Annotated in this window: 223 protein-coding genes, 3 tRNA genes, 1 other RNA gene, 1 pseudogene and 1 riboswitch (2 of these 229 running past the window's edge); of the genes and pseudogenes, 122 read left to right on the forward strand and 106 right to left on the reverse strand. The window is 57.9% G+C overall.

Annotated elements, in window-relative coordinates:
* From AABB31_RS04365 to AABB31_RS04420, 12 genes are all read right to left on the reverse strand, one after another.
* Positions 1–427, reverse strand: the 5' end (the start) of a protein-coding gene (locus AABB31_RS04365) for a cysteine synthase A (protein WP_342075668.1). It extends 605 nt beyond the left edge of the window; the window shows 427 of its 1,032 coding nt (coding positions 1–427); its start codon is at positions 425–427; its stop codon lies beyond the left edge, outside the window.
* A gap of 52 nt (positions 428–479) precedes the next feature.
* Positions 480–1,595, reverse strand: coding sequence for an NUDIX domain-containing protein (locus tag AABB31_RS04370; protein WP_342075667.1), 1,116 nt, complete (start codon positions 1,593–1,595; stop codon positions 480–482).
* Positions 1,596–1,598: 3 nt separating this feature from the next.
* Positions 1,599–2,039: a TrgA family protein gene (locus AABB31_RS04375; RefSeq protein WP_342075666.1), complete on the reverse strand. Its 441-nt coding sequence runs from the start codon at positions 2,037–2,039 to the stop codon at positions 1,599–1,601.
* Positions 2,040–2,072: 33 nt separating this feature from the next.
* Entirely contained in the window at positions 2,073–3,281 is a 1,209-nt protein-coding gene (locus tag AABB31_RS04380) for a cyclopropane-fatty-acyl-phospholipid synthase family protein (RefSeq protein ID WP_342075665.1), read from the reverse strand.
* Between the two features lie 124 nt (positions 3,282–3,405).
* Positions 3,406–4,824, reverse strand: a complete 1,419-nt coding sequence (locus AABB31_RS04385) for a deoxyribodipyrimidine photo-lyase (protein ID WP_342075664.1) — start codon at positions 4,822–4,824, stop codon at positions 3,406–3,408.
* Positions 4,825–4,858: 34 nt separating this feature from the next.
* A complete protein-coding gene (locus AABB31_RS04390; protein ID WP_342075663.1) occupies positions 4,859–6,076 on the reverse strand; it encodes an aminotransferase class V-fold PLP-dependent enzyme in 1,218 nt (405 codons plus the stop codon).
* A 70-nt stretch (positions 6,077–6,146) separates the two neighbouring features.
* On the reverse strand, positions 6,147–8,024 hold the full coding sequence (locus AABB31_RS04395; protein WP_342075662.1) for a BCCT family transporter: 1,878 nt from the start codon (positions 8,022–8,024) through the stop codon (positions 6,147–6,149).
* A 210-nt stretch (positions 8,025–8,234) separates the two neighbouring features.
* Positions 8,235–9,218 carry an acryloyl-CoA reductase gene (acuI, locus tag AABB31_RS04400; RefSeq protein ID WP_342075661.1) on the reverse strand — a complete coding sequence of 328 codons (984 nt, stop codon included), beginning with the start codon at positions 9,216–9,218 and terminating at the stop codon, positions 8,235–8,237.
* A gap of 11 nt (positions 9,219–9,229) precedes the next feature.
* On the reverse strand, positions 9,230–10,330 hold the full coding sequence (locus AABB31_RS04405) for a dimethylsulfoniopropionate demethylase (protein ID WP_342075660.1): 1,101 nt from the start codon (positions 10,328–10,330) through the stop codon (positions 9,230–9,232).
* Positions 10,330–10,842, reverse strand: a complete 513-nt coding sequence (locus tag AABB31_RS04410; protein ID WP_373635464.1) for a DinB family protein — start codon at positions 10,840–10,842, stop codon at positions 10,330–10,332. Before AABB31_RS04410 ends, AABB31_RS04405 begins: the two co-directional genes overlap by 1 nt.
* Positions 10,839–11,552 (reverse strand): DUF1326 domain-containing protein, encoded by a 714-nt coding sequence (locus AABB31_RS04415; protein ID WP_342075659.1) that lies wholly within the window; start codon positions 11,550–11,552, stop codon positions 10,839–10,841. Before AABB31_RS04415 ends, AABB31_RS04410 begins: the two co-directional genes overlap by 4 nt.
* 15 nt (positions 11,553–11,567) lie before the next feature.
* Positions 11,568–12,335, reverse strand: coding sequence for a DUF2182 domain-containing protein (locus AABB31_RS04420; protein WP_342075658.1), 768 nt, complete (start codon positions 12,333–12,335; stop codon positions 11,568–11,570).
* A 67-nt stretch (positions 12,336–12,402) separates the two neighbouring features.
* Here AABB31_RS04420 and AABB31_RS04425 point away from each other — a divergent pair, with 67 nt between their 5' ends.
* From AABB31_RS04425 to AABB31_RS04435, 3 genes are all read left to right on the forward strand, one after another.
* Positions 12,403–13,143: a GntR family transcriptional regulator gene (locus tag AABB31_RS04425; RefSeq protein ID WP_342075657.1), complete on the forward strand. Its 741-nt coding sequence runs from the start codon at positions 12,403–12,405 to the stop codon at positions 13,141–13,143.
* A 60-nt stretch (positions 13,144–13,203) separates the two neighbouring features.
* Positions 13,204–14,247, forward strand: coding sequence for an ABC transporter substrate-binding protein (locus AABB31_RS04430; RefSeq protein ID WP_342075656.1), 1,044 nt, complete (start codon positions 13,204–13,206; stop codon positions 14,245–14,247).
* 127 nt (positions 14,248–14,374) lie between these two features.
* The gene (locus AABB31_RS04435) at positions 14,375–14,665 is read left to right on the forward strand and encodes a hypothetical protein (RefSeq protein ID WP_342075655.1); all 291 of its coding nucleotides are present in this window, start codon (positions 14,375–14,377) and stop codon (positions 14,663–14,665) included.
* Between the two features lie 183 nt (positions 14,666–14,848).
* Here the strand turns inward: AABB31_RS04435 and AABB31_RS04440 are convergent, their stop codons facing one another.
* From AABB31_RS04440 to AABB31_RS04455, 4 genes are all read right to left on the reverse strand, one after another.
* Positions 14,849–15,355, reverse strand: coding sequence for a DUF3592 domain-containing protein (locus AABB31_RS04440; protein ID WP_342075654.1), 507 nt, complete (start codon positions 15,353–15,355; stop codon positions 14,849–14,851).
* A gap of 507 nt (positions 15,356–15,862) precedes the next feature.
* Entirely contained in the window at positions 15,863–16,906 is a 1,044-nt protein-coding gene (locus tag AABB31_RS04445) for a substrate-binding domain-containing protein (RefSeq protein ID WP_342075653.1), read from the reverse strand.
* Positions 16,907–16,927: 21 nt separating this feature from the next.
* On the reverse strand, positions 16,928–17,944 hold the full coding sequence (locus AABB31_RS04450; RefSeq protein ID WP_342075652.1) for an ABC transporter permease: 1,017 nt from the start codon (positions 17,942–17,944) through the stop codon (positions 16,928–16,930).
* Positions 17,941–19,431 carry a sugar ABC transporter ATP-binding protein gene (locus AABB31_RS04455; protein ID WP_342075651.1) on the reverse strand — a complete coding sequence of 497 codons (1,491 nt, stop codon included), beginning with the start codon at positions 19,429–19,431 and terminating at the stop codon, positions 17,941–17,943. Before AABB31_RS04455 ends, AABB31_RS04450 begins: the two co-directional genes overlap by 4 nt.
* Positions 19,432–19,605: 174 nt before the next feature.
* On the opposite strand from AABB31_RS04455, the gene mtnK reads away from it, so the two are divergent.
* The 11 genes from mtnK (at position 19,606) to ssrA (ending at position 29,980) form a co-directional block, all read left to right on the forward strand.
* Positions 19,606–20,859 carry an S-methyl-5-thioribose kinase gene (mtnK, locus tag AABB31_RS04460; protein WP_342075650.1) on the forward strand — a complete coding sequence of 418 codons (1,254 nt, stop codon included), beginning with the start codon at positions 19,606–19,608 and terminating at the stop codon, positions 20,857–20,859.
* The gene (gene mtnA, locus AABB31_RS04465; protein ID WP_342075649.1) at positions 20,856–21,959 is read left to right on the forward strand and encodes an S-methyl-5-thioribose-1-phosphate isomerase; all 1,104 of its coding nucleotides are present in this window, start codon (positions 20,856–20,858) and stop codon (positions 21,957–21,959) included. The genes mtnK and mtnA overlap by 4 nt, the downstream gene beginning before the upstream one ends.
* Positions 21,960–22,955, forward strand: coding sequence for a sugar-binding transcriptional regulator (locus tag AABB31_RS04470; protein WP_342075648.1), 996 nt, complete (start codon positions 21,960–21,962; stop codon positions 22,953–22,955).
* Between the two features lie 226 nt (positions 22,956–23,181).
* Positions 23,182–24,792: a glutamate synthase-related protein gene (locus tag AABB31_RS04475; protein ID WP_342075647.1), complete on the forward strand. Its 1,611-nt coding sequence runs from the start codon at positions 23,182–23,184 to the stop codon at positions 24,790–24,792.
* The gene (locus AABB31_RS04480) at positions 24,789–25,157 is read left to right on the forward strand and encodes a hypothetical protein (RefSeq protein WP_342075646.1); all 369 of its coding nucleotides are present in this window, start codon (positions 24,789–24,791) and stop codon (positions 25,155–25,157) included. The genes AABB31_RS04475 and AABB31_RS04480 overlap by 4 nt, the downstream gene beginning before the upstream one ends.
* Positions 25,154–26,209: a Rieske 2Fe-2S domain-containing protein gene (locus AABB31_RS04485; protein ID WP_342075645.1), complete on the forward strand. Its 1,056-nt coding sequence runs from the start codon at positions 25,154–25,156 to the stop codon at positions 26,207–26,209. The genes AABB31_RS04480 and AABB31_RS04485 overlap by 4 nt, the downstream gene beginning before the upstream one ends.
* A complete protein-coding gene (locus AABB31_RS04490) occupies positions 26,206–26,970 on the forward strand; it encodes a hypothetical protein (protein WP_342075644.1) in 765 nt (254 codons plus the stop codon). Before AABB31_RS04485 ends, AABB31_RS04490 begins: the two co-directional genes overlap by 4 nt.
* Entirely contained in the window at positions 26,967–27,245 is a 279-nt protein-coding gene (locus AABB31_RS04495; protein WP_342075643.1) for a hypothetical protein, read from the forward strand. Before AABB31_RS04490 ends, AABB31_RS04495 begins: the two co-directional genes overlap by 4 nt.
* A complete protein-coding gene (locus AABB31_RS04500; protein ID WP_373635465.1) occupies positions 27,235–29,214 on the forward strand; it encodes a thiamine pyrophosphate-binding protein in 1,980 nt (659 codons plus the stop codon). The genes AABB31_RS04495 and AABB31_RS04500 overlap by 11 nt, the downstream gene beginning before the upstream one ends.
* 74 nt (positions 29,215–29,288) lie before the next feature.
* On the forward strand, positions 29,289–29,633 hold the full coding sequence (locus AABB31_RS04505) for a DUF4345 family protein (RefSeq protein WP_342075640.1): 345 nt from the start codon (positions 29,289–29,291) through the stop codon (positions 29,631–29,633).
* Positions 29,633–29,980: a transfer-messenger RNA gene (gene ssrA, locus AABB31_RS04510) on the forward strand. The genes AABB31_RS04505 and ssrA overlap by 1 nt, the downstream gene beginning before the upstream one ends.
* Before the next feature lie 170 nt (positions 29,981–30,150).
* On the opposite strand, the gene AABB31_RS04515 is transcribed toward ssrA, so the two are convergent.
* Both AABB31_RS04515 and AABB31_RS04520 read right to left on the reverse strand, forming a co-directional pair.
* On the reverse strand, positions 30,151–31,008 hold the full coding sequence (locus AABB31_RS04515; RefSeq protein WP_342075639.1) for a DMT family transporter: 858 nt from the start codon (positions 31,006–31,008) through the stop codon (positions 30,151–30,153).
* 78 nt (positions 31,009–31,086) lie between these two features.
* A riboswitch (FMN riboswitch) is annotated at positions 31,087–31,234 on the reverse strand.
* 95 nt (positions 31,235–31,329) lie between these two features.
* A complete protein-coding gene (locus tag AABB31_RS04520; protein WP_342075638.1) occupies positions 31,330–31,812 on the reverse strand; it encodes an outer membrane protein assembly factor BamE in 483 nt (160 codons plus the stop codon).
* Between the two features lie 81 nt (positions 31,813–31,893).
* Between AABB31_RS04520 and AABB31_RS04525 the strand changes: the two genes are divergently transcribed.
* From AABB31_RS04525 to AABB31_RS04560, 8 genes are all read left to right on the forward strand, one after another.
* Entirely contained in the window at positions 31,894–32,439 is a 546-nt protein-coding gene (locus AABB31_RS04525) for a DUF177 domain-containing protein (protein ID WP_373635466.1), read from the forward strand.
* A gap of 163 nt (positions 32,440–32,602) precedes the next feature.
* Positions 32,603–32,809 (forward strand): 50S ribosomal protein L32, encoded by a 207-nt coding sequence (gene rpmF / locus AABB31_RS04530; protein WP_008236104.1) that lies wholly within the window; start codon positions 32,603–32,605, stop codon positions 32,807–32,809.
* 22 nt (positions 32,810–32,831) lie between these two features.
* Positions 32,832–33,956, forward strand: coding sequence for a phosphate acyltransferase PlsX (gene plsX, locus AABB31_RS04535; RefSeq protein WP_373635467.1), 1,125 nt, complete (start codon positions 32,832–32,834; stop codon positions 33,954–33,956).
* Between the two features lies 1 nt (position 33,957).
* Entirely contained in the window at positions 33,958–34,929 is a 972-nt protein-coding gene (locus AABB31_RS04540; protein WP_342075636.1) for a beta-ketoacyl-ACP synthase III, read from the forward strand.
* Between the two features lie 95 nt (positions 34,930–35,024).
* The gene (ihfA, locus tag AABB31_RS04545; protein ID WP_342075635.1) at positions 35,025–35,327 is read left to right on the forward strand and encodes an integration host factor subunit alpha; all 303 of its coding nucleotides are present in this window, start codon (positions 35,025–35,027) and stop codon (positions 35,325–35,327) included.
* Positions 35,328–35,330: 3 nt separating this feature from the next.
* Positions 35,331–35,963: a MerR family transcriptional regulator gene (locus tag AABB31_RS04550; RefSeq protein ID WP_342075634.1), complete on the forward strand. Its 633-nt coding sequence runs from the start codon at positions 35,331–35,333 to the stop codon at positions 35,961–35,963.
* A 51-nt stretch (positions 35,964–36,014) separates the two neighbouring features.
* Positions 36,015–36,091, forward strand: a tRNA-Pro gene (locus AABB31_RS04555).
* Positions 36,092–36,153: 62 nt separating this feature from the next.
* Positions 36,154–37,239 carry a 2'-deoxycytidine 5'-triphosphate deaminase gene (locus AABB31_RS04560; protein WP_342075633.1) on the forward strand — a complete coding sequence of 362 codons (1,086 nt, stop codon included), beginning with the start codon at positions 36,154–36,156 and terminating at the stop codon, positions 37,237–37,239.
* Here AABB31_RS04560 and AABB31_RS04565 read toward each other — a convergent pair.
* From AABB31_RS04565 to AABB31_RS04600, 8 genes are all read right to left on the reverse strand, one after another.
* Positions 37,229–37,429: a hypothetical protein gene (locus AABB31_RS04565; RefSeq protein ID WP_342075632.1), complete on the reverse strand. Its 201-nt coding sequence runs from the start codon at positions 37,427–37,429 to the stop codon at positions 37,229–37,231. The two genes, AABB31_RS04560 and AABB31_RS04565, sit on opposite strands and share 11 nt — an antisense overlap.
* A gap of 565 nt (positions 37,430–37,994) precedes the next feature.
* Positions 37,995–38,393: a DUF4150 domain-containing protein gene (locus tag AABB31_RS04570; RefSeq protein WP_373635468.1), complete on the reverse strand. Its 399-nt coding sequence runs from the start codon at positions 38,391–38,393 to the stop codon at positions 37,995–37,997.
* Positions 38,394–38,397: 4 nt separating this feature from the next.
* Positions 38,398–39,411, reverse strand: a complete 1,014-nt coding sequence (locus AABB31_RS04575) for a DUF2169 domain-containing protein (protein WP_342075630.1) — start codon at positions 39,409–39,411, stop codon at positions 38,398–38,400.
* A gap of 27 nt (positions 39,412–39,438) precedes the next feature.
* Positions 39,439–40,278, reverse strand: coding sequence for a hypothetical protein (locus AABB31_RS04580; RefSeq protein WP_342075629.1), 840 nt, complete (start codon positions 40,276–40,278; stop codon positions 39,439–39,441).
* A gap of 50 nt (positions 40,279–40,328) precedes the next feature.
* Positions 40,329–41,147, reverse strand: a complete 819-nt coding sequence (locus AABB31_RS04585; protein ID WP_342075628.1) for a hypothetical protein — start codon at positions 41,145–41,147, stop codon at positions 40,329–40,331.
* 94 nt (positions 41,148–41,241) lie between these two features.
* Positions 41,242–42,129 (reverse strand): hypothetical protein, encoded by an 888-nt coding sequence (locus AABB31_RS04590; RefSeq protein WP_342075627.1) that lies wholly within the window; start codon positions 42,127–42,129, stop codon positions 41,242–41,244.
* Positions 42,130–43,400: 1,271 nt separating this feature from the next.
* A complete protein-coding gene (locus AABB31_RS04595; protein ID WP_342075625.1) occupies positions 43,401–44,558 on the reverse strand; it encodes a hypothetical protein in 1,158 nt (385 codons plus the stop codon).
* Between the two features lie 2 nt (positions 44,559–44,560).
* Positions 44,561–46,600 (reverse strand): type VI secretion system tip protein TssI/VgrG, encoded by a 2,040-nt coding sequence (locus AABB31_RS04600; RefSeq protein WP_342075624.1) that lies wholly within the window; start codon positions 46,598–46,600, stop codon positions 44,561–44,563.
* Between the two features lie 534 nt (positions 46,601–47,134).
* Here AABB31_RS04600 and AABB31_RS04605 point away from each other — a divergent pair.
* The 5 genes from AABB31_RS04605 to AABB31_RS04625 all read left to right on the forward strand — a co-directional run bounded on the left by AABB31_RS04605 (position 47,135) and on the right by AABB31_RS04625 (position 51,577).
* A complete protein-coding gene (locus AABB31_RS04605; protein ID WP_342075623.1) occupies positions 47,135–47,860 on the forward strand; it encodes a zinc ribbon domain-containing protein in 726 nt (241 codons plus the stop codon).
* Positions 47,861–48,110: 250 nt separating this feature from the next.
* Positions 48,111–48,515, forward strand: coding sequence for a hypothetical protein (locus AABB31_RS04610; protein WP_342075622.1), 405 nt, complete (start codon positions 48,111–48,113; stop codon positions 48,513–48,515).
* Positions 48,512–49,870: a relaxase/mobilization nuclease domain-containing protein gene (locus AABB31_RS04615; protein ID WP_373635469.1), complete on the forward strand. Its 1,359-nt coding sequence runs from the start codon at positions 48,512–48,514 to the stop codon at positions 49,868–49,870. The genes AABB31_RS04610 and AABB31_RS04615 overlap by 4 nt, the downstream gene beginning before the upstream one ends.
* Before the next feature lie 20 nt (positions 49,871–49,890).
* On the forward strand, positions 49,891–50,103 hold the full coding sequence (locus AABB31_RS04620; RefSeq protein WP_342075619.1) for a hypothetical protein: 213 nt from the start codon (positions 49,891–49,893) through the stop codon (positions 50,101–50,103).
* 391 nt (positions 50,104–50,494) lie between these two features.
* Positions 50,495–51,577: an IS481 family transposase gene (locus tag AABB31_RS04625; RefSeq protein WP_342074941.1), complete on the forward strand. Its 1,083-nt coding sequence runs from the start codon at positions 50,495–50,497 to the stop codon at positions 51,575–51,577.
* 75 nt (positions 51,578–51,652) lie between these two features.
* On the opposite strand, the gene AABB31_RS04630 is transcribed toward AABB31_RS04625, so the two are convergent.
* Entirely contained in the window at positions 51,653–52,159 is a 507-nt protein-coding gene (locus AABB31_RS04630; protein ID WP_342075618.1) for an antirestriction protein ArdA, read from the reverse strand.
* A gap of 381 nt (positions 52,160–52,540) precedes the next feature.
* On the opposite strand from AABB31_RS04630, the gene AABB31_RS04635 reads away from it, so the two are divergent.
* Both AABB31_RS04635 and AABB31_RS04640 read left to right on the forward strand, forming a co-directional pair.
* The gene (locus AABB31_RS04635; RefSeq protein WP_342075617.1) at positions 52,541–52,720 is read left to right on the forward strand and encodes a hypothetical protein; all 180 of its coding nucleotides are present in this window, start codon (positions 52,541–52,543) and stop codon (positions 52,718–52,720) included.
* Positions 52,721–52,904: 184 nt separating this feature from the next.
* Positions 52,905–54,140, forward strand: coding sequence for a DNA methyltransferase (locus tag AABB31_RS04640; RefSeq protein ID WP_373635470.1), 1,236 nt, complete (start codon positions 52,905–52,907; stop codon positions 54,138–54,140).
* On the opposite strand, the gene AABB31_RS04645 is transcribed toward AABB31_RS04640, so the two are convergent.
* Positions 54,137–56,683 carry a hypothetical protein gene (locus AABB31_RS04645; RefSeq protein WP_373635471.1) on the reverse strand — a complete coding sequence of 849 codons (2,547 nt, stop codon included), beginning with the start codon at positions 56,681–56,683 and terminating at the stop codon, positions 54,137–54,139. The genes AABB31_RS04640 and AABB31_RS04645 overlap by 4 nt on opposite strands.
* A 25-nt stretch (positions 56,684–56,708) precedes the next feature.
* Positions 56,709–56,966 carry a hypothetical protein gene (locus AABB31_RS04650; protein ID WP_342075612.1) on the reverse strand — a complete coding sequence of 86 codons (258 nt, stop codon included), beginning with the start codon at positions 56,964–56,966 and terminating at the stop codon, positions 56,709–56,711.
* A gap of 915 nt (positions 56,967–57,881) precedes the next feature.
* Here AABB31_RS04650 and AABB31_RS04655 point away from each other — a divergent pair.
* The 3 genes from AABB31_RS04655 to AABB31_RS04665 all read left to right on the forward strand — a co-directional run bounded on the left by AABB31_RS04655 (position 57,882) and on the right by AABB31_RS04665 (position 60,548).
* The gene (locus AABB31_RS04655) at positions 57,882–58,853 is read left to right on the forward strand and encodes an IS110 family transposase (protein WP_342075611.1); all 972 of its coding nucleotides are present in this window, start codon (positions 57,882–57,884) and stop codon (positions 58,851–58,853) included.
* A 386-nt stretch (positions 58,854–59,239) separates the two neighbouring features.
* Positions 59,240–60,088 (forward strand): hypothetical protein, encoded by an 849-nt coding sequence (locus tag AABB31_RS04660; RefSeq protein ID WP_342075610.1) that lies wholly within the window; start codon positions 59,240–59,242, stop codon positions 60,086–60,088.
* Positions 60,089–60,101: 13 nt separating this feature from the next.
* Positions 60,102–60,548, forward strand: a complete 447-nt coding sequence (locus tag AABB31_RS04665) for a hypothetical protein (protein ID WP_342075609.1) — start codon at positions 60,102–60,104, stop codon at positions 60,546–60,548.
* A 716-nt stretch (positions 60,549–61,264) separates the two neighbouring features.
* On the opposite strand, the gene AABB31_RS04670 is transcribed toward AABB31_RS04665, so the two are convergent.
* From AABB31_RS04670 to AABB31_RS04680, 3 genes are all read right to left on the reverse strand, one after another.
* Complete coding sequence (locus AABB31_RS04670; RefSeq protein WP_342075608.1) at positions 61,265–62,227, reverse strand: hypothetical protein; 963 nt, start codon at positions 62,225–62,227, stop codon at positions 61,265–61,267.
* 43 nt (positions 62,228–62,270) lie between these two features.
* The gene (locus AABB31_RS04675) at positions 62,271–62,849 is read right to left on the reverse strand and encodes a hypothetical protein (protein WP_342075607.1); all 579 of its coding nucleotides are present in this window, start codon (positions 62,847–62,849) and stop codon (positions 62,271–62,273) included.
* A 726-nt stretch (positions 62,850–63,575) separates the two neighbouring features.
* Complete coding sequence (locus tag AABB31_RS04680) at positions 63,576–64,091, reverse strand: recombinase family protein (RefSeq protein ID WP_373635472.1); 516 nt, start codon at positions 64,089–64,091, stop codon at positions 63,576–63,578.
* A gap of 239 nt (positions 64,092–64,330) precedes the next feature.
* On the opposite strand from AABB31_RS04680, the gene AABB31_RS04685 reads away from it, so the two are divergent.
* Positions 64,331–64,684, forward strand: coding sequence for a hypothetical protein (locus AABB31_RS04685; protein ID WP_342075605.1), 354 nt, complete (start codon positions 64,331–64,333; stop codon positions 64,682–64,684).
* On the opposite strand, the gene AABB31_RS04690 is transcribed toward AABB31_RS04685, so the two are convergent.
* The 4 genes from AABB31_RS04690 to AABB31_RS04705 all read right to left on the reverse strand — a co-directional run bounded on the left by AABB31_RS04690 (position 64,679) and on the right by AABB31_RS04705 (position 66,846).
* Complete coding sequence (locus AABB31_RS04690) at positions 64,679–65,458, reverse strand: hypothetical protein (RefSeq protein WP_342075604.1); 780 nt, start codon at positions 65,456–65,458, stop codon at positions 64,679–64,681. The genes AABB31_RS04685 and AABB31_RS04690 overlap by 6 nt on opposite strands.
* 42 nt (positions 65,459–65,500) lie before the next feature.
* Positions 65,501–65,809 (reverse strand): type II toxin-antitoxin system RelE/ParE family toxin, encoded by a 309-nt coding sequence (locus tag AABB31_RS04695; protein WP_342075603.1) that lies wholly within the window; start codon positions 65,807–65,809, stop codon positions 65,501–65,503.
* Positions 65,799–66,062 carry a type II toxin-antitoxin system ParD family antitoxin gene (locus AABB31_RS04700; protein ID WP_342075602.1) on the reverse strand — a complete coding sequence of 88 codons (264 nt, stop codon included), beginning with the start codon at positions 66,060–66,062 and terminating at the stop codon, positions 65,799–65,801. The genes AABB31_RS04695 and AABB31_RS04700 overlap by 11 nt, the downstream gene beginning before the upstream one ends.
* Positions 66,063–66,129: 67 nt before the next feature.
* Entirely contained in the window at positions 66,130–66,846 is a 717-nt protein-coding gene (locus tag AABB31_RS04705) for a hypothetical protein (protein WP_342075601.1), read from the reverse strand.
* A 259-nt stretch (positions 66,847–67,105) separates the two neighbouring features.
* On the opposite strand from AABB31_RS04705, the gene AABB31_RS04710 reads away from it, so the two are divergent.
* The 5 genes and pseudogenes from AABB31_RS04710 to AABB31_RS04730 form a co-directional block, all read left to right on the forward strand.
* On the forward strand, positions 67,106–67,405 hold the full coding sequence (locus tag AABB31_RS04710) for a hypothetical protein (protein ID WP_342075600.1): 300 nt from the start codon (positions 67,106–67,108) through the stop codon (positions 67,403–67,405).
* A 65-nt stretch (positions 67,406–67,470) separates the two neighbouring features.
* Positions 67,471–67,620, forward strand: a complete 150-nt coding sequence (locus AABB31_RS04715; RefSeq protein ID WP_342075599.1) for a hypothetical protein — start codon at positions 67,471–67,473, stop codon at positions 67,618–67,620.
* Between the two features lie 65 nt (positions 67,621–67,685).
* Positions 67,686–69,332, forward strand: coding sequence for a type IV secretory system conjugative DNA transfer family protein (locus AABB31_RS04720; protein WP_342075598.1), 1,647 nt, complete (start codon positions 67,686–67,688; stop codon positions 69,330–69,332).
* Between the two features lie 36 nt (positions 69,333–69,368).
* On the forward strand, positions 69,369–69,923 hold the full coding sequence (locus tag AABB31_RS04725; RefSeq protein WP_342075597.1) for a hypothetical protein: 555 nt from the start codon (positions 69,369–69,371) through the stop codon (positions 69,921–69,923).
* 30 nt (positions 69,924–69,953) lie between these two features.
* Positions 69,954–70,991, forward strand: a pseudogene (locus AABB31_RS04730) (recombinase family protein); the annotation flags it as partial.
* A gap of 502 nt (positions 70,992–71,493) precedes the next feature.
* Here AABB31_RS04730 and AABB31_RS04735 read toward each other — a convergent pair.
* From AABB31_RS04735 to AABB31_RS04785, 11 genes are all read right to left on the reverse strand, one after another.
* Positions 71,494–71,570: transfer RNA gene (locus tag AABB31_RS04735), tRNA-Arg, on the reverse strand.
* A gap of 90 nt (positions 71,571–71,660) precedes the next feature.
* On the reverse strand, positions 71,661–72,884 hold the full coding sequence (locus tag AABB31_RS04740; protein WP_342075596.1) for a cysteine desulfurase: 1,224 nt from the start codon (positions 72,882–72,884) through the stop codon (positions 71,661–71,663).
* Positions 72,881–73,480 (reverse strand): Yip1 family protein, encoded by a 600-nt coding sequence (locus AABB31_RS04745; protein WP_373635473.1) that lies wholly within the window; start codon positions 73,478–73,480, stop codon positions 72,881–72,883. Before AABB31_RS04745 ends, AABB31_RS04740 begins: the two co-directional genes overlap by 4 nt.
* On the reverse strand, positions 73,477–73,980 hold the full coding sequence (locus AABB31_RS04750) for a YIP1 family protein (protein ID WP_342075594.1): 504 nt from the start codon (positions 73,978–73,980) through the stop codon (positions 73,477–73,479). The genes AABB31_RS04745 and AABB31_RS04750 overlap by 4 nt, the downstream gene beginning before the upstream one ends.
* Positions 73,980–75,266: a SufD family Fe-S cluster assembly protein gene (locus AABB31_RS04755; protein ID WP_342075593.1), complete on the reverse strand. Its 1,287-nt coding sequence runs from the start codon at positions 75,264–75,266 to the stop codon at positions 73,980–73,982. The genes AABB31_RS04750 and AABB31_RS04755 overlap by 1 nt, the downstream gene beginning before the upstream one ends.
* Position 75,267: 1 nt before the next feature.
* Positions 75,268–76,023 carry a Fe-S cluster assembly ATPase SufC gene (sufC, locus tag AABB31_RS04760; protein ID WP_342075592.1) on the reverse strand — a complete coding sequence of 252 codons (756 nt, stop codon included), beginning with the start codon at positions 76,021–76,023 and terminating at the stop codon, positions 75,268–75,270.
* 146 nt (positions 76,024–76,169) lie between these two features.
* Entirely contained in the window at positions 76,170–76,700 is a 531-nt protein-coding gene (locus tag AABB31_RS04765) for a hypothetical protein (protein WP_342075591.1), read from the reverse strand.
* A gap of 111 nt (positions 76,701–76,811) precedes the next feature.
* Positions 76,812–77,015: a hypothetical protein gene (locus AABB31_RS04770; RefSeq protein WP_342075590.1), complete on the reverse strand. Its 204-nt coding sequence runs from the start codon at positions 77,013–77,015 to the stop codon at positions 76,812–76,814.
* Positions 77,012–78,535 (reverse strand): Fe-S cluster assembly protein SufB, encoded by a 1,524-nt coding sequence (gene sufB, locus AABB31_RS04775; protein ID WP_342075589.1) that lies wholly within the window; start codon positions 78,533–78,535, stop codon positions 77,012–77,014. Before sufB ends, AABB31_RS04770 begins: the two co-directional genes overlap by 4 nt.
* An 11-nt stretch (positions 78,536–78,546) precedes the next feature.
* Entirely contained in the window at positions 78,547–79,578 is a 1,032-nt protein-coding gene (locus AABB31_RS04780) for an aminotransferase class V-fold PLP-dependent enzyme (RefSeq protein WP_342075588.1), read from the reverse strand.
* A 65-nt stretch (positions 79,579–79,643) separates the two neighbouring features.
* Positions 79,644–80,105 carry an Rrf2 family transcriptional regulator gene (locus AABB31_RS04785; RefSeq protein WP_342075587.1) on the reverse strand — a complete coding sequence of 154 codons (462 nt, stop codon included), beginning with the start codon at positions 80,103–80,105 and terminating at the stop codon, positions 79,644–79,646.
* Between the two features lie 168 nt (positions 80,106–80,273).
* Here AABB31_RS04785 and AABB31_RS04790 point away from each other — a divergent pair, with 168 nt between their 5' ends.
* The 3 genes from AABB31_RS04790 to AABB31_RS04800 are packed head-to-tail and all read left to right on the forward strand — an operon-like array spanning position 80,274 to position 81,876.
* Entirely contained in the window at positions 80,274–80,927 is a 654-nt protein-coding gene (locus AABB31_RS04790; RefSeq protein WP_342075586.1) for an alpha/beta hydrolase, read from the forward strand.
* Positions 80,928–80,931: 4 nt separating this feature from the next.
* Complete coding sequence (locus AABB31_RS04795) at positions 80,932–81,297, forward strand: hypothetical protein (protein WP_373635474.1); 366 nt, start codon at positions 80,932–80,934, stop codon at positions 81,295–81,297.
* Positions 81,298–81,876 (forward strand): HD domain-containing protein, encoded by a 579-nt coding sequence (locus AABB31_RS04800; protein ID WP_342075584.1) that lies wholly within the window; start codon positions 81,298–81,300, stop codon positions 81,874–81,876.
* 72 nt (positions 81,877–81,948) lie between these two features.
* On the opposite strand, the gene AABB31_RS04805 is transcribed toward AABB31_RS04800, so the two are convergent.
* Together AABB31_RS04805 and AABB31_RS04810 are read right to left on the reverse strand one after the other, a co-directional pair.
* Positions 81,949–82,410, reverse strand: coding sequence for an isoprenylcysteine carboxylmethyltransferase family protein (locus AABB31_RS04805; protein WP_342075583.1), 462 nt, complete (start codon positions 82,408–82,410; stop codon positions 81,949–81,951).
* A 255-nt stretch (positions 82,411–82,665) separates the two neighbouring features.
* Positions 82,666–83,670: a formylglycine-generating enzyme family protein gene (locus tag AABB31_RS04810; RefSeq protein WP_373635475.1), complete on the reverse strand. Its 1,005-nt coding sequence runs from the start codon at positions 83,668–83,670 to the stop codon at positions 82,666–82,668.
* 278 nt (positions 83,671–83,948) lie between these two features.
* Between AABB31_RS04810 and AABB31_RS04815 the strand changes: the two genes are divergently transcribed.
* The 3 genes from AABB31_RS04815 (at position 83,949) to AABB31_RS04825 (ending at position 87,206) form a co-directional block, all read left to right on the forward strand.
* Positions 83,949–85,997 carry a DEAD/DEAH box helicase gene (locus AABB31_RS04815; RefSeq protein WP_373635476.1) on the forward strand — a complete coding sequence of 683 codons (2,049 nt, stop codon included), beginning with the start codon at positions 83,949–83,951 and terminating at the stop codon, positions 85,995–85,997.
* Between the two features lie 415 nt (positions 85,998–86,412).
* The gene (locus AABB31_RS04820) at positions 86,413–86,745 is read left to right on the forward strand and encodes a TfoX/Sxy family protein (RefSeq protein WP_373635477.1); all 333 of its coding nucleotides are present in this window, start codon (positions 86,413–86,415) and stop codon (positions 86,743–86,745) included.
* Positions 86,746–86,786: 41 nt separating this feature from the next.
* Positions 86,787–87,206 carry a DUF4112 domain-containing protein gene (locus AABB31_RS04825; protein WP_342075581.1) on the forward strand — a complete coding sequence of 140 codons (420 nt, stop codon included), beginning with the start codon at positions 86,787–86,789 and terminating at the stop codon, positions 87,204–87,206.
* On the opposite strand, the gene ndk is transcribed toward AABB31_RS04825, so the two are convergent.
* The gene (gene ndk / locus AABB31_RS04830) at positions 87,203–87,625 is read right to left on the reverse strand and encodes a nucleoside-diphosphate kinase (protein ID WP_342075580.1); all 423 of its coding nucleotides are present in this window, start codon (positions 87,623–87,625) and stop codon (positions 87,203–87,205) included. The genes AABB31_RS04825 and ndk overlap by 4 nt on opposite strands.
* Positions 87,626–87,798: 173 nt before the next feature.
* Here ndk and AABB31_RS04835 point away from each other — a divergent pair, with 173 nt between their 5' ends.
* The 4 genes from AABB31_RS04835 to AABB31_RS04850 all read left to right on the forward strand — a co-directional run bounded on the left by AABB31_RS04835 (position 87,799) and on the right by AABB31_RS04850 (position 91,495).
* Positions 87,799–89,652 carry an ABC-F family ATP-binding cassette domain-containing protein gene (locus tag AABB31_RS04835; RefSeq protein ID WP_373635478.1) on the forward strand — a complete coding sequence of 618 codons (1,854 nt, stop codon included), beginning with the start codon at positions 87,799–87,801 and terminating at the stop codon, positions 89,650–89,652.
* A gap of 33 nt (positions 89,653–89,685) precedes the next feature.
* Positions 89,686–90,180 (forward strand): ATP-binding protein, encoded by a 495-nt coding sequence (locus tag AABB31_RS04840; RefSeq protein ID WP_342075578.1) that lies wholly within the window; start codon positions 89,686–89,688, stop codon positions 90,178–90,180.
* 90 nt (positions 90,181–90,270) lie between these two features.
* Positions 90,271–90,900 (forward strand): MarC family protein, encoded by a 630-nt coding sequence (locus AABB31_RS04845; RefSeq protein ID WP_342075577.1) that lies wholly within the window; start codon positions 90,271–90,273, stop codon positions 90,898–90,900.
* Between the two features lie 16 nt (positions 90,901–90,916).
* Positions 90,917–91,495 carry a TIGR02281 family clan AA aspartic protease gene (locus AABB31_RS04850; RefSeq protein WP_373635479.1) on the forward strand — a complete coding sequence of 193 codons (579 nt, stop codon included), beginning with the start codon at positions 90,917–90,919 and terminating at the stop codon, positions 91,493–91,495.
* A 210-nt stretch (positions 91,496–91,705) separates the two neighbouring features.
* Here the strand turns inward: AABB31_RS04850 and AABB31_RS04855 are convergent, their stop codons facing one another.
* Entirely contained in the window at positions 91,706–92,161 is a 456-nt protein-coding gene (locus AABB31_RS04855) for a DNA polymerase III subunit chi (protein ID WP_342075575.1), read from the reverse strand.
* Complete coding sequence (locus tag AABB31_RS04860) at positions 92,162–93,628, reverse strand: leucyl aminopeptidase (RefSeq protein WP_373635480.1); 1,467 nt, start codon at positions 93,626–93,628, stop codon at positions 92,162–92,164. It abuts the gene before it with no gap.
* 151 nt (positions 93,629–93,779) lie between these two features.
* Here AABB31_RS04860 and lptF point away from each other — a divergent pair, with 151 nt between their 5' ends.
* From lptF to rsmA, 6 genes are read left to right on the forward strand one after another with little or no spacing between them, the layout of a single operon-like run.
* Positions 93,780–94,889, forward strand: coding sequence for an LPS export ABC transporter permease LptF (gene lptF / locus AABB31_RS04865; protein WP_342075574.1), 1,110 nt, complete (start codon positions 93,780–93,782; stop codon positions 94,887–94,889).
* Entirely contained in the window at positions 94,886–95,980 is a 1,095-nt protein-coding gene (lptG, locus tag AABB31_RS04870) for an LPS export ABC transporter permease LptG (RefSeq protein ID WP_373635481.1), read from the forward strand. The genes lptF and lptG overlap by 4 nt, the downstream gene beginning before the upstream one ends.
* Positions 95,980–98,079: an LPS-assembly protein LptD gene (locus AABB31_RS04875; RefSeq protein WP_373635482.1), complete on the forward strand. Its 2,100-nt coding sequence runs from the start codon at positions 95,980–95,982 to the stop codon at positions 98,077–98,079. Before lptG ends, AABB31_RS04875 begins: the two co-directional genes overlap by 1 nt.
* A 15-nt stretch (positions 98,080–98,094) precedes the next feature.
* The gene (locus AABB31_RS04880; RefSeq protein ID WP_342075570.1) at positions 98,095–99,321 is read left to right on the forward strand and encodes a peptidylprolyl isomerase; all 1,227 of its coding nucleotides are present in this window, start codon (positions 98,095–98,097) and stop codon (positions 99,319–99,321) included.
* On the forward strand, positions 99,318–100,274 hold the full coding sequence (gene pdxA / locus AABB31_RS04885) for a 4-hydroxythreonine-4-phosphate dehydrogenase PdxA (RefSeq protein WP_373635483.1): 957 nt from the start codon (positions 99,318–99,320) through the stop codon (positions 100,272–100,274). Before AABB31_RS04880 ends, pdxA begins: the two co-directional genes overlap by 4 nt.
* Positions 100,271–101,113, forward strand: coding sequence for a 16S rRNA (adenine(1518)-N(6)/adenine(1519)-N(6))-dimethyltransferase RsmA (rsmA, locus tag AABB31_RS04890; RefSeq protein WP_342075569.1), 843 nt, complete (start codon positions 100,271–100,273; stop codon positions 101,111–101,113). Before pdxA ends, rsmA begins: the two co-directional genes overlap by 4 nt.
* A gap of 32 nt (positions 101,114–101,145) precedes the next feature.
* On the opposite strand, the gene AABB31_RS04895 is transcribed toward rsmA, so the two are convergent.
* The 7 genes from AABB31_RS04895 to AABB31_RS04925 all read right to left on the reverse strand — a co-directional run bounded on the left by AABB31_RS04895 (position 101,146) and on the right by AABB31_RS04925 (position 107,442).
* Entirely contained in the window at positions 101,146–101,718 is a 573-nt protein-coding gene (locus AABB31_RS04895) for a DUF4167 domain-containing protein (RefSeq protein WP_342075568.1), read from the reverse strand.
* A 202-nt stretch (positions 101,719–101,920) separates the two neighbouring features.
* Positions 101,921–102,778 (reverse strand): peptide chain release factor N(5)-glutamine methyltransferase, encoded by an 858-nt coding sequence (gene prmC, locus AABB31_RS04900; RefSeq protein ID WP_373635484.1) that lies wholly within the window; start codon positions 102,776–102,778, stop codon positions 101,921–101,923.
* Complete coding sequence (gene prfA, locus AABB31_RS04905) at positions 102,775–103,830, reverse strand: peptide chain release factor 1 (RefSeq protein ID WP_342075565.1); 1,056 nt, start codon at positions 103,828–103,830, stop codon at positions 102,775–102,777. The genes prmC and prfA overlap by 4 nt, the downstream gene beginning before the upstream one ends.
* Positions 103,831–103,847: 17 nt before the next feature.
* The gene (locus tag AABB31_RS04910; RefSeq protein WP_342075564.1) at positions 103,848–104,279 is read right to left on the reverse strand and encodes a DUF1499 domain-containing protein; all 432 of its coding nucleotides are present in this window, start codon (positions 104,277–104,279) and stop codon (positions 103,848–103,850) included.
* A 58-nt stretch (positions 104,280–104,337) separates the two neighbouring features.
* Complete coding sequence (gene speB / locus AABB31_RS04915) at positions 104,338–105,279, reverse strand: agmatinase (RefSeq protein WP_373635485.1); 942 nt, start codon at positions 105,277–105,279, stop codon at positions 104,338–104,340.
* Positions 105,279–106,247, reverse strand: a complete 969-nt coding sequence (speB, locus tag AABB31_RS04920; protein WP_342075563.1) for an agmatinase — start codon at positions 106,245–106,247, stop codon at positions 105,279–105,281. The genes speB (AABB31_RS04915) and speB (AABB31_RS04920) overlap by 1 nt, the downstream gene beginning before the upstream one ends.
* Positions 106,248–106,284: 37 nt before the next feature.
* A complete protein-coding gene (locus AABB31_RS04925; protein ID WP_373635486.1) occupies positions 106,285–107,442 on the reverse strand; it encodes a M20 aminoacylase family protein in 1,158 nt (385 codons plus the stop codon).
* A 298-nt stretch (positions 107,443–107,740) separates the two neighbouring features.
* Between AABB31_RS04925 and AABB31_RS04930 the strand changes: the two genes are divergently transcribed.
* The 4 genes from AABB31_RS04930 (at position 107,741) to AABB31_RS04945 (ending at position 111,181) form a co-directional block, all read left to right on the forward strand.
* On the forward strand, positions 107,741–108,340 hold the full coding sequence (locus AABB31_RS04930) for an outer membrane beta-barrel protein (RefSeq protein WP_342075562.1): 600 nt from the start codon (positions 107,741–107,743) through the stop codon (positions 108,338–108,340).
* 88 nt (positions 108,341–108,428) lie between these two features.
* Positions 108,429–109,250, forward strand: a complete 822-nt coding sequence (mazG, locus tag AABB31_RS04935) for a nucleoside triphosphate pyrophosphohydrolase (RefSeq protein WP_342075561.1) — start codon at positions 108,429–108,431, stop codon at positions 109,248–109,250.
* An 87-nt stretch (positions 109,251–109,337) separates the two neighbouring features.
* Positions 109,338–110,390 carry an autotransporter outer membrane beta-barrel domain-containing protein gene (locus AABB31_RS04940; protein ID WP_373635487.1) on the forward strand — a complete coding sequence of 351 codons (1,053 nt, stop codon included), beginning with the start codon at positions 109,338–109,340 and terminating at the stop codon, positions 110,388–110,390.
* Positions 110,391–110,452: 62 nt separating this feature from the next.
* Complete coding sequence (locus AABB31_RS04945; protein WP_342075559.1) at positions 110,453–111,181, forward strand: SDR family NAD(P)-dependent oxidoreductase; 729 nt, start codon at positions 110,453–110,455, stop codon at positions 111,179–111,181.
* Between the two features lie 105 nt (positions 111,182–111,286).
* Here the strand turns inward: AABB31_RS04945 and AABB31_RS04950 are convergent, their stop codons facing one another.
* The 4 genes from AABB31_RS04950 to AABB31_RS04965 form a co-directional block, all read right to left on the reverse strand.
* Positions 111,287–111,874, reverse strand: a complete 588-nt coding sequence (locus tag AABB31_RS04950) for a cbb3-type cytochrome c oxidase subunit I (RefSeq protein ID WP_342075558.1) — start codon at positions 111,872–111,874, stop codon at positions 111,287–111,289.
* Positions 111,875–112,082: 208 nt separating this feature from the next.
* Positions 112,083–112,547: a GNAT family N-acetyltransferase gene (locus AABB31_RS04955; RefSeq protein WP_342075557.1), complete on the reverse strand. Its 465-nt coding sequence runs from the start codon at positions 112,545–112,547 to the stop codon at positions 112,083–112,085.
* A gap of 260 nt (positions 112,548–112,807) precedes the next feature.
* Entirely contained in the window at positions 112,808–114,619 is a 1,812-nt protein-coding gene (locus tag AABB31_RS04960; protein ID WP_373635488.1) for an ABC-F family ATP-binding cassette domain-containing protein, read from the reverse strand.
* 9 nt (positions 114,620–114,628) lie between these two features.
* Positions 114,629–115,357 (reverse strand): GNAT family N-acetyltransferase, encoded by a 729-nt coding sequence (locus AABB31_RS04965; protein ID WP_373635489.1) that lies wholly within the window; start codon positions 115,355–115,357, stop codon positions 114,629–114,631.
* 69 nt (positions 115,358–115,426) lie between these two features.
* Between AABB31_RS04965 and msrB the strand changes: the two genes are divergently transcribed.
* The 4 genes from msrB to AABB31_RS04985 all read left to right on the forward strand — a co-directional run bounded on the left by msrB (position 115,427) and on the right by AABB31_RS04985 (position 118,410).
* A complete protein-coding gene (msrB, locus tag AABB31_RS04970) occupies positions 115,427–115,819 on the forward strand; it encodes a peptide-methionine (R)-S-oxide reductase MsrB (RefSeq protein ID WP_342075555.1) in 393 nt (130 codons plus the stop codon).
* A 206-nt stretch (positions 115,820–116,025) separates the two neighbouring features.
* The gene (locus AABB31_RS04975; RefSeq protein WP_342075554.1) at positions 116,026–116,694 is read left to right on the forward strand and encodes a cupin domain-containing protein; all 669 of its coding nucleotides are present in this window, start codon (positions 116,026–116,028) and stop codon (positions 116,692–116,694) included.
* 75 nt (positions 116,695–116,769) lie between these two features.
* A complete protein-coding gene (locus tag AABB31_RS04980) occupies positions 116,770–117,831 on the forward strand; it encodes an NAD(P)/FAD-dependent oxidoreductase (RefSeq protein ID WP_342075553.1) in 1,062 nt (353 codons plus the stop codon).
* A gap of 6 nt (positions 117,832–117,837) precedes the next feature.
* Positions 117,838–118,410: a TetR/AcrR family transcriptional regulator gene (locus tag AABB31_RS04985; RefSeq protein WP_373635490.1), complete on the forward strand. Its 573-nt coding sequence runs from the start codon at positions 117,838–117,840 to the stop codon at positions 118,408–118,410.
* A gap of 77 nt (positions 118,411–118,487) precedes the next feature.
* Here the strand turns inward: AABB31_RS04985 and tsf are convergent, their stop codons facing one another.
* From tsf to AABB31_RS05000, 3 genes are all read right to left on the reverse strand, one after another.
* Complete coding sequence (gene tsf, locus AABB31_RS04990; RefSeq protein WP_342075551.1) at positions 118,488–119,360, reverse strand: translation elongation factor Ts; 873 nt, start codon at positions 119,358–119,360, stop codon at positions 118,488–118,490.
* 72 nt (positions 119,361–119,432) lie between these two features.
* On the reverse strand, positions 119,433–120,224 hold the full coding sequence (gene rpsB, locus AABB31_RS04995) for a 30S ribosomal protein S2 (RefSeq protein WP_342075550.1): 792 nt from the start codon (positions 120,222–120,224) through the stop codon (positions 119,433–119,435).
* Between the two features lie 167 nt (positions 120,225–120,391).
* A complete protein-coding gene (locus tag AABB31_RS05000; RefSeq protein WP_373635491.1) occupies positions 120,392–121,732 on the reverse strand; it encodes a HupE/UreJ family protein in 1,341 nt (446 codons plus the stop codon).
* Positions 121,733–121,777: 45 nt separating this feature from the next.
* Between AABB31_RS05000 and AABB31_RS05005 the strand changes: the two genes are divergently transcribed.
* The 5 genes from AABB31_RS05005 to AABB31_RS05025 all read left to right on the forward strand — a co-directional run bounded on the left by AABB31_RS05005 (position 121,778) and on the right by AABB31_RS05025 (position 125,847).
* Positions 121,778–122,578 carry a DUF4198 domain-containing protein gene (locus tag AABB31_RS05005; protein WP_342075548.1) on the forward strand — a complete coding sequence of 267 codons (801 nt, stop codon included), beginning with the start codon at positions 121,778–121,780 and terminating at the stop codon, positions 122,576–122,578.
* A 47-nt stretch (positions 122,579–122,625) separates the two neighbouring features.
* Entirely contained in the window at positions 122,626–123,519 is an 894-nt protein-coding gene (locus AABB31_RS05010) for a PfkB family carbohydrate kinase (protein ID WP_342075547.1), read from the forward strand.
* Positions 123,516–124,430, forward strand: coding sequence for a pseudouridine-5'-phosphate glycosidase (locus AABB31_RS05015; protein ID WP_342075546.1), 915 nt, complete (start codon positions 123,516–123,518; stop codon positions 124,428–124,430). The genes AABB31_RS05010 and AABB31_RS05015 overlap by 4 nt, the downstream gene beginning before the upstream one ends.
* A 79-nt stretch (positions 124,431–124,509) precedes the next feature.
* Entirely contained in the window at positions 124,510–125,238 is a 729-nt protein-coding gene (locus tag AABB31_RS05020) for a DUF502 domain-containing protein (protein ID WP_342078890.1), read from the forward strand.
* Positions 125,239–125,241: 3 nt separating this feature from the next.
* A complete protein-coding gene (locus AABB31_RS05025; RefSeq protein WP_373635784.1) occupies positions 125,242–125,847 on the forward strand; it encodes a LysE/ArgO family amino acid transporter in 606 nt (201 codons plus the stop codon).
* A 110-nt stretch (positions 125,848–125,957) separates the two neighbouring features.
* On the opposite strand, the gene AABB31_RS05030 is transcribed toward AABB31_RS05025, so the two are convergent.
* From AABB31_RS05030 to AABB31_RS05040, 3 genes are read right to left on the reverse strand one after another with little or no spacing between them, the layout of a single operon-like run.
* Entirely contained in the window at positions 125,958–127,004 is a 1,047-nt protein-coding gene (locus AABB31_RS05030; RefSeq protein WP_342075545.1) for a patatin-like phospholipase family protein, read from the reverse strand.
* On the reverse strand, positions 126,989–127,237 hold the full coding sequence (locus AABB31_RS05035; RefSeq protein ID WP_373635492.1) for a pentapeptide repeat-containing protein: 249 nt from the start codon (positions 127,235–127,237) through the stop codon (positions 126,989–126,991). Before AABB31_RS05035 ends, AABB31_RS05030 begins: the two co-directional genes overlap by 16 nt.
* Positions 127,234–128,007, reverse strand: coding sequence for a 3-hydroxybutyrate dehydrogenase (locus AABB31_RS05040; protein WP_342075543.1), 774 nt, complete (start codon positions 128,005–128,007; stop codon positions 127,234–127,236). The genes AABB31_RS05035 and AABB31_RS05040 overlap by 4 nt, the downstream gene beginning before the upstream one ends.
* Positions 128,008–128,276: 269 nt before the next feature.
* Between AABB31_RS05040 and AABB31_RS05045 the strand changes: the two genes are divergently transcribed.
* The 3 genes from AABB31_RS05045 to AABB31_RS05055 all read left to right on the forward strand — a co-directional run bounded on the left by AABB31_RS05045 (position 128,277) and on the right by AABB31_RS05055 (position 131,009).
* Entirely contained in the window at positions 128,277–130,079 is a 1,803-nt protein-coding gene (locus AABB31_RS05045; RefSeq protein ID WP_342075542.1) for an extracellular solute-binding protein, read from the forward strand.
* 56 nt (positions 130,080–130,135) lie between these two features.
* Positions 130,136–130,264, forward strand: a complete 129-nt coding sequence (locus AABB31_RS05050) for a hypothetical protein (RefSeq protein ID WP_342075541.1) — start codon at positions 130,136–130,138, stop codon at positions 130,262–130,264.
* A gap of 100 nt (positions 130,265–130,364) precedes the next feature.
* Positions 130,365–131,009: an MIP/aquaporin family protein gene (locus AABB31_RS05055; protein ID WP_342078889.1), complete on the forward strand. Its 645-nt coding sequence runs from the start codon at positions 130,365–130,367 to the stop codon at positions 131,007–131,009.
* Between the two features lie 6 nt (positions 131,010–131,015).
* Here the strand turns inward: AABB31_RS05055 and AABB31_RS05060 are convergent, their stop codons facing one another.
* Positions 131,016–131,639, reverse strand: a complete 624-nt coding sequence (locus AABB31_RS05060; RefSeq protein WP_342075540.1) for an XRE family transcriptional regulator — start codon at positions 131,637–131,639, stop codon at positions 131,016–131,018.
* A 65-nt stretch (positions 131,640–131,704) separates the two neighbouring features.
* Here AABB31_RS05060 and AABB31_RS05065 point away from each other — a divergent pair, with 65 nt between their 5' ends.
* The 3 genes from AABB31_RS05065 (at position 131,705) to AABB31_RS05075 (ending at position 135,213) form a co-directional block, all read left to right on the forward strand.
* A complete protein-coding gene (locus AABB31_RS05065) occupies positions 131,705–133,195 on the forward strand; it encodes a class I adenylate-forming enzyme family protein (RefSeq protein ID WP_342075539.1) in 1,491 nt (496 codons plus the stop codon).
* Positions 133,182–133,826: a DsbA family oxidoreductase gene (locus AABB31_RS05070; protein WP_342075538.1), complete on the forward strand. Its 645-nt coding sequence runs from the start codon at positions 133,182–133,184 to the stop codon at positions 133,824–133,826. The genes AABB31_RS05065 and AABB31_RS05070 overlap by 14 nt, the downstream gene beginning before the upstream one ends.
* Positions 133,827–134,016: 190 nt before the next feature.
* Positions 134,017–135,213, forward strand: a complete 1,197-nt coding sequence (locus AABB31_RS05075) for a multidrug effflux MFS transporter (RefSeq protein WP_342075537.1) — start codon at positions 134,017–134,019, stop codon at positions 135,211–135,213.
* Positions 135,214–135,222: 9 nt separating this feature from the next.
* Here AABB31_RS05075 and mfd read toward each other — a convergent pair whose 3' ends face one another.
* On the reverse strand, positions 135,223–138,672 hold the full coding sequence (gene mfd, locus AABB31_RS05080) for a transcription-repair coupling factor (protein WP_342075536.1): 3,450 nt from the start codon (positions 138,670–138,672) through the stop codon (positions 135,223–135,225).
* A 62-nt stretch (positions 138,673–138,734) separates the two neighbouring features.
* Complete coding sequence (locus tag AABB31_RS05085) at positions 138,735–139,259, reverse strand: hypothetical protein (protein WP_342075535.1); 525 nt, start codon at positions 139,257–139,259, stop codon at positions 138,735–138,737.
* A 122-nt stretch (positions 139,260–139,381) separates the two neighbouring features.
* Here AABB31_RS05085 and hemB point away from each other — a divergent pair, with 122 nt between their 5' ends.
* The 4 genes from hemB to AABB31_RS05105 all read left to right on the forward strand — a co-directional run bounded on the left by hemB (position 139,382) and on the right by AABB31_RS05105 (position 144,168).
* Positions 139,382–140,380 carry a porphobilinogen synthase gene (gene hemB, locus AABB31_RS05090; protein WP_373635493.1) on the forward strand — a complete coding sequence of 333 codons (999 nt, stop codon included), beginning with the start codon at positions 139,382–139,384 and terminating at the stop codon, positions 140,378–140,380.
* A gap of 126 nt (positions 140,381–140,506) precedes the next feature.
* Positions 140,507–141,064: a YSC84-related protein gene (locus AABB31_RS05095; RefSeq protein WP_342075534.1), complete on the forward strand. Its 558-nt coding sequence runs from the start codon at positions 140,507–140,509 to the stop codon at positions 141,062–141,064.
* Positions 141,065–141,169: 105 nt separating this feature from the next.
* Positions 141,170–143,575, forward strand: coding sequence for an FAD-dependent oxidoreductase (locus tag AABB31_RS05100; RefSeq protein WP_342075533.1), 2,406 nt, complete (start codon positions 141,170–141,172; stop codon positions 143,573–143,575).
* A complete protein-coding gene (locus AABB31_RS05105) occupies positions 143,575–144,168 on the forward strand; it encodes a nucleotidyltransferase family protein (RefSeq protein WP_342075532.1) in 594 nt (197 codons plus the stop codon). Before AABB31_RS05100 ends, AABB31_RS05105 begins: the two co-directional genes overlap by 1 nt.
* On the opposite strand, the gene AABB31_RS05110 is transcribed toward AABB31_RS05105, so the two are convergent.
* The 3 genes from AABB31_RS05110 to AABB31_RS05120 all read right to left on the reverse strand — a co-directional run bounded on the left by AABB31_RS05110 (position 144,161) and on the right by AABB31_RS05120 (position 146,069).
* Entirely contained in the window at positions 144,161–144,808 is a 648-nt protein-coding gene (locus AABB31_RS05110; RefSeq protein WP_342075531.1) for a Hint domain-containing protein, read from the reverse strand. The two genes, AABB31_RS05105 and AABB31_RS05110, sit on opposite strands and share 8 nt — an antisense overlap.
* Positions 144,809–145,060: 252 nt before the next feature.
* Positions 145,061–145,146 (reverse strand) — tRNA-Leu (locus tag AABB31_RS05115).
* Positions 145,147–145,208: 62 nt separating this feature from the next.
* Positions 145,209–146,069 (reverse strand): neutral zinc metallopeptidase, encoded by an 861-nt coding sequence (locus AABB31_RS05120; RefSeq protein WP_342075530.1) that lies wholly within the window; start codon positions 146,067–146,069, stop codon positions 145,209–145,211.
* A 109-nt stretch (positions 146,070–146,178) separates the two neighbouring features.
* Here AABB31_RS05120 and AABB31_RS05125 point away from each other — a divergent pair, with 109 nt between their 5' ends.
* Positions 146,179–146,757 carry a YqaA family protein gene (locus tag AABB31_RS05125; RefSeq protein ID WP_342075529.1) on the forward strand — a complete coding sequence of 193 codons (579 nt, stop codon included), beginning with the start codon at positions 146,179–146,181 and terminating at the stop codon, positions 146,755–146,757.
* Positions 146,754–147,245, forward strand: coding sequence for a disulfide bond formation protein B (locus AABB31_RS05130; protein ID WP_342075528.1), 492 nt, complete (start codon positions 146,754–146,756; stop codon positions 147,243–147,245). Before AABB31_RS05125 ends, AABB31_RS05130 begins: the two co-directional genes overlap by 4 nt.
* Here AABB31_RS05130 and AABB31_RS05135 read toward each other — a convergent pair.
* Positions 147,202–147,621: an Lrp/AsnC family transcriptional regulator gene (locus AABB31_RS05135; RefSeq protein ID WP_342075527.1), complete on the reverse strand. Its 420-nt coding sequence runs from the start codon at positions 147,619–147,621 to the stop codon at positions 147,202–147,204. The genes AABB31_RS05130 and AABB31_RS05135 overlap by 44 nt on opposite strands.
* A gap of 86 nt (positions 147,622–147,707) precedes the next feature.
* Here AABB31_RS05135 and rocF point away from each other — a divergent pair, with 86 nt between their 5' ends.
* Both rocF and AABB31_RS05145 read left to right on the forward strand, forming a co-directional pair.
* A complete protein-coding gene (gene rocF / locus AABB31_RS05140; protein WP_342075526.1) occupies positions 147,708–148,637 on the forward strand; it encodes an arginase in 930 nt (309 codons plus the stop codon).
* 11 nt (positions 148,638–148,648) lie between these two features.
* Entirely contained in the window at positions 148,649–149,695 is a 1,047-nt protein-coding gene (locus AABB31_RS05145; protein WP_342075525.1) for an ornithine cyclodeaminase, read from the forward strand.
* Between the two features lie 48 nt (positions 149,696–149,743).
* Here AABB31_RS05145 and AABB31_RS05150 read toward each other — a convergent pair whose 3' ends face one another.
* Complete coding sequence (locus AABB31_RS05150) at positions 149,744–150,010, reverse strand: usg protein (protein ID WP_342075524.1); 267 nt, start codon at positions 150,008–150,010, stop codon at positions 149,744–149,746.
* 195 nt (positions 150,011–150,205) lie between these two features.
* Here AABB31_RS05150 and gyrA point away from each other — a divergent pair, with 195 nt between their 5' ends.
* The 5 genes from gyrA (at position 150,206) to gluQRS (ending at position 156,844) form a co-directional block, all read left to right on the forward strand.
* On the forward strand, positions 150,206–152,950 hold the full coding sequence (gyrA, locus tag AABB31_RS05155; protein WP_373635494.1) for a DNA gyrase subunit A: 2,745 nt from the start codon (positions 150,206–150,208) through the stop codon (positions 152,948–152,950).
* Between the two features lie 159 nt (positions 152,951–153,109).
* Positions 153,110–153,910: an outer membrane beta-barrel protein gene (locus AABB31_RS05160; protein WP_342075523.1), complete on the forward strand. Its 801-nt coding sequence runs from the start codon at positions 153,110–153,112 to the stop codon at positions 153,908–153,910.
* A gap of 90 nt (positions 153,911–154,000) precedes the next feature.
* Entirely contained in the window at positions 154,001–155,356 is a 1,356-nt protein-coding gene (gene trmFO / locus AABB31_RS05165; protein ID WP_342075522.1) for a methylenetetrahydrofolate--tRNA-(uracil(54)-C(5))-methyltransferase (FADH(2)-oxidizing) TrmFO, read from the forward strand.
* A gap of 22 nt (positions 155,357–155,378) precedes the next feature.
* A complete protein-coding gene (locus tag AABB31_RS05170; RefSeq protein WP_373635495.1) occupies positions 155,379–155,996 on the forward strand; it encodes a class I SAM-dependent methyltransferase in 618 nt (205 codons plus the stop codon).
* Positions 155,993–156,844, forward strand: coding sequence for a tRNA glutamyl-Q(34) synthetase GluQRS (gluQRS, locus tag AABB31_RS05175; RefSeq protein WP_342075521.1), 852 nt, complete (start codon positions 155,993–155,995; stop codon positions 156,842–156,844). Before AABB31_RS05170 ends, gluQRS begins: the two co-directional genes overlap by 4 nt.
* On the opposite strand, the gene hisI is transcribed toward gluQRS, so the two are convergent.
* The gene (hisI, locus tag AABB31_RS05180; protein WP_342075520.1) at positions 156,813–157,187 is read right to left on the reverse strand and encodes a phosphoribosyl-AMP cyclohydrolase; all 375 of its coding nucleotides are present in this window, start codon (positions 157,185–157,187) and stop codon (positions 156,813–156,815) included. The genes gluQRS and hisI overlap by 32 nt on opposite strands.
* A 66-nt stretch (positions 157,188–157,253) precedes the next feature.
* Here hisI and AABB31_RS05185 point away from each other — a divergent pair, with 66 nt between their 5' ends.
* Positions 157,254–157,700, forward strand: coding sequence for an iron-sulfur cluster assembly scaffold protein (locus tag AABB31_RS05185; RefSeq protein ID WP_373635496.1), 447 nt, complete (start codon positions 157,254–157,256; stop codon positions 157,698–157,700).
* 207 nt (positions 157,701–157,907) lie between these two features.
* Here AABB31_RS05185 and AABB31_RS05190 read toward each other — a convergent pair whose 3' ends face one another.
* From AABB31_RS05190 to AABB31_RS05210, 5 genes are all read right to left on the reverse strand, one after another.
* Positions 157,908–158,030: a hypothetical protein gene (locus AABB31_RS05190; protein ID WP_342075519.1), complete on the reverse strand. Its 123-nt coding sequence runs from the start codon at positions 158,028–158,030 to the stop codon at positions 157,908–157,910.
* 102 nt (positions 158,031–158,132) lie between these two features.
* Positions 158,133–160,223: an ATP-dependent DNA helicase RecG gene (gene recG / locus AABB31_RS05195; protein WP_373635497.1), complete on the reverse strand. Its 2,091-nt coding sequence runs from the start codon at positions 160,221–160,223 to the stop codon at positions 158,133–158,135.
* Complete coding sequence (gene ligA / locus AABB31_RS05200) at positions 160,220–162,325, reverse strand: NAD-dependent DNA ligase LigA (protein ID WP_373635785.1); 2,106 nt, start codon at positions 162,323–162,325, stop codon at positions 160,220–160,222. The genes recG and ligA overlap by 4 nt, the downstream gene beginning before the upstream one ends.
* Positions 162,326–162,485: 160 nt before the next feature.
* Positions 162,486–163,199, reverse strand: a complete 714-nt coding sequence (gene ctrA / locus AABB31_RS05205; protein ID WP_342075518.1) for a response regulator transcription factor CtrA — start codon at positions 163,197–163,199, stop codon at positions 162,486–162,488.
* A 90-nt stretch (positions 163,200–163,289) separates the two neighbouring features.
* A complete protein-coding gene (locus tag AABB31_RS05210) occupies positions 163,290–163,568 on the reverse strand; it encodes a DUF1153 domain-containing protein (RefSeq protein WP_342075517.1) in 279 nt (92 codons plus the stop codon).
* A gap of 131 nt (positions 163,569–163,699) precedes the next feature.
* On the opposite strand from AABB31_RS05210, the gene mnmA reads away from it, so the two are divergent.
* The 3 genes from mnmA to AABB31_RS05225 all read left to right on the forward strand — a co-directional run bounded on the left by mnmA (position 163,700) and on the right by AABB31_RS05225 (position 167,385).
* Complete coding sequence (gene mnmA, locus AABB31_RS05215) at positions 163,700–164,839, forward strand: tRNA 2-thiouridine(34) synthase MnmA (RefSeq protein ID WP_342075516.1); 1,140 nt, start codon at positions 163,700–163,702, stop codon at positions 164,837–164,839.
* Positions 164,840–165,148: 309 nt separating this feature from the next.
* Positions 165,149–166,090: a hypothetical protein gene (locus AABB31_RS05220; protein ID WP_342075515.1), complete on the forward strand. Its 942-nt coding sequence runs from the start codon at positions 165,149–165,151 to the stop codon at positions 166,088–166,090.
* Positions 166,091–166,236: 146 nt separating this feature from the next.
* A complete protein-coding gene (locus AABB31_RS05225) occupies positions 166,237–167,385 on the forward strand; it encodes a hypothetical protein (RefSeq protein WP_342075514.1) in 1,149 nt (382 codons plus the stop codon).
* A gap of 76 nt (positions 167,386–167,461) precedes the next feature.
* Here AABB31_RS05225 and scpB read toward each other — a convergent pair whose 3' ends face one another.
* The 7 genes from scpB to AABB31_RS05260 all read right to left on the reverse strand — a co-directional run bounded on the left by scpB (position 167,462) and on the right by AABB31_RS05260 (position 175,728).
* The gene (gene scpB, locus AABB31_RS05230; RefSeq protein ID WP_342075513.1) at positions 167,462–168,118 is read right to left on the reverse strand and encodes an SMC-Scp complex subunit ScpB; all 657 of its coding nucleotides are present in this window, start codon (positions 168,116–168,118) and stop codon (positions 167,462–167,464) included.
* The gene (locus AABB31_RS05235) at positions 168,108–168,905 is read right to left on the reverse strand and encodes a ScpA family protein (RefSeq protein ID WP_342075512.1); all 798 of its coding nucleotides are present in this window, start codon (positions 168,903–168,905) and stop codon (positions 168,108–168,110) included. Before AABB31_RS05235 ends, scpB begins: the two co-directional genes overlap by 11 nt.
* 6 nt (positions 168,906–168,911) lie before the next feature.
* A complete protein-coding gene (locus AABB31_RS05240; RefSeq protein ID WP_373635498.1) occupies positions 168,912–169,901 on the reverse strand; it encodes a glycoside hydrolase family 3 N-terminal domain-containing protein in 990 nt (329 codons plus the stop codon).
* Positions 169,902–170,834 (reverse strand): SPOR domain-containing protein, encoded by a 933-nt coding sequence (locus AABB31_RS05245; RefSeq protein WP_342075510.1) that lies wholly within the window; start codon positions 170,832–170,834, stop codon positions 169,902–169,904.
* Between the two features lie 73 nt (positions 170,835–170,907).
* On the reverse strand, positions 170,908–172,647 hold the full coding sequence (gene argS / locus AABB31_RS05250; RefSeq protein ID WP_342075509.1) for an arginine--tRNA ligase: 1,740 nt from the start codon (positions 172,645–172,647) through the stop codon (positions 170,908–170,910).
* Positions 172,648–172,730: 83 nt separating this feature from the next.
* Positions 172,731–174,566 carry a cation:proton antiporter gene (locus tag AABB31_RS05255; protein WP_373635499.1) on the reverse strand — a complete coding sequence of 612 codons (1,836 nt, stop codon included), beginning with the start codon at positions 174,564–174,566 and terminating at the stop codon, positions 172,731–172,733.
* Positions 174,556–175,728, reverse strand: coding sequence for a deoxyguanosinetriphosphate triphosphohydrolase (locus tag AABB31_RS05260; RefSeq protein ID WP_342075508.1), 1,173 nt, complete (start codon positions 175,726–175,728; stop codon positions 174,556–174,558). The genes AABB31_RS05255 and AABB31_RS05260 overlap by 11 nt, the downstream gene beginning before the upstream one ends.
* A 74-nt stretch (positions 175,729–175,802) precedes the next feature.
* Between AABB31_RS05260 and AABB31_RS05265 the strand changes: the two genes are divergently transcribed.
* The 5 genes from AABB31_RS05265 (at position 175,803) to AABB31_RS05285 (ending at position 178,122) form a co-directional block, all read left to right on the forward strand.
* The gene (locus AABB31_RS05265) at positions 175,803–176,129 is read left to right on the forward strand and encodes a HesB/IscA family protein (RefSeq protein ID WP_373635500.1); all 327 of its coding nucleotides are present in this window, start codon (positions 175,803–175,805) and stop codon (positions 176,127–176,129) included.
* Entirely contained in the window at positions 176,129–176,626 is a 498-nt protein-coding gene (locus tag AABB31_RS05270) for a hypothetical protein (RefSeq protein ID WP_373635501.1), read from the forward strand. The genes AABB31_RS05265 and AABB31_RS05270 overlap by 1 nt, the downstream gene beginning before the upstream one ends.
* 37 nt (positions 176,627–176,663) lie before the next feature.
* A complete protein-coding gene (locus AABB31_RS05275; protein WP_342075506.1) occupies positions 176,664–176,879 on the forward strand; it encodes a hypothetical protein in 216 nt (71 codons plus the stop codon).
* A 57-nt stretch (positions 176,880–176,936) separates the two neighbouring features.
* On the forward strand, positions 176,937–177,737 hold the full coding sequence (gene xth, locus AABB31_RS05280; RefSeq protein WP_342075505.1) for an exodeoxyribonuclease III: 801 nt from the start codon (positions 176,937–176,939) through the stop codon (positions 177,735–177,737).
* A gap of 67 nt (positions 177,738–177,804) precedes the next feature.
* Positions 177,805–178,122 carry a hypothetical protein gene (locus tag AABB31_RS05285; RefSeq protein WP_342075504.1) on the forward strand — a complete coding sequence of 106 codons (318 nt, stop codon included), beginning with the start codon at positions 177,805–177,807 and terminating at the stop codon, positions 178,120–178,122.
* Positions 178,123–178,129: 7 nt separating this feature from the next.
* On the opposite strand, the gene AABB31_RS05290 is transcribed toward AABB31_RS05285, so the two are convergent.
* Together AABB31_RS05290 and dksA are read right to left on the reverse strand one after the other, a co-directional pair.
* Entirely contained in the window at positions 178,130–179,314 is a 1,185-nt protein-coding gene (locus AABB31_RS05290; protein WP_373635502.1) for an FAD-dependent monooxygenase, read from the reverse strand.
* The gene (gene dksA / locus AABB31_RS05295; protein ID WP_342075501.1) at positions 179,280–179,702 is read right to left on the reverse strand and encodes an RNA polymerase-binding protein DksA; all 423 of its coding nucleotides are present in this window, start codon (positions 179,700–179,702) and stop codon (positions 179,280–179,282) included. Before dksA ends, AABB31_RS05290 begins: the two co-directional genes overlap by 35 nt.
* Before the next feature lie 182 nt (positions 179,703–179,884).
* Between dksA and AABB31_RS05300 the strand changes: the two genes are divergently transcribed.
* The 6 genes from AABB31_RS05300 to AABB31_RS05325 all read left to right on the forward strand — a co-directional run bounded on the left by AABB31_RS05300 (position 179,885) and on the right by AABB31_RS05325 (position 184,819).
* Positions 179,885–180,724 (forward strand): MoxR family ATPase, encoded by an 840-nt coding sequence (locus AABB31_RS05300; RefSeq protein WP_342075500.1) that lies wholly within the window; start codon positions 179,885–179,887, stop codon positions 180,722–180,724.
* A 191-nt stretch (positions 180,725–180,915) separates the two neighbouring features.
* Positions 180,916–181,374: a GNAT family N-acetyltransferase gene (locus AABB31_RS05305; RefSeq protein ID WP_342075499.1), complete on the forward strand. Its 459-nt coding sequence runs from the start codon at positions 180,916–180,918 to the stop codon at positions 181,372–181,374.
* Complete coding sequence (locus AABB31_RS05310; protein ID WP_342075498.1) at positions 181,371–182,717, forward strand: DUF2927 domain-containing protein; 1,347 nt, start codon at positions 181,371–181,373, stop codon at positions 182,715–182,717. Before AABB31_RS05305 ends, AABB31_RS05310 begins: the two co-directional genes overlap by 4 nt.
* Positions 182,718–182,729: 12 nt before the next feature.
* Positions 182,730–182,900: a hypothetical protein gene (locus AABB31_RS05315; RefSeq protein WP_342075497.1), complete on the forward strand. Its 171-nt coding sequence runs from the start codon at positions 182,730–182,732 to the stop codon at positions 182,898–182,900.
* Positions 182,901–182,906: 6 nt separating this feature from the next.
* Positions 182,907–184,094 carry a VWA domain-containing protein gene (locus AABB31_RS05320; protein WP_342075496.1) on the forward strand — a complete coding sequence of 396 codons (1,188 nt, stop codon included), beginning with the start codon at positions 182,907–182,909 and terminating at the stop codon, positions 184,092–184,094.
* 38 nt (positions 184,095–184,132) lie between these two features.
* Positions 184,133–184,819, forward strand: a complete 687-nt coding sequence (locus AABB31_RS05325; RefSeq protein ID WP_373635503.1) for a M48 family metallopeptidase — start codon at positions 184,133–184,135, stop codon at positions 184,817–184,819.
* A gap of 29 nt (positions 184,820–184,848) precedes the next feature.
* Here AABB31_RS05325 and AABB31_RS05330 read toward each other — a convergent pair whose 3' ends face one another.
* The 3 genes from AABB31_RS05330 to AABB31_RS05340 are packed head-to-tail and all read right to left on the reverse strand — an operon-like array spanning position 184,849 to position 187,202.
* Positions 184,849–185,397: an RSP_2648 family PIN domain-containing protein gene (locus AABB31_RS05330; protein WP_342075495.1), complete on the reverse strand. Its 549-nt coding sequence runs from the start codon at positions 185,395–185,397 to the stop codon at positions 184,849–184,851.
* Positions 185,394–186,602: an RSP_2647 family RNA methyltransferase gene (locus AABB31_RS05335; protein ID WP_342075494.1), complete on the reverse strand. Its 1,209-nt coding sequence runs from the start codon at positions 186,600–186,602 to the stop codon at positions 185,394–185,396. The genes AABB31_RS05330 and AABB31_RS05335 overlap by 4 nt, the downstream gene beginning before the upstream one ends.
* A gap of 42 nt (positions 186,603–186,644) precedes the next feature.
* A complete protein-coding gene (locus tag AABB31_RS05340; RefSeq protein WP_342075493.1) occupies positions 186,645–187,202 on the reverse strand; it encodes a DUF6778 family protein in 558 nt (185 codons plus the stop codon).
* Positions 187,203–187,371: 169 nt separating this feature from the next.
* On the opposite strand from AABB31_RS05340, the gene edd reads away from it, so the two are divergent.
* Together edd and eda are read left to right on the forward strand one after the other, a co-directional pair.
* Positions 187,372–189,177: a phosphogluconate dehydratase gene (gene edd, locus AABB31_RS05345; protein WP_342075492.1), complete on the forward strand. Its 1,806-nt coding sequence runs from the start codon at positions 187,372–187,374 to the stop codon at positions 189,175–189,177.
* Between the two features lie 47 nt (positions 189,178–189,224).
* The gene (eda, locus tag AABB31_RS05350) at positions 189,225–189,866 is read left to right on the forward strand and encodes a bifunctional 4-hydroxy-2-oxoglutarate aldolase/2-dehydro-3-deoxy-phosphogluconate aldolase (protein WP_342075491.1); all 642 of its coding nucleotides are present in this window, start codon (positions 189,225–189,227) and stop codon (positions 189,864–189,866) included.
* Positions 189,867–189,886: 20 nt separating this feature from the next.
* Here eda and AABB31_RS05355 read toward each other — a convergent pair whose 3' ends face one another.
* Positions 189,887–190,171, reverse strand: coding sequence for a hypothetical protein (locus tag AABB31_RS05355; protein ID WP_342075490.1), 285 nt, complete (start codon positions 190,169–190,171; stop codon positions 189,887–189,889).
* Positions 190,171–192,912 (reverse strand): glutamine-synthetase adenylyltransferase, encoded by a 2,742-nt coding sequence (locus AABB31_RS05360; RefSeq protein WP_373635504.1) that lies wholly within the window; start codon positions 192,910–192,912, stop codon positions 190,171–190,173. Before AABB31_RS05360 ends, AABB31_RS05355 begins: the two co-directional genes overlap by 1 nt.
* Before the next feature lie 78 nt (positions 192,913–192,990).
* Here AABB31_RS05360 and AABB31_RS05365 point away from each other — a divergent pair, with 78 nt between their 5' ends.
* The 5 genes from AABB31_RS05365 to AABB31_RS05385 all read left to right on the forward strand — a co-directional run bounded on the left by AABB31_RS05365 (position 192,991) and on the right by AABB31_RS05385 (position 196,093).
* On the forward strand, positions 192,991–193,470 hold the full coding sequence (locus tag AABB31_RS05365; protein ID WP_342075489.1) for a YbaK/EbsC family protein: 480 nt from the start codon (positions 192,991–192,993) through the stop codon (positions 193,468–193,470).
* Positions 193,471–193,582: 112 nt separating this feature from the next.
* On the forward strand, positions 193,583–194,014 hold the full coding sequence (locus AABB31_RS05370; RefSeq protein WP_342075488.1) for a DUF2852 domain-containing protein: 432 nt from the start codon (positions 193,583–193,585) through the stop codon (positions 194,012–194,014).
* Between the two features lie 72 nt (positions 194,015–194,086).
* Positions 194,087–194,545 (forward strand): RDD family protein, encoded by a 459-nt coding sequence (locus AABB31_RS05375; protein WP_342075487.1) that lies wholly within the window; start codon positions 194,087–194,089, stop codon positions 194,543–194,545.
* 92 nt (positions 194,546–194,637) lie between these two features.
* Positions 194,638–195,444: an arginyltransferase gene (locus AABB31_RS05380; protein ID WP_342075486.1), complete on the forward strand. Its 807-nt coding sequence runs from the start codon at positions 194,638–194,640 to the stop codon at positions 195,442–195,444.
* A gap of 55 nt (positions 195,445–195,499) precedes the next feature.
* Positions 195,500–196,093 carry a hypothetical protein gene (locus tag AABB31_RS05385; RefSeq protein ID WP_342075485.1) on the forward strand — a complete coding sequence of 198 codons (594 nt, stop codon included), beginning with the start codon at positions 195,500–195,502 and terminating at the stop codon, positions 196,091–196,093.
* Between the two features lie 34 nt (positions 196,094–196,127).
* Here AABB31_RS05385 and AABB31_RS05390 read toward each other — a convergent pair whose 3' ends face one another.
* The 3 genes from AABB31_RS05390 to AABB31_RS05400 all read right to left on the reverse strand — a co-directional run bounded on the left by AABB31_RS05390 (position 196,128) and on the right by AABB31_RS05400 (position 200,671).
* Complete coding sequence (locus AABB31_RS05390; RefSeq protein ID WP_342075484.1) at positions 196,128–198,482, reverse strand: TRAP transporter large permease subunit; 2,355 nt, start codon at positions 198,480–198,482, stop codon at positions 196,128–196,130.
* A gap of 18 nt (positions 198,483–198,500) precedes the next feature.
* Positions 198,501–199,448: a TRAP transporter small permease subunit gene (locus tag AABB31_RS05395; protein ID WP_342075483.1), complete on the reverse strand. Its 948-nt coding sequence runs from the start codon at positions 199,446–199,448 to the stop codon at positions 198,501–198,503.
* Between the two features lie 140 nt (positions 199,449–199,588).
* A complete protein-coding gene (locus tag AABB31_RS05400) occupies positions 199,589–200,671 on the reverse strand; it encodes a TRAP transporter substrate-binding protein (RefSeq protein WP_342075482.1) in 1,083 nt (360 codons plus the stop codon).
* Between the two features lie 247 nt (positions 200,672–200,918).
* Here AABB31_RS05400 and AABB31_RS05405 point away from each other — a divergent pair, with 247 nt between their 5' ends.
* From AABB31_RS05405 to AABB31_RS05415, 3 genes are all read left to right on the forward strand, one after another.
* The gene (locus AABB31_RS05405; protein WP_342075481.1) at positions 200,919–202,328 is read left to right on the forward strand and encodes a cache domain-containing protein; all 1,410 of its coding nucleotides are present in this window, start codon (positions 200,919–200,921) and stop codon (positions 202,326–202,328) included.
* The gene (locus AABB31_RS05410; RefSeq protein ID WP_342075480.1) at positions 202,325–202,957 is read left to right on the forward strand and encodes a response regulator transcription factor; all 633 of its coding nucleotides are present in this window, start codon (positions 202,325–202,327) and stop codon (positions 202,955–202,957) included. Before AABB31_RS05405 ends, AABB31_RS05410 begins: the two co-directional genes overlap by 4 nt.
* A 175-nt stretch (positions 202,958–203,132) precedes the next feature.
* Entirely contained in the window at positions 203,133–204,029 is an 897-nt protein-coding gene (locus AABB31_RS05415; RefSeq protein WP_342075479.1) for a hypothetical protein, read from the forward strand.
* Between the two features lie 277 nt (positions 204,030–204,306).
* Here the strand turns inward: AABB31_RS05415 and AABB31_RS05420 are convergent, their stop codons facing one another.
* The 3 genes from AABB31_RS05420 to AABB31_RS05430 are packed head-to-tail and all read right to left on the reverse strand — an operon-like array spanning position 204,307 to position 206,432.
* Positions 204,307–204,963 carry an amino acid ABC transporter permease gene (locus AABB31_RS05420; protein ID WP_342075478.1) on the reverse strand — a complete coding sequence of 219 codons (657 nt, stop codon included), beginning with the start codon at positions 204,961–204,963 and terminating at the stop codon, positions 204,307–204,309.
* Entirely contained in the window at positions 204,960–205,616 is a 657-nt protein-coding gene (locus AABB31_RS05425) for an amino acid ABC transporter permease (RefSeq protein ID WP_342075477.1), read from the reverse strand. Before AABB31_RS05425 ends, AABB31_RS05420 begins: the two co-directional genes overlap by 4 nt.
* Positions 205,617–205,634: 18 nt before the next feature.
* A complete protein-coding gene (locus tag AABB31_RS05430; RefSeq protein ID WP_342075476.1) occupies positions 205,635–206,432 on the reverse strand; it encodes a transporter substrate-binding domain-containing protein in 798 nt (265 codons plus the stop codon).
* 366 nt (positions 206,433–206,798) lie between these two features.
* On the opposite strand from AABB31_RS05430, the gene AABB31_RS05435 reads away from it, so the two are divergent.
* The 8 genes from AABB31_RS05435 (at position 206,799) to ilvN (ending at position 218,613) form a co-directional block, all read left to right on the forward strand.
* Entirely contained in the window at positions 206,799–207,614 is an 816-nt protein-coding gene (locus AABB31_RS05435) for a transferrin-binding protein-like solute binding protein (protein ID WP_342075475.1), read from the forward strand.
* Positions 207,615–207,653: 39 nt separating this feature from the next.
* Positions 207,654–211,802, forward strand: coding sequence for a tandem-95 repeat protein (locus AABB31_RS05440; RefSeq protein WP_373635505.1), 4,149 nt, complete (start codon positions 207,654–207,656; stop codon positions 211,800–211,802).
* 420 nt (positions 211,803–212,222) lie between these two features.
* The gene (gene yghU, locus AABB31_RS05445; protein WP_373635506.1) at positions 212,223–213,113 is read left to right on the forward strand and encodes a glutathione-dependent disulfide-bond oxidoreductase; all 891 of its coding nucleotides are present in this window, start codon (positions 212,223–212,225) and stop codon (positions 213,111–213,113) included.
* A 157-nt stretch (positions 213,114–213,270) separates the two neighbouring features.
* Positions 213,271–213,918: a hypothetical protein gene (locus tag AABB31_RS05450; protein ID WP_373635507.1), complete on the forward strand. Its 648-nt coding sequence runs from the start codon at positions 213,271–213,273 to the stop codon at positions 213,916–213,918.
* A gap of 99 nt (positions 213,919–214,017) precedes the next feature.
* On the forward strand, positions 214,018–214,959 hold the full coding sequence (locus AABB31_RS05455) for a fatty acid desaturase (protein ID WP_342075469.1): 942 nt from the start codon (positions 214,018–214,020) through the stop codon (positions 214,957–214,959).
* Positions 214,960–215,058: 99 nt separating this feature from the next.
* Complete coding sequence (locus tag AABB31_RS05460; protein WP_342075468.1) at positions 215,059–215,811, forward strand: methyl-accepting chemotaxis protein; 753 nt, start codon at positions 215,059–215,061, stop codon at positions 215,809–215,811.
* 397 nt (positions 215,812–216,208) lie between these two features.
* Complete coding sequence (locus AABB31_RS05465; RefSeq protein WP_342075467.1) at positions 216,209–217,963, forward strand: acetolactate synthase 3 large subunit; 1,755 nt, start codon at positions 216,209–216,211, stop codon at positions 217,961–217,963.
* A gap of 77 nt (positions 217,964–218,040) precedes the next feature.
* Positions 218,041–218,613 carry an acetolactate synthase small subunit gene (gene ilvN / locus AABB31_RS05470; RefSeq protein ID WP_342075466.1) on the forward strand — a complete coding sequence of 191 codons (573 nt, stop codon included), beginning with the start codon at positions 218,041–218,043 and terminating at the stop codon, positions 218,611–218,613.
* A gap of 12 nt (positions 218,614–218,625) precedes the next feature.
* On the opposite strand, the gene AABB31_RS05475 is transcribed toward ilvN, so the two are convergent.
* Positions 218,626–221,931: a chemotaxis protein CheB gene (locus AABB31_RS05475; RefSeq protein WP_342075465.1), complete on the reverse strand. Its 3,306-nt coding sequence runs from the start codon at positions 221,929–221,931 to the stop codon at positions 218,626–218,628.
* 202 nt (positions 221,932–222,133) lie between these two features.
* Here AABB31_RS05475 and AABB31_RS05480 point away from each other — a divergent pair, with 202 nt between their 5' ends.
* Positions 222,134–222,832 (forward strand): hypothetical protein, encoded by a 699-nt coding sequence (locus tag AABB31_RS05480; RefSeq protein WP_342075464.1) that lies wholly within the window; start codon positions 222,134–222,136, stop codon positions 222,830–222,832.
* 197 nt (positions 222,833–223,029) lie between these two features.
* Here the strand turns inward: AABB31_RS05480 and lon are convergent, their stop codons facing one another.
* Positions 223,030–225,438 carry an endopeptidase La gene (lon, locus tag AABB31_RS05485; RefSeq protein WP_342075463.1) on the reverse strand — a complete coding sequence of 803 codons (2,409 nt, stop codon included), beginning with the start codon at positions 225,436–225,438 and terminating at the stop codon, positions 223,030–223,032.
* Between the two features lie 517 nt (positions 225,439–225,955).
* Entirely contained in the window at positions 225,956–227,080 is a 1,125-nt protein-coding gene (gene tgt / locus AABB31_RS05490; protein WP_342075462.1) for a tRNA guanosine(34) transglycosylase Tgt, read from the reverse strand.
* A gap of 65 nt (positions 227,081–227,145) precedes the next feature.
* Here tgt and AABB31_RS05495 point away from each other — a divergent pair, with 65 nt between their 5' ends.
* Both AABB31_RS05495 and AABB31_RS05500 read left to right on the forward strand, forming a co-directional pair.
* A complete protein-coding gene (locus tag AABB31_RS05495; RefSeq protein ID WP_373635508.1) occupies positions 227,146–229,392 on the forward strand; it encodes a pentapeptide repeat-containing protein in 2,247 nt (748 codons plus the stop codon).
* A gap of 82 nt (positions 229,393–229,474) precedes the next feature.
* Positions 229,475–230,189 carry the start of a pentapeptide repeat-containing protein gene (locus tag AABB31_RS05500; RefSeq protein ID WP_342075460.1) on the forward strand. 1,472 nt of this gene lie beyond the right edge of the window, so the window shows 715 of its 2,187 coding nt (coding positions 1–715); it begins with the start codon at positions 229,475–229,477; the stop codon falls past the right edge of the window.

The raw sequence follows: 230,189 nt of genomic DNA on the forward strand, positions 1-230,189 counted from the left end.
GAAGGGTCTCGTTCAACTTGATTGCAAGCCGCTCGGAATAGCGGACGAAATTGTTCGGGTTGCGATACGGGGCGGCGGGCACTTCGACCAGCTCTGCACCGGCAAGGCGCAACATATCCTTTTTCTCCTGGCTTTGCGTCTCGGGGATGACGATGACCGTCTTGAACCCCATTGAAGCGCCAACAAGGGCCAGGCCGATCCCGGTATTGCCGGCGGTGCCTTCAACGATGGTCCCGCCCGGTTTCAGTTCACCCCGCGCAACGGCATCGCGAATGATATACAGCGCAGCGCGGTCCTTGACGGACTGGCCGGGGTTCATGAATTCGGCCTTGCCGAGGATGGTGCATCCGGTTGCTGCCGATGCTGCGCGCAGTTTGATCAGGGGGGTATTGCCTACCGCGTCTGCAAGGTCGGAACGGATGGTCATTTGGCGGGCCTTTCTTTGCGTCCCACATGTGTAGGACCGCGCCCCGCGGACATCAAGAGAGCGCGCGCAACCGATCCCGATGATAGGCCAGCCAATAGAGCAGCATCTGTAGCGGGCCGGTCGCTACTTCCCCCGATGCCGCAAGCCCCATGGCATCCGCAAAGTCCAGCGGATGCAGGCGCAAATCCTCATGCTCGTCCGCCAGACCACCATGATAGCGTTTGTCATCCGGCAAATCACACAGGCCCACAAAGCAATAGAAATAGCTGCTGGACTCACCGGGCGAGGCATAAAAGTCAGCCGCCGGTTCCAGCCTGCGGATATCCAGATTTGCCTCTTCCTTTGCCTCGCGCAAGGCCGCGTCCTGTGGTGTTTCCCGGGCGTCGATCATGCCGGCAACCGGTTCCAGCATCCAGGGGTTGGGATCATGGCGGGCCAGTGGCCCCATGCGGACCTGTTCGACCAGCAAAACACGGTCGCGCGCCGGATCATAAGGCAGCACAAGCGCGGCATCACAGCCCAGGAACGTCTCGCGCACCATGACATGCGACCGGGTGCCGTCAAACCGGCGATGGGTGACATCAACGCCCTGAAACCGAAAGAACGACCCTTGCGGCGGATGGGCCGCAACGATGCGCGCATCGCCCGGCTTGGGGTCGTGCCGGATCGTTGCGGGGGCAGCAACGGCGCGATGCTTGGACCAGGCGCGGGCTTCCATCATTGGCCACATGCGCCGTAGCGCGCCGGTTTCCGGCAAGGGCCTGTGCGAAAACAGCTCTGTCGCGGCCAACAGACCGGGTGACAGATGCGTGGCCTCCCAGGCATCAAGCGACCATTCACCCTGCCCTTCTTCGATCCCGTCGGGCGGCATGTAGCAACTGGCCTTGCGCGAGGCGCCATCGACAACAACGCTGACCTCTTCCAACCTATAGCCAAACTCGCCCTCGTAGAGGTCAAGACGCGCGATTTGTGCCGGGCTCAGATCGCACCAAACGATCCCGTCTGCGGCCTGACCGGGTGCGGGGGCAATACAGGGAAAAACCTCGCCTGCGATCGGACGCACACGATAATCGGGCAAGCTGGCGCGCAGCGGTGCGAACGCGCCCGGGCCCGCAACAGTCGCCATCAGGTCGTGCGACAACAACGTGCCGTAAACAAACAGGTCCATGATTTATGGATACCGACGCGCGAAATACTCGCCGATACAGGCACATAACATCCCACCCAGGGTCACCGTCAGGATCAGGTTGATGTCAAAGAAATCACGCGCCGCCCGCATCATCAAATCAAACACATCCACAACCGCATCCATGGGGCCGTCATAGAGACGGCGCAGAGATTTTCGGATCATGTTGATGAACGAAATGATGAATATGGTCCAGAAACCATAGGCAAACGCGCCCGTCAGCCCATGCCCCAACGCGCCGAAATAACCATTGCCCAGCCGTCCGCCGACAACCGTCCAGCCAACAAGGATGGCCAGACCAATCGACAACGGGATGACATAGTTTGGTGGATTGCCTTCAGGGAAGAACGGTCCGGCAATGATGCCGACATACCAGCCATAGATGAAAAAGGTAAGAGCGGCGGCAAGGCGTCCGGCGGTAGGCATCAACTGCATCCTCTTTTCCGCGCGCGCCCTTCTTTATGTGGTGCGGGTCACGGTAATCTGCGTTACGTCGCAGTTTCCGCTATGGAAAGTTCCCGCGCAAGAGGTCAGATATAAGTTCCACATCCGCTTGAAACGTTCGTCAAAGCCCAGGGCGGCAACACTGTCCCATTTCGCGTTGAACGTCTCGTGCCAACGCCGCAATGTCTGGCTGTAACTTTCGCCGAACTCAATTGATCTGGCGACTTTTAATCCAGCCTTTTCAATCTCTTGGCGTAAAATCACCGGGCTGGGCAGCATGCCACCAGGAAAGATGTATTTCTGGATAAAGTCGACGCCGCGCTTGTAGACATCCCAGCGCCGATGCTCGACGGTGATGATTTGAAGTGTTGCGTGTTTGCCCGGTTTCAGCCGCTCGCGCACGGTTTCGAAATAGGTCGGCCAGTATTTTTCGCCAACCGCCTCGAACATTTCGATGCTTGCGATACCGTCATATGTGCCGCTTTCGTCCCGGTAATCCTGCATCTTGATTGTCACCATGTCGGACACGCCCGCCTTGGCCATGCGTTCGACCGCATAGTCATGCTGTTCCTGGCTGATCGTCAGGCCCGTGACCTTCAGGCCCCGTTCTTTTGCGGCATATTCTGCAAAACCACCCCAGCCGCACCCGATCTCAAGCACGTGGTCGCCGGCCTGAACACCCATCTGATCGACCATGCTTTTGTATTTTTCGATTTGGGCGGCTTCCATGCTTTCTTGTCCGGTTTCGAACTTAGCCGACGAATAGGTCATCGTGTCGTCAAGCCAAAGCGCATAAAAGTCGTTGCCCAAGTCATAGTGATAGCTGATATTTTTCTTGGCTTGCCGTTTCGAGTTGCTTTGCATCCAAAACCGCATCTGCTCGTAAAAGCGGACAAGAAACTGGCCGGGAAACCCGTCATACATGTCTTCGGCATCGTCATGTACCAGATCCATGAACGCCATCAGATCAGGTGTCGACCACCAGCCATCCATGTACGCTTCACAAAAGCCAAGGTCGCCCTCGCGGATGGTGCGCGCAAAAAGATCGGCATTATGCACCTCGATCTCAGCAACAAAGCCCGGGTCCGGCCCTTCGGCGCGAAAGTGGCGCCCGTCAGGCAGAACGATATCAATCCGGCCGCGTTTCATGTTGCCAATCTTGTCGAAAACGGCGGCAAAATACCGTGGCAAATTCGATTGCCCCTGTGTGGTCGTAAGGATCATTGTCTTTCCCGTTTCTTTTTGTTGGCACCACATGTGCGCGCACCTGTAACAATGCACAAATTAACCTTTGCGACCCGGAAGTCACCGAAAACGATGCGAAAACTGCCAAGCTCGCACAAAATTGTTAAAATCCGCGCGCGGCGTAAGCGTCCAGCGCGCGTTTGCGCCCTTCATCGGCTGCCACCACAGGCGCGGGGTAATCCTGATCCGGTCTCATCTGCCAGCTTGCGGGGATCATATCAAAATAGGACGATGCGGTGTCAGATGGCTTTTTGTAAGGTTCCGCCAGCCATTTACGCGCATAGGCCCGGTCCTTGTCGAACTTGTCGAGTTGGGTCACAGGGTTGAACACCCGGAAATACGGTGTCGCATCAGGCCCGCTTCCCGCCGACCATTGCCAGCCCATGGCGTTGCTGCACGGGTCCCAGTCGATCAGACAGTCGGCAAACCAGTCGAGGCCGATTTTCCAATGACATAACAGGTGTTTGGTCAGATAGGATGCCACGATCATCCGGCCTCGGTTATGCATCACCCCGGTGACATACATCTCGCGCATGGCCGCATCGACAAACTGGATGCCGGTGCGCCCCTGTTTCCAGGCCTTGACCTCGGCCAGTCGTTCATCCGTGTTCCACGGGAAGGCGTCCCAGTCTTCCTTCCAGTTATCGCTGACGATGCGCGGGGTGTGATGCGCCAGATGATAGGCAAACTCGCGCCAGACCAGTTCCTTGAGGAAAACCTCTGCATCCGCCGCGCCCTCATGCAGCGCAGCCCAACCCGCCTGCCAACACTGACGGGGGCTGACCTCGCCATAGGTGAGGTTCTCGGACAGGCCAGATGTTCCTTTGACCGCCGGGATGTCCCGGTTTTTTTGATAGTTCTGAACCCTGTCGGCAATGAAGCTGTTCAGACGATCCATCGCAGCCCCCTCGCCCACGGTGCAATAGCTGGCAAGCGTGGCACGCCCGCGCTGCATGGCGGCACCCATCTGCCAATCGTCAATATCGTCAGATGATGGCCATTCCGACGGGGTTGGTATCGTTTTGGGCGTGGGCAGCGGGTTGGCCACATCGGTATTCCGGACGGATTTCCACATCGGCGTGAACACCTTGTAAAAGCCGCCTGTTTTGGTCGCGACGGTCCATGGCTCGAACAGGACATGTCCGGCAAAGCTTTGGGCGTCGATACCATCGGCCTTCAGCGCCGATTTTATGTCGGTGTCCCGGGCCTTGCTGGCTGGGTCGTAAAGGCGCGACCAATAGACAGATGTCGCCCCGGTGTCAGCTATCAGTTTCCTGAGCACCTTCAGCGCGCTCCCGCGCCGCAGGATCAGCCTGCTGTCTTTCGCCTTCAAAGCCTTGGACAGATCGGCGACGGACAAACCAAGCCGGAATTTTGCCGCCGCCCCCAGCGTTTCTGTCACCTCATCAAGGATAAAGACCGGAATGACGGGGCGTCCGCTGTCGCATGCGGCCGCGAGTGCTGCGTGATCTGCCAGCCGCAAATCGCGGCGGAACCACATCAGGATTGGGGGATTTTGCATGGCGCCTCCGCACAGGCGCATTGCACGGCCTGTTTCACATGACCTGATCTAGCGCGGTGATCAGCGCGTCAACCTCCGCCCCGGTTGTGTAATGCACAAAGCTGACCCGCAGAACCCCTTTCGCCAGATCGACGCCGCAGGCCTGCAAGGGGCGGCCTGCGTAAAAATCGCCACCTCCGGCCATGATCCCCAGCGGTGCCAGGGCGGCGGCGGCCTCTTCTGCGTTGCTTTCAAGCGCAAGTGCGACCGTGGGTGCGCGCTCCATGGCATCAGCCGGGCCAATCAGACGCACCGCGTTTTTGCCGCTGACATAGTCCAGCAATGGTTGCAGCAACGTGACCTCATGCGCCCGCATCAAATCATGCGCCAGACGCGCGCCCTGCGCACCCGCGCTGCCGCCATGGTGCGCGGCCAACGCGTCAAAATAATCGGCCATCCCCGCACTGGCAGCCACCTGGGCATGGTCCGGCCCTGCGGGTGTGAACCGTTTATACAAGGCATCAGCGTTGAAATGATGCCCCTGATTGGGCAGTTCCATCCCCCAATCCGCGCGGATCACCATGATGCCCTGATGCGGGCCGTAGGTCTTGTAGGCGCTGAAAAGATAAACATCGCACCCCAGCACGCCCACATCCGGCAACCCATGGGGCGCATAGCTGACCCCGTCCACGCAAACCCGGGCGCCTGCATCATGGGCCAGCCGGGTAATCGCGGCCACGTCATTGATCGCCCCCACCACATTCGAACAATGCGGAAAGACAACCAGTGCAGTATCGGCATCCAGCATCTGGGCCAGCACAGCCGGATCAAGCGCGCCCGTCGCCGGGTCGATCTGCCACTCGCGGATCGCGATGCCATCTTCGGCCAGTCGCCGCCACGGGCCTGAATTGGCCTCGTGATCCTGATTGGTCACGATGATATGCTGATCGGGCTTGATCCAGCGGCGGACGGCTTGCGCAAGAACATAGGTGTTCTGGGTCGTCGATGGGCCAAATGACAGCTCTGCGGTTTTGACGCCCAGCATGGCCGCCAGACGTGTCCGGGCCTCGTCCATCTCGGCCCCGGCAAGCTGTGCGGCACCATAAGGGGCATAGGGCTGCACCTTGCGTTCAAGATAATACCGATGCAGCCGGTCAATGACCTGCCGGCAGGTATAGGACCCGCCAGCATTCTCGAAAAAGGCCTGACCCTGAAGGGTGGGTTGTTCAAACGCGGGAAACTGGGCGCGCACCCATGCAATATCCAAATCCATGCTGGCAATGGATACGAAAAAAGCCCCGATGCGCAAGCATCGGGGCTTTCGTTTTTTGTTGATCGCCGGGTTATTCCGCTGGCGTCGCCATCGGATCAACTGTGACAGCCGTCACACCTGCAGCTGCGCGCCGGCCATCATTCCAGATCGCCTTGATCAGCGCGATACACATCAGCGCCATCACGATCGAGAATGGCAGCGCACCGATCACCATCGCAGTCTGGATCGCACCCGTCCCGCCGGACAGAAGCAGGCCACCAACCACAAGCGCCAGCGCACCGCCCCAGAAGACGATATGCGGACGTGCCTTTGGGCCCTCATCACCCGCGGCGTTGATCGTGTTCACAATCAGCACGGCAGAGTCAGCGGATGTCACAAGGAAGGTCATCAGCAAGACCACGATCATCACGGCCATGCCCCATGACAGCCACGCGCTGATCGGTTCCAGCATGAACTGGGTCATGGCAAAGATCTTGTCGCCATTGCCAGCCCCCAGAATAACGCCATCAGCCCCACCATTAAGTTCCAGATCAATCGCAGTACCACCGGCCCATGCGAACCAGACAAAGCACATCAGCGACGGAACGATCATCGCACCCAGCACAAATTCGCGGATGCTGCGCCCGCGCGAGATACGCGCAAGGAACAGGCCCACAAATGGTGCGAAAGCGATCCACCAAGCCCAGTAGAAGACGGGCCACCAGCCTTGCCATGTGGTCAGTCGGTTCTCAAGCGTGGCGTTAAACGCCACTGTCAGATCCGCAGCTGGCACAGCGATTGACTGTTCAGCCAAGGATGCTGCCACACCGTCAACAGTTGCACCCGGGCTGGACAATGCGCCCAGCAATGCATCTGCCTGATCCGTTGTCAGCGCCTGAATGGATGCAGGCGCGCTGGCCAGAAATGCCTCGAGCGTTGATCCTGCATAGACCTGTACAGACAGACCCGGCAGCGCAAGCAGATAGTCCCAGATCCCGACAAAGAACGCCGATGCCCCAAACCAAGTTGCCCCGAAGATGATGAAAAAGCCCAGCAGGACAATCGACAGCACCATATTGATGTTGGACAGCCATTTGATGCCCTTGCCAACACCCGACAGCGCCGACAATGTCGATGCCCCCATGATGAACAGCAAGGCAACCACAATGCCCATTGTGTTCACGGTGCCAGCAATGCTGTCACCAGCTGCGTTAACCGCCCCCTCTGCATGGACCAGACCGCCAATGCCGATCCGGGTCAGCCCGGCCACAAACTGGTCGACCCCAAAGCCAAGCGTCTGCGCCACACCAAGGATGGTTGCCACAACCGCCACAATGTCGATCAGATGCCCCAACGGGCCAGACAGCGCCTTGCCGAATAGCGGCGTCAGTGACGACCGGATCGTCAGTGGCAGGCCACGACGATAGCTGAAGAATGCCAGTGACAGACCCGCAATCGCATAGCAGGCCCAGGCTCCCAGCCCCCAATGCAGGTAGGACCAGATATAGGCTGTGCGCACGTTATCGACCCCCAGCGAGGTCGTCTCGCCTGCAATCACCGACGGGTTGCTGCCGAAATGCGCAACCGGTTCTGCCACTGCCCAGGTCAACATGCCAACGCCGATCCCGGCCCCGAACATCATGGAAAACCACGAGAAATTCGAAAACTCCGGCGTTTCGCCATCGGCCCCCAAATTCAGTTTGCCGCCCGCTGGCCACAGCGCCAGCCCAAGGCAGACAATCACAAATGCGGCCACAACCCAGATATACCAGGCCGCAAATTGCGCCAGAATTGCCGAGTTCCAACTGCCCAGCACTTGTCCGGCCTGAAGCGGCCAGAAGATACACCAGACCACAAGCATACTGATGATGATCTTGCTGATCACCGTGACGTTCACGCTGAACCCGCGATAAAAACCGCTGTCAGCGGTCTTAATCGGAAGTTCCGATAGAGGTGGTTCAAGAGCCATGATTGTTTCCCTGTTCGTTGTTATTGTTCAGGTACTATAGACAGAAAGCCCGGGAAAATAACCCGCTTTTGCGCCAGCCCGCCCAACGCATGCGACGCTGCATGCGCAGCATTTATTGGTGTTTGAACAGGCCGAAGGGCGCGCCGCCCGGTGGCGGAAACGCCTGGGATGCCGGGGCGCCGACATCCGCCTTGTCTTCCCGCGCCGGCGTCAGGCGTTCACGTCAACCACGACACGGCCTTTGACCTGCCCCTTGAGGATATCGCGCCCCAGGCCGGGCAAATCGGACAATGTTGCCGGTTGGATCATGGCCTCAAGCTTTTTCATCGGCAGATCGGTGGCCACCCTTTGCCAGGCGACAAGCCGGTTTTCGTAGGGCTGCATGACGCTATCAATTCCCAGAATATTCACCCCACGCAGCAGGAACGGAATGACAGTCGCAGGCAGGTTCGCCCCGCCCGCAAGGCCGACGGCAGCAACCGACGCGCCATATTGCATCTGCCCCAGCACGCGGGCCAGCATCGCGCCGCCGACAGCGTCCACGCATCCACCCCAGGTTTCGGCCTCCAGCGGGCGTTTGACGGTTTCATTCAGATCGGCGCGCGGAACAATCTGCGTGGCACCAAGATCGGTCAGGTAGTCCGCTGTTTCCGGCCGCCCGGTCACGGCTGCGACCTCATGGCCCAGATGCCCGAGGATCGCAGTGGCAACTGATCCGACGCCGCCCGCAGCCCCAGTCACCAGAACCGGGCCGTCCTTGAGGCCTGCATTCTGCAACGCCATGACAGCCAGCATTGCGGTCAAACCGGCTGTTCCCACAGCCATGGCCTGCCGTGTTGTCAGCCCATCAGGCAGCGGCACCAGCCAATCTGCCTTGACCCGCGCCTTTTGGGCGTAACCGCCCCAATGCGCCTCGCCCACACGCCAACCGGTCAGCACAACCTTGTCGCCGGGTTTGTAGCGATCATCATCGGACGCCTCGACCGTCCCGGCAAAGTCGATGCCCGGTACATGGGGATAGTTCCGCACCAACCCGCCGCCCGGCCCGACGCATAGCCCATCCTTGTAATTGACCGTCGAATATTCGACTGCCACCGTCACGTCACCATCCGGCAACGCGTCAAGCTCCAGTTCCTGTACGGCGGCACTTGTCTTGCCTTCTTCGTTCTTCTCGACGACCAATGCGTGAAACATCTTACGCTCCTTTAGATCCAGAATTCTTCGTGTACCGTCACCGGTCTTGTGCCGGCGGGTGTTGTCACCGCCAGCGTGGTGCCTGCATCCCAATGGGTCATGCGCACCATACCCATCGCAACATTTACTTTAAAATCAGGGGAATAGGCGGCAGACGTCACCTGCCCCACCCGTTTTTTCCCAGCCATCAGCGGCCAGGCCATATCGCAAGGCGGAATATCACCGCCAATCGAGAGCGGCCTGATCTGCTGTGTCGGCCCTTCCTTGGCCACGCGCAGCAGCGCATCGCGCCCCACGCACCCAATCGCGGTCTGGGTCGAGCAAAAGCGCCCCAGCCCACATTCATGCGGCGTGTTTTCCCGTGTCATGTCATTGCCGTAGGACAAGAGCCCACCCTCGATCCGTTCGATCAGGTTGGGACACCCGGCGCGCACATCCAGGTCGCGCCCCGCCTCCATCAACGCATTCCAGACAGGCATGCCGTTGGCGGTGCCGTCCACGTAAATTTCGAAACCTCCCTGTTTGGAATATCCGGACCGGGCGACCGCCATGCTGACACCCTGAAAATCGAACCAGCCGAAACGAAAGAACTTGATGGCGCGGGTTGCCTCGCCAAAGACACGGGTGACCAGTTCCTCGGCCTTGGGCCCCTGCACGGCAAGGGGCGAGATATCGGGTTCATCCACCAGCACATCGAGACGATATCCATAGGCCAAGCCCTTGACCCAGAACAACAAATCACTATCGGCAATCGAAATCCACCACCGGTCCTCGGCCAGCTTCAACGCGACAGGATCATTCAGCATCCCGCCGGTTTCATCGACAATCGGCACGTAATAGCACTGCCCGGGCAGCATGCCGCGCAGATCGCGCGGGGTCAGCATCTGCATCAGGCGGGCCGCGTCGGGGCCGCGTAATTCGATCTGCCGCTCGACAGCCACATCCCAGATCTGCACGGCAGATTTCAGATGGTGGTAATCGGCCTCGATGCTTTCAAAGACCGTTGGCAACAGCATGTGGTTATAGACCGTATATCCTTTGACACCGGCCGCCTGGACCCCGGGGGTAAAAGGCGTGCGGCGGATCCGGCGGGAGGGGGCGATTGTCGCCATCAGGCATCCTCCGGCATGAAGGGGATATCGGTATCGTCGGGCTTTTGCCCGGCGGCTGTCAGCATCGCATGCACCTGCCCGCGATGATGGGTCTGATGGTTGAACAATTGCATCACGCAAATCGCCATCGGCTTTGACATCTGCCTTTTCATCGCGCCGGAATACCATTCCAGATCGCCCACCAGATCAACCGCATGCACGCTATTGGCCCACAGCGTGATGCGCGCATCCATGCGAAACCGATCCGCCGCCCAGACAGCGGGCGTGGGCGCCATATCAAAACTGTCCTCGATGCCCATGTCAGGATCAGGTGCTTCGCCACCGTCAAAGCGGCTCATCCATAGCATGTCACCCCATAGAAGATGGTTCAGCGTCCGCATGATCGACCCGAAAAACGCGCCCCGGTCCTTGTAAAGATCGTCGCGGTCCATCGCAGGGATCATTTTCCGCAGCCCGGTATTTTGCCAGGCATTATACCGCGCCATGGTTTGACAATATTCCGGCGTGATCACGGCTTGGGTCCTTTCCAGTCTATCGGGCAAATCTCGGCCGATTTACCGCCAAAGTCCCAGACCCGCCCGTAGTCGCGGACCTTCGATTTCGTTCCGGTCGCTGCGATGATATCCGGCCCCATCCAGTATTTTGAGTTCGAGATCATCACCGGATGATCGGGCGATTTGCCCTTCATCATCTCAATCTCGCCCTGGATTTTGCGGCCGATATAGATGCCCCGTTTTGTTCCCTCGCGGACGATCTCGACCTTTTCACGCTCTGCCCCGATGATCTCGGAGACCAGCATGGTGAACAGACCCGTCGTGCCGCCAGCCGCCCCGCTGAATATTTTCAAAATCCCGTTATAGGCCTTTTGCGTGCTGCGTTCGTCCACATAGGCGGCCACGCGCCAATTACCCTCGGCCATCCGGCCGGGAATATCGACCAGCAGGCCCACATTCAGCCCTGCAAGGCTTTCGCCCTCGAAATGCCCCTCATCAATGGCAATGGCCATCCATGCGTGGCAATGCCCTTCTGTGGGCGGGTGCGCGCCAAGGCTGACAACACAAGGGCAGAACACCGTGCAAGAGCAGTTCAAAAACAACTCACCCTTGATGGCCCAGGTGGTCGGTTTCATCTTGCGGCGAAGCGGGTTGCTTTCCATCCGCTGATCAATCCGTTGCGAGACCGGCAACTTATCCGCGGGCGGTCGTTCTTTCTTTTCAGCCATATCGCGTCCCTTTCTCTAGTAGATTGCCAAGGCCACACCGGCGGCAATCAGTGCAACGCCGGTGGGCTTGATCACCCGATGCCCGATATCGGGCAGTTTCTCGAAAATCATCAAAAGCGTGGCTAGACCCATCCAAAGCAGGCTCATCACCCCGCCGACAAATCCCAGCGCCATGAAACCCCAACAGCACAAAACGCAAAACGCACCCAGCCCCAACCCCATGCGCAATCCGCCCGGGAAACCGGTTTTCCAATGGCCCAGGAAATAGGTCATCGGCGCGTGGCAGACCCCATGGCAGACCTCTTTGATACGGGTGAACTGAAAGGCCCCCACCGCCACCAGCAGAAGGGCGGATAGCCAGACCGGCGCGACCCCCAGCATGTTGATCACCCCGCCATATAGCAAGGCCAGTTGCACGGCCGCTATTGCGGCCGCAAACGCCACCCAAACGATAAAGTAGCCCAGCAAGACACCCAGCCAGCCGGACCGCGTGCCATCGGCGCTGATCATCAACCGCTCATATGTTGTCAATGTGGGGACAAGTGTCGGCAGCATCATGGCCGCCATCATGATCGCCCACATCGCAAACAGCGGGCCGAACCGGGCCATCGGCATATCCATGGGCATGCGCGGGTTCATATCGGCCATTGCCTGGCCCATTGGCCCCGGACGCCCGATCCAGTCCAGGTCCATATCCATGGCCATGACAAACATCATCCACCACGCAGCAATGATCGCCCCGAAAAAGGCCAACCACAGTGATGAGCGGATCAAATACGGCACTGGCGTCCTCCCAAAACGCGACTCAGGGCTTGCGGAAAGATATGTCAGACGTTTAATTGTCTGACAAATGAAAATTGATCCTGCCAGCCCCGCCGACCTGTCGCAGCAGATTGCAAAAGCGATCCGCGATGCGATCATATCCGGCGCACTGCCCGTTGATGAGCGGCTGCCGTCCGAATCCGAACTGGCCGAGCAATTCAACGTCTCGCGGCCCACTGTGCGTGAAGCGCTCAAGCGGCTGGCCGCGCAATCGCTGATCCGCACGCAACGGGGCGCGACCGGGGGGGCCTTTGTCAATCGGCTGAAATTTGAAGATGCCTATGGGCAGCAGATAACAACCTCTACCCTGCTTTTGTCGATGAATGATGTCAGTTTCGGAACAGCCTGCGAGGCGCGCTATGCGCTGGAACGGGCCTGCGCGCCCTTGTCTGCGGCCCGGCGCACCCCTGACCATCTGGCGACGATGCGCGCCGAGATCCATCGCCAACAACAGCCTGGGCTGACGGATGAGGCATTCTGCGCCTCTGACGTGGCCTTTCACCGGGCCTTGGTGGATGCCGCGCATAATCCGGTTCTGTCATATCAACTGGCCGGCGCGGTCGAGGCGATGCAACCGCTGATGAACATGATCACATTCGGCGCCCGCTCGCGCGAGCGGATCGTGACCCTGCACGCGCATATCGCCGATGCTATCGCGGATGCCGACGCAACTGCGGCAGATCAGCATCTGGCGGAACTGGCCGCCTATACGCAACAGCTTGCCCACGATGTCATTGCGGAACGAAACGCCGCCCGGTCCCGTAAATGACCCTTGCCCGCATCGGCATGGCACCCTAATTTCGCCGCAAGAGAAACAGGGAGTTCGCCGATGAAAACTAAACTGATCTGCGGGGCGGTTTCATTGACCGCCATCGCCACCAGCCTTGCCGCACAAGATGCAGACTTGCTGGTTTTTGATTATCCGGGCTTTGAAGACCCCGCCTTTCACGCGGATTACGTCGCCACCCACGGCGATAGTCCCACATTTGCGTTCTTCGGTGACGAGGATGAAGCATTCCAGAAAATCCGCGCAGGATTTGACGCGGACGTATCGCATATCTGTGCCGGATCGGTCAGCAAATGGACCGAAAGCGGGATTATCGAACCCTGGGATATCAGCAAGATACCCGCCTATGCGGATCTTGATAGCAACCTGACCGGCACAGATGTTGCCGCAGGTGACGACGTCTTCTTTATCCCGACGGATTTTGGCTCAACCGCAATTGCCTATAACCCTGACGAGGTTTCGGGCGATGATGTGGCCAGTCTGGACGTCTTCAAGAACCCGCAATTCGCAGGCCGCGTCACATTGCCCGACAATGTGGATGACGCCTATGCGCTGGCCTATCTGGCGACCGGCGTGGATAATTGGCAGAACGCCACAGACGCGCAATTCGAGGCCGCCTCGAACTGGCTCCGCGAGGTGCATCCGAACCTGCGCACCTATTGGACCGACCCCGCCGAACTTGCACAGCTTTTGTCATCCGGCGAAGTGCTGATCAGCTGGGCATGGAACGAAACCTATCCCACAATGGTCGAGGAAGGCCGCCCGATCGGTTTTCAGCGCGAGGCGGCAGAGGGTTCGTCCTTGTGGCTGTGCGGCTACGTGAACCTGGTTGACGGGCAAGGCAGCGAAGACAAGGCCTATGATTATATTAACGCAATGCTGGCCGAGTCGTCGGTCGTCCCGTTGCTTGACGCGGGCTATGGGTCATCCAACAAGGTGGCGCTGACCTCGCAAGTCACCGAAGAGGACCTCGAAGCGTCTGGTCTTGGGGTCATTGATGTCCCGGTCCTCGCGCAATTGCCGATGAGCAACGAGATGCGCGAACGTCAGGCTGAAACCTTCGAGCTGATCAAGGCCGGTTTCTAACGGCGATCTGACGCCGCCATAACGGCCCGCTTGGCTGATTTTGTCACGTCGCCCCTAATCGGGGCGGCGTCCACGGGCAAAACCTACTGCTTGGCACGACCCCAAAAAAATCACACCTTTGCGCAATATGAAGCATCCAAAGGCCCGCATCTCGCCGCGTCGCAGGACGGCTGTGAAAGAAATCCAATTGCATCTGGTCGTGATCAAATCAGCCATCGTGGGCGCGTTATGCCCAAGGGTATTCCATCACGTCCTTGATAATGCAGCTTTGCGCCGTAGCGGTGCTTGGGAGCTGGGTATCCACCAGCACAATGTCGCTCCGATGACCTATCCGCACAAGGCAGGACAACAGATCGGGCGTGATCCGCGGATCAACCTTATGCAGCAAAGTCTGCTGTGGAACGCCACGCATCATTGACGCGAACCAGAGGTTTTTCTGAGTACTATCAGCAGGTCCGGTGGGGCACTGTTGGACCAAACGTCGAGCATCACCGACCCAGACCGGACCTCTACGAAGACCCGCACTAACGGCGGCACTGCGGACGGAGCTGACGTTGACTTCGCATCTGCGAAGGTCTGCATCCGCAGAAAACACCGGTAGTTAAGCCTCGGGATTACCCCTTAACAATCGTCCCATTACAAAACTGATCAAGCTTCCTATCAAGATCAGGCGAGGTAAAAACCAAGGACCCTCCTGAGTTTCAACACGAACGTCCCTTGGATTATCGGGATCGTACTTAATATCCAGCTCGGTTCCGACCGGCAAATTGTAAGAGATCGCCTTGACGCGAGGGCTCGTAACGTGGACAGTCCCATCTTCGTGTGTCCATCTAAGCGTCAGTTGATAAACCGCATCACCGTCTGACGTTTCGCCCTCCTGCACCTCCAAAACTTCGGAAGTCGCAGTGAGTGCGTCTAACTCGAAATGTGCTCTTTGAGCGATCCAAGCCAACCCAATCACGCAACCGGTTATTCCCGCAAACATCAGGTTGGCACCCCAGCCTCTTCTCGAAGAGAAGCCCAACCTTTGACCATCTTCAGTCCGATGCAACATGCCTTCCAAGAACGTGACACGTACCAAATTCCAAAACCTAGCCAAGATACTCATGGTGTCTCCAATTCCCGAGACCTGACATTAGCTGCGCTGCCGAATTTTGGAAAGTCGGGCTCGTTTCAGACCTTCGCTGCGTTGGCCACAAAGGGCCGCCTATATTTTACTCGCAAAGATCGGGGAATTGTTGTTCCGGTGTTGTTTGCAAAGCACCTACCAGCGTCTTTTCGATCTTTGTAGGTCAATAAACTGGCTTTCCGACTTGGGTAGCGGCGCCATCGGTCACGCTCGACTTTTGTGCTATCTTGGCAAGAGACGTCCTGTGCACACGAAGATCAGCCGCGAGGGGTTCAAGACGATCTCATCGATGTTCGGTGGGTGGCTGCATTTTTTCAGAATTTGGGAATGCTGGCATTGTGACAATGCAGATCATCGACATCCGATTTGAGGTGTTGGGTCAATGCCGTGACGGCAAAGTCAAAGTCATCAGACATTCCACATCTGTCCCCTTTGGTATGCATGCCCGGCGGGCTTGACGCGCCGGGCATCTGATCAAACCGGCAATCAACGCGCGGGCAACGCGATCCAGTCGGCCATCGCCACATCCGCATGCTGAAACTGCGGCATTTTCTGACCCAGATCATCCATGTTCCTGATGTCCTGTTCGTTCAGGAAATCCTGCGTGATCAGCGTTGGTGGGACGATCACGCTGGCACCGGGGTTATCGCCCGCCAGCAGGATCGCCAATGCCCGTACGGACACCTCGCCCACAACGCTTGGGTTGGTGGCGACCGTCGCCACCCAGGCAGAGCCGGGTTCGCGCATCGCCGCAATATCAGCGGTTGAGACATCGGCCGAATAGATATCCACGTCATCGGTCATGCCCGCTTCGTCCACCGCAATTTTGACGCCCTTGGCGAATTCATCATAGGGCGCGAAGACCACATTGATGTTGGGATTGGCCTGCAGAACCGATCTGGCCTGATTGGCGACAGAATTGGCAATCGGGTTATCAAGTGTGCCGAACATGGCGGCCTCGACAATGTCGGGGTTGGCTGCTTTCACCTCTTCCCAGGCGACATGGCGCCGGTCCAGCGGGGCAATGCCGGGGACATAGACGTAACCGGCGGTAAACGCTGTCCCGTTGTCGGCCACGGCCTGATCAAGTGCGAGCTTGCCCAACAAATAGTCGGATTGTTCGATCTGCGGGATCGCATCATTTTCGACATTCACATCAAAGGCCACAACCTTGATGCCCGCATCAACAGCCCGTTGTGCGGCGTCTTTCATCGATTCCGTCAGCCCGTGCTGGATGATGATCCCATCCACCCCGAGTGCGATGGCCTGATCGACCATATCCGCCTGCAGGGCCGCATCCTGCCGGCTGTCAAACACCCGCAGATCAACGCCCAGGGCCGCGGCCTGATTTTCAACGCCTGCCAGATAGGATTGAAAGAAATCACCGGTCGCCAGATACCGTACCAGCGCGATCTTGACCTCACCGGGATTATCAAACGGTGCCGGGGCTTGCGCAAATGCCGGGCTTGCGACGCTCGCTGTCATTGCCGCGATACCGGCCAGTTTCAGGAATATACGTCTCAGCATCATGTTTCCTCCCAATTGCTGAACTCACGATGTTCGACCCGCACCCCGTTTGGCGCTGAGGTAGAACGTAAAGACAAGGGCAACGACCAGAACGGCCCCCTTGACGAAATCTTGTGTGTAATAGGGTGCATTCATCATGGTCATGCCCTGCAGCAGAATACCGACGAAAAGCGCACCAATGGCGGTGCCAAATGCGTTCGGGCGCGCCGCCCCAAGGACGGCAAAGCCGATCAATGCTGCGGCAACACTGTCCAGCAACAGGTTGTTTCCACTCGCAATATCCCCACGCCCAAGGCGCGCCGCCAGCAGGATACCACCAATAGAGGCCGTCACCCCCGAGATCATGTAGGCCGCGACCTTGTAGCGGTTCACATGGGTCCCCACGAGCGCTGCGGCACGCGCATTTGATCCGATGGCATACATCAACCGCCCGTGCCGCGTCAGTTCGAGGAAAGCCCAGATCAGCACCGCGATGATCACAAATAGCACAACCGGCACCGGGACGAGGTTTTCCAGAAACAGATCAAAGCGGTTGCGCCCGATCCACAGGAATGCAGCAGAAAACGCCCCCTCGGCGACGGTCCCGTCAGATAGCTGCATGCCGGTCGCAATTGAATTGCCCTGTGTCGGGATCCGCTGCAACCCGATCAGCAGAAACATCATACCCAATGTGGCCAGTAGATCAGGCACCCGGAACTTGACGATCAACAGCCCGTTCACCAGCCCGACAAAGGCCCCCATCAACAAACACAGGATCACCGCAACGCCTGCCGAATGTTCAAGGATCACCATCGAATAGGCCGACAACATCAACGCCGAGGTCGCCACCGCACCGATCGACAGATCAAACCCGTCCACCACCAATGTGCATGTGACCCCCAGGGCAAGAATGCCCGTGATCGCAACGGATTGCAGGATAAAGACCGCAGACCGGGGCGATGCAAATCCGCTGGCGAAGCTACTGAAGAAAATGACAAGACCACCAAGCAGGATCAGAAACCCAAACCGGATGGCAAAGTTCAGAACCGCATCAGTGCTCATACCAGCCCGACCTTATGATCCAGCCCATTTGCACCCGAAACCTGCGCGATCAGCGCATTCAGGTCGATATCGGCGTTGCGATGGATGCCCGCAATCCGCCCCTCGCTCAGCACGATAATCCGGTCGGCGATTTCAAGCGCCTCGTCGATTTCAGCCACAAAAACCAGTGTTGCCCGGCCCGCCGCGGTTGCGCGAATATGCTGCCCGATATCATGCCGGGCCCCGATATCGACCCCTTGAAAGGGCTCGTCCAGCAAAAGCACCCGGCAGGGTTCCAGCAACCATCGCCCGATCATCACCTTTTGCTGGTTGCCCCCGGACAGGGTGCCAATCGCATCCCGACCCGACTGGCAGACAATGCCGACCTGCATGATGATTTCGGCCACGTCATGGGCCTGTCTCCGGCCATTGAGAAAGCCCATCCGGCTAAAGCTTTGCAGGAATGGCAGGGTCATGTTGTTGTTGATGTCAAAGGCCGGGATCACGGCATTGGCACTGCGGTCCTTTGACGACATATGGACACCCGCTGCGACGGCCTGAGCGGCAGAACGTGGGGCGTAGCCCTGCCCGTCAATGCGCATCGTGCCGGATTTTGGCGCTGCGAGGCCAAAGATGATGTCCGCCAAGGCGCTTTTGCCGCTGCCCAGCAAGCCGGTTACGGCAACAACCTCGCCATCATTGATGGTCAGATCAATCGGGTCATCCGCGCCGGGCAGGATGACCCCCGCCAGATCAAGGATCGGCGTTGTGACGGCGACAGGATCGATATCAACATCCGTCATCCTGTGCCCCAGCATCGCAGCCACTGCGGCGTCATAATCCAGCGGTGCCTGATCGAAGACGCCCGAAACCGCGCCGTCACGCATGCATACGATGCGGTCCGCCAACCTGCGGATGTCCGACATCCGGTGCGAGATATAGAGGATTGCAACACCTTGCGCCCTAAGCCCTTCGAGCAGCGCAAACAGCCGCTCTGCCTCGGCCGCAGATAATGACGATGTCGGTTCATCCAGGATCAGGATTTTGGGCGCGCGTGCCATCGCACGGGCAATGCCGATCATCTGCCGTTCGGCAACGGGCAGATCACCCACACGCGCCCGCACATCCACGGTCAATCCGATCCCGGCCGCAATCTTGCGGGCCTGCTGACGCAAATGCCGGTCACGGACAAACAGCTTGGCGCCGGGCGCGGTCAGCCGGTCCAGCATCAGGTTCGTGGCCACATCAAGGTCGGGGATCACGCCATCATCAATGGATTGATGCACCGTCACCACGCCCTGGGCGATTGCATCGGCCGCGTCGACAGGTTGAAAGGGCTGGCCGCCGATCAACACCTGCCCGTGATCTGCGGGATGCACACCGCACAGGACCTTGACCAGCGTGGATTTGCCCGCCCCGTTGGCGCCCATCAACACGACGATCTCGCCATCATGCAGGTCAAGGTCTATGCCGCGCAGAACATGATTCTGCCCAAAGGACTTTTGCAAGCCTTTGATCTCACAGACTTTCAGCAAACCCCCTCTACATGGATTTTTCACCACGCCCCCCCAAACTGATTTTCAGGATTACGCCTGATTACGCATTTGTCAATTTATGTGTCTATTGACTAGTATTTGCGGGTCCTGTTTAGTCAGGCCGCGCAAAATCGGGGGGTAAGGGCGGTGTCCGACAGGGAATATCAGGCGCTGACCGTTGAGACGTTAAGCGGCAGAGTGGGTCAGATTGATGCGGTCGCAAAGCGGTTGGGCGGCCCGCCTGACACCTGGCAGGTGCGCGAAGTGGGTGACGGCAATCTGAACCTTGTCTTCATTGTCGAAGGCGCGCAGGACAGCGTTATCGTCAAGCAGGCCCTGCCCTATGTACGCCTGGTTGGCGATAGCTGGCCCCTGCCCCTTTATCGCGCATTCTACGAGCATCACGCGCTGACCCGGCAAGCGGCGCGCGCGCCCGGCACTGTGCCTGCGGTGATTTTCTTTGACGAAACGCAGGCGATGATCGTCATGGAATATTTGCGCCCGCATGTCATCCTGCGCCGCAAGCTAATCGCGGGCGAAAAGGTTGCAGGCTTGGGTCAGTTCTGCGGCCAGTTCTGCGCACGCACGGCCTTTCGCGGGTCCGAACTTTCCATGTCCAGCCCGGACAAGAAAGCCGATGTGGCGCTGTTTGCCGGCAATGTGGAAATCCCCGCCATCACCGAAGCGCTGGTTTTTACCGATCCTTACTTTGCCGCCGAGATGAACAATCACACGCCCGGGCTTGACCCGGTTGTTGCGGCGCTGCGTGCCGATGTCACGCTTAAGACCCGCGTGCAGGCCATGCTGATGAAGTTTGCCGCCAACACCGAGACGATGCTGCATGGTGATCTGCATTCCGGCTCGATCATGGCGACAGAGGACGAGATCCGCGTCATTGATCCCGAATTTGTGCAATATGGGCCGATGGGATTTGATATCGGGATGCTGATGGCCAACTACCTGATGGCCTATTTCAGCCAGCCTGCCCATCGCGGCGACCCCGGCCCCTATCAGCGCTGGATATTGGACGTGATCACCGAAACCTGCGCGGCTTTCACGGCTGAGTTCCGGCACCTCTGGGCGACAGAGCGGACCGGCATGCTCTACCCCCGCAGCCTGTTCGAGGATCAGGGTCACAGCGCCGATCCGGCCTGTTCGGCCATGCTGGATACGATCTGGCAGGACGCACTGCAATTTTGCGGGATCGAAATGCACCGCCGCTGCCTGTCACTTGCCCATAACGCAGATTTCGAAGAGATCGCCGATGTTGCCTTGCGCGCCCGGCTTGAAGCCCGCAATCTGAAGATGGGTGCGCATCTGATCGTGGCGACAGCGACCATCGCCAGCCCACAGGCCCTTACCGATATGGCCGAAAAATTCAACGCAGAGGAGTTCCTATGAAGGTCAACGGCACACATTACCGGTCGCTTTGGTGGAATGCCGACGATGCGGTTCTTGAAATCATCGACCAACGGTCACTGCCTTATGCGTTTATCACCCAACCGGTGCGCACGATGCAGGATTTCGCGGATGCCATCGTCGAAATGCGGGTCCGCGGGGCGCCGTTGATCGGTGCGACGGCCGCTTATGGCATGGCCCTTGCGATGGCGCAGGACCCGAGCGACGCCAATATGGATCGGGCCTGGGACGATCTGAATGCAACCCGCCCCACGGCAATCAACCTGCGCTGGGCGTTGAACCGGTGCCGGGCTGCGTTGCAACCACTGCCAATCGCACAGCGGGCCGATGCAGCGCTTGCATTGGCCCATGCCATTGCCGATGAGGATGTCGAAATCAACCGCCAGATCGGTGAACACGGGCTGCAACTGATCAGGGACATTGCAGCACATAAACCACCCGGCGAGCCGGTCCGCCTGTTGACCCATTGCAATGCAGGCTGGATCGCAACCGTGGATTGGGGGACCGCCACCAGCCCGATGTATCACGCCCATGATGCAGGTATTCCACTGCATATCTGGGTTGATGAGACGCGACCGCGCAATCAGGGCGCGCTGACCGCATGGGAATTGGGCAGTCATGGTGTGCCGCATACCTATGTCACCGATAATGCGGGCGGGCATCTGATGCAGCATGGGCTGGTCGATATGGTGATCACCGGCACCGACCGCACCACCCGCAGCGGTGATGTGTGCAACAAGATCGGCACCTACCTCAAGGCACTGGCGGCAAAGGATAATGGTGTGCCGTTTTATGTGGCCCTCCCCTCGCCCACTATTGACTGGACGGTCAGCGACGGGGTCGCCGAAATCCCGATCGAGGAACGCGACGCCCGCGAAACGACCCATATTCAAGGGACCCGCGACGATGGCAGCCTTGGCGTCGTGCAAGTGACACCCGCCGGGACGCCCGGCGGCAATCCGGCATTTGACGTCACCCCCAGCCGATTGGTCACGGGCCTGATCACAGAGCGCGGGATTTGCGAGGCAAGCGCCGAAGGTCTTGCGGGGCTGTTCCCCGATATGGCCGTCGCCGCGCAATAGATGCCCCGCCCGACGGACTCGCATGCCCGTCCGGGCAATGATCGCGCCGGGCGCCGGTCACGGCATGATGACGTCATCGTCGAAGCCGCCTGGTGCTATTATCACGACGGGCTGAACCAAAACGACATTGCCAAGCGGCTTGGCGTCAGCCGCGCGTCTGTCGTGAACTATCTGGCCGAGGTCCGGCAGCGCGACTATGTCCGGATCACCCTGGACACTGATATCTTTCACAATCATCACCTTGTTCATGACCTCACAGCCCGGTTCGGCTTGCAAGAGGCCCTGATTGTTCCCGCCGACATGATGGAAGAACACCGCACCGTGGAACGGGTTATTCGTGTAGCCTCTGACTGGCTGCCGCAATTGCTGGAACCGGGTGATCACCTGGGGGTGGCATGGGGCGAGACGATTTACCGGCTGTCCGAGATAGCCCCGCGCCTTGCGATGCCGGACCTGACGATTGTGCAATTGCTTGGCTCAAAACCTGCCGAGATCGGGTTTGCCTCGGAAAATTGTGCGGCTGCGCTGGCGAACCGGTTTCGCGCCCAATGCGTGAACATGCATGTGCCCCTGCTGCTTTCCAGCCCGACGCTGGCCGAACAGCTAAAGGCCGAACCGATGATCGCGGCACAGCTTGATATGGTTGCCGCTTGCCGAAAGGTCATTTTTGCCTGTGGAACGATCAGCGCGGGCAGTCATCTTGAAAGGACCGGCCTGCTGACCAAGGAACAACTGGCCCAGATGCAGCGCAAAGGGGCGGCCGGCGTGATCTGCGGCCGGATCATCGACAAGGATGGCGCGCCGCTTTGCGCACCAAACGAAGATCAGATGATCGGGGTCACCCTGGCGCAGATGCGCGACAAGGACATGCGGATACTGGTCGCCGCTGGCAGCGATAGGCTGGGGTCCACCCTGGCCGCCCTGCGTGGCGGATATGCGACACATCTGGTGACCAGCGCCGACATGGCTGCGCAGCTTTTGGAATCTGCCCCATGATTTACGGCCATTCCTAGCAACAAAAACGCGCATCCACCCACATTGTTGCGCGATGCCGCAAAGCGGCTATCCTGCCCGCTATCATGTGCCGAACGAACCGCCGATGGGTCAGTTGGTGCTCACCGCTGCTCATATCCTTGTGAAGGACGCGAATAGCGGGGTTTTCGGCCATGGTAATATCGCGACCTTTGTCGCAAGTTGTCGGAAAGAACCAAAGGTAGGCCCCATGGACAAGACTGCAATTTTCAAACTCAGCGCCCTTGCAGATCGCAAGCCCGAATATGCGATTGTCGGCGAGGTTGACCTTGTCGTGGTGCGTTTTGATGATGAAATATCAGTCTTTTACGGCCGTTGCCTGCACCGGGGGGCGCTGATGTCGGATGGGCATGTGCGCGGCAATGATCTGATTTGCGGTGTGCATAACTGGGACTACCGGCTGGACAGCGGTGTGTCCGCCTATGCCAATGATGAAAAGCTGCCGAAGTTCAAATCCTGGATTGATGGCGATGACATCTGTGTCGACGCGGATGAGATCAACGCATGGGGTCACGCCAACCCGCAGCCCTATAACCGCGACGCCTACCTTGGCCTTTATGCCGACCCAAGCCACGGCACAGCCGAAGAACCCTATAACGGGATGATCCAGAACTATGCCAAGAACGGCCTGACCAAGACCGGACATCATGGCATTGTGGATTCGATGGGTGTCCCGCGCACCGAACTCCCCGACTGGGATGACATCCAGCTTTTGACGGCGCAACTGGCCAAGCCACCACTGTTGGACGATGACGCCGTGGGCACAGAGGTGGTGATCGGACCAAACGCACAAAAGCCCTTGAAACTGGAGATACCGCTTTTTGTCTCTGACATGAGTTTTGGGGCGCTGTCTGAATCCGCCAAGGTCGCTCTGGCCCGTGGCGCGGAGCTTGCCGGAACCGGGATATGCTCTGGCGAGGGCGGCATGTTGCCTGAGGAGCAGGTCGAGAATTCCCGCTATTTCTATGAACTCGCCTCGGGTCGGTTCGGGTTCAGTTGGGACAAGCTGGAAAAAGTACAGGCCTTCCACTTCAAAGGCGGTCAGGGCGCCAAGACCGGCACCGGCGGGCATTTGCCGGGCAACAAGGTCAAAGGCAAAATTGCCGAGGTCCGGGGCCTTGAAGAGGGCACATCGGCGATCTCCCCGCCGCGGTTCCCTGAGTGGACGGAAGTCAGCCAGATCAAGGATTTCGCAGACGAAGTGCGTGACAAGACCGGCGGTATTCCGATTGGCTATAAACTGTCCGCGCAGCATATTGAAAAGGATATCGACGCGGCACTCGCAGTGGGTGTCGACTACATCATCCTTGATGGTCGCGGCGGCGGCACCGGGGCCGCACCGATCATTTTCCGCGATAACATATCGGTCCCGACGATCCCGGCATTGGCACGCGCGCGCCGTCATCTGGACAAGCTGGGGCGTGGTGACATCTCGCTTGTTATCACCGGAGGTTTGCGCAAACCGGCCGATTTCATCAAGGCGATGGCGCTAGGCGCGGATGCGATCGCGGTGTCCAACTCTGCCATGCAGGCTATCGGCTGCCTCGCGATGCGCGCTTGCCATACAAATAACTGCCCTGTGGGGATCGCGACGCAAAAACCGCATCTGGTGAACCGGTTGATCGCCGAAAAATCCGCACAGCAACTGGCGAATTTCTTTAGTGCATCGGTCGAGCTGATGCAGGTGATGGCCCGCGCCTGTGGCCATGATCATCTATCAAAATTCAATCATGACGATCTGACCACATGGAAGAAAGACATGGCCGAGATTTCGGGTGTCAGCTTCGGGGGCGTCGCATGAACCAGGCAGAGCTTATTCTGCTGATCGTCAAGATATGGGGCGGGATCGGCGCGCTTGTCGCTGTCGCGTTTCTGACCTTCGGTATGGACCGGCTGGATGAGGACGCCCGGGGCGCCTATGTGTTCCGTCCGTTGCTGGTGCCCGGCATTCTGCTGATCTGGCCGCTTGTATTGTGGCGCTGGTACATCCTGGCCGATGGCAAGGATGAATGGTCAGACAGGTATCGACCACGCAGGACCTCACATCAATGGTTTGCCCTGATCATGCCCATCGCGATTGTGGTCATCATCGTGGCCGGTCTGTCGGTGCGCCAAACATGGCCCGCGGATATCGCCCCGGTGCAACTGAGCGAGGCCCCGGAATGAGCGTCAAATACATTCCGGTCGAGTGGAACCGTAACAAATGGCTTTACGATGGGGTGATGCTGGCGGGGGTCGTCCTGTTCTTGTGGCTGTTCCTGCATGTCAGCCCCGAACTGCTGAGCCATGAATTCCCGATCAATCCGCAGGTGCATAACGCCCGGGCCTTCGGGGCCTGTGCCTTTGTGATGCTGACAGTGATCTTGTGCATCGGGCCGTTGGCGCGGATCGACCGCCGGTTCCTGCCGCTGCTTTACAACCGTCGCCACTTTGGGGTGATGACGACTTTCGTGGCGATCACCCACGCCAGCTACATCCTGAACTGGTATTTCGCCTTTTCCAGCTCCGACAAATACGAAGCCCTCTTATTCGCCAACACCAGCTATGGCCAGTTGGCAGGCTTTCCTTTTGAAATCTTTGGCATCTTCGCCTTGATCTGCCTGCTGATCCTGTCAGCGACCAGCCATGATTTCTGGATGAAATTCCTGACCCCGCCGGTCTGGAAACGGCTGCATACACTGATTTACCTGGCCTATGTGGCTGTCGTTGCCCATGTCAGCCTTGGCATCTTGCAAGACCAGCAAAACCACACCTTTACGGTGATTTTTATCGGCGGCGCGCTATCTGTCGCGGGACTTCACGCCTACGCCGCCTTGCTGGATTGGCGCGGCGGGGATGAATTGGGCGAGGATGTGGACGGTTGGATCGACGTCTGCGATGCGGGCGATATCCGCGACGGCTTTGCCAAGATCAAGATCCTACCCGGCGGTGACCGGGTGGCCGTGTTCAACCAAGACGGCAAGCTCAGCGCAATTTCCAACGCCTGCGCCCACCAGAACGGGCCATTGGGCGAAGGTCGCGTGATTGACTGCCTTGTGACCTGCCCCTGGCACGGGTTCCAGTATGACGTGACGAACGGGCGGTCGCCGGCCCCCTTCACCGAAATGGTCCCGACCTACAACATCCGGTTAAGCGGACCGACCGTGCAGGTCCACCGCGACGCCAACCCACCGGGGACTTACGTCGAGCCTGTCCCCCTTCAGGAGGCCCCAGCATGAGCGACCATGACAAGCCGTTTTTCGTGGGCTACCTGCCGATTCCGGCAACACTGCGAAAGTTTCTGTTTCTCGCCGCCGCACTTGTCGTCGCGATATTCCTGTTCACCGGCCTGCTGATCGGCAGCACGCAGGATGAACCGGCCGCATCAGGTTTTCGCTTTGACTATGGCAGGCAGACGGTGACGGGTGTCGTGGAACTGACGCCCTATCCCTTGCTGCGTGTTACTGAAGGCAATGATCTGATCAAGCCGGGTAAGACACTGATGTTGACGGCTGGAGGTAAGTCCGGGGTCGATATGCGCGCCATGGGGCTAGAGGGCCAACTGGCAACGGTTTCCGGGATCATCCTGCAACGCGGCACCATCGACATGATGCAGTTGCGCGGTGGGCGGCAAGGGATCAGTGCGGCTGAAGGCGATGCACCAGTGATGGAAACCGAACCGCTGGGGCGCTGGAAGGTCGCAGGCGAGAATTGCGACGGGAAATGCCTGAACGGGGCGATGCGACCGGGGCGTGGCCTCGCCCACAAGGCCTGCGCGAACCTGTGCTTGCTGGGCGATGTGCCGCCGGTCTTTGTGTCGACCCAGCCGATTGAAGGGTCCGATTTCATGCTGATCACTGGGCCGGATGGCACCCGACTTCCACAAGCGGCCTACGACTATATCGGGCAGTTCATCACCGTAGAGGGCGATCTTGAACGCCGCGGTGACATGCTTATCCTGCGGATGGATGATACAACGATGGAGCTTGTTGACGAATGAAACGGGTTATCCTGCTCCTGCTGATGTTTCTAGTTGGGCTTGTCATGCTCTATCTGTCCCGGTTCTGGTTTCTGGACCTTTGGCCGCGTTCGGGCCTGTTCGGATGGGCCGAACTGCGCCCCGGCGGCGGTCTGCTGGGCCGTTGGCTGCGCGGCACCCCGTTTGCCCCGTTCGAATTGCTGATCTGGGCTACTGGCGTGTTCCTGATCCTGACTTACCTGCAAAAATTCATAGATTTCGTCGCACCGCAAAAGGATGACACGCATGACCACTGATGCCTTGGATTGGATTTCCGTCGGACGGATCGAGGACCTGCCCGAGGGTCGGGTCAAGACCGTCACCGCGCGCACGACCTCGATTTGTCTGGTGCATTTTGACGGACAATGGGCCGCGATGAACAATCACTGTCCCCACCAGAAAGGGCCGTTGGGTGAAGGGTCAATCGAGAAAGGCGTGGATGACAAATGCTGGATCCGCTGCCCTTGGCATGGTTGGGATTTTGATCCGCTGACCGGCAAGCCCCCCGGCGGGCATGAAGACACGGGCCAGGAAATGTACCCGCTCGACATTCGGGATGGCGAGATCTTCGTGGGGCTGGAGGCTGAGCCGCCCCACACGCGGACCGTCACGGATGTGATGGTCGAGACGATGACAAATTGGGGCGTCCAGACGGTCTTTGGCATGGTCGGGCATTCGAACCTCGGGCTAGCAGATGCGATCCGGCGCGGCGTGATCGACAAGAAGTTGAAATACTACGGCATCCGGCATGAAGGGGTCGCGGCCTTCGCGGCCTCGGCCTATGGCAAGCTGACCGGGCAGCCCGCCGCCTGTCTGACCATTGCAGGACCGGGTGCGACCAATCTGCTGACCGGCATGTGGGATGCCAAAGTTGACCGGGCGCCGGTACTGGCCCTGACAGGCCAGGTACAGACGCAGGTCTTTGGCCCCGGGGCGTTTCAGGATATCGACCTGCAATCGGCGTTTCAGGCTGTTTCGAAATTCTCGCAGCCTGTGCTGAATAGTTCCAACCATGCCGAACTGATGTCGCTTGCCTGCAAGAATGCCATTGTCGAACAGAATGTCGCGCATCTGATTTTCCCAGACGACGTGCAGACCATTCCGTCGGAAAAACCAGCAGGCGCCCCTGACGGGCGAATGGCGGGCACCCGCGTCACGCCTGCGCAGGGTGATATCGACGCAGCTGTTGATCTGTTGAACAGTGCCAAGCGACCCATGATTGTCGTAGGCCACGGTGCTTACGGCGCGCGTGACCAGATCATTGCGCTGGCCGAGAAAATCGGTGCGCCTGTTGTCACGACCTTCAAGGCCAAGGGGCTGGTGCCGGACAGCCATCCGCTGGGTGGCGGTGTTCTGGGCCGATCCGGCACGCCTATTGCCAGCTGGTTCATGAATGAGGCGGATGTGCTTGTGGCCTTTGGGGCCAGTTTCTCCAACCACACGGGCATCGCGCTGAAGGAAAATATCATTCAGGTCGATTATGACCGGATGCAGTTGGGCAAATTCCATCCCGTGAAGGTACCGGTTTGGGGCGAGATTGGTGCATTTTGTGATGCAGCCGCGGGCCGCATCAATCCGAACCCCGACGCTGTTGATCAGAAACCGGAACTGGCCGAACGCTGGGCCATCTGGCGCGATGAAAAGCAGCGCAGGCTCGCCGAAGAACATAGCGGCGGCATTCATTCCTTTGCCATCTTTGATGCGCTGGGCAAGCTTGTCCCCGATGACGCCATCTTTGCCGTTGATGTGGGCAACAACACCTATTCCTTTGGCCGTTATCTTGAAACGAAGGGCAGCCAGCGGGTGCTGATGTCGGGCTATCTGGGGTCGATTGGCTATGGGTTCCCCGCTGGCATCGGGGCCTGGGCCGCGACGCAGGATGTGGCCGCGCTGAAGGGGCGCAAGGTGATATCCATCTCGGGTGATGGCGGCTTTGGGCAATATCCGATGGACCTGACCACAGCCGTCAAATACGGCATGGATATTACCCATATCCTTTTGCACAACGGCGAGCTTGGGAAGATTTCCAAGGAACAGCGATCCGGCGAGTGGCCGGTCTGGGAAACGGATTTGCACAACCCGTCATTTGCAGCCTTCGCCAAGCTTTGCGGGGCGCATGGGCAAAAGGTCACCAAGACCGAGGATATCACCGATGCCATTCAAAAGGCGCTTGCGGTAGACGGCCCCGCACTTGTGGAAATCATGACAGACGCTGAACTGGTTTGATGCTTTCTGGTGCCGGGGTCTGCGCCCCTGCCCGGCAACATTGACTTTCCGTCAGCGGCATTCATGTAAGCAGCATGGATATCCTCAATATCATCTTCGCCCTGACCAGCATCGCGCTGGGGTGTTTCGGGTGGCTTGCGCCAAAATACACGATGTCGGCACTCGATCTTGATCCGGGCAGGTCACATATGGGGCCATCTGAAATCCGGGCATCGGTTGGGTGCCTGTTTGTCGGCATGGGGATCGGCGCGCTGATCCTTGGTGGCCCCACGGCCTATGCGATGCTGGGGTTTTGCTGGTGCGGGGCCGCACTGGGCCGTCTGACATCTCTGCTACTCGACGGACGCTCGCGCAAGAAGTGGGTTTATTTCTGGGTCGAGGCGGGCGTTGGGGTCCCGGCCATCGTTTTGAACCTCTGAGGCTTGTGCGACGCGCTGTCAGCTCTTATATCTTTGGTGTCCTTCGGGACTATGGACATAAACGCGCTCGTAATAAGCGGATCGGACCCGGGGGCGGTACCCGGCGTCTCCACCATCACGGCTCATTTGGCCAGCGAGGGGACGAAATAGGATCGACGAACGTCTAAAGGGGTTTGCTTTGTCTCGGTGAGTTACCACCGTTATCGGTACAACAAAGCTAGTTGCAAATGACAACAAAGCACCGATGGCACTCGCAGCGTAAGCTGTGCGTAAAATCGAAAATTAACTCCTAAGGTTTTGCGACCTTGGGCGGGGTTCGCAGGTACCTGGCAACAGAAACCTGCATTTTCATACAAAATGAAACACACGCTGATGCCGTCAACCCGTCAACGCCAGCCGCATGTTATGTCGCCCCCATCGACGTAGGGGACGCGGCCTTTTCCCTTGCGCATAACAGGCGCGCCGCAGGCCAAAAGCTGCAAACCGCGCAGCTGTGTTTTTGACCGACGCCCGGTCGTTACGCCTCTTGCCGCAGCAACCACGCGCTTGATCCGATAATGATTGCCGCCCCCAACCACATCAACCCCGGCGGCGCAAAGCCGAAGAAAAGCAGGCCCAACCCCACATTCAGTGGCAATTTCAGATGGTCAAAGGGCTGCAGATAGGCCGCGTCGGCCACAACATAGGCCCGCACCAGAAGATATTGCGCCCCGGCCACCAAAAGCCCCGCAAGTGCCACAAGCCAGATCGCGGGCGGGCTGACTGCCGCCCCCGCGCCGACCAGTCCAAGCGCGTTGATCGGCACGAGCAGAACCAGCAGATACAGCGTCAGCGTTTCCGCTGTTTCCGTTTGCGTCAGCCGTTTGGCCACCAGCGACGAGGCCCCCCAGAATAACGCTGCCCCCACCGGCAGAATGGCCGCCCATGTAAAATCATCCTGCCACGGCGCAAGGATCAGAACACCGCCAAACGCCCCCAGAAGAACCGCAAGCACCCGGCTGCGGGTCAGCGCCTCGCCCAGAAAAAGACCCGCACCGGTCGTCACAAACAGGGGCGATGTCAGGATCAGCGCAATGGCCTGCCAAATCGGAACATAGGCCAGCCCCGCGATCCAAAGCTGCACGCCGATTGCCGCAAGACCAACCCGGATCAGATGCAGAACCGGGCGTGTTGTCCGCCATTGGCTGCGCCATACCAGGGGCAGAACCGCGATCAAGGCTATAGTATATTGCCAGAAAGCGATGGTGGGGGATGGCACGCCATGGATCATCCCGGCCCCTTGCACAGCCGTATTGGCCCCAGCAAACAGCGCACCTGCGGCCACCAGATAGCCCGCACCCCAGATCGCGCTGGATTTTGTGGAAATATGGATCATTGCGTCTGCCCTTTCGTTTTCCGCACATGATCGCAGAGGCAAAACAGGACAGCGCGCAGGCAGACGCCTACGCCACATACCCGCTCTCTTTCATCCGGACTATGACCGTCGGCTCAGGCATCGCACCTGATCTGCTGACCCTTTGAACAAGCCAAAGGCGCTCGCGGGCTCGGGCCACATGGCCCATACCGCCGGTGGGGAATTTCACCCCGCCCTGAGAACAAGCGATAGATTATGGCAGGTTCTGATATAGATCAATAGTGCATCAATTCGCCATGCCGGCGCTGATGCATCAGGCTGGCGCAGTGCCGCTGGACAGAATCAGCTATCCGGTTCGTCGCCCAGAAGCGCACCCGCGTCGATCCGCCCGAAGCTGCCAAGCAGCTGCCCGATAAAGGTCACATCATTGATCCCATCATCGGTGACCCGCCGGTCAAGCGTGACCACATTGCCATCTTCCAGCCCGTAGCGTGCAATGTTGCTGACCACGCCCTGAGGGGTAAAGGAAATCGCCAGAACTTCGCGTTTGACCTCTTGCGGGGCAAAGGCACCGACATAACGAAACTGGCTGGAGACGTAGTAAAACTTGTCATTCTGCAACGCGCCTTGCGATGTGGGCGGGCCAAATGCCTCGACCACGGCCCCGCGTGTTGTCTGGCCAACCTGGACCTCGGACAGCTCGGCCTCGCTTGGGGTGAACCCGTGAAACCGATTGATCGGCGTGCATCCGACGGCCGCAATGCAGGCAAGCCCCAGCATGGTGCTGCGCAGCTGTCTGCATGTTCTGTCAGTGCTGATGCCCATCCCGGCCCTCTTGCTTTGGCGTCGCTTGCCTTTTATCCCACTACAGTAGAACCCACCCCCTGTTCAAGAATGGATGCGCCCGTGGCTGCCCTGCCCCAATCACACCTGCGTTTGTCAGATTTGACCACCCGGCGCGCGACCGATTTCGCGCTGATCCCCACCGCGGAAGAACGGCGCGCCGTGGCAGATACACTTGGGATCGTCGGGGTCCGCAAATTGCGGCTATCGGGAAAAATCGAACCGCTGGGATCGCGGGACTGGACCCTAACAGCCATGCTGGGGGCCACAGTCGTGCAGGATTGCGTGGTCACGCTGGAACCGGTGACAACCAGACTGGATGAACCGGTTCACCGCAGCTATCTGGCCGAACTTCCCGACATCGACGCCGCGGAAGTTGAAATGCCCGAAGACGACACTGCCGAAGCCCTGCCCGAAACCCTTGATCTGGGCCAGGTGATGATCGAGGCATTGTCGCTCGCGCTGCCGCTTTATCCGCGCAAGGATGGTGCTGATCTGGGCGAGGCCGTGTTTACCGCCCCCGGAAGCACCCCTATGACGGACGAGGATGCCAAGCCCTTTGCGGGGCTGGAAGCGTTGCGCGATCAGCTGCAAAAGAAGGGGGATTAGGCGCGGTTTTCCGGCGCCGGAAAAGGGCTTGCACAAATGCGGAATCGCAGTATGTTCGCGACCTCTTTGACATCGCACTCGACAGGGCTGCCGCAATGGCGTAGGACCCGGTTCGACGCAAGACACATCAGGGCCAGCGGCCCATAAATCATAGGGTTGAGACATGGCTGTCCAGCAGAACAAAGTATCCAAATCCCGCCGCAACAACCGGCGTGCGCACGACTCACTCGTCGCTGCAAATCCAAACGAATGCGACAATTGCGGTGAGCTGAAGCGCCCGCATCACGTCTGCCCGTCCTGCGGCCACTACGCCACACGTGAAGTGATTGCAGACACGACTGAAATCGACCTCGACGACGACGCAGCTTAAGCTGCGGCACAGGCAGATACACATGACACAGGGCCAGTCAGACACTGATCAGCCCCTCGTTGATGCGGTATCGGATGTCTTATCCGTCGATGCGATGGGCGGCGATCAGGGGCCTGCAACAGTTGTTGCGGGCCTTTCGAAGTTTCTGGGCAAGGCACCCTCTGCCCGCGCCATCCTGCATGGGCCAGAGGCCGAGCTGAAAATGCTGTTGGCAAAACACAATCTGGCAGATCGCGTGACAATCCGCGATGCGGCAGATGTTGTGAAGATGACCGACAAACCCAGCCATGTTCTGCGCCATGGCAAGAAAACCTCTATGTGGTCTGCGATTGAAGCCGTCCGCGAAGGCAGCGCCGCTGTCTGCATCAGCTGCGGCAATACTGGCGGGCTGATGGCCATGTCGATGCTGCGCCTGCGCAAGGCCGAGGGCGTCAATCGCCCCGCGATTGCCTGCCTGTGGCCGTCCCGCAACCCATCGGGCTTCAACGTCATGCTTGACGCGGGTGCCGATATTCGGGCCGATCAGGATGACTTGCTGACTTATGCGCTGATGGGCGCCTCATATGCCCGCAATGGTCTGGATATCACGCGCCCGCGCGTGGGTCTTTTGAACGTCGGCACAGAGGAGCACAAAGGCCGGGCCGAGTTAAAGGTCGCCCATGAACTTATTGGAAAAGCTGCAGAAAAAGGTGAATTCACCTATGTCGGCTTTATCGAGGGTGGCGATCTGCCGTCGGACAAGATTGATGTCATTGTCACAGATGGGTTCACGGGCAATGTGGCGCTGAAAACAGGTGAAGGCACGGCCAGCCTGATTTCCGAGCTTCTGCGCGCCGCCTTGATGAAGACCCCTCTTTCGATGTTTGCTGCACTGTTGGCCCGCGGCTCGCTCAACCGGCTGCGCAAACGGATTGATCCGCGCCGGGTCAATGGCGGGGTGTTTCTGGGCCTGAACCAGACCGTGATCAAAAGCCATGGATCGGCTGATGCAACCGGCGTGGCGGCTGCCTTGCACCTTGCCCATCGCCTGGCGCAGAGCGGTTTTTCGGATAAACTGGCGGCACGGGTTGCATCTGCAGCATCACTTGCCCAAGATGCCGGGCAAGAAAACGAGACCAACGGTCTCAATACCAATACGGGCGAGTAAAATGGTGCGTCGCGCAGTCGTGAAAGGTGTCGGACATTATCTGCCCGACCGGGTTGTGCCCAACGCAGAGTTTGAAAAGACGCTCGACACAACAGATGAATGGATCAAGGCCCGCTCTGGCATTGAAAGCCGGCATTTTGCGGCCCCCGATCAGACGACGTCTGATCTGGCCACACAGGCAGCCAAGGCCGCGCTGGATATGGCGGGCATGGATGGCAACGATATTGATGCCATTGTGCTGGCCACCTCAACGGCTGACCTGACGTTCCCTTCAGCGGCAACAATGGTGCAGCATGCGATCGGGAACACCAAGGGCTATGCCTTTGATGTACAAGCAGTTTGTGCCGGCTTCGTCTATGCGCTGTCAAATGCCAACGCGCTGATCCTGTCCGGTCAGGCTGATCGCGTGCTGGTGATCGGGGCCGAGACATTCAGCCGGATCATGGATTGGACCGACCGCAGCACTTGTGTGCTCTTCGGCGACGGCGCGGGCGCCATCATCCTCGAAGCACAAGAGGGCGACGGCACATCGGCTGACCGGGGCATCCTGTCCACGGATCTGAATTCTGACGGGCGTTACAAGGATCTGCTATATGTGGATGGCGGTGTTTCGACACAGAATACCGGCATGCTGCGGATGGTGGGCAAGGAAGTTTTTCGGCACGCGGTCGAAAAGCTGGCGCAGACAGCGCATACCGCGCTGGACAAGGTCGGGCTTGGGCCTGACGACGTGTCATGGGTTGTTCCACATCAGGCCAATATCCGGATTATCCAATCAACCGCCAAAAAGCTGGGGGTTGAAATGGACCGGGTGGTGGTGACGGTGCAAAATCATGGCAATACGTCGGCGGCCTCTATTCCGCTGGCGCTTTCTGTTGGCGTTGCGCGCGGTCAGATCAAGACAGGCGACCTGATCGTCACCGAGGCAATCGGTGGCGGTCTGGCCTGGGGCGCGGTGGTTGTTCGCTGGTAGGCAGAAACGCTCTGTTAACCATGTTTGCCAAGCCCTTGTTATTGACTCTGAAAATGCCCCGCGCTTATGGTCGCTAGAGTATTGAAGGGGGTATTATGACCGACAAAACATTAACTCGAGTGGATTTGGCAGACGCGGTCCATAATGAGGTCGGCCTCTCGCGTAACGATAGTGCCGATTTGGTCGAAAGCGTTTTATCCCATGTGTCAGACGCATTGGTCCGTGGCGAGACGGTCAAAATTTCCTCTTTCGGAACATTCTCGGTCCGGGAAAAAGCCGCCCGTGTCGGGCGAAACCCCAAGACCGGCGAGGAAGTGCCAATTCATCCCCGCCGCGTTCTGACCTTTCGCCCATCCCACCTGATGAAGGACCGGGTTGCAGCAGGGAACAAATCCTAGATCATGGCTAAAGCCAAAGACGCCTTTCGCACCATCAGTGAAGTCGCTGAATGGCTCGACACGCCCACCCATGTTCTGCGCTTTTGGGAAAGCAAGTTCAGTCAGATAAAACCTGTCAAAGGGGCCGGTGGCAGACGCTATTACCGCCCGGCCGATATGGATCTTCTCGGCGGTATCAAGCAACTGCTGCATGAAGAAGGGATGACGATCAAAGGCACGCAAAAGCTGTTGCGCGAAAAGGGCGTCAAGCATGTGGCCGGTCTTGGCCTCTCCATGACAGCCCCCGCCGCGCCGGTTGCGGTTGCCGAAGAAGCGCCCGAGCAAGCACCGGCACCTGAGCCGACCCCGGTAGAGGAGGCGCCCGCACCAGCCCCCGAAGCGGACGACCCTGTGCAGAACGCGTTCATGTTCGAACACAAGGCACCTGCCGAAAGCACCCCAGCCGAAGAACCCGCGCAGGCCGCGCCGGAGGTGGCACTTGATCTGCCCGCCCTGCCCGACGGCTTGCCGGACCTGTCCGCACGCAGTTTCGGCCTGATCGCCGCCCGTCGCGACGGGTTGAAAACCAAGGCCGCCGAAATTGCACCAATCGTCAAGGAGCTGCAGGCCTTGCGTGATAAACTGCAGCAACGATAAGGCGCTTTCTGACTTGCCCCTCCGGACAATTGCGTTATGAACGCCCGCAGTCGGGCTATGGCGCAGCCTGGTAGCGCGTCCGTCTGGGGGACGGAAGGTCGCAGGTTCGAGTCCTGCTAGCCCGACCAATCATAATCGCCCGCTTGCGTTTGCCCGCAGCGGGCGTTTTGCTATGTGGATGGGGAACAGCATGACAACATCCGGGGTATTGGCGGACCACCAGATCAGGGCAATGATCGCGGCGGGCAATATTGCGGCGACTGCAGATATTGCACCGGGCCAGATTCAGCCCGCATCGCTTGACCTGCGCCTTGGCGCGACAGCCTACCGCGTGCGTGCATCATTTCTGGCAGGCAAGCAGCGCACAGTCGCCGAACGCCTGCAGGACTTTCAGATGCATGCGGTCGACCTGACCGGCGGCGCGGTTCTTGAAAAGGGCTGTGTCTATGTTGTTCCGCTGATGGAAAGCCTGTCGCTTCCCAAAGGAATGACCGCTGCCGCCAGTGCAAAGTCGTCCATCGGGCGGCTTGATCTGCTGACCCGGATCATCACCGATCACGGGGTCGAATTCGACAGGGTCCCGGAAGGCTATGCAGGCCCGCTTTATGTCGAAATCTGTCCCCGGTCCTTTTCGGTTGTGGCGCAACCGGGCCAGATGCTGAACCAGATCATCTTTCGCAAAGGCAAAACGCTGATGTCGGATGATGCGCTGCGCGCGCTGCACGCCCAAAGCCCGATTGTGTCGGGTGATCCCGTGATTTCCGACGGGCTGGGGTTTTCGGTTGATCTGCGACCAGCAGAGGGCAATCTGGTCGGCTACCGCGCCAAACCCCATACCGGTGTCATTGATCTGGCCAAACTGAACCACTACGACCCGGCGGCCTTCTGGGAGCCCGTCCATACAGATGACGGCTGGATCATTCTGGATCCGGGTGCCTTCTACATCCTTGTCAGCCGCGAGGCGATTGTCATCCCCCCGATGCAGGCCGCCGAGATGGCCCCCTATCTGGCCATGGTCGGAGAATTCCGGGTGCACTACGCGGGCTTTTTTGATCCAGGCTTTGGCTATGCCGAGGCTGGCGGTTCAGGATCGCGCGGCGTGCTGGAGGTGCGCTGCCACGAAGCACCCTTTGTGCTGGAGCATGGGCAGGTTGTGGGCCGGCTGGTCTATGAGAACATGGCAGCCCTGCCCGACGCGCTTTATGGTCGCGAGATCAAATCAAACTATCAGGGCCAGGGTTTGAAACTGTCCAAGCATTTCAAATCTATCGCATAAAGCGGCGCAGCATATTCAGGCCGCGCCGTGCCTGTTGGGTATTTTTGCGCGTGTTCTGCGCGGTCTCACGCGCTTGCGGGGTCATGTCGTCCGCATGCTTGCCGCGCCGGCTTGCAAGGTCAATCCCCTTGTTCACACCGCGCCGCATCAGCATGCGGATCGCCATCTTGATCAGTCTGTTGGTATTCACTGGATGCACCTCCGGCGGCTGTGGTTTTGGAATCGACGCAATATATCCGATGATCAGATTAAATGTCTGTATCCAATGATTTGGAAATAGGGCTACCGATCGTCTTTTTTTCTGGTTTCACACAACGACACGCGAACAGACGGCGTGGGCAAATGCATTGGCGCGCTCTTTAGGAGAAACTTGAAACCTTTTGTTCCAAGTTCTTGAAGAGCGGGAACGCCCTCGCCGTGCGATTGAAAACTCCAACACTGCAGGCACGCGCCAATGAACGGGGGATGGCCGTCCAGATCGAACGTCATGAAATTGGTGCGGGCGCAGGCACAGCCGAGCCGCGGTCAAGACGTCCGCCCGATAGGGCTTGATCTTGATGGAGGACGGGCCGCAAGGCCCTAACAAACAGACAAAAAGGGATCAGCCGTTCACGGCTGGCCATAGATGCGTAAGGGATGGATGCCGACTTGCGGAGACAGCGTTAGGCGGCTCCGTTCCCGACAGCCCGGCCCTTCAGGATGCGCCTCAAATCCATAAGCCTCTGGATAAGTTGTTTGACGCGAAATCGCCACAACTACTCAAAATACATCAACCGTCCGATTGTGTTGCCTGGCCCATTGGGCCCGGAACAGTTCATTTCATACAAATTATTGTTCTGGAGCAGTTCCGCGCCGTCAACGAAGACACTCGTCTTGTTCGATTGCGGGCGGCACCACCCCTGATTGACACCGGATTTGACGCCTCCCAACTTTCCCGGTTCATCACCCGTCACCTTGTTGGTCCGCGCATCCATGTTAAAGGCTTCCAGCCCGGTCAGCTTTGTGCTGCTAACGGTCTTATCAGACCAATCCAGCTTGGAAATGATCATATAGGGGATCGGTACAACGGCGCTGCCTACCTGCGTCTTGCAAACGTCCGGGGCCAGACACGTGATCGTGGCACCTTTGCCGGAATGGCGGGCCGCAGATTGCATGATGTTATCCTCTGATAATTTCAGCGTTGGTATAGAGACTACGATCCCGCACAATGGTTCGCCACAGCAAAACAATGTCTATTTGGCCATCGTCAATCCGGTCTACATTGATGTCCACGGTGTCCAAAGCCATCGCAATCGCAGGCTCGGACGGGTTTGATAGAGATTTCAGGGCCAGTTTTGCGCCCGGCAGACCCAAGCTGACGGTTTCACGCCGATGCGACAGGCCCGAAATTTCGATCGTCTCATTGCCCACCATGTGAGGTGCGATCTGCAAACGGAGTGGCGCAGCATTCCAAAAGGCCAGATCATAATCCAACGGCATGCGCGGATGACGGTCACGCTCCCACTCCTTATCAAACGTTCCGGCATTTGCGCGGCGTGGCAACCACGCCTTTGCCAGTGGCATGGTTCCATGAACGGCCATCGGCTCAAAAGGTCGCGCATCCAGGAATTCCGCCAATAGGCCAATCTGCGGTGCGGGCCAGCCATCAACCTCTTCTGCCGCCGTTTCCGTCATAAATCCCAGCCCCGCAGGATTCTGCTCGAAATACTTTGTTGTTTCACCCTCCTGACAGTGACCGCCATAAGCGAGCGCATAGGTCAGCGGGACCTCGGTCACTTCATCGGCTTGGGACAATTGCCATCCTTGTCGCATCTTGATCCAACGGGACGGTCCCCTGACCTGAAATCCATAGTATAACTGATCTGGAATAGCGACAGTGACCGCCCAATCGCGGCGCGGCTTTGCCTCGAAGCTGCGAGCTGTTCCGCGAATGATCAGATCGGTCTTTGGCTTGAACGGCGCGATATCCTGCTCGTGCAGCAGTGGTGAGTACTCGGGCGCCTCGGTAAATTCATCGGCCAAAACGAATTCCGGCGGCGGCGTGACAGGCGAGGTGCCGTCTTTGGTCAAGGAAAACGCCGCTTTGGCGATAACAACACCGACTTCGGTGTCGTCCGTATGCCAGTGTGCAAAGGCCGTATGTGAAAGCGGGAGTTCGGATGAAAGTTTCATGTAATTGCGGTGACCGCGTGGCCTTGCTCAAAGTGCGTAAGTAATTGAAATTGCAGGGCCTAATGCGCCCCCCTCCAATACAGGTCGAACCTGAAAGGTGAAAGTCTCCCAGTCTTCGTCGACAATGAAATGGGCCGTCTCCGGTCGATCCGCCAATCGAGCAGCAAGCAACGCAGGCAGCTTCTCTGCATCAGCCAATGACAAAGTGAATCGCATTTCGATAACCCGGCCCCGATCAGAGTCAAAATCCAAAGCCTCAGCGCTCAAACCAGTATCTGGATCTGAAAAATTGTAGTGATCTTCGTCGTATTCTTCTACCTGTTCGACGCAGGCAATGTCTTGCAGCAACTCAGCAGCACCCCCCGAAGTATTTGTAAAAATATACATGGCCTGGGTTTCATTATCCGGGGTAACCGTTGCAAACCCCGCTAAAATGAATCCCGCGACCGGCTGAAGCGCAACAACCGGATAGTCCCCGTCAGGCTCCGATCCGTCGTCGATATCCTTGAATAGCGCAGGGAAAGTGACCTGAAATACATCGAAAGAGATAAGGATGTCTGTCGTCTCGGCAAAGCGCATATTGGCCATTTCGACATTTTGTCCACCGACAGAAGGATCATTGTGTAGTACGACAACGGTCTCACTGATATCCGGTTGTACGAAAGTGACAGCAGTCTTCCTACCTGCCGCAGCGCCAAAAATAGACGAAAGAAAATTAAATAGATCGTCATTTTCCGCCGAAAGATCAAAGCTGTCCATCGTCGCGCTCTTAAAACGAAGCTGCGCTCCGAATTCCCAAGTGGTTCCGACCTTGCTGAGCCCCGCCAATTGCGATGCGATAAGATGATCAAAGTTGTCTTTGGTCACGTTTGTGTCATCTTGGGTTATGGTGACAATGTACGAATTCATTGGCTGCCCTATACTATCCAGTTTTGATTAGATGTCGTACCCCGGCTTTTCCGAGAAACGACGACACCAGCGAAGGCCCGGCTGCCAGGACGGCGGCCAACGACTTCCCGAGAGAAGTAGCTGGCCGTTCTCGGTGTGTTGCAGATATAAAGAATGCGCCAATAGGGAATTTCTCGCAGCACACATGCGCCGATATATGCGCCCAATTGCACACCTTCACCTGTTCTCACTGTATCGTAGCCAGCAATGGCTCCACGCGCGCCGCTCTTTCGGAGCCATGGCGGCACGAACCGCGATGATCGAGAGGCTGCATTGACTTTCCGTACGTAGTCCCGACGCCTCTGATACAATCCGAAAGTCCCCGTAGAGTGCTTTGCGTCAAGAATACAACACGGATACACATGTGGCGCGCGCCCACGCAATGGCACGCCGGGTGCAAGACCGTCAGCGAGTGGTGCATGTAACTGAGCATTTGCCCCCGGTAGCACAGAATACTCACGATCACCACATTTCTGTACTTGATATTCCGCAGCAGCTTTCTTTTTCCGGCTTAAAAAGCGGGACGGGTTTGGCGCGCGTTTGCTGTAATGACCAGAAACCTTCGCGCGCGCTCTATTTCGAAATGCGGATGCCTCTGCGGGGTCACAGGACCAACTCGCCTCTTCTTGCCCAAGAATGACGACGCCGCCCGTTTCAGACAACTGAAGATCAATTTCATTGATAGTGGGGCGGGAATAAATGCCTGTCAAACGTCGAATCTCGTTGACAATCGCATGCCAGTGTGCAGCGGCCGTATGTGAAAGTGGGAGTTCAGCTGAAAGTTTCATGTTGGTCCGGCAATGATTTGTTTGGCACATGACATTGACTGAGATTTAGACCACCAAAAGGATTGGAAATGTCCTATAGAAACTTTCAAAAGGCCTACTCTGTGGTATCCAGCTTGAATTGCCGGAGCGGCCCTCGCTTCAATTCCGAACCGACAATCGCAACAGGCCAGACCGGAACAACATCACTTTCACCATCATTGTCCATCTCGAGAAAGACCTCTTTAACACCTGCCAGATTCAGAGCTTCAACCACCTTTGATTTTACATCATCTAAAACGTCATCCTCTGATGGCACGGAAATAAGAATATCATGATACCAGCCCTCTTCGAAAAGCACGCCTTCCACCGTTATGCCAACATCGTTCGGAAGATGCCTGTAGGTCGCATATCCTGTGATCGAATCCAGCTTTGTGAAGTATGGAGCGAAGAAGACCCTTTCATATAGCGACTCAACACGTAAATGCTCTTGCGGCACATAAAACCGGATATCTATGGGACGTTCCGCCGGAGCATTTATCTCCAATGACAAAAGAAATTCTCTCATTGGATTCAAATCAACGTCTTCGCGCCCTTGAACCTTCTCATGCTGAAATATCGTATCAAATCTTGCATTTTCTGTCGCGAGGAGTGCCGAAAGAGGAATGCCGTTTTCCAATGCACTCGGCGGAATATCTGGATCGGTCGAGACGATCACTATTTCACCATCGTCATTCTCAATTTGTATGACGCTTGGCCCTGCCTGAAAAATCAGTGATGTAAGGGCTTTGATCTGAACGGGGGTAGCATCAAAAATATCGAGGATGACCTCACCATCCTCTCGAGAGACAAGTTCGATCTCGACGGTTTCGGAGAACTGCCACTGGCCTGGGCCACGCTTTTCAACTCGCGTCTCACGCAGAGCATCTACTTTCGCAGCTTGGTCCAACACTTCGGTTGGATCAGGATGATCTTCCACATCAACAAGCAGGTTATAGTACGCCATTATCTAGCCCTTTCATTGAGCATAACATTTAATGGGCTGTGATCGCATCTTCGGGCAATCGCCGGTGCTCAGAGTTGCGATGCGAATGACACGCTGCTCCAACAACATTGCGGCCCATCAAGCGATGAAAAAATTCGCGTGCGACATCTTCCGAGCAAATCATAAGAAATTTTGTGTACGGTATCTCTCTGCTCGCACAAGCACCGAGATATGCGCCAAGCTGTGCCGTTTCTTGACCTCTGACAAGATGATAGCGGGCCATCGCGGCACGCCTCGCCCATCTTCTTGCTTTTGGATATACAATTACTCGGGTGCGCTGTCGCATCTTTTGTCCATATCGACCGCCGCGTTGATACATAATTAGTTCAAGTTAAAGGTGATCCGTTCAGCCGGACCTAAAGTGCCATCAAGCCGCACGGGCCGAACATCGAACGTGAAGGTTTCGAAATCTTCTTCAACCACAATGAAAGCAGCGGCGCGGGTAACAGTCGCTGTACGCTCGGCCAACAGGCTCAGAACCTCGGTGTTCGACGGGTCAGGGACATGGATGCGGAGCTCGATCACCGGGCCACGGTCTGAATTAAAGGTCAGAGCCTCGGCTTTGGTCTCCCCCTCAGGATCGACAAGCATGAAGTGCCCATCATCAATCTGTTCGGCCACATCCGTGCCAACGATCCCGCCCATGACGGCTTCGATAGACAATTCGGCATCGGGCAGAATCACTATCAGCTCTTCCTGATCTGCCGCGCCCGTGAATGGCGGCAATGTAAATAGTAGCGGGGCGACCGCTGTAACTGGCACGACGTCGTAAGTGACTTCCCCATCAGCGCCGACTGGTTCTTCCTCAGACCGAACAAATAGCCGGGGCCATGTCACCACGAAGACATCGGTCGAGATAAGCACTTCATCTGCCGCAATATACTTGGTTTGTCCCGCCAGGATGCCATCGCCTTCAATCGAAAGCCCACCAAAGAGCGTCACCTCGGGCAAACCATCGCCCTCTGCTAGTGCAAATGACATACCCCATTCCTGTGGATGCAGGGCTGCATAGACATCAGACAGAAACGCAAAAAGCGCTTGATCCTCTGCTGATAGCGCAAAAGAGACGCTATCAGCTTTGGGCGTAAGAAAAGCACCATCGCGATGTCGATATCCGCCGCCCTCCCTGCGCACGGTCTCTAAACGGCCCAGGATCTCCTTTAATGCATCTTGTGAGACATCGCTGTCTTGGCTCTGGGAAAAGGTGATTATGTAGTTGGTCATAGTGATGTTCAACTTATCCAGTTTTGACGAGGAGCATTCTTGCGGGATACCACCACGCCAGCAAAAGCCTGATATCCCGGGATAAACTTCAATACTTCCTTGAGAAAGTAAGACGCTGTGCGGGTTGTATTGCAAATATACATGAGCCGCCAATAAGGAATTTCCCGGTCAGCTATCGCACCTAAGTAATTGTCAACTTGCCCAAGCTCCTGCCGCCGCACATCTTGATACCGCGCTTTTGCAGCGGCTGCAGTGACGTTTCGTAGAAAGGGCGGCACAAAACGCCCGGCGCGTTTGGCGGCATCAACACGTCGATAATAGTCTCGACGACGCTGGTAAAATCCAAATGGACCGGTCGAATACTTTGCATCGACGATAAGACAGGGATACGCAAAACGACCATTCTTGCCCGGAGGACTTGTCGGGCAAAGCCCGTCCGCCAAAGGCGCATAGCTTGACCGCGTTGCATCCGTACGCAACGAATATTCCAAGTTACCGCACTTTTCGACCTGATAGGCCATCGCATTGTGCCTATTTCGGCTTGCGGTGGGTCCAGCGGTAGCGGCGCGCACCGACCAATGGCCGTTACGCTTGGCACCTGCCAAGTTCTTGAATGTTTGTGCATCGCCGGGCACACAAAGTGGCGCGCCCTCAACTCGTCCCAGAATTACCGTGCCGCCCTCCGCTGCAAGCTCGGCTTCGATTTCATCAATCGTCGGAATCGAGTATATTGCAGTCAGCCGTCTAATTTCGGCGACAACCTCGTCTTTCTCAACCCGCAGCCAGACAACACCGTAAGGCATCTCTTGGACATCAAGCGAGGTAGTCAGGGACGGATCAATGAGAAAACGATACTTTTCATCAATGTCGCCGACGGGAATGTTATTGACCTGCTGATAGAGCCGCAGGAAAGAGACATGTTCATCCACGTCGAGACCCGATGCGGACCAATCCATCGAAATCCGCGGCTGAATCGTGAGCCAATTGGCGAACCAGCCAACAATACCTGCATCCAACTCGTCACATAGCGTGATGTTGTAATACGTTGCGACGTCGCGCGCCCACCGCAGATACATGGCGCTGCGATCGGTAATCCCGGTAACGTCGATCCACGAAATTAAATCTTCATGACCGGAGTAAACCGGAAGATTGTCCTCACAGTCCATGGCTAGTTGATGTCGATCTTATCTGCAGACAACTTAATCAGTTTGTCGGCCTTCTCATTGATTTCAACGCCGTTGATCGCGATGGTGCCGTTTTTCTTCATCTCGATCACGCTTTTGCCGCAACTCAGGACAATCCTGTTACCGGCACTGATCTGAACTTCCGTGCCAGCCGCCAGTTTGTACTTTGAGCCAATAAAATTGGTGTCAGTAAGACCCACAGTGCGTACGGATGTCAGTCCGACGGCCTCCATCTTGTTTTTCTCAACCGTTAGCGCGTAATTTCCTGCGCCGGGATCTAGCGCAGGTGGAAGCCCAATGGCCTTTGCTACATCCCCCAACTTGTTGCCCACCTTTACGGCCATCCTGTTGATCAGATTGCCGATAGCTGTCGGGCCAACATGAATGGTCATGTTGCCACCGACCACTTCATTGTGGTTCCGCGTCACCTCAGATTCCTTGTTATGCTCAACGAGGCTGACATGGTTATTTTCTATGCGCTCTGTCTTGTTGTGCAAGACGACTGTATTCATATCCCTTTGCGCATGGATGTAGATCTCTTCTTCATCCCGTTCATCCTCAAACCTGAGTTCATTAAATCCGCTGCCACTATGCGTATCGGTCTTGAAGGTACTGCGCGTCTTATGTTTCGGCAGTTCGTAAGGCGGCGTATTCTTCCCATTATACACACACCCCGTGACCAGCGGCTTGTCGGGGTCACCCTCCAAAAACTCCACCACTACTTCCATCCCGATGCGCGGAATGACCATCCCGCCCCACCCTTGAGATGCCCAGTTCTGGCTCACCCGGCAGCGCATGGAGTAAGACTTGTCTAGGTCCCAGTGGAAATGCACGAGGATGCGACCGTATTCATCGCAGTCAATCTCGCCTTCGCCGACAACCACGCCCGTTTGTGGGCCTTGCACGACAGGCATGCGGGTTTTGCGCTCGGGCGCAAGTGGTGCGTCCTTGGGCATCAGTACGTATTCGCCCGAATAGGCATACCCGTCGCTCTCGGAGCCCCCGGAACCGTAAGAGTCCGAGACATAGGAATGCCGCGCGACAAGGCACAGATAGTCCGCGCCCTTAACGCCGTTCACCTGATCGCCGGTCAGCGTCAGCAGCATCCCCGCACCCAGCGACGTACAATCGCCCACCGCCCGATGCCGCGCATCCTGACCACGCTCCTGCAAAGTGCGCAGGCCGACCACATCCTTGCCCTGACCCTGCGCGAGGTAGTCGCCCGGGTAGTCGTAGCTTTCGATCTGCCCTTCCGCGTAGGTGGCGTCGCCGACCCGGTCAACCTCCATCGCCGCGCCGGGCTTTTTGAAATTGTAATCCGTCAGCCGCACCGCACCCGTGGTTAACCGCCGTTCCGGGTGCCATTCCCAGAAATGCTCTGCCCCCGACTGGCGCGCGCCGTCAACAGGTTTGTAGTCCCGTTTCCCGCCCGGTAGGGGATCATGCTGGTCAATGGCATCGGTCAGCACCAGAGTATGGTTCCCGGCGCTATGGACAAAGTGATAAGAAATCCCAAACCGCTCCATCAAACGGGTTGCAAAATCCAGATCGCTTTCACGGTATTGAACAGTGTATTCCAATTCCGGATAGTTGCCCGTCAGTTTCACCTGCAGCGCTGGATCGCCCAGACCCGCATAAGGTGAGAGCAGTTCCTCAATGATCTGGATGACGGTTTTATTATGGAAAATCCGCTGGTTGCGCCGCCGCCCTGCTAGCCAGAACCACGGCCGCAGGGTCAGCGCATATTTGTTGCCATTCTCGCCGGCGCCAGCCCATTTAGCTTCAGTGACGATCCCATCGTAAGCGCGAGCACCGTCATTCTGGCTTTCGATCTCGATACTGGCGTGGGTGCCAAGCAGGCCATCAAAATCCAGGTTTGGCGACGTCGATAGCGCCTCAACCCGGTATTCAAACAAGCCGTTCACGTAGTCTGCGCCGTCAAAGCGCAGCAGAACCAGAACATCGTTACCCAAAGCGGTGGTCAATCGACCCAAACGGGCATCCTGCTTGAACGGGGCGTTCATGACAAAATCCTCGCGAAAAAGAACCGACTTTCGGATGGGCAAACCATAGACGATTGTTAGGCAGCATCAATCACTGGTTGAAGTTGACCTGGCTAAAGTATTACCGACAGGGCCACGCATGAATTTAGCGAGTACGATGAAGTCAAACACGCCAGATGGACCCTCACACCTTGGAGTCACGCGGTTTCCAACACGCATTCACTTCGCCTCCGATGTAAAAGCACTGATGAATGCGTTAGCTCCGAATTCGAACTGTGTCAGTCGTTAGGCTATCGGAACGCCCGGCCTGCCGCACGCTCGGTCAGTACCGATCCACGGGTGTCCCAGGGCCGGGTCGATGAACAGCGTCTGACCGACGACATCATCAAGTTGGCCGATCAATACGGCCCATCCGCACCCGAAAACATCGTTCCAATCGACCACAGGCCCACGATGCACTAACATTCAAACCGGACCACCCCATGACGGCACGCCAAGGTCAAACGCTTCTTGGAAAGCCCGCCCGCTTTCCCGAAAGACCTAAACGGCCGCTAGGTGCGTAACCAGCGTGTCTATGAGATTCTGACCCGCTGCCTGTATTCAGGCTGCATTGAACATATCGATTGGGGCGTCTTGATGCGCAACGGACATCATGAGGGTCTGACCGATTTCAGAAGGTACCAAAAGATTCAGGATCGCCTGGTATCAACCGCCAAAGCTCTGGCAAGCGAAGACATCAGTTCCGACTTCCCGCTGCGCGGTTTCGTCCAGTGCGATGATTGCGGCGAAGCGTTGACGGCTTGCTGGTCTACCAGCAAGCCAGGCAAGAAACATCCCTATTGTCTTTGCAAGACCGAGGGCTGTGACAGCTATTGCAAATCAATCAGGCGTGATCAGCTCGAAGGAGACTTCGCAGGCCTCATGCAAGCGCCGGAGCTCTCCAGGGGCCTGTTTCAGCTCGCAAAGGCCATGTTCCGCGACATCTGGAACGCCCGTCTCGCACAAGCAGCGGATACCTCTAAAGGGCTCAAGAAAGATATCCACAAGATTGAAAAGCAGATCGAAGCCCGTCTCGACCGAATTGTCGAACATGGCTCAAGCATCGTTATTGCCGCTATTGAGAAGCGTATTCCCAAGCTGGAAGCCGATAAGATTTTTCTGGAAGAACGCATCGTCAAAGGCGGCAAGCCGCTCGGTACTCTGGAGGAGTCGTTCGAACTCGCCCTACGATTCCTGTCAAACCCTTGGAATATGTGGAAAAACGGCTCTTTCGCATGGTAGAAAGCAGTGCTGCGACCGGCCTTTGCGGAGCCCATCCGCTACAGCCAAAATCAGGGTGATCGAACCCCAAATATCTCTTTACCCTTCAAGGCGTTAGGGGAAATTTCAACTGCCAAATTCGAAATGGCGCGCTTCGCCGGAGAAAGTTCGAACTCTTTGTTCGACGCTCTGGACGAATGGGAGCGCCATCTTCGTGCAATTGAGACTTCCGCCAACACCGTAACTCAGGACAATGATCCGAGGTGTGGCGATGAGCATTTCGGAACGTAATTTCAATGCGGTAGCAGCCGCCCAACCCCCAAGAAAGCGTGAAGCGCCGTTTTCTCTGCGCTTGAGCTTCGATGAGAAAGCCGCATTGCGTGATCTGGCCGGGGATATGCCTCTTGGCGGGTATATTAAGGCTGTCCTCAAAGAAGCCGTTGATCAGGGCAAAATGGTCTCTCTGAAGCCGGATTCACAAGCTGTGGGCCGTGCGCTTGGCCAGCTTGGCAAGAGCCGTCTGTCGCAGAACCTTAATCAGCTCGCTAAATCCGTCAATATGGGCGCGCTTCCTGTCACTCCAGAGACGGAAAGCGAGATCAAAGATGCCTGCCGCGCTGTGCAGGACATGCGCGATGCGTTGATGGCTGCCCTTAGTGATGGGGGCAGCCGATGATCTTGAAAGCCAAAGAACGCGGCAATGCCCCGCAACTTGCGCAATATCTCATGTCGATGCGCGACAATGAGCATGTTGAGCTGCATGAGCTGCGCGGCTTTGTCAGTGATGATTTGGATGCGGCCTTCAAAGAAGCCGAAGCCATCGCCTCACAAACCAAGTGCAAAAACCATCTGTTCTCCATGAGCCTGAACCCGCCCGAGGGCGCGCATGTCAGTCGCGAGGATTTTGAGCGCGCCGTTGATCAGATCGAAGGCAAGCTCGGTCTGGATGATCACGCCCGTGCTCTGGTGTTCCATGAAAAAGAGGGCCGCAGGCATGCCCATGCCGTTTGGAGCCGCATTGATAGTGATGAAATGCGCGCCAAGAATATGAGTTTTTACAAGCAAAAGCTGATGGATGTGTCCCGTGATCTATATCTGGAGCATGGCTGGGACATGCCAAAAGGCATGATTGATCGTTCCATGCGCAATCCGCTCAACTTCTCTCGCGCTGAATGGCAACAAGCAAATCGATCCAAACAAGACCCCAAGATGATCAAGGCGGCATTTCAGGAATGCTGGAAGAACTCTGATGGCACCGATGCGCTCAAGGCATCCCTAGAAGAAAAAGGCTTCTTCCTTGCCAAAGGTGATCGTCGCGACGTTGTTGCTGTTGATGTACGCGGCGAAACGTATTCTCTTTCACGTTGGGCTGGCGTGAAGGCAAAAGACGTGCGCGAGCGCATCCCTGATGCTGAATTCCTATCCTCTGTTCAAGACACCAAAGCGCATATCGCCTCACGCATGACAGATCAGCTCAAGAGTTATCTGAAAGAGGTCGATGCAGGATATCGCCGCGCATCGCCTGCGCTGGAGATGAAACGCCAGCAATTGCAAGCCCGCCATGGCGAAGAGCGCAAGGCTGAAACCCAGCGTATCGCGCAGCGCGAACAACGTGAGATGCAGAACCGCGCCAGCCGATTGCCCAAGGGCTTTAGCGGTATCTGGAGCCGCATCACGGGCAAGCTGTCTAAGATCAAATCACAAAACGAGATGGAGGCGCTGCAATCCTGGCAGCGTGATCGCGCTGAAAAAGATCGCCTCATCCAACGCCAGCTTGATGAGCGCCAGCGTCTTCAACAGCAAATCAAGAAGATGCGCGAAACCCGCGCCCAGGAAGTCGCGCAAATCAGATCAGAGATTGCGGCCTATATTGCCATGAAGCGCGGTGATGTGCCGAGCCTGAACAAACGCGCCCAATCCAATGAACAAGCCAAGAGCAATATGCGCAGGCGTGAGCGCCAAAGCGCAGATCGCCAAAGAAAGCGCGAGCGCACCCGTTCTCGCGGCGATGATCTTGGCCGTGAACGTTAACCTAAAGAAAGGAGGTCGCTATGCGACACACCACACGAAAAACATTTATGCTGAATCTTGATGAGGCGCATGCCTCTAAGCTGGATGATCTGAGGCAGCATTTTCATTTGGCCGCCGATGACACCATTCGGCTTGCCATCCGTCTCACCCATGCAAGGATGAGCAAGCCCGATGTGCTGGTGCCGGAGTTCAAGCCCCATGGAAGATGGGACTATGACTTCGATAGTGAATAAAAAAGGCCGCCCAGTTGGCGGCCCTTTTCATTAGAGATTTTGAGCGCTTAGCCTGACAGAGCTGCTCCAGCCCACATGCCTGCCGCGATGGTCGTAGTTGTTGAGCATAGTGCTCGTATTGCAGTTTTCGTCCATTCGTTAGTCTTTGGCATATCTGTTTCCATGTGTGCCTCCTTTTCCTTAGCGGTGAATAGTCGTTCGTTTACGCATGCCATGATCACAAGGATCATGAAGGTTAGTGAGAAGCCACCGAGACAGAACATGTAGCCCTGAATTAGTCCTGTTAAGCCTGACGCTGTCAGGCAAAACGCTCATGAATGATATATTGTAAAACACACGACTTGATCTGACATTTCTGCTCTTCTGGAGCGCAATCAAGGAGTGTCGATCAATGACAAGTATTCAAGAGAAGATCATCAAGCCGAAGCTGGGGCTGTTGGAACTGGCCAAACAGCTCGGAAGCGTGTCGCAGGCCTGCAAAGTGATGGGTTATTCGCGGGACAGCTTTTACCGGTTCAGAGAACTTTACGATCAGGGTGGCGAAGAAGCCCTGATGGATCTCAGCCGCCGCAAGCCGGTGATGAAAAACCGCGTGCCAGAACATGTCGAGAAGGCGGTCATCGAACTGGCCATCGACAACCCGGCTCTGGGTCAGAAACGGGCGTCGTGGGAGCTGCAGCAGAAAGGCATCATGGTGTCATCGTCGGGCGTCCGGTCGATCTGGCTGCGTAATGATCTGGAAACCATGAAAAAGCGCCTCAAGGCCCTGGAGGCCCGTGCCGCCCAAGAGGGTATCTTGCTCACCGAGGATCAGTTGGCCGCGCTGGAAAAAGCCAAGGCCAAGAAAGAAGCCCATGGCGAGATCGAGAGCCACCACCCTGGCTATCTGGGCAGCCAGGACACCTATTATGTGGGCACAATGAAGGGCGTCGGACGCATTTATCAACAGACCTTTGTCGATACCTATGCCCGCGTGGCGATCTGCAAGCTCTACACTGAAAAGACGGCAATCACCGCGGCCGACTTGCTGAACGACCGCGTGATCCCGTTCTTTGCAGAGCATGAGATCAGCCTGCTGCGCGTCCTGACAGACCGGGGCACGGAATACTGTGGCAAGGTCGAGAACCACGCCTACCAGCTTTATCTGGCCGTCGAGGACGTGGACCACACCCGAACCAAGGCCAATTCTCCGCAAACAAACGGCATCTGCGAGCGGTTCCATCGCACCATCAAGGATGAGTTCTACGACATCGCATTCCGCAAGAAACTGTATCGGTCAGTCGAAGAGTTGCAGGCCGATCTGGATGCGTGGCTGGCAAAGTACAACGAACAGCGGCCACATTCGGGACGTCACTGCTATGGCAAAACACCTATGCAGACCTTCCGCGAAACGCTACACATCGCTGTCGAGAAGACGATCAAAACGCACGACCAATCGGACAGTGCGCAACCCGTTCTCAGCGTCGCAAGCTGAGATGTCCGTCAGATCAAGTCTGAAGTTTTACAGATATATAGTGGTTTTTTCGCAAAATTGAAGGGGCAACGGTTTTTAGGCACATCGATAGATAATCCGCTGCCCTGCGATCTGTGTTTCTGCATAGTCCATGCTCAGATCGCGTGCGATAGCATCCAGATCAATGTAGCAAGTAAGCTGATCTGGGATATCGCCGAACAAACCTTCATCGACAAACTGCTCTGCCAGCGCTTTCATTGTGTCCAGATGATAGATATCGACTTCAAAATCGTCTGGATCGACCGTATCAGGATCAAAGCTGTAGCAGCACTCACCAACCGCCAGAATGAAGCGTCTCTTCTGGTCTTCGTCCCATTCATCCACCACTTCCATGAACTTTAGAATGTTGGCCTGATTGATCCCCCATGTCTTCGCCAGATCGCAATCAATATGCTCGCCGTCAATGAACTCGACTTCGAATTCTTCAACGGGCTCGCCGTAGTCGTTCGTGATTGCCCTGATCTTGTTTGAATAGGTCTCTGCGTTGTCAAAATAGAACCCTGTTGCTGCCAAATCGTATGGCTGTGCGTAGAACTGCGTCATCTTTTTCTCCTTGTCTGATTGGTTGCGCATGCAACCGATCTGCCCCTCTGGCGAAGAGAGGGGGTGCAAGGAGCAAAGGCGTGCCAGCGGGACCAGAGCCACGCGCAAGCTGCAATGCAATGAAGTGAGCATGGCGAGGACCCACCCTTTGATCCGCGCCGGGGGCATCAGCCCCAAGCCTTAAATTTTATCGAAATGACCAATGTGCAGCCTCTTGGCTGCGCTTTTGTTTTCAAACTAGTGAGACGTGTCTCATTGATCCGCCTTGGATGTCAGCGTTAGCCGCCGATCCATGCGGTGCCATCTAACCCCAATGATTGTGTGTGTCCGGGGCCGAAAGGCACCGATGGTCGGGGCCTCCTTGAAACAAAGGAGAATACGATGAAACTCATCACACGACATGAAGCACAAAAACTTGGCCTAGAGGAATTGCACGGCCTGTTCCGCGAAGCATTCAACGCGGTGGCCACGGCCCCGCGCGGATCACAGGATCGACGCAATGCGCTGAATTCAATGGAAGCAATAGAGCATGAACTAAACGCTCGTGGCCCATGCCGTTAGCACCAAAGGCTGGCCGTCTTGGTCAGCCGTTTTCTTTCATTTTCGAATCAATTTCGAGGGGGCCACAAAGGTCTTCTTCGGGCGCGGCCAGGAATAGCCAGGTAGTTTCAAAGCCTTAGCCAAGGGCCTTGCGCTGATTCTATGTTTCGATTCATATACTTAAGAAATGGCAGGGTTTACCTGCATGATACGGGTAATCAATATGAATGATCTCAGCCCCGATTTGGGCCTCAAATCCGGATTCTCAAAACGCTTTATTGAAGCCGCGCGGGATCAAGCCCGCGTCAAAGGTCTAACCCATGAGTTCTACCGTTACCCAGCGCGGTTCTCGCCAAGCTTTGTGCGCGGCGCGATTGAAGCTTTTTCCAACCCCGGTGATTGGGTGGTTGATCCATTCGCGGGCGGAGGCACAACGCTCGTTGAAGCCATGGCCATGGGCCGAAACGCTCTTGGCATTGATATCAGCTCGCTCTCGTCTTTCTTGTGCGAAGCCAAGACACAAATCATGGATGACCAAGATATCAGTGCCTATCGGCGCTGGATGGAATGCATTGAGACCACTATCAATATGCACAGCCCTAGTGAACGCCATGATGGCTATGCTGATGCAGGCTACTACCGCAATCTCGACGGCCCTGAGTTTTGGCGGCTACGCAAGGCGATTGAACAAGCATTGAGCTCTGTGGAACGCCTGCGTCGAAAGCGTAGTGGCATCCTGGCGCGCTGCGTCGTTCTTCGGACGTCCCAATGGGCATTAGACTCCCGCAAGACCCGCCCCAGCGTCACGGCGTTTAAAGCGCAGATGCATAAGCAAGCAGGCATCATGCTAGGTGCAGCTCTCGAATTTCGGGATCAGATCAACAGCCTTGATCTGCAAAGCCCGCCAAAGGCCATCAGCCTAAACAGGACGACCGCTGGCGCAGAAAATGAAAAAGCTGTGGCTCAAGCGTGCCCGCCTAAGCTGATCGTCACCTCGCCACCGTATCCGGGTATCCATGTCCTGTATCATCGCTGGCAAGTGGATGGACGCAAGGAAGCCCCCGCACCGTTCTGGATTGCAGGCAAACTCGATGGGGCAGGATCAAGTCACTACACGTTGGGGGATCGCAAAAACCCCGGCTTGCAATCCTATTTCGACAACCTCAAAGCCACATTTAGTTCGGTGGCGGCCATGGCCGATGAAGATACGACCATTGTGCAGATGGTCGCTTTTTCTAAACCTGAATGGCAACTTCCTAAGTATTTAGAAGTCATGGAAGAATGCGGTCTGGAGGAGCATCGCCCGTGGGACATGCCAATTGAAGAGGAAGATGGGCGACTTTGGCGCAATGTACCTAACCGCCGCTGGCATGCTCATCAGAAGTCTCGCGCGCCAGGAGCGCGTGAGGTTGTTCTTATTCATAGAAAGGGCCGCGCCTAAGCGCTTTCTTCCAACCCTTCGACCGCATCATCGGTCTCCAGATCACTTGATCCAAGAGAGATAAGCGCTGGAATGAATGGGGCCAAAGCACGGCTAGTGCGCTCAACCCGATCTTCAATGGACTCGGACGGCGTGTCCTCATCACTGGTTTCCAGCTTTTTTGCGCGCTTATCTTCCAATATCATCGAAAGGCCGATCAGGACATTGGCATACATAAACTGCTCGCGCAGTAGAGCAGTTGCTTCCTTGGAAAGACGTTTGAGTTTGGCTTCGCTTTCCAAAGGCATGTTGTCCATATTGACCTTGAATTCATAGAATTCAGATGTCTCATCCTCAGAATAGCCAATGGATTCAATTTTCATGGCCGTTAGCTCGTCAAAGCCCTCGGCCTCCCATTCGGCGCGGTAGACGCGCTTGATATTCGGAGATTCCAGCTCACTTGGACGCTCACGCTCCGCGCCATCGTTATCTTTAGGCGGCTTCCGTTCACCGCCGCCGCCTGTGTGTTTTTGGACTTTTGGTAGAATTGCCACTTTGATGTGGTTTTCAAATAGCCTGTGTGTGTCGTCGGTGCGGGCAATGAACTCGATCTCATCACCAACGCCAGCGCCGCTAGGCAGGTCGACCATCACGCTCGCTATCCCGTTTTTGAGATTTGGGCCAATGGGGCTGGCCTTAAACTCGGCACCATCGTTGCCTTTCCAAGTCAGATCAAAGGCACCGCGCTCAGCAGCACGCGTGAAGTAGTCATCGCGCACATCGGTTTCGAATGTTAGGCGCATCCGGTTGTTGATCGGGCAAGACCTACTTAAGGTTTGGCCGTACTCCACACCTTTGTTTTTGAAGAAGGTTGGATAGACCTCGCCCTTGAAGTCTTCTTTTGGATCACTGCCCGTGGCCACGGTATTGAACGGCGCAGATATTCTCTGGCCAAGCTTCAAAAGCGTGGTCAAGTTAGGCGAGGCTTTGATCAGAGATTGCAGGACATCGGTGAGCGGTTGATCATCTTGCAGACGTTCTTGCATGCGCTCCTGCTGACGTTTATTGCGCAGCTCTTTCAGCTCATGGCAATCTCGGACGGCTTTTTCCAGTGAGTCCACCAGCTCATGTTTGAATTCGTTGTCCGCCAGCCTGTCTCGGCTTGGCATGAACAAATCTTCGCGCGTCACACTAGAAAGCTCATCACACTCAACAAATACCAGAAGATCATCAGCCAACGGCTTCATTTTTACCGCTTCACGGCGGAAAAAATCCTTTGGAAGACTGCCCTGGGTTTGGCCGTTGCGAAGGAAGACAATACCTTCGCGTTTGCGATAGCCGCGCACGCCGCCAAGCTTCTTGGCGTTTGCGGGTTCCTCATCGTCATCGTCGGTTTCCTTGGTCGAGCCTGCCTGCACAAAGGCAAAGACGTTGGCGATAAGCTTTTCACCGCCCGGTTGGAAAGGAATGCGCACCGGAAAGCCGCTTTCCACATTATCGCTGTCTTTGATCCGGCGCAGAAGGCCGGAGACGGTCGTGCGGCGGCTACCAACATCCAAGTAGTTGCCTGCCTTGTTTGTCCGGTACTCATAAAACCGTACCGGGAGCGCAATCTCAGGCAAGAGGAGGTCAAGGCGGCTGAGAAGGCTCTTGCCGCGCAATATATTCGAGCGTTCGCCAAGGAAGTTGTAGTCGAACATCTTAATGGCGGTACCATAAGGCGCTTCGCGGCCATAAGGGCTCTCATCATCAGGATAGATCGAAAATGCATCGGCAGGGAAGGAAAGGACGCCGCCATTTCGATCCTCTACCGCATCGCCAATCCCAACCGGGGCCAGATATGTGTAGACCGAGTTCTTTGCCGTGCCAGGCTCTCCGCTTGGAAATTCCCGACGCACGATGGTGAAACACCATTCATGATCGCGCGCATCGGCGCTTTCGTCTAGAAATGCCGGATTGCGCTTTGAAATTACGAGCTGGAGATTGTTCTTTCCACAAAACCGCAGCGCGCCTGTTCCGCCTTGGTTGAACTGCCCCTGCACAAAGGGGATGTATTGCTTGTTGCTTTTGCTAAGCGAGAGAATGGTGTCGGGAAGCTTGTCCGGGCTTTGACCCTCGCCGCAATCTGAAATGGTGATATTAAGCCGTTGCGGCCTGGTTCCTGTGGCCGTCAGCGTAATTCCGTCGGCAACTTCACGAGTCTTCTGAGCGCTCCAATCTTCGATATAGCCGCCCGTAGCGATCTTCTCGCCAGTGCTATTTTCGAAAAAGCGTGCCACAGCGGCGCGAATTGTCTGCGGTGCATCCGCGCTTGCCGGATCAATATCGCGCATGCGGCATTCATTGATTAGCCGTGCATCGACTGAGTTGACTATTTTCTCAGCCAAAGCTGCTTCTGCCAGGCTCTGCTGGTTGCCGCTTTGGCCCCAGTTATTCTCAACATCCCCGTAATGACGCCATAGGGCTGGCTTGTCCCAATAGCCGTGCTTTTTAAGAAGCGTGATCACCTCACCTTCGCTGTCTGCACGTAGCAATGCAGTGCAGAGTTTGTTGTTCTCACTCATTAGGGTTTGTCCAATCTTTGATAACTTACAGCTTAAAATCTACACCGTCCGAAGACTTCGTGGTCTTCATACGGTTTTTTAGGGCTTCAATTTCATCGTTTAAGGCTTTCACAATCTTACGAACATCCGCATCATCGTAGTCGTAGGCGTTCCGATTGCCTAGCTTTCCGATGATCCTAATCGCCTTTATTGCGCTGACTGTTCGGCTTTCCGCGAGTTTGATGAACTTCTCTCGCTTGGGGGATGCGCTGGCTGCTGCGACTTTGAGGGCAGGTTCGGACATACTTTTCGCTCCATATGCAGGCTGAGATATCCTAGAGCTGGTGATTTTGCAGCTTTTTGTCAACATATAGCGTGTAAAATGATTCGTAATTTACAATCAATAAATCGACCTTTGGAAGAATTATAGATACTTAAGGCGCTGAAATTAGTCACATTTTGTTTAACATGCACCGTTCAGAAAATCGTCAAAAATTCGGCTTTAATGACATTCTTAAGCGCCAAAATCGAACATACAGCCTCTAAATTATAAGCTGTACAAGGTAATTCAGTACTGATTCGGCGTAGGAATTGCGATGCACTAGGCTGTTTGTAGACGGTTTCAGTCGATGGGATGGCTCCAAGGCAAGGGCAGCTATGAAATGCTCCCTTCCTGGTTTCGATGAAATCGTCTCCATGACATGGTCTGGATGAAATCCTCATGGGGGTATTGGGGATAGCAGGAACGCTCCCCTGATTGGTGATCAAACGGGCAGCGGTTTGTGCATGGTTCGGTGTTGGTGGAGAGGCACGTCTCCAAGCCCAACGAGTGGGTTGTCAGGGGGCGCGAAAGCCCCTTGTCTCGAAGGTTTGCTAAGGAGAGCGAAGTCTCCTTGCGACTGATTGAACGGGGATACGTTCTACTGGCTCGGGATGGGCTCTATTTCCTTACCTGAGCCATTGGCCGGGGGGATGCAACGGGGGCGCGCAAGACTGAAAGTCTGGAGCGGGCCCCATTGCCAAGATGTGAGTGGTAGTACCACGCACACATCTTGCGTACGATTGATTTAGTTCAGTTTTTTGCAACAATTGGACTGCTGGAAATTTATCTAGCGCATGATCTGGGTCGAACACATCTTTGGCAATTTGTGCCGAGTGCAAGCTGGATCGGGTCATGCAAGGTTAACTGATCTGAACAGATGAAGGAGAATTTCAACAAATGTCTCGAACGCAAGAAAAGATAAACCAACCAACTGAACCTGTCTACGCAGGGATCGATGTCAGCAAGAATACGCTAGATTTCTGCATCATACCGCACGGCATAACCATGACGGTGAGCAACGACAAAAAAGGCATCAAATCACTGATCCGCGAATGTAAACGCTACGATGTCCAGCTTGTCGCACTTGAAGCAACTGGCAAATACCATTGCCTGCTGCATGAGATGCTGTTTGATGCCGAAATAAACGCTGCCGTTATCAATCCGTTCCGCTCGCGCCAGTTCGCCGATAGCATGGGCAAACTCGCCAAGACCGATACCATTGATGCTCACGTTCTAGCCCGCTTTGCTGAGCGCATGAAACCGGAGCCCGATAAGCCGCCCGGACCGCACTTTAAGGCGCTTCGTTCGCTTCAATCTGCACGAAGGCAGGTCGTGAGTGAAATTGGCGATCTTAAACGCCAACTTCAAACGACAGACCATCCGCTCGCGGCAAAACAGATCAAGACACGTATCACAGTGGCTGAACGCCACAAATCCGTTCTTGAAGACGAAATCTACGAGGTGATCAACGCAAACCTAGATATGAAGCACAAGTTTCAAATTCTGCTCTCGATACCTGGGATCGGCAAGCTGACAGCCTGCGTGATGATCGCTGATCTGGCTGAGCTTGGTCAGGTTAACGCCAAGCAAATTGCCGCTTTGGCTGGCGTTGCTCCGATGAATTGGGACAGCGGCGCCCGTCAAGGCAATCGCATGATCCGGGGCGGACGACAGAGCGTTCGAAATGCGCTGTATATGTGCGCCGTCAACTGCACCAGCCGTTCAGGACCGCTTGGAAGCTTTTATCGACGGCTGATACAGCGTGGCAAAAGCCCGAAGGTGGCCTTGACCGCTGTCATGCGCAAGCTGGTTATCATCGCCAATTCATTGGTTGCGGAAGATCGTCACTGGCGTGCCGATACCGTATGATCTGTGCCTCGAAACGGTCGGGACACGCTTGCGAAATGTGGGGTCGCCACGCGCCCCGACCTCTGCCTTGTGCCTGTGGATAACCCATTCGTTATGCTTGAATGATCACAGATGCTTGCACATCAGGTTTCGGGCTCTCCGGGACACATCTCGCACATCAGGTTTCGGGCTCTCCGGGACACATCTCGCACATCAGGTTTCGGGCTCTCCGGGACACATCTCGCCTACGATCACTTTGGTTCAGTCTTTTGCAACAATTGGGCTTCTGGATTCTTGAGCCATGCTCATGATCGGGGTCGAACAAATCTTTGATCATGGTTGGCGGGGCTTGATATTCACCGCGTATCCAAGTTCATTGAGGCTAGCGTTTTTCAGGAGATGGTTTGTTGACCCATATTAGAATTGGATTTCTTGCGATACTTTTAACACTCGCAAACGCGTCGTTGGCCGATCAACGTATCAGAGCATTTGTTCATTCAGACGAAGTTGCCCGGTTTGCCATACATTCTGCTGAACTATTCAGTTCATCTGGCGGATACCAAACCGAATACTCGATATGCAATATCGATGATCGTAATCCTCTCATCTACAAATGGCCAGACACCGGTATGGAAAGCAAATCCTATCGGCCTCTGCCTCTGGGAGGGTGCCATATACTCCAGATACCGTCAGAGATGAGGCCCAAACCAAGGGGTACAGTTACTTACTACACTCAAGCCTCACGCCCTTATAACTGGGACGCGATCCTGAGGTCTGACAATGGGCAAAACCAAGTGCAGCCCTTCAGACGGTATCTCAATTCTCTAAAGGCATTTTTTGGTAATTCAGATGAACCCGACTCCCAAGCTGTTGGCTATGTTTGGCTCGAGGTATCCCAAACAACTGACGCCACGGGGTTAGAAACTTCAATAGGTTGGAACGATAACAATATTTCAATCGTTGTTCCGCAAGGCGCACTGGACGGAGTTGGAGGCCAAGAGTTGATTGATGCGATAAACCAACAGGGCTATCTCGCTAGGCAGGGCACGTTAGGAGATATTGTTGAAGACGACGAGATTTCTGAAAGCGAAGAAGCATCAAACCAAGCAATAGAACTCTCCAATCCCGACAACGCAAGCTCTCCGGTAACGCTTAGCCTTCCAGAATATTCGGAATTTTTCGAGAGCATATTTTATTTGATTGATCGAGAGACTCGCAGGATTGTCGCAAGCGGAAAATTCTATCTAGTTCGTTGAGGGTGTAATTGCAGTGTTTAAAAAAGAGAAAATCGTTAGAATTGCGAAACTTTTGGCTCAGCAGTGGGATAAATTCTCCCGAGCTGTTGGTTGGGTACTTACCTTCATTTCTCCTGTTGTTTTTGAAACGCCCAGTATTCCAGATGGCCAAAATATGCCATACGATTTTGCACCTACAATCTGTGCAATAATTGGCTTTGGTTGCGCACTTTTTCTTTTCTCGTCCGGCAAGATTACACCGAAGGTAAAGTTTACCGCACTGGCTTTGTCCGGTATTTTCGCACTAGCTGCGATATTGAGTTATAGAGGTGATCTCGAATGGATTGCTTCCCCAACATACATCCAGTACCTATTGGAGTTTTTTAAGTTTTGTATCTTCTATGCCCTTTTTTACGTCTTCCTCGGAATTGTTTTTATAAGTGGTGGCGACTATATGGCCGACAAACTCAGAAATTTCTAAACCCGATTATTTGTCGGGTGTTATGGTTTCTTCAAACCCAGCGCAGAGGCCTGCTTCAAATTCAGAGATTAATTCATCCCCGCTTAGATCGCAATTAGAAGTACTTGGCCAATGAGGGTCATCAGTCAACTTGATGGGTGTTCCTACAATGCTGAATACCCCCGCGAAAACGGCGCTAAGTACGACAATTTTTGTTTGAGGGTTAACTTTCATTTATAGAATTTCCCAGAGATCAGCCGCTCGATCAAGAAGAACATATTCCTAATCGAAATCGGATAACTTGCTGTATCGCCAAATTCTCCAAACCGCTTAGATGATGGCTCTTTGCGTGAGCAATGGCCGCGACGGCAAACAGAGGCTCAGTCAGCTCATCTGACGTATTATGTAGAACTGTTGAACGGAAACGTTGGCTGATTTCCATACAAACCGATATCACATTTTCCGAGAAATTTGAAGTGGTTGGACATCTCGTAAACGCCGGAATTTTCCGGGCAGAAGCTTGTATTGACGGCGTGAACGACTGTTTGCGGCCGTTCGAATGAAAGACGATCAATGGTCGAAGTGCGGACACACCCGACTCTTAAGTCTAGGCTACCAAAGGCGGCGATGTGCCTCTCGTGACGGCGACAATGCTCAGCGAAATTGTCCTCACAGGGGAACCCGTCCGGAAAGGACAGCCGCCGATTTACGGCGGCTGTCCACTGAGATAAGAGCAACTACTTGCGGGAGGCAGCGAGCATAAATTGTTCGAGGCCAACCTGTCCGCCGTGCTGAGATATAACCGGTTTTCTCAAAGTAAAATGGACCACTGTATCGTCATAGCTGGGAGTGTCAGCCTCTTCCTCTTCTTCCACATTCAGTTCAGGCATGTTCAATGTGCTCAACTCACCAATAAGTAGTTTGGCTAACTGTGCTGTTGACGAACTTGCCACAACAAGATTCAACCCTTTTGCCGCATCGCTGTGTAGATCACTGACATTGGGATAGTTCATATACTCCGCAAAGCCGACAAAATCGATAGGCCTAGAAGCCAACACACAATAGGCCAAAACTGCACGCGACTGTTCGTCAGGATTTTGGGTCACACTGAGGCCGCGGATAGCCCACCTCTTTGTCCCCAGCACGACAGCTGCGGTCTCCGCGATCAGCATAAAATACTCAGCCTTGGCGCTCAGAGTGTCCGCATCAACAGTATCCAATTCGTTCTTCATTTCTTGCTCCACACCAATAATTCTCTCGTTTTTGAGCACCAACTCAGGTGTGCTAGTCTCTTGAATTTCTTGGTTCAACTTAACAATTCCACTGATATAACCGCGTCTACTGACTGCCTGTTCATGTCCATTTACAAGGTGAAAACCGGACGTACCCATGGGCCAACCAAGATCTGTGGCACTTTCAGAAATAGTCGTATGTAAGGTATCCAATGCTTCTTGAATTTTAGCGCCTTCCACGCCACGTCCATTCCATTGGAGCTGTATATTGCCATCAATGACGTCGATGATGCTACAATTGTCCAACAGCCGGATTAAAGATATTGGAGCTCCGCTCGTCCGCAGTTTTACCTTCCACTCAACAAGTGTCTCATTCATCATCACGAAGTCGTGCTGATAATCAGGCGGACTTTCGTCAAGATTACATTCTGCATCGGGAAAATCCCATTCATTCAGTTTGGCAGACATAGCCATCCTCCTTTCGAGGTATCTTAGTTTTGTTTTCCGCTACTTACTGACCGTCCATCTGCGCTGGCATCAGGGCGGTAAAGAAATCGTGGAGAGCTGGCTTTGCTGAATAGAGAACCTTAATGGGGCTCTCAAAGTCGTACTCAATCAGATCGACTTCATAGGCTGCTAAAGCAATACGCTTTATGCGTTGGCCGTGAGCGAGGTCTGGATTACCAAATTGCTCTTCTTTTTTGGTATCTACCCAAAACTCACGAATGAGCTTTGAGTAAAATGTGGACTTTGGCTCTTGTCCAGGAAGCCTGAGGATGGGGGCTTTGCGGCCAAGTTCCTCTTTGTACGCCCGAGCAAAGTCGTCGGAATCAGCCCAAATCGTGAAAAGGAATGTAAGTGCGAGTTCGCCGCGAAGCGTGTTACAGGCTTGGTGTCTTTCGACAACATCCTCGACCCCCTGACCGTCGAAAAACTGTCGGCAGTGGAGATGTATCGCCTTGCGATACGCTGCCCCGATCCAAACGCCGCGCGAGATACTGCGCACGAACTGATCAAGTGCCATTGATGTTGCCTTGATGCACTCCTCGTCCTGATTCAGGCCAATGAGTTCTTTGATCGATTTGGTCATGATGATGCCCTCCCAAAAGTGACAGTTTCGCCAATCCTATAGCTGTTGCTCTCGTTCCCTCAGCTTTCGCTAAGATTCGTTTTTTCTCAAGCGATTGAATTGCTTGATCAGAAATTTGCTCACCTTCGGAGCAATAGTCTGGCGCAAAATGTTCGAATCGAACAAATTAAATGAACATAATAATCAATTAAAACAATACTTTGAAGAATTCTTGCAACAGCACCATTTAGGAGTGGAAAGGAGCAATTATGCATACCATAAAAATCACGATATCAATCGCCACTCCCCAAAAGATGGGGCAGCATCCAGAATCCAACACTGCGACAACGGCAGGTTGGCAACGGCACAAAGGCTCTGTTGGCCGGGTGATCACAAAGATTTTGACAAATACTTGCTTGGATCAATTTGTACAAGCATGGCAACCAATCATCGACCAAGTCGTAAGTAGTTGGCTTTGATCCACACAAAGGTCGTAACATCCAAGCTATCCCTAATGAAGGCTTTGGAGAAAATGCATTGCAGCGCGGTCATGCGCTGCGATGGGCAGGCTGGGGCCGACACCAACCACGCCAATGTCGACAATCAGTGCTTCGCAGCTGTGCTTGCAAGGTGAAGCATTTTGCACTTTGGGCTCTCCCCGGCCAATCGCGATAGATTTCATGAACTTCCGCTCAAAACCGTGAGGCTTCTGGCACTGCCGTTCTTTCTCAGGAGAGGCGTTCAAGTTCAAGACATGTCAAAATTCTTTAGGTTCCGTGCCAATGTCGCGCGCGATGCGCCGATCCTGCGTGCCGCCTCTGACGTTGATATCTGTTCTTGTCGAATGAGGCGCTGAGCCGCCAGTATCTCTTCGATGTCCAACTTAGGCGGCCTCCCTAACTTGCTTCCGCGCCTTTTTGCTGCCGCTAGGCCTGCTATGGTGTTTTCCGCGATGATGTCTCGCTGAAATTCGGCAAAGGCGCTGAATAAATGATAGACCAGCTTGCCGCCGGGTGTGGTAGTATTGATGCCTTCGCTGATCGAACAAAAGTGGATACCGTCATTCTGAAAACGCACCAGTAGATCGGCAAGATGCAAGACGGAGCGCCCAAGCCGGTCGAGTTTGAAGACTACAACGGTGTCACCTGCTTTCAGACCGTCCAGCATAGCGTCTAGTCCGCTGCGGTTGGCCTTGGTGCCTGACACCCCATGATCTTTGAAGATCATATCGCAATTCACAGCCTTGAGCGCGTCAAGCTGCATCAGAAGCTTTTGATCCTTCGTTGAAACCCGTGCATAGCCGATACGCCGCCCTGTTGTTGATATGTCTGGCCAGACGCTCATATCGCCGCCCCCTGTTCAAAAACGAACCTTTCTGAGCAGGTGGCGCGGTTTGCGCTATAGAGCGAAATCTCACCGCGAATGGCGCGGTTTTTGGTGTGATCCGAATATACAGTTTTCATATGACTCGTTGAAGTGTAGATGTTCAAAATCCTTCGATTATGATCACCATTAAGGCATTGAGTTTAAATGTTTTTGTGTTGGCATTGGCCAACTGTCCACATCTTTCTTTGGCTGACGGTTTCACCAGCGCAGATGTGTTGGAATGGGCCGAGGACAGCCAAGATAGTTTTTTCCAGACGTCCGTGACGATGATCGGCGTCGTTGCGACACAAACGGGCGCGCATGGCCATATCGCAGCGTGCATCGATGACTGGTACTGGGAGGGGAACACAGCAAACCCCGAACATAACGATACCATCAGAGCGGCAATGCAGCGGTTTCCTGACCTATATCCTCAAGCTATCGTTCTTGCGGTCGTGGAAAAACAGTGTGGCAAATTCTCAGGATCATAGTTCGGGTACAATGATTGTTGCGGTAGGTCGGCTTGCCGTCTGATCGGGCTCGGTCGCTGGGGCGGCCTTGGTCAGTGTTTCGGCCATGTCCTGTTCCAAGGCATCAACGATGTCTTGGCCGCGTTGTCCAAAGCTTTCTAAATCATCTTCGCTTGGTGGATTGTCATCATCGTCCATCGCCGCCTGCATATCACCAATTTCGGCTTGGCCAGACTGAATATCGCTTTCCAGCTTAGTCAAGCGGTTTAGGTGCGCGATGTAGGCTTGCAGGTCTTCAAAGCTTAGCTCGTCGCCGTTCCACAGAACCGTCGCAGCGAGATCGGCGGCAACAACCGCGCCATCCTGAGTGCGAATTTGTCCGTTTTGATCTTTGAAAACTCTGGTGCCGTCTGGCAGCCGCGCCGCACGGTCTAGTTTATCTTCAAGCTCTGTAGTCGATTGGTCGATTTGCGCGCGAACCCGTTCCAACAATACATCCAAGCGGCTCTGCGCTTCGGTCAAGATATTGGCGGTCTCTTCGAACAAGGCCACATAGGCTGGGTTTTCGATCAGCATGAGCTGTAAGCGCGTCAGCGCCTCCGCGCGTTCGTCTTTGGACCTGCCGGATGGATCGGTGCTATTTGCGCTGTCTGGCAAGAAGCGTGCAATTCTGCCGACATCTCGTCCAGCCATTTCGTTTTGAAGGTCGTCAAAGTCTCGCGCATGTCTTGCAAAGCGCTCGGTCAGTCTGATTTCTTGTTCGTTGTCGTCAAAAGGCACAATGAAATTATACACTTGTGCGGGTTAAGGATTGGTTAATCTCTATTAGACTGAACCTTAACCTAGCTCAACACTAAGGTGCCGTGCGGGGTCCATGCTTTGATGAAGGACGCGCAGAACAAAGAGACCCTGCGTGTCTTGCTTATAGTAAATCGCGTGACTTTGCTGGTTCAGCCGCCACACCCCCTCATGGATATCGCCGAAATCTCTACCCAATGTTGGCGTTGCTGCGATCTGAGAAAATCGTTGATAGAGCGCGCCGATATAGGCATCCGCCTGTGTCTCGCCGAACTGTTCAAGTGAGTAGAGGTAGATATCGATGATATCGCGTTCTGCGTCATTCGAAAGCGTGAAGCTATTCGCCACGCAGCAATCCATTCTGCCGCGCTTCGGCTCGGGCTGCATCGATCAGGGCTTCTTTCGGGCGGGTTCCGACGCCGCTGGCTTCTGCCTTTTCGAGCAAAGCTTTGAGTTCCAATGTAGCAGTTGCGCGGCGTTCTTGGTCGCGGCGGATCAGATCACGCACATAGTCGCTGGCGTTGCTGTAGCGGCCATCTTTGGTTTGTGCTTCGACCCAAACTTTCATCGGGTCCGGCAGAGATACATTCATCGTAGCCATTGTCGGTCTCCTTTCTTCAAGAATGACACATATTGTCAAAGTTTGTCAATTTTGACTGAAAGGGCGCTTATAGAGGTTTCTTGACCAACGACTTCCGAAGATCATTATAGATCACTTGGTTGGGGCTGACGTACGAGCGGTGCGCATCGGCAACGGCCATGCGCTGCTCCAAATCCAGAACTTCTTCGGCATCTTTGAGCAGGCGTGCATTCTCGGCAACCAGTGCTTCATACTCCTGCATGTTCTCTGCTGTGACTTCCGCTTTTGCGAGCCCTTCAGCGGAATCTTTGATGATCTTGTAAGTGTTCTTGAGTTCATCGCTCATCTCAAAGAGCCCATAAGGCTGTCCGGCCATGCGGCAATAGGCACGCACAGCATTCTCAATAACCAAGGCGCTGTAGTGGCGTTCGGTCAGTCTGCGCCCATCAAGGCGGTGGAGCATTGTATAGAGTATCATTGGATCGACCGCGCCTGCATCATCCAGCAGTCTTTGGCCGCGCGGTAGAATTTTGCCTCCATCAAACAAATAGCGCCTGATGCCCTGAAAGATGTTTCTGTTGTTCATGATGTCATCCATCATGCGGAAACGGATTTTCCAGGTGAGCTCGCGAACTGTCTTCTCAGAGATGCGGGTCTTGCTGGCGATTTGATTCGAAACCGTAAGTTCGGAAAACCCCTTCAACACCTCCAAAAACTTCGATTCGCTGAGCTTTGAATGGCGCTGATAGCGATTCTTAGGGCGTGGTTTTGGCTTGGGTTTGGGCTTCGGTCCGCGTCGTGCCATTCAAAATAACCAGCTGAATATAAAAGATAAAACGACTTTATTCTGAGTGCTCTTCTTCCGTGCTTCGTTTGCGTCAAGGCCTGTTTGGGAGTTAGGAAGCATTCACGCCAAGCAACATGGCACACCGCCTCTAGCGAGGCAATGAGGGCCCAAGAGCCCGTCCGAAACTGAAGAACTGAAACCCCGCTGAAAACCCCGTTTTCAGTGCCCGATACCGCTGTGCCTTAGGCCAGCCCAAGAAAAGAGAAAGGAGTAAAATATGCACCCGCATCAATACAACAATGGTCCCGGCGCTCGCGGACCCGGAGCGGATATGACAGGCGGCTTTGCCACCTGCGCAGCCGTGATGGTGTCAATCATCGTTACCCCGACCTTCAGCCAATACACGATGCCTTACGTCATCTGGCTTGCTGAAGATCACTACGATTACGACACCGTGGGTCTCATTGCTTTTGCCTGGGACATCATTGCTTGGCCGATGTGCTTTTTCGCAGCACGCGCTGCAATCGGCACAGCCTTGACCATGGCAGGCGTCTATCTCGCATACCGCCTCATCTAAACAAACTGGCTGGCTGCAATGAAGTGGCCAGACATCAAAACGAAACTGACATGAAAGGAAATCAAATGCCTAAAGAGATCAAACGCCCTGTTGGGACGGTCTATGTCACCGAAACGAAAAAGACATTCGGCGACAAGGTTAAGGGTTTTCTCGAAGGTATCGCCGGATGCGGCGTGATCATCGGGATCATCTATCTGCTCGCAAATGCGGGCTAAATACTACGGGATGGCGGCACGAGCGCCGCCATCCTTCTTCTGAAATCAAAATGAAAGGAAACGTCATGACATTTGACGAACAATACCCCTATGGCTCGGCGCGATTTGCTGATCCCCAAGAAATCACCCGCGCATTTCGCGCAACTGGCGGCGTGCCCTTTGCCTTCCTCGGCAAGCGCAAGCTGTATCACTCTAAGCAAGCGGGCATGCTGCTGATTGGCGGCGCTGGCTCCGGCAAGTTCACTTCCGTTCTTGCACACATTATGAATGCGCCGGGGCGCGCTGGCGAGCCGCCGCGTTATGCGATCTTCGATCCCAAGCGCGAGCTGCGCGCGGTAATGGAGCCGTATTTCGCATCCATCAAAGCCCGCGTGTATGAGATCAACCCGTACTTCACCCATGGGGTGCAGGGATCAACGCTCTCGCTATTTAGCCACCTTACAGAAGACAGCCCGCGTCTTGTGGCTGATAGTCGCCGCGTGGCGCGCACACTTTTGCCAGATAGCGGAGGCGGAGATTCAGCCTTCTTCGATCAAAAAGCGCAGAACTGGCTGGATGCTATGATCCGTGGCCTTGTCACCACGGTTGATGGCGTCTCACCAACCAAGTTGTTCGATCTAATTGGCATGATCCGTTCTGACCCGGATGCCTGGGAGCTCATGGCGCACATGATGGCTGAATGCGGCGAACCGGATTTGCGCATCACCTATGATGAGATGCTGGATATGGCGCATGATAGTCGCCGCACCTTTGACTCGGTGATGGGCAGCGTAACCAATGCGCTCGCCTTTATGACTGATCCGCGCCTGCAAAATGCTTTCACCAGCACGCATCTGGCAGACTTCACATTGGATGTGCTCTGCGAGAGTAGTCCTGATCCGGTCTTTGTGTTCTTTGTGATGCCGCCGGAGATGACGCAGCAAAATGCGCCGCTGATCCGTCAGTTCTTCTCGACGCTGCGTACGATCAAGCAATCCAAGCCAGAAGCGCCAACACTCAATCTGGTGATTGATGAGGCGGCCCAGCTTGGGCCATTCCCTGAGATTGCCGAGTTCTATTCCATTGGGCGCGGCTTCGGGCTTTGTCCGGTTTGCGTCTATCAAGATATCGGCCAGATCAAACAGAACCTTGGGCCAACGGGGGCGATGACGCTCTCGGCCAGTGCCGATCTGGAGGTGTATCTGGGCGGCGGCATCTCTGATCTGGAAACCGCGCGCCATCTGAGCGCCAAACTCGGCACTCAGACAATTGAGCTTAATGATCATCTCACCCAGCAGCGCGCAGGCCGCGCTATGCGTGAGGCCATGCATGATGCGCTATTCGGCAAGGGTAATGCCGTGCGAACGGGCCTTGCGATGAAAACGCTGGACTATGAGCGTGGCCATAAACGCAAGCAGGCTCGCGCGCTGATGACGCCAGAAGAGATCATCGGCATGAGCCATAAGCAGGCGCTCATCATGCCATCGGGCTACGGCATTCCGCCATTCTTGGCTGATAAACTGCAGTATCATGCCATGAAGCTCTATCGCGGGGCATACGGGCCTAATCCGTATTTCGATGCTGACCCGTCATCCGTGTGCGTGCCTGCATCATTGGGTCGAAAGAAAACCCTTCGCGTTATCCGTGAACCCGTGCCAGCGGCGCTAGCGCATCTTCCTCAATATCAAAGTGGTGAGTGGTCCTATCTGGACGGTCTCCGCCCCAAAATCTGAACCACCAAATCTGAAACAATCAAAAGGAACTACACAATGAAACACGAACCAATCCAAACCAAAGCCATGAGCAAAATTTGCACGTCAAAATCTGAATGTGGTAAGCTTAAGGTAGAGCAGGAAACTTACGCAACGACCGATGGTGGTCATGCTCAGCTGCTCGACCCCGCATCGCCAGTTCTGGCGGGCGAATTTCAAGGGCAAGACGGACAACTAACCGCACCGCTTCATAGAAGTGATGCCGGAAAGGAGTGTGTTGCCATGAGTGATGAAAGCCTGCTCTCAAAGGCGCTGGAACAAGCCGCATCGCCATCCATAGAGATCGATGTGGCCAAATATCAGGCCTATCTTGATGATCCTGCACTGACAGATGCGCAAAAAGAAGAGATCATCTCGGCGCTCTGGTCGATCATGACCGCGTTCGTTGATCTTGGTTTCGGGGTACATCCTGTTCAGCAAGCAATAGATCAAGAAGCCTGTGGACATCTCACCGAAAAGGTTGATCAGAGCGGCGAGACGGATTCTAATGATCCCAAGCCAAACTTTGAGACCCTGCAAAACGCATTTAATGCGGCCCGCGATGATACGTAGTCGTGCGCCGCCAAGAGATAAGGAGTAGATATGCAATCAGACATTAAACAAAAATCGGGCCCTGGCACGAAGGCAATCATCTATTGCCGCGTGTCAGACCCAAAGCAAACCACGCGCGGCGACGGCTTGAATTCGCAGGAAACCCGTTGCCGTGAGTTTGCCAAATACAAAGGATATGAAGTCGTATCCGTTTTCAAAGACGATATGTCGGGCAAGTTCCATACGCGTCCCGGCATGCAAGGTGCGCTGTCCTTCCTACGCAAGCATCGAAAGTCGCCGCATGTGCTGATCATTGACGACATCACGCGTCTGGCCCGTGGGCTGGAAGCCCATCTTAAGCTGCGTTCAGCTATTAGTAATGCTGGCGGTCTTCTTGAAAGCCCGTCCATTGAGTTTGGAGAGGACTCGGATTCAATCCTGGTCGAGAACCTGCTGGCCTCTGTCTCGCAACACCAGCGCCAGAAGAATGGTGAGCAAACCAAAAACCGTATGCGCGCCCGCATTCAAAATGGGTATTGGCCTTTTCAGGCACCAATCGGTTATCGCTATGAGCGCTCCAGTGCTGGGCATGGCAAGGTATTGGTGCGTGATGAGCCCATTGCTTCGATCTTGCAGGAAGCGCTTGAGGGTTACGCATGTGGGCGTTTCCAGACGCAAGTGGAGGTCAAACGATTCTTGGAAAGCCAGCCCGCTTTCCCGAAAGACCTGAACGGGCGCGAGGTGCGCAACCAGCGTGTTTATGAGATTCTGACGCGCTGTCTGTATTCCGGCTATATTGAACATATCGATTGGGGCGTCTCAATGCGCCAAGGACATCACGAAGGACTGATCGACTTCACGACGTACCAGAAAATTCAAGATCGCTTGGTATCAACTGCCAAGGCTCCGGCACGCAAAGACATCAGCTCTGACTTCCCTCTGCGCGGCTTCGTCCAGTGCGATGATTGCGGCGAAGCGCTAACGGCTTGCTGGTCTACCAGCAAGACAGGCAAGAAACATCCCTATTATCTTTGCAAAACCAAGGGCTGTGACAGCTATCGCAAATCGATCAAGCGCGATCAGCTCGAGGGAGACTTCGAAGGCCTCTTGCAAGCGCTGGAGCCCTCCAAGGGGCTGTTTCAGCTCGCAAAGGCCATGTTCCGCGACATTTGGAATGCCCGTCTCGCACAAGCAGCGGATACCTCTAAGGGGCTCAAGAAAGATATCCACAAGATTGAAAAGCAGATCGAAGCCCTTCTCGACCGAATTGTCGAATCTGGCTCAAGCACCGTAATTGCCGCTTATGAGAAGCGCATTGCCAAGCTAGAAGCCGACAAGATTTTTCTGGAAGAACGCATGGTCAATGGCGGCAAGCCGCTAGGCACTCTGGAGGAGTCGTTCGAACTCGCTTTGCGATTCCTATCAAACCCTTGGAATATCTGGAAAAACGGCTCTTTTGCATGGCAGAAAACGGTGCTGCGATTGGCCTTTGCGGAGCCCATCCGCTACAGCCGAAATCAGGGTGTTCGAACCCCAAATATTTCCTTACCCTTCAAGGTGTTAGGGGATGTTTCAACTGCTAAATTCGAAATGGCGCACCCGAGAGGATTCGAACCTCTGGCCTCTGCCTTCGGAGGGCAGCGCTCTATCCAGCTGAGCTACGGGTGCCTGCAAGCGTCTATAGCGATGTGATCTGACACTCGCAACGCGAAATTGGGATGGATCAAGATCCATCCTACGCCGTCCCGCATTGCGCCACTAACTGAACAGGTCGTGACACAGTTCCAGCGCATCGACCAGCACGTCGACCTCTTGCGTGGTGTTGTACATCCCAAAGGAGGCCCGGCAGGTCGCACCGACGCCCATATGCTCCATCAGCGGCATCGCACAATGGGTTCCCGCCCGAACGGCCACGCCTTTCTTGTCAAGCACGGTCGAGATGTCATGCGCATGGGCCGCCCCATCAAGCGTGAACGAGAAAATCGCCCCCTTTGTTGCTGATTGCCCCTGCACATTCACCCAGTTCAGCCCGGCCAGTTTGCTGCGCGCATAATCGCGCAACCCCTGTTCGTGGGCCGCGATGGCATCCATGCCGATACCCATCATGTAATCAAGCGCCACGCCCAAACCGATGGTCTGGACAATACCCGGCGTGCCGGCCTCGAACATCATTGGCGGGTCGTTCCATGTGACCGCATCCCGGCCGACATCCCGGATCATGTCGCCGCCGCCCATGAAGGGCCGCATCTCGGCCATCCGGTCCTTGCGCACATAGATCGCGCCGGACCCGGACGGCCCGTAGAGCTTGTGGCCCGTCACCGCATAGAAATCGCACGCGATGTCACCGACATCGACCGGCATATGCACCGCCGCCTGAGACCCATCAACCAGCACCGGCACACCCTTGCCATGCGCCCCTGCCGTGATCGCCTTGACGTCCACCACCGTGCCCAGAACGTTGGACATATGCGTGACCGCCACCAGCCGGGTTTTCGGGCCGATCGCGTCAATCACCTTTTGCGGATCAAGATCGCCATTTGCGTCCACATCCACCCATTTGATCACCACGCCCTGCCGTTCCCGCAGGAAATGCCAGGGAACAATATTCGCGTGATGCTCCATAATCGACAAGACGATCTCGTCCCCGGCCTGCAACCTTGGCATCGCCCAGCCATAGGCCACCATGTTGATCCCTTCGGTGGTGCCGGAATTGATGATGATCTCGTCCTCGCTGCCTGCATTCAGGAACCGGGCGATAATCCCCCTGACGCCCTCGTACCGTTCGGTCGCCAGATTGCTGAGATAATGCAGGCCCCGATGCACATTGGCATATTCTTCGGCATAGCCGCGGGTGATTGCATCAATCACGACCTGCGGCTTTTGCGCCGATGCCCCGTTGTCGAGATAGACCAGCGGCTTGCCATTGACCTCGCGCGACAGGATCGGGAAATCGGCCCGGATTGCATCAATATCATAGCTCATATTGTCCCCCCCGGGGGTTGGAGACCGCCCGCCAGCAACAAAAGCGTCACCGCAACCATTGCAACAGCCAGCATCGCAAGGATCAGGCACCCAAGCGCCGTCCCCAAATTCTTGAACCCGTGCAGTTCATTGATGAAATTGACCAGGCACCAGATCAGGGCCGCCCCGGTCACCAGGCCAAACATGGCCCCGATATTGTAGCTGAACAAGGTGATCACGATATGGATGATCACCAGCGTCAACCGCACCGCCAGGAACCACACAAACACGGCCAGGGTTTGCTGCAATGTCCCGGTGCCATCCAGGATCCGGCCCACCTTGAATATCGCAAAGCCGGTTGCGCATAACAGCGAGATCACAAGCGCTGCAAAGGCAAATGGTGAAATCACCCGGGCCTGTGCCTGCATTTCGGGGGGGAGCGGCGCAACCTGTTGCAGGATCACAAGCGCCAGCGTGCTGAGAATGCCCATCAACACCATTGCGGTCCAAAGCGTGGACAGGTCAAATCTGTACGCGAGGACCTGCCGCGCGATCGGAACAGGCTCGATCAGGCTTAGCCAGACCTGGCGCATCCAGGATTGAAATTCGCGTGTCATGATCGCCGTTCCGCCTCGCGCAGGGATTGCACCCAGATATATAGAAACCCCAGAACCCATATCCCACCGACAATATTGGTCTGCAGGCCCGGCCCGACAAAGCCGGCCGTCAACCCATGCAAAAGCAAAACAGGTACAGTGGCAAGCAAGGTCCAAAACAAGGCGATCCGCGCGCCGTACCAGTCACCCTGCCCGCCCAGTGCCTTGGCAACCAGATGGCTAAGTGCTGCCAGCGCATAAAGAAACAACGGCCAGACCATCACCCAGGCCAGAAACTCGTATGCCATCAGCTGGTTCAACTCGGGCACGTCAGCGCCCGGCGCCAGATCAAACCCGGCGGCCTTGCGCGACAGACGCGGCCATTGGGCCACAAATATCAGAAAGCAGGCGATCATGACAAAAGCCATGGCACGGTCTTCCCGCCTGCCCTGATCCAGTATGCGGCGCGTCACCGCCCGCGGCGCGCGCCACGTCTCTATGATATCTGAGGTGACAGGCATCAGCTATGGCGAGACAGCCAGCCTTCCAGCCGATCCCGCAACGCATCCGCGAGCGCCTCATCCGCGATTTCTTCCAACGCCTCGGCGAGGAATGCCAATGTCAGCAGATTGGTCGCCTGGGTATGCGGCACACCGCGCGAGCGCAGGTAGAACAACGCATCCTCGTCAATCGCCCCCGAGGTAGAGCCATGCGAACAGGCCACATCATCGGCGTAAATCTCAAGCTCGGGCTTGGCGAGGAACTGGCTGTCGTCATCCAGCAGCAAGGACTGGCTGATCTGGTAGCCATCGGTCTTTTGCGCGCCTTCCTTGACGAGGATCTTGCCCTGAAACACACCGGTTGCGCCGTTGCGCAGGACCTTCTTGAACACCTGACGGCTTTCGCAATTCACCGCATCATGGGTGATGAAAACAGTGTCGTCGTGATGAAAGTCCTTTCCGTCCCCAACGCAAACGCCTGCTACATGGGCCGTTGCATCATCGCCCAGTATCTCAAGCACACATTCGTTGCGGGTCAGCACCCCATTGAAGGTCATGGTGAACGACTTGAACACGCTTTGCTTGCCTATTCTGGCAAAGCAATGGGTCACTGCCCGGCGTTCGTGGTCGCGCCCCTGGGCGCGGACATGGTGAAAGGCCGCACCGTCCGCCACGTCGACTTCCAGTAGTTTTGAGAAACGTGCCGCCGCAGGGCCGGTTTCCAGCAGGGTGATTTCGGCGCCCTCCTCGACCTTGACCAGATTGTGCAGCGCGGCATCAGAGGCCACGTTATTGTGCAGATAGATCAGGTTGATCGGTTTTGACACTTTAGCCGTGGCGCGCAGAACAACCCCATCAGTGGCCGTCGCCGTATTCAATGCAGCCAAGGGGCGTTCCACCGGCACCTGGCCACGCGCCTCGAGCACGCCGTAAAGGTCCTTGGCCCAGTGAATGTCCTTTGCGGTCACATCCGCCAGACGTTCCACCTCGACCCCTTCGGCCTGCAGATCATCGGACGCATCTGCATCAAAGACGCCGTCAACAAAGACGATCCTGACCCGATCAACCGCATCGAACAAAGGCCCTTCGTCATTCTGGAACAGCGCGGCCTCGGCCGCCTCGGGCGCCGTCAGCGAGGATGGATCGGTGTATTTCCAGTATTCATCCCGCTTGGTCGGCAGGCCCATTTGCTGCACCCGTGCGAGGGCATCGGCCCGCGCCGCATTTGCCCATGCCGCGCCATCGGGCATTTCAAGTCCGGTCAGCCGTGCTGCTGTTGTCTCACTTTTCAGCTTCGCAAGCGCCATGTCAGGCCACCTCGGTCAAAATGTCAGTATATCCGTTGTTTTCGACTTCCAGCGCCAGCTCTGGACCGCCTGTTTTGACGATCTTGCCGTCTGCCATGATATGCACGACATCCGGCTTGATATGATCGAGAAGCCGCTGATAGTGGGTAATTACCAGAAACGAGCGCCCTTCGGAACGCAGGGCATTCACACCCTCGGCGACCAGTTTCATCGCATCGACGTCCAGCCCGGAATCGGTTTCATCCAGAATGCACATCTTGGGTTCAAGCATCGCCATCTGCAGGATTTCATTGCGCTTCTTTTCGCCGCCCGAAAAGCCCACATTGACAGGGCGCTTCAGCATATCGGCGTCGATCTTGAGGCTTTTGGCCTTTGCGCGCACTTCCTTAAGGAAATCAGCAGCGCTCAACTCCTCTTCGCCGCGGGCCTTGCGCTGTGCGTTCACGGCCGTGCGCAGGAAGGTCATGTTGCCGACGCCGGGGATCTCGACAGGGTATTGGAATGCCAAAAACAGGCCCAGTGCGGCCCGTTCCTCGGGTTCCATGTCAATCAGATCCGCACCATCAAGGCTGGCCCCGCCATCGGTCACCTCATAGCCGTCCTTGCCAGACAGCACATAGGACAAGGTCGACTTACCGGACCCGTTTGGCCCCATGATCGCATGCACGCTGCCCGGCTCGATGGTCAGATCGACCCCTTTCAGGATCTGCTTGTCTTCTTCCTCAAGTTTGACATGTAGGTTTTTGATTTCCAACATTTCTTCTTTCCTGAACTATGAGTGCGCGACAATGCGCGCCTGTGTATGAACATGCAAAACAACGCCGGTCTGCAACGCAGCCGGCTGTTTCACTTCGATTTTTGATTTGGTGTATCGCGCCTGCGCCCCAGGGGCTGCAGGACGTGCTAGCTGCCGGTGATATGCCCCGGCAATGCGATCTGCACATCGCGGAAGACAAGTGTCATCGGCGTCGTCTGTGCGCGGACGGTCTGCACATATTCCGAGGTGTAGACGATTGCCAATTCGTCCGGATAGGCCCACATCAGGTTGTGCCCACCCAGCAGCATGGCCACTGCGCCCAAAAGCTGTGCTGCGCGCAACGTCGTTCGGCGATGCCGCAGCAGTGCGGATAAAAGCAGGACGACAAACAAGCTGACCAGAATGTCGGTGAACAGGCTTGCGTTGCTGACCTCGACCATTTCCAGATACCGGTAACGCAACGATTGACCGACAATGACCGCGATCACCCCGATCAACACCGATATCAGCAACCGGATGATCGAGAATTTCTGCGCCTTGATATCCTTGCGGATTTGTTCCTGCGATGTGTGCTTTGGCACATGCATCTGCAGTTCCGGATCGAAATAGGCTTTGTTGCTGGGGCTTTTGATGCGCTTGATCCGCGCATTGAAGTTGTCCTGCCCAAGATTTGCCATTCTGCCATGCTCCGCCGGTCTGCCTTGGTGCAGACCTTCCCACCCAAACGGGGCAAGAACGGGGCCGCCCAGTGACGTTTGGACGACGAAATAAAGCCTTTGCTGCCTGCATCACAGCACCCCCAGCGTGACTGGCCGGCGTGATGATGCACCTGCACCGCCAATTGCCAAGACAGACAGGACAACGAACGCCGCACCGGCAACCATCTGGCTGCCCGCTTCATCATAGGCCCTGAACAGGTCAAAAGTCAGGTTGACCATGGCAACCGCGCTGAACAGCGCAAGCCCCCATACCCAACCGGTGCCAAATGTCATCCAACAGACCCTTCAAGCGAAATCGCAACCAGCGCCTGGGCTTCCATGGCAAATTCCATTGGCAGGGCCTGCAGGACTTCCTTGCAGAACCCGTTCACCACCAATGCGACGGCCTCCTCTTCATCCATACCCCGGCTGCGGCAATAGAATAGCTGATCATCATCCACCTTGGATGTGGTCGCCTCATGCTCAACCCGGGAGGAGTTATTCTTAACCTCGATATAAGGCACCGTATGCGCCCCGCATTTGTCACCAATCAAAAGGCTGTCACACTGGGTGTAATTTCGGGATTCCTTGGCCTTTGGGTGCATGGATACCAGCCCGCGATAGGTATTCTGCGCCTTGCCCGCACTGATCCCCTTGGACACAATGCGCGATTTGGTGTTCTTGCCCAGATGCACCATCTTCGTACCGGTATCGGCCTGCTGCATATTGTTGGCAATCGCAATGGAATAGAACTCGCCCTGGCTGTCATCGCCGCGCAAGATGCAGGACGGGTATTTCCATGTCACGGCCGAGCCGGTCTCGACCTGTGTCCACATCACCTTGGACCGGTCACCACGGCAATCGGCGCGCTTGGTCACAAAGTTGTAGATCCCGCCATTACCCTCGGCATCGCCCGGATACCAGTTCTGGACGGTAGAATATTTCACCTCCGCATCTTCTTCGATGATGATCTCGACCACCGCGGCATGCAGCTGTGCCGTATCACGCTTGGGCGCCGTGCAGCCTTCGAGATACGAAACATAAGATCCCTTATCCGCGATGATCAGGGTCCGCTCAAACTGGCCGGTATTTTCGGCATTGATCCGGAAATATGTCGACAGCTCCATCGGGCAGCGCACGCCAGGGGGCACATAGACGAAAGAGCCATCCGAAAAGACCGCGCTGTTCAGCGTGGCATAGAAATTGTCCGATGGCGGGACAACCGAGCCGAGGTATTTTTTCACCAGCTCGGGATGCTTTTCAATCGCCTCGGAAATCGAACAAAAGATCACGCCGGCCTTCTCCAACTCCTTCTGGAAGGTCGTGCCAACCGAGACGGAATCAAACACGGCATCCACCGCCACCTTGCGGCCCTCGGCAGGGGCATCTTCCGCGCCCTCGACGCCCGCCAGGATCATCTGTTCCTTCAGCGGAATGCCCAGCTTTTCATATGTCGCCAATAGCTTGGGATCGACCTCATCCAGCGATTTTGGCTTCACTTCCATGCTTTTGGGGCGGGCGTAATAGTAAATGTCCTGAAAATCTATGTTCGGATAACTCACCATCGCCCATGTGGGTTCTTCGATTTTCTCCCACCGCGCAAAGGCAGACAGACGCCAATCCGTCATCCAGTCCGGCTCGTTATTCTTGTCCGATATCAGGCGTACGATGTCAGGGTTTACACCTTTGGGGGCGTAATCCATTTCGATCTCGGTTTCCCAGCCGTGCTTATAGGCGCCTGAGAGTGCTGAAACCGCGTCAACCGTCTCCTGATCGACACCGTCCTTGACGTCTACATCATCAAAAGCAGCCATTTTCTTTCCTCTCAAGCCGCCCGCCTGCGGGCGCGTTTTTCTGTCCAGGCCTGCACAAAGCGCATGACCTCTTCTTCTGTTGTGTCCAGCCCTAGCGAGACACGCAAAGCGCCCGCAGCCTGATCGTCATCCAGCCCCACAGCACGCAGAACCCGGCTCACCTTTACCTTGCCGCTGGAACAGGCCGATCCGGCCGAAACCGCAAAGCCCGCCAGGTCCATCGCCATCACCTGTGTTTCGCCTTTCCACCCTGGGGTGACGAAACAACTGGTATTGGGCAAACGGGACTGGTCTTTCCCGACAAAAATAGTGCTGTTTTCCGCAGCCTCAATGGCCTTTTCTAGAATATTTCTAAGTTTCGCAACCCGATCCCATGCGCCGGCCGCCAAATCAGCCTGTGCGGCAACTGCCGCTGCCCCCATTCCCGCGATCGCAATCACGTTTTCCGTGCCGGACCGGCGGCCCATCTCCTGACCCCCGCCCTTTATTTGCGATGCAATATCAGTACCTTGCGGAAATATCAGCGCGCCGACACCTTTTGGCCCGCCAAATTTATGGGCCGACAGAAACACCATGCCGATGCCGGACCAGGAAAACGAAAACGGGACGCGCCCAAATCCTTGGGTAATATCACTGACAGCCAGTCCCTGGGGCAAGTCCTGCAGGATGCCCGTTTCGGAATTGGCCAGCTGCAGGGCACAAGCCCCCGGATCATCGACCATAACCGCACCGTCAACCACCGGCAGGACCGGATCAATCCACGCATGCACAGCATCATGTTCAATCGGTGCGGCCTTCAATCCGCGCCCGGCCAGGGCCAATGCGGCGGCCTCGGTGGCACCGGATGTAAAGACGATATCGGCATTGGGCGCACCAACGGCCTCGGCCAGTTGGGCCCGGGCTTTCTCCACCACGCCTTTCGCAGCGCGCCCTTCGGCATGTACCGACGACGGGTTGCCCACCACATCCATGGCCGCCAACATGGCGGTGCGTGCCTCCGGACGCAGCGGCGCGGTCGCATTATGATCCAGATAGGTTCTCATCGCATCATCTTGCCAAAAATACTCCGGGGGGCGCGGGACGCGCGGGGGCAGCGCCCCCTCTGACATCACTGTTCATCGACCACCTCGAACAAGGCTGGCACTGCGGGACATGGGGCCAGCTCATTGCCCACCACATCCGACAGCCGGGCCTGATGCAAAAACACGTAGACATGGGCCGACAGACCTTCCCACAAACGGTTGGTCATGGATTGCGCGCGCGACCCCGAGGCAGCACCAGACGCACCTGCCCCCTTGTGCATGGCCGATACGGTTTCATCCACCGCCCCCAAAATCTCCGAGACACGAATATCCGCCGCCGGGCGGGCCAGACGATATCCGCCACCGGGGCCGCGGACGGAATCAACCAGTTTTGCACGACGCAGCTTGACGAAAAGCTGCTCAAGATAGGGCAGCGAGATGTCCTGACGCTTCGAAATTTCCGTCAGATTGACCAGCGCATTATCCGGTTGCAGCGCCAGATCGGCCAGCGCGACCATCGCGTAACGGCCCTTGGTACTTAATTTCATGGCCCAACCCTCCCCGGTTCACGCAATTTCATTGACGGCACTGTCTCGCGTCATTACTTCACCCTGAACGCAAGACTTGAGGCAACGCCTCGTAGTTTAGAATCTTTCTAAAGTGCCTGAGCATTTTCGTCAACAATGCAAACAGGCCAAAACAATGACGGATCAAGAATGCCCGAAGTCATCTTCCCCGGACCCGAAGGACGCCTTGAAGGGCGCTATCACCCGCAAAAGGACCGGGATGCGCCCATCGCCATTGTGCTGCATCCGCATCCGCAATTTGGCGGCACGATGAACAACAAGGTTGTCTACAACCTGCATTATGCCTTCTACAACATGGGCTTTACCGTATTGCGGTTCAATTTTCGCGGCGTGGGCCGCAGCCAGGGTGAATATGACCAGGGTGTGGGCGAATTGTCTGACGCGGCCTCGGCACTGGATTACCTGCAATCCATGAATAACAACGCCAAGCATTGCTGGGTTGCGGGGTTCTCGTTCGGGGCGTGGATCGGGATGCAGCTTTTGATGCGGCGGCCGGAAATCACCGGCTTTATCTCGGTCAGCCCGCCGGCAAACATGTATGATTTCAGCTTCCTTGCGCCCTGCCCGTCCTCGGGGCTGATCATCAACGGAACCAATGACCGGGTTGCCCCGCCACAGGATACGGTCAACCTGGTCAACAAGCTGCACGAACAAAAAGGTATCACGATCACCCATGACTGCATGGAAGGTGCGGGGCATTTCTTTGAAGACCCGCATATGGATCCGATGATCGAGAATGTGAAAACCTACGTGCGGCGGCGGCTGACGGAAAATACGAGGTAGCGCAATGGCCGAAGCCTATGTCGACAGGGTCGCCAACGAACTGGCAGATATGGCGCTGGCGGATCAGGCCGCCTCGGGCGACGAAACCATCGTCGACCAGATCGGCGAAATTCTGGGCGCGTCGTCGCAAACACTGCAGGAAACCTATCTGACAGCCGTCCGGGTCCGGCGGGCCGAGGCGCGCGCGCGCGACATTCTCGGCCGTCGCAAGGAAAACGGCTACAAGGAGGCGCCAAAACCCAAGGCAGCCCCCCTGCAGGGCCTGCCCGAGGATACGGAAGAAGAGGCCTCCGAAATCGTGGACGCCCCCGAACCACAAACCAAAACCCCTGCCCCCAGCGGCACCGCGCCAAGGCGGGTCACCCGCTAGATGCAGGACCGGATCGCGGCGCAGCTTGCCTTCCTGACCGAGGCAGACAGGCTGAAATCCGTACTGCGCGGCACAACCTTGTGTGATGGCAGCCGCCCGGAAAACGCGGGCGAACATAGCTGGCATATCGCGCTCTATGCGATGGTGATGGCCGAACACGCAAACCGGCCGGTTGATATCAACCGGGTCATCCGGATGCTGCTGATCCACGATCTGGTCGAGATTGATGCAGGCGACAACCCCATTCATGGCGACCATGACCCGGCCGAAATGGAAGCCGTCGAACAGGCCGCAGCTGCACGCATCTTCGGGCTTTTGCCCGCCGATCAGGCCCGCGACTTTCGCGCGCTCTGGGACGAATTCGAAGCGGCCGAAACAGATGACGCGATTTTTGCCAAATCCATCGACCGGGTGCAGCCGGTCATTGCGAACCTTGAAACCGACGGCGGCAGCTGGCCCGCATACAATGTCACCGCTGCACAACTGCAATCGCGGGTTGGCGACAAGGTCATGCGTGGGGCACCCGCGATCTGGGCGGCACTCAGGACGCGGATTGACCAGTGGTTCCACACCGGCTGATATAGCGGATCACCCATCATCCGGGCGATGCAACCGCGGCCCTCCAGCCAACACCGCAACCCGCCGACAGGTTCAAATCCAGCGCCTGACGCGCCCGCAGTAATCCGCATAGTCCCGGCCAAATGCGTTGAAGAGTTTCTCTTCTTCCAGCTTGATCACGAACAGCGTCGTCACGATCACTGCCACAATGCATGTCAGAACAATCCAGAAGTTATTGATCAAAATTGCCAATCCCAACTGGATCACCGCAAGGCCCAGATACCCGGGATTTCGCGTCCGCCTGTATATTCCCGATGTCACCAAGGCCGTCGATGCGGCAAAGGGATCGTAGGTGGTGTTTGCCGCGCCAATCTCGTGCATCGACTGGCGGATCAATATGACACCACCAACAATCGCGCCCGGGCCAAATGTGAACTGAACCAGCGCAGGGAATACCGGCCATGGGATCACCAGACCCATTAAAATCGCAGCAAGAAGCGAGACGCCGAAGATAGTCGGCGGCGCAGCAAAGGGTTCTCGAAACGCATCGGGCATGTGACAGACCTGCTGGTTTGTACGCGAACTACGCCGGATACTTGATCCGATCAATGCCATAGTCCGCCTTAGATCAACCTTGCAGCGGTGCAAGCCGCAAAAGGTTCGCACCAACGCACTGCAGGTCAGCAGCGGGCTGGTGTACGTTTGTTCGTCATGTTGGCCATGCATATGAGCCCGCTGTGAACCCGACGCCATTGGTTCGTGGGTGGCCTAGCCCTCCGCACGCCGAACGTCGCCCAGACTTGATACTGTTCAGGGCGACTCCTTACGCGGAAATATCCGAACGAGGCGAAAGCCGTATGTCCTGTCACGATTGTCATTTTTCGGCCGGGTACGATAAGCGAGGCGTACACCATCCATGGCCATATTGTACGCGCCCCCTTTGGCAACATATCTGTCGCAACCTTGTGCAGCATGGGCCAGGTAAGCGCTGTTTGTGGGCAGACCGATGTGACGCCCCAGATGGCAGGACAATGTGATTTCATAGACATTCCCTGACATATGTCGCAGGCCCCAGGGGTTGGCGGCGTCAAGCGTTTGCACGGGCACTGGGATGGCGCGGGTCACCAAATCTGGAAATGGACGACCCCGGTTATGTTCTGTTGTATCACCCGAAAAATTGGCCTGATCCGACGTCAATACATCCCCTTGAGCAAAGCGGGTGGTCGTACCGGCACGCGCCGCATATTCCCACTCGGCCTCTGTGGGCAGACGGTAAACTTCCGCGCCAACATGCGCATTTAGCCAAGTGACATACTCTTCAATATCCAGCAGCGAAACATTAATCACCGGATGATCCGGACCGAGTTGGATGTGTCCTTTCTCGAAGGTCAAAGCGGAGTGATCCGGATTATGACTGCACCCGCCCTCTCGCACACAGACCATCCATTCAGCATGGGTGACTTCATTCACAGCCGTCGCATAGGGCGTGTCCATGAGCACCCTGTGCTGGGGACCTTCGTTCGGGACATTGTACAAGCCGTCCGGCACATCTTGCGCTACTGCCCCATTCCTTTCGCCCCAATCATCCCAAAGTGACGACCACGACTCCCCTTCACGGGCGCCCATCATGAAAGAGCCAAGCGGCATAACGACCATCTCTGGGCAAACGTCGCATTCTCGAAAGCGCGCAAGCGGCGTGACCGTCCGCCCATCAGACAAGGCGAATGCAGTTGCGTCATCGGCCAAACCGACCGCGGGCAGCAACAACCCCCAGATCGCGAAGGCAATGCCTAAATTTCCAGAATATGAAAGCATCTGTTGAACATCCTGCAAATACACTGTCGGTCTGCCGACACATTCTCCGTGCCTCGCTGGACCACAGCATTGTCGCAGAATTACGGCGCAACTTTGACGTGATGTCAAAGGCGAATCCTCCCGTCGTTTTCCGCGCTCACCCAAGCGATGTGATGATAAATGCCTTTGGTAGGTCATGGCTGATTTCCCGCATCTTGCGGCGTAATACGCGTGCCCCCTATACAAACGAAGGCGACAGGCGTACTGCGCAGGCTGACCCGCCCGGAAAGCCAAGACAGATGATCCAGACCCTCACCGATGCCCTTGCCAAACAAGGCTATACCGACCTGACCCCTGTGCAGGTTGCCGTCACGGATGCCGCGCTTGAGGGGCAGGATCTGCTTGTCTCGGCGCAGACCGGGTCTGGCAAGACAGTTGGGTTCGGCCTTGCGATTGGCCCCACGATCCTTGCAGAGGACGGCCATTTTGGCCCTGCAGGGCGGCCGCATGCATTGATCATCGCACCAACCCGGGAACTGGCGCTACAGGTCAAACGCGAGCTGCAATGGCTTTATGCAGGTGCAGGTGCGACGCTGGCCTCTTGCGTGGGCGGCATGGATTTTCGGGACGAAAGGCGCAGCCTTGAACGCGGTGCGCATATCGTCGTGGCAACGCCCGGCCGTTTGCGCGATCACATCATGCGCGGCACGATTGACCTGTCCGATATCAAGGCCGTTGTGCTGGACGAGGCCGATGAAATGCTCGACCTGGGGTTTCGCGAAGACCTTGAGTTTATCCTCGATCAGGCGCCCGACACGCGGCGCACATTGATGTTCTCGGCCACCGTGCCAGCAATGATCGCCACATTGGCAAAATCCTATCAGAAAGACGCCGTGCGCGTCGCCACCACGACCAAGGAAAAGCAGCATAGCGACATCGAATACCGCGCGCTTTCGGTGGCCAACCACGACATTGACGCCGCCATCATCAACACATTGCGGTTTTACGATGCGCCAAATGCCATCGTATTCTGCAACACCCGCGCATCTGTGACCCGGCTGACCACAAGACTGTCGAACCGCGGCTTTTCGGTTGTGGCCCTGTCGGGCGAGCTGACACAATCCGAACGTTCCAACGCGTTGCAGGCCATGCGGGACGGGCGCGCAAAAGTCTGTGTGGCCACGGATGTGGCAGCGCGCGGCATCGACCTGCCCAATCTCGAACTGGTGATCCACGCTGAATTGCCCACAAATGCGGAAACGCTTTTGCACCGTTCAGGCCGGACAGGGCGCGCCGGGCGCAAGGGGGTTTCGGCCCTGATTGCGCCGGCCAAGATGAAGCGGCGCGCCGAAAACCTGCTGAAATGGGGCAAACTATCGGCCACATGGGCCACCCCGCCCACAGCCGAGGATGTCACCGCAAAGGATGAGGAACGGCTTTTAACCGATCCGGTCTGGTCCGAGGATTTCAGCGACAGCGAAGCGGCATTTGCGCAGCGTCTGCTGGCCCAGCACGCGCCCGAAAAAATCGCCGCCGCCTATCTGCGCCTTTATGCAGGCAAACAATCCGCGCCCGAATTCATCAGCGAATACAAGGACGGCCCCGCCGCCAAGGAACGCAAACCGCGCGAGGTCAAATCCTTTGGCCCCTCCAAATGGTTCAGCGTCGATGTCGGACGCGAAGGCAAGGCCGAGGCGCGCTGGCTGCTGCCGATGATCTGCAAGGCCGGCGGCATCACCAAGAACGAAATCGGCGCCATTCGCATTCAGCCCAATGAAACATTCGTCGAAATTGCCGAACCCGCAGTTGCCGGTTTCCTCAAGGCCGTGGGCGGCGATATGAAGCTTGAAAATCAGGCGACGCTGAAGGCGCTGAGCGGCCCACCCCAATTGGGCGAGCGTGGACCGCGCAAGACCAAACGGGATTACGACACCAAGAAACCCGGGCCCAAGCCCAAACGCTCGGCCCCGCGCCACGACGGACCGCCGCCAACGACCCAGGCGGATATGGACCCGATCAAGCCGATCCCCGGCGCCGCCGACGACAAAACCGCCCGCAAACCGCGACGCGACAAAGCACCCCGTGACCATGACGGTGCCGTCAAACCAAAGCGTCAAAAACCGCCGTCAAAAGGGAAATCGCCCGACGGAAAGGGCAAAAACAAGCGCACGGAAGGTTTCAAACCTGACACAAACCGTCACAAGACGGGCGATGGCAAGGCTCCCGGCAAACCGGCGGGGAATGCAAAAGATACCTCGAAACGGTTTGTTCCACCCGGCGGAAAATCAAAGCCCCGCAAGGGGTTAGGTAAAGGTGGCAACAGCGCGCCACGTCGTCGAACAAAGTAAAATCGCGCGGGCTTGTCACAATTTTGTCACGTCACGAGCATGCGAGGACCCAGTTTTACTAGCCAAATAGCTGATATGATTGCTACGATCCAACTATCGTTAGTTGTTTTTTAATCAGTTTATGAGCAAGGACCAGACACATGGCCACCGCAAAACCACAAGAGCAGAAACCACAACAAACTCCACAGGCAAACCAGACAGCCCAGCAGATGCAACCAAAGCCCGAAAGACCGGTTTTCACCGATTTCGCAAGCATCTGACACAATTGTCAGCCCCTGAACGGGGTGCGACAGGCGCTGTTTCTGAGACGCCAGCCGAAACGGAATTGACCAGTGCTGTCGCGCGCTGCCAGATCGCCCTCCCCGATCACACGTGCGCACTGGTCCTTTTTTTGCCCGCCCGCTAAATTGCGCGTATGGCGGCACTGACATCCATCAAGAATATCGGCCCGGCTTTTGAAAAGGCGCTACAGGCGGTTGGCATCACCACGGCCGAGCAATTGCGCGAACTGGGCGCCGACGCCGCCTATGCAAAACTGCTGGAAGCTGGCAACAAGCCGCATTTCATCGGATATTACGTGCTGCACATGGCGCTGCAGGGGCGCCCCTGGAATGACTGCAAGGGCGCGGAAAAAAAGGCGCTACGCACCCAATTCGACAAGATCAAGAAGGGCAGTTTCGATCAGAACCGGTCAGAACTAGAGCGTTTCCTGAACCAGATTGGCGTGGTTGAAGTCGATCCAAAGTAAAAACCCTTCACATGGTCACAGTTTTCGTGTATGTTAACGGCATGAACATATATGAAGACATTGATTTTGAACTGTCCCGATTGCAAAAAGTGGCCTATCGGATGGACGCGATTTTCACGATCCCAAAGACCCGGATCACGGTTGGATTGGACAATATTGTCGGACTGGTGCCAGTTGTCGGCGACTTTCTGGCATTGATGCCATCGCTCTGGATGATCCGGCGGGCCTACAAGCTGGGCGCGACCCACGGTGCGCTTGCCTATATGGGGCTGAATACATTCCTCGATTTCGCCATCGGATCCATTCCGGTGATCGGCGACATTTTTGACGTCCTCTACAACGCAAATATCCGAAATTACAAAGCGCTAGAGTACAATCTTAACAAAAAGGCCGCCCGCGCCAGAACGGTGCGGACGGCCTCTGGAATGCTGGATTGGGCAGAACCCGATCTGCTGAATTAGCCGACCAGTTCCAGACCCGAGAAGAAGAATGCGATCTCTTCGGCAGCTGTTTCCGGCGCGTCGGACCCGTGAACAGAGTTTTCACCGATGGACAGCGCGAATTCCTTGCGGATCGTGCCATCTGCGGCATCGGCAGGGTTGGTGGCCCCCATGACTTCGCGGTTCTTTGCAATCGCGTCCTCGCCTTCGAGAACCTGCACCACAATCGGCTCGGAGATCATGAATTCGCACAATTCGCCAAAGAATGGACGGTCCTTGTGGACACCGTAAAACTGCTGCGCCTGGGCAAGGGTCAGTTGAATCCGCTTGGACGCAACGATGCGCAAGCCGGCCTCTTCGAACTTGGCCACGATCCGGCCGGTCAGGTTGCGTTTTGTGGCGTCGGGCTTGATGATGGAAAAAGTGCGCTGGATGGCCATGTCTATCCGTCTTTCGTTGTTGAAGATGTTTCTTTGGCTGCCCCCTAGCACGGGCCATTCCCGGAGAAAAGGGGCACAGGCGCCAATCACCCAAACGGCCCTGCCCCGCGCGTTTGCAGCCAATCTTGGCAAGGGGAATTGACCCCACCCGACCGATCAAGCATAGCCCGTCCATGCTCAAGATTTCAGACATCACCTATTCCGTTGAAGGCCGCACGCTGGTCGAGAATGCAACCGTCACAATTCCGACGGGCCACAAGGTTGGCCTCGTGGGGCGCAACGGATCGGGCAAGACGACCCTCTTCCGCGTCATCCGCGGCGAGATGGTGCTGGACACCGGCAACGTGACTATCCCCAGGGGGTGGAAAATCGGCGGGGTCAGCCAGGAGGTTCCCGGCAACGATGTCTCGCTGATCGACACGGTTCTGCGCGCCGATACCGAGCGCGAGGCGCTTTTGGCAGAGGCGGAAACCGCAACTGATGCCGGACGGATCGCCGAAGTGCAGACCCGGTTGGCCGATATCGACGCCTGGTCCGCCGAAGCGCGAGCCGCCACGATCCTCAGGGGGTTGGGCTTTACCCATGCGGAACAGAAAATGCCCTGCGCGGCCTTTTCCGGGGGCTGGCGGATGCGCGTGGCCCTTGCGGCCGTTCTGTTTTCCGAACCTGATCTGCTGCTGCTGGACGAGCCGACCAACTATCTGGATCTGGAAGGCGCGCTGTGGCTCGAGGCATATCTGGTCAAATACCCCCATACCGTTCTGATCGTCAGCCACGACCGCGAGCTGTTGAACCGCTCCGTTGGCGGTATCCTGCATCTCGAGGACAAGGGCCTGACCTATTATACCGGCCCTTATGACAGCTTTGCGAAACAAAGGGCTGCAAAACGGGCCGTGCAGGCCGCCGCTGCCAAGAAACAGGATGCGCAGCGCGCCCATCTGCAAAGCTTTGTTGATCGGTTCAAGGCCAAGGCGTCCAAGGCCAAACAGGCCCAGTCCCGTGTGAAGATGCTGGAAAAGATGGACACCATCCGCGCGCCCGAAGATGCAGCACGCACCGTCTTTACCTTCCCGGAGCCCGAGGAACTCTCGCCGCCGATCATCGCGACCGAGGCTGCCGCCGTCGGCTATGGAAATCACATCGTGCTGCATGATCTGAACCTGCGGATTGATCAGGATGACCGGATCGCCCTGCTGGGCCGCAACGGCGAGGGGAAGTCGACCCTGTCAAAAATGCTGTCCGACCGGCTGCCGGTGGCCCGCGGCAAGATGGTGACATCAAACAAATTGCGGATCGGGTTCTTCGCCCAGCATCAGGTCGATGAATTGCGGATCGAGGAAACCCCGCTTGATCACCTGTTTCGCGAACGGCCCAATGAAGGCCAGGCGAAACTGCGCGCCCGGCTCGCCGGATTTGGGCTTGGGGCCGATCAGGCGGAAACGGCTGTGGGGCGCCTGTCTGGGGGTCAGAAAGCCCGGTTGTCCCTGCTGCTGGCCACCCTGCCCGCGCCGCATCTGCTCATCCTTGATGAGCCGACCAACCACCTTGATATCGAAAGCCGCGAGGCGCTGGTCGAGGCGCTGACCGCCTATACCGGTGCGGTCATCCTTGTCAGCCACGACATGCATCTGCTGTCGATGGTTGCCGACCGGCTGTGGCTGGTCAAAGACGGGCATGTAAAACCATACGAGGAAGACCTGCAGGCCTACCGCAAGATGCTGCTGACGCCCGACAAGCCCGCGGAAAAGGACAAGCCCAAGCCGGCGAAACCCGTCAAAGCCAGCCGCGATCAAATCCTCGCCCTGCGCAGTGAAGTGCGCAAGAATGAAGAGCGGGTGAACAAGATCAACGCCATGCGGGACAAACTCGCCAAGAAACTGGCCGACCCGGTGCTCTATGAAGAGGGCAAGGCAGGCGAGCTGGAAACCTGGAACAAGAAATACGCCGAGGTCATGGACGGGCTGGAACGGGCAGAGGCGATGTGGATGTCTGCGCTCGAAAAACTGGAAAAGGCCCAGGGTTCATAAACGCCCCGGGCACACCCGAAAGGGATCGTTGAAATGGCACAAACACACCCGGTCCTGCACTTGCTTTGCGGCTTGATTGCATCGGGAAAATCAACGCTTGCAGCACAGCTCAGCGCGGGGCCCGACACGCTCCTGCTGTCCGAAGACAGCTGGTTGAAAGGCCTCTATGTTGATGAACTCACCTCTGGCGCGGACTATCTGCGCTATGCGGCACGGCTGCGCAATGTGATGGGGCCCCATATTACAACACTGCTTGATATGGGGATTTCAGTGGTGCTGGATTTTCCGGCCAACACCGTGGGTCAGCGCAAGTGGATGCGCGAGATCATCGACGATAGTGGTGCTGCGCATCAACTTCACTATCTCGATACGCCGGCGCAGGTCTGCCTTGACCGACTGCGCGCACGCAACGCGACCGGCGCTCATGCCTTTGCAGCAACCGAGGCGCAATTTCACCAATTCGCACAGCATTTCGCCCCGCCAACCGCAGATGAAAACTTTACCATCATCAGGCATACCAGCTCATAGGGTCACCGCCCCTCTCATCTCGCCCAAAATACTCCCACCGGAGGTGTCCCATCACTGGCCACCGCCACTGACCTCTGAAATAGTCACGCCATGACCGAACTCCCCGCCCTGATCGCCGCTTTCACAACAATGTTCATCATCATCGACCCGCCCGGGCTCGCGCCGGTCTTTATTGCGCTGACCCAAGGGATGACCCCGGCGCAACGGCGGGCGATTGCTGTGCGGGCCTGTATCGTCTCGGCAGTGTTGATGATCATCTTCCTGTTTCTGGGCGAGACTGTGCTGGGGTTCATCGGCATCTCTATGGATGCGTTTCGGATCGCCGGGGGTGTATTGCTGTTTCTGACAGCGCTCGACATGCTGTTCCAACGCAGGCAGGCCCGGCGCGAGGATAGTGCCGCCGAAGGGCAGGCAGAACATCACGATGACCCGTCGGTTTTCCCCCTTGCGCTGCCGCTGATCGTCGGGCCGGGGGCGATCACGACGATCATCCTGCTGGCAGGACAGGCCGAGGGTGCCGCAGATTTTGGCGCGATTGCAGGCGTGCTGATGGCCGTTCTGTTGATTGTGCTGGCAGCATTTCTGGCAGCCCCTGCCATCGAACGGGCACTTGGCAAAACCGGCCTGAACATTGTCACACGCGTGCTGGGCATGTTGCTGGCCGCCCTTGCGGTGCAATTCGTTCTTGACGGGCTCAGGGGTTTTGGGATCGGCGGATAGCGCCTATATCTCGGGTATGAGCACAGAACAAATCATGCAATTGACCTATCTGGTGCTGCTTGCTGCAGCTATCGGCGGGTCCTATATCGTCGCGCAGCGTGACAATATGGGTAAAATGGCGCAACAGGCGGTCATTTGGGGCCTCATCTTTGTGGGTGTTGTCGGGGCATATGGGCTTTGGGATGATATCAGCCGCGACGCCACAGGCCGGCAGGCACTGATCAGCGACAACCAGGTCGCCGTTCCACTGCGCAATGACGGCCATTACTACCTCACCCTTGATATCAATGGCACCCCGGTTGAATTCGCGGTGGATACAGGGGCAAGCCAGGTTGTGCTTAGTCAGGAAGACGCGCGCCGGGTGGGGTTCGACCCCGCAACACTCAACTATTCGGGTGTGGCGCTGACGGCCAATGGCCGGGTCCGGACCGCCCCCGTCACCTTGGAAAGCGTGGCACTTGGCGCGCTGCGCGATGACGGTCTGCGGGCCGTGGTGAATGAAGGGGCGATGGACGGATCGCTATTGGGGATGACATATCTCAACCGGTATAGCCGGATCGAGATCATGGGAAATGAACTGGTACTGACACGATGAGACATGCGCGATACCTCGCAGCCCTGTGCGTGCTTCTTGCAGGCTGCACCAAACCCGCCCCGCAACTGCCCGCGGATTTCGATCCGGGTTTTGCGTTCTTCCTGCCAAACCAACCGTCACAATAACCCCACGCAAAAAGTCCTTGGGCGATCGCCCATACACAGACAGGCATCTGGCAAAGTAATCTGGCGCGTGGTCAGCGCGGCGCCCCTAACCTTTTTCGGCTTTCTTGGTCCACCGGCCGCCCTCTTGCGCCCAGTATTGCGCGGTACAACCGGCATCTGTCAGCGCTTTCCATTGGCCCCGGGCCCGTTCCAAAGCGGTTCCATCATGGCCGTCAAACAAAATACAGGTCCGCGCAAGTGCGCCAACTTCCTCTGCCGTCACCGGCGCGCCGCCCACACTCATGATGCAGGAAAACCCATCACTGGGCACATCACCCAACAGCACGGGCTGGTCCGCATCATGCGGCCCACCTGCCAGACCATGCGGCAGAAACCCATCATCCGGCCCGGCCCATAACACATCGTCGAGGCGCGCAAGCAGGCTTTGATCCTCGGCCCGCACCAGGACACGCCAGCCCTGCTTGCGTGCCTTGCCGATCAGCATGGGCAATGTGGCCTCAAGCGGGCTGTCGGTCAGGTGATAGAAAAAGGCAGCGCCCATCTAGCCCTCGTATTTGTCCGCGATCAGCCGGTTCAGGGCCATCACCCCCCAGCCCGTTGCGCCAGCCGGGGCAAGTGCGGTTTCCGACCCGACGCTGGCCACACCAGCGATGTCCAGATGGCACCACGGCACATCGTCATTGACAAACCGGCCCAGGAACTGTGCCGCCGTGATTGAACCTGCGTTCCGCCCGCCAACATTCTTGATATCGGCAATCTTTGATTTGATCAGCGCATCATAGGCCGGGCTCATCGGTAGCCGCCAGGCGCCTTCGCCCTCGGCTTTGGCGGCTTTCAGGAAGGCGTCGCTCAACGCATCCGAGTTTGAGAAAACGCCCGCATTCTCATGACCCAAAGCGACAAGGATGGCCCCCGTCAACGTGGCCAGATTGATCATGCCCACCGGTTTGAACCGGTCCTGCGCGTACCACAGCACATCGGCCAAAACCAAGCGCCCTTCGGCATCCGTATTGATGATTTCGACGGTGTCGCCCTTCATGGATTTGACCACGTCGCCGGGCCGTGTCGCATTGCCCGAGGGCATATTCTCGACCAGCCCCACAAGGCCCACCACATTGGCCTTGGCCTTGCGCATCGCCAAGGTGCGCATCACGCCGGCCACAACGCCTGCACCCCCCATATCCATGGTCATCTTTTCCATGCCGGCGGCGGGTTTGATGCTGATCCCACCGGTGTCAAAAACCACGCCCTTGCCGATCAGGGCAAAGGGCTTTTCATCCCCGCCCCCGTTCCAGGACATGACCACCACCTTGGACGGGCTGTCAGACCCCTGCCCGACGCTCAGCAGCGTGCGCATGCCAAGCTTGGTCAGTTCCTCTTCATCCAGGATTTCGACATCGAGGCCCAGTTCCTGCATCGCGGCCAGCCGGGCGGCAAAGTCATCCGTGGTCAGGATATTGGCCGGTTCATTTGTCAGATCGCGGGTAAAAAACACCCCCTCGGCGACGGCAGCCAGCGGTGCAGCCGCTTTTGCGAACTCTTCGGGTTTTGATACCATGAAGCTGACCGCGCCCTTGGCTTTGGGGGGCGCTGTCTTGTGGGCGTCAAACCGGTACGCCCGCATAGCCAGACCAAAGGCCACCTCTTCGGCCCGGTTGATGTTCCCCGCGAGGACAAGCATGTCCATCTCGCCGTATTTCTTGGCCAGTTGTGCGCCTGCCTTGCGCGCCTCGTCCACGGATGGGCGACGGGCCAGTTTCACCACCAACACGGCCGTCGCCGCAAGACCTGCCGGATAGTCCAACGCATGCACATCACCCGGCCCCATTGCTGCAAAGACGTCGCCGTCAACGAACCGGGCGAGCGCCTTGCGCGACAGGCTGTTGACCTTGCGCGCACCGGCATCAAGCTTCTTTTCCGCATCCACAAAAACCACGACCTGCCCGGCACTTTCGGCAACACGGTCCAGATCAACATCCTTGAATTGAATTTCGGTCGGGGTGGTCATGCGCGTTCCTTATCTGTTGATGGTGATATCCCCTAGGTAGCCCGCAGACCGGGCAATGACCAGATAGCGGTTCAATCCGCATCCTGCATCCGCTAGTAATCTGGTCAGGCAGCCAACAAAGGACGCAGCATTGGGACGATTTGACAGATATATGCTGTCACAACTGATGACGCTTTTTGGCTTCTTCAGTCTGGTGCTGGTGCTGATCTACTGGATCAACAGGGCGGTCATCCTGTTTGATCAACTGATCGCTGACGGGCAATCGGCCAGTGTTTTTCTGGAGTTCACCGCACTTTCACTGCCCGCCGTGATCCGGCTGGCCCTGCCTTTGGCCGCCTTTGCGGCGGGCGTTTATGTGGCAAACCGGATGAGTACGGAATCAGAACTGGTCGTCGTTCAGGCCACCGGGTATTCGTCGTTCCGGCTGGCCCGCCCGGTTTTCTACTTTGGCCTGATCGTCGCCCTGATCATGTCGATCCTGATGCATTTTCTGGTCCCGATCAGCAGCGCCCGACTGGTCGAGCGGCAGGCCGACATTACCCAGAACGCAACCGCACGCCTGCTGACCCCGGGTGAGTTCATCGAACCCATGGCAGGGATTACCTTTTATATCCGCGAAATCACCCCCGCGGGCGAGTTATTGGATATCTTTCTGGCAGATACACGCGACCCCGAAGAACAGATCACCTATACCGCATCGCAGGCATTTCTGGTCCGCGACGCAGGTGAGACCCAGCTGGTGATGATCGACGGCATGGCACAAACCCTACGGACGGTGGATCAGCGGCTGTTCACCACCTCGTTTGACGATTTTGCATATAATATCAGCAACCTGATCACCCGTGCGACCCGTCGGGGGCGCGGCACGTCAGAACTGTCGACATGGGAATTGCTGACCGCCTCACCTGAATTGCAGGCTGAAACCCGGCAAAGTGCAGCCCGGCTGATTTCACGCGGGCATGACCGGTTCAGCCAATCCATCCTTGGCACGGTAGCCGCCCTTTTGGGGTTCTCGACCTTGCTGGTGGGCGGGTTCAGCCGGTTTGGGGTCTGGCGTCAGATCGTGGCTGCGATCTTTCTAATTGTCGTGGTCAAAGCGGTTGAAACGGTTGGGCTGAATGCTGCGCGCAGCAACGAAAACCTGTGGTTTGCGACCTATCTTCCAAATGTGGCGGGTTTCTTCATCATCTGGTGTCTGCTGTTTGCGGCCAGCCGCCCCTACCTGTTCAAACGACGACTGAAGGATATCCCGGCCTCATGATCCTTCACCGCTATTTTGCCCGCCGTTTCCTGATGACTTTTCTGGGGGTCTTTGCGGTCTTTTTCCTGATCATGACCTTCCTTGATCTGGTCGAGCAGTTGCGCCGCTATGCCCGGGCCGAGGCCGGGTTTTTCGACATCTTCGTGCTGACCCTGCTGAACGTGCCACAAGCCCTGCACCGGATCATGCCCTTGATCATGATCCTGTCGGCCATCGCGCTGTTTCTCAGCCTCGCGCGCTCTTCTGAGATGGTTGTCACCCGTGCAGCCGGACGCTCGGCGGTGCGGGCGTTGATGGCCCCGCTGGCAGTGGCGCTGGCCATCGGTCTGCTGGCGGTGGGTGTTCTGAACCCGATCGTGGCCAGCACCTCGAAAGAGTTCGAAAGCCGCAGCAACGCGCTGCGCGGCAAGGAATCTGTGTTGTCCATCGGATCATCCGGCCTGTGGCTGCGCCAAGGCGGCGCGGATGGCCAGACCGTGATCAGGGCGCAAAGCGCCAATCTGGACGGGACCATCCTGAACAACGTGACCTTTATCCGGTTTGACCCCGCAGGCGGTCCGGCGCAGCGGGTCGATGCCGACCGCGCGACGCTTGCAACCGGGGCCTGGCAATTGCGCCAGGCCAAAAGCTGGGTGCTGACCGGCAATGAAACACCCGAAGCCGGGGCAACACGGCATGGCACGCTTGATATCCCCTCCAGCCTGACGCCTGACCAAATTCGCGACAGTTTTGGCACCCCCTCATCCATCCCGATCTGGGAGTTGCCCGCATTCATAGACAGGCTGCGCACCGCAGGCTTTTCAGCGCAGCGCCACCTTGTCTGGTTTCATACCGAATTGGCCCTGCCCGCCTTTCTGGTGTCGATGGTCATGATCGGTGCCAGCTTTACCGTGCGCCATCAACGCGGCGGACGTACCGGCCTGATGGTGATGTTCGCCATCCTTCTGGCCTTTGTGATCTATTTCATCCGGAACTTTGCGCAGGTGCTGGGCGAGAATGGACAACTGCCCGCTATATTGGCCGCCTGGGCACCGCCGCTTGCGGCAATCGCCCTGTCGCTTGGCTTTCTGCTGCATAACGAGGACGGCTGATGCGCATTCTGGCCCTTCTGCTTTTCTGGCTTTTGCCGGGGATCGCCGCCGCGCAAGGCGCCGCGACACTTGTCGCCGACAGCGTGGCACTGAACGGGCAGGATCAACTGATCGCGCAGGGCAATGTCGAAGTTCTCTATCAAGGCACCCGCCTGCAAGCCACGGCGATCACCTATGATCAACCCACAGACCGGCTGACGATCAGTGGGCCTATTGTGATCCGGACACCGGATGGCACGATCCTGACGGCAGCGCAGGCCGATCTGGACCCGCAGTTACAAAACGGCATGCTGCAAAGCGCGCGCCTCGTGCTGGACCAGCAGCTGCAGATCGCGGCCAATCAGATCGACCGGGCCAATGGGCGCTACCTGCAGCTTTACAAGACGACCGCCAGTTCCTGTCAGATCTGTGGCGACCGCCCGCCCTTGTGGGAAATCCGGGCAGAGCGGGTGATCCACGACCAGCTTGAAAAGCAACTCTATTTCGAGAATGCGTTTTTTCGTATTCGCGGGGTGCCGATCTTCTGGCTGCCACGCATGCGTTTGCCAGATCCGACCCTGACCCGGGCAACCGGCTTTCTGATCCCTGAACAGCGCAACACCAACCAATTAGGCTTTGGGATCAAGGTGCCTTACTTCATCACGCTTGGCGATCATCGCGACGTGACATTGACCCCTTATCTGTCATCAGAAACACGCACCCTGGAACTGATCTACCGCCAGGCCTTTGTCACCGGCACATTGCGGGCCGAAGGGGCAATCAGCGACGACAGTCTGCAGGATGGCAGCCGGTCTTACCTTTTTGCAGAGGGCCGCTTTCGGCTGCCACGCCAGACCCAGCTGCGATTTGATATCGAAGCCGTCAGCGACCCGGCTTACCTGCTGGATTATGGCTATTCCGGAAAGGACAGGCTGGACAGCGCCATTGATCTGCTCCGGGTCAGCGACACCGCGTTGTTCAACGCCAACCTGACCTATTATCAGACCCTGCGGGCCGACGAATCCAATGCCTCTCTGCCACCGATTGTGGCAGAGTTGCGCTATGAAAAACGGTTGCAGCCCGAATTCGGCGGCACGCTGACCTTGGAGGCGAGCGTCGATACGGCCTACCGGTATAGCGACGATGACGGTGATCGGGGGCGCGATGTCACGCGCGCTGGCGGGCGCGTGAACTGGCGTGACGACTGGCTGGTCGGGGCAGGTTTTGTTGCCGAGCTGCAAGGCCAACTGCGCGGCGATCTCTACCATGTGCAGGATGACAGCAGCTTTGTCGAAAGTGAGCTGCGGGTCGTTCCCAGCGTATCCGCCACCCTGCGATGGCCATGGGCCATGACAACGGCAAGCGGCACAAGTCACGTGATCGAACCCACAGTTTTCGCCGCATGGTCAGACAGGTTCGGCGGCACCTCACCGAACGAGGACAGCACACGCAACGAATTTGACCGCGCCAATCTGTTTGCGCTGTCGCGCTTTGCGGGCGATGACGCGGTCGAGACCGGCCGGCAGGTCGCTGCCGGGCTACGCTGGACGCGGTTTGGGGCCGGTGGCATCACATCAACGCTGACCTTCGGTCGGATTGCCAAATCGCAGGCTGATCCCGAATTCACACCCTCATCCGGTCTGCGCGGCACCGCATCCAATTGGCTGGTGTCCAGCCAGATATCCGCGCCCGGCGGGTTCATTCTGGACACACGCGCCCTGTTCGACGATCAGGCCGAGGTGAACCGCGCCGCCGGTATCGTGGCCTGGCAAAACCGCGAAATCTCGCTCTCTGCGGCCTATATCTGGCAGGCGGCTGACCCAGAGGAAAATCGCAACGACACGGTCTCGGAATGGACGATTGATGCGGGCTTCAAGCTGAATGAAACCTGGTCGGTGGAAATGGACGCCCGTTATGATATTGCAGCCGACAGACCGGTGCGCGGCGGCATCGGCATTCAATGGCGCAACGAATGCGTGACCATCGACGTTTCGGCCTCGCGCCGCTACACGTCTTCGCCTAATGTGGCGCCAACAACGACATACGGGCTGAGCGGATCACTCAGCGGTTTCTCTGCTGGTCGTTCCGGCGGTGGCCCCGCAGCCCGATGCGCACAATAACTGATTGAGGACACGATGATCCACATTCGCAATCTGCTGACCCTCGCATTCGCGCTGATCTTGACGGTCAGCCTTGCCAGCACGGGGCAGGCACAGGGACAGTTTTCGCCTGTCATTACCGTCAATGACCGGGCCATCACCGGTTTTGAATTGGCACAGCGTAAACGGCTGTTGGAATTCTTCCGCACCGCCGGTGATCTGGACGAACAGGCCCGCAACGGACTGATCGAAGACCGGCTGAAAGCGCAGGAGCTCGAACGCGCCGGGCTGCGTCTGACTGATGAGGCGCTGACCGCGGCGATGGAAGAATTTGCAGGTCGGGCCAATATGGACCTGGCCCAGTTCACCCGGGTACTGTCGCAAAACGGGATCGACATCAGCACTTTAGAGGATTTCGTCCGGATCGGGACAAGCTGGCGGGACTATATTCGCAGCCGCTATAGCCGGCAGGTCACCATCAGTGACACGGATGTGGAACGCGCCATTGCCCGGCGTGGCAGCAGCACCACGGAAATTCAGGTCCTGCTGAATGAAATCATCATTGCCGCGCCGCCCAACCTTGCCGCCCGCGCGGCCGGTGCTGCAGATCGCATATCGCGCCTGCGCTCGTTCTCTGCGTTCGAGGCCGCCGCCCGCGAGGTGTCTGCCCTGCCCACCCGCGACTCCGGTGGCCGCTTGCCCTGGCTGCCAATCACCAACTACCCGGCACAGCTGCGCGGCGTGATCCTTGACCTGCGGCCCGGCGAAGTGACCCAGCCGATCAACATTCCCAACGGGATCGCCCTGTTCCAGATGCGCGGCGTCCGCGAGGTTGCACGGTCAGTCGCGGCCCCCAGCAGCATCGACTATGCCATTTACAACATCCCCGGCGGCCGGACCGAGGCCGCATTGCAGCAGGCCGCGCGGATCGCCCGCGATGTCGACACTTGCGACGATCTTTATGGTATCGCCCAAGGCCAACCCGCCGAAGTGCTGGAACGGCTGCAGGAAAGCCCGTCAGATATTCCAAACGATATCGCGCTTGAACTGGCCCGCCTTGATCCGGGCGAGGTCTCATACAATGTGGCGCGCAATGGCGGGCAGACCCTGGCATTTGTGATGCTGTGCAGCCGCAATACGACCTCAGCCGAGGATGCAGATCCCGAGGCCGTTAGAAACCAGATCCGCGGTCAACGGCTTGCCGGGCTTGCTGATGCCTTGCTGGAAGACCTGCGCGCAGCCGCGATCATCCGGACCCAATGAAACCGGTCGCAATCAGTTGCGGGGAACCGGCAGGCGTCGGCCCCGAAATTGCGGTTGCGGCATGGCGCGCCCTGAAAGACGAAATGCCGATGGTCTGGATCGGTGACCCGAACCATCTGCCCCGGGGTACACAAGTCAATGTGATTACAGACACCGCCACCTTGTCCCCGGACCGGTTCAACGTGATGGCCCGCGACTTCGGCCCCCCGGTGCGCCCGGGCGACCCCGTGGCAGCCCACGCCCATGGGGTCATCGCCGCGATCACCGACGGGGTCGACATGGTGCAAAAGGGCGCGGCAAGCGCCCTTTGTACTGCGCCCATCCACAAGGCCGCGCTGATTGACGGGGCCGATTTTGCCTATCCGGGGCACACGGAATTTCTGGCCGCATTGGCGCATGTAGACCGGGTTGTGATGATGCTGGCATGCGCCGCACTGCGGGTGGTGCCAGCCACCATTCACATTCCGCTGGCCGATGTGCCCCGCGCACTGACCGCCAGCCTGTTGACCGATACGATCCTGATCACCCACGCGGCCCTGCGCAAGGATTTCGGCATTGACGCCCCCCGCATCGCCATCGCGGGGCTTAATCCGCATGCAGGCGAAGACGGCAAGATCGGGCAAGAGGAAATCGACATGATCCGGCCCGTCATGACCGCCCTGCGCGCGCAGGGCTTTGACCTGATTGGCCCCGGATCCGCCGATACAATGTTTCATGCCAAGGCGCGTGCGGGCTATGACGCGGCCATCTGCATGTATCACGATCAGGCCCTGATCCCGATCAAGACCATTGATTTTGCTGGCGGGGTCAATGTGACGTTGGGATTGCCCTTTATCCGCACCTCACCCGATCACGGCACCGCCTTTGATATCGCCGGCAAGGGCATCGCCGATCCGACCTCTATGATTGCGGCCCTGCGGATGGCCGCGCAAATGGCACGGCAACGCGGATGAGCGGGATAGACACCCTGCCCCCGCTGCGCGAGGTTATCGCCACGTATCAGCTTGCGGCGAAAAAATCGCTAGGCCAGAACTTCCTGCTGGACCTGAACCTGACAGCCAAGATTGCCCGGCTGGCCGGTGACCTGACGCAGGCGGATATCCTTGAAATCGGGCCGGGTCCGGGCGGGTTGACGCGCGGGTTGCTGGCCGAGGGGGCGCGGCAGGTCCTTGCCATCGAAAAGGATCCGCGCTGCATGCCCGCGCTGGCGGAAATCGCTGATCACTATCCGGGACGTCTGACCTGTATCAACGGCGATGCCTTGACGGTGGATCCGTTGGTGCATCTGCGCGCGCCGATCAAGGTGGCGGCAAACCTGCCCTACAATGTCGGTACGGAACTTCTGGTCCGCTGGCTGACCCCGCCCACATGGCCGCCTTTCTGGCAAAGCCTGACATTGATGTTTCAACGCGAGGTCGCACAACGGATCACCGCCGAACCCGGCAGCAAGGCCTATGGCCGGCTGGCTGTGCTGGCACAATGGCGATCCACGCCCCAGATCGTGATGGAGCTTCCGCCCGAAGCATTCAGCCCCCCACCCAAGGTCAATTCAGCAGTTGTTCACCTGACAGCACTGCCGGAACCGCGTTTTCCGGCCGATCCGGCGGTTCTGAACAAGGTTGTTGCAGCAGCGTTCAATCAACGGCGGAAAATGCTGCGATCTGCACTGAAAGCAGTCAGCCCCGTGATCGAGGATCATCTGATCGCGGCGGGGATCAAGCCAACGGAACGGGCAGAGCAAGTGCCGCTGGAAGGGTTCTGCGCATTGGCGCGTAGTCTGGCCTCAGCCTAGGGTCAGCCCGGATTGTCTTGGTGATGTCGGTGTTACTCGGCCGCCTCGGGTGCGGCATCGCCGCCGGTGGGTGGCGTATTGCCGTCATCCCGTGGCTGCTTGGGCTTGCGAGGTGCGCGTGGCTTGCGCGGGCGTTTGGGCTTTTCCTCGGGCGTTTCAACCAGACCGGCATCCTTGTCAGCTGATGCATCAATCACGGTTGCATCGGCATGTTGCTGGGGGTCGGGCTGGTCCATGCTCGCGGGGTCCTGCTGGGCGGCAGCCTCCTGCGCTTTGAGGCGCTCATTACGTTCACGATCACGTTCAGCTTGCCGTTCGCGGTTCTGTGCTTCCTGTTCCTCGCGGCGGGCGTCAACCTCGCGCTGTGCCTCGGCCAGCAGGCGGGTGTAATGTTCGGCATGCTGCGCGAAGTTCTCGGCATCCACCCTGTCGCCTGACAGGACTGCATCACGATGCAGCTGGTTGTATTTCTCGATAATCTGTTGCGGGGTGCCACGCACCTTGCCGTCAGGACCCTGGCTGTCAAAAACCCGGTTGATGATGTTGCCACCCGACGGGCGGTTATTGCGGTTCTTGTTCCGCGACCGTGACTTCGATGATCTCATAGATGTGCTTTCAAGCCTTTGGCTGTCGTTGCGGTGGCCATGTCACGCGATCTGCGCGTTGAAAATATGGAGCCTTGCAATGTTTTGGCGACTGATCGGAGAGAAGACTAATCGCAGCCCTCTGTCCATCCGATGCCATTGAATAAGCATGTGCGGCTGCGCAAGACAAGTCTAAACTGTCTAAAATACGCGATTGGGGCGGTTATCCCCTGTTTTGGTCGGCATTTTCCGGCCATTGGCCACATACAACCCGGTCACGACCATCAAGATCCGGATGCACCTTTACCCGTTCAAAACCGGCCTTGCTCATCATATGCGTGACTGCTGCGGCCTGTGTCGGCCCGATCTCGACCATCAGCTGCCCGCCGGCGCGCAGATGCGTTGGCGCCCCCGCGACTATCTTGCGATATGCCGTCAGGCCGTCCGCCTCATCGGTCAGTGCGATGCGCGGTTCATAGAGCCGGACATCAGGCTGCAGCCCGTCCATTTCGTCGGCTGCGATATAAGGCGGGTTCGCGACGATCAGGTCAAATGCGCCCTCCACGCGCGCATACCAATCCGACACCCGGAACGCGGCACGGGCGGCCACATCATGCGCCGCCGCATTGCGGGCTGCCACGCGCAGCGCAGCTTGTGATATATCCGTTCCTACGCCGGTCGCTGTCGGCCGCGCGGCCAGAAGGGTCACAAGAATGGCCCCCGACCCCGTGCCAAGATCCAGTACATCCCCGAACCTCGCTGAAAGGGCCACCTGAACAAGCATTTCTGTTTCCGGTCGCGGATCAAGCACATCTTCATTCACAAAAAACCAGCGATCGTAGAAGTCGCGCCCACCGACCAGATGTGATACCGGGCGGCCCTTGGACCGATCATCAACTTTGGCAAAAAATGCTTTTTCTTCAGCGGCATCCAATGCGTTGTTCAGGCAAAGCGTGATGCGGTCCGGGCGGGTATTCAATGCCGCGGCCATCAAACGGCGCGCGTCACGTGGCCCATCCGGAATATCCGCAGCGGCAAGGACCTTATTTGCAGCACGCAACGACTGCTGAACTGTCGTCACGCGCCCATCTCGGCCAGCAATGTCGCCTGCGCATCCGCCTGCAACGCGCTCACAATCTCGTCGAGATCACCCTGCATCACCTGCCCCAGCGAATAGAGCGTCAGATTGATCCGGTGATCCGTCATCCGGCCCTGGGGAAAATTGTAGGTTCTGATCCGTTCAGAGCGATCCCCCGACCCTACCTGGCTTTTGCGGTCAGCAGAGCGTTCGTTGTCGACGCGCTGCCGTTCAAGATCAAACAGCCGGGTTTTTAGCACCTGCATCGCAATCTCGCGGTTGCGGTGCTGCGATTTCTCCGAACTGACCACGATGATCCCGGTGGGTTCATGCAGGATACGCACGGCGGAATCCGTCGTGTTCACGTGCTGCCCGCCCGAGCCAGAGGCGCGCATCGTATCAATGCGAATATCAGCGGGATTAATCTCGATATCCACGTCTTCGGCTTCGGGCAACACGGCGACCGTCGCGGCAGAGGTATGGATGCGCCCGCCGCTTTCGGTTTCTGGCACGCGTTGCACACGGTGAACGCCGCTTTCATATTTCATTTTGGCAAAGACACCGTCGCCCGCGATGCGCGCCACAACCTCTTTGATGCCGCCAAGCTCTGTCTGGCTTTGTTCGAGTATTTCAAACCGCCAGCCCTGCCCTTCGGCATAGCGCTGATACATGCGCAGCAAATCACCGGCAAAAAGTGACGCCTCGTCACCGCCTGTCCCGGGGCGGATTTCCAGCAAGGCCGGGCGCCCGTCTGCGGCATCCTTGGGCAGAAGCGCCAGTTGCACATCCTGTTCGGATGCCTCCAGCTGTGCCTTGAGTTCGGGCAATTCCGCCTCGGCCAGTTCCTTCATCTCGGGGTCCGACAGCATCGCTTCGGCATCGGCGATCTGTGCCACAAGCTCCTTATAGGCGGTCACCGTTTCGACCACCGGCCGAAGCTCGGCATATTCCTTGCCCAATGCGGCAATATCAGCCCCGGCAGAGCCATCGGCCATCTTCGCCTCCAGAAACTGGAAACGGTCTATCAGTTGTTCGATACGGTCAGCTGCAATCATACGCCCCGATTGGCCGATCACAGCGGCTCGGTCAAGGGGCCAAGCGTTTCCAGCCATCCGGCGACCCGCGCCCGGTTGACGCCCAGATCGCTTTGACCAAAGCGGAGCCGGCCGTAAATGATCAACAGGTCGTCCCGGACGCCGACGGTCGTGTAGTCGGGAAAGCCGATCACAGCCGACCGGGTCTGAAACGTCAGCAGGCCCTCGGCCACACTGCCCTTGATAAGTTTGGTGCGCGGGGTCGCCAATGCGCGGCGTTCCACGGCTGTAAGGGCGTCCTCGGCGCTGCTGGTCAGACGGCGGGCAGCCAGAAAGCTGCCGAGCCCCGAGACATCGCCGGGTGCCGCCACATCAGGCAGCACATGCCATTTGGCGGCCTGGGTCGGCACCAGACGCACATAGGCAATCAGCCCAAGCGCAAGAAGCAAAAGCACAGATAAGATACGCATGTTCCGATGTCCTGTGTTGATGATCTGCATCTAGGGTGTTGATCATGGCAGAACAGCCCTAACGGTACGGCACCCCGGGCAAAATCGACAACATTTCAAACATCAGGTTTGCGCCGGTCAGGGCCGTATTCCCCGATGGATCATAAGGGGGCGATACCTCGACCAGATCGCAGCCCACGATGTTCAGCCCCCGCAATCCGCGGATCAGCTCCATCGCTTGCGGGGTGGTCAGGCCGCCGATTTCCGGGGTTCCCGTGCCAGGGGCGTACGCAGGATCCAGACTGTCGATATCGTAGGTGATATAGCATGGCTGATCGCCGATCTGCGCCTTGATATCGGCCGCAAGCGGGGACAATGATTTATGCCAGAGGGCCGGTGCCAGATATTGGTTGAACCCCCAACCTGCCGCCTCGGTAAAGTCATCGGCGGTGTAGCCCGTCCCGCGCAGGCCGATCTGAAAGACCTTGTCAGCGGTGATAATACCTTCCTCATACGCCCGGCGAAAGACGGTGCCGTGGGTCTCGCGTTCGCCAAACATCTCGTCATTAACGTCCGCATGGGCATCGACATGCACCAGCGCGACAGGTCCGTGTTTTGCAGCCACCGCGCGCAAGACCGGCAAGGTCAGGGTATGATCCCCGCCCAGGGTCATCGGGATGAAATCATGCTTGAGGTGTGCGGCATAAGTATCTGTAATAATGCTGATACTGCTGGAAAGCGAAAACGTATTGATCGGTACGTCACCCAGATCGGCGCATTGCAACGCATCAAACGGGGCCGCCCCGGTCTGGATGTTATAGGGCCGGATCATCGCCGATTGCTCCCGCAGTTGCTTTGGGCCCATGCGGGTGCCAGACCGCCAGGATGTGCCGATATCCATCGGGATACCGATAAAGCCCACATTCAGCCCTTGGGCGGTGCTGGCCTCGGGCAGGCGCATAAAGGTTTGCGGGCCGGAAAACCGGGCCAGATCATTGCCGCTGATCGGTTGATTTGGCATCACTTATCCCTCTTGTTCCAAAGCGCCAGACAGCACAGTTCCATCGCGACATGCGCACCTGCAATGGCGGTCGCACCCGTTGTGTCATAGGGCGGCGAGACTTCGACGACGTCCCCGCCCACCATGTTGATGCCTGCGATGTCGCGCAGCATCGCAGCGGCCTGCCACGAGGCCAGACCACCCCAAACAGGTGTCCCCGTTCCGGGCGCAAAGGCGGGATCAAGCGCATCAATGTCAAAGGTCACGTAAGTCGGGTGATCACCGACCCGGGTCCTGATTTCCCGGGCCACCCAGGCGCTGCCTTTTTCATGGCATGTGCGGGCGTCGATATAGGGCATGCCCAGATAGTCATCGCATTCAGTTCGGATGCCGATTTGCACTGACCGGCTGACATCGACAAGACCAAGTTTGACGGCCTTGTACATCATCGTGCCATGGTCGATCCGGTCCATATCCTGATCGGGCCAAAGGTCGGAATGCGCATCAAATTGCACAACAGAAAGCGGCCCGTACCGGTCTGCATGGGCGCGCAGGATCGGCAGGGTGATAAAGTGATCACCCCCCAATGTGATCGTCCCGCAGCCCTGCGCAAGAATACCAGCGATATGCGCCTCAAGCAGCGCCGGCACGCCGCGCGTATCGGCATAGTCAAACGGCATGTCGCCATAATCCGCGATGGCAAAATCCCCCAGTGGATCAAACCCATCCCATCCATAAGGGGGATCAAAGGTCTGCAGGGTCGACGCCTCGCGGATCGCGCGGGGGCCAAACCGGGTGCCGGGCCGATGTGTGACCGCCTGATCAAACGGCACCCCGGTGACGGCCAGATCAAAGCCGCTCAAATCCTTGGTATATGTCCGGCGCATAAAGGACGTGGCCCCGCCAAAGGCATTTTCAAAGGACAATCCACGTTTGTCACTGCGGGTAAAGGCGGCATCAACCACCTCGCGCGCTTTGTCCAGGGTCATGTTCGGCCTCCTGCTATCTTGATGTTATGGCCCCGGATTACGCCAGCGGCAACGACCGCTCGACCAACCTTGCAAAGAACGAGGCCCCGGCGGGTGCGGTCTCATCGGCAAAATCATAGGCCGGATGGTGCAGGCCGGCGCTTTCACCATTGCCCACAAAAAGATAGGCGCCCGGGCGGGCCTGCAGCATGTAGGAAAAATCCTCTGCCCCCATTTCGCGTCCGGTATCGTCAACGACCTCTGCCGACACTTCGCGCGCAACCTCGGCGGCAAAGGTGGCCTTTTGCGGGTCGTTAATCGTTGCCGGATACCCCCTTTCGTAGACCAGTTCGGCCCTGACACCGTATGCGGCGGCCTGCCCGGCCACAATGTCATCAAGCCGGGACATGACCATGGCCTGAACCTCTGGCTTAAAGGTCCGCACCGTGCCATTCACATAGGCTTTGTCCGGAATGATATTGTCGGCTGATCCCGTGTGGATCTGGGTGACCGAGACCACCAGATCATCCTGCGCATAGTGATTGCGGCTGACAATTGTCTGAATGGCCGTGACCATACCGACCGCGGCGATGATCGGGTCAGCGGTTTCATGCGGCATCGCCCCGTGCCCGCCCTTGCCGGTGATATGAATGTCAAACGTATCAACCGCCGCCATGATCGGCCCGGGCGTGGTGTAGAAGGACCCAACTGGATGGTTGGGGGCGTTATGCAGGGCATATACCTCTGATATTTCAAACCGGTCCAGCACGCCTTCTTGCACCATGACCTCGGCGCCGCCTCCACCCTCCTCAGCCGGCTGAAAAATGAGCGCCACCCGTCCGGCGAAATTGCGGGTTTCGGCCAAATAGCGGGCCGCCCCCAATAACATGGTGGTATGCCCGTCATGCCCGCAGGCATGCATGCGATCCGGCACGGTAGATGCATATTCCAGCCCGGTGATCTCGGACATGGGCAGCGCATCCATATCTGCGCGCAATCCAATTGTCGGGCCAGTGCCCTGCCCGTTGATGATGGCCACAATGCCCGACGTGGCGATCCCTTCGTGGATTTCGTCCACGCCAAAGGCACGCAGCTTATCTGCAACAAAGGCGGCTGTTTCGTGACATTCAAACCGAAGTTCGGGACGTGCATGCAGATGGCGGCGCCATGCTGTCATGTCGTCCGAGAAGTCAGCGATCCGGTTAATTACAGGCATGGCAGGTCCATCATTGCAACGATCAGGCAGTGACAAAATCGGCGTCGATGATGTCGTATATCAGCATGACAACAGCCGGGCGCGACAGCAACCAAATTCACTGTCGGATCATTGTCATCAACATCGGCCGGACAACCAAGAAGTTGGCCTGCTTACACACCCTTGCGCGGTGGCCTTACCGACAAAAAATCAACCAAAAGATGCAATACAAGCACCTTGTTGAAGTCCGGAAAACACCACAATTGCCCTATCTACGCGGTGCAGACACACTCTCTCTCACATCAAGGGCACGACCATTATGAAAACAAGTCTTATTCTTGCGCTGACACTTAGCGCCGCTGCACCAACAACGGCACTGGCTGATTGGAATGGCTGGTATGCAGGTCTTTCGGCTGGATCAGTTTCCGACAACGAATTTGTCATCACATCCGGCACAACCGGCGCGCAGGCCGATCTGAACGACAGTTCCAACTTCGGCGGCTTCATCGGCCATCTGAACCAGTCAGGTTCCGCGGTATTTGGCGGTGAAATCGAAATCTCGACAATCGACGAACTGACAGGCAGCGACCCCGCTGCCCCGGTCACGGTTGAGCTTGATACATTGGTGATTGATGTAAAAGCCAAGGCAGGTTTTGCCGTCGACAACATTCTGGCATACGGCGTTTTGGGGATTTCGGCCTACAGTTTCGAAAACAGCCTGCTAGCGGATGATTTTCAACAGACTGGCCTCAGCTACGGCGCGGGCATCGACTTCAAGCTGAGCGACAGCTTTTTCATCGGTGCCGAATATCTGTCGCGTAATCCGTCCGGTATCACCCCGGTTGCAGGTACAAATCTGCAGGCAGAGCACGAGTCCTCGGTCAATTCGATCAGCATTCGCGCCGGTATGACCTTCTAATCAACTGACAAGACGCATGATCAGGCCGCGCCCACTTGGCGCGGCTTTTTTGTTTCGCTAGCGTGCCCGCAAACGCAAGCGAGGCATCATGGCTGACGATCCACTTATTCACGACCCCGATGGTGGCATGCCGCGCCTGCTGGAAATCATGCGCCGCCTGCGGGACCCTGACACGGGATGTCCGTGGGATATCGAACAGGATTTTGCATCCATCGCCCCCTACACGATCGAGGAAGCCTATGAGGTTGCCGATGCCATCGCCCGCAGCGACTGGACCGAGCTTGAGGGCGAGTTGGGGGACCTGCTGCTGCAGACGGTTTACCACACCCAAATGGGCGCCGAGGCGGGGCATTTCACCTTTGACACGGTCGTCCGCGCCATCAGCGACAAAATGGTGGCCCGCCATCCACATGTTTTTGGGGACGAATCCCGCGATAAATCCGCCGAACAACAGGTTGCGGATTGGGAAAAGATCAAGGCGGCCGAACGGGCGGGCAAAGCGCAGACCCGCACACTTGATGGGGTGGCCACGGGTCTTCCTGCGCTGACACGCGCGGTCAAACTGCAAAAGCGTGCGGCCCGGGTCGGGTTTGACTGGCCGGACACTGCCCATGTCATCGACAAGATCATTGAAGAGGCCGGTGAACTGGTCGAGGCCCGTGATCACCTGACCCAGGAAGCGGCGGAAGAAGAGTTCGGGGATCTGCTGTTTGTGGTCGCCAATCTTGCCCGCCATTTACAGATCGACCCCGAAACCGCATTGCGCGCCACAAATGCGAAATTCACCCGGCGTTTCGAAGCGGTCGAAGACGCCTTGGCCCGCGACGGCAAAACCCCGTCGCAAAGCGATCTGGCGGAAATGGACGCGCTTTGGGATCAGGTCAAAGCGGCCGAAAAAGCCGCATCCTGACGCCCCGCCCGCAAATTGCCCTTCTGCGAATTGATTTTTGATCACGAATGTTTGATGATCAAAGCACATGGATCAGGAGTGGGCACCATGACAAATATTCGAAAATTTATTGGAAAGACATGTATTATCAGCACAGCGTGGTTGGCATTTGCCAGCGCCGCATATGCGGAATGCAACAACGATCAAATCGTATTCGACCCGACAGATGAGGAAGAAGAAACCGATGAAGGGGGCGATCCAACGGCCCCCCTCCGTACGGGTCCCGGCGGTCTGGCGACGGATTGTTTTCAGGCCGGCCGGGCGGCTGGTATCCTGTCGCTGCAGCCGAACATTCTGGCGCGCCGGGCCGCGCAACCCAGCGGGATTGCAGTGACACAAGGCACCGAGGCCAACCCCTTGGATGGATATTCCGGACCGCTTTGGGTGGCGCTTAGCGGGCGGACATCCGAACTTGATAACGGCGATCTGGATATGGGGTCCGCCACAATCGGCAGCGACATCTTTCTTGGGGATGTCAATGTGGTTGGGGTCATGTTCCAAAGCGATTTCGCCTATCAGGACGGCCCGATTGACACCAGCTTTGACGGAACAGGCTATCTGATCGGTCTTTACGGTATTCATTTCGGCGCTGACCTGACGGTCGATGCGCGGATCATGGCGGGCCAGTCCAGCAATGACGTCACCGGCGGTGGCGACCGGGCAGATGACATCAGCGGGACACGCTGGATGGCCTCGACCCAGGTCTCAAGCGAGGCTGAGATCGCAGGCGGCACAACATTCATGCCCCATTTCGCATTGGGCTGGTTTGAAGAAACGATGGAGGAATACACGCTGGCAGGCTCGACCGTGACCGAGGAAACCGTGTCCTACGGTCAGGCCGATGTGGGCGGCACATTGCGCTATCCGCTGACCCTTGGCGGGGCTGATGGCAGTGTGACATTCGCCGTGGGCGGCATCTGGGGCTTTGGGGGCGCGTCCGAAAACGCCGTGCCATCCGATTTCCGCGGGCGCGTCGATCTCGGGGTAGAGCTTTTTCGGGCCAGCAGCTGGGCCGTCTCTGCAAAGGTTTTCGAGGACGGTTTGGGCATCGAGAATTACAGCGCCCAAGGGCTTGATCTGGGTATCACCCTCTGGTTCTGACCGCATATTCCAATTCGGGCCATCTTGGTGTTAGCTCCGCCTGATCAACAAGCGGAGCTGACATGAAAATCGAAAACGCAAAGGCAATTGTGACAGGTGGCGCATCCGGATTGGGTGCCGCAACCACCAAGGGACTGGTCGACGCCGGGGCCCTGGTGACGATATTTGACAGGGATCCGCGCGGGGCGGATTTTGCCGCCGAGATCGGCGCCTATTTCGCGCAAGTTGACGTGACGGATGAAGACAGCGTCAGCAAGGGTCTGGATCAGGCAATCGCTGCGATGGACGGGCTGAACACGGCGATCAATTGCGCCGGGATCGCCACAACGGAAAAAACGCTGGGGCGCGATGGGCCACATACCCAAGCCAGTTTCAAGCGCACAATCGACATCAACCTGAACGGCACATTTAACATCGCGCGTCTGGCTGCCGCTGCAATGAAGGATGGTGGCGTGATCATCAACACCGCATCGGTCGCAGCATTTGACGGGCAAAAGGGACAAGCCGCCTATGCGGCCTCAAAGGCCGGGATCGCAGGGCTGTCCTTGCCAATGGCGCGCGATTTGGCACGCAACGGCATTCGGGTCATGTCCATCGCACCGGGGATATTCCGGACCCCCATGCTGGAAGGTCTGGGCCAAGAGGTCATGGATGGTCTAGCGGCCGATGTCGTCTACCCCCAACGGCTGGGTGACCCCAGCGAGTTTGCCGCGCTGGCCCGGTTCATCGTGGAATGCGACTACCTGAACGGAACAACCATTCGACTGGATGGGGCGCTGAGGATGCCATAGATGTCAGACTGCGCTTTTACTTTGGTTTACACATTGATAGCAGCTTCGCGGGACGAAGGGTTAATCCGCTGGAGCGGCGCAAATGGCTGATTTTTCAGAACTCATCTACTTAATAAGCGACTTCGCAATTATTGACCACAGCAACAAGCACAGAAGTCCGATAACAGCGACTTGTGAAAGAAACCCTGACCAAGCGCCAATTTGAACGTAGGTTTCAATGAAATCGGGGTAGTCGAAGTATCTCCAAGGCCTTGACAGGACGAATGCAAGAACTCCTTGAAAAGAGGTAATGCCAATCAATGCAACATGCAAAACCCAAAAGAGGATTTTGGTCAGAGTCGGGTATAGCATCGCTCCAAAACGCGTTTGTATCCAAGTTATTGCACCGAAGACCGCCATCGCGATGCCAATGTTCCACAGGAAGTGGCCGCGGCTTACCACGTAGTAGGTGTCGTCATATGCGGGTCCTGCTTCTCGGACGTGACTCAGGGCAATTTGCATTTGCGCGAAGCTGACTGCGCCGAAAACTGCATAGACGGCTGCTACAGCAAAGAACAGCGCGGCTGGTTTCCAGCCGCGAATATTCGCCAGAAGCGGTGCGACGATCAAACATAGCAGACAGACGGCATAATAAATCAAACTAATCGCTCCGGAACTATTGTCGCATTTGCCACTGAACCAGACGTTGATCAACGCCGCAGAATCGGTGACTCCGGGGGCAATCCGGTCATCTAACGGTTAAACCGGCATTGACAGGTTTTCTAGCCGACGATGACGGCAATGCGGAACAAAGCAACCCTCGGACTTGCGGAAACGAAGGTCTGCTCCGATCTGAAGCGCCAACGGACGGTCGTAACACATCGGCAAACATCACTGCCGGTGTTTCGTGGCGCAAGGTATTTCACCGGTGCACATTAAGCGGCTTTCTCATCAAGACGAATGGTCCTTCCGGGTATGATTGCAATTCCACAAATTCATAGCCAAGAGCCGCATAAAACTCTCGCGCTGTTAGTGAGGAATGAAGCATCATTTCCGGGATTGCTCTCTGTCGCGCTTCTTCTTCAATTCTTGCAGTCAGCACTTTGCCTAACCCTTGCCCCTGAAACGCAGGGTCCACGAACAATGATCGCAGGTAGACACCTTTCAGCCCCACAGTTCCAACAAGATTGGCACCCTCAAAACACAAAAGAATATTCTCATTTTCGATTCTTTCGGTGAGCGGCTCCGGTGCAAAAATCGCGCACAGCATATCAATTGATTTTCGATCATAGTCCCTAGCATTTGAAACGCGGATTGTGCGCTGGATCAGCCCGCTGAGCGGAAACACATCGGCAACGGTAGCCTTTCGGAATTTGAGCGACTTCATCACGCCAACCCTATTCCGGGACATGCGACATCGACAAGCTGGCAATGACGGCGAAATGGCAGACGCCGTTGGACAGCTCTTTGTATTTTACAAAGGGGGCGGATTCATAAACTTCATGGCTTGTCCTGCCGGCTATCGGATCAGATGACGCCATCACGATTGCAGTCGTTCGTGCGCAGCGCAGCATTTGTCACATTGGGCTCGTAGCGGACATCTACAAAAACAGATAGCAGACGAAACCCGGGACGGCGGTGGCGTTTCTACCCTGCCGCCTTTTCTTCCAAGATCAACCACTCCTCCTCTGCATCGGAAAGCGTTTTTTGCCGCGCGAGGAGTGCATCCATCGCCTTTTGAAACTTCACCGGCTCTCGCGTGAACAGGTCTGGGTCGGCCATCAGTTCTTCCAGCTTGGCGATCTCGGAACTCAGCCGGTCAATAACCCCTGGCAGTTCGTCCAACCGGTGCTTTTCCGTAAACGACAACCCCACGGACGCCGCCTTCTTCTCGATCACTTTCTCTTTCTTGGCCAATGGCTTGCTGGCCACCTTGGCCTCTACGAAATCACCACCTCGCTGCGTGCGGTAGTCCGTCCAGCCGCCAGCATAGACAACGGCCTGCCCGTTGCCTTCCATCGCGATGGTCGTCGTCGCCACGCGGTCAAGAAAATCCCGGTCGTGACTGACAAGCAGGACCGTTCCGTCGTAGTCCCCCAGGATATCCTGCAACAGGTCAAGCGTTTCGATATCCAGATCATTGGTGGGTTCATCAAGGACAAGCAGGTTACTTTCCCGCGCCATCAATCGGGCCAGCAGCAGCCGTGCTTTTTCACCCCCCGACAGGGACCGGACCGGCGCGCGCGCCTGCGCTTCATCAAACAGGAACTCCTTCAGATACCCCACGACGTGCCGTGGCGCGCCGCGTACCATGACCTGATCTGACTTGCCCGAAACGCCCAGTTCAGGATCGTTGGCAAGGTTCTCCCATAGGGACATGTCGGGGTTCAGCGCCGCGCGGGTCTGATCGAAAACCGCGATATCAAGGTTGGTCCCCAGCTTGACTGACCCCTCATCAGGTTCAACTTGGCCCAGCAACATCTTGATCAGTGTCGTTTTTCCGACCCCGTTTGGGCCGACAAACGCAATCCGGTCGCCACGTTGGACGGTCAGATCAAAGCCTTTCACGATGGATTTGCCATCAAAGGATTTTGACAGGCCGAACGCCTCCATCACCTTCTTGCCGGATGCAGCACCACCGTCAAATGACAGCGCTGCGGTTCCCTGCCGCTTGATCTGGCTTGCCCGCTCGGCCCGCAGATCCTGCAGGGCGCGCACGCGTCCCTGATTACGCTTGCGGCGGGCCGAGATGCCTTCCACCGCCCAGCGGGCCTCGGCCTTGATCTTGCGGTTCAGCTTGTGGCGTTGCTGGTCTTCTTCTTCCCAGATCTTGTCGCGCCATTCCTCGAACCGATCAAATCCCTGCTCGGCCCGGCGGACCTGGCCCCGGTCGATCCACAGGGTTGCGCGGGTCAGCGCGCGCAGGAAAGCCCTGTCATGGCTGATCAGAACAAAGGCAGCGCGGGTTTGTTTCAGCTCGGCCTCAAGCCAGGCAATCGCCTCGATATCCAGATGGTTCGTTGGCTCGTCCAGCAGCATCAATTCCGGGGCCTCGGCCATCAGCTTGGCCAGCGCCGCGCGGCGCCTTTCGCCCCCGGACGCAGTGGCGACATCCCCCGCCGGGTCAAATTTCAGGCCCTCGGCCACCATCTCGACCTTATAGGCCTCTTCGGGCGGCAATCCGCTGGCAGCATAATCGCCCAGCGTCGGGCATCCTTGCATGGACGGCTCTTGCTCCATGTAGCCGGCGGTCACGCCAGGGGACAGAACGCGTGTGCCGCTATCCGCCTCGACCAGCCCTGCCATGACTTTCATCAAGGTGGATTTACCCGATCCGTTCCGCCCGACCAGCGCCACACGATCCGCAGGCTGAACAACCAGTGACAGATCCTGAAAGACCGGATCACCCCCGAATGTCAGGGCGATATCAGCGATTTGAAGAAGAGGTGCACGTGCCATGCGCGCCTGCTACGGCAGCGCGAGCGCCTGCGCAAGGGTCCGTAGCGCCCGCGCCCGGGCCGGCGGGACCGCATCCACATCCAGACAGGTAAAGACATGCATTGTCTTCATCCGGGGATCCGTCACCAGATGGTCGCCAACCCACCCCCCCATCGCCAGATAGCTGCGCATCAGGGGGGGCAGCGGATGCGTCCCTGTGACCGGCACATCCGACAGTTTCGTCACATTGCTGGATTTGATGCCCGGCAGATATTCGCGCGGCCCCAAATGGTTGCGGATCAGACATTGCATTGCCTGCCCGTAACGGGCCGGGTCCGTGCCTGTCAGGCTGGTACAGCCGAACAACATCCCCACATTGCCCGCATCGACCAGCCGCGCAAGCGCCGCCCAGGCCGTCCGCGAGACATCGGCATGCATGACATCGGGTGCCACGCAAAAACGCCCGATTTCGATCATTGGCCGGGTCATCTGGGCAAAGCCGGACAGATCATAATGCTGCCCCGCATACCCGGCAGCCGCCTGCGCGCCATTTGCCGCCTCAAAAAGACGCAACGTCGCGACCAGATGACCTGCCACATCCGTGACCATCAGATGCCGGCAATCTACGTCAAACTTGTCAGCATCCCGCCCCGGATGGCCAAAGAAACACAGGTGCCGCAACTGCTGACAGGCCAGCAAATCGGCCTCAGAGGTGGCAAAGCGCGCCCGGTAGCATGCTTGCTGCAACGGAATTGTCATCAAACCCCACCTTGGCGAACCACGACATGCGCCCTAGATTTCATCTTAATGAAAAAGGGATACGCATAGATGGATAAGATCGTCAAATCAGACGCCGAATGGCGCGCGCAGCTTTCTGACCTTGCCTATAAGGTCACCCGCAAACATGGCACCGAAAGGGCCGGCACGCACGAGGATTTTCCAAACGAACCGGGCACATATATGTGCGTCTGCTGCGGCGCACCGGTCTTTGATCAGGCGCATAAATTCGAAAGTGGCACGGGCTGGCCGTCATTCTATCAACCCGTCGACCCCGAGATGGTCGGCGAGAGCGTTGATCGCAGCTTTTTCATGAAACGGACCGAGGTTCATTGCAACCGGTGCGAGGCGCATCTGGGCCACGTCTTTCCAGACGGCCCACAGCCGACCGGCCTGCGATACTGCATCAACGGCGTGGCCTTGCAATTCGAACCCGAAGAGTAGTCGCCAACGTGGCGCATCATGTGCCCGCATCCTGACAGCTCTGGCCCTGCGTCTGTCACGCGGGGCCAAAACTGCTGGCCCTGTCCCGTCACATCGCTGTGAGAATGGAATGCCGCTGCGTCATTCTGGTTGCGCATTATTCTACCTATCGGTAGGTAGAATATGTTGATGCCAAATGGCATACGCAGATGGAAAGGACCCACCAAATGGAGCTTCATTCGGATTTTGGCGCGCGTGTGGTGATCCATACTGATCAGCTTGCCTGGCAACCTTCACCAATGAAGGGCGTGGACCGGCGCATGCTTGACCGGATCGGGGCTGAGGTCGCGCGGGCCACAACCATCGTCCGCTACGCGCCCGGCAGCAGCTTTTCGGCGCATACCCATACCGGTGGCGAGGAATTCATCGTGCTGGATGGGGTCTTTCAGGACGAACATGGCGACTACCCTGCCGGCACCTATGTTCGCAATCCGCCCACAAGCGCACATACCCCCGGATCCGCGCCGGGCTGCACCATCTTCGTCAAGCTGTGGCAGTTCGACCTGAATGACCGCACACAATTTCGCAAAACCATGGCCGACGAACTATCAGCGCCCGTTGATGGCGTCGCAACCGCCTTGTTGCACAAGGATGACCGCGAGGTCGTGACCTATTGCCAGCTTGCGCCCGGCGCGGTCCTGACCTCTGACGCAGCAGGCGGGATTGAGCTTTTGATGATTGACGGTGCGGCGACGGTCGACGACTTGATACTGGAAAAGAACGCCTGGCTCCGGCTGCCGGATGGCGACGCATTGGTGCTGACCGCTGGCCAGAACGGCGCGAAAATCTGGGTGAAGTCAGGGCATCTTCGCCATGCCAAAGCGCCAGCCGTCTAAGATGGGTATCTGGGTCATGTGGAACGGCAAAACGCACGCCCATTGCTCGCAAGCTGCGTCAGCAAGGCTTTGACGATGCAAACAGATGTCGTGATTATCGGCGGCGGCCTTTGTGGTCTGGCAATTGCGGCTGAGCTGGCGCGGCGAGGACGCAGCTTTCAACTGCTGGAAGCACGTGATCGCGTAGGCGGGCGCATTTTGACCGTGCATGGGTCCCAAGGGTCCTTTGATCTGGGGCCGGCCTGGTTCTGGCCCGGACAGCCGCGCATGCAGGCGGCGGTGGCACGGCTTGGGTTGCGGCATTTTACGCAATATGAGGCCGGGGCCGTCAGCTTTGAAGATGAACGGGGCGGTGTCGAGCGCGGACGCGGTTTTGCCGCGATGCACGGCGCCTATCGGCTGGACGGCGGGTTGTCTGCATTAACGGATGCGCTGGCCGCGGACATCCCCAGCGACCGCATTCGGGCATCGACCCCGGTCACCGGCCTGACACGGACCGATCAGGGGGTCAAAGTCAACACCCAAGCGGGTCAAACGATGACCGCCCGTCAAGTCGTGCTGGCCCTGCCGCCGCGTATCGCAAGCACGCTGGCGTTCCGGCCTGCCTTGCCCGCAGACACGCAGCAGGCGATGGCGGGCATAGCCACATGGATGGCGGGTCAGGCCAAGGCCGTCGCCATTTATGATCGCCCCTTCTGGCGTCAGGCCGGATTGTCAGACGATGCAATCAGTCGCCGCGGCCCGATGGTTGAAATCCACGATGCCTCAACCGCAGATGGACAAGGTGCCGCCCTGTTTGGGTTTGTCGGCTTGCCACCGCGGGCGCGCGATGATGCGCCTGCCCTGCGCGACGGGGTGATCGCACAACTGACCCGGATCTTCGGCCCGCAGGCGGCAGACCCGCTTGCGGTACATGTCAAGGACTGGGCTTTCGACCCGTTCACCGCGACACCGCTTGATCAGCAACCGCTGATGGCCCATCCGCGATACGGCCTGCCCGCCAGCATGTCCAATCTGTGGGATGACGCACTGATTTTCAGTGGCACAGAAACAGCGCCGCAATTTGGCGGGTATCTTGAAGGGGCTTTGGAAGCAGCCGAAGGCGCACTGACCCTGATCGCAGCAGAAAAGGTATAAATATCAATGCGTAGCGACACAAAATCAGCGCTTCTTGATCTTGCCGAACGGGCGGCGCGCAGCAGGGGGTTTGACGGTTTCAGCTATGCGGATCTGGCGGATGCCATCGGCATGCGCAAGGCGTCAATCCACTATCACTTTCCAACCAAGGCCGCCCTGTCCGCAGCCATGATGGACCGCTACAGCGATGGGATTGCAGCGCAATGCAAGGCGATTGACGACCAAAACGACACCGCAGCAGCGCGCCTGTCGGGGCTGATCGCGCTCTATCGTGATGCGTTGCAGGGCGGCAAGACGCTCTGCCTCTGTGTCTCACTGACGATCAGCCGTGAAAGCCTGTCTGCAGAGGTCACCGGCAAGATCAACATATTCCGCACGCAGGTGATCCAGTGGATCGAGGCCGTTTTTATCCTCGGGTCACAGGATGGATCCATCGCCAACCTAGGCGATCCGGCGCAAGAGGCACCGGCCACACTTGCGCTTTTGGAAGGCGCGCATCTGGCCGCGCGTGCGGCCGAGGATATTGCGGTATTCGACCGGGCGACCGATGCGCTGCGGGCGCGATGCCAGCCACCCTGATAGTGGCGCACGATGCATGCTAAAACGAAAAAAGCCTCGCAATTGATGCGGGGCTTTTTCCTGAAAGACGCCGTGTCTTAGCTGTTCAGCTTGGCCACTTCTGCGGCAAAATCTTCTTCGACTTTCTCGATGCCCTCACCCACGGCCAAACGCACATAGCCGGTGATTTCAACGCCAGCTTCCTTGGCTGCATCGGCAACCGTCAGGTCAGGATTGACGACGAATTGCTGGTTCAAAAGGGTTACTTCGGCCATGTATTTCTTCATCCGGCCAACAATCATCTTTTCGATCACGGCTTCGGGCTTGCCGCTTTCGCGGGCAATATCCATCTGGACCTGCTTTTCCTTCTCGACCACGGCAGGGTCAAGATCAGCCTCTGACAGGGACGCAGGGTTGGCAGCCGCGATATGCATCGCAACCTGACGACCAAAGGCATCATTGTCGCCGGTCATGGCAACCAGCACACCGATATTGCCCATGCCATCCGCAGCCGCATTGTGAACGTAGTTGACAACTTTGCCGCCCTCAAGGGCCGCCATCCGGCGCACGGACATGTTCTCACCAATAACAGCGACGGCGTCGGTGACAGTCTGCTCGACCGATTTGCCGTTCATGTCAGCGGCCTTCAGCCCGTCAATGTCGGATGTACCAAGCGCAACCTGCGCGATGCCAGCAACCATCTTCTGGAAGTCAGCATTCTTGGCCACAAAATCTGTCTCGGAGTTCACTTCGACCGCAACACCTTTGCCGCCCTCGACCGCTACGGCCACAAGGCCCTCGGCGGCGGTACGACCGGATTTCTTGGCCGCCTTGGCCAGACCCTTGGTGCGCAGCCAGTCAACAGCCGCTTCCATGTCGCCGTCATTTTCGGTCAACGCCTTTTTGGCGTCCATCATGCCTGCGCCCGTGCTGTCGCGCAGCTCTTTCACCATTGCAGCGGTGATTGCCATGTTACTTCTCCTTGGAGGGAATTGAATGTCTGCGGGTAGAACAAGGCGCCCTACCCGACTGTTTTTATGCGCTTATTCCGCAGATGCGGGGGCAGCCTCTTCGGCGGCAGCTTCTTCGGCAACCACTTCCTCGGCCAGCTCTTCCATGGCACCCATATCGACGCCGGCAGCACCCAGCTGCGCGGTCATGCCGTCAAGGGCCGCACGCGCGGCAAGGTCAGTGTAAAGCGCGATGGCGCGAGCCGCGTCATCATTGCCCGGGATCACATAGTCAACGCCTTCCGGGGAACAGTTCGTGTCCACAATGGCCACAACCGGGATACCCAGTTTCTTGGCTTCGGCGATGGCCAGGTCTTCCTTGTTGACGTCGATGACAAACAACAGATCAGGTGTGCCGCCCATTTCGCGGATACCACCAAGGGACGCTTCCAATTTGCCTTGCTCACGCTCCATGCCAAGACGTTCTTTCTTGGTCAGACCGGTGAAACCGGTTGCGGCAGCTTCATCAATGGCCTTCAGGCGGTTGATGGATTGGGAAACAGTCTGCCAGTTGGTCAGCGTGCCGCCAAGCCAGCGGTGGTTCATGTAGAACTGGGCCGACTTTTCCGCAGCTTCCAGGATCGGTTTTTGCGCCTGACGCTTGGTGCCGACGAACAAAACGCGGCCGCCCTTGGCGACAGTGTCGCGGATGACCTGCAATGCCTGATCCAGCATTGGCACGGTCTGTGTCAGGTCCATGATGTGGATGCCGTTGCGCGAACCGTAGATGTATTGACCCATCTTGGGGTTCCAGCGGGCGGTCTGGTGACCAAAGTGTACGCCTGCTTCAAGCAGCTGACGCATGGAGAACTCGGGAAGAGCCATGTCGTTTTCCTTTTCCGGTTTCAAGCCTCAGCGGGGGATCAGCGTTTTGCCAACCGGTGGACCCTTTGGGATGTCTCCCCATTGGACCCGCCCCCGCCTGCGGGATTAAGTGAGCGCGCTATAGCGAGCCATGCGCGCCCATGCAAGCCTTGTTTGCGTGATCGTTCCTAGCCCAGGAACAGCGGTGCTGTACGGTCATAGAACCAGTATAGGCCAACTGCCGCGATGGCGACCGAACACGGAACCGCAACAAGGCGGCGATACGCCTCGAGATGGTCGCGGAAATGGATCGACAAAAGACACAGCACAAACACGCCGCCCAACGGGATCGCAAACAGGCTGACAGGGTTTTCCAGCACCGTCTGCAGCCCGGCGGGATTGATGAATGTCAGGGCCGCCGCGACGATCAGCAAAACCGCATAAAGCGCAAAACCCTGGTTCACCTCGTTTTCACCCCGATCAATGCGCAAGGCCTGCCAGACGCACAGGAACATCACCGCGATCACAAAGAGCTGCCCAACCTCGACGCCGACGTTAAAGCCGATCAGGGCGGGCACAAATGTGGCCTCGGGCAATCCGAACTCGGCCAGCACGGATGCAAAACCCAGGCCATGCAGCAGCCCGAAGATGAAAATCACAAACGGTCGCCACGGACTGATCCCCTTCATGAAGATATTTTCGATGGCCACATAAGCGATGGAAAGCGCGATCAGCGGCTCGACGATATTGATGAACGCGATACCTAGGTTCTCGACAAAGAAATCATCCAGAAACTTGGTATATCCAAGGGCCGCCAGCGCCAGCGTGATCGTGTGCGCCACGGTAAACAGCGACACCTGCAACAAAAGCGGCCGCATCCGCGCGGCCAGGAAAAACAGGCCAAGCACAAACAGAATATGGTCAAGCCCCTTGGGCACGATATGGTCAAAGCCTACCGGGATATAGTTCACGAAGGTCTGCCAGCCGGTCGCCTGATCCCCACCCGACAGCGAGATTGGCGGGCTGATGCTGCCGGCCTCAAGATATGCGTCATAAGGCGCCTCAACGCCCATCTGCCGGACCACAAGCACGCCAAAGGCACTGTCCCAGCCGATTTCGACATCTTGCGCCCCTTCGGGCAAACTCGCCGAAAACCTGATGTCGGATGAGCGCACAAGTTCCACATTGCCAACCGGTCCGACATTGACCGCGTCAAGCGTCGGGACAAGATCTACCCCATCAGCCCGAATCGTCATTCCCGCCGCCATTTGCGGCCAAAATTCGGTGAACGCGGCCTCCAGCGCTGCGGGTTCAAGCGCGCGCAACTCATCATAACTGGCCGCTTGCGGGGCGTCGTTGGTATCTTCGACGCTGGTCAGATCAATGCCCGCGACAAAGCTTTCCAGATTGGCCTGCATGTCGAATACCAGCTGACCGTCTACTGCGGTCATATCGGTGATCGCGGGCAATACCTCATGCGCCTGCGCCATTGACAGAGCCGTGAACCATATCAGGACGGCGCTTGACATCACCTGCCTGAAAGACACAGTTGCTGCAACCAAAAGGGATCTCATATGCGTTTTCTTTCCATTGTTTTATCGTTGCTCGCCGCACCTGCGATTGCGCATGAATTATGGCTTGAACCGCTGGCCTACGAGGTTGCGGCGGACGGTAGGCTTGAGGCAGATATTGTCAATGGCGAAGCGTTCGAGGGCGTGAAATTGGCGTTCATTCCACGCCAGATCGCAAATTTTGCTGTCGTTTCCGGCGGCCAGACAAAACGTGTGGGTGGCCGCGTGGGTGATCGGCCCGGATTGAACGAAACACCCATAGCCGAGGGGCTGAACGTGGTCGCGTATCAAAGCCGCCCCGCAACGCTTGAATACAAGGAATGGCCGAAATTCCAGAAGTTTCTGGATCACAAGGATCTGGGTGATGTGCGTGAACGCCACCTTGCCCGTGGCTTGCCCGAGGCCGGGTTTGACGAGATTTACACGCGCTTTTCGAAATCCCTGATCGGGGTCGGCAATGCGGCAGGCAGCGACCGGCGGGTCGGGTTGGAGACAGAGCTTGTCGCCCTGACCAACCCCTATACCGACGATCTGTCAGGTGGGTTCCGGGTGCAGCTGCACTACAAGACAGATGTGCGCGCAAACGAGCAGATCGAGGTCTTTGAAAAGGCCCCCGATGGCAGTGTGGACATCACGCTTTACCGCACCGATGCGCAGGGGATCGGCGTATTTCCGGTCAAGCCGGGACATGCCTATATGGTTGACGCCGTTGTCCTGCGCGAGCCGAGTGCCGGCCTGCAACAAGCCTCTGGCGCGGTGTGGCAGACACTTTGGGCCAATCTGACCTTTGCGGTCCCGCAATAGGCCATCTGCGGCTTGCCTTTGACAAAACGTAGCGCCACAAGGCAGCCATGACGACGACACCCGACATTTTATGCATTGGATCGGTCCTGTGGGACGTGATCGGACGGGCGGCCAGCCATATGCGGGTCGGCTCGGATGTGCCGGGGCGCATCACCCGCCTGCCCGGCGGCGTGGCGATGAATATTGCCATGACCCTGCGCCGGTTTGGCATGACCCCTGCCCTCCTCACCGCAATTGGCCGCGATGCCGAAGGTGACGACTTGATGGCCGAGGCGGCCCGCATGGGCATGGTGTGTGACCATATCTACCGGTCGGATGATCTGCCCACGGATGTCTACATGGCCATCGAAGGCGCCAACGGCCTGATCGCCGCCATCGCCGATGCCCATTCATTGGAGGCCGCGGGCCAGAAGATTTTGACCCCACTTGCCGATGGTAAACTGGGATCAGATGCGGCCCCCTTCCACGGCCCGGTTGCGCTGGACGGCAACCTGACAGAAGAGCTGTTGCAGGATATCGCGAAATCCCCACTTTTTGCGCGGGCCGATCTGCGCGTCGCCCCCGCATCGCCCGGGAAAGCCGAAAGGCTTCTGGCGCTATTGGGGCATCCGTCGGCCACGTTCTATGTCAACCTCGAAGAGGCGGGGCTTTTGTGCCAGACCCGCTTTGACGATAGCGCCGTTGCCGCAGCCGCCCTGATTGCGCGCGGGGCCCATCGAGTTCTGGTCACCGATGGCGGCAATTCCGCCTCGGAAGGCACGGCAGGTGATATCATCACCCAGACGCCACCGGCCGTCATGGTTACGCGGGTGACAGGTGCCGGTGATACTTTCATGGCCGCCCATATCGCGTCCGAGGCGCACGGTGTGGACCGCGCCGCCGCATTGACGCGCGCGCTGAACGCCGCCGCCACATATGTTTCCGGAGAAACGCCATTATGATACCCATCCAATATAGTGCCGAAGTTGCGGCGGCCCGTGCGGCGGGCGGACCGCTTGTTGCGCTGGAAAGCACCATCATCACCCATGGCATGCCTTTTCCGCAAAATGTGGAAACCGCCCGACTGGTCGAGGCGGACATCCGCGCCGCCGGTGCGACGCCCGCGACCATCGCCGTGATGGACGGGACGTTGCATGTGGGGCTGGAGCCGGACCAACTCGAAGCGCTGGGGCAAGCCGACAAGGTGGCAAAACTGTCGCGCGCTGATATTGCGGCCTGTATTGCAACGGGCGGTACGGGTGCGACGACCGTCGCGGCGACAATGATTGCCGCACATCTGGCAGACATTCCCGTTTTTGCCACGGGCGGCATTGGCGGCGTTCACCAAGGCGCCGAGACAAGCTTTGATATCTCTGCCGACCTGCACGAACTGGCGCAGACACCCGTCACCGTCGTCGCTGCAGGCGCCAAGGCGATCCTTGATTTGCCCAAGACGTTCGAGGTGCTGGAAACGCTTGGGGTGCCGATGATCGCCTTCGGGCAGGATGTCATCCCCGCCTTCTGGTCGGCGCAATCTGACATGGCAGCGCCCTTGCGCATGGATACCGCCACACAGATCGCCCAGGCGCATAAAATGCGCGCTGCGATGGGCCTGTCGGGCGGGCAGTTGATAACAAATCCGATCCCAACCGCCGATGAGATCCCCGCCGCAACGCTGGCACCGATCATTGATCAGGCCCTGCGCGAGGCGGAATCCCGGAATATCAGCGCAAAGGCCGTCACCCCTTTCCTGTTGGGGCGGATTTTCGAGCTGACGGATGGCCAGTCACTAACTGCAAATATCGCGCTTGTCCGCAACAATGCCCGGCTGGCTGCTGAAATATCCATCGCTTTGGCAGATCAGGCCGAATAGATCCGCTCAAATCAGCGTTGTGCTTGTGACTGGATGCACCAATGCCTAAATGAGATGCAACGATGAGGCGGATACCCTGATGCAAGACCACGACAGCCATGATCACAAGCGTCGGACCAAGCCGAGTTTGATTGCGCGGCTGCGGGGTAATTTCCTTGCGGGATTGATTATCGTGGCCCCAATCGGGCTGACCCTGTGGCTGATCTGGACGGTTGTGGGCTGGGTGGATAGCTGGGTCTGGCCATTTGTCCCAAATGCCTACCATCCCGAAGAGCTGGTCAACCGGCTGCTTGGTCGAACGCCGGAAAACTGGATCGACGTCAATGTGCGGGGCGTTGGCGTTGTCATCTTCCTGATCTTCACGATGATCGTTGGCTGGATCGGCAAAGGGCTGATCGGGCGATCCTTCCTGTCAATCGGCGAACGCTTCGTTGACCGCATGCCGATCATCCGGTCGGTCTATAACGCCGCCAAACAAATCGCCGAGACGGTCTTTTCCCAGCGCGACACCTCTTTTGACAAGGCCTGTCTCGTTGAATATCCGCGCAAGGGGATATGGGCGATTGCGTTTATCTCGACCAATGCAAAGGGCGAGATTGATACGAAACTGTCAGATGGCGAACCCGTTGTGACAGTGTTCCTGCCCACAACACCCAACCCGACCTCGGGTTTCCTGCTTTTCCTGCCCGCGCGTGACGTCAGGGTGCTGGATATGACCGTGGAAGATGCCGCCAAGCTTGTGATTTCGGCCGGCCTTGTCTATCCCAATGACAAATCGGAACCGACCCTGGTCGAAGCTGCGGAATAAGTCCTGCTCACACCTCTGCTTACAGGTTTTACCACTGCATTTGCGCTGATCCTTGCGATTGGGGCGCAAAACGCGTTTGTGCTGCGGCAAGGGCTGGCCCGGGCGCATGTGTTCTGGCTTTGCCTGCTATGTGCAACGTCGGATGCGCTGCTGATCACGGCGGGTGTGCTTGGCTTTGGCTATATCGTGACACTCTACCCCCAATTGCCGCAATTCATGGCCTGGGGGGGTGCAGCATTCCTGCTGGTTTACGGGGCCTTGCGGTTTCACGCGGCCTGGAAGGGTGATTATGCAATGCAACTGGCCGGAAAATCCGGCGGGTTGTGGCAGACCCTGGCGACGGGGGCCGCGTTTACGTGGCTGAACCCGCATGTCTATCTGGACACGCTGGCATTGATCGGGGCGGTATCAACCCGGTTTGAGGCCGTGGACGCAAAAACCGCTTTTGGGATTGGCGCTGTGTCAGCCTCTTTCGTTTTTTTCTTTGGGCTGGGCTACGGCGCGCGCCTGCTGGCGCCGATCATGCAATCGGCACGGGCATGGCGGGTGCTTGATGTGCTGATCGGCCTTGTGATGTGGGCGCTGGCGGCCAAGCTGCTGTTTGGATGACCCTTGCCTATAGCGTTTGACGAAATACCTGATACATCGAGCATCACGTAACGCGTTGAAATCTTTGATTTCAGGCAGCGTTACGTGTTTCAGGTTTTTCGCATAACGCTTTAGCTGAACATATCCGTCAGGTTCACGGTGCTACGGGCGTTCAGGTCATCCTTATGTGTGCGCAAGAAGGCATCTGCCGCAGCCTCGCCTGCTTCTTTTAGGCGGGCCAGCACAATCGCGGTTGGGATCGTCTTGGTTGCGACATTCAATTCGTTCATCAACCCGTCATCGGCAATCATGTGAACAAGAACATCCTTCATCGTGCCGGGCTTGATCGCACCATCCCCAATCAGGCGCCGGACAAATTCAATCGCCCGCAATTCGCGCAAAAGCGAGCTGTTGAAGCTGATTTCATTAACCCGGTTCTGGATGCTCTGCACGTCTGTCGGCAAAGCCTCGCGGTAAAGCGGGTTGATATTCACGATCAGAACATCCGCAGGCAAGTCCTTGCGAAACAAAGGAAATAGCGCGGGGTTGCCGGTGTATCCACCATCCCAGAAAGCCTCTGTCTGGCCGGTGGCGGGATCGGTGAACTCTACCGCCTGAAACAGGCTGGGCAGGCAGGCCGATGCCAGGATCACATCGGGCATGATCTCTTCCCCGGTAAAGACCCGGATTTTGCCCGAACGCACATTGGTCGCGCAGATATGCAGTTCCGGTCCGGTCTTTGCGCAAACCGCGTCATAGGCGAATTGCGACACGATGCGTTCCAGCGGGTTGGAAAGTGCGGGCCCATAGGCATAGGGCGACAACATCCGCGTGGTCATGTCAAAGGCGGCATAGGTCGGCGAATATTCCAGCGCCTTTGCCCAGATCCCCGCCGTTGGGGCCAGCGACGCAACCCAATGGGAAAAGTTGGGGTCGGTGATCGCACCCACCTGCCCCCAGAGCCATTCAAGGTTTTTCAACGCCCCCGCGCGCCCATCGGCAACCCAGCCGGATTTCAGCGCCGCGGCGTTCAGCGCACCGGCAGACGTGCCAGAGATCGCGGCGATTTCGATATCTTCGTCCTGCAACAAGCGGCAAAGAACACCCCAGGTAAACGCCCCATGCGCCCCGCCACCCTGCAGAGCGAGGTTAATGCGTTTGCTTACTGCTTTTGCCATACTGCCAACATATCCGTCACCAAAACCCCGTTGATTTTCATACCTGTCAGATCGGCATTGGTGATCGTCACATCTCGCAAACTAACATCGGACAGGTCGGCGCCCTCTAGATTGGCATTGCGAATGGTGATACCAGCCATTTTGGCATCATCAAATGCAGCTTGTGACAGATCCACATCAGCAAAAACCGCGCGCGCCATCATCGCGTCGCGAAATTGTGGTGCGTCACTCATAGCGCGGTCCACCCGCCATCGACACTGATCGTGGTCCCGGTCACCTGCGCGGCGGCGTCAGAACACAGATAGACCGCCGTACCGCCCAGTTGTTCGACGGTCGCAAATTCCTTGGACGGCTGCCGCTCGAGCATGACATTCTTGATCACGTCCTCGCGGGACATGTTGTATTCCTTCATCGTGTCGGGGATCTGCGATTCAACCAGTGGGGTCAGGACATAACCGGGGCATATCGCGTTGCAGGTGATCGGGTCCTGCGCGGTTTCCAGACCGATGGTCTTGGTCAGGCCGACGATCCCGTGCTTGGCGGCAACATATGCGGATTTATAGGGCGAGGCCGTCAGCCCATGCGCCGATGCGATGTTGATGATGCGGCCATAACCCCGCTCGCGCATGCCCGTGACCGCGGCTGCAATCGTATGAAAGGCCGAGGACATGTTGATCGCGATGATCGCATCCCACTTGCCTTCCGGGAAATCCTCAACCGGGGCCACGTGCTGGATGCCGGCATTATTGACCAGAATATCGCAGCCGCCCGCGGCCACGATCAGCCGGCGACAATCAGCACCTTTGGACATGTCCGCCTGCACATATTTCGCCTCAACCCCGGTGACATCGGCGATCTCGGCGGCAAGGGCGTGATCTTCGGGCGTATCGGTGTAGGAATTCAGGACCACATTGGCGCCAGCCTTGGCCAGTTCGCGGGCAACACCAAGGCCAATGCCCGAGTTGGATCCGGTAATAACGGCAGTTTTTCCTGTCAGGGTCATGTCTTGGCTCCGATTCTTTGTGTTCCGACTCAGTGTATATGCTGCAACTGCAAAAGCCACGTCACGGTTCCGATAGCCCATAAAAAAACGCCCGCACAAGGCGGGCGTAAAGTTATTGAGGCAGGTTTCATACAGGCAAGAAACCTATCGAGCAGTGACTTCTTTATAAGCAATGACTTGCGCGCATCCAAGCTAAAAGTTTGAAAAGGCTGAAAACCCTCTTTACGGTCCGTGGAAACAATCAAATCAAAAGCAGGGGGCATCATCTAATGACTTATCCATTCCGCAGGGCTGCAAGTGCAGCCTTACTGATACTGGCGGGCGTCGCGGCACAGGCCGAGCCACAACATGGCTTAGCTATGTATGGCGATCCGGCCCTGCCACCGGATTTTGTGTCCCTGCCCTACGCAAACCCCGATGCCCCCACCGGCGGGCAAATCGTCACCGCAGAGGTCGGCAGCTTTGACAGCCTGAACCCGTTCATCCGCAAAGGCTCTGTTCCGTGGCAATTGCGCTTCTTTCTTGGTGAAAGCTTCATGGGGCGATCGCTGGATGAACCCTTCTCGCTTTATGGGGTTCTGGCCGAATCGGTCGAGACCGGGCCGAATCGCGAATGGGTTGAATTCACCCTGCGCGAGGGCATCACATTCTCGGATGGCAGCCCGATGACCATCGAGGACGTGCTGTGGTCATACGAGACATTGGGAACGGTCGGGCATCCACGTTATCTGGGGTTCTGGTCCAAGGTCGAAAGCCTGGAACAAGTGGGTGACCGCACCGTGCGATTTACCTTCAACGTCGCAGATCGCGAGCTTGCCTTGCTAGCCGGCATGCGCCCGATCCTGAAGAAAGCACAATGGGACGGGGTGGATTTCGCCGAAAGCACCGCTGACATCGTCCCGATCACGTCAGCCCCCTATTATATCGACGATTTTGAGGCTGGGCGCTTTGTGTCCCTGCGCCGTAACGCCGACTATTGGGGCAGTGATGTGCCCTTCCGCCGCGGTACGAATAATATTGATGAAGTGCGGCTGGAATTCTTCGGTGATGAAACCGCAGCCTTCGAGGCGTTCAAAGTCGGCGAAGTCAATTCCAACCGTGAATTCAACGTGGCCCGCTGGGAAAGCCAGTACAATTTCCCCGCCATTCAGGACGGCGACGTTGTGCTGTCGGTTCTCCCGCATGAGCGGCCATCAGGCATGACCGGCTTTGTCATGAACACCCGCAAGCCGCAATTTGCAGACTGGCGTGTGCGCGACGCCCTGATCCATGCGTTCAATTTCGAGTTCATCAATGAGGCCATGACAGGGTCGGCGCAGCCCCGGATCACGTCTTATTGGTCCAACTCTCCGCTTGGCATGTCCGCCGGACCTGCCGAAGGCCGCGTGCGCGAATTTCTGGAACCGTTCAGCGCCGAACTGCTACCGGGTGCGCTTGAGGGCTACAGCCTGCCGGTCAGTGACGGCTCGGAACGCAACCGCGCCGGCACCGCCGCTGCATTGGCCCAAATGGAAGCGGCCGGTTGGACCGTTCAGGATGGTGTGCTGAAAAACGCGGATGGCGCCCCATTCACTTTTGACATCCTGCTTGATCAAGGGGCGAGCGAAAATCAGGCCATCATCGACATGTATGTGGAATCGCTGGCCAGAATTGGCGTGACCCCCACCATCACCGTTGCCGACAGCGCGCAGTTCAAGGAACGGACGGATGCCTATGAATTCGACATGACCTACTACCGGCGCGGCCTTTCCCTGTCCCCGGGCAACGAGCAGTATAACTATTACGGCGCAGAAAACGCAGATCAGGAAGGCGGCCGCAATCTGATGGGTGTCAAATCGCCTGCAGTGGACGCGATGATTGGCAAGTTGCTGACATCTGAAAGTCAGGATGACTTTGTGGCCGCCGTCAAATCGCTTGACCGTATTCTGACGACGGGCCGTTATGTCATTCCGATCTATCAGTGGAACATCAGCCGGATTGCCCATGCCAAAGAGCTGAAATACCCCGAGAACCTGCCGATATTCGGTGATTGGCCGGGTTGGCAGCCTGATGTTTGGTGGTATGAAGAGTAAACCCTCAAAGACCGGCGGCACCCCCGCCGGTCTTGTTACAAAAGGATGCCTGATTGATGAAACGCCTTGCACTTTTGATTGCCGCCGCCGCGCTGTTGGGCGCGTGTACCCCCGCACGCATGGTCGGCGCAGCGGCTGTGACCACGGGTAAGGTCGTTGTTGGCGCGGCGGATGTCGTGCTCTAGTCATATGGCTGTTACATTTGGCACCTACCCAAGCCAAAATTAACGAACAGGCCGACATGAAGACCCTCGCACCTGACCATCACAGGACAACAATGCCATGATGCGGACCCTTCTGGCAGAGGGCCTCGGCACCGCATTTCTTCTGATTGGTGTTGTCGGATCCGGCATTATGGGCGACGCGCTGGCCGGCGGAAATATCGCTATTGCATTGCTGGCAAATGCTATTGCCACGGGCTGCATTCTTTATGTGATCATCACGGTTCTGGGCCCGATCTCGGGCGCACATTTCAACCCCGCGGTGACGCTGGCCTTTCTTTTGCGAGGGGAATTACCGGCGGCCCGGGCGGTCCCTTACGTTCTGGTTCAGGTCATCGGCGGGATCCTCGGGGTCTGGGCAGCGCATCTGATGTTTGATCTGTCGATCCTGCAGGTCTCGACCACAGACCGGACCGGCCCATCGCAATGGGCGTCAGAGATCATTGCCACATTTGGCCTGCTCTTTGTGATTTTCGGCGGGATCAAGCAAAAACCCGACGCCGTACCAACACTTGTCGCGCTTTATATCACCGGGGCGTACTGGTTCACGTCATCCACCAGCTTTGCCAATCCGGCCGTTACAATCGCGCGCGGGTTCAGCGACACGTTTGCGGGGATCAACCCGGCCCATATTCCGATGTTCATCCTGATGCAGATCATCGGGGTCGGCGTAGCTGCCCTGATCCTGCCCCGACTGTTTGGAAAGTAGCGCCCGTTACGCCAGCGATGTCACCCAAAGGATCGTGGCATCCTCGGCACTTATCGACACAACATTATGCCCCATGGCCGCGTCGTAATAGGCGCTGTCGCCACGCCGTAGTTCCACAGGCTCGTAGAACTCTGTATAAAGGCGCACCTGCCCGGTCAGCACATACAAGAATTCCTCGCCATCATGGCGGATCCAGCCGTCGAAATCCTCCATGTTACGGGCGCGGACCCGGGCGCGATAGGGCAGCATCTTCTTTGATGTCAGCGCATTGGCGAACAGGTCATGTTCATAGGTCGTCGTGATCTGCTGCGTGGCCTCGCCCGACTTGGTCACGGCCATGCGGCCATTCACCTGGCCTTTCACTGGCGGGGTGAACAATTGCGGCACCGAAATTTCCAGCCCCACGGCCAGCTTTTTCAGCGCATCATAGGTCGGCGACATTTGCCCGTTCTCGATCTTGGACAAGGTCGAGCGGGCCAAACCCGCCTGCCGGGCGGCCTGTTCCAGCGTCCAATCGCGCGCCTTGCGCAGCTCGCGTACGCGCACACCCAGATCAAGAGGTTGGGCAACAGCGGCATCGCCGTTTTCATGCGCGATGCGGATCAGGTTCTTGGGGTCATTCTCTGGCATGGCCGACTACATAAGCGGGTGCCAGCGATCTTGCAACTCGGGCGGTGCATGGATAGCCCTGCGCCATGCTGTCGGTCACCTCATCCGCCCCCTTCCCCGCGCCACCGGCCGCGTTCAACATGGCCGCCCATGTCTTTGCGCAATCCGACAGGCTGCATGACAAACCAGCGCTGATCCTTGCCGGTCGTGATAGACCCAACGCGACCTTGTCTTTCCGCGAACTGGCACACCAGGTCAGATCGGCGGCCAGTGGCTTGCTGGAACAGGCAACACCGGGGGATCACGTGTTGCTGCAGCTGGGAAACAGCACACATTTCCCCATCTTCTTTTTGGGCGCGATCGCGGCGGGATTGGTGCCTGTTGTCGTGTCAGCACAATTGACCGCACCCGAACTGGCACAAGTCCGTCAGACGGTGACTCCAAAACTGACCATCGGCCAGGCCGAGGCTGACCGGATGAGTACGACGTTCGGCAAGCGTGCAGCGATGAATTTCGCCTTGGGCGATCCGGACAGACCAGCCTATATCGTGTTCACATCCGGGACCTCAGGCACCCCACGTGCGGTTGTGCACGCGCATCGGGCGATCTGGGCGCGTCAGATGATGTGGCAGGATTGGTACGGGCTGCGCGAAGATGACCGGGTGATGCATGCCGGCGCGTTCAACTGGACATATACGCTGGGGACAGGCCTGATGGACCCTTGGTCAATTGGGGCCACGGCACTGATCCCGACCCCGCAAACCGACCTGTCGGACTTTCCCGCAATCCTGGCCCAACAAGACGTCACGATTTTCGCAGCAGCACCCGGGGTTTACCGCCGGATACTGCGCGCTGACTTTCCGCGGCTGCCGCAACTACGCCACGGGCTATCGGCTGGCGAAAAACTCGCCGATGACTACCGGGCTGATTGGGAGGCCAAGACCGGCACCACCATTCACGAGGCATTTGGCATGTCCGAATGCTCGACCTTTATTTCAGGCAGTCCGGGGCGTCCCGCGCCGCCCGGCACATCGGGCTTTCCGCAACGGGGCCGGCAAATCGCGATCATCGCCGATGGCAGCCCCGTTCAACGCGGCACGCCTGGGACGATTGCGGTGCACAGAACTGATCCGGGCCTGATGCTGGGCTATCTGGGGGCACCGGATGAGACGGCTGCCAAATACCAAGGCGATTGGTTTCTGACCGGCGATATCGGGATCATGGATGATGCGGGCGCCATCACCTATGCGGGTCGGGCCGATGACATGATGAATGCAGGCGGCTACCGCGTCAGCCCGATCGAAGTCGAGGCAGCCCTTGTTGCATATCCACCGATCAGCGAGGCTGCAGCCTGCGCTGTGCAGGTCCGCACAGGCACATTCATTATTGCGGCCTTTTACGTGGCGACAGACGTGATAGATGAAGAGGCGTTGCGCAGCCACATGCACAAACGCTTGGCGGGGTATAAACAACCCCGGCTCTATATTGGCAAAGACATGCTGCCACGCGGCGCCAACAACAAACTACTCAGGCGCGTCTTGCGCACCCAATGGGAGGCCGAAAATGGTCAAACTTGATATCATCTCTGACCCGATCTGCCCCTGGTGCTATATCGGCAAAACAAATCTGGACAAGGCATTGGCAGAGGTGCCGGATCACCCGTTCACAATCGAATGGCACCCGTTTCAGCTGAACCCGGATATGCCCGCAGGCGGGATGGACCGCAAAGCTTATCTGGAAGGCAAGTTCGGGGGCAAGGAAGGCGCTATCAAAGCCTATGCACCCGTTGTGGAACACGCCGAAAAGACCGGGGCGCATATCAATTTCGACGCGATGAAGGTCACACCCAATACGATTGACGCGCACCGGCTGATCCATTGGGCGGGCATCGAACAACGCCAGTCCTTTGTGGTTGATCTGCTGTTCAAGGCCTATTTCGTAGACGGGCGCGACATTGGCGATCACGAGGTGCTGGCTGACATCGCCGACACCGCCGAAATGGATGCGGCCATGGTGACAAAACTGCTCGCCTCTGACGCAGATATCGACGACATCCGGGCGCGGGACAAACACGGCCGCGAAATGGGCGTGAATTCCGTCCCCACCTTCATCGTGGCACAACAACATGCCGTCCCCGGTGCGCAACCGCCTGAAATGTGGGCAAAGGTCATCAAAGACATCATGGACCAGTTAGAAGCCGCTGAATGATCACGGCGCGCCTGCCATCAGGCTATGTGTCTGGGTGCGCCTCCGGGCAGGCCGGATGGTTGATGACTGCGGTGCCGTTATGCCCGCAAAAGCGGCGCGGCCCAGCTATTGAGCTTTTTGACGCTGTCGTCCTGCATTCAGCTTTCGCACTTGCGACATGGGGTGTGGCCGCCATGCTTTGGCTGCGCCGATGAAGCGCCTGCACCAAACCGAGTTCATCGCGCTGATGGCCATGGTTGCGGCCACCGTGGCGTTTTCGATTGATGCGATGCTGCCCGCCCTGCCGGAAATTGGCGCCGCGCTGGCGCCGGACAACCTGAACAATGCGCAACTGATCATCACAAGCTTTGTGCTTGGGATGGGTCTGGGCACATTGTTCACCGGCCCGCTGTCAGATGCATTCGGGCGCAAGCCGGTGATGGTCGGTGGCGCGATCCTTTATTCGATTGCCGCCGCCGCCGCCTGGGCCGCGCAATCGCTAGAGGTGATGCTGATCGCCCGCGTCGTGCAGGGTTTCGGGGCCGCAGGTCCGCGCGTTGTCGCGATGGCCCTGATCCGCGACCTTTACACAGGGTCCAACATGGCCCGGATCCTGTCACTGGTCATGGTGGTCTTTTCCGTAGTCCCCGCGTTGGCACCAACATTGGGGCATTACATCATTATGGGCTTTGGCTGGCGGGCGATCTTTGCCGCCTTCATCGCGTTTTCGCTGATATCAACGGTGTGGCTGATGTTAAGACAGCCCGAGACATTGCAGCCCGCAGACCGCCGCCCGCTCAGTTTCCGCGCGCTGATGTCAGCCGTCGGGGAAATGTTCGCCCATAGAACGGCGCGCCTGTCGATCTTTGTCCAGACACTGACCTTCGGGATGCTGTTCACGATCCTGTCCACGACGCAGCAGGTGTTTGATATCACCTTTGGCCAGGGCGATCATTTTCACCTGTGGTTCGGCTTTATCGCGGTCGTTGCGGCCTCATCAGGTTTTCTGAATGCGCGGATCGTGGTGCGGCTGGGGATGCGGGCCATCATCAAGGGGATGTATATCGCCCAGATTTTTCTGACCTTGGGGCTGATCGCGATCACGCTGATTGGCGCGCCCTATTGGCTTGCCTTTAGCGCCTATGTGATCTGGGTGATCGGGAACTTCTTTCAGGCCGGGATGACCATCGGCAACCTTAACGCGCTCGCGATGGAGGAAATGGGCCATATCGCAGGGCTTGCGGCCTCGGTCATTGCGGCGGTCGCAACGGTCGGTGCGGTCATCATTGCCGCCCCGCTGGCATTGATGTTCGACGGCACACCGCTGCCGATGGCCGTAGGCGCGCTATGCTGCGCCAGCCTTGCGCTGTGGCTGACCAACATGATCAAACGCCCGGGCGAGACCTAGGGCCTGAACCTAGGCTTTTGCTTGTTTCTTTTTGTCGGCAAGCTTTTGCGCCAGATCGCGGGCGATGTTGAAAGCGCCCTGGATCTTGTCGCGTTCCTTGGCCCAATCGCGGCGCACGATGATCTTGTTATCCTTGACCTTGGCCATCCCGTTTTGGTCATGCACGAATGCGACCAACCCCTCGGGGGAGGCGAATTTGTCGTTGTGGAACATGATCGTGGCCCCTTTGGGTCCCGCATCCAGCTTGGCAATCCCGGCCCGTTTGCACATCGCCTTGATGCGCACGACCAACATCAACGTATTGACCTCTTTGGGCAATTTGCCAAACCGATCAATCAATTCAGCCGCAAAGCCTTCCAGTTCGACCTTCGTCGTCAGCTCTGACAGGCGGCGGTACAGCCCAAGGCGGACATCCAGATCAGGCACGTAGTCTTCCGGGATCAGAACCGGCACACCCAGGTTGATCTGCGGCGCCCATTGACCGTCGTCGATAATGCCCTCGGCCGCACCGGATTTGATGGCTGATATCTGTTCTTCCAGCATCTGCTGATAAAGTTCGTAACCAACCTCGCGCATCTGCCCGGACTGTTCTTCGCCCAGCAGGTTACCTGCTCCGCGAATATCCAGATCCTGCGACGCCAGCGTGAACCCGGCCCCCAGCGTGTCAATGGACCCCAGCACACGCAGCCGTTTCTGGGCCGTATCCGTCAGTTTCTGGCGCGGTTTCGTCGTCAGATAGGCATAGGCACGGGTCTTGGATCGACCCACCCTGCCCCTGATCTGATAGAGCTGTGACAGGCCAAACATATCAGCCCGCCAGACAATCATCGTGTTCGCGGTCGGAATATCGAGGCCCGATTCAACAATCGTCGTGGCCAGCAGCACATCATATTTACCGTCGTAAAACGCGTTCATGCGGTCATCCAGCTCGCCCGCCGCCATCTGCCCGGTGGCCGAGATATACGTCACCTCGGGCACTTCACGTTTCAGGAAATTCTCCATTTCCGCCATGTCGGAAATCCGCGGAACAACAAGGAAGGATTGCCCGCCGCGATAATGTTCGCGCAACAGCGCCTCGCGGATGGTGATTGTGTCGAACTCGCTGACATAAGTGCGGATCGCCAACCGGTCGATGGGCGGGGTGCCGATGATCGACAGATCACGCACGCCCGACAATGACAGCTGCAGCGTCCGTGGAATCGGGGTTGCCGTCAGGGTCAGCACATGCACATCGGTGCGCAACTGCTTTAGCCGCTCCTTATGCTGCACCCCGAATTTTTGTTCCTCATCAATGACGAGCAGGCCAAGGTTCTTGAACCTGATCCCCTTCGCCAAAAGCGCATGGGTTCCCACCACGATGTCGACCGTGCCCTTGGTGATGCCATCACGGGTCTTGGCGGCATCGCCTGCACTGACAAACCGGGACAAGGGTGCCACATTCACGGGAAAGCCCCGGAACCGTTCGGCAAAGTTCTGATAATGCTGGCGGGCCAGCAACGTTGTGGGCGCGATAATGGCAACCTGCACACCTGACAAGGCCGCAACAAAAGCCGCCCTGATGGCCACTTCTGTTTTGCCAAAGCCCACATCGCCGCAAATCAACCGATCCATCGGCTTGCCGGCGGCGATGTCGTCCAGCACATCCTCAATCGCGGCCAGCTGATCGTCGGTTTCCACATAGGGAAAGCGGGCCAGAAACTGATCCCACAAGCCGTCAGGCGGGTCCAGCGCCGGGGCCGTGCGCAACTCACGCTCTGCTGCGACGCGGATCAACCGTTCGGCAATCTGCCTGATCCGTTCTTTCAGCTTGGCCTTCTTGGCCTGCCAGGCGCCGCCACCGAGCTTGTCCAGCAAACCCGTCTCATGCCCATATTTCGAAAGCAGTTCGATATTCTCGACCGGCAGATACAGTTTGGAGCTTTCGGCATATTCCAGCAGCAGGCATTCATGCGCCGCCCCAAGGGCTGTCACAACTTCCATGCCCTGAAAGCGGCCAACCCCGTGATCCACATGCACCACAAGATCGCCCGGTGACAGGCTGTTCGCCTCGGACAGAAAGTTCTCTGCCCGGCGTTTGCGCTTGGTCTGGCGGATCAGGCGGTCGCCTAGCACATCCTGTTCCGAAATGACGGTCAGACCCGGCGCCTCGAACCCGTGATCCAGCGGCCAGACCGCCAGATGCACCCCGCGTTTATCCACGCGGCTGAAATCCTTCACCCGAATGGCTTCGCTGATACCCTCATCCGCAATCAACCCTTCAAGACGCTCGCGCGCCCCTTCGGAATAAGACGCAATGACTACGGGGCCAGCGTCTAGCCTGACCTTCACATGATCTGACAGTGATTTGAAAAGGCTTATGTTTTCCTGTTGTCGTTCAGGTGCAAAGTTCCGGCCGATCCGCCCGCCTGCATCAATGACACCGGGGCCTGTTGCCTGTTTCAGGGGCGAGAATTGCAGCACGCGGTGACCCGCGACAGCGCCCGTCCAGGCGTCGTCGTCAAGATACAGCAATGCGGGCGGCGCTGGCTTATAGACGCTGTCCATCCGCCCCTTCTGCGACAGGGCGTGCATGCGGGTTCCGTATTGATCGGCGATACTGTCCCAGCGGGACACCCGCGCTGACGCGGTCTGATCATCCAATGTGACGGTCACATCGGGCAGGTAATCAAACAGTGTTTCCAGATTTTCCTCGAAAAATCCCAGCCAATGTTCGACACCGGCATGTTTGCGGCCCGCGCTTATCGCCTCGTAAAGCGGATCATCCGTGCCAGCGGCCCCAAACTCGATCCGGTAGTTCTGCCGAAACCGGGTGATGGCGGCCTCATCCAGAATGACCTCGGATACAGGGGCCAGTTCCACATCCGTCAGTTTTTCGGTGGTCCGCTGGGTCGCCGGATCAAACCGGCGGGCGCCATCCAGCACATCGCCAAACAGATCAAGGCGGACAGGTCCCGATTGGCCAGGCGGAAAGATATCAATGATCCCGCCGCGCACCGCGTAATCGCCGGGTTCCATCACAGTGGGGCTTTGCGTGAACCCCATCCGCACCAGAAACGCGCGCAATGCGGCCTCATCCAGCCGGCTGCCGACGCTGGCCTTGAATGCAGCCTCGCGCAGCACCGCGCGTGGCGGCACACGTTGCGTGGCCGCCGCCAGCGAGGTGAGCAGAACAAACCGCGCGGGCATATCGTGGACAAGCGCGGCCAGTGTCGCCATGCGCGTGGCCGAGATATCGGCATTGGGCGACACCCGGTCATATGGCAGGCAATCCCAGGCCGGAAACACAAAGACAGGCATATCCGGGGCAAAGAACGCCAATGCGGCTTGCATCGCGGCCAGACGCTTGTCATCGCGGGCCACATGCAGGACCGGTCCGGATTTTGCGACCTCGTCAAGGATCAGTCGCGCGTCGAAACCTTCCGGCGCGCCGCAGACCGTAATGTGTTTGGGATCAGACATGCGCGCTCACCTACCCTGACCGGGCGGCGTGTCAACCGGCATCGCGCAAATTTGGCGGTGCATCAGAACCAGACGGGGTGCGACAGGTTGTGATACATCCCATACATGGCCGTCAGAAAGATCGACAACATCGCGATGGACTGGATCCAGAACCGCAGCCGGATCAACGCCCTGACCAGCGCATCGCCGGTCGGCTGATCGGCGGCAAAATCGCGCGACGCCCGCACACTGATCATCCCGACAATCGTCAGCGGAACCGCCAGAAAAAAGAGGCCCTGCGCAAATTCAAACCCGTAGTAAAAGCCGATCATCGCAAGCGTGCTGAGGATGAAGGTCGCAAAGCCCATGATCCAGATCCCTGCAATATCATTGATGTCCAGCAACCGCCGGACGTTGATCGCCACCATCATATCGAGGTCTTGTGCCGTCTGTCCGCCATGACGCCGCGCCCGCAGGATCATGTCGAACGGCACGCCCAATATCCAGTGACTGACCATCGACCATGTCACCGCAACCGCAAGCCAGTACCACATGTTGGAAAACGTCCGCAGGTCGATCACTTGAAAAATTGCGTCGTTCCAATCCACTACCGGTCTCATTCATCAGTTGATTTGCGTCGCGACACTAACGCGGGTCCTGCGGCTTGCCCAGACTTGTGAAGGATGTAATTCCGTGTAACCAAGTTCCCAGCTTGTCCGGAGGCCCGCCAATGAAACCAACCGTTGCTCCATTTCCGACCACGCGGCTGCGTCGCATGCGCAAAACACCTGCGCTGCGCGCGCTTGCAAGGCAGAACACGCTCAGCGTTGATGACCTGATTTGGCCGGTATTCGTGATGGACGGGGTTGATGCCGAAACCCCCGTCGCCTCGATGCCCGGCGTGACCCGCAAGACGGTGGATCGCATTGCAAAAGCCGCGACAGAGGCCCAAGCCCTTGGCATCAAAGCGATTTGCATCTTTCCCTATACAGGGATGGAGGCCCGGACCGAAGATTGCGCCATGGCCTGGGACCCCGACAACCTGACCAATCAGGCCATCCGCGCGATCAAGGCCGCAGCACCCGATATTGCGGTGATGACGGATATCGCGCTCGACCCCTATAACATCAACGGGCATGACGGCTTTGTCGAAAATGGCGAAATCGTCAATGACCGCACCGTCGAGGCGCTGGTGAAAATGGGTCTGGCACAGGCCGATGCGGGCGCCGATATCCTTGGCCCTTCGGACATGATGGATGGGCGCATCGGGGCCATTCGGGGCGCCCTTGAAAGCGCCGGGCATCAGGACGTCACGATCCTGAGCTATACCGCCAAATACGCGTCCAGCTTTTATGGCCCGTTTCGCGATGCGGTCGGTGCCTCTTCGGCGCTGACGGGCGACAAGAACACCTATCAGATGGATCCCGGCAATAGCGACGAGGCGTTGCGCCTGGTCGCCCGCGACCTGTCCGAAGGGGCTGATATGATCATGGTAAAACCGGGTACGCCCTACCTGGATATTTGCAGACGCGTGAAGGACATGTTCGGCGTCCCGACCTATGCCTATCAGGTCAGCGGTGAATACGCGATGATCCAGGCCGCCGCCCAAAACGGCTGGCTAGACCTTGAAAAGGTCATGATGGAAAGCCTGCTGGGGTTCAAACGGGCCGGTTGTGACGGCATTCTGACCTATTTTGCACCTGCTGCAGCCAGACTGCTGAATGCCTGACGATGCCATCTTGAGCGGCCGCCAGATGCGCCCGGCAGCTTCCGCGTGACACGCTAGCATTGATTGCGTATGCTGCGCCCATAAGAGGCACAAAGCCCCACACAGGCACATAAGGCGGACCTAGATATGAGCAGTTTGACACGGCGCAACGTTGCGCTTGGTATTTTGGCATCCACATCACTGGCGGCATGCGGCAACGGGATCGGCAGCAACGGGGCTGCAACGATTGATGCCCGCGTTCAAAGCACGCTGAACTTCATGTATCAGACTTACCCCGGCACCCGTGACCTTGCAGGCCGGGCCGCAGGCATGCTGGTCATGCCACTGATCACCGAGGCCGGGATCGGCCTTGGCGGCAGTTTCGGACGCGGGGCCTTGCTGGTTCAGGACAGCACCGTCGATTACTATTCCGCCGCAAGCGGCAGTGCCGGGTTCCAGATCGGCGCCCAGCAGTTCAGTTCGGTTCTGTTCTTCATGACCCAAGAGGCATTGCTGGAATTCCGCCGGTCGCCCGGTTGGGCTGCCGGTGCGGATATCGAATACGCCGTCAGCGATCAGGGCGAAAGCCTGCGGGCTGAAACCACCACGTCGCTATCACCTGTGATCGCCGTGAACTTTGCCCAAACCGGCTTGCGGATCGGCGCATCGCTGGAGGGGATCAAGTACACCCGCATCATCCCGTAGTGGATGAAAGCCAGCGCATGCCTGCGACGAAAAATGTCGTTTTCGGATAAGCCACCTGCCCGCTAAGCCCGCAGCATCATCCTGCGGGCCAACGGGAGAAAGCGCATGCAGACAACAACCAGAGTGGCCGTCATTGGCGGAGGTGTTGTCGGATGCTCCGTCCTGTACCACCTGACCAAGCTTGGCTGGTCGGATGTGATGTTGCTGGAACGCTCGGAACTGACCTCGGGCTCGACCTGGCACGCGGCGGGCGGTTTTCATACGCTGAACGGCGACACCAACATGGCCGCTTTGCAAGGCTACACCATCAAGCTTTACAAGGAACTTGAGGACATTACCGGCATGTCCTGCGGGCTGCATCATTCGGGTGGCGTGACGCTGGCGGACAATCAGGACCGGTTTGACATGCTTGTCGCCGAACGGGCCAAGCATCGCTATATGGGGCTGGATACCCATATCGTGGGTCCCGAAGAGATTGCAAAGATCGCCCCGATCACAAATCTCGATGGGATTGTCGGCGCGCTATATGACCCTCTGGACGGGCATCTGGACCCCTCGGGAACCACGCATGCCTATGCAAAGGCGGCCCGCATGGGCGGTGCGACGATCGAGACCCATTGCAAGGTCACCGAAACCAATCAGCGCCCCGATGGTACTTGGGAGGTGGTGACGGACAAGGGAACGATCCACGCCGAACATGTGGTCAATGCGGGCGGTCTTTGGGCGCGGGAAGTTGCGGCCATGGCCGGGATTTATGCACCGCTGCACCCGATGGAACACCAATATATCGTCACCGACGACATTCCCGACATCTATAACCGCGATGAGGAACACCCCCATGTGATTGATCCGGGCGGGGAAAGCTATCTGCGCCAGGAAGGGCGCGGCCTGTGTATCGGGTTCTATGAAAAGCCCTGCAAGCCATGGGCCGTTGATGGAACGCCGTGGGATTTCGGGCATGAATTGCTGCCAGACGACCTCGACAAGGTCGAGGCCTCGATCGAGTTTGCCTATCGCCGCTTTCCGATCCTTGCCAATGCGGGCGTCAAGACGGTCATCCACGGCCCGTTTACCTTTGCACCGGACGGCAACCCATTGGTCGGGCCAGTGCCGGGCATGCGGAATTACTGGTCCGCCTGCGGGGTGATGGCGGGCTTCAGTCAGGCGGGCGGCGTTGGTCTGATGCTGGCCCAATGGATGACGCAGGGCGAATGCGAACGCGACGTAACAGCCCTGGATGTGGCCCGTTACGGATCATGGATCACACCCGGCTATACCCGCCCCAAAGTCATCGAAAACTACCAGAACCGGTTTTCTGTCAGCTACCCCAATGAGGAACTGCCAGCCGCCCGCCCCCACCGGACAACGCCAATGTATGACATCTTCAGTGATCTTGGGGCGGTCTGGGGCCACCAGTTCGGGTTGGAGGTTGCGAATTATTTCGCCCGCGACGACGACCCGACCTTTGAGACACCAACATTCCGCCGGTCCGACGCGTGGAACGCAACACGGCGCGAGGTTCAGGCCGTCCGCGCCGGTGTTGGCATCAACGAGGTCCAGAATTTCGGCAAGTTCAGCGTAACGGGCATGGGCGCGCGCGATTGGCTGGATCGGATCATGGCCGGGCGCGTCCCGCAGCCCGGGCGGATGTCATTGACCCCAATGCTGTCACCCGGCGGGCGTCTATGGGGGGATTTCACCATCTCCTGTCTGTCGGAAACCGAATACCAGCTGACCGCCAGCTATGGTGCGCAGGCCATTCATCACCGCTGGTTCATGCAAAACGCCAGCCCCGATGCGCAAGTCGCCAATATCTCGGACCGGCGCACGGGCTTTCAGATTGCTGGACCAAAGGCAGGCGCCTTACTGGCCGCATGCACGCGCGACGATGTGGCGACACTCAAATTCCTCGACGTGCGCCGCATGACGGCGGGACAGGTTGCCTGTATCGTGCAGCGGGTCAGCTACACAGGCGATCTGGGCTATGAAATCTACTGCGATCCCATGGATCAGCGACAATTGTGGTGGACCCTCTGGCAGGCCGGGCAACCGCTGGGGATCACGCCGTTTGGCATGCGGGCCATGATGTCGCTGCGACTGGATCGGTTCTTTGGCGCATGGCAGCGGGAATATTCACCCGATTACACCGCCGCGGAAACCGGGATGGATCGCTTTATCGACTTCAAGAAGAACACCGATTTCATCGGCCGGGCCGCGGCAGAGGCCGAGCGCGCAACACCGCCCGCACGGACGCTTGTCGCGTTTGCGGTTGATGCGGATGACGCAGATGTCGTGGCCTATGAACCGGTCTTTATTGATGGCGACGTTGTGGGGTTCTGCACCTCGGGCGGCTATTCGCATCATGCGGATCAATCAATTGCCATAGCGTTAATCCCGCGCGCCCAGGCAGGTGACGGACTTGTCGCGGAAATCGAGATCATGGGCCAACGCCGCAAGGCCACGCAGTTATCGACCGCCCTTTTTGATCCTGCGCGGCGGTCGATGGCCTGATGATCCCCATTCTGATCCTTGCCGGCGGCGGATCGACCCGCATGGGTGGTCGGGACAAGCTGATGGAGGATGTGGGCGGCCAGCCGCTTTTGCGTCAACATGCGCGTCAGGCGCTGGCGCTTGGCGGGCCGGTTTTTGTGGCCTTGCCGGCGGCAGATCACCCGCGCGCTGCGGCACTTGCGGGGCTGGATGTGCAGGTCCTTGCGGTGGCAGACGCGGCTGAGGGGATGTCAGGCACCATGCGCGGGGCGGTCGCCATGCTGCCCAAATGCGAGGCATTCATGATGGTTCTGGCGGACCTGGTTGCGATTGATGCCAGTGATTTGCGCCGGATCGACCAGGCCCGCACCGACAACCCCGACTTTGTGATCTGGCGTGGCGCAACAGCCGATGGCAAATCCGGTCACCCGATCATCTTTGATGCAAGCCTGCGCCCGGAATTTGCGAAATTGCACGGTGATGGCGGCGGTGAAGCCTTGGTGAACCCACGCAAGGCACAGACCCACCTGACCCCGCTAAAAGGGCGGCGCGCCCGGCTTGATCTGGACACGCCCCAGGATTGGGATGACTGGCGGGCGGGGCGCCTTACCTGAACGGCAATAGCGCCTCTAGTTTGCTTAGCGTCTTGCGGGCGGCCCGGAACTTTTTGACGCCTTCCTTGGTCTCAAGCTCTGGGAACAGGGCAAATAGCTCATCACGTTGTTCAGGCACGATGCTGCCAAGCGTATAGGCGCTCGGCTGGAAACTTTCGCTCCATGTGCCGTCGGCCAACACGGCCTGATGATCATCAAACATAAAGTGGATGTAGGATGTACCAGGGACATTCACCGTCTCGACACCGTCCAGCTTTGTCAGATGCGTGGCGGCGACAAAAACTTCGTTTTCATAAAAATGGGTCCGGGCCATTTCCGAGACGATCAGCATCCGGTGATAAGGTGAGACGAGCATATCGCGTTCCGGCATATGATCACCCAGCGATCCCGCCCGGATCAGAACCGGCCGCAGTTTTGGCATGGCCTTCAGATCATCCATGCTGACCTGCCTGTCACCCACCCAGGCAATCTGCTGAATGCCGTTATCGCGGGTCAGGACCCGGTCACCGATCTGAAGATGCTCGACCAGACGTTCGCCCTTTGGCGTCGCGATACGTGTTCCGGGCGTAAAGCACGGGACCGTTGGCTGCACCGATCGCACAGCGTCGCGCATGGCGGTCTTAGCGGTATCAATATTCATTCGTACTCAACTCACACTTGTTTAAACAACGACCAGCCGCATCACCAAACGGCATCTGAATATGATGCCAATGTCGACACTTACGCCGGATATCCGGACGTATTGACCGAGGGCGCCGGGAACAATGAGGCACCGTACATCCCTTGTAGGCGGAAAACTGCCGACACACAAACAAATCCGTCACAAACTAGACGAAAGTTCAGTGCGGGCGTGACATTTTTCTACAAGTTTGGGGGAACACGCAAAAACGTGTGGTGCCGATGGAGAGACTCGAACTCTCACGATGTTGCCATCGGGGGATTTTGAATCCCCTGCGTCTACCATTCCGCCACATCGGCCAGTGCGCATCTCCTAAAGCGCAGCGCAGGGCGCGTCAATCACAGGGTACGCTTTTTTGGCGCTACAGGCGTGTCGCCGAAAATGTATCACAATCGGCCAGATTGCCGCTTTCGTAACCGCGGGCGAACCAACGCTGTCGCTGCTCGCTGGTGCCGTGGGTAAAGGTGTGCGGGCGCACCACCTGCCCCGCATTGCGTTGCAGCGTATCATCGCCAATCTGAGCCGCGGCATTCATCGCCTCGGCAATATCGCCGCGTTCCAGACTGTTGAAACGGGCCTGTGCCGCCCGCGCCCAAATGCCCGAAAAACAATCGGCCTGCAGTTCGACCCGCACGGACATGGCGTTGGAATCTGCCTCGCTCATCTGGGCGCGCAATTGGTTCACCTGTCCCAAAATCCCCAACTCGTTCTGAACATGATGGGCAATTTCATGGGCAACCACATAGGCCGCCGCAAAATCGCCTGCCGCCCCAAGGCGCTGTTCGAGAGTTGTAAAGAATGCGGTGTCCAGAAAGGCCTTTTCTTCTGGCGGGCAGTAGAACGGACCGGTGGCCGCAGACGCACCCCCACAGGCTGATTGGGTCTGACCCTTAAAAAGTACAAGTGTTGGGGGAACATAAGGCTCGCCCACCTGACGCTGAAAGATATCGGCCCAGACCTCTTCGGTATCGGCAAGCGTGACCGAGACGAATTCTGCCGCACGTTCATCTGCCGGGGTGATTTCGGTGGATTGGCTGGTCTGGACCGTGCCATTGCCGCCCAGATCAACGAACTGGCTTGTATCAACGCCAAAATACCACCCGGCCAAAAGAATCAGGACACCCGCGATCCCCCCAATGCCACCGACACTGCGTCGGCCACGGCCACCACTGCGCCGCCGGTCCTCGATATTGCTGCTTCCGCGCCGTCCTTGCCATTTCATGTGTGATACTCCCCCACGCTCAGGTCACTTTATGCGGTTTGATGGGGCACACAAGCTTGACCACTGCGACCCGTCATGGCCTAACGCAAAAAATTGCAGAAAGTTCATTATGCTTCGCAGGCTCTACAACTGGACCATGTCACTGGCACAATCGCCGCACGCGTTGTGGGCGCTTGCCATTGTCGCCTTTGTGGAATCCTCTTTCTTTCCGATCCCGCCGGATGTGCTGATGATCCCGATGATCATTGCCAGACCATCGCGGGCCTTCCTGATCGCGGGCGTGGCGACGGTGGCATCGGTGGGGGGCGGTCTGTTTGGCTATTATATCGGCCACGCCCTGATGGGGACGATTGGCCAACCAATCCTTGAATTCTACGGCAAGGATGCAAGCTTTGCTGAAATGTCCGCCGTCTTTAACGAATACGGGGCCTGGGCAGTCGTGGTTGCGGGGGTAACATTCCTGCCATTCAAGGTCATCACCATCGCATCGGGCGTCACCGGTCTATCCCTGCCTGTCTTTATCGCCTCGTCCATCTTCGCGCGTGCCTTACGCTTTTTCATCGTGGCCGCCCTTTTGTGGAAATTTGGTGAACCTATTCGGGACTTCATCGAAAAACGGCTGGGATTGATGTTCATCCTGTTTTGCCTGCTGCTGATCGGCGGCTTTGCCCTGATCGGATTACTATGACCCGCAACCTGATGATCATTCTGGCCACGGGCGGGTCTGTGGCACTTCTGGGTGGGGCGTTTATCTTTCAGATGCTGGGCTATCCGCCCTGTGCGATGTGCCTGTGGCAACGCTGGCCGCATGCGGTTGCCATCGTCGTGGGATTGCTGGCGCTGCAAATTCAGGGGCGGCTGCTGCCGCTGATTGGCGCACTTGCCGCCGCAACGACCGCAGGGATTGGCATTTTCCACACCGGGGTCGAGCGGGACTGGTGGGAAGGCCCCAGCAGCTGCACCGGCGGTGGGGCGCTGGATGGGCTCAGCGGGGCTGACCTGCTGGCCGTCGAAGGGCCGCGGGTCGTGATGTGCGATCAGGTGTCGTGGGAATTTCTGGGGCTGTCCATGGCCAGCTGGAACGCCCTGTTTTCGCTGGACCTGATGGTCGGCTGGATCATGGCGATCATCCTTAGCGGCGCGTCGACAGCAAAAGGCTCGTCTCGGATCGGGTAACGCCGTCAACGCGCCGAACCGCAAACAGGATGCGGTCAAAGTCTTCCAATGTATCAGCGCCGATTTCGGCAATCAGATCCCATGTGCCATTGGTTGAATGCACCGCACGCACCCCGGCCATCCCGGTCAGACGCCCCAACGCGCGCTCTGCCCCGCGTCCGGCGATTTCCAGCATCATCAGGCCCCGCACCGCATCGGGGCGGACATCGGACCGGGTCAGTGCCGTAAAGCCCACGATTTCGCCGCCCCCGATCAACCGGTCCAGACGGACCCGCACGGTCGACCGGGTCACGCCCAATTGCCCGGCCAGATCCGACAGTGATGCGCGCCCATCCTGTTTCAGCGCAGAAATCAGGCGATTATCCAATTCGTCCATTCGGCTTGCCCATTTTGCTGAGTTCACCTGCAATTTGCACAATTTGCCCGCTTATCATAGCCGTTGTTTTGCGCAACAGTGCGGCCATGACACAAAAACATTGTATATTGATCGGCGCCCCGGTGGATTGCGGCAAGCGTCGTCGCGGCTGCCTGATGGGCCCCGACGCTTACCGCACCGCAGGCATCGCCGACGCCATCACCGACCTTGGACACAGTGTCGAGGATATGGGCAACCTGACCCCGGCAGAGGTCATGGTGCCGACCCCAGCCAACCCGAAAGTTTACAAGCTGGCCGAGAATGTGGGCTGGACCCGGACCTTGATGGATGCCGCACAGAATGCCGCGCCTAACGGGATGCCGATCTTTCTGGGGGGCGATCACGCGCTGGCGGCCGGCACGGTTGCGGGGATGGCAGCACATGCGCAAAAGGCCGGCAGGCCCTTCTTTGCGCTCTGGCTTGATGCGCATAGTGACATTCACACGCCCGACACCACCGATACCGGGAATTTGCACGGAACACCGGTGGGTTACGTGACCGGGCGGGACGGGTTTGGTGCCTATCCGCCCCTGCCCGCGCGGGTTGATCCGGCAAATATCTGCATGATCGGGCTACGCTCTGTTGATGCGGCGGAACATGCGGTGCTTGATGATGGCGATGTGATGCTGGTCGATATGCGCATGATCGACGAAGAGGGTATTCGCGCCCCATTGCAGACATTTCTGGATCGGGTCGCCGCGGCCAACGGGATGCTGCATGTCTCGCTGGATGTTGATTTCCTTGATCCCGGCGTCGCCCCGGCGGTGGGAACCACCGTGCCCGGTGGGGCAACCGTGCGCGAGGGGCATCTGGTCATGGAGATGCTCTGCGACAGCGATCTTGTCAGCTCGCTTGATCTGGTCGAGCTGAACCCGTTTCTGGACGATCGCGGCAAAACCGCCAACCTGATGGTTGATCTGACCGCATCACTTCTGGGTCGCCGCGTCTTTGACCGGCCGACCCGCAGCAACGCCTGAGGAGGCCCCTGATGACCCTCAAAGCGTCAAAGCTGGCCATGGTGCCATTTGTCAGCGTCGATAACATGATGCGCCTGGTGCATCATGTCGGTATCGAGCCGTTCATGGCCGATCTGGCCGCCGCCATCGAAGCCGATTTCGCCCGTTGGGATCTGTTCGACAAGACCCCGCGTCTTGGCAGCCATTCGGATGTTGGCGTGATCGAACTGATGCCCACATCGGACGGCATCCAATACGGGTTCAAATACGTCAACGGCCACCCAAAGAACATGAAGGAAGGCCTGCAGACCGTCACCGCCTTTGGGGTTCTGGCCGATGTGGATAGTGGCTATCCGATCCTGTTTTCGGAGATGACCGTTCTGACCGCTTTGCGGACGGCTGCGATGTCTGCCGTGGCAACCCGGCATCTGGCCCGCAAGGACGCGCGGACCATGGCCATGATCGGCAATGGGGCGCAATCCGAATTCCAATGTCTTGCGCAGAAGGCCGTGAACGGGATTGATCAGATACGCCTTTACGATATTGACCCAGCGGCCACCGATAAATGCGCCGCAAATCTTGCAGGTCTTGGGTTTGAGCTGGTGAAATGCACCACTCCGGAAGACGCGATTGAGGGTGCGGATGTCATCACAACCGCAACCGCGGACAAGGATATGCAGACGATCCTGACCGACAACATGGTTGGTGCGGGCGTGCATATCAACGCGATTGGGGGCGATTGTCCCGGCAAGACCGAGCTACATCGCGATATCGTCGCGCGGTCAGCTGTGTTTACCGAATATACGCCGCAAACCCGGATCGAAGGCGAAATCCAGCAAATGGCGCCCGATCATCCGGTGACGGAGTTGTGGCAGGTGATCAATGGCGCCGCACAGGGGCGCAAGACAGCCGCTGACATCACCCTGTTCGACGGGGTCGGCTTTGCGATCGAGGATTTCAGCGCCCTGCGCTATGTCCATGAGAAAATTCAGGACACGCCGTTCTACATTGATCTGGACTTGATCGCTGACCCGGACGATCCACGCGACCTGTTCGGCATGCTGAAACGGGCCGGCTGACGCGGCAACAGGTATGCACGACGCGGCCACGCAACATGGCGGGGGCCGTCAGTGGTAGTGGAATTCGCCGGTCACATGGCGCCATTCGCCCGGGCTGATCATCTTGCGATGAACAAAGCGGACAGAATGCAGCGGGCCATCCAGCTTTTCCTGCCAAAAGCCGATGAAATTCAGTAGTTTATCGTGATCTGGCGCCAGATCGTAATCCTGCCAGACAAAGGTATTCAAAACATGCGGATGGTCGGGCATATGGTAGAACATTTCCGCCGTGGTCAGCCCGTATCCTTTCATCATTAACTCGGTCTCTGAACGCATTGCTGCTCCTTTCGTTGACGTTTCTATGGTGAAAGGATTGCAAACAGGTAAACTTTGTCAACAAAAACAGTGTGTTATCAATCTACTTCGTTGGCTGCCAGCACCAAGCGGTTTGGCCCATTGCACCCTATATCAAGTGTCTGCTACATTGTACGCAACGAAATATAGCAGTGCTAGACACGACAGGCGAACCAGTTGAACGACACCCCAGAAACACCTGAAAACGATGACGAAATTCCGCCAGCGCGCCCAGCGTATGACGGGCCTGCAGTCACCATCGAGCATGAGCTGAAGACCAGCTATCTCGACTACGCCATGAGCGTCATCGTCAGCCGTGCCATTCCGGATCTGCGCGACGGTTTGAAACCCGTGCATCGGCGCATCATCTATTCGATGTACGAAAAAGGGATTACGGCCGACAAATCATACCGCAAATCCGCAAAATCCGTCGGCGACGTGATGGGGTCGTATCACCCGCATGGCGACAGCGCGATTTATGATGCATTGGTGCGTATGGCGCAGGATTTCTCGATGTCGCTGCCATTGATCGACGGTCAGGGCAATTTCGGCTCGATGGATGGGGATGGCGCGGCTGCGATGCGCTATACCGAAAGCCGGCTGGCCAAGGTCGCGCAATTCATGACCGATGACCTGCCAAAGGACACCGTTGATTTCATTGACAATTACGACGGCAAGGAAAAGGAACCCTCGGTTCTTCCTGCCCGTTTTCCGAATATGCTGGTCAATGGTGCAGGCGGTATTGCGGTCGGGATGGCCACCAATATTCCGCCCCATAACCTTGGCGAAGTGATTGATGCGACACTGGCCCTGATTGATGAACCCGACCTGTCGTCAGAGCAGTTGATCGACTATATCCCTGCCCCCGACTTTCCCACCGGCGGTATCATTCTGGGCCGGTCCGGCGCGCGCAAGGCCTATCTGGAAGGCCGCGGATCGGTTGTGGTCCGTGCCCGCACCCATGTCGAGGAATTGCGCAAAGACCGCTATGCCATTGTGATTGATGAAATCCCCTATCAGGTGAACAAAGCGGTCATGATCGACCGCGTGGCCGAGGCGGCCCGCGACAAGCGGATTGAAGGGATTGCGCATGTGCAGGACGAATCCGACCGCAATGGCGTGCGTGTCGTGATCGAGCTGAAACGGGACGCAACCGCCGAGGTGGTGCTGAACCAGCTATTCCGTTTCACCCCCATGCAAACGCATTTCGGCTGCAACATGCTGGCCCTGAACGGTGGCAAGCCCGAGCAACTGACGCTGCGCGCTTTCCTGACATCCTTCGTGGACTTCCGCGAAGAGGTTGTGGCCCGCCGCACCGCGTTTGAGCTGCGCAAGGCCCGCGAGCGGGCGCATATCCTTTGCGGTCTGGCCGTGGCGGTGACCAATATTGACGAGGTTGTCGCAACGATCCGGGCTTCTGCCGATGCCGCAACGGCCCGCGAAAAGCTGATGACCCGACGCTGGCCTGCTGCCAGCATTCTGGAATACATCGCGCTGATCGACGATCCGACCCATACGGCCAATGATGATGGCACCTATAACCTGTCCGAAACCCAGGCACGCGCCATTCTGGAACTGCGCCTGCAACGACTGACCCAGATCGGGGTGCAGGAAGTAACGGACGAGTTGCAGGAACTGGCGAAGAAAATCCGCGAATATCTCGAAATCCTTGGCTCGCGGGATCGGATCATGCAGATCATCCGCGATGAACTGACCGAAGTCCGCGACCTGTTCGCGGTTCCGCGCCGCACAGAGGTGGTCGAATGGGCCGCCGACATGGATGATGAGGACCTGATCGAGCGTGAAGACATGGTCGTCACCGTCACATCGGGCGGCTATATCAAGCGTACGGCCCTGACCGATTTCCGCGCCCAACGACGCGGCGGCAAGGGGCTGTCCTCAATGGCGACCAAGGAAGAGGATGTCGTCACAACCCTGTTCGTGGCCAATACCCATACCCAATTGCTGTTCTTCACAACCGACGGGATGGTCTACAAGCTTAAGACCTGGCGCCTGCCGCTTGGCAGCCGTACGGCCAAGGGCAAGGCCATTGTGAACATTCTGCCAATTCCGCAAGGTGTGTCGATTGCAGCGATCATGCCCGTCGACCGGCCCGAAGATGAATGGGACGATCTGCAGGTTGTCTTTGCCACATCTGCTGGAACTGTGCGCCGTAACAAGCTGTCAGACTTCACAAATGTCATGCGCAACGGCAAGATCGCAATGAAGTTCGAGGACGAGCATGCCGAGACGACGCTGATCAATGCACGTATCGCGTCGAATGATGACGATGTCATGCTGGTCACTGATTCCGGCCGGGCCATCCGTTTTCCGGCGACCGATGTGCGGGTCTTCAACTCCCGCTCCTCGGTTGGGGTCCGGGGCATCAAGCTGCAGGGTGATGATAAGGTCGTCTCCATGTCGATCATCCGCCACTTCAAGGCCGAGGCGGACGAACGCGCCGCCTATCTGAAAATGCGGCGCGCGATGGCGGGCCTGACAGACGACGCCGAAAACGAGGATGAAGAGGCCGCACCCGGCCAGATCAGCCCAGACCGCTATGCCGAGATGTCGGCGGTTGAAAACCTGATCCTGACGATCACGGCAAAAGGGTCCGGTAAGCTGTCATCAAGCCACGATTATCCGGTGCGCGGGCGCGGTGGCATGGGCGTGGCCGCCATGGACAAGGCAATGCGCGGTGGCCCATTGGTCACCTCGTTCCCTGTCGAGATGTCGGATCAGATCATGCTGGTCACATCGACCGGCCAATCCATCCGTGTACCAATTGAGGGCATTTCCTTCCGGTCGCGTGGTGCGGGCGGGGTCAAGGTATTTGACACAGGCAAGGGCGAAACCGTTGTCAGCGTCGCCTGGATCGCTGATCAGGGCGAAGACGACGCGCCGGATGATGGCGAAAGCTAAGCTATTGGTCAGGCAGATGTGATCTGCCTGAACACCTTTTGAAACAGGATGCGACGGCATTTCTGCCACAGTCCAAACTCGCAAGAAATCTGTTGATTGGATTCAATAATTTCGAGGCGTATGACCACAGCATTCACACTCTTAACGATAGGTATTTCCGTGTCCTACAACAAATTTGTCGCAGCGGCAGTCTGCGCGCTCGTATCATCAGCGGCCACTGCACAAGGCATCACCGGCGGTGAGCTTGGCTTTGGCTATTCCACATTCCTTGACGACGATATCGACACATCGCTTTACACGTTCAACGGCGGCGTCGAAATCGGCTTTAGCCCGGAATTCTCCCTCGGGCTCAGCGGTGCGTCTTACTCTGCAGCAAGCGGGGACGAAGATAACATCACTGACACCAACATCACCGTGCACGGTATCTTCAATCTGAACGATGCGACAGCCTTGGGTGTTTTTGTCGGGCGTGACTTCCTGGCGGAAGAGGAAATCGACCCCGATGATCCAACAGCCGAAATTGCAGAGGCCACCACATATGTTGGTGCCGAGGCGCGGACCTCATTTGCTGGCGGCAGCGTAGAGGGGTATCTGGGTTTCCTCGATTCTGACATCGACGGCGATGACGACGTCACCCAAACAATTTTCGGTGTCGAGGCCGCCTACGAAGCAGCCCCAAGCTTTGATGTATTGCTGGGCATCGATTCCTATCGCGTGAGCGATGACGATGAATCGATCACCGTCACAGCGGTCTCTATCGGCGGTGCCTATAAGATTGCCGGCGGCCCATCCATTTATGGTGAATTCGGGAATGTCAGCATTTCAGGATCCGATGGCGATGTGGACGTCAGCTTTGGCGATGAAAGCTTTGTGGGTCTTGGTGTGACATACACATTCGGGCCAGCCGGCACCGACGGTGCCTTCGGATCGCGCAGCCGGAACGACGCGATCGGTTTCTGATACCACCCGCTGGTATTTCGACACACAGGGGTTCGGGCATAACTGCCCGAACCCCTTTTCATTTGCGGCCCTTCGCACTAGGTCAGCGGCATGACACAGATCCTCAATATCATCGGCGGCGGCATGGCCGGGTCAGAGGCCGCTTGGCAAGCTGCAAATGCGGGCCTGCAGGTCATCATGCACGAGATGCGCCCAAAGGTGGAAACCTTTGCCCACCGCACCGGCCATCTGGGCGAGATGGTCTGCTCGAACTCTTTCCGGTCTGACGATCATGAACAAAATGCGGTCGGCCTGTTGCATTGGGAAATGCTGCAAGCAGACGGGCTGATCATGAAAACGGCCTACAAACATCGCCTGCCCGCGGGCGGGGCGCTTGCCGTTGATCGCGATCCTTTTGCGCAAAGCGTGACTGCCGCCCTCACCGCCCATCCCAATATCCGTATCGTTTACGACGAGGTCACGACCCTGCCGGATGACGGGCATTGGATTATCGCCACAGGCCCCCTGACATCCGGCGCGCTGGCTGATGCGATCAAAGCGGAAACCGGGGCCGAGGCTTTGGCCTTTTTCGACGCCATCGCGCCCATCGTCTATCATGACAGTATTGATATGGACGTCGCATGGATGCAGTCGCGCTATGACAAGGGCGCGACAGAGGCCGAGCGCACCGCATACCTGAACTGTCCGATGACCAAGGACCAGTACGAGGCCTTTATCGACGCATTGCTTGCCGCCGATAAGACCGCATTCAAGGAAGGTGAAACCGCAGGCTATTTCGACGGCTGCCTGCCGATTGAGGTGATGGCCGAACGTGGGCGCGAAACCTTGCGCTTTGGCCCGATGAAGCCCGTCGGACTGACCAACGCCCACCAGCCCGATCAAAAACCCTACGCCGTGGTGCAACTGCGGCGCGACAACGCGCTGGGGACCCTCTTCAACATTGTCGGCTTCCAGACCAAGATGAAATACGCCGCACAGAAGTCTGTTTTTAAAATGATTCCTGGGCTTCAGGATGCCGAATTTGCCCGCCTTGGCGGCATTCACCGCAATACATTTCTGAATGCGCCAACCTTGTTGGATGATCAAATGCGTCTGCGCAGCCGCCCGAATATCCGGTTTGCAGGGCAGATCACCGGGGTCGAAGGCTATGTCGAAAGTGCCGCAATGGGCCTGCTTGCCGGGCGCATGGCGGTTGCCGAATTGACCGGCCGCGCCCTACCACCGGTGCCAAATACAACCGCGATGGGTGCGCTTGTCACGCATATCACTGGCGGTGCCGATGCTAAGACCTTTCAGCCCATGAATGTGAATTTCGGGCTATTCCCGCCGTTGGAAGGCGTCAAATCCGGGCGGCGCGGACGCAAGGAACGCTACAAGGCCTATACGGACCGGGCAAAGATCGACTGGTCAGCATGGCTTGAACAAATGTTACTGGACGCTGCCTGACCGGCGCCCCTAGGCTGGCAGCATGGCAGAGAAAAAAGACGTTATTCACCCCTCCCTGTGGACGCCGCGGCCCGTTGACGAGACGATTGCCGTCTACAAGGACTGGGCCAAAAGTTATGACGCGGACATCCACGCGCGCGGCTACCGTACGCCCGCCCGACTGGCCGCAGCTTTCCGGGACTACGTCGATCCGGGGCAGACAGTGCTGGATTTCGGATGCGGTACCGGGATTGGCGGTGCGGCATTACGCACCGTTGGATTTGAAACACTCCACGGCACCGATGTCACGGCGGCAATGCTGGAAAAAGGCGCCAAATCAGGAATTTACGAAAAGATCTGGTTGTCAGAGCCCGGCAAGCTGGATGTGCAGCCCGGCGCCTATGGCGGGATCTTTGCCTGCGGTGTGATCAGTCTTGCGGCAGCGCCTGCAAGCACGCTTGCGCTTGTCGTATCCGCCCTGGGACCGGGCGGCATTCTCGGCTTATCCTACAATGACCCGACGCTGAAAGATCAAAGCTATCTCGACGCCCTGCAGCACGAGATTGATATGGACCGTGTCGCGCAAGTGTTCCGGGAACATGGGCCACATCTGGAGGATGTCGATATGGGGTCGGACGTCATTATTCTGCGGCGCCTGTGATTACCCGATTTGCGCCCTCGCCGACCGGTCCGCTGCATCTGGGGCACGCATATTCGGCCTTGCTGGCCCATGACATGGCCATGGCAGCTGGCGGCACATTTCTGCTGCGTATGGACGATATTGACCGGGTGCGGTCCAAACCGGCATTCGAAGCGCAGGCCATTGATGATCTGCGCTGGCTGGGTATCCGGTGGCCCACGCCCATCATGCAGCAATCCCGCTCGGGCGACCGATTTCGGGCGGCCCTGCAGGTATTAGAGGGCAAGGGCCTGCTCTACCCGTGCGCGTGCAGTCGATCCGACATCGCGGCAGCGGCGGATGCCCCGCAAGAGGGGGTGCCGACACATGGACCGGACGGGCAAATCTATCCGGGGACCTGCCGACACCGGTCCATGGCCGATTTTCAAGAGGGCGACGCCATTCGCATGGATCTGCGCCAGGCAATTGCGGCGGCAGGCACGCTACCCTTCTTCACCGAAACAGGGGCCGCGTTCGCTGGCGACCATCAACTCGACGCCGATGATCTGCTGGGCACCATCGGTGATGTGGTTGTGGCCCGCAAGGGGATGGCGGCGGCCTATCATCTCTGCGTGGTGGTGGATGATACGGCACAACAGATCAGCCACGTGATCCGGGGCGAGGACCTGTTTGACGCCACACGGATACATGTGCTGCTTGCGCATTTGTTGAACATGCCCACTCCGGTTTACCACCACCATCAACTGGTCCGCGATGATACTGGCAAGCGGTTGGCCAAACGCGACGATGCGCGCGCGATTGCCAAATACCGGGCCGATGGCCTGGCGCCAGCCGATATCAGGGCGATGGTGGGTCTTCGGGCAGTTTGACGATCTCAACCTCTTCGTCATTGCGCACAGCGGTATAGAAACAGGTCCGCCGGCCGGTGTGACAGGCAGGCCCCTGCTGCTGGACCTCGATCAGCAGGCAATCGCGATCACAATCAACCTTGAAATCCACAAGGGCCTGGGTGTTGCCGCTGGTCGCACCCTTCACCCAGAATTCCTGCCGGGACCGGGACCAATAGGTGACCTGCCCTGTCTCTAGCGTCTGCCTGACACTTTCGGCATTCATCCAGGCCATCATCAGCACTTCACCGGAATTGGCATCCTGCGCGATAGCGGGGATGAGCCCGGCGTGATCATATGTCAGCGAGGTGGGATCAAATGGCATGGGCAAACCTTTGCAAGCGGCAGTTTCAAGACTATCTATGGGGCAGAAACGCAAAGGGCAAATCGCATGTCGGCTGAAACAGATATGATCAAACTTTATTCCGGTCGGATTCTGGCATTGGCGGCGGATATGCCCCGGACAACCCGGCTGCCAAACCCGACCGCAACCGCCAAGAAACGTTCGCCGCTCTGCGGCTCGACCGTGACAGTGGATGTGCAGGTGCAGGACGGCGTGATCACGGATTACGCGCAGGATGTGAAAGCCTGCGCATTGGGACAGGCTGCAGCGGCGATTGTGGGCAATGCGATTGTGGGCCTGCGTCAGACACAGGTGCAAACCGGGCGCGACCAGCTATTGGATATGCTCAAGAATGACGGCCCGCCCCCCGGCGCACCCTTCGCCGATCTTGAGGTTCTGGCGCCTGCGAAAGACTACAAGAACCGGCATGCCTCTATTCTTTTGGCATTTGACGCAACGCTTGAAGCGCTGGAAACCTATCAGGCCACGGCTTAGGGGTAGGACCCTAGATCCAAAAAGAAAACCGCCGCGCATCCGGGACAAGGATGGCGGCGGCAGTTTATGGCGCAACATCGTCCGGCCCTAAAGTTCATATGGGGGAGGCAAAACCCCTGACATGAAACAGACAGGCAGGTCATCAGGCATTGCATCTTGGGATAGGGCAATGTGACGGACCGGACGACGCCCTAGCGCCGAGGCAAATCAGATCAGCCCGGGCAAGGACAATCCGACAAACAACATCACAATCAAGGCCACCACCCCAAGCGCATCAACAAAAAGCGTATCGCGAGAGCGGACGAATGCTGATTTGATCTCCTGGGTCATGTGATGTTCCTCCAATGTTCTGTTGCTACTTTGTTCTCACACCATTAACCTTGTGTAAAGAACTTTTTAAGAACATTTGCGAACATTTTGCGATGTGCACGGTTAACCCACTGAAATCAAACGGATTGCCTTGTCCTGTTCCATCAACCAAAGCAAGGTACGGGCCGCCTGCCCCCGCGCGCCCTGCAGGGCAGGATCATCGTGCAAAAGCTTGCGCGCATCCGATTGGGCCAGCGCCATAAGTCCCGCCTGCCGTTCCAGATCGGCGATCCGAAACCGGGGCAAACCGGATTGCACGGTCCCGATCACATCGCCTGCGCCCCGCATGGCAAGGTCTTCTTCCGAGATCCGAAACCCGTCTTCGGTCTGGCGTAGAATTTCGAGACGTCGGCGGCCTGTCTCGCCCAGCGGCGCCTGATACATCAGCAGGCAGGTCGAGGCCGCGGCACCACGGCCCACCCTGCCCCGCAACTGGTGCAACTGGGCCAGACCGAAACTTTCGGCGCGCTCGATCACCATGATGGATGCGTTGGGCACGTTCACCCCAACTTCGATCACCGTTGTGGCAACAAGTATCTTTGTCTCGCCTGACACAAAACGGGCCATTGCCGCGTCTTTTTCCGCCGGTGGCATCTGCCCGTGAACAAGGCCAACCACGCCCTCGCCCATTGTGGCACGCAGACGTTTGTACCGTTCCTCGGCCGCGGTCATATCGCTCAGCTCGCTTTCTTCGACCAGCGGGCAGACCCAATAGGCCTGCCGCCCCTCGGCAACCGCGCCGCGCAGTTTTTCGACGACCTCATCCATGCGCCCCGTCGATACCAACGCGGTCTGTACGGGGGTTCGGCCGGGGGGCTTTTCATCCAGAACAGACACATCCATGTCGCCATATTGGGCCAGCGCCAGTGATCGCGGGATCGGGGTTGCTGTCATAACCAGAACATCCGTGGCAGCCCCCTTGGCCCCCAGTTGCATCCGCTGTGCGACACCAAAGCGGTGCTGTTCATCAATAATCGCCAGCCGCAGATCTGCGAAAACCACATCATCCTGAAAAACAGCATGCGTGCCGACCAGAATGTGGATATCGCCCGCGGCCAGTGCGGCCAGCTTTGCCTTCCGGTCACCCCCTTTGTCGCGACCGGTCAGAATATCCAGGCGGATGCCCGCACTGTCCGCGAGAGGCTGCAAACCTTCCAGATGCTGGCGGGCCAGAATTTCCGTTGGGGCCATCATGACGCCCTGCCCGCCTGCCTCGACCACGCAGAGCAATGCCATGAATGCCACAAGTGTTTTGCCGGACCCAACATCGCCTTGCAGCAATCGGTTCATACGGTGGTCAGCGGCCAGATCTGCGCTGATTTCGGCGATGGCACGGGTTTGCGCGGCGGTCGGACGGTATGGCAAGGCGGCCAATACGCTGTCCTGCAATGCGCCGGTGCCCACCGAAGACCGGCCTTTGCTGCGGCGCGCGGCGGCCCGGGCCAGTGCCAGTGTCAGTTGATGGGCCAACAATTCGTCATAGCCCAGCCGCTGGCGGGCCGGATCATCCGGCGACAGGGCCGCATTTGATTGTGGCATGTGGGCAGATGTCAGCGCCGCATGCCAATCGGGCCAGCCTTCGCGGGTCTTCAGGCCGGGATCAATCCATTCCGGTAAATCGGCAGCCAGCGTCAATGCAGACCGGGTGGCCTTCCACATCAGTTTCTGTGAGATACCGGCATGCAGCGGATAGACCGGTTCAAATGCGGGGATCTGATCGCCGTCGGCGACCTGCAGAACGTGATCGGGATGGACCATCTGCGCGATGCCGTCGAATAGTTCTACCTTGCCCGACACCAGACGGCGCTGCCCGGTCGGCAACAGGCGCTGCAGATAATCGCCCTTGGCGTGAAAGAACACCAGTTGAAAGGTCATCTGCGCGTCCGTCACCTGAACGCGATAGGGTCTGCCGCGCGATTTGGGGGGCTCGTGGCGGCCGACCAGAACCTCGACCGTGGCGATATCGGGCGCCTGCACATCGCGGACACTGTCACGCCTTTGACGGTCAGTCACCGCATGTGGCAATGTCATCAGGATATCGCGGGGCTTCGAAATGCCCGCCTGATCAAGGGTTTGTGCCGTTTTCGGGCCGATCCCATCCAGCCCGGTCAATGCGCCGAAAAGCGGAAACAGAACTTCCGGTCGGCCTGTCATGCCGCCCCGATCAGGGCAAGCCAGGTATCCTCGTCCATGATCTCAACCCCCAGATCGGCGGCTTTTGTCGCCTTTGATCCCGCGCCCGGGCCGGCGACCAGAATATCCGTCTTGGCGCTGACCGACCCGGACACTTTCGCGCCCAATGCCTCGGCGCTGGCCTTGGCCTCGGCCCGGGTCATACGTTCCAGCGTGCCGGTAAAAACAACCGTCTTTCCGGCCACGGGGCTGTCGGTTGCGCGCTGTTCGGCGTCCTGGACATCCAGTTCGGCCAAAAGCTGATCAATCGAGGCACGCTCACCGGGTTGCTGCATCGCGGTCAACAGCGAGGTGGCCATCACAGTTCCCACGCCGTCAATCCCGGTCAGGTCATCCCATTCGGGGCCTTCGCCAATGATCGCTGCACGCATGGCCGTATCAAATGCATCCCACGATCCGTAATGATTGGCCAAAAGTGCGCCGACAGATTCCCCCACATGCCGGATCCCAAGCCCGAAGATCAGCCGCGCCAGCGGAATCTTTCGTTTTTCGTCAATCGCATCAAAGAGATTATTGGCACTCTTTTCGCCCCACCCCTCGCGGTTCTGCAATTGTTGCAGCCCAGAACCATAGCGCCCGCGAAGTGTGAAAATATCCGCCGGCGTTTTGATCCAGCCATCGGCGTAGAATTGTTCGACCTGCTTGGCCCCAAGACCTTCAATATCAAAGGCCGCGCGCGAGACGAAATGTTTGAGCTTTTCAACGGCCTGCGCAGGGCAGATCAGGCCGCCAGTGCAGCGATGAACGGCGTCGCCCGCCTCTCTGACCGCGTCTGATCCGCATTCAGGGCAGGTCGTCGGGAAAACATAAGGTGTTGCATCGGGTGGTCTGCGGCCAAGATCGACATCTTTGATCTTGGGGATGACGTCACCTGCCCTATAGACCTGCACCCAATCACCGACCCGAATATCCCGGCCATCGCGGATCAGTTCCCCATCGCCCCCGCGCCCCGCGATATAGTCCTGATTGTGCAATGTCGCGTTGGACACGACGACCCCGCCCACAGTCACCGGCTGCAGCCGGGCCACGGGGGAAAGCGCACCTGTGCGGCCCACCTGAATGTCAATCGCCTCAAGCGTGGTCCATGCAAGCTCGGCCGGGAATTTATGCGCGATGGCCCAACGCGGCGTGGTCGACCGAAAACCAAGCCTGCGTTGCAATGCAAGATCGTCAACCTTGTAGACAACCCCATCAATATCATAGCCCAAACTCGCCCGCTGGGCTTCGATCTTGTGGTAATGTGCCAATAGCTGCGCGGTCCCGTCGCAGCGTGCGGTGAGCGGGTTCGTTGCAAACCCCATCTGCGCAAAGCGTGCAATGGCGCCTGACTGCGTGTCCGCGAGCGCATCCGACACCGCCCCCCACGCATATGCGAAAAAGCGTAACGGGCGTTTGCTGGTGATCGTGGCATCAAGCTGGCGCAAGGATCCTGCCGCGGCATTGCGTGGATTGGCAAAGGTTTTTTCGCCAGCATCACTCTGGCGCTTGTTCAGGGCCGCGAAATCCTCGTGGCTCATATAGACCTCGCCGCGGACTTCCAGAATATCCGGGGCGCCATTGATTTGATGGGGTATGTCACTGATCGTGCGCGCATTGGCTGTCACGTTTTCACCCACGCTGCCATCACCGCGGGTGGCAGCCTGGACCAACGCCCCGTTCTCGTAGCGCAGCGACAATGACAGCCCGTCAATCTTCGGCTCGGCTGTGTAGTGCAGCGCTGTATCATCGGCAAAGCCCAGATAGCGGCGGATGCGCGTATCAAAATCGGCAACGTCATTATCACTAAAGGCATTGCCCAGCGACAACATGCGGACCTGATGCTGCACCTTGCCGAATCCTTCAGCGACCTCCGCACCGACCTTTTCGGTCGGCGTGTCGGCCCGTTTCAGATCGGGGAACGCGGTCTCAATCGCCAGATTGCGTTGCTTCAGACGATCATAGTCAGCATCAGAGATGTCCGGCGCATCATCACGATGATAGGCTGTATTTGCAGCACCCAGCGTTTCAGCCAGCCAGGCGAGCTCTTTTGTGGCTTGGTCTTTCGTCAACGCATCAGGGGCAATCTGACCCGTAAGTGGATGCCCGATATCTGTCTCGCGATCCAATTCGCCCCCCGTCAACAACCATCACTCACAGGTGAGTCAGGTCTGTTTTAGGCAGGCGGATACCTATCGTCCAGAGCAGAAAGATCGGAAATCCGTGCGTGGTTTGATCGGTCGCCGCTTATGCGCCGATGGCAATTTTCTCGGATGCAACTACGGGTTCAGGATCACGGAGAACATATCCACGGCCCCAGACAGTTTCGATATAATTGTCGCCGTCCGTTGCCTCGCTCAACTTCTTTCGCAACTTGCAGATGAACACATCAATGATTTTCAGTTCCGGTTCATCCATCCCGCCATAGAGGTGGTTGAGGAACATTTCCTTGGTCAATGTGGTTCCCTTGCGCAAGCTGAGCAGCTCGAGCATCTGATATTCCTTGCCCGTCAGATGCACCGTGCTGCCACCCACATCGACGGTTTTTGCATCAAGATTTACGGCAATCTGCCCGGTCTTGATGATTGACTGTGCATGCCCTTTGGACCTGCGGATAATGGCATGGATACGCGCCACGAGTTCTTCGCGGTGGAAGGGCTTGGTCAGATAGTCATCTGCGCCAAATCCGAAGCCTTTTAGCTTGCTTTCGGTCCCATCATCCCCTGAGAGGATCAATATCGGCGTATCAATGCGGCTGAGACGCAGCTGGCGCAGCACCTCGTGACCGTTCATATCAGGCAGATTGAGGTCGAGCAAAATCAGATCGTAGTCGTACAGTTTCGCAAGATCGATCCCCTCTTCCCCAAGATCTGTCGCATAAACGTTCAGGTTTGCATGGGTCAGCATCAGTTCGATGCTTTTTGAAGTAGTAGGGTCGTCTTCAACCAGTAAGACACGCATCCGAGTTCTCCGCTCTCTTCTTCTGTGTCATCAACCTAGGCGAAAAAAGGTTAATCACTCGTTACTCGGACGAAATTATTGCATTTCTACCTAGGGTTGTCGATACCTCTGTAGCATCGTTGTTTTCAACGCGGCTTCGCCATGGGTCAGAACAGCACTTTCCCATTGGCTGTATTCCTCATCAGACAGGGCATAGCGTTCCATCGCCTCATCCCGCTTGATCAGCCCTGCAGCCACCGCACGCACGACCGCCGCCTTGCGCGATGCAACCCACCGCCTGGTGTCTTTGCTTGGCAAATCCGCCCGGGTCATGATTGATCCGTCCGGCAAGGTCACTGATCGTGGTCCTTCAATTTTTCTTAAATACATCTCGCACCCCTTTGCGCTCACTCCGGCATTTGGTATGCGCGAAAGGGCTTAAAGAGTGGTAACACCCGCCCTTGAGAGTAGATCGCATTTTCCTATATTTCGTCTCGAACCCTCGCAGTCAGGCCGCCCGAATGTCCTTAGATACCCAGATGAACTCACTTGGTTTTGCAAAACCACCGGCGGAGACCCGGGTGGTTGTGGCCATGTCCGGTGGCGTCGACAGCTCTGTTGTGGCGGCAAAACTGGCCGAGGAAGGCTACGATGTGGTCGGGGTGACCCTGCAGCTTTACGACCATGGGGCAGCGCTTGCAAAAAAAGGGGCATGCTGTGCCGGGCGCGACATCCATGATGCGCGCCGGGTGGCCGAGGAAATGGGATTTCCGCACTACGTGCTGGACTATGAAAACAATTTCCGCGAGGCCGTGATCGACGAATTCGCCGACAGCTATCTGGGCGGCGCAACCCCGGTGCCGTGCATTCGCTGCAACGAGCGGGTGAAATTCAAGGACCTGCTGGAAACCGCCAAGGATCTGGACGCGGATTGCATGGCCACAGGCCACTATATCCAGCGCAAGATGGGGAACGCGGGTGCGGAACTGCACTCGGCAGCGGACCCGACCAAGGATCAAAGCTATTTTCTGTTCTCAACAACGCAGGCGCAACTGGACTACCTGCGCTTTCCACTGGGTCACCTGGCGTCCAAGGACGAAACCCGGGCGCTGGCGGCCAAATACGGGCTGGGTGTTGCGGACAAACCCGACAGTCAGGACATCTGCTTTGTACCCAATGGGGACTACGCGGCGGTGATCGAAAAACTCCGCCCCGGCTCTGCCATGCCCGGTGATATCGTGGATAGCGATGGCAATGTGCTGGGAACACATCGCGGGGTCATTCACTACACGATCGGGCAGCGACGGGGCTTGGGCATTGGCGGGCTGGCTGACCCGCTTTATGTAGTCAAGCTTGATGTGGCGGCCAAACAGGTTGTGGTCGGCCCGCGCGAGATGCTGGCGACACGGCGGGTTCCGGTGCGGGAGATTAACTGGCTGGGTGATGGTGGCTTTGCAGACCAAAAAGAACGTCAGATCGCGGTGCGGGTCCGGTCGACCCGCCCACCGACCGATGCCATCCTGCGCCCGATCTCGGACACAGAGGCCGAGGTAGAGCTTGTGGCCGCCGAACAAGGCGTGTCCCCCGGACAGGCCTGCGTGTTCTACGATCCGCAAAGCACACGGGTGCTGGGCGGGGGCTGGATCTGGCGTGGGGCCTAGCGGCAGGACCGCGTTTCCCGACGAGACCGCCCTTCGCGTGTCACGATGGTCGTGGTCGCCTGCCCTAGCCGGCGCTGGCTCCTCCGGCAAGAACCGTTAAAACCGTTGTAATATCCATTCGCCGTCGTTTCCTGATCGTGGTTCATTCGGCAATTCAGCCCAGACCAAATCAAAACCTCGCCAATTTGAACAAACTGTTCATCAAACATTCACGCATCTTCTTTACTTGGCCTCATTTCGGACATGGGACCGCACGATTTGCTTCCCAGATTGGCGCCCGCACAACATATTGAGGAGCAAACAAACCCCATGGCCCAGATGACCTTTGAGCTGACCGATCTGGTTGGCGTTATCGTTACCGTTACCGAACTCGAGGACGGTTCCCTGCAATTCGCGCTGAAAGTCGATGAAAGCCTGGGGACGATTGGTGATCTCAATGCGCTGTATTTCGACCTGGCGGATGAGACGCTGATTGATGGGCTAACAGTCACCGGCGTTGATGTCACGGGCGAGAAATTTGCCGAGGACAAGGTTACAAAAATCGACTCCTTCACCAATATAAATGGCGAAGTTGTCAATGAATACGGCAAGTTCGATGCCGGTATTCAACTGGGCACTTCCGGCATGGCCAAGGACGACATTCAAGAAACGACCTTCATTCTAAGTCACAATACCGAAGCCCTGACGCTGGACGACATCATGTCTCAGGATTTCGCTGTCCGGCTGACATCGGTTGGTGAGATCGACGGCGCGCGTGACGGCTCGCTTAAGATCGGCGGAACAGCATCGGACGCACCTGATGCGCCAGAAGACCCAGAGCAACCCGAAGACCCCGAAGGGCCAACCTCCGCCAATACAGCCAATAACGACGCCATGACTGTCTTCGAATTCGAAGGCTTCAGCACCGATGGCAGCACCGACCTTCTGGAGTCGGGCCTTCTTTCCATCCTCGAGAACGACACCACAACCGATGGGACCGATACGTTCATCTACAACGGTGATGTGACAGGTGTGAATGGCGATACAAATGCAGTTGCCCAGATTGTTGAGGGCAGCAATGGGGGGCAGCTGATTGTGTACGCCGACGGAACAGTCGATTTCTCGGCCAATGGCGAATTCAACGCACTGGCGGAGTTTGAATCAGCGCAAACCAGCTTTGACTACGAAATCGAAGGTGGCAGCACCGCGACAATCGACGTCACCGTGCTGGGCATTTCGCTTGGCGGGATTGGCGATGACATCTTGATCTAAGCTGCGGCAGAACAAGAACTATCCTCTGACCAGGTCAATCAAATTGCGGCGGGCATGCTTTCGGGCGGTGCCCGCCGCATTTCGTGACCGTTTCCAAAAATGGTGTTTTGTGGTCTAATCACCCCATTGGCCAAAGGAGAGAAACGTTGCGTATTCTTGATCCGCTTGCCCCTGACGAGGAACGCCAAGCCCTTGCAGTCCTGTCGCAGTTTGATGGCACACTTGTCGAAGGGACGCTGGCACCAGACACTTGGCAGGATGCGGCGGTCATCCGGCGCATGGGCCACGACATCTTTGAAAACCGCCTTGCTGAGCTGACGGAAAGCCTGCCGGATCGGATTGCCCATGCCGACCACCCGGATAATCCACGCGACCGGACCTCTAGCGCGGCTTTTCATCGGCCCCCTTCGATGGGTGGCCCGGAATTCGATACATTCCTTGCGCAAGTGATCCGCCCGGTTTTCCTGCGCAACCACCCTCTGGCCGAGCAGATGCAGCTTGCCCGGCAAATCATCACGCTGCATGATCAAAGCAGGGTGGGATATCGCGACGATATCCTTGGGCCCCAATTCGCCGAAATTGCCGCGACCGGGCTGGCATCAGGGCGCAACCGGCAGGCAAGCAGACGGCTGGTTGTCCCGACAGAATCGCTGCGGCTGATTGTGCATCTTGGCAATCAAACCGCACCTTCCTCACCCCATCCGGGCTTGTGGATCGTCAGTTACATCAGGCTTAACGGGACGTCGCGCAGCGATCATTTTCGTGGTCTGGGGCTGGACCTGTTGCGATTTGGCGGGCATCGCATTCACATGCAAAACCCTGAAACCGCCTTTCAGGGCGTCGTGGCACTGATACGCGCGCTGCCCGCTGGCCGCTACCAACTTGGCCTGCCACGGGTTCCAGAAAGCCGGGAAATTCCGCATACGCCGCCATTGGGCGACGAATACGACCATACGGCAACCTATCTTCGCGATGGGACGCCCGCGGCCCCGGCAGAGCGCACCCAGGACCGTCGGCAATTTCCGCAATTCTATGACGAAAACGGGCAGCTACGGCCTGAATATGCAGGCGGTCGGGCTGGCTATAGATGGCAGGGGGCGAACCCGTTTCTTGATCGCCGACTGCGCGAGGGCCATTCGCCCGGCGGCATCCGGCAGGATCTGAACGTCTTTGAAAATCCGGCATACAGGCGCCGCTTTGAGGCCGCTGTCGTCGAGGCAGGAACAACCGGCGCTGTTATCGAGGATCTGTTCCCGGACAAGCCGAACCACCTGCATATCTCGATCCGGCAATAGACGCCCTGCCTGCTATTCCAGACAAACGCCCAAGTTCCGGCGGGCGTTACCAACAAACGGTCGCCGCGGGGCATACTCAATCTTCGAACAGTTCCGTCTGATCGTCATCCTCGTCGTCGCTGTCGTCCTTCTCGCCCAATGCGGCGGCCCCGGGCGGCGGACGGTTTTCAAGCAGACCTGCAGAGCGCAATTCCTTGAGCCCCGGCAGATCGCGGGCATTCTCCAGCCCGAAATGATCTAGAAACCCTTGCGTGACGACAAATGTCACCGGCCGGCCGGGTGTCATCTTGCGCCGGCCAAAACGGATCCACTCCATCTCGATCAACTGATCAACGGTCCCGCGACTGACACTGACACCGCGGATTTCCTCAATCTCGGCACGGGTGACGGGTTGATGATAGGCCACAATCGCCAGGGTCTCGATCGCCGCACGCGACAGTTTGCGGGTCTCAACCGTTTCTTTCTGCATCAGAAAGCCAAGATCAGGGGCCGTCCGGATCGCCCAGGCATCGCCCACCTTGACGATATTCACGCCGCGCCCCTCGTAGCGTTTGCGCAGATGTGCAATCGCCTCGGCCGGGTCGCAGCCATGCGGCATGCGCCCGATCAGTTCGTTCACGCTGACCGGGTCGGCCGTCGCAAAGAGGATGGCCTCGACCATGCGTTCCTGTTCGCCCATGGGCGGCGCCTCGAACAGGCTGTCATTCTGGGGCGTGGTCGTGTCACTGCTCATCACGAGGGGCCTTTTTGCGAATTTGGATCGGGGCAAATGTGTCACCCTGCTTGATCTCGATCTTGCCTTCCTTGGCAAGTTCCAATGAGGCGGCAAAGGTGGCCGCCGTTGTCGAGCGTCGGCGTTGCGGGTCCGCATCCCAGCCATCGGGCAGATAGCTGGAAATATCCGTCCAGTCGCCCGCAAAGCCGATCAGATGGCGCATGCGTTCCAACGCCTGTTCCATGGTCATCACATGCTGACGATCCATCACAAAGGGGCGGAAATCATCCCGGGTGCGGATGCGCGCATAGCCTTGCATCAAATCCAGCAGGGTCGCGGTATATGTCACGCGCCGGACACGCTGCACATCCTCGGTAATGCCGCGTGCAAAGAAATCCCGGCCCAGTTGATCCCGCGCCATCAGCTTGGCCGCGGCATTGCGCATTGCCTCGAGCCGTTCCAGCTGAAACGCCAGATGTGCTGCAAGTTCTTCGCCCGACGGCCCCTCTTCGCTGGGATCAGGTGGCAACAGCAGTCTTGATTTCAGGAATGCAAGCCAGGCCGCCATGACAAGGTAATCGGCCGCCAGTTCCAGCCGCAATTGTTTGGCCTTTTCGACGAAGGCCAGATATTGCTCGGCCAGCGCGAGGATGGAAATCTGGCGCAGATCAACCTTTTGGGTCCGCGACAACGTCAGCAGCAGATCAAGCGGCCCTTCAAACGCGCCGACATCCACAATCAATGCCTCGGCGGCGACACGCTCGCTGACACTGATCGTGTCTTCCTGAAACTCTTCGCCCTGCATCGGTCCTCACGCTAAAAGCGCTTCAAACTCCGCTTCCAGCGCTGTGATGTCAATGTGTTGCGGGGGCATTCGCTGTGCAAGCGCACGATTTGCGCGGGTCATGGCCAATTCGGTCATGTTGCCCGCAGCCTGGGCCACCTCCTGCATCTCGGTGGCGTCGCCGTTGCAGTGCAAAATGATGTCACATCCGGCGTTGATGGCGGCTGTGGCCCGTGTGGCCAGGCTGCCTGACAAGGCTTCCATCGACAGATCATCCGTCATGATCAGCCCGTCAAACCCGATCTCGTTCCGGATCACCTGCATCATCGCGGGCGAGGTTGTAGCCGGCGCATCCGGATCAATATCCGAGAAGACGATATGAGCCGTCATGCCCATTGCGATATCGCCAAGGGCCTTGAACGGTGCAAAGTCGCGCGCGATCAGATCAGCCTTGGGCAGATGAACTGCAGGCAAGGCCTTGTGCCCGTCAACGGCAGCCCGTCCATAGCCCGGGATATGTTTGAGAACCGGAAGCACGCCACCATCGAGATGCGCGTCGGCACAGATGCGTGCGGCTTTCACGACCGTGTCGACCGTGTCGCCATAAAGCCTGTTTTTCAGTACCGGATGGGTCTGGTCCTCGACCAGATCGGCCAGCGGGGCGCAGTTGACGTCAATGCCCACATCATGCAGCTCGGCCGCGATCAGACGGTTTCTGATCCATTGGGCGCGCATCGGATCACGTGCGCGGTGCATCTGGTCAAGTGCCGGCAAGTATTCCCGCCAATGGGGGCTGCGCATGCGCTGCACACGCCCGCCTTCCTGATCAATCAGGATCGGGGCCTCGCGCCCAACCGCATCACGTAACGCACCGGTGAGCGCGCGCAACTGATCAGGGGTATCGACATTGCGCGCAAACAGGATGAAACCCAACGGCTGGGTTTCGCGAAAAAACCCTTTTTCCCAATCGGTTATGATCGGTCCTTCAGGTCCGAAAATCGTGGCGTTCTGCGACACCTAGTTGACCACAACGGCGATGCAACCTGCCCCTTCGGCCTCGAGTGCGGCGCAAAAGCGTTTGGCTTCGGCCCGGTCTGCAAATCCGCTGGCGCGCAACCTGTACCAGGTGCCATTGCTTTGGGTGCTGACCTGGATAACGCGGGCATGATCCCCCATCAGCTGGCCAAAGCGGGATTGCAGCCGGGTCCATTCGTCATTCGCCAGTTCCGGTGTCCGAAATGCACCCAACTGGACAAGACTGGTGCCGGGTGCGAACGCTTCGGTGCTGATGGCCATTTCCTGTGCTGCAGGTGCAGGCGTTGGGGCGGCTTCAGCGACCGCTGCTGCAACGGGCGTCGGGCGGAGACTGGCCGGACGCGGCGCGGGACGCAAAGATACTGCAACACCGGGAACAGAGGCCGGGATCAGATCAGCGACAGGCGCGGCAGGCGTCAGGACCGGTTCCACCCCGTCGGCAATCTGATCGGCAAGCGCCAGAACCTGATCCGTGGTCAAGGGGGCTGTATCTGCGGCAATATCGGTATCTGTGGCCATCGCAGGCGCAATCGTTGCGGTTTCGGTCGGAACAACCTCGTCGGCTTCGGCGGTTGGTTGCGCCTCAAGGTCTTCAACGGTCAGGCCTGGGGTTGCGGGCGCCAGAACAAGCCTGTCTTCCGGGCCGCCGGCTTCGCCGACAGCGGCGACCTCATTGACGGCCAGACCGGTATGCGCGGCCACCGATCCACCCGGATTGTCAGGAAGAACACGCATGTCGCCTTCCATGGCGCGCACAACGGGAATACCGCTGACATCGCGCATGATCAGCTTGTAACCCCAAAAGCCAACGCCCGCGATCAGGGCCAGCGACAAGGCGGCCCCTGCATAATTCAAATAAATACCGCTGCGCGATTCATCCGAGGATGGGGCGAACCCCTCTTCATAAACTGCCATTTTCGCCTCACTGCCCGTGCCGTTTGCGGCTTATGGGTCACTTGGAACTGCTCTATCCCCGGCGATATGTGCGTTATCGCATCTCTTCCGCCGGAGTGACGCCGAGAATACCCAAACCTTGCGAAATAACAATCGCCACGGCCCGAATCAGGGCAATTTTTGCCTGTGTTGTTTCTACGTCACCCTCTTGGACAAAGCGCAGGCCGGGGTCATCATTGCCCCGATTGTACAAGGCGTGGAAATCCGACGCGAGGTCGTAGAGGTAGAACGCGACCCTGTGAGGCTCGTGCCCCCTGGCTGCGATTTCAACCAGACGGGGCCATTCGGACAGCGTCTTGATGACCGTCAGTTCTGCAGTATCGGACAGACCGGACAGGTCTGCGCCGGCAAGCGTTGCGTCATCCACCGTGGCAAAAGCGCTGGCCTTGGCCACGGCTGAATTTACCCGTGCATAGGCATAGTTGACGTAAAAGACTGGATTGTCCTTGGACTGTTCCAGTACCTTGTCGAAATCGAAATCCAGCGGCGCGTCGTTCTTGCGCGTCAGCATGTGGAAACGGGTCACGTTGGCACCCACCTGATCCACCACATCGCGCAGGGTCACGAAGGTCCCTGCCCGCTTGGACATCTTGAACGGTTCCCCGTTTTTATAGAGCTTGACCAGCTGCGTCAGCTTTACATCCAGCGGCACCATGCCATCTGACAAGGCAGACACCGCGGCCTTCATCCGTTTGACATAGCCGCCATGGTCCGCCCCGAAGACGTCAATCAGTTGATCAAAGCCGCGTTGGACCTTGTCATAGTGATAGGCGATGTCGGGGGCGAAATAGGTCCATGACCCATCCGATTTCTGCACCGGCCGGTCCACATCATCGCCATGCTCGGTGGATTTGAACAGGGTCTGTTCGCGCGGCTCCCAATCCTCGGGCATTTTGCCTTTTGGGGGTTCAAGCACGCCGCGATAGATCAGGCCTTTTTCGTCCAGTTCTGCTATCGCCTTTTCGATCAGACCAGTGCCGTATAGCGATTTCTCGGAAAAGAAATTGTCCATTGTGACGCCAAGCTGGGCCAGATCCGCACGGATCAGGTCCATCATCGCTTCGGTCGCGAATTCCCGGATCTCCTGCAGCCAGAACTGTTCGCCCTTGTCGACAAAGGCATCACCAACCCTGGCCTTGAGCGCTTCGCCCAAGGGTTTCAGATAGTCGCCGGGATAGGTTCCATCCGGAAATGCGACCTCCTGCCCGTGTGCTTCCAGATACCGAAGATAGACTGACCGGGCGAGCACATCGACCTGCGCGCCACCATCATTGATGTAATATTCCTTGGTGACGTCATAGCCCGCATAGTCAAGCAGCCGCGCCAACGCATCGCCGAAAACCGCCCCGCGTGTATGGCCCACATGCAGGGGACCCGTCGGGTTGGCCGAGACATATTCGACCAGCACTTTCCGGTTTTGCCCAAGGCCGGACCGGCCGTAAGCCGCATCCGTCAACGCAGCCTTTACAACCTCTTGCCAGACGGATGGCACCAGCCGCATGTTCAGGAACCCTGGGCCCGCAACCTCTGCCGTGGCGACTTGCGGATCAGCCAGCAGCTTGGCGGCCAGTGCCTCGGCAATTGCGCGGGGGTTCATCTTTGCGGGTTTGGCCAGCACCATCGCCGCATTGGTGGCCATGTCGCCATGTGCGGGATCGCGCGGGGGTTCAACCGTGACGTTGGCTGTGGACAGACCACCGGGCAAGGTGCCGTCGGCAACCAGTTGGTCAAGACACGCGATCACCCGCGTGCGGATATCAGCGAATAGGTTCATAACAGGTCCTCCGCCCGAATTTGGGCGTCTTGTAAGCTTGATCGGGGTTTAACAGTCTACTTGCCCGCGTCAATGCGGCAGGTTTAGCTGTCAGATGGCGGCTGTTCGCCATCATCGGTCGATGGTGGGCGCAACGACACAACCCGCACATCCGGCCCGCCATTCACATCCTCGTCCTTTCGGATCAGCCGGATTGTTCCGTTGGGGGCAATCCGCGCCATCAGATGCGCATCGGGTCGCGTGGCGCGCCAGGCATCAAAGCCAAACTCTTCGGTCAGGCGCGTCACCCGGAATGTCCAGCCATCGCGGATCAGACGTTCCAGCCCGGCATGGGTCTCATCCGGGCCAAACTTGGCCCCGCCCAATGTCCGTGGCAGTTGATGGCGGCTGTTATCGCTCTTTTCGCGCATGACCTGAAACACATTGTCCCGTCCGAATTCCGGCGCCAGATCTGTCGCGACAAGCGTGTTATAGGCGTCATTGTCTGTGGCCGCGACCAACGTGGCGTAGCTGACAAGTTCCAGCCGCTCCTCGGCCGCCTCTGACAGGATATCGCCTGAGAATGTCGCGATGCCGGCAGTGCGGGCCGCCCGCAAATGCCCGTAATTGGGATCGGTCATCAGGACAGGGATATCCGCCTTTTGCAATGCCTCCGCAAAGGCGGTTGTCCATTTCGACCCGCCGATAATCAGCACCCCCGGCGTATCCGCACCCGTCAGGCCAAGCCAGCGCGCAAAGGGTGCAAGCGTGAACCCGTGCAAGACCACCGTGACTGCGACCAGCACAAAGGCCAAGGGGGCGATCAATGCCGCGTCTTCAAATCCAAGGCTCAGCAGCCGTTCCCCGAAAAGCCCCGCCACCGCAACCAGCACCACGCCGCGCGGTCCGGTCAGTGCTATCAGGATCTGTTCCTTGAACGGTATCCCGGACCCGATCATCGACACCAGAACTGTCAGCGGACGGGCCACAAGAATAACGGCCAGAACAAAGGCCACAGCCCGCCAATCAAGGCTTTTGACTGCGTCGAGGTTGAGGCCGGCGGCCAGCAGGATAAACACGCCAGAGACCAGCAGAACGGTCGCGTGTTCCTTGAACCGGTGCAGTTCGGTGTAGCTGGGCAGGTTTGCGTTTGCGATGACAATCCCCATGATCGTAACCGCCAGCAACCCGCTTTCATGCAGGATCGAATCCGATACGCCGAAGACCGCCAGCAACAAGGCAAAGAGCACCGGAACCTTCATATATTCCGGCACCCATCCGCGTTTGAACGCGCGTGCAAGCCCGTAGCCCGCTGCCCCGCCCAGCACGGTCGCAATCGAGATACCGATAGCCAGATCCACCATGGCCGCACTGACCGTCGTGGCCGTGTTCAGGACCAGAACAACCTCGAACGCCAGCACCGCTGCCAGCGCCCCGATCGGGTCGTTGACGATCGCCTCCCATTGCAGCAAGGCCGCGGGCCGCTTGGCCAGTCGCGCGGTGCGCAGCAAGGGGGCAATCACGGTCGGCCCGGTCACAATCATGATACCACCAAAGACCGTCGCACTCTCCCAGCTCAGGCCGGCCCCGTAGCGCAGCGCAAGCGTCGATGTCAGCCAGCCAAGGGGGGCGCCGACAAAGACCAGCCGCTTTACCCCGACCGCCGCATCATTCAGCTTGTGAAAATTCAGCGTTAACCCGCCTTCAAACAGGATGATCGCGACGGCGATGGCGATCATCGGCCCCATCAGCGGCCCGATATCGCGGGCGGGATCAAAAACACCGGCAACAGGTCCGATCAGGATACCTGCCAGCAACATCAGAACGATGGCGGGCATCCGCAAACGCCAGGCCAGCCATTGCGATCCGACCCCCAATGCCCCAACCAGTGCAAAGGCCACCACGGGCGCCATTGCGCCTGCTTCGCTTTCAATTGCCATCAATCACCCCCGGTGGAATATCTTCGCCCCCAATCAAGCGCTTATGCTCTTGAATAGCAAATCGGTCTGTCATCCCGGCGATGTAATCCGCCACAATGCGGGCCAGGGTCGTCTTGTCCGGCGCATCCGCCACATCCTTGCGCCATTGCTTTGGCAATTCATCGGTGTTTTCCATGAAAAACGGGAAGAGGTCGTTGATCATGGCCGTTACCACCTCGCGCATTTCCACAACGGCAGGCGCGCGGTACATGCGCACAAACAGGAAGCGCCTGATCACTTTCAGATCTTCCCATAGTTCCGGGGAAAACTGCACCATCATCCGACCGGCATCCCGAATATCCTGCACCGCGCCCGGCGCAAGGGCGTCAAGATTGCGGCGACTGACCGTGATGACATCCTCGACCAGAACACCAAAAAAGCGGCGCAAGGCCTCGTGACGGCGGCGGTAATAGTTGAGGCCGGGGTATTTTGCATCAACCCGGGCAAAGCAATCGGCTAGAATAGGCAGTTGCGCCAGATCATCCGTGCTGAACAATTCTGCACGAAGTCCGTCATGTAAGTCATGGTTATTATAGGCGATATCATCGGCAAGCGCGGCTGCTTGCGCCTCGGCGCTTGCATGGGTGTGCAGTTCCAGATCATGGCCCGCGTTATAGGCGGCCAGCGCGTAAGGAATATCGCCCGTCACTGGCCCGTTATGCTTTGCGATCCCTTCAAGACTTTCCCAGGTCAGGTTCAGCCCGTCCCATTCGGCATAGTGGCGTTCCAGATTGGTCACGATATGCAAGGCCTGTGCATTGTGATCAAAACCGCCATAGGGCTGCATCAGGGCATCCAGCGCCTCTTCACCGGTATGGCCAAAGGGGGTGTGGCCCAGATCATGGGCGAGGGCCACGGCCTCGGTCAGTTCGACATTCAGGTCAAGAGCCGCCGCAACCGTCCGGGCCACCTGCGCCACTTCAATAGAATGGGTCAGACGGGTCCGGAAATAATCGCCCTCATGTTCGATAAAAACCTGGGTCTTGTGCTTGAGCCGGCGAAAGGCCGATGCGTGAATGATCCGGTCGCGATCCCGTTGAAAGGGCGAGCGAAACGCGCTTTCCTCTTCCGCGTATAACCGGCCACGGGGGTTGCCCGGGTCGGTTGCATATGGCGCTGCCATCGTGTTTTGCCTGTCTTGTCGCTTTTGCCTGCGCCACCTATATTGCAAGCAGACACAAACTGATAGGTCGCAAAATGCTGACGATCCCGCCAAAAGTAACTGCACGCGCCTTTGAACGGCTTGCCGAAATCGGGGCATCTGCCCAGGGCAAGGCCCTGCGCGTGGCCGTCGAAGGGGGCGGATGCTCGGGCTTTCAGTATGAAATCGACCTTGACGACCCCAAGGATGATGACCTGGTGCTGTCGGAACAGGGCGAAACGGTTGTGATCGACAGCGTGTCCCTGCCCTTTCTGGCCGATGCGACAATCGACTTTAGCGAAGAATTGATCGGTGCCCGATTTGTGATCAATAACCCCAATGCCACCTCGTCTTGCGGCTGCGGCACGTCGTTTTCGATGTAATGCAAGACAATGCGCGGCTGGCCAAGCTGATCCTGGATCAGGTTCTGGGAACATCGACCGAGGGCGATCAGGAAATAGATGCGCTGCTGCGCGACGCCTTGCGCAGCTCGCGGTCGCGACTGGATTTGCGCGACCGGATTTTCGACGGTGTGCGCAAGACCAACGAAATCACCCCCGGTGACGTGGCCGAAGCGATGAGCGAGACGTTATCGGACCTGATCCGCGATCTTGACGATGATATCGGCACCGCTGAACAGAACATGCTGCCCAGCCGGTTTGTGATCTCGACAAGCATCGCGGCCATGATCGGCTCACTCACCGCGCTGGTCTATGGGGTGGCCGATATTCCAACCGCAATGGGGGCATTTGCGGTGGGGGCCATTATCTTTTTTGCAACCCAGACCTACTATCGACGGATGGGGCGCCTTATATCTGCATTGCGCAAGCGACGCGCTGATTACGACGGCTTTCGTGCCCTTTTGCGCCGCAGCTTATGATATGATATAAGATGTCCAAACCACGAAGGAGAGACCCTTGGCTGACTTGATAGAACAGATTTTCGCTGTCACCCGCGGTGAATGGGCATTGCTGCTGTTCTCGACCGTTTTGCTGGGCCAGTTCCTGATCTTCAGGTCCGGTGCGACCGCAGTCCTGAACAAGCATACGGGCGCATATTTTCCCGGTCTTTCGGCAGCCTTAGCGGATATACCCGCACGGGCAGCGGCCCGTGCCAAGCAAGGCGACCGCTGAACGCTTGTGCATCGCCGCTGACTGCGGCACAACCTTCCGCAACGCGGGAGGTGCCCCATGAAAATCGCGACATTCAACATCAACGGGATCAAGGCGCGCATTGGCGCGTTGACCGACTGGATTGATGAGGCCCAGCCCGACGTCGCCATCCTGCAAGAAATCAAATCTGTTGACGAAGGCTTCCCCCGCGACGTCTTTGAAGACAAGGGATACAATGTCGAAACCCATGGCCAGAAAGGGTTTAACGGGGTTGCGATCCTGTCGAAATTCCCGCTCGAAGATGTCACGCGCGGCCTGCCCGGCGCCGAGGGTGCCGGACGCGAAGGCGTGGATGATACAGAGGCCCGCTATATCGAAGCCACCGTTGTCGGTGACAAGGCGGTGCGCATTTGCGGGCTTTACCTGCCTAACGGAAATCCCGCGCCCGGCCCAAAATATGATTATAAACTGCGCTGGATGGACCGGCTGTACCAGCGCGCCCAAGCACTGCTTGCCAATGAAGAGATCGCGCTGATGGCCGGCGACTACAACATCATCCCTCAACTGGAAGACGCCGCCCGCCCTGACGCATGGCGTGATGACGCATTGTTCCGGATGGACAGCCGCGACGCCTTCCGGCGTATCGAAAACCTCGGCTTTGCCGAAGCCTTCCGCCTGCGCGAGGCTGGTGCGGGGCATTATTCGTTCTGGGACTATCAGGCAGGCGCCTGGGACAAGAATGACGGCATTCGCATCGACCATTTCCTGCTGACCCCCCAATGCGCCGATCTGCTGAACAATTGCTGGATCGAGGCCGACATACGTGGTCGCGACAAGCCCTCTGACCATGTGCCGGTCTGGGTTGACCTGGCCGCCTGATCCGCGGATGCTATCTTGCAATAACAACGGGCAGTCCGTGATCGCTGTAAGAGGAGCCGTGCAAGACATGCGCGCGTTGTTATCCATCCTGATCGTCTTGACGACCGTGCCGCAACTGGCCGATGCGCAATGCCGGATCAAGGTTGCAGGCACATCCTGCGTTGCGGTTCCCCAATCCACAACGCCAAAGCCCGGCCCCGTGGCTGTCGGCGACATTCTGGAGCGTGGGGAATATTCGATGTTGATGAATGCGCGCTATTACGGCTTGCCAGCTGTCAGTGATGGCTGGGTCTATATGCGGATCGAAGAGGATATTTACCGCGTGGACTGGCGCACGCATCGTGTGTTGGAACGGGTGACCGATCAGGCAAGTCGCAACTGGTGATCCCGGCTCAGGCCGTGACGTCGAAATCGTAAAGCCAGCCCAACCGGCCCAGAAACGCGCCCGGTGCTGCCCGCCCAATGAGACGTAGCCCGCCATGGGCCACGATCCGCCGCACGCCCCCCAGATGATAGTTGCGCGCGTTCGCATTGGCCGCGTTGATGGCACGGGTCACTCTGCCCTTGCGCGCCGCCTGATAGGCCGCAAGCCCGGCACCAAGATCGGCGGCGGCGTCTGTGGCGCGCGCCAGCTGGTAGGCGTCTTCCACCGCCAGATTGGCCCCCTGCGCCAGAAATGGCAGTGTTGGATGCGCCGCATCGCCAAGAATTGCGCATGTTCCCTGATACCAGTTGAGCGCAACGGGATGCCGGAACAGCCCCCAAAGCCCCACGGTGTCGACCTTGGCCAGGATAGCCCCCAACGGATCACAGCAATCGGCAAATGCGGATCGCAGGTGCGCGGGATCATCCGCGTGATGCCACCCCTCATCCGCCCATTGGTCGCGTTCCTGCACAGCCACGATATTCAGCCGCCCCTCCGACAACGGATAGGTCACGATATGGCGCCCCGGAAACATCCAGATCCGTGCTTCCGGCGGCGCATCTGGCTGATCAATGATGGCCCGCCATGCCACTTGCCCGGTGAAAAATGGCTGTGCCGCGCCATTCAGACGCCCGCGCAGAACAGACTGCACACCATCGGCACCGATGGTCAGATCAGGTTTGACCGTGCGGCCCGCAACATCAAAGCCCCCATCGGGCCGATAATCCGTCACGCGGCTATTCAGATGCACCTTCACCCCGGCTGCGACGCAGGCATCAGCAAGGATACCAATCAGCGCGGCGCGGTGAAAAAAACGGTACGCCGGTACCTGCGCTGTCAGATCGAAACGCGCAATCGTCGCACCAGACAGCCCATCCATCGGCATAACGGCCTGCGCCCGAAGCCCTTTTGCGGATAGCGCATCCGCCAGCCCCAAGGCATCAAGGGCGCGCGCACCGTTGGGCGTGATCTGGATACCTGCGCCCACTTCTGTCAGCGCCGCCGCCTGCTCGTACACCGACACCTCAGCGCCTTGCCGGGCAAAAGCCAACGCGGCGGTCAGACCGCCAAGCCCGCCGCCGATAACCGCGATCTTGCGGCCGGCATTATTGTTGTGATCAGTCGTCGCGATGGACCTTTTCGCGGCGTTCATGACGCTCTTGCGCTTCAAGGCTCATGGTCGCAATCGGGCGGGCATCGAGACGTTTGAGCGAAATCGGTTCGCCCGTTTTTTCGCAATAGCCATACTCACCCTCGTCGATCCGGCGCAGGGCGGCGTCAATCTTGTTCACCAGCTTGCGTTGGCGGTCACGGGTGCGCAGCTCCAGCGACCGGTCTGTTTCCTCGGATGCCCGATCCGCGACATCCGGGATGTTGCGGGTCTGGTCTTTCATGCCGGCAACCGTATCGCGGCTGTCTTCCAACAGCTCTGCTTTCCAGTCCATCAGCTTGCGACGGAAATATTCGGTTTGCCGTTCATTCATGAACGGTTCGTTTTCAGCGGGTCGGTAATCTTCTGGCAAAAATACTTCAGCTTTCATCGTCATACCCTTAACTCTCCAACGCAAACGTCAGGCCCCTCACCCGCGCAGCGATCCTTATTTTGAGGCGGGTTTACTCGGTTGCCGGGGGCCTGTCACCCCCTGATTTACTTCACTTTCTCGCTGTTGATGATCTGTGATGACCTGATAGGTTGCCGCCAAGCAAGAAGGGTCAAAAAAACATGCAATTCACCGGAACCGAGACCTATGTCGCCACCGACGATCTAACCATGGCCGTGAATGCCGCGGTCACACTGGAACGACCTTTGCTGGTCAAGGGCGAACCAGGCACCGGGAAAACCGAACTGGCCCGGCAGGTCAGCGCGGCATTGGGTCTTCCGATGATCGAATGGCATATCAAATCCACCACCAAAGCCCAGCAGGGCCTGTATGAATATGACGCCGTCAGCCGCTTGCGTGACAGTCAGCTTGGCGATGCCCGTGTGCATGATGTGGCCAATTACATCAAGCGCGGCAAGCTGTGGCAGGCCTTTGCCGCCGATGGCAAAACGGTTCTGTTGATTGATGAAATCGACAAGGCGGATATCGAGTTTCCCAACGATCTGTTGCAGGAACTGGACCGGATGGAATTCCACGTCTACGAAACCGGCGAGACCATCAAGGCCATTCACCGCCCCATCGTGATCATCACCTCCAACAACGAAAAGGAACTGCCCGACGCCTTTCTGCGCCGCTGCTTTTTCCACTACATCCGCTTTCCGGATATCGACACGATGCGCAAGATTGTCGCAGTCCATCACCCTGGCATTAAAGAGGCGCTACTGACCGCCGCGTTGACCCAATTCTACGAATTGCGCGATCAGACGGGGTTGAAAAAGAAACCATCCACGTCCGAGGTGCTGGACTGGCTGAAACTGCTGCTGGCCGAAGACCTCAGCCCCGAGGACCTGAAACGTGACGGTGCCAACGCATTGCCCAAGCTGCATGGCGCGCTGCTGAAGAACGAGCAGGACGTCCACCTTTTCGAACGGCTGGCCTTCATGGCCCGTAGCGGGCGCTAGGGTCATCGCCACGACCCGGGCGCAGTGTTGCCCAATTTCGGATGACGCGGCGGTCAGGTTCGCCCGAAACCCGCGACGATCTGCAGTTTTTTCTTGGTTTCTTAACTCAGGGACAGCATAGCACGCGCAATTGACTGGTCATGCTGCCAAAGCTGACTATTGTTCGGCAAAGGCAGGAAAGATCAGGCAAGATGACCGACACCACCCAGACCCGCATCCGCCCTTTGCGCGCGGAAGACAAGCCGTATTGGCGCAAGCTATGGACGGGGTATCTGACATTCTATGACAGTTCCGTCTCGGACGCCGTTTATGAGCGTACATTTACACGGCTTCTGGGTGATGATGATCAGGACTTTCATTGCCTGATCGCCACGCATCGCGAAAAGCCTGTCGGCCTCGCGCATTTCCTGTTTCACCGGCATTGCTGGCGCGTCGAAAATGTCTGCTACCTGCAGGACCTCTATGCCGATCCCGATATGCGCGGCAAAGGTGTGGGGCGGCAATTGATCGAAGCCGTCTATGCGGCCGCGGATGCCGCTGGCGCGCCGTCTGTCTATTGGCTAACGCAGGATGACAATACGACCGCCCGCACCCTTTATGACCGGATCGGACAAGCGACCAATTTCATCAAATACCTGAGGCCCGCATGAAGCGGCTTGCAGCCTTCGCGCTGGCCGCACTCGCCGCCTGCGCCGAGGTCCCCGAAGGACCCGAGCCGATCCGGCTGACATTCCCCGAAACACGCAGCTTTGTCGCCGCCAGCCCCGGCGCGCCAACACGGCCCAATTCCGAGATTGCGATTGATTTTCTCGACCTCGCGTTTCGAATGGAAAGCGGGCGACAATTGCCTGTGCTGACCCGCTTTGAAGGGCCCATATCTGTGCGGCTTGCGGGCAATATCTCTGACGGTCTGGTGGCGGATCTGACCGGTCTGCTGAACCGGCTGCGACGCGAGGCCCGGATTGACATCAGCCTGTCCCAACGGGCCGAGGCGAATATCGTGATCGAGGCTGTGCCGCGCCGCGCCCTGCAGCGCGTGGCACCCAACGCCGCCTGTTTTGTTGTGCCACGGGTCCAAAGCTGGACGGAACTGCGCCGGGCGCGCGGGACAGGCACATTGGACTGGGCGACCCTGCAACGGCGCGACAAGGCGGCCATTTTTGTGCCTGCCGATGTCGCCCCGCAAGAGATACGTGATTGTCTACATGAAGAGCTGGCACAGGCCCTGGGGCCGTTGAATGACCTCTACCGACTGCCTGATTCCGTGTTCAATGATGATAACCTGCATGCGGTGCTGACCGGCTTTGATATGCTGATCCTGCGCGCCTATTACGCACCCGAACTGCAAAGCGGGATGACACAGGACCAGGTTTCGCAACGGCTGCCATCCATCCTCGCCCGGCTGAACCCGCGCGGGCAGCGCAGCGGTGGCCAGATCCCGTCAAGCACGTCGCGTGACTGGATTGACGCAATCGAGGTCGCCCTTGGCGATGGCGCCTCTGATCCGCGGCGCCGCCGTGCCGCATTGCGCGCAATCGAGATCGGGCGCCGCCTGGGCTGGACCGGCACCCGCGAAGGGTTCGGCCATTACGTCTATGGGCGGCTGCAGCTGGGCAATGATGCCAGCCTTGCCTTAGGCGCGTTCAACACCGCAGGCCGGGCCTATAGCCAAAGTCCCGCGACCAATATTCATCGCGCGCATATCGCAGCCCAGCTTGCCGCCTTCACCCTGATTTCCGGCGATGCAGACGCCACCATCGCCATTACAGATCAGGCCATCCCGATTGCCCGCAAGCACGAGAACGCGGCACTGATGTCCATTCTGATGATGTTCAAGGCCGAAGCACTGGATTTCAAGGGAGACACAGAGGCGGGCATGGCCCTGCGTCTGGACAGCCTGGGTTGGGCGCGCTACGGATTTGGCAGCCGAAATGCCGTGATTGACCGGCTGAACGAAATTGCGTCTTTGCCACCGCGCACACCGCCCAGCTGATAGGGACCAGCCATGATCTACCCACTTGCCGGACTTCTTTTTGGCGCGCTCTTTGGTGCCTTTCGCGCCCGCGCCAGAGGCGGCAAAACCCTTGATCTGCTGCAATGGGCCGCCTCTTTTGCCATCCTGTTTGGCATTATCGGCCTGTTTGTGCTGATCTTCATCGAACGCAGCTACGTCTGACCGGCGATGTTCCTGCCCTTCTTTGACAACTTGCGAAAATCCGGTGTCCCCGTGTCACTGCGCGAGTTTCTATCATTTCTCGAAGGCATGAAGGCCGGACTGGCTACCTATGATGTCGAGGCGTTCTATTTTCTGGCCCGCACCGTGATGGTCAAGGATGAACGGCATCTTGACCGGTTCGACAGGGCCTTTGCCGCCACGTTCGAAGGGCTGGACAGCATCCCTGCCGAGGCTGTCCTGAACGCCGTTGATATTCCGGCAGAGTGGCTTCAGAAACTGGCGGAAAAACACCTCAGCGAGGCCGAAAAGGCCGAGATCGACGCACTTGGTGGCTTTGACAAGCTGATGGAGACGCTCAAGCAACGCCTTGCTGAACAAAAGGGGCGCCATCAGGGCGGCAATAAATGGGTCGGCACGGCCGGAACCTCGCCCTTTGGCGCTTATGGCTATAATCCCGAGGGGGTGCGGATCGGTCAGAACGAAAGCCGGCATCAGCGCGCGGTAAAGGTCTGGGACAAACGCGAGTTTCGCAATCTTGATGACAGTGTCGAATTGGGGACCCGCAATATCAAGGTCGCACTGAAACGCCTGCGCCGCTGGGCCCGTGACGGGGCCGCCGAAGAGCTGGATTTGAACGGGACGATCCGCGCCACCGCCGAACATGGCTATCTTGACGTCCAGACCCGGCCCGAGCGGCGCAATGCCGTCAAGGTCCTGTTGTTTCTTGATATTGGCGGATCCATGGACCCGCATATCAAAGTCGTCGAGGAATTGTTCAGCGCGGCGAAATCCGAATTCAAGCATTTCGAACATTTCTACTTTCACAACTGTCTGTATGAAGGCGTCTGGCGCGACAATCGCCGCCGCTGGGACGGCCAGACCCCCACCTGGGAGGTGCTGCGCACCTATGGCCCGGACTACAAATGCATCTTTGTCGGCGATGCCAGCATGTCGCCTTACGAGATCGCCTTTAAAGGCGGTGCAAACGAACATTGGAACGAAGAGGCGGGCGAGGTCTGGCTTACCCGGGCCCGCGATCAGTGGCCCGATCATCTCTGGATCAATCCGCTTGATCAACGCTACTGGCCCTACACCCAGTCCATCCAGATGATCCAGGACATTTTCGGCCCCGACCGCATGGTGCCAATGACCCTGTCAGGCATCGCCGACGGGATGAAGGCCCTGGGCCGCTAAGCGCTTGTTCTGTGCAAATGCGGCCCCATATCTAGACCATGTTGAAATTCGCCCCGATCCTTCTGGCCCTGATTTATGGCATCGCCATGTACCGGTTTTCGGTATGGCGCACCGCGCGCGAGCTGGACAGCAAGTCCACCGAATTGGCCGATCCCATCCTGAGGCATCTGACCGACCGCATGGCCCAGGCGCTCGATATCGAGCGGATCAAGGTGCATATCTACGAGATCGAGCCCATCAACGGGCTGGCCGCACCTGATGGCCGGATCTTCATCACCCGTGGTTTCTTTAACAAATATCGCGAAGGCAAGGTCAGTTCCGAAGAGATGGCCAGCGTGATCGCGCATGAGCTGGGGCATGTGGCCTTGGGGCATTCGCGCCGTCGCGTGATCGACTTTTCAGGTCAAAACGCCATGCGCACAGCGCTTGCCATGGTCCTGAACAGGTTCCTGCCGGGCGTGGGCATGTGGGTTGCCAACCTTTTGATGACATTGCTGGCCGCCCGGCTGTCACGCGGCGACGAGTTTGAGGCGGATGCCTATGCGTCCGCATTGCTGGTCAAATCAGGGATCGGCACGGGGCCGCAAAAGTCCCTCTTTGGCAAGCTTGAGGCGCTGACCGGGGGGGCTGGCGCAAGCGCACCGGCCTGGATGCTGAGCCACCCCAAAACCCCGCAACGGATCGCAGCCATCGAAGCAAATGAAGCGAAATGGATGGCGCAATAATCGCCGCAGCCTGCCTTAGGGTCCTGCCCTTAGGACAGTGTTGCCAATGCCTTGCCCAATCGCGGCAAACGGGCCTTTTTCATCAGCGCGCGCATCTCCCACGTTCTGTCGGACAAGCGGTTCGCCTCCGCAAGAACCGCCTTGGCAACTGCGGTGACGTCATCGGTAGCTTCCTCAAGCAGTCCGCGCAGGAACGCATCGGGATCGGCTCGAAACAATCCTTCCTCGGCCAGCAGATTGCCGGGAAAATCCTTGGCGTTGACCGTCAGGATCGCATCGCAGGAGCCCGCCACCGCCGCGGCCAGCACGTGAATGTCATTCGGATCGGGCAGCCATAGACGCTTTTCCAGCCCCGGATGCGGCGGAATGACGGCCTTTGGAAAGGTTGCGCGTAGTGCGGCGATTTCACCGCGCGCGAAAACTTCTGCCTCTGCACCAAGCCGTGCAGCAGCCCGCGCCCATTCTTCCTCGATCCGAGCTGACCAGCGTGCCTCGAACAATCCGGCCGCCGCACATCCCAAAACCACCTGCCGCATGACGGTTGGGTACAGCACACATGCATCAATCAGGACCCTCACAGGCGGTAGAACACGGCCTTGAGATATCCGCTTTCGGCCAAATGCGGCATGAGCGGATGATCAGGACCGGCAAAGCCTGTGTGGATGATCTGCCCCCGGCGCCCTGCCCGCCCGATCCCGCGCGAACAGGCATTGCGGAACTTGGTCAGATCAGCCGCGTGCGAACACGAACATAGCCCCAGATAGCCGCCATCCGCCACCAGCGGGGCAGCCAGACGGGCAACACGTTCATAGGCCCGCAATCCCGCATCAAGCGCGTTGCGTGACGGGGCAAAGGCGGGTGGATCGCAGATCACCACATCGAATTGCGCGCCCTCGTCGGCCAGTGCTGCAAGCGTGTCAAAGGCGTCCCCGCGCCGTGTTTCCAACTTGTCAGACACGCCCATCGCGTGGGCCCCTTGCATGGCAAGATCCAGCGCAGGCGCAGAGCCGTCAATGGCCAGAACACGGGTTGCACCTTGCGCCAGTGCCGCCAGACCAAACCCGCCGACATGGGAAAAGACATCCAGCATCGTGCCGCCCTTTGCCAATTGGGCCGCAAAGGCGTGATTGGGGCGTTGATCGTAGAACAATCCGGTTTTCTGCCCACCCATGACATCTGCCAGATATGTTGCGTTATTCATGGAAACCGCGATGGGTCCGGTCGGGGCCGTGCCGCTGGCAACACCGAGATAGTCGTCGAGCCCTTCAAGACCCCGGGCGCGCCCGGTGCCGTTGATCACGACGGTATCCACAGCCAGAACGTCAACGATTGCGGCCACCAGGGCATCCTGCAGACGGTCAGCCCACGCCGCATTCGGCTGCATAACAACCACATCACCAAATCGGTCAACGATCACCCCCGGCAACCCATCGGATTCGGCATGCACAAGGCGGTAGAATGGCGTTGTATAAAGTGTCTCGCGGTGGCGCAGCGCGCGGCGGATGCGCGCGGCAAACCACGCCTGGTCAATTGTCGCGTCTGCATCCCGGTCCAGCATCCGGCAGATGATTTTCGACGCCGGATTAACCGCAACAAGGCCAAGTGCCGTGCGGTTGCTGTCTTCAAGCTGGGCAATTGTCCCCGCAGGCAAGGCGCGGGTCCGCCGGTCGGTTACCAGTTCATTGGCGTAGACCCAGGGAAAACCGTGGCGAATGGCGCGCGCCTCGGCCTTTGGCAACAGGCGGACGGTTGGGGTGGAGGGTGTCTGTGATTGATCATTCATAGGCGCCCTCCTAACCGTAAAGGGCGCCCGCGAAAAGATGTGTCAGGTCAACTCTTGCACAAGGATTTGGGTCAGGAAATCGGTGACCCTGACTTTCTGGGTCTGACCCGATTGTTCCAGTGTAACCGCCTCATCCCCGCCCGGCGCATCAAGATTTGCAACAATCCGGCGGCGTGGTTCGATAACCTCGCCGGTGCGGGCATTGCGCAGCGTGAGGTCAAATATGACGTTGTAGACGCCGCCGATCGAATAGCGGGTGCGGTTGGTCACACCGTGAAACCGTTCCAGCTGCACATCCGCAACAACGGGAATCGCGCCCCGAAGACTTGGCTTTGCGCGCTGTTCTGCGGTTTCAAACATCGCACTGATCTGCTGTACCCGGTCCCCGCGCGGATCACCGCGCCAGATGACATCTGCGATGGGATAATAGCTTTCCGCCTCGGACACGGTCAGTTCTGACGGTGCCGAGAAACGCACATCCTGCAAGGCATAGTTGCGGGTCACCCCCTCGGGCGGGCCGCTGCCAAGCGTATTCTGGCCGGTACATGCGGCCAATCCAAATAACACAACAAAAAACCCAAGCAGTCTCTTCTTCGCCATCTCAACCTCGTTGACCCGCTGATTTTTCGGTCTCGCCTCGCACATGCTGTGCCGGTCGATTACCTTACAATAACGCATCTGCCGCAGGATTGTGGTAGGATTATGGTCAATCGCTTGTTAGCGCTAACAGGCTGTGTTACAGCCGCCACAAATCGCCATGAGGACCAAAATGTCACTGCACCCCACGATCAGCGCCGTCACTGACCGGATCATTGCCCGCTCTGAGGGCCCAAGACGCACATATCTTGACACCATGTCGCGCGCCGCTGCGCAAGGCCCAAGGCGGGCGCATCTGACCTGTGGTAATCAGGCCCATGCCTATGCCGCCATGTCAGATGACAAACCGGCCCTGACAGATGCGCAGGCCCCCAATATCGGGATTATCACCGCCTATAATGATATGCTGTCGGCGCATCAGCCATTTGAAACCTATCCCGACCTGATCCGCAAAGCGGCCCGTGCGGCCGGCGGGACAGCGCAGGTGGCCGGTGGCGTACCGGCCATGTGTGATGGGGTCACGCAAGGCCAGACAGGGATGGAATTGTCGCTGTTTTCGCGCGATGTGATCGCACTTGCCGCCGGGGTTGGCCTGTCACACAACGTTTTTGACAGCGCGATTTATCTGGGTGTCTGCGACAAGATTGTCCCCGGTCTGGTGATGGCAGCAGCCACGTTTGGCTACATTCCGGGTATTTTTGTGCCTGCAGGTCCGATGCTGTCAGGCCTTCCCAATGATCAAAAGGCCAAGGTCCGCCAGCAGTTTGCCACCGGCGAAGTCGGTCGGGACAAGTTGATGGAGGCTGAAATGGCATCTTACCACGGGCCGGGCACCTGCACATTCTATGGCACAGCCAATACAAACCAGATGCTGATGGAATTCATGGGGCTGCATATGCCCGGTGCGTCCTTCATCAATCCCGGCACGCCCCTGCGTGACGCCATGACCAATGCGGCCACCGAACGCGCGCTGTCGATCACCGCATTGGGGAATGAATATACCCCTGTTTGCGACATTCTTGATGAAAAGGCATTCGTCAACGGACTGGTCGGCCTGATGGCAACCGGCGGATCAACCAATCTGGTGATTCACCTGCCCGCCATGGCGCGTGCCGCCGGGATCATCCTTGATCTGCAGGATTTCAGCGATCTGTCACAGGTCACCCCGCTGATGGCCAAGGTCTATCCAAACGGGCTGGCCGATGTGAACCACTTCCATGCGGCCGGTGGTCTGGGTTTCATGATCAACGAATTGCTGAATGCCGGTTTGCTGCACCCTGACACCAAGACAGTCGCAGGCAACGGGCTAGAGCTTTATACCAAAGACCCCAAGGTCGCGGATGGCAAGCTGCGTTATGATGCCGGGCCAACCAGCTCGCAGAATGACAAGATTTTGCGCCCTGCTGCCGATCCGTTCCATCCGACCGGCGGATTGACCCAATTGGCAGGCAATCTGGGCCGTGGTGTGATCAAGACCTCTGCCGTCGCCCCCGAGCGGCACATCATCGAAGCCCCTGCCCGGATTTTTCACACGCAAGAGGCGGTCAAGGATGCGTTCAAGGCAGGTGAGATCACCACAGACACGATCATCGTGGTGCGGTTCCAGGGCCCCAAATCAAACGGCATGCCAGAACTGCACAGCCTGACCCCGACCCTGGCCGTTCTGCAGGATCGCGGGCTGAAGGTGGCGCTTGTCACCGATGGCCGGATGTCCGGCGCGTCCGGCAAAGTGCCGTCAGCAATCCATGTCTGCCCCGAAGCCGCCGATGGCGGCCCTATCAGCCTGCTGCGCGATGGTGATATCGTGCGGCTGGATGCAACAAAGGGCACCATCGACGCAATTGGCGTTGATCTTGGCGCCCGCAGCCCTGCTGCGGCTGATCTGACCGGCAACGGCACCGGCGTCGGCCGCGAGCTGTTCGAGGCTTTCCGCAAGAATGTCGGCCTTGCTGCAGATGGTGCGGGGGTTGTTGTCTGATATGGCCCTGCCCGAAACAAGACTTGCCACTATAAGAGAGCATTGAAATGACCCCACAAGACGCCTCCGCCGCTGCTGCTGAAATCTGCAACCTCGCCCCTGTTGTCCCTGTTCTGGTGGTGGATGATGCCGCCATTGCCGCGGCCTTGGCCGAGGCGCTTGTCGCAGGTGGCTTGCCTGCGCTTGAGGTCACGTTGCGCACCCCTGCCGCGCTGGACGTCATCCGCGAGATGGCCAAGGTTCCCGGCGGTGCAGTTGGTGCAGGCACGCTGCTGACGCCCAAGGATGTCGAGGACGCAAAAGCCGCTGGCGCGACATTTGGCGTATCCCCCGGAGCCACCGATATTTTGCTGGACGCGTGCGAGGCAAATGATCTGCCACTTTTGCCCGGTGCGGCGACAGCGTCCGAGGCGATGCGCCTGCTGGAACGTGGCTATCGCGTGCAGAAGTTCTTTCCTGCCGAGGCCAATGGCGGGGCTGTGGCCCTCAAAGCCATCGGCGCGCCCATTCCGCAGGTCAAGTTCTGCCCGACCGGCGGGGTCAGCCTGAAAAACGCGCATGATTACCTGTCGCTGAGCAACACGCTTTGCGTCGGCGGATCATGGGTGGCCCCCAAGGACAAGGTCGCGGCAGCGGACTGGGCCGGGATCACCGCATTGGCACGTGAGGCCGCAGCGCTGCCGCGGTAAGGCCGGTTATCCGGACCAGGCTAGCTGTTATCTGCGACAGGTCTGACCCGCGCCGCCCGGCCACCGCGACGGCGCGCGGCGGGTTCTGCCTGCAACGCGGCCTGCAAGGTGATGGTCATCGGGTGATCCGCCGGCATCTGCGCGTATTGATCCAGAAGGGCCCGCGCCTGATCGCGCATATTGCTGTCAGTCGGCACACCAAGCGCCCAATCGAGAAAGATCGTCCGGCATTCGCCCGCCGTAATCCCCTCGATCCGGTAGGCCTCGCGGATCAGGCCCTTGGGGTCATGCGGTTGCTGCGCCATCAGGTCACCCCCAGTTTGGCGGATATCACCTGATCGGCGGCGGCACTTGCCTGCGCCAGGGCGGCAGACAACGCGTCCAGACTGGGTAATCCTGTTTCCCGCAATATGAACCGCACGCCACCCTCGCCCAAACTCTCTGGATCCAGCGCACCACCGGTCAACAACCGGGCCGCTGCCTGTACCTGCCACATAAGCGCAGCGGCTGTGGCCACCGCAGCACTATCTGCGGCACTCAGCCATCCATCACCGACACCGGCAGCAAGTTGTGCCGCCGGATCACGGTCAGACACCCCCGCACGCAAGGCAGCGGTCTGGGCAAAAAGTTCGGTGTCCTGCAGGCGCCCCGGCCCGATCTTGACGTCCCAGCCATCCTTGGCCGGTTTGGCCGCCGCGATCCGGGCGCGCATATCAGCGACATCGGCCAGAACCGTGGCACCTTTCCCCTTCTCTTTCAGAAGCACGCGCCGAAATGCCTCGATCTCGCGGCCCACATCCTGTGCGCCTGCAACGGGCCGGGCGCGGGTCAACGCCAGATGTTCCCATGTCCATGCCGCATCCGTCTGATAACTGCGAAACGCATCCAGTGAGGTGGCGACCGGGCCTTGCCGCCCCGATGGGCGCAGGCGCATGTCGACCTCGTATAGCCGGCCTTCGGCCATTGGTGCACTTAATGCGGTGACCAGCGCCTGTGTCAGCCGGGCGTAGTAGGGCCGGGTCTGCAAGGGCCGCGGCCCATCCGAGGCATCGGCGCCATCAGCGTCATAAATCACAATCAGATCAAGGTCGGAGGCCGCATTCAATCGTCCAGCGCCAAGCGACCCCATCCCCAGCACAACAGCCCCCCGACCCGGCGGCGGCCCATGCTTGCGGGCGAATTCGGCGCAGATAACCGGCCATAACTGGGCAAGGACCGCTTCGGCCAGATCGCTATATTGCTGGCCCGCGCTGTGGGCATCAACCAGCCCGCGCAAATGATGCACGCCAACCCGGAAATGCCATTCCTTGGCCCATCTGCGGGCTGCAATCAGCCTTGCCTCGTAATCATCCGCCCGGGCCAGCACCTGCCCCAGATCGGCGCGCAGGCCTGCAATCCCGGGCCAATCCGCAAAGAAGGCCCCGCCAATGACCGCGTCAAACACACCCGCGTTGCGCGACAGGTAGCGCGCCAGCGCCGGGGCCGTTGCCGCAATATCAACGATCAGCTGGGTGAGCTGCGGATTTGCCTCGAATAAAGAAAAAAGTTGCACGCCCGCGGGCAGGCCAGCGAGGAAGCCATCAAACTGGGCCAGCGCCTCGTCCGGTTTGGCGGCATCCTGTAAACGGCGCATGATTTCGGGCGTGATCCGGCTGAAAATCTCTGTCGCGCGGGCAGATCGCAGGGCCGGATAAGTCCGCCAGCGGGCAACGACATCCGCACCCCATGCCACCCGTTCCGGCTCGGCCGGTTCGGGGGCGAAAAAGCCATCGGTCAGATGATGCACGGCTTCCAGCCGCTCGGTCAGCTCATTGCGCAACCCGGCAACATCACGGCCCATGAACGCCGCCAGCCGGTCAAACCCTTCGGCGCTGTTTGGCAGGCTGTGGGTCTGCGCATCGCCGATCATCTGAAGGCGGTGTTCCACCTCGCGGTGAAAACAGTAATGGGAATAAAGCGCGTCGGCATCATCAGGTTTCAGCCAATCGGCACGGGCCAAAGCCTGCAAGCCTGCGCGGGTCTGCCGCTGTCGTAAGGACGGATCCCTGCCGCCCGCGATCAACTGCCGGGTCTGGGTGAAGAACTCGATTTCGCGGATACCACCACGACCCAGCTTCATATTATGTCCATCAAGAACAAGCGGGCCGTGCAGGCCCTTATGGTCGCGAATTTTCAGCCGCATGTCATGCGCGTCCTGAATCGCGGCAAAATCCAGATGCTTGCGCCAGATGAACGGACGCAAGGTTTCCAGAAATCGTGCGCCCGCCGGAATATTGCCCGCACAGGCGCGGGCCTTGATGTAGGCCGCACGCTCCCACGTGCGCCCCACGCTTTCATAGTAACGCTCTGCCGCCTCCATCGACAGGCAGACCGGCGTGACAGAGGCATCCGGGCGCAATCGCAGATCGGTCCGAAACACATAGCCGCCGGCCGCAACATCAGACAGGATCGCCGTCATCTTGCGGGTCACGCGGATGAACGCGGCCCGCACGTCCTGATAATCTGCCGGATCAAAGCGCGTTTCATCAAACAGGCAGATCAGGTCGATATCGGACGAATAGTTCAACTCGCCCGCCCCCATCTTGCCCATGGCCAGTACTGTCATCTCGGGCGCATCGGCTGGCAATTTGCCCCGCGCCACCTCATGCGCGGTCAGCGCGGTGATACAGGCTTGCACCGCCGCATCTGCAAAATCGGTCAACGTCTGGGTCACTTTTTCAAGGGACCAGACACCCCCCAGATCCGCCAGCGCCACAAGCAACGCGATGCGACGCTTGGCCCTGCGCAGATCTGCCGATAGCGCCTCGCGCGGGGTACGGGATATTTCGGCCAGCATATCGCGAACGGCCGCGTCGGGGTCGTCCAGCGCGCCGGGCAACCATGCGGCCTCTGTTTGCATAAGGCCTGCCAGATAGGGGCTGCAGCCTGCGGCCCCAACGATCAATGGGCGCAGTGCCATATCCAGATCAAGCGATCCCCATGCTTCGCCCCCGCGGTCGGGGTCGTAGGGGTCAGGCGATCGGGTCAGGCTTGCGGTAAAAGACATGTGCCAACAGTGCGGCCGCGATTGCCGCTGGTCAATTGCAACGCGCCGGATAGATTGATCAAAAAGGACAGCATGATCATGAGCAAAAGTCTAAAACGCGTCACCGCAGCATTGCGCGACGTAGGCATTGACAGCACAGCGCTAGAGATGAGCGCCGAGACGCGCACCGCCCAGCAAGCCGCCGATGCGGTCGGTTGTGCATTGGATCAGATCGCTAAATCAGTGATCTTTGTGGGGCAGGACAGCGGCAAGGCCGTCTTGTTCATCACCGCAGGTGGCAATCAGGTAGACGCAAACAAGGCAACGCAAGCCGCCCAGGAACCACTGGGCAAGGCCGATGCCGCGCTGATCCGGCAGCAAACCGGGTTTGCCATCGGTGGGGTCGCCCCAATCGGCCATCTGAACCCGATCCGGGCCTTTCTTGACCCGCGATTGCTGGAATTTGACGAGATTTTTGCCGCTGCCGGCACCCCGCGGCATGTTTTTCCCATTGATCCACGGCTTCTTTTGAAGATTTCAGACGCACAAGTCGCTGATTTTATTATAGATAAAAAGTAAATGTAAAAAACATTTACATAAGCTCTTGATGTGCGGCCCGACCACGCCAATATCTATTCATGTGAAAGGCATTCACATCACATAGATCCAACATCATAAAGGAGCCCACATAATGAACACCGCCACCCCACATTCCCCCATGGCCTATGATCGCCAGCCCGGATTTTTCAGCCGCGCCGAGATGTGGCTGGATGCACGTGGCAAAGGCGCCTGGATCGCCGCCATGGTTCTGGGCTTCATCTTTTTCTGGCCTGTTGGCCTCGCCCTTCTTGCCTACATGATCTGGAGCAAACGCATGTTCAACAAATCCTGCAACGCAATGACCCGCAGCCGTCCGCGGCATATGAGCAAATCCTCGGGCAACAGCGCATTTGACGCCTATAAGTCCGAAACCCTGCGCCGCCTGGAAGAAGAACAGGACAAGTTCGAAGACTTCCTGGAGCGTCTGCGCGAAGCCAAGGACAAGGCCGAGTTCGACCAGTTCATGAATGATCGCGCGAACGGGTCCCATCCGACGGACGACACCAAGGATGACGCCGCCTAATCAGCTGTGACATCCCTGCCAAGTGGCTTTCCCCGGCCGCTTGGCCCTTTTCCATTCCAAACGAGGACCGCAATGACCGCTTCATCCGCCCTGCCCGACCCCGCCCGCAACCCTGCCATCTATCGTGGTGTGGTGCTAAAGCGTGCGCTGGCATGGGTCTTTGACATGGTTCTGATTGTCATTCTGTGCGTCCTTATCCTGCCATTCACCGCGTTTCTGGGCGTTTTCTTTTTCCCGGTCCTGATGCTGGTGATTGGTTTCATCTACCGCTGGTTCACAATCGCGGCGGGCTCGGCCACCTGGGGCATGCAGATCGTGGGAATTACCTTGCGCGATCATCGGGCACGTCGGCTTAGCTCTGAGACCGCATTGCTGCATACGCTGGGCTATACGGTCAGCGTTGCGGTGGCCCCGCTTCAATTGATTTCAGTGCTGATGATGGTTTTCAGCAGCCGGAAACAGGGCCTCACGGATCACCTGCTGGGGACGGCGGCGATCAATCAGGCAGCCCAACAACCTGCAATTGTGTAGCGAAGCGCGAACATCCTTAACCCTGACTTAACGCGGGGGCTTGGCGGAACATAATTCGGTTGCTAATGTTTCCAAAATCGACCGGAAACCTCATGCGCCACACGCTCCCAATCGCACCGCAGTTCTATGTAACTGCGCCCCAGCCTTGCCCGTATCTTGAGGGCAGAATGGAGCGTAAGTTGTTCACTGCGTTGCAGGGCGACACAGCGGGCAAACTGAATGACGCCCTGTCCAAGCAAGGGTTTCGCCGCTCCCAGAACGTGCTTTACCGCCCATCATGCGCGGAATGTTCGGCATGTATGTCGGCCCGCATTGATGTTTCGCTGTTTTCGCATAGCCGCAGCCAGCGCCGGGTTCAGAAACGCGCCGATCATTTGCATCGCCGCGCGACCTCTCCCTGGGCCACGGAAGAACAATATGCCTTGTTCCGCGAATATCTTGACGGACGCCATGCGGCGGGTGGCATGGCTGACATGGACATGTTCGAATTTGCCGCCATGGTCGAGGAAACCCCGATCAAATCCCGGCTAATTGAATATACCGAAGATGAAAGCCTGCGCGCTGTTTGCCTGACGGATATCCTCGATGACGGGCTGTCGATGGTCTATTCCTTCTTTGACCCCGCGCTGGAACGGCTGTCGCTTGGGACTTACATCATCCTGGATCATATCGCGATTGCACGCGATCTTGGCCTGCCCTACGTCTATCTGGGCTATTGGGTGCCGGGCAGCCCCAAGATGAGCTACAAGGCGAAATTCAAGGGGCTGGAGGTCTATCGCAACGGCGCATGGCAACCGCTTTCTGATGCCAATACCTATGCAGCAGACATCCACCCGCTGTCGACCGATCCGATTGCCGAGCAAGTGGCCCGCATCAGCCTGCCGGATGTGCGCAGCTGACATAACAACCGACATCACGCTTTTTCTATTTTGGGGTTAGAAAAGGAGAGACGGTTTGACACGGATAACGTTGAAAAAACGTGCGCTGGAAACCTTGCGGCACGCCAATATCGGTCGGATTAACTTTCAATATGGTCGGTTGCATGTCTATCCGCACCAGTTTGCGCGGATCGCTGAACTGATCGAGGCCGATCATATCAGTTACAGATCCGCCAATGGAAACCACTACGATCCGACGCCCGAACGGGGCCAAAGACACTATATCGGCGTCCACTCTTCCCTGGGCCGCGACGAGAATGGCACCCTGGTTGCGGTGAACCCGTTCCTGCCCAGCAGTCGCGGAACCATCGTGCACGAGGCCTGTCATGCGACACATGACTATCAGCGTGTGACCGTCAGGCACGGCGACAGCATCCTGCCGCGCCAGTTTGAAGGGGCTGCAACACTTGCCGGCTGGATGACCGCCCTGCTTTGGGGGTTTGATCAGGCACCCAGCCCGCAAACGGACACGATGCGACTGGCCGCCGAAAAGGCGCGTCTGGTTCTTGATGGCACGATTGGCCCACGCATCGACGCCGATACGGTGCGCGAACTTGACGCGGCCGTCGCAACCGGTTCAGCGAATATGTATGTTTTCAACGGCACCTGATCAGTGCCGCTGAAATCTGCACAGCCCTTGGGTTCTAGTTCAACAGGTTCGGCACGATGGTCACGACACCGGGGAAGAACGCCAGCAAAAGAAGCCCCGCGACCTGAATGCCGATGAATGGCATGACCCCGCGATAAATCTGCCCCGTTGTGATGGTCTTGGGCGCCACCCCGCGCAGATAGAACAGCGCAAATCCAAAGGGCGGCGTCAGGAAGGAGGTCTGCAGGTTCACCGCAATCATGATCGTCACCCATTTGGGATCAAATGTGCCGCCATAGATCACTGGCCCCACAATCGGGATCACGATGTAAATGATCTCGAGGAAATCCAGCACAAAGCCCAACACGAACAGCACCAGCATGACCAGCAGGAAGACCTGCCATTCATTGTCGAATGATCGCAGGAATTGCTGGATGTAATGTTCCCCGCCAAACGAGATCAGGACAAGGTTCAACAGCTGCGATCCGATCAGGATGGTGAACACCATGGATGTGACTTTGGCCGTCTCGCGGACCACAGGCGCAAGGACGCCCCCGGACAACAGCACCCCGCACGACCATAGCAGCCCGAACATTGCAAAGAGGAAACACCCAAACGCCACCGCATAGGCGACCCGGTTTTCGAACAGAACAACCTCCTGCCCCAGGCGCATGTCGAAGTTGATCCCGATGATCAGCATCAGCACGATGGCAAAGGCGGTCAGCAGCACCATGCGCCCCGACCGTCCCTGATCCTGCAGCTTGCGATATGTGGCCAGCAGGATTGCACCACCCGCGCCAAGTGCCGCCGCCGGCGTCGGGTTGGTGATCCCGCCAAGGATCGACCCCAACACCGCAACAATCAGCACAAGCGGCGGAAAGACGACCCGCAGGATTTCATTGCTTGCCAGATAGTTGGCCGCAATATTCAGACCCGCAAAGGCCACCAGCAACGGAATGGCGATAATCAGTGTCGTCACCCCCGGTGTTGTCAGGGGCGAGATGAATATCACATCCGCCAGCAACATCAGAACGACACCAATTGCCCCCACCACCAGTGGCAGTTTGTCGGCCTGCGGGGCAACACCGCGCGCGACGCAGATCATCAGCCCCATCAGCAGTGCGGTCACGGCGATGCCTGTGCCAATCGGGGCCGCTGCTGCGACCTTTTCCACAACCAGCGCCGCCCGTTCTTCCGGTGCCAGTGCGCGGGCCTCTGCCACGCCGCCGGCCTCGTCGATCTCGGCCTGTTGGGCAAGGGCCGCGTTCCACGCCTCTTCCCCATGCAGATCAATCATCGAGGCCTGACACTCTTCGCTGACGCGGGTCCGCAGGGATGCGGTTTGTCCGGCATCCGTAAAGCTGTCGACAATCACCGATTGGCTGCCAACCAGGCCCACCTGCCCAAACCCGATGGTCAGCGCGATCAATGCAACAGGCACCCCAAGAAGCCATGTCAAACCATGATTGGGTGGGGCCGCATGCCGCGAAACCGCGTCACCCAATTGTACGGGCGGGGCCTTGGACGGGTTGAGCATCGCAAAGCCAAACGCATAGGCCGCATAAAGCGCCGCGAGCAGAATGCCCGGCAGCAAAGCCGCCTGAAACAAGGTTCCCACGGAGACGACCGCGGGCTCACCCAGATAGGTCAGCGCGTCGGAACAGCCCGCCATGCGCGCCCGGTCTTCCTGTGCGGCGGAATACAGATCCCCCGCCAGGGTCCCCAGCAACACGATCACGATGGATGGCGGAATGATCTGCCCCAACGTGCCGGACGCCGCGATAACGCCGGTGGACAATTGCGGCGAATACCCGTTCTTGAGCATCGTCGGCAAGGCCAACAGCCCCATGGTCACAACGGTCGCGCCCACAATACCGGTCGAGGCCGCCAGAAATGCCCCGACGATAACAATCGACACGGCCAGACCACCGGGAAGCGGGCCAAAAACCTTGGCCATTGTGGTCAGCAATTCATCCGCGATGCGGGACCGTTCCAGCACGATCCCCATCATCACGAACATCAGCACCGCCAGCAGGGTCTCAATCGACTGCCCGGCCAGTACCCGTTCATTCATCCGGTTGACCAGAAAGCCCACGTTCCGGTCCAAGGCGACTTCCCAGCCTTGCGGGAACAGCACGTCCTCGTATCGGGGCAGTTCAGGGTATCGGAAGACGGATATCGCGTCGGGCCTGACCCCTTCGGCGATCAGGGCAGCATATTCCGACGATCCGGTATCAACGGCCGCGTGAATAAGCATCCCCGAGCTGTCGAGCGCGGCGATGATCGCAAATGAAATCACCGCCGATCCGCCAATTGCAAAGGCCACAGGGAAGCCTGAAAGAATGCCCGCAAACAACGTCAGAAAGACGATGATGATGCCGACCTCAATGCCATCTAGTCCGAAAAGCATGTCTGTACCGCCCCGCCTTTAGTGAATTTTTGCGACCAATTCGGCGGTAGGATCGCCGATTGGGTCTTTATCAAGATATTTGCCTTCGCTCTCTTCGCCCTCGATCAGTTCGAGATAAGAGCGATAGAAGAACGCAACCGCCTGCAGAAGAACAAGCGCGGTGAACGCGATCAGCAGGACCTTAAAGAGGAAATAGGCGTTGAAGCCATTTGGCGAGAAGCCGATTGTCTCGACGTTCCAGCGCAAGGCGCGGGCCTTGGTCAACAGCCGATCAAGCGTGTCCGATGCGGACGGGTTCGGCACAACAAGGTGGCGCCACAAGAAGAACCAGCCATAGAGCCATGTCAGAATGGCCGCAGGGATCATGAACAGCAAAGACCCGATCATGTCGATGATCCGCTTGGTCCGGTGGCTGACGGCGGAATAAATCAGGTCAACCCGCACATGCCCGCCTTGGACAAATGTGTATGTCACACACATGCACACGATCATCGCATTGTAGAATTTCAGCTCTTCGGCCCACCAGCTGACGTCTTTCGAGAAGGCAACGCCGAAGCCCATGCTGATTTCCGAGACGGCGAATACCCGTTGCATGAAGATGATCACGATCTGCTGCAGAACCATCAGCAAGCCAGCCCAGGCAAAAAAGCGCCCCACCCCGTTTGCGATGCTTTCCAGCACCCAGACACAGCCCCACATGAACTGGTTCTTGATCAGACCAATCACCGTCACCACGAGGAAAATGGCAAGAACGACAAAGAAGAACTCGACCGAGGCACCATAGTAGATAAAGCGCATCAGCGCCTCTTTGATCTCAACCTCGGGCATGTTGCCGTTGGTATATGGCAGCCAGGCCAGCCACAGGTCAGGGTGCAAGAGCGCATAGAACAAATTGTAAAATGCTTCGATCAGGTGCGCAAAGAACCAGCCAACAGCCGTTCCGCCCCATGCATCTACCAAGCCCATATGGAATGTCCCCCCAATTTTCTTGTCGTAGGCAAGACGCGATCTCCCCCTTCGCGCCTTTGTGGCAAGAGCGCTTTTGCACCATGCAAAGCGCTCTTGCCTTGATCTAGATCATCAAAATCTTGATGATTTGCGCAGGCTTAGCCCATCACACGGTCACGCTGAGCACGGTAAGCGCCCTCGGATTGCGTGATCCAGCCGGATGAGGCTGCCATGGATGCGTTATACGAGGCGCGCAGACGGTCATAGATGTCGTCGCCGTTGTACTGATCCATCGTTTCACGTGCGGCCGAGCCCATCGCATCCCAGACAGTGTCAGGGAATTCCAGAACCTTCACGCCGCCAGCCTGCAGACGCTGCAAGGCTGCACCATTGCTGTCCATGAACTGGGCCAGGTTCCACTGATGCGCTTCGCCTGCTGCGATCTCGATGATCTTCTGATGCTCGGGGCTGAGGCTTTCGAACACTTCAAGGTTCGTGGCCAGCGACAGGGCCGCACCCGGCTCGTGCATACCAGCAGTGTAGTAGAACTTGGTGATTTCCTGGAAACCGGCCTTTTCGTCTGCCCATGGGCCGATCCACTCGGTGCCGTCAATCGCACCGGAGGCCAGCGCCTGATACACTTCTGCACCTGGCAGGTTTTGCACCGATGCGCCCATCTTACCCAGCGCTTCGCCACCCAGACCGGGCATGCGGAACTTCAGACCCTGGAAATCTGCCGGGCCTGTGATCTCTTTCGAGAACCAGCCGCCAGCCTGCGGGCCCGTATTCCCGGCGAGGAAGGATTTCAGACCAAAGATCTGCCCAAGCTCGTCATGGAAGTCACGCCCTTCGCCGTGATAATACCAGTTGCTGATTTCCTGTGGGGTCATGCCGAACGGCACAGATGTGAAGAACGCATAACCAGGATGCTGGTTGATGAAGTAGTAGTCCGCACCGTGATACATGTCGGCCTGACCGGATGTGACCGCATCAAACACTTCGAATGCGCCAACAAGTTCGCCAGCGGCTTTCAGGTCGATGGTCAGTGATCCACCGGACATCGCGGTGATCGTGTCGGCGGCGCGCTGTGCGGCGTCATGCACACCGGCAAGGCCACGGCCCCATGTGGTCACAAGTGTCAGCGTCCGGTTGCCCTGTGCATATGCCGGTGCGGCAAGTGACGTTGCCGCTGCTGCACCGCCACCAAGCGCGGAATTTTTCAGAAAAGAACGACGATCCATTAAAAACCTCCCAAATATTTTGCGTGTCGGGCCCGCAGGCGCAGGCGCACGACAGATCGTTACGTAGCGCTGACACTAACGCGAGGATGGGTGATGTAAAATACGTAGTTCTGCGTAGAAACCCGGCTTTTGTCAGATTTACTGACCAATTTGAGGCCCAGTTGCGGCGCTAACAGCCGCGTGCTGTCGAATCAGACTGCGGAATGCCATTTGATTCGACGCTGATTCCCGCGTAACGATTCTGCGCATGACCAGAGTGACCTCCCGGCTCCGCGACAGGCTTGCAATCAGCTATGGACAGAAAATATTTCTTCTGGCCACACTCCCCCTGATTGCAGCGGTTTTCCTGATATTCCTTGTGGTTACAAATCAATCCCGACAGCTGGCCGAGGGCGAGATCCAGACCCTTGAGACCCAGTTGATCGAAACCAAGCGGGAGGAGTTGAGGAACTACCTGTCAATTGCCCGCACGGCCTTTGTGAACACCTATGGCCGCGCCGCACCCGATGATGCGCAGGCCAAACTTGCCGTCACGCGCGAATTGGCTGCGATGCTCTACGGGCAGGACGGCTATTTCTTTGTGTTTGACTATGATGGCAACAATCTTGTGGCCCCCCGCCAGACCTATCTGATCGGGCGCAACTGGTCCGGCCTAACCGACCGCAATGGCATCCCCATCACCGATGAACTGATCCGTATTGCCCGCACCGGCGGTGGCTATCACAGCTTTGACTGGCCCAAACCATCGACCGGGGAAACCGGTCGCATGGTTGTCTACGTCAATGGCCTGCAGGATTGGCAATGGGCTATTGGCACCGGGGTTTTTATCGACGACGTGTTGGAAAACGTGGCTGCGGCCCGGGCCGACGTGGAGGCCCGGATCACCCGGACCTCCTACTATATCGTCGGGATCACGGTTGCCGCCCTCATGGCCGTCTTCACCACCGGCATGTTTCTGAACATCCGCGAGCGGCGGCTGGCAGATGCAAAGCTCAAGGACCTCACCCAGCGCATTATCGACACCCAAGAGGAAGAGCGCGGGCGCGTGGCGCGCGAATTGCATGACGGGATCAGTCAGATGCTGGTAGGCGTTCGCTACGCGCTGGAACTGGCCCGCCGCAAGATGGGCGATACCGGCCACAGTCTGGACAAGGGCATCGCGGGGCTTGGGTCGGCCATACAAGAGGTTCGCCGGATCAGCCGCGACCTGCGCCCCGGCGCGCTGGATGATCTGGGCCTCGGCCCCGCCATCAAGACCCTCAGCGAAGATTTCATGGCCCGGACGGATATTTCCACCGCATTCGAAACCGTCGTCTTCCGCAACCGCCTGGACGAAGAGGCGCGCATCGCCTTGTACCGGATTGCGCAGGAGGCCCTGACCAATGTCGAACGTCACGCCGGCGCAAGCCATGTTGATATCAGCCTCAAAGGCCATCGCAGCGGGGCGATGCTGCGGGTCAGCGACAATGGTCGCGGGATGCCTTGGCCGCAATCCGCCCGCAAGACGACAGGCCTTGGCCTGCGCAACATGCAAGAGCGGATCGAGCAATTGGGTGGGACGCTGCGCATTCTGTCATCAACCTCAGGCACCGTGATCGAGGCCCAGGTCCCCCTGACCCATATGCTGAGCCCGCAAAAGAAAAAGGAAAGCGCATGACGACCCGCGTTTTGATCGTGGATGATCATCCCATGGTCACCGAAGGCATTCAGGCCATTTTGGAAACCTATGACGATATCAGCGTTGTGGGAACGTTGAATAACGGCCAAGAGGCTGTTGATAAAATTACGGAAATGGCCCCTGATGTTGTACTTCTTGACCTCAATATGCCCGGCCTGTCCGGCCTGAACGCGACCGAGATGATCCTCGAAAAACGCCCCGAAACGCGGATTTTGATCCTGTCGATGCATGACAGCCCGGAATATATCTCGACCGCACTTAGCCATGGCGCGCGCGGCTATGTCCTGAAAGATGTGCCAACCGATGAAATTCAGACCGCTATTGAAACGGTCATGCGGGGCGAGAAATATCTGTGCACCGGGGCCAAGGGCTCGCTAACCCCCAAGATCAGCGATGGGCGCGAAGCCCTGACAAGCCGCGAACAGACGATCCTGCTGGAACTGGCCCAGGGTAAATCAAACAAGCAGGTGGCCGCTGGATTGAATATCTCGGTGCGCACGGTCGAGACACATCGCAACAATATCAAACGCAAGCTTGGGATCAGCTCTACCGCCGGGCTGACCCGCTATGCGCTGGAACATGGGGTATTGCAGGGAACAGGCATTTAGCGGCCCTGTTCCGGCCGGCCAAGTCTTTGCAACGCCTCTTGCAGAATGGCGAATGTGGTCTGGAACTTCGGGGCGATACGGGGTGTAACCGTGTCATCAGTTGCGCGGCCCCCTCGCCCCGGTTGTCGCATCACGCTACACGCAGTTTCCGGCATCAAGGCCTCAAGGACCCATCATGACAAATACCCCACTCGACAAAGATATGCTGGTTCAACGCATTCGTGCCAACATGAAAAATGCAGGCAAGCTTCGCTATCAACGCGCGCTGGCAGAGTTCACGGATCAGGCCGGTGCGTTTCTTGGTGACAACGTGTTCGAGACCAGCTTTCTGCTGCGCGAGGGGCAGCCGCCACTGATCTACGAAGTCTCCGGCCCCTATGACGTTGTCAGCAACAACTATGCCACCGTGGGGCGCATCTACGAAAACGGTGAGCGGATTTTTGAGAGCAACATCAAGGATCAGATTCAGGAACGCACCGCCGCAATGGTGTGGATCTTTCTTGCGGCATTGGGCCATCGGCCCCACAACATTCTGCTGGTTGGCGCAGGTACCTTGGCGACCGAAACGGTTAGCTATCTCAAACACTTCCTGCCTGATCTTGCATCGCTGGATTATCACGCCCGCACCGCGCGACCCGACAGTTTTGAGCGTCGTTGCGCAGCACTTGGCGTTGACGCCACCTACCAGCCAGCGCTTGAGCTGACCGGATATGACACGGTGCTGATGATGACCAATACCACCTCCCATCTGGTCGATGCAGGGACGATCAGCCAAATGCCGGAAGGCGGTGTGCTTGCGTCACTCTGCACAACATCGCAGACCGGCGAAATCGCGGGTGATGTCTATAGCCGCGATGATGTGCAGGTGTTCTTTGACTATGATCTGACCCGCAGTTTCACACCCGATATGAAGGCTGCCGATGCCGCAGGCCACCTGACCGATGTCACCATGCTGACAGACCTTATGAGCGCGATTTCCCCTGCAGACCTGTCCGGCAAAAGGAACATCCTCAGGATCACGGGGACCCCAATGCAGAATGTTGCGGTGCTGGATATTCTTCGCGGCGGCTAGGGTCACGGGACCCTAGGGTCAGGACCCATCAATTCCATGTCGCCAGCGCAGATTTCACGAAATATCAGCGGTTTGGGACGCGCAGGCCATAGTTGTTCTACGGGCAAGCGGCCCGCGCCGCTAAGATGAAGTGAAGTCCGCGCCCGAAGGGTTTGGCTGATTTTGGCCGTGAGCAGCGTTACATCCCCTTGAAATAGAACCACTATTACGGCGGGGCTGCGCCTCGTCACGACCAAAATCAGTCAAACTGGCGGCGTGGAATGAATGGGTCCTGACCCTAATGTGATCTGAACGCCTCTGAGCGTCGTTCCAGCACCCGCGCATACCAGGTCAGCGGGAAACAGATGCAGAAAAAGATCATGGCGACAATTCCGTAGACCTTGAAGGGCTCGAATGTGGCGTTGTTGATAACACCCGAGACGCGCACCAGTTCTTCAAAGCCGATGATAGAGGTCACGGCAGTTGCCTTGATCAACTGCACCAGAAAGCCCACCGTCGGGGCGCGCACATAGGCAAAGGCCTGCGGCAGGATGATCAGCCGCATTTGCAGCATCCAGCGCAGCCCAAGTGCCGCACTGCCATCCCATTGCCCCTTGTCCACAGCCTCGACGCCGCCGCGCCAGATCTCGCCCAGAAACGCGCTGGCATAAAAGGTCAGCCCCAGGGCCGCGACCGTCCATGCCTCGATCCGAAACCCAAGCATGGGGAAGCCAAAGAAGATGAGAAACAGCTGCAACAACAGCGGGGTGCCCTGAAACAGGCCGATATAGGCCGCCGCAAAGTTGCGCAGCACCTTGCGCCGCGAGATGCGCATGGACATAATGATCAGCCCCACCACACCGCCACCGATAAAGGCGACAAGCGACAATGCAATCGTCCAACGGGTCGCAAATAAAAGGTTGCGCAGGATGTCCCAATTACTGAATTCGATCATGTGATACCTGCTGCCAGATAGCGCTTGCCCAAGAAGACCAGCGCGCGGCGCAATGCGATGGACATCACCAGATAAACCATTGCGATAACGAAATAGGTCTCGAACGCGCGGAAGGTACGGGCCTGCCAAAGTTCGGCCTCGTGCGTCAGTTCGCGCACAGCGATTTGCGACACAACTGCCGATTCAAGCATCATGATGATGATCTGGCTGACCAGTGCCGGGTAAATCACCACCAGCGCCTGCGGCAGGATGATCTTGAGAAAGGCAACATAGGGTCGCAGCCCCAAGGCGCGGGCCGCATCATGCTGGCCGTCAGGCACCGCATCCAGCCCCGCCCCTATCACCTCGGTCGTGTAAGCGGTCATGTTCAGGATCATCGCCAGCAGGGCCGCGGTAATCGGGTCCAGCCGCAGCCCCAACGCGGGCAATCCGAAAAAGACAAAGAACAGCTGCACCAGAAAGGGTGTGTTGCGGATCAGTTCGACATAGGCAATCACGGCCGCGCGAAGCACGCGGATCCCGCTGCGCTTTGCAGCCGCCGCGATGATGCTCAGGAACAATCCGACAATTGCGGTGATCCCGATCAGCATCAACGTGGTCGAGGCGCCGCGACCGATGGCCGCCAGCGCCTCCCAGAACATTTCTGATGTCAAGGCAGCGCCCTTTTCAGATTATTCTGCTTCCAGGTTTGCAGGATCAAGCGGCGTGCTCAGCCACTTTTCGGATGAGGCGTTCAGCGCGCCCGATGACAGCATCTCTGCCACAGCCTCGTTCAGCACTGCCTTCAGCGCCTCCTCATCCTTGTTGAGCGCGACGCGCGATGGTGAGGTCAAAAGCTGGAATTTCTGTTCGGGGGCCAATGCCTCTTGCCGGGCCAGAACCTGTGCCCCCACATCATTGCCGACAACCATCAGGTCTGCCTGCCCCGAGATAAAGGCCTGAATGACCGCACTGTAATTGTCAAAACGCCGGACTTCGGTGTCATCTGCGGCCACTTCGGTCAGCGATGTGTCCTCCAGCGTGCCGCGGTTGACCGCAACGGTCTTGCCGGCCAGATCCTCGGGTCCCTCGACGGTCATGGCCTCCGGCCCGATCACCGCGATATAATAGGGTGCATAGGCGGCGGCGTAATCAATGACCTCTGCCCGTTCGTCGCTATATCCAACGCTGAGCAGAATATCGACGCGTTTATCGTTCAAAAGCGGGATACGGTTCTGCCCCGTCACGCTTACCAGATTGGCCTCGACACCGATCTTGTCCGCGATGAAGTTTGCCACATCGACATCATAGCCCTGAATGCTCAGATCAGCGCTTGCCGACGAAAACGGCGGAAAGTCAGCAAAAATACCAACATTGATCGTACCCGCAGCCTTGATGTCATCCAGCGCGTCAGCCGATGCCGACAAGGCCCCAAGGCCCAACATCGCTAAAGCACCTGCACAGGCAGCTAATCGGTTCAAAGTCATCATTGCATCTCTCCAATTGAGGCGATCCTTATACAGGACCTGATTTTCAATATACGGGACCTTCCAAGCAGAAGCGGGCAATAGCAAGGTCCAAATGGTGGTTGAGCCGGGCGTGCCCGCGAAATGCCTAATCGCTGGGCAACCGTACCGGTCACAGAAACCAAAAACCGCTTCGAAACGGTTTGAGGGTCTTTCTGACAGCGCGAAACAAGTGTCGGACTACTTGCGCAGGGGCGGCTGTGGCCGGTGGTCGTCGGCTGTGCTACTGCGGGCACATAACCTAAGATCGCAAGGAATGCCGGTTGATATCGGATTGGTTGCGTCATACTCAATTGGGGTGGTTGGTGGCGTGTAGGTAGGACAAAGTTAATGAAGGCGAAGGCCATTCGCGCGCGCGCGATGATGGGCACCATCTTTTTATGTGCAGGCTGTGGCGGAAGCGCGGGTGTTTCAGACAATTCTGGTACATTGGCGGCAGCTTTTGCCGATCTTGCATCAACACAGACTGATCAGCTGCGCAGTATTTCGTTTGATGCCACGGCAAGGACGATCCAGACACTTGATGGTGAAATAGATCGTTCTGCTGACACAGCGAGCGTCGCCGGCCAGACCGGCAGCATCAACGAAGAACGCACCGAAATCGCGATTACATCCGGCGGCGTTGTCACGCTATTGCCTGAGGATGATCGGTTTGCTGTCAGATTTACGGCTGATCCCGCAACTGGAAATCGCCTGATTGGTATTGCGGGTGCCGTGGCACCTGTCTCTGCCCTGCCAAGCGGTACAGTCACTTACAACGGCGATGCCCGGCTTTCCGTGCAAAGCGGTACCGACCTCTACACGCTTGCGGGTGACGTCACCGTCACCGGTGATTTTGGCGGCGGTTCGGTTGATACCACCATAGAAAATCTGTTTGGAACGGTGACAAACGGCATATCGAATTCGGTCGCGGTGACGGATGTTGCAGACATCCAGATTACCGGGTCCGTGTTGAATGGATCATCCTTTTCGGGTGGTGCGCCGACGGTGACGTCTTCTGAGTTTTCAGTGGGACCCACGGCAAGTGTCGCATTTGAAGGGGCCATTTTCGGGCCGTCCGCGACGGAAGCAGGTGGCGCGATGATCATTGATGACACCGCGGACGGCGCCGTCGTGATATTTGGCGATTTCTTGGCCGAGCAATAGCTTGTGCATGACCGATACATTGAAAATAGCGAGTTACATATGTCCCTAGACCACGCGCCTTTGTTTACCGGCAGGGATGATGACGTATCCACCGCCTTCTTCGATGATGGCGACGAACGTCATGTTGCACTTTTTGCCCTTCTGTTTCGGTCCGTCGATGCGGCGGCGGCGCAGTATGATTGGCATGTCGACACAACTGGCCCCGCCGACAACAATATTGATCTGGAATTTGTGCCCGCGGATGCTGACGGTGACAACGGCCAGACAGACCTGGCACGCACGCGGATTGATATCCCGGACAGTGACGATGGCGCAGCGCAAGCAGACCGGGCGCCGGCGCATGATGCAGGCGCCATCAAGAAAACCGAGGTCAATACGGACATCGCAGCAGCACCCACACCGGTTGCACCGCTACCTTCCACGGCGAAACAGGCGCCCCTGGCAGGCAGCGATCAACAGCCTGAAACCGTACGGATCGTTCAAAGCGAATTCGCACGTGTCGCGACTGGCACCGCCGACATCGACAGGCAATTGATCGAGAGCGACGATACATCCGAATTTCTGGGAGGAACGTTCGCAGATGAATATATCCGCGGAAACGGGGGCAACGACACGATCCTTAATGCCGGTGGCAGCGATATCCTTTCAGGCGGGGACGGACGCGATCTTGTTGTCGCGATTTCGGGAAGCAACATCATCTCCGGAGGGGATGATTTTGACTTCCTGATCGGTGGATATCAGGACGATATCATCAATGGAAATGACGGTGATGACCTCCTTAAGGGCGATGTGTCGACCTTTCTTGCGGGGAGGGACATTCTTATCGGTGGTGCAGGCGATGACCTCATCGAAGGTGGCGGAGCCGCCGATTTGTTCGTGTTCTCAACCAATGACGGCGACGACCTGATCGCCCGGTTTTTTTATGATTTCGAGGATTCAACAAATTCGCGGATCACCGGGCCCGATTTCGTATCGGGCATAGACAAAATACTGCTGACTGACTTCGGCTATGCGTCGCGCATCGAAGCATTGGATAACTTCACCGATGTCGATGGTTCCGCAACATTCAGTGATCAAGGAACGCAGTTTGTCATCCTGGGCGTAGCGACCGCGGATCTGGACGCAAACGATATCATCCTGGTGACATCCGCGCGAAGCGACAGCGGCACCGAAGATGTCGCGACCTCAGGGAGCCTCGCTGGGACCGGTGCCGCCGCTGCGGACCACTTTTGCCTGATTTTGGACGCCGAAAATGGTCACGTCAGCGTCGCGGCGAATGGCGATTACACATACACGCCTTTTGCCGATTTCAACGGTGTGGACCGTTTCACATATTCGTTCACCAATGCTGCCGGCACCGTGGTCTACGAGACGGTCGAACTGACCGTCAGCCCCGAAAACGACGCCCCGCGCGATCTGACGAACACGCTGACAGCCGCTGGCGACACCCCGCTATCCGGTATGTTGTCGGCCGTTGACATCGAAGGTGACGCCCTGACGTTTTCGCTTGTCAGTGCTGCCGAGATCGGGACTGTCGTCATCAATGGCGACGGCAATTTCGCATATACGCCCGCGTCCGGTTTTCTTGGGCAGGACAGTTTCCGTTACAGTGTCAGCGATGGCAATGGTGGGACAACCATCGAAACCGTCACGGTCGATGTCAGGCTTGCCGTTGACGAAGACGACACCGTATCGGGGGATCTTGCGGCCCGCTATCCCGGTGCGACCACCCTTGCTTTTGCGCTGACGACAGGCCCTGACAACGGCGTCATGGCAATAGATGCGGATGGCATGTTTACCTACACGCCACCTGACGATTTCAACGGTACGGACAGCTTTCGTTATAGTGTCAGTGTGGACGGTGCGGCGCCGGAAATTGTGACGATCGCCATCGAAGTTGCACCCGTAAACGATGCGCCCGTTATTTCACCTATCGCGCAGGTCGATATCACTGAAACAACCGGGACAGCGGATATTGTCGGTGATGTCAGCGCGACGTTCACGGATATTGATCTGGGTGACACAGGACACACCGCCACTGTGACCGCGGTAAGCGCGCGTGGTGATCTGGCGGGGCTTACCCTGGACGATGCCGCGCTTGCAGCAGCGCTGACGTTTGACGTCACACGCGAAACAGACGAAACGACAGGCGCCGTGGACATATCGTTTCGCGCGGCGTCAACCGCTTTTGATTATCTGGGCGCAGGTGATCAGATTACAATCAGCTACGAAATTACAATTGATGATGGCGATGGCGGCCTTGATGCGCGGGCGTTTGATGTTGTCATCACCGGCACCTTCGATCCTGTTGCGTCTGTTGACCTTGCTGACGTCGCCCTTGCCAGCGACGACACAGGCTTTGTGATCAATGGTGCTGCGCCCAACTCTGAATCCGGGCGATCCGTGAGTTCGGCAGGTGATGTCAACGGCGACGGCTTTGACGACTTGTTCATCGGTGCCACCAACGGGCAAATCGCAGGTGGTGGCTACGTCGTGTTCGGGCGGGGCAATGGCGCCCCGGTTGAACTCTCGGATATCATCAATGGTATCGGCGGCTTTGTTCTTGACGGAGACCTATTTACAGGTACCAGCTTCCCCTCTGTCAGCGATGCCGGAGATGTAAATGGCGACGGCCTCGACGACCTTATCATCGGTCTGGCGGACGCAGACCCCGGCGGTCGGGGGTCAGGCGCAAGCTATGTGGTTTTTGGCAAAACTGATACAACAGCGGTTGATTTGTCAGACATCGAAGCGGGCATCGGCGGTTTTGTTATCAACGGATCGACGGCTGGTGAGGAAGTTGGCAAAGTTGTCAGCGGTGCGGGCGATGTGAATGGCGACGGCCTGGATGATCTGTTTGTCGGAAGTGACGAAGTAAGATTACCCGGCGGGGGCATCCTGAATGACGCTGGCGCAGGCTATGTTGTCTTTGGCAAAGCCGACGGAGCCGCAGTGGAGATTGATGATATTGAGGCTGGGATAGGCGGCTTTTATATCGAAGCCGCCAACAACGACGACCGACTGGGTACGTCTTTGAGTAATGCCGGCGATGTGAATGGTGATGGCTTGGATGATCTGATCATCGGTGCCAGATTCGCCGATCCCAATGGGTCTGCTTCAGGTGCAAGCTATGTCGTGTTTGGAAAAGCAGACGGCACGACAGTCGCGCTGTCACAGGTTGTATTGGGGACAGGTGGTTTTGCGATTAATGGCATCGCCGCGGCCGACAATTCCGGTTTGTCGGTCAGCGGCGCCGGGGATGTCAACGGCGACGGCCTGGACGATCTGATTGTCGGGGCGCCGTTTGCCGATCTGGACGATACTTTTTTTGGATCACTGAGCGGGTCAAGCTATGTCGTGTTCGGCAAGGCAGATGGCGCAGCCGTTGAATTGTCCGATATCGTGACCGGTAACGGTGGCTTTGCCTTCGAAGGAACCATTGCTCGCGAACAATTGGGCAGGTCGGTAAGCGGCGCTGGCGATGTCAATGGTGACGGGTTTGCCGACCTCATCGTTGGTTCTGGTGATACCGGCCTTGGAATAAACACGACCTTTGTCGTTTTTGGGAAGGCTGACGGTGCGGCTGTTCGGCAAGCAGACATTGAGGCCGGTATCGGCGGGTTCGTGATTACAGCTGCGCAAAGCGCTGACAACGCGGGCGTATCGGTCAGTGGTGCAGGCGATGTGAACGGCGACGGCTTCGACGACTTGATCATCGGCGCCCCCGAGGGTGACCCTGATGGAGACGATATTTTTGACCAATCGGGAACGAGTTTTGTTGTCTTCGGCGGCGACTTCACCGGTGCTGCAACCCAGATCGGCAGTGCCGGCGGTGACATAATTGTCGGTCAAGACACAGCCGAGGCATTGTTCGGCGCAGCCGGTGACGACACCATTATCGGAAACGGTGGCGGTGATCGCCTGTCCGGCGGCGCTGGGGATGACACGTTTGTCTTTTCTGATACAGGTAGCGTGGATACAATCGTCGATTTTGAGGACAGCCTCGCTGGGCAGGACCTCATTGACGTATCCGCATTTGGCTTTGCAACCGAGGCGGACGTGCTGGCCCTTGCCCAAGCGCGTGGGCCTGGCGGACGTGATGTTCTGATTCAGCTCGACACCGACAATGCGATACTGATCGAACGCTTTGATCTTGCCCTGCTGGATGCCTCCGATTTCCTGATCTAGACCAGCGTATCGGGCGCCTTCACCTTCAGGCCTTTATCAGCTGACCGAGGTCTGCATCGCAGCCCCTGTACCGCAGCCGGTCATCGGTCATGCGGCCCGCACCTTGGGTTAAAACGCTGTAAATCCGGTGTCGTTGGTGCCGAAATGATCCGCGCAAACGCAGCAACCCAAATACCGGCAAGCGACTTGGTTAGCACGATACCAACAGAGCGGATTTTTCATCGCCCCGGGAAAATCCGGAAATCGAACCAAGCATGCTTAGTCATGCGGAAGCCAAGGAAACAGAACATCCGCCAGGATGCATAATTCGGCAGGGGGGACTTACTTCTTATAGCCCTCCCCGATCGTTACACAGGCATTCCCGCCCTGACGCACAGACATCTGACTGGCACCTTGGCGCCGGTCGCGCTACGTCTGTCGATGTATACAAGCAGGAGCAGCGCAGTGACCGAATATACACCCCCCAAAGTCTGGACATGGGACGCCGAAAATGGCGGGCAATTCGCCAATATCAACCGCCCCATTGCCGGGCCGACCCATGACAAGACCCTCCCCGTTGGCAAGCACCCCCTACAACTGCATTCACTGGCCACACCAAACGGTGTCAAGGTGACGGTCATGCTCGAAGAATTGCTGGCCGCTGGTCATGATGCCGAATACGATGCCTGGCTGATCAACATTCAGGATGGCGACCAGTTCGGCAGTGGCTTTGTCGATATCAACCCCAATTCCAAGATCCCTGCCCTGCTGGATCAGTCCAATGGCGTGCGCGTCTTTGAAAGCGGCAATATTCTGCTTTATCTGGCTGAAAAATTCGGGGCGTTTCTGCCCACCGACATCAAGGCCCGCACCGAAACCCTGAACTGGCTGTTCTGGCTGCAGGGATCCGCGCCCTATCTTGGTGGCGGCTTTGGGCATTTTTACGCATATGCGCCTGAGAAGTTCGAATACCCGATCAACCGGTTTGCCATGGAGGCCAAGCGCCAGCTTGATGTGCTTGATCGCAACCTGTCAGATCGCCGCTTTCTGGCCGGCGATGACTACACGATCGCAGATATGGCGACGGCCCCGTGGTACGGCACATTGGTGAAGGGCCTGATCTACGATGCCGGCGAATTTCTTGACGTCAGTTCCTATAAGCACGTGAACCGATGGACGGACGAAGTTTTTGAACGCCCGGCATTCAAACGCGGCAAAATGGTCAACAGGGCCTGGGGCGACGACAATGAACAGTTGCGCGAACGGCACGCGGCATCGGATTTCGAAACGCAGACCTGGGACAAGATCAAGCCAGCTGATAGTGAAACCTGACCCAAGCAACTTTTTGCCAAGCTGGACGTGCCAAATTCCGAACGCTTGAGCCAATTGTCACAATAGGGCTTACTAACGATATACGGCGGATATATTCGCCATATTCATGGAAATCATGCCGTGTGTGGGGCACGCAAATCGAAAGTACGCAAGACCCATGCAATTGGCTGAAATTCTCGCCGCCCTCTCCAGCGATCCGGAACAGATGACCCGTGGTATCCTGCGGATTTTCCACTTTATCGGGCTGGCGCTGGGTTTGGGCGCGGCCACGCTGCTTGACCTGATGACATTGCGGTTTTTCTGGGGTCGCGTCATGACCCAGCGCGACTACGATATTTTCGCCTTTCTGTCGGGTTTCGTTGCTGTCGGGCTCAAGCTGCTATGGGTCACGGGGCTGGGGTTTCTGGCCTTCTACTGGGCATTTGAACCCGTGAAACTGGGGAATGAAAAAGTCTGGGCCAAGATGCTTATCGTGGCGATCCTGACGATCAATGGCGTCTTTATTCACCGCACCATCATTCCATTCATCTACCGCCAGATCGGCGAGCCGATGCTGCAAGGCATCTCGCGACGCAAACGCCATGCATTTGTGACCGCAGGGATCGTGTCATTCGTGTCCTGGTACGCCCCCCTTGTCATTGCGAACCTGCCCCATTTGAACTTTCAGGTGCCGATGATCCAGATACTTGAGGTTTACGGACTTGTGCTGTTGGCCGTGATGATCGTGGCGCATCTGGTTTTAGTAGGCAGCGACATGACCATCCGGTTTAGCGGACGCACCCGGCAGGCGCTGCAAAAAACTTGACCCAAACAGCTTGCGCACGCACGATGCAGCAGTCGTGATCAGCTTTGCCTGCACGATTCCCTGACATTGCTGGAAAGGCTGGTTTTGACGGCAGGATTATTGCGGACCGAGTGGGGCACGTTTGCCCTGATCCTGATGTGCTACGCAGGCTGGCTGATCGCCGGATTGGTCTGGGCAACACCGTTCTGGCTGCTGGGCCTGTTGATCCTTGCGGTTCTGGCCGCCTTTCATACGTCACTACAGCATGAGACGATCCATGGGCACCCGACACGCTGGCCGCCCCTGAACGAGGCATTGGTATGCCTGCCCCTTGCCTGTATCTTTCCCTATCGACGCTACCGCGACCTGCATCTGCAGCATCACCGCGACGAACATCTGACCGACCCTTTCGAAGACCCTGAAAGCTATTTCTGGTCGGAAGCCGACGTCCGGAAAATGACAGATTTTCAGCGGCATGTCTTTGCGCTCAACAACACATTTGTCGGGCGGATGGTGATCGGCCCATTGCTGACCATTATCGGCTTTGCCCGCACCGAGACGCGGCGCCTTGCCCGGAATGAACCGGGCGTCCGGTTGGCCTGGGTCCTGCATCTTCCGGGGGTCGCGGGCGTGCTGGCGATTGTCACCTTGGTTTTTGGGATGCCCCTATGGGTCTATGCGATCTTTGTGGTTTACCCTGCCCTGTCGTTGACAGCGATGCGTGCCTATGCCGAACATCAAGCGGCGGAAAATGTCGGCGCCCGCTCAGCCATTGTCGAGGCACATCCCCTGCTCGCCCTGCTCTACCTCAATAACAATCTGCATATCGTACATCATGCCAGCCCGCGGACCGCATGGTATGATCTGCCCGCCCTATATGCGGACCGGCGGCAGCAATATCTAACGGCAAACGAAAACACCCTGTTTTTGGGATATCGCGACATTGCCCGCCGTTTTGCGTTCTCGGTCAAGCAGCCTGTGGGCCACCCCTATATCGGGCGCAGATCACAGGGCTCCCAGACGGTACGTTATCCGCATATCAGCAAGGCGGCGGATGATTGAGCGTCAGGTTTGGTTTCAAGCTGCTGTAAAATTTTCGAAATATTAAGGCAGCCGTGGTTTGAGCGATGATAAGGAACAATCGCCCAAGGATGGTGACAGATGCTGCAGCTTTCGATCAATCATCAAACGACCCCGGCCTATTACGAGCCCGAGGCTGTTAAGGAGGATAGCACACAGCACCGCCTTCGCGTGATCATTGATGAGATCGCGACAACCCGCGGGCTGACCATACAGATGTCGCTGCGGATCATGTCGATTGCCGCGGCCCCTGACGATGAAAGTGCGGCATCACCGCGCGAAGAGTTCAATGCGATGGCGGCGCAGTTCGGGACGAATATGGACCTTCTCTATGGGGCCAGCCCGCATGATGGTGTCCCGACGAAGCAACTGGAATGGATCCGCAAGATTGCCGCGCGTGCGCCTAAGCGACGCGAAAAGATGAAAGCTGTCCAGAAACGCATTCTGGCGGCGCAGGACCGGTTGAACGGCGGCGGCGCAGTCACATTCAAGGAGGCCCGCAAATTCTACGAAGACAACTGGGTCACTGTGCGCGACGAGATGACCGGCATGATCTGGGATCTCTGGGCAGACCTTGATGCACAAAAGGCCGATGCCCTGGCCGATCTGGACAAGCTGCGCGATACGCTGACCAATACATTGGGCGATATCAAACGTATTTCCTTCGCCGTCCGGATGATCGCGCTGAACACGGCCGTCATGGCGTCGCGTGCCGGCGATGCAGGTGCTGGCTTTTCCATCATCGCGACCGAGGTCCGGCAACTGGCCGAGCAGATTCAATCATCGGCCAACCGGGCCGAAAGCGTTGTCGGCAGCATGAAAAAGCCGCTTTAGGCGATAACCGAGGCACAATGCCCCGAGGCTAACCCGCCGGCTCTTTCAATACGCTTGCATGCAAGTCATTGAGATCGCGGTTGCGGGCCCACGTCGATTGCCCAAATAGACAAGCACGTTTGTGGAAAACTGCGCAAATATCTGCCCATACGCAACGAACTTGCCAAAATATTGCCCCCAAGGTCAGATTATTATGCCTTGTAGCTGTTGACCCCCCCAAAAGCCCGGCATAAAGTCCGACCAACAAAAGGAACCCCGATGACCAAGGTCGTACTAGTAGTGAGAAATGCGCGCATGGGCCGGTGACGGTAAGACCATAACGATCCCATGCGCCTCCGACATCCTCGGGGGTTTTTTTGTGAGCAAGAGAAACTGATACGCGAAGGACGCGAGAACAATGACAAAAGCCATGACGGGCGCAAAAATGGTCGTACAAGCACTGATTGATCAGGGCGTGGACGTCGTCTTTGGTTACCCCGGTGGTGCCGTCCTACCGATCTATGACGAAATCTTTCAGCAAAACCACATCCAGCACGTGTTGGTGCGCCACGAACAAGGTGCGGTTCACGCGGCCGAAGGCTACGCGCGTTCCACCGGCAAACCCGGTGTGGCGCTGGTCACCTCCGGCCCTGGTGCCACAAATGCGGTCACGGGCCTGACTGATGCGCTGATGGACAGCATCCCGATCATCGTTCTAACCGGTCAGGTGCCGACTTTCATGATCGGGTCAGATGCGTTTCAAGAGGCTGACACCGTTGGTATCACACGGCCCTGCACGAAACATAACTGGCTCGTCAAGGAAACCGACAAGCTGGCCCCGACCCTGCACGAGGCCTTCCATATCGCCACATCCGGCCGCCCCGGCCCTGTTGTGATCGACATCCCCAAAGATGTGCAGTTTGCAACCGGCAAATATACCGAGGCGCGGCAAGTCGAAACTCATTACAACCCACAAACCAAAGGTGATCTGGAAATGATTACCGAACTGGCCAAGGCGATGGAAACCGCAAAACGCCCGATTTTCTATACCGGCGGCGGCGTGATCAATTCCGGCCCTGCAGCCAGCCAATTGCTGCGCGAACTGGTGGCCGCCACCGGCTTTCCGATCACCTCCACGCTGATGGGGCTGGGCGCCTACCCCGCATCCGGCGATAACTGGATCGGGATGCTGGGCATGCATGGGCTGTACGAGGCGAACATGGCCATGCATGACTGCGATCTGATGATCAATATCGGTGCGCGGTTCGACGACCGGATCACCGGGCGGCTGGATGCTTTCAGCCCCGGGTCCAAAAAGGCGCATATCGACATCGACGCATCCTCAATCAACAAGGTGATCAAGGTCGATATCCCGATCCTGGGCGATTGCGCGCATGTGCTAGAAGACCTGCTGAACGTCTGGAAATCCCGTGGCCGGAAAACGGACAAGGAAGAGGTCACCAAATGGTGGCACCAGATCAACGAATGGAAAAAAGTCGACTGCCTGAAGTTCGAGCAAAAGGGCAAGACGATCAAACCGCAATACGCCTTGGCGCGGCTTGAGGAACTGACCAAAAAGCACGACCGCTACATCTGCACGGAAGTGGGCCAGCACCAGATGTGGGCCGCGCAATATCTGGGGTTTGAGGACCCCAATCGCTGGATGACGTCCGGCGGGCTGGGCACGATGGGCTACGGCTTCCCCGCCTCGATTGGCGTACAAATGGGCAACCCCGACGCGCTTGTCATTAACGTGGCTGGCGAAGCGTCCTGGTTGATGAACATGCAGGAACTGGGTACGGCCATGCAGTACCGCCTGCCCGTCAAACAGTTCATCCTGAACAACGAACGCCTTGGCATGGTCCGCCAATGGCAGGAGTTGCTGCATGGGGAACGGTATTCGTCCAGCTGGTCCGAAAGCCTGCCCGATTTCGTGAAACTGGCCGAGGCGTTCGGGGCGAAGGGCATCCAATGCCAAGATCCCGACACGCTGGATGATGCGATCATGGAAATGATCACTCATGACGGGCCGGTCCTGTTCGACTGTCTGGTTGAAAAGCACGAAAACTGCTTCCCGATGATCCCGTCCGGCAAACCGCATAACGAAATGCTGCTGGGCGAAAACGCAGACGTGGCCAACGCGATCAAATCCGATGGCGCAGTGATGGTCTAACGACCCGTCCCTATCAGCGGTCTGGTGAACAACCGGGCCGCTTCATATGAAATAAGACAAATTCCGAGGGACATCACATGTCACCACTCAAAATCAAAAAAGGCGCCACAAGCCATTCCGCCTACGACCTCCGGCCCACATTCTCGGACAAGGAAGAACAGCATACACTTGCTGTTCTGGTCGAGAACGAGCCCGGTGTGCTGGCGCGCGTTATCGGGCTATTCTCTGGCCGCGGATATAATATCGACAGCCTGACCGTGGCCGAAGTGGACCATCTGGGTCACCGGTCGCGCATCACCATTGTGACCACCGGAACGCCGCAGATCATCAACCAGATCAAGGCACAGCTTGGCCGTATCGTGGACGTCCATAAGGTCAATGACCTGACGGTCGAGGGGCCATCGGTTGAACGCGAATTGGCATTGTTCAAGGTGACCGGTACGGGCGATCACCGTATCGAGGCCATTCGCCTTGCCGATATTTTCAGGGCAAGTGTGGTTGATAGTACATTGGAATCGTTTGTATTTGAGATCACCGGCACCCCGGAAAAGATCGACGCATTTGCCGAGTTGATGCAACCCTTGGGCCTGCAGGAACTGGCCCGGACCGGTGTTGCAGCCCTGTCGCGCGGCGGTGTCAGCGCCGCCTGAGCACCGAGGCGCCTATTCGGCCGCTTCGGTGTCCATCGCCAAGATCGCATCGACTTCGGTCTCGCCCAGTTCCCGGAAGAACCCAATAACCCCGGTGACATCGCCATCGGGGCCGAGAACCGCGCGCCCGTGGGACTCGACCCAGACAACCTGCCCGTCGGTGGCAACCAACCGTTTCTGAAATTTGAAGTTGCCGCCGTTTTCAATCACGTCCTGTACCATTTGACTGACCGCATCGCGATCATCCGGATGATAGAAATTGATGCCGGTTTCGAGAACCGGCACAAAGGTTGCCGGGTCTGTCCGGTGAATGCGATGTACCTCGTCAGACCAGATCAGCGTCTCGGCCGTCAGGTCGATTTCCCAATAGCCAACACCTGCAAAATCCTGCAGGGCGCGCATGCGTTCCAGCAGGCCTTGGGCCGCATCACGCGCCATGACGGATTCGCTGACATCGGTTGCCACTGAATATACCGTCGGCCCATCAGCCCCCGCAGGCGTATAGGCATAACGGTTCAGTTCCAGCCAGATCGGCGCTGTCATGTTCGGCGTTTGCATCTTGACCACTTCGCGTCCCGCCGTCTCGCCGTCTTCCAGGAATGCCTTGTCGGACGCCAGAACCTGCTCGGCTGCATCCTTGTCGACAAGTTCATCCAGCCGCCGCCCGATCGCGGCCTCGGGTGTTATGCCAATCGACGCGGCAGAGGCATTGCTGATACGCAATACCTGACCATCGCGGTTGCGGTGCATCAGATAGATATGGTCTGTTTTCAGGATCATCTCCATTTCTTCGGCCAGGCCGGGGAAATCCGAGACAACAAGCGTCACGCCCTGCACGCGCCCGCCTTCTTCAAAATATGGGGCCACTGTCAGCTTTATTTGGCCACCTTCTGATGCGAATTCTCGGATCACAGGTTCGCCCAATTGCAGCGCCTCGCTGCAGATCGGCGCCAGAACCGGAAAGCCTACGGGCAGCACACATTGGCTGATATGTTGCGATGAAACGGGCCGCTTGATTTCGAACATGTCCAATGCGGGGTCCGTCACCTGCACGATTTGCAGCGCCGTATCCAGCACAATGATCGCCAAGGGCGTTGTTTCAAGAACCGAGACAAGCTCTATCGTGCGCCCGCGCAGCTGCGTGGCCGTGACCTGCAGTTCCTCGTTGACGGTAATCAGCTCTTCGTTGGTGGATTGCAGTTCCTCGTTCGAGGTTTCCAGTTCCTCGTTGGTCGCCTGCAATTCTTCATTGGTCGACTGCATTTCCTCGTTCAGCGACTGCATTTCCTCGTTCGAGGTCTCAAGCTCTTCGATTGTCTGCTGCAGCGCCTCGCGTGTTGTGTCGACCTCTGATTGCAGCGCCCGCACGCGTGAGGACAGTTCTGCATCTTCGCCATCCAGCATCTCTTCGATTTGGCGGACCGATCTGTCGATTTCAACCGGCGTAAAGACGACCAGCGCAACCCGTTCATTGATGCCCTTTGCGATGATCGGATAGACGTCCAGCCGCAATTCGTCGTCGCCATTGTCCGACAGCAGGTGCCGCACCCCTGTCCGGTGCACGCCCCTTTGCAGGGCGATTGTGACAAGGCTGCGCGCCTCTTCCCGCCAAGGACTGCGCAGAAGCCCAAGATGCATCTGCAGTTTCGACATTTCGCTGATTTCCACAAATCGCGACACATCGCCGTAAACCCGGACGATCTTGTAATCGTCAGAGACAAGGATGGAGTTCTGCCCAAGTGACTGGGCCAGCGCGTCAAAGAATTTGCGATCCGTTGAGGGGCTTGGCGCCGTCATGACCGGGCCGCGCACCAACCGCGACCCGTCAGCCAGCGAATAGGGCCGTGCCCGATCAGCCCCCAATTGCCGTTTGCGGAAGATATGCGGTGCGCTGCGATCTTGCACGAACCATTCGTCCGACCCCGCAACGCTTTCGGCGGTGCCGAGGAACATGATCGCGTGTTCCGTCATTCCGTAGTGGAACCGCGAGATCACCCGCTTTTGCAAGGACTGGTCAAAATAGATCAGCAGGTTCCGGCAGCACACAACGTCAACCCGCTGAAACGGCGGATCGTTACAGACGTTATGGTCCGAGAACAGGATCGCCTTGCGCAGATTATCAATCATGCGGATGCTTTCGCCCTGCTGCACCACGTATTTGTCGGCAAGGTCCGCGGGAATATCGTTCAACGCCGCAATCGGATAAGCCGCGCCGCGCGCAATGTTCAACGCGTCCTTGTCGATATCCGTCGCAAAGATCTGCACCTTGGACGGCAGATCAACATCTGGCCCGCCAAGCGCCTCTGCAAGCAGAATGGCGATGGAATAGGCTTCCTCGCCCGTTGCACAACCCGCAACCCAAACGCGGAGCTTGTTGCCCTTGGCCTCTTTCAGGACCCCATCCATGGCCCGCCCAAGCTGCCGGAATTCCTGCTGATCCCGGAAGAAACGGGTGACAGAAATCAGCAAATCCTTGAACAACGCGTCAACCGCGTGTGGGTTATTGCGGCAATGCAGTGTGTATTCGGCCAGATCAGTGATGCCCGAGGCGATCATCTGGCGTTCGATCCGCCTGCTGACTGTCGAATTCTTATATTCGCGGAAATCCACCCGGGTCCGGGCCAACAGAATTTGCAGCAGGTCCGAATGTGGCGGGGTCTGGTAGGAATCAGACCGGAAGGCCGGAAAATCCGGCGCCGAGGACAGGATTTTTCCCAATCGCTGCCCGATCTCGGCGGGCGGCAGGATCAGGTCAACGCAGCCGGTCTGCGCGGCGGCAAGCGGCATGCCGTCATATTTGGCACTCTCCGCATCCTGCGCGATGGTGATCCCGCCGACCTCGCGGATCGCCTGAACACCGTACGCACCATCCGTCCCTGTACCGGACAGAATGACTGCCATTGATTTCGCACCGTGGTTTTCGGCCAGGCTTGCCAGAAAACGATTGACAGAAGGCTTGGGGCGGGCGGGTTTCTCGCTCGGCGACCGCAGCCGCAAACAGCCCCCTTCGAAAACAACATCCGTATTGGGTGGCGTGATATAGATCACATTGCGCTGAGGCACGACCTCGTCAACGACATCCATCACTTTCAGATTGGTCTGACGCGCGACCAGTTCTGTCATCAGGCTTTTGTGTTGCGGTGCCATATGCTGAACAACCACGTAGGACACCGGCAATTCGGATGGCAGGGTCACCACCAGCTCGCGGATGGCTTCCAGCCCGCCTGCTGACGACCCGATCCCGATAATTGTCAGCTGCTCGTCACAATCTTTCATCTGCCCCAACCGCTCTGCGTCGTTACACTCTATAAACTGCAACTTATGGTAGATTGTTCCATCGCACCAAAACTTTTCCTTGTTGCGTGATGGATACAAGACATTTGTGCCAAAAGCCCCCTGCATTCGGGCGCATTCATTCAGGTTTTGTTAATCGCTCCGTTTTCCGCCTTTACGGCTATTTTACGTCTTTATCCCAGTATCTACCGCAAACATGAAACTGTGCGCGGAGCGTAGAATAACAATGATGCAGGACCGCTCGATCGGGGACGCGACCCCGCGCAAATTCATGATTAACCTGCACCTGGAGGCTGAGCGCGAACCAGAAGTCCGGTCATGTGAAATCATCGGCAGTCGGTTCCGCAACCGGACGTCTTTCGGGCGTGGCGTTACAATTGAAGATGTCTTTGTGGCCCCAATTGCCGAAGGGTTGCGCGCCTGTCTTCGAGATCGCGAGGATCCGATCCAGATCCTGTCCTTGCCCGATTTCGTGATCGAGGCGCCGGGCATCACATTGTCGGGCGCGCAAATCGTTGCAACCCAGAATGGCGGACAGGTTTGTAATATCCTGTTTCGCTTTCGCTTTTTTCTGGGCGGCGTCAACAATGCGTTTCAGCGCGATGTCGGATTTGGCCACAGCCTGGCTGACGACAGTGAACGGATATCGGCGCTTGTGTTGTCGGATCTGTCGTTGCCGATCCTGAATATTTGCGATGCAGCCCGCGTCGGCCTGTTTCAGGATAGCAGGCCAATCGCAACTTTCGGGTCAAAACTGGCTGACCGCGCGCATGAACTTGCCTTTCAAATTGAGATGATCAAACGGTTTGCGCAAAAGCCGGACCCAACCCATAACAGCCGTTCTGTTACCAGAACCAACGCAAGAAAAATCGAAAAGGCACATGCGGATGGTATATTGACCCCCGTGCGTATTGGGGACCGGTGACAACTGTCGGCCGCCTAACGGGCCGCATGCCGGCGCTGACGCCTTGGGGCAACGGCGCGGGATCATCACGTAAACGCCCTGATAGGTTGCCGCATGCCGTCTGCAAATCGGTTTAGATGCAGTGTTTTGCTATGATGCCACGAAACAAAAAAGCGCGCCTGTGAACAGGCGCGCTTTTGGTTTTCATGGGGCGGTTGTTAGTGCGTGCGGGCGCCTTCGCCCTCTGCACCGGCCTTAAGCGCTGCGGCAGCTGCCGCTTCTTCGGCCGCTTCATCCCAATCAATCGATTCCGGCTTGGCCACAAGCGCATGTTCCAACACTTCGGACACGTGCGAAACGGGGATAATCGTCAAACCCTCTTTCACGTTATCGGGAATTTCCGGCAGGTCCTTGGCATTGTCCTTGGGAATAAGCACGGTTGTTATGCCGCCGCGCAATGCAGCCAACAGCTTTTCCTTCAGACCGCCAATTGGCATCGCGTTCCCGCGCAAGGACACCTCGCCCGTCATTGCGATATCCTTGCGGACAGCAATGCCCGTCAGCACAGACACAATCGACGTGACCATCGCCAAACCGGCAGAGGGGCCATCCTTGGGTGTCGCACCATCCGGCACGTGGACGTGAATGTCGATCGTATCGAATTTTGGTGGTTTCACACCAATTTCCGGCGCAATCGAACGCACATATGAGGAGGCTGCGTCAATGGATTCCTTCATCACATCGCCCAGTTTACCGGTTGTTTTCATTCGGCCTTTCCCCGGCAACCGCAACGCCTCGATATTGAGAAGTTCGCCACCAACACTTGTCCAGGCCAGACCGGTCACGACGCCAATCTGATCCTCTTCCTCGGCCAGACCAAAGCGGTGCTTTTCGACGCCCAGGAAATCATCAAGATTGGCCGCGGTGACCGCGATGACATCCGCCTCTTTCTTGACGATCTTGGTGACGGCCTTGCGTGCGACCTTGGCAAGTTCGCGTTCCATGTTCCGCACACCCGCCTCACGGGTATAGACGCGGACCATCGACAGCAGGGCATCATCTGCAACGCTGAATTCCTTGTCCTTCAAGCCATGATTTTTCATGACCTTCGGCAGCAGGTGCTGCTTGGCAATCTCGACTTTCTCATCCTCGGTGTAGCCCGAGAGCGAAATAATCTCCATCCGGTCCAGCAGTGGGCCCGGCATGTTGTAAGAGTTTGCCGTGGTCAGGAACATCACATTCGACAGGTCGTATTCAACCTCGAGATAGTGGTCGACAAAGGTCGAATTCTGTTCCGGATCAAGCACTTCCAACATGGCCGATGCGGGATCCCCACGGAAATCCTGACCCATCTTGTCGATCTCGTCGAGCAGGATCAGCGGATTTGTGGTCTTGGCCTTTTTCAATGCCTGAATGATCTTGCCGGGCATGGATCCGATATATGTCCGGCGGTGACCGCGAATTTCGCTTTCATCGCGCACGCCGCCAAGCGAGATGCGAATAAACTCGCGCCCCGTGGCTTTCGCAACCGACTTGCCAAGCGATGTTTTACCAACGCCGGGTGGTCCAACAAGGCACATGATCGGGCCTTTCAGCTTGGCCGACCTTTGCTGCACCGCCAGATATTCGACAATTCGTTCCTTGACCTTCTCAAGACCGTAATGGTCGTTGTCCAACACCTTTTGCGCGTTGTTCAGATCCTTTTTGGTGCGGGATTTCTTGCCCCACGGAACAGCCAATATCCAGTCTAGGTAGTTGCGCACAACTGTCGCCTCGGCGGACATGGGCGACATGTTCTTGAGCTTCTTAAGCTCTGCATCAACCTTTTCCTTGGCTTCCTTGGACAGCTTGGTTTCGGCGATTTTCGCCTCAAGCTCGGCCACTTCGTTCTGGCCGTCCTCACCATCGCCCAGCTCTTTCTGAATGGCTTTCATCTGCTCATTCAGGTAGTATTCACGCTGTGTGCGTTCCATCTGCGTCTTGACGCGTGTCTTGATCTTTTTCTCGACCTGAAGCACCGACATCTCGCCCTGCATCATGCCGAAAACCTTCTCGAGGCGTTCCGATACTGACAGCGTTTCCAGCAAACCCTGTTTCTGGTCTACTTCGATACCCAGATGCCCGGCCACAAGATCGGCCAGCTTGGCAGGTTCTGTCGCTTCGCCGACAGCGGCCATCGCCTCTTCGGGGATGTTTTTCTTGATCTTTGCGTAGCGCTCGAATTCCGCCGACACGTTGCGGACCAGCGCCTCGACCTCGGTTGCCTCGCCCGGCAGTTCGGTCAGGTATTCGGCGGAGGCCTCGAAGAAACTGTCATTCTTGATAAACGAGGTGATGCGGACACGGCTGCGCCCTTCGACCAGCACTTTGACCGTGCCATCGGGCAGTTTCAGCAATTGCAGCACATTGGCCAGAACGCCTGCCTTGTAAATTCCGTCCTGATCGGGGTCGTCCTGACCGGGATCAACCTGGCTTGACAGCAAAATCTGCTTGTCGTCCTGCATCACCTCCTCGAGGGCGCGGACCGACTTTTCCCGGCCGACAAAAAGCGGCACGATCATATGTGGAAACACCACGATGTCGCGCAGCGGCAGGACGGGATAGGATGAACTCAACGGTTCTTGCATGCTCTTTTTCCTTTTTTGGCAAGATGCGCCTGTCCCGCATTCGCAGCAACATGATGCATCTCCGCTTGGCATCAACATGTGGGGGCGGTGATGCAGCGAGTCAACCAAACATCAGCGTTTTACCGACAGCCTGCCCCTGCCCCGCCATCTACCGCAAGCAAACAAACAATAAAATATGAAGATTCTGCTGCTTTGATACGGTTTGTCGCGGTCAGGCGACCCGAAATCAGGCAAAAAAGAACGAAATGAGCGACCAGACAGATGCTGGCCGCTCACACTTGTCACCGTTACCAATTAACCAATGTGTCACTCACGGTACTCTTTATACCTTGACCTTAGGGGAACATTTTCGGCGGCGCAGGTGGGGATTTCCGCACTTTTGGTTCCGATATTTGCGTTTAACGCCCTGTAAAACACGCAAGGCGCGTTGTGGTTTACGCGTTGCATCCTCAAGCTGCGTCGCGGCGTCGGTCGCTGGTGAAAGCGGCGCATATGCTGCGAATCGCAGATTGGCATATTAGACGGGTGCGATGTCACCCAAGGCACGTTCGGCGTGAAAATCCGCCTCCCACGCCGCAAACGCCCCATCCGCAATCGCCGCCCGCATCCCTGCCATGATCTCCTGAAAGTAATGCAGGTTGTGCCATGTCAGCAGCATGCCGGAAATCATCTCCTGCGCCCGGAAGACATGGTGCAGATAGGCCCGCGAATAATGCGCACAGGCCGGGCATGTGCAGGCCTCGTCCAGCGGTCGCGGGTCATCGGCGTGTCGTGCGTTCTTGATGTTGACCACCCCGCGCCGGGTAAAGACCTGACCGGTCCGCCCCGACCGGCTTGGCAAGACGCAATCCATCATGTCGATGCCGCGCTTGACGGCGCCAACGATATCGTCGGGCTTGCCCACCCCCATCAGGTAGCGCGGCTTATCAACGGGAAGCTGCGCAGGCGCAAAGTCCAGAACCTTGAACATCGCTTCCTGCCCCTCGCCCACGGCCAGACCGCCAACCGCATAGCCATCAAATTCAATCTCGCGCAGGGCTGCCGCGCTCTGCGCCCGAAGGTCTTCCTCCAGCCCGCCCTGCTGGATCCCGAACAGCGCGTGCCCGGGCCTGTCCCCGAATGCGTCGCGGGATCGCTGCGCCCAGCGCATGGACAATTCCATGCTTTGCGCGATCCGGTCGCGATCAGCGGGCAATGCCGGGCATTCGTCAAAGCACATGACAATATCGGACCCCAGAAGCTTCTGGATCTCCATCGAGCGTTCGGGGGTCAGGTGGTGTTTTGACCCGTCAATATGCGATTTGAAGGTCACCCCTTCTTCGGTCAATTTGCGCAGGGATGACAGCGACATGACCTGAAAACCGCCACTGTCGGTCAGGATGGGCTTGTCCCAGTTCATGAACCGATGCAGCCCGCCCAGCCTGTCGATCCGTTCGGCAGTGGGACGCAACATCAGGTGATAGGTGTTCCCCAACAGGATATCAGCGCCGGTGGCAGCCACGCTTTCCGGCATCATCGCCTTGACGGTTGCAGCCGTCCCCACTGGCATGAAGGCAGGGGTGCGGATATCGCCACGCGGCGTATGAATAGTCCCGGTACGGGCGGCGCCATCAGTGGCGCGCAGATCAAATGAAAAGCTCATGACGCGCCTCATGGTACAAAATCCCCCACTTGCCAAGAGACCTGCACGCCGCCACGGTTTCATCCATGCCAATCAAACGGACCCGCCCGGCAGGATTACGGCCCGCGCCCACCCTGCCCAATCACCGCAAGTCGCCGGACCATCTGGGCCGGATTGCAGCGTTAAGCAAGAATGCGCGCACGACTTGGTTCTCGCTCCTCGGTGTGCTGCTTTTCGTCGGGGTGACCCTGCTGGGGTTCGCGCATATCGACTTTTACGGCTATGACAGGCAGACGGCCTTGCCGCTGATCGGGGTCTCGGTGCCGACGATCTTCTTTTTCTGGACCGCCCCGCTGCTTGTTGCGGCCAACTACGTCTATTTTCATCTGTATCTGATCCGCCTGTGGGACGCACTGGGGGACGCGCCGGCGCGGATCGGGGGCGAACCTCTTGGCCGGGCGATCCCGCCCTGGCTGGTGACGGATGCCGCATTGTGGCTGCGACATCTGGCGCGGGGGGATGACTGCACCGATACGCGTCCGCTGGAAGGTCTGACCGCCGTGCTGAACTTTGCCCTGACATGGTGCCTGGGCTTGCTGATCGGGGGCATGGCCTGGTGGCTGTCAGGCGTGGCAAGGGACGCGATGATGACCGGGCTGGCCGCGTTGGCATTGTCGGGCATGATGCTGACGGCAGTGACAAGCTTTGCCGGGCTCTGGTCCCGTATGGTCAGGGACAGGATGCCCGGGCGTCCGGTGGGCGCCACATTTGCGGCCCTCTTTACCGCCCTCTGCCTTGCCGCACCCAGCTATTTCCGCACAGTCGATCCCGCACCCTGGATGATGGAAACGGAACGGATGCGGGTCTGGGACGCAGCAAGCGGGCAACTGGTCGATGCCGAGATTGTCACCCCGATCTACGCAGATCACGAAACGCCATTGTGGGACCGGCTGTGGACCTTGGCCGAGATCAATCTTGAGGGTGAGAACATCGTCGAAAAGCCGGGCAACTGGCTGCCATTCGGGCTGGTCTGGGCAGAGTTCGAACGCGGCTGGTGCGCGCGCGAAGCCCCCGACGATTGCGCGGTTTTGGGGGCACATGCGGACGCCATCAACGAAGAGTTCTGGAACCGGCAGGATTCCACATTGGCGTTTCTGAAGCGCCCGCAATGGCATAACCCCGGTCAGCGCAAGCCGGACTTTCGCGGGGCGAACCTGCGCGAGACCTTCTTGGCTGACATTGATCTGGATGGCGCGATGCTGCACGGCGCAGATCTGAGCGAGGCGGAATTGCGTGGCGCAGACCTGAGCGGTGCCATCATGGATTGGGCCATACTGGAAGAAGCCGCATTGCAGGGCATCGACCTTGAAGACGCCTCGCTGAACGGGGCGGACATGACGGATGCGCAGCTTTGGGGGGCGGTCATGGACAATGCGCGCTTGCAGGCTGCAAACCTTGCAGGCGCCAACCTGCGCGCTGCATCGCTGAAAGACGCGGTCATGCAACGGGCGAATTTTCAGTGGGCCGATCTGCGGGGCGCCAATGTCTCGGGGGCGCAAATGCAGCTTGTCGATCTGCGCGAGGCTGACGCACGCGCCGCGACGCTGGTGTTTGCCGATCTGCAAGACGCAAACCTGACCCATAGCGTCCTGTCCAATGCCGATTTGAGCACCGCCAATTTGCAGAACGCCAATCTGGCCAGCACGGAGTTGCAAGATGCCTTGCTTTATGCGGCAAATCTGACCGGCGCGCGGCTTGGAAATGCGGTGCTGACACGGGCCAATCTGAGTTCCGCAAAGCTGGCGGGCGTAAATCTTGACCGGGCGCGGCTTGATGGCACCGTGCTGAACGGCGTCAGCATGTCCGGCGCGGATCTGAGTTTCTCGTGGATAGAGGGCATTTCGATCGCACCATTTGATATCTTGCGCCCAGAGACGGGCGGCGGATGGCCACAAGCCGATATTCTGCAGGCTGAACATTCCATCACAGGAACACGCAATCAGGGCGGTGCGGTCAGAGAAGTCGATTTTGCCGCTGGCCCGGTCATCGCCGGGCTTGATTGGCGCAATGCTTTTGTCGATGGCAGCGTTACAGGTCAGGATCGGCTGACCGCCGCCATGGGGCTTGCCACGCCCCCCTGCCAATGGACCAATGCGGTTCTGGATGATGCCACATTTTATGGCCGGTGGCGTGGCTGGCTGGCGCTCAACCCCGATCCGACCAGCGATCTGATGTACAATTGGGCCGGGATCGCCCCTGCAAAATGGGCAGATGTAACCGCCATCCCCCCACCGCCGGGCTGCGCATGGGCAACCGGCCCGCTTACCCCCTGAGACAGCCGGACGGACCCGCAAAACTGCCCTTACGTCAACGAAACGCTTGCCAAGCGTTAACCCCCGGTACACGTTGCGTCTTATGAGTAAATCACGGATCAGGCCCGCCTTGACGGCCGCAAAGGTTGCAGCCGCTGGCAAGCCGTCTGGCGAGGACACGATCAAGCGGATCGCCTCGCTGACAAATAACGCGCGGAACACATGGTTTTCCCTGCTGGGTGTCCTGCTTTTTCTGGGCATCACCCTGCTTGGGGTCGAGGATGTGGATTTCTATGGCCATGACCGCAAGACGCAATTGCCCTTGGTCGGTGTTGCTGTGCCAACGCAGTTCTTCTTTTGGGGCGCGCCGCTTTTGGTTGCGGCCAACTACATCTACTTTCACCTCTATCTGATCCGGCTTTGGGATGCCTTGGGCGAGGCCCCCGCACGGGTCAAGGACCGGCCCTTGGGCCGCGCCATCCCGTCATGGCTGGTCACGGATGCGGCCCTTTGGTTGCGCAACCGGATCCGGGTGGATGGCAGTACAGATATGCGCCCCCTCGAAGGCTTGGCCGCTGTTTTGATCTTTGGGCTGACATGGGGGTTGGGCCTGGGGATCGGGGTGATGGCCTGGTGGTTGTCAGCCGTCGCACGCGACTGGATGATGACAGGCCTCGCGGTGATCGCCGTCATCAGCATGACGCTGATCGCAGTGGCCAGTTTCATGGCGATGTGGCATCGGATGGGCGGTAATCAGCAGCCGGTAAAACCTGTGTCAGCCACGATCTGTTCAGCTGTTGTGGCGATCATGCTGATCG

Origin of the sequence: Yoonia sp. SS1-5 (assembly GCF_038443705.2) — a bacterium.
In the GTDB taxonomy this organism is placed as follows: domain Bacteria; phylum Pseudomonadota; class Alphaproteobacteria; order Rhodobacterales; family Rhodobacteraceae; genus Yoonia; species Yoonia rhodophyticola.

Excerpts from the sequence above, each read along its gene's own strand:
- rocF (WP_342075526.1), top strand. The coding sequence starts at position 147,708 with ATGACACAAAAACATTGTATATTGATCGGCGCCCCGGTGGATTGCGGC.
- AABB31_RS05310 (WP_342075498.1), top strand. The coding sequence starts at position 181,371 with ATGAAGCGGCTTGCAGCCTTCGCGCTGGCCGCACTCGCCGCCTGCGCC.
- AABB31_RS04795 (WP_373635474.1), top strand. The coding sequence starts at position 80,932 with ATGGCCGAAGCCTATGTCGACAGGGTCGCCAACGAACTGGCAGATATG.
- AABB31_RS04875 (WP_373635482.1), top strand. The coding sequence starts at position 95,980 with ATGCGCATTCTGGCCCTTCTGCTTTTCTGGCTTTTGCCGGGGATCGCC.
- AABB31_RS04785 (WP_342075587.1), bottom strand. The coding sequence starts at position 80,105 with ATGAAATTAAGTACCAAGGGCCGTTACGCGATGGTCGCGCTGGCCGAT.
- AABB31_RS04685 (WP_342075605.1), top strand. The coding sequence starts at position 64,331 with ATGATCACCATTAAGGCATTGAGTTTAAATGTTTTTGTGTTGGCATTG.
- AABB31_RS04390 (WP_342075663.1), bottom strand. The coding sequence starts at position 6,076 with ATGGATTTGGATATTGCATGGGTGCGCGCCCAGTTTCCCGCGTTTGAA.
- AABB31_RS05000 (WP_373635491.1), bottom strand. The coding sequence starts at position 121,732 with ATGTCAAGCGCCGTCCTGATATGGTTCACGGCTCTGTCAATGGCGCAG.
- AABB31_RS04765 (WP_342075591.1), bottom strand. The coding sequence starts at position 76,700 with ATGGCAAATCTTGGGCAGGACAACTTCAATGCGCGGATCAAGCGCATC.
- AABB31_RS05480 (WP_342075464.1), top strand. The coding sequence starts at position 222,134 with ATGATGCAGGACCGCTCGATCGGGGACGCGACCCCGCGCAAATTCATG.
- AABB31_RS04495 (WP_342075643.1), top strand. The coding sequence starts at position 26,967 with ATGAAACGGGTTATCCTGCTCCTGCTGATGTTTCTAGTTGGGCTTGTC.
- AABB31_RS04805 (WP_342075583.1), bottom strand. The coding sequence starts at position 82,410 with ATGCCCGATGCGTTTCGAGAACCCTTTGCTGCGCCGCCGACTATCTTC.
- prfA (WP_342075565.1), bottom strand. The coding sequence starts at position 103,830 with ATGATTGCAGCTGACCGTATCGAACAACTGATAGACCGTTTCCAGTTT.
- xth (WP_342075505.1), top strand. The coding sequence starts at position 176,937 with ATGAAAATCGCGACATTCAACATCAACGGGATCAAGGCGCGCATTGGC.
- AABB31_RS04395 (WP_342075662.1), bottom strand. The coding sequence starts at position 8,024 with ATGGCTCTTGAACCACCTCTATCGGAACTTCCGATTAAGACCGCTGAC.
- AABB31_RS05245 (WP_342075510.1), bottom strand. The coding sequence starts at position 170,834 with ATGGCAGTTTATGAAGAGGGGTTCGCCCCATCCTCGGATGAATCGCGC.
- AABB31_RS05335 (WP_342075494.1), bottom strand. The coding sequence starts at position 186,602 with ATGAATGATCAATCACAGACACCCTCCACCCCAACCGTCCGCCTGTTG.
- AABB31_RS04600 (WP_342075624.1), bottom strand. The coding sequence starts at position 46,600 with ATGAACGCCCCGTTCAAGCAGGATGCCCGTTTGGGTCGATTGACCACC.
- AABB31_RS04645 (WP_373635471.1), bottom strand. The coding sequence starts at position 56,683 with ATGAGTGAGAACAACAAACTCTGCACTGCATTGCTACGTGCAGACAGC.
- AABB31_RS05030 (WP_342075545.1), bottom strand. The coding sequence starts at position 127,004 with ATGGCAAAAGCAGTAAGCAAACGCATTAACCTCGCTCTGCAGGGTGGC.
- AABB31_RS04910 (WP_342075564.1), bottom strand. The coding sequence starts at position 104,279 with ATGCGTATCTTATCTGTGCTTTTGCTTCTTGCGCTTGGGCTGATTGCC.
- AABB31_RS04895 (WP_342075568.1), bottom strand. The coding sequence starts at position 101,718 with ATGAGATCATCGAAGTCACGGTCGCGGAACAAGAACCGCAATAACCGC.
- AABB31_RS04960 (WP_373635488.1), bottom strand. The coding sequence starts at position 114,619 with ATGGCACGTGCACCTCTTCTTCAAATCGCTGATATCGCCCTGACATTC.
- AABB31_RS04380 (WP_342075665.1), bottom strand. The coding sequence starts at position 3,281 with ATGATCCTTACGACCACACAGGGGCAATCGAATTTGCCACGGTATTTT.
- speB (WP_373635485.1), bottom strand. The coding sequence starts at position 105,279 with ATGCCAAATCAACCGATCAGCGGCAATGATCTGGCCCGGTTTTCCGGC.
- AABB31_RS04700 (WP_342075602.1), bottom strand. The coding sequence starts at position 66,062 with ATGGCTACGATGAATGTATCTCTGCCGGACCCGATGAAAGTTTGGGTC.
- AABB31_RS05315 (WP_342075497.1), top strand. The coding sequence starts at position 182,730 with ATGATCTACCCACTTGCCGGACTTCTTTTTGGCGCGCTCTTTGGTGCC.
- AABB31_RS05125 (WP_342075529.1), top strand. The coding sequence starts at position 146,179 with ATGCTTCGCAGGCTCTACAACTGGACCATGTCACTGGCACAATCGCCG.
- AABB31_RS04515 (WP_342075639.1), bottom strand. The coding sequence starts at position 31,008 with ATGATCCATATTTCCACAAAATCCAGCGCGATCTGGGGTGCGGGCTAT.
- AABB31_RS04755 (WP_342075593.1), bottom strand. The coding sequence starts at position 75,266 with ATGGCGCTTGCGAAGCTGAAAAGTGAGACAACAGCAGCACGGCTGACC.
- AABB31_RS04375 (WP_342075666.1), bottom strand. The coding sequence starts at position 2,039 with ATGCCTACCGCCGGACGCCTTGCCGCCGCTCTTACCTTTTTCATCTAT.
- AABB31_RS04745 (WP_373635473.1), bottom strand. The coding sequence starts at position 73,480 with ATGACACGCGAATTTCAATCCTGGATGCGCCAGGTCTGGCTAAGCCTG.
- acuI (WP_342075661.1), bottom strand. The coding sequence starts at position 9,218 with ATGTTTCACGCATTGGTCGTCGAGAAGAACGAAGAAGGCAAGACAAGT.
- AABB31_RS05045 (WP_342075542.1), top strand. The coding sequence starts at position 128,277 with ATGACTTATCCATTCCGCAGGGCTGCAAGTGCAGCCTTACTGATACTG.
- hemB (WP_373635493.1), top strand. The coding sequence starts at position 139,382 with ATGAAACCAACCGTTGCTCCATTTCCGACCACGCGGCTGCGTCGCATG.
- pdxA (WP_373635483.1), top strand. The coding sequence starts at position 99,318 with ATGAAACCGGTCGCAATCAGTTGCGGGGAACCGGCAGGCGTCGGCCCC.
- AABB31_RS05360 (WP_373635504.1), bottom strand. The coding sequence starts at position 192,912 with ATGTCTTTTACCGCAAGCCTGACCCGATCGCCTGACCCCTACGACCCC.
- AABB31_RS05495 (WP_373635508.1), top strand. The coding sequence starts at position 227,146 with ATGCCAATCAAACGGACCCGCCCGGCAGGATTACGGCCCGCGCCCACC.
- ihfA (WP_342075635.1), top strand. The coding sequence starts at position 35,025 with ATGACCGACAAAACATTAACTCGAGTGGATTTGGCAGACGCGGTCCAT.
- AABB31_RS04435 (WP_342075655.1), top strand. The coding sequence starts at position 14,375 with ATGAAGCATCCAAAGGCCCGCATCTCGCCGCGTCGCAGGACGGCTGTG.
- AABB31_RS04560 (WP_342075633.1), top strand. The coding sequence starts at position 36,154 with ATGACAACATCCGGGGTATTGGCGGACCACCAGATCAGGGCAATGATC.
- AABB31_RS04815 (WP_373635476.1), top strand. The coding sequence starts at position 83,949 with ATGATCCAGACCCTCACCGATGCCCTTGCCAAACAAGGCTATACCGAC.
- rsmA (WP_342075569.1), top strand. The coding sequence starts at position 100,271 with ATGAGCGGGATAGACACCCTGCCCCCGCTGCGCGAGGTTATCGCCACG.
- AABB31_RS04575 (WP_342075630.1), bottom strand. The coding sequence starts at position 39,411 with ATGAAACTTTCATCCGAACTCCCGCTTTCACATACGGCCTTTGCACAC.
- scpB (WP_342075513.1), bottom strand. The coding sequence starts at position 168,118 with ATGAGCAGTGACACGACCACGCCCCAGAATGACAGCCTGTTCGAGGCG.
- AABB31_RS05260 (WP_342075508.1), bottom strand. The coding sequence starts at position 175,728 with ATGGCAGCGCCATATGCAACCGACCCGGGCAACCCCCGTGGCCGGTTA.
- argS (WP_342075509.1), bottom strand. The coding sequence starts at position 172,647 with ATGAACCTATTCGCTGATATCCGCACGCGGGTGATCGCGTGTCTTGAC.
- AABB31_RS04720 (WP_342075598.1), top strand. The coding sequence starts at position 67,686 with ATGACATTTGACGAACAATACCCCTATGGCTCGGCGCGATTTGCTGAT.
- AABB31_RS04500 (WP_373635465.1), top strand. The coding sequence starts at position 27,235 with ATGACCACTGATGCCTTGGATTGGATTTCCGTCGGACGGATCGAGGAC.
- AABB31_RS05400 (WP_342075482.1), bottom strand. The coding sequence starts at position 200,671 with ATGGATCGTCGTTCTTTTCTGAAAAATTCCGCGCTTGGTGGCGGTGCA.
- sufC (WP_342075592.1), bottom strand. The coding sequence starts at position 76,023 with ATGTTGGAAATCAAAAACCTACATGTCAAACTTGAGGAAGAAGACAAG.
- AABB31_RS05390 (WP_342075484.1), bottom strand. The coding sequence starts at position 198,482 with ATGCTTTTCGGACTAGATGGCATTGAGGTCGGCATCATCATCGTCTTT.
- AABB31_RS04985 (WP_373635490.1), top strand. The coding sequence starts at position 117,838 with ATGCGTAGCGACACAAAATCAGCGCTTCTTGATCTTGCCGAACGGGCG.
- AABB31_RS04705 (WP_342075601.1), bottom strand. The coding sequence starts at position 66,846 with ATGGCACGACGCGGACCGAAGCCCAAACCCAAGCCAAAACCACGCCCT.
- plsX (WP_373635467.1), top strand. The coding sequence starts at position 32,832 with ATGACACAGGGCCAGTCAGACACTGATCAGCCCCTCGTTGATGCGGTA.
- AABB31_RS05450 (WP_373635507.1), top strand. The coding sequence starts at position 213,271 with ATGCAATTGGCTGAAATTCTCGCCGCCCTCTCCAGCGATCCGGAACAG.
- AABB31_RS04845 (WP_342075577.1), top strand. The coding sequence starts at position 90,271 with ATGACCGAACTCCCCGCCCTGATCGCCGCTTTCACAACAATGTTCATC.
- AABB31_RS04550 (WP_342075634.1), top strand. The coding sequence starts at position 35,331 with ATGGCTAAAGCCAAAGACGCCTTTCGCACCATCAGTGAAGTCGCTGAA.
- rpsB (WP_342075550.1), bottom strand. The coding sequence starts at position 120,224 with ATGGCTCTTCCCGAGTTCTCCATGCGTCAGCTGCTTGAAGCAGGCGTA.
- AABB31_RS04680 (WP_373635472.1), bottom strand. The coding sequence starts at position 64,091 with ATGCAGCTTGACGCGCTCAAGGCTGTGAATTGCGATATGATCTTCAAA.
- AABB31_RS05405 (WP_342075481.1), top strand. The coding sequence starts at position 200,919 with ATGACCAGAGTGACCTCCCGGCTCCGCGACAGGCTTGCAATCAGCTAT.
- AABB31_RS05435 (WP_342075475.1), top strand. The coding sequence starts at position 206,799 with ATGAAGGCGAAGGCCATTCGCGCGCGCGCGATGATGGGCACCATCTTT.
- AABB31_RS05285 (WP_342075504.1), top strand. The coding sequence starts at position 177,805 with ATGCGCGCGTTGTTATCCATCCTGATCGTCTTGACGACCGTGCCGCAA.
- AABB31_RS05440 (WP_373635505.1), top strand. The coding sequence starts at position 207,654 with ATGTCCCTAGACCACGCGCCTTTGTTTACCGGCAGGGATGATGACGTA.
- dksA (WP_342075501.1), bottom strand. The coding sequence starts at position 179,702 with ATGAAAGCTGAAGTATTTTTGCCAGAAGATTACCGACCCGCTGAAAAC.
- mazG (WP_342075561.1), top strand. The coding sequence starts at position 108,429 with ATGGCTGACGATCCACTTATTCACGACCCCGATGGTGGCATGCCGCGC.
- AABB31_RS04825 (WP_342075581.1), top strand. The coding sequence starts at position 86,787 with ATGAACATATATGAAGACATTGATTTTGAACTGTCCCGATTGCAAAAA.
- AABB31_RS05340 (WP_342075493.1), bottom strand. The coding sequence starts at position 187,202 with ATGGCGAAGAAGAGACTGCTTGGGTTTTTTGTTGTGTTATTTGGATTG.
- AABB31_RS04790 (WP_342075586.1), top strand. The coding sequence starts at position 80,274 with ATGCCCGAAGTCATCTTCCCCGGACCCGAAGGACGCCTTGAAGGGCGC.
- AABB31_RS05395 (WP_342075483.1), bottom strand. The coding sequence starts at position 199,448 with ATGGGCTTGGTAGATGCATGGGGCGGAACGGCTGTTGGCTGGTTCTTT.
- AABB31_RS05095 (WP_342075534.1), top strand. The coding sequence starts at position 140,507 with ATGAGCAGTTTGACACGGCGCAACGTTGCGCTTGGTATTTTGGCATCC.
- AABB31_RS05005 (WP_342075548.1), top strand. The coding sequence starts at position 121,778 with ATGCGTTTTCTTTCCATTGTTTTATCGTTGCTCGCCGCACCTGCGATT.
- tgt (WP_342075462.1), bottom strand. The coding sequence starts at position 227,080 with ATGAGCTTTTCATTTGATCTGCGCGCCACTGATGGCGCCGCCCGTACC.
- AABB31_RS04540 (WP_342075636.1), top strand. The coding sequence starts at position 33,958 with ATGGTGCGTCGCGCAGTCGTGAAAGGTGTCGGACATTATCTGCCCGAC.
- AABB31_RS05050 (WP_342075541.1), top strand. The coding sequence starts at position 130,136 with ATGAAACGCCTTGCACTTTTGATTGCCGCCGCCGCGCTGTTGGGCGCG.
- AABB31_RS04590 (WP_342075627.1), bottom strand. The coding sequence starts at position 42,129 with ATGGCGTACTATAACCTGCTTGTTGATGTGGAAGATCATCCTGATCCA.
- AABB31_RS04625 (WP_342074941.1), top strand. The coding sequence starts at position 50,495 with ATGACAAGTATTCAAGAGAAGATCATCAAGCCGAAGCTGGGGCTGTTG.
- AABB31_RS04810 (WP_373635475.1), bottom strand. The coding sequence starts at position 83,670 with ATGCTTTCATATTCTGGAAATTTAGGCATTGCCTTCGCGATCTGGGGG.
- AABB31_RS04385 (WP_342075664.1), bottom strand. The coding sequence starts at position 4,824 with ATGCAAAATCCCCCAATCCTGATGTGGTTCCGCCGCGATTTGCGGCTG.
- AABB31_RS04835 (WP_373635478.1), top strand. The coding sequence starts at position 87,799 with ATGCTCAAGATTTCAGACATCACCTATTCCGTTGAAGGCCGCACGCTG.
- AABB31_RS05110 (WP_342075531.1), bottom strand. The coding sequence starts at position 144,808 with ATGAATATTGATACCGCTAAGACCGCCATGCGCGACGCTGTGCGATCG.
- AABB31_RS05105 (WP_342075532.1), top strand. The coding sequence starts at position 143,575 with ATGATCCCCATTCTGATCCTTGCCGGCGGCGGATCGACCCGCATGGGT.
- sufB (WP_342075589.1), bottom strand. The coding sequence starts at position 78,535 with ATGGCTGCTTTTGATGATGTAGACGTCAAGGACGGTGTCGATCAGGAG.
- AABB31_RS05015 (WP_342075546.1), top strand. The coding sequence starts at position 123,516 with ATGATACCCATCCAATATAGTGCCGAAGTTGCGGCGGCCCGTGCGGCG.
- AABB31_RS04405 (WP_342075660.1), bottom strand. The coding sequence starts at position 10,330 with ATGGCGACAATCGCCCCCTCCCGCCGGATCCGCCGCACGCCTTTTACC.
- AABB31_RS04670 (WP_342075608.1), bottom strand. The coding sequence starts at position 62,227 with ATGTCTGCCAAACTGAATGAATGGGATTTTCCCGATGCAGAATGTAAT.
- AABB31_RS05185 (WP_373635496.1), top strand. The coding sequence starts at position 157,254 with ATGTCGGCTGAAACAGATATGATCAAACTTTATTCCGGTCGGATTCTG.
- AABB31_RS05320 (WP_342075496.1), top strand. The coding sequence starts at position 182,907 with ATGTTCCTGCCCTTCTTTGACAACTTGCGAAAATCCGGTGTCCCCGTG.
- AABB31_RS04800 (WP_342075584.1), top strand. The coding sequence starts at position 81,298 with ATGCAGGACCGGATCGCGGCGCAGCTTGCCTTCCTGACCGAGGCAGAC.
- AABB31_RS04740 (WP_342075596.1), bottom strand. The coding sequence starts at position 72,884 with ATGAGCTATGATATTGATGCAATCCGGGCCGATTTCCCGATCCTGTCG.
- AABB31_RS04975 (WP_342075554.1), top strand. The coding sequence starts at position 116,026 with ATGGAGCTTCATTCGGATTTTGGCGCGCGTGTGGTGATCCATACTGAT.
- AABB31_RS04415 (WP_342075659.1), bottom strand. The coding sequence starts at position 11,552 with ATGGCTGAAAAGAAAGAACGACCGCCCGCGGATAAGTTGCCGGTCTCG.
- AABB31_RS05380 (WP_342075486.1), top strand. The coding sequence starts at position 194,638 with ATGCGCCACACGCTCCCAATCGCACCGCAGTTCTATGTAACTGCGCCC.
- eda (WP_342075491.1), top strand. The coding sequence starts at position 189,225 with ATGACCCCACAAGACGCCTCCGCCGCTGCTGCTGAAATCTGCAACCTC.
- yghU (WP_373635506.1), top strand. The coding sequence starts at position 212,223 with ATGTATACAAGCAGGAGCAGCGCAGTGACCGAATATACACCCCCCAAA.
- rpmF (WP_008236104.1), top strand. The coding sequence starts at position 32,603 with ATGGCTGTCCAGCAGAACAAAGTATCCAAATCCCGCCGCAACAACCGG.
- AABB31_RS04940 (WP_373635487.1), top strand. The coding sequence starts at position 109,338 with ATGACAAATATTCGAAAATTTATTGGAAAGACATGTATTATCAGCACA.
- AABB31_RS04655 (WP_342075611.1), top strand. The coding sequence starts at position 57,882 with ATGTCTCGAACGCAAGAAAAGATAAACCAACCAACTGAACCTGTCTAC.
- mnmA (WP_342075516.1), top strand. The coding sequence starts at position 163,700 with ATGTCCTTAGATACCCAGATGAACTCACTTGGTTTTGCAAAACCACCG.
- AABB31_RS04955 (WP_342075557.1), bottom strand. The coding sequence starts at position 112,547 with ATGAAGTCGCTCAAATTCCGAAAGGCTACCGTTGCCGATGTGTTTCCG.
- AABB31_RS05010 (WP_342075547.1), top strand. The coding sequence starts at position 122,626 with ATGACGACGACACCCGACATTTTATGCATTGGATCGGTCCTGTGGGAC.
- AABB31_RS04610 (WP_342075622.1), top strand. The coding sequence starts at position 48,111 with ATGAGCATTTCGGAACGTAATTTCAATGCGGTAGCAGCCGCCCAACCC.
- AABB31_RS05170 (WP_373635495.1), top strand. The coding sequence starts at position 155,379 with ATGGCAGAGAAAAAAGACGTTATTCACCCCTCCCTGTGGACGCCGCGG.
- AABB31_RS05365 (WP_342075489.1), top strand. The coding sequence starts at position 192,991 with ATGAGCAAAAGTCTAAAACGCGTCACCGCAGCATTGCGCGACGTAGGC.
- AABB31_RS05460 (WP_342075468.1), top strand. The coding sequence starts at position 215,059 with ATGCTGCAGCTTTCGATCAATCATCAAACGACCCCGGCCTATTACGAG.
- AABB31_RS04445 (WP_342075653.1), bottom strand. The coding sequence starts at position 16,906 with ATGATGCTGAGACGTATATTCCTGAAACTGGCCGGTATCGCGGCAATG.
- AABB31_RS04595 (WP_342075625.1), bottom strand. The coding sequence starts at position 44,558 with ATGGACTGTGAGGACAATCTTCCGGTTTACTCCGGTCATGAAGATTTA.
- AABB31_RS05070 (WP_342075538.1), top strand. The coding sequence starts at position 133,182 with ATGGTCAAACTTGATATCATCTCTGACCCGATCTGCCCCTGGTGCTAT.
- AABB31_RS05220 (WP_342075515.1), top strand. The coding sequence starts at position 165,149 with ATGGCCCAGATGACCTTTGAGCTGACCGATCTGGTTGGCGTTATCGTT.
- AABB31_RS04640 (WP_373635470.1), top strand. The coding sequence starts at position 52,905 with ATGATACGGGTAATCAATATGAATGATCTCAGCCCCGATTTGGGCCTC.
- AABB31_RS04780 (WP_342075588.1), bottom strand. The coding sequence starts at position 79,578 with ATGAGAACCTATCTGGATCATAATGCGACCGCGCCGCTGCGTCCGGAG.
- AABB31_RS05375 (WP_342075487.1), top strand. The coding sequence starts at position 194,087 with ATGACCGCTTCATCCGCCCTGCCCGACCCCGCCCGCAACCCTGCCATC.
- AABB31_RS04485 (WP_342075645.1), top strand. The coding sequence starts at position 25,154 with ATGAGCGTCAAATACATTCCGGTCGAGTGGAACCGTAACAAATGGCTT.
- lon (WP_342075463.1), bottom strand. The coding sequence starts at position 225,438 with ATGCAAGAACCGTTGAGTTCATCCTATCCCGTCCTGCCGCTGCGCGAC.
- lptG (WP_373635481.1), top strand. The coding sequence starts at position 94,886 with ATGATCCTTCACCGCTATTTTGCCCGCCGTTTCCTGATGACTTTTCTG.
- ilvN (WP_342075466.1), top strand. The coding sequence starts at position 218,041 with ATGTCACCACTCAAAATCAAAAAAGGCGCCACAAGCCATTCCGCCTAC.
- AABB31_RS04675 (WP_342075607.1), bottom strand. The coding sequence starts at position 62,849 with ATGACCAAATCGATCAAAGAACTCATTGGCCTGAATCAGGACGAGGAG.
- AABB31_RS04650 (WP_342075612.1), bottom strand. The coding sequence starts at position 56,966 with ATGTCCGAACCTGCCCTCAAAGTCGCAGCAGCCAGCGCATCCCCCAAG.
- AABB31_RS05255 (WP_373635499.1), bottom strand. The coding sequence starts at position 174,566 with ATGGCAATTGAAAGCGAAGCAGGCGCAATGGCGCCCGTGGTGGCCTTT.
- AABB31_RS05120 (WP_342075530.1), bottom strand. The coding sequence starts at position 146,069 with ATGAAATGGCAAGGACGGCGCGGAAGCAGCAATATCGAGGACCGGCGG.
- AABB31_RS05065 (WP_342075539.1), top strand. The coding sequence starts at position 131,705 with ATGCTGTCGGTCACCTCATCCGCCCCCTTCCCCGCGCCACCGGCCGCG.
- AABB31_RS04570 (WP_373635468.1), bottom strand. The coding sequence starts at position 38,393 with ATGCAATCTGCGGCCCGCCATTCCGGCAAAGGTGCCACGATCACGTGT.
- AABB31_RS05430 (WP_342075476.1), bottom strand. The coding sequence starts at position 206,432 with ATGATGACTTTGAACCGATTAGCTGCCTGTGCAGGTGCTTTAGCGATG.
- AABB31_RS04370 (WP_342075667.1), bottom strand. The coding sequence starts at position 1,595 with ATGGACCTGTTTGTTTACGGCACGTTGTTGTCGCACGACCTGATGGCG.
- edd (WP_342075492.1), top strand. The coding sequence starts at position 187,372 with ATGTCACTGCACCCCACGATCAGCGCCGTCACTGACCGGATCATTGCC.
- AABB31_RS04850 (WP_373635479.1), top strand. The coding sequence starts at position 90,917 with ATGAGCACAGAACAAATCATGCAATTGACCTATCTGGTGCTGCTTGCT.
- trmFO (WP_342075522.1), top strand. The coding sequence starts at position 154,001 with ATGACACAGATCCTCAATATCATCGGCGGCGGCATGGCCGGGTCAGAG.
- AABB31_RS04710 (WP_342075600.1), top strand. The coding sequence starts at position 67,106 with ATGCACCCGCATCAATACAACAATGGTCCCGGCGCTCGCGGACCCGGA.
- AABB31_RS04930 (WP_342075562.1), top strand. The coding sequence starts at position 107,741 with ATGAAAACAAGTCTTATTCTTGCGCTGACACTTAGCGCCGCTGCACCA.
- AABB31_RS04470 (WP_342075648.1), top strand. The coding sequence starts at position 21,960 with ATGCCCCGCCCGACGGACTCGCATGCCCGTCCGGGCAATGATCGCGCC.
- AABB31_RS05465 (WP_342075467.1), top strand. The coding sequence starts at position 216,209 with ATGACAAAAGCCATGACGGGCGCAAAAATGGTCGTACAAGCACTGATT.
- AABB31_RS04630 (WP_342075618.1), bottom strand. The coding sequence starts at position 52,159 with ATGACGCAGTTCTACGCACAGCCATACGATTTGGCAGCAACAGGGTTC.
- AABB31_RS05270 (WP_373635501.1), top strand. The coding sequence starts at position 176,129 with ATGCAAGACAATGCGCGGCTGGCCAAGCTGATCCTGGATCAGGTTCTG.
- AABB31_RS05035 (WP_373635492.1), bottom strand. The coding sequence starts at position 127,237 with ATGAGTGACGCACCACAATTTCGCGACGCGATGATGGCGCGCGCGGTT.
- mfd (WP_342075536.1), bottom strand. The coding sequence starts at position 138,672 with ATGTCTGATCCCAAACACATTACGGTCTGCGGCGCGCCGGAAGGTTTC.
- AABB31_RS05150 (WP_342075524.1), bottom strand. The coding sequence starts at position 150,010 with ATGCGTTCAGAGACCGAGTTAATGATGAAAGGATACGGGCTGACCACG.
- AABB31_RS05135 (WP_342075527.1), bottom strand. The coding sequence starts at position 147,621 with ATGGACGAATTGGATAATCGCCTGATTTCTGCGCTGAAACAGGATGGG.
- hisI (WP_342075520.1), bottom strand. The coding sequence starts at position 157,187 with ATGCCATTTGATCCCACCTCGCTGACATATGATCACGCCGGGCTCATC.
- AABB31_RS05055 (WP_342078889.1), top strand. The coding sequence starts at position 130,365 with ATGCGGACCCTTCTGGCAGAGGGCCTCGGCACCGCATTTCTTCTGATT.
- AABB31_RS05100 (WP_342075533.1), top strand. The coding sequence starts at position 141,170 with ATGCAGACAACAACCAGAGTGGCCGTCATTGGCGGAGGTGTTGTCGGA.
- AABB31_RS05060 (WP_342075540.1), bottom strand. The coding sequence starts at position 131,639 with ATGCCAGAGAATGACCCCAAGAACCTGATCCGCATCGCGCATGAAAAC.
- AABB31_RS05305 (WP_342075499.1), top strand. The coding sequence starts at position 180,916 with ATGACCGACACCACCCAGACCCGCATCCGCCCTTTGCGCGCGGAAGAC.
- AABB31_RS04430 (WP_342075656.1), top strand. The coding sequence starts at position 13,204 with ATGAAAACTAAACTGATCTGCGGGGCGGTTTCATTGACCGCCATCGCC.
- tsf (WP_342075551.1), bottom strand. The coding sequence starts at position 119,360 with ATGGCAATCACCGCTGCAATGGTGAAAGAGCTGCGCGACAGCACGGGC.
- AABB31_RS05075 (WP_342075537.1), top strand. The coding sequence starts at position 134,017 with ATGAAGCGCCTGCACCAAACCGAGTTCATCGCGCTGATGGCCATGGTT.
- AABB31_RS04860 (WP_373635480.1), bottom strand. The coding sequence starts at position 93,628 with ATGACCACCCCGACCGAAATTCAATTCAAGGATGTTGATCTGGACCGT.
- AABB31_RS05290 (WP_373635502.1), bottom strand. The coding sequence starts at position 179,314 with ATGAACGCCGCGAAAAGGTCCATCGCGACGACTGATCACAACAATAAT.
- AABB31_RS04770 (WP_342075590.1), bottom strand. The coding sequence starts at position 77,015 with ATGACATTTGGCACCGGTTGGGTATGGGGGCTTGCGCTGTTCAGCGCG.
- AABB31_RS05235 (WP_342075512.1), bottom strand. The coding sequence starts at position 168,905 with ATGCAGGGCGAAGAGTTTCAGGAAGACACGATCAGTGTCAGCGAGCGT.
- AABB31_RS04945 (WP_342075559.1), top strand. The coding sequence starts at position 110,453 with ATGAAAATCGAAAACGCAAAGGCAATTGTGACAGGTGGCGCATCCGGA.
- AABB31_RS04480 (WP_342075646.1), top strand. The coding sequence starts at position 24,789 with ATGAACCAGGCAGAGCTTATTCTGCTGATCGTCAAGATATGGGGCGGG.
- AABB31_RS05325 (WP_373635503.1), top strand. The coding sequence starts at position 184,133 with ATGTTGAAATTCGCCCCGATCCTTCTGGCCCTGATTTATGGCATCGCC.
- AABB31_RS04620 (WP_342075619.1), top strand. The coding sequence starts at position 49,891 with ATGCGACACACCACACGAAAAACATTTATGCTGAATCTTGATGAGGCG.
- AABB31_RS04880 (WP_342075570.1), top strand. The coding sequence starts at position 98,095 with ATGATCCACATTCGCAATCTGCTGACCCTCGCATTCGCGCTGATCTTG.
- AABB31_RS04505 (WP_342075640.1), top strand. The coding sequence starts at position 29,289 with ATGGATATCCTCAATATCATCTTCGCCCTGACCAGCATCGCGCTGGGG.
- AABB31_RS05020 (WP_342078890.1), top strand. The coding sequence starts at position 124,510 with ATGCAAGACCACGACAGCCATGATCACAAGCGTCGGACCAAGCCGAGT.
- AABB31_RS05130 (WP_342075528.1), top strand. The coding sequence starts at position 146,754 with ATGACCCGCAACCTGATGATCATTCTGGCCACGGGCGGGTCTGTGGCA.
- AABB31_RS04980 (WP_342075553.1), top strand. The coding sequence starts at position 116,770 with ATGCAAACAGATGTCGTGATTATCGGCGGCGGCCTTTGTGGTCTGGCA.
- ndk (WP_342075580.1), bottom strand. The coding sequence starts at position 87,625 with ATGGCCATCCAGCGCACTTTTTCCATCATCAAGCCCGACGCCACAAAA.
- recG (WP_373635497.1), bottom strand. The coding sequence starts at position 160,223 with ATGACAGGCCGACCGGAAGTTCTGTTTCCGCTTTTCGGCGCATTGACC.
- AABB31_RS05145 (WP_342075525.1), top strand. The coding sequence starts at position 148,649 with ATGACCCTCAAAGCGTCAAAGCTGGCCATGGTGCCATTTGTCAGCGTC.
- AABB31_RS04425 (WP_342075657.1), top strand. The coding sequence starts at position 12,403 with ATGAAAATTGATCCTGCCAGCCCCGCCGACCTGTCGCAGCAGATTGCA.
- AABB31_RS04965 (WP_373635489.1), bottom strand. The coding sequence starts at position 115,357 with ATGACAATTCCGTTGCAGCAAGCATGCTACCGGGCGCGCTTTGCCACC.
- AABB31_RS04855 (WP_342075575.1), bottom strand. The coding sequence starts at position 92,161 with ATGGGCGCTGCCTTTTTCTATCACCTGACCGACAGCCCGCTTGAGGCC.
- AABB31_RS04585 (WP_342075628.1), bottom strand. The coding sequence starts at position 41,147 with ATGAAACTTTCAGCTGAACTCCCACTTTCACATACGGCCGCTGCACAC.
- AABB31_RS04520 (WP_342075638.1), bottom strand. The coding sequence starts at position 31,812 with ATGGGCATCAGCACTGACAGAACATGCAGACAGCTGCGCAGCACCATG.
- AABB31_RS05190 (WP_342075519.1), bottom strand. The coding sequence starts at position 158,030 with ATGACCCAGGAGATCAAATCAGCATTCGTCCGCTCTCGCGATACGCTT.
- AABB31_RS04840 (WP_342075578.1), top strand. The coding sequence starts at position 89,686 with ATGGCACAAACACACCCGGTCCTGCACTTGCTTTGCGGCTTGATTGCA.
- AABB31_RS05300 (WP_342075500.1), top strand. The coding sequence starts at position 179,885 with ATGCAATTCACCGGAACCGAGACCTATGTCGCCACCGACGATCTAACC.
- AABB31_RS05040 (WP_342075543.1), bottom strand. The coding sequence starts at position 128,007 with ATGACCCTGACAGGAAAAACTGCCGTTATTACCGGATCCAACTCGGGC.
- AABB31_RS04820 (WP_373635477.1), top strand. The coding sequence starts at position 86,413 with ATGGCGGCACTGACATCCATCAAGAATATCGGCCCGGCTTTTGAAAAG.
- msrB (WP_342075555.1), top strand. The coding sequence starts at position 115,427 with ATGGATAAGATCGTCAAATCAGACGCCGAATGGCGCGCGCAGCTTTCT.
- AABB31_RS04615 (WP_373635469.1), top strand. The coding sequence starts at position 48,512 with ATGATCTTGAAAGCCAAAGAACGCGGCAATGCCCCGCAACTTGCGCAA.
- AABB31_RS04450 (WP_342075652.1), bottom strand. The coding sequence starts at position 17,944 with ATGAGCACTGATGCGGTTCTGAACTTTGCCATCCGGTTTGGGTTTCTG.
- lptF (WP_342075574.1), top strand. The coding sequence starts at position 93,780 with ATGCTGTCACAACTGATGACGCTTTTTGGCTTCTTCAGTCTGGTGCTG.
- AABB31_RS05370 (WP_342075488.1), top strand. The coding sequence starts at position 193,583 with ATGAACACCGCCACCCCACATTCCCCCATGGCCTATGATCGCCAGCCC.
- AABB31_RS05410 (WP_342075480.1), top strand. The coding sequence starts at position 202,325 with ATGACGACCCGCGTTTTGATCGTGGATGATCATCCCATGGTCACCGAA.
- ctrA (WP_342075518.1), bottom strand. The coding sequence starts at position 163,199 with ATGCGTGTCTTACTGGTTGAAGACGACCCTACTACTTCAAAAAGCATC.
- AABB31_RS04750 (WP_342075594.1), bottom strand. The coding sequence starts at position 73,980 with ATGCCTGTCACCTCAGATATCATAGAGACGTGGCGCGCGCCGCGGGCG.
- AABB31_RS04490 (WP_342075644.1), top strand. The coding sequence starts at position 26,206 with ATGAGCGACCATGACAAGCCGTTTTTCGTGGGCTACCTGCCGATTCCG.
- AABB31_RS05355 (WP_342075490.1), bottom strand. The coding sequence starts at position 190,171 with ATGGCGCAGCAACCGCATGACCCCAAGGGCCTGATCCGCGAGGCCTAC.
- speB (WP_342075563.1), bottom strand. The coding sequence starts at position 106,247 with ATGACCCTGGACAAAGCGCGCGAGGTGGTTGATGCCGCCTTTACCCGC.
- AABB31_RS04635 (WP_342075617.1), top strand. The coding sequence starts at position 52,541 with ATGAAACTCATCACACGACATGAAGCACAAAAACTTGGCCTAGAGGAA.
- AABB31_RS04925 (WP_373635486.1), bottom strand. The coding sequence starts at position 107,442 with ATGCCTGTAATTAACCGGATCGCTGACTTCTCGGACGACATGACAGCA.
- mtnA (WP_342075649.1), top strand. The coding sequence starts at position 20,856 with ATGAAGGTCAACGGCACACATTACCGGTCGCTTTGGTGGAATGCCGAC.
- AABB31_RS05420 (WP_342075478.1), bottom strand. The coding sequence starts at position 204,963 with ATGATCGAATTCAGTAATTGGGACATCCTGCGCAACCTTTTATTTGCG.
- AABB31_RS05415 (WP_342075479.1), top strand. The coding sequence starts at position 203,133 with ATGACAAATACCCCACTCGACAAAGATATGCTGGTTCAACGCATTCGT.
- AABB31_RS05265 (WP_373635500.1), top strand. The coding sequence starts at position 175,803 with ATGCTGACGATCCCGCCAAAAGTAACTGCACGCGCCTTTGAACGGCTT.
- AABB31_RS04715 (WP_342075599.1), top strand. The coding sequence starts at position 67,471 with ATGCCTAAAGAGATCAAACGCCCTGTTGGGACGGTCTATGTCACCGAA.
- AABB31_RS04440 (WP_342075654.1), bottom strand. The coding sequence starts at position 15,355 with ATGAGTATCTTGGCTAGGTTTTGGAATTTGGTACGTGTCACGTTCTTG.
- AABB31_RS04475 (WP_342075647.1), top strand. The coding sequence starts at position 23,182 with ATGGACAAGACTGCAATTTTCAAACTCAGCGCCCTTGCAGATCGCAAG.
- AABB31_RS04725 (WP_342075597.1), top strand. The coding sequence starts at position 69,369 with ATGAAACACGAACCAATCCAAACCAAAGCCATGAGCAAAATTTGCACG.
- AABB31_RS05210 (WP_342075517.1), bottom strand. The coding sequence starts at position 163,568 with ATGTATTTAAGAAAAATTGAAGGACCACGATCAGTGACCTTGCCGGAC.